At 67.0% G+C, this 226,003-nt stretch carries 211 protein-coding genes, 7 tRNA genes, 1 other RNA gene, 1 pseudogene and 3 riboswitches (2 of these 223 running past the window's edge); of the genes and pseudogenes, 134 read left to right on the top strand and 86 right to left on the bottom strand.

The features are described from left to right. Positions 1-730 carry the 3' end of a chromosome segregation protein SMC gene (gene smc / locus FFF93_RS10210; protein ID WP_186372136.1) on the top strand. The gene continues 2,921 nt to the left of window position 1, outside the view, so 730 of the gene's 3,651 nt are visible here — the last part of the coding sequence; the start codon falls outside the window, past its left edge; its stop codon occupies positions 728-730. 77 nt (positions 731-807) lie between these two features. Further along, positions 808-2,016 carry a signal recognition particle-docking protein FtsY gene (gene ftsY / locus FFF93_RS10205; RefSeq protein ID WP_138769013.1) on the top strand — a complete coding sequence of 403 codons (1,209 nt, stop codon included), beginning with the start codon at positions 808-810 and terminating at the stop codon, positions 2,014-2,016. Here ftsY and FFF93_RS10200 read toward each other — a convergent pair. After that, on the bottom strand, positions 2,013-3,260 hold the full coding sequence (locus FFF93_RS10200) for an MFS transporter (protein ID WP_138769014.1): 1,248 nt from the start codon (positions 3,258-3,260) through the stop codon (positions 2,013-2,015). The genes ftsY and FFF93_RS10200 overlap by 4 nt on opposite strands. A gap of 240 nt (positions 3,261-3,500) precedes the next feature. On the opposite strand from FFF93_RS10200, the gene FFF93_RS10195 reads away from it, so the two are divergent. After that, on the top strand, positions 3,501-4,874 hold the full coding sequence (locus FFF93_RS10195; RefSeq protein WP_138769015.1) for an ammonium transporter: 1,374 nt from the start codon (positions 3,501-3,503) through the stop codon (positions 4,872-4,874). After that, positions 4,871-5,209 (top strand): P-II family nitrogen regulator, encoded by a 339-nt coding sequence (locus tag FFF93_RS10190; RefSeq protein WP_136322366.1) that lies wholly within the window; start codon positions 4,871-4,873, stop codon positions 5,207-5,209. The genes FFF93_RS10195 and FFF93_RS10190 overlap by 4 nt, the downstream gene beginning before the upstream one ends. 100 nt (positions 5,210-5,309) lie before the next feature. On the opposite strand, the gene FFF93_RS10185 is transcribed toward FFF93_RS10190, so the two are convergent. After that, the gene (locus FFF93_RS10185; RefSeq protein ID WP_138769016.1) at positions 5,310-6,698 is read right to left on the bottom strand and encodes a glucose-6-phosphate dehydrogenase; all 1,389 of its coding nucleotides are present in this window, start codon (positions 6,696-6,698) and stop codon (positions 5,310-5,312) included. A 150-nt stretch (positions 6,699-6,848) separates the two neighbouring features. Between FFF93_RS10185 and ffh the strand changes: the two genes are divergently transcribed. Together ffh and FFF93_RS10175 are read left to right on the top strand one after the other, a co-directional pair. Continuing rightward, positions 6,849-8,435, top strand: a complete 1,587-nt coding sequence (gene ffh, locus FFF93_RS10180) for a signal recognition particle protein (protein WP_138769017.1) — start codon at positions 6,849-6,851, stop codon at positions 8,433-8,435. 84 nt (positions 8,436-8,519) lie between these two features. Beyond that, positions 8,520-9,269 (top strand): alpha/beta fold hydrolase, encoded by a 750-nt coding sequence (locus tag FFF93_RS10175; protein ID WP_138769018.1) that lies wholly within the window; start codon positions 8,520-8,522, stop codon positions 9,267-9,269. A 51-nt stretch (positions 9,270-9,320) separates the two neighbouring features. Here FFF93_RS10175 and thiC read toward each other — a convergent pair whose 3' ends face one another. Further along, positions 9,321-11,138 carry a phosphomethylpyrimidine synthase ThiC gene (gene thiC / locus FFF93_RS10170; protein WP_138769019.1) on the bottom strand — a complete coding sequence of 606 codons (1,818 nt, stop codon included), beginning with the start codon at positions 11,136-11,138 and terminating at the stop codon, positions 9,321-9,323. After that, positions 11,134-11,241: riboswitch (TPP riboswitch) on the bottom strand. (Overlaps the previous gene by 5 nt.) 68 nt (positions 11,242-11,309) lie before the next feature. On the opposite strand from thiC, the gene FFF93_RS10165 reads away from it, so the two are divergent. The 18 genes from FFF93_RS10165 (at position 11,310) to FFF93_RS10080 (ending at position 25,797) form a co-directional block, all read left to right on the top strand. Continuing rightward, positions 11,310-11,810, top strand: coding sequence for a GNAT family N-acetyltransferase (locus FFF93_RS10165; protein ID WP_261375068.1), 501 nt, complete (start codon positions 11,310-11,312; stop codon positions 11,808-11,810). Positions 11,811-11,813: 3 nt separating this feature from the next. Further along, positions 11,814-12,914, top strand: a complete 1,101-nt coding sequence (locus FFF93_RS10160) for an amidohydrolase family protein (RefSeq protein WP_138769020.1) — start codon at positions 11,814-11,816, stop codon at positions 12,912-12,914. An 82-nt stretch (positions 12,915-12,996) separates the two neighbouring features. Further along, positions 12,997-13,872, top strand: coding sequence for a VOC family protein (locus tag FFF93_RS10155; RefSeq protein WP_138769021.1), 876 nt, complete (start codon positions 12,997-12,999; stop codon positions 13,870-13,872). Positions 13,873-14,351: 479 nt separating this feature from the next. Then, the gene (locus FFF93_RS10150) at positions 14,352-14,789 is read left to right on the top strand and encodes a hypothetical protein (RefSeq protein WP_186372135.1); all 438 of its coding nucleotides are present in this window, start codon (positions 14,352-14,354) and stop codon (positions 14,787-14,789) included. Between the two features lie 208 nt (positions 14,790-14,997). Then, complete coding sequence (gene rpsP, locus FFF93_RS10145; protein ID WP_138769023.1) at positions 14,998-15,420, top strand: 30S ribosomal protein S16; 423 nt, start codon at positions 14,998-15,000, stop codon at positions 15,418-15,420. Between the two features lies 1 nt (position 15,421). Beyond that, positions 15,422-15,664: an RNA-binding protein gene (locus FFF93_RS10140; protein WP_138769024.1), complete on the top strand. Its 243-nt coding sequence runs from the start codon at positions 15,422-15,424 to the stop codon at positions 15,662-15,664. Between the two features lie 127 nt (positions 15,665-15,791). Then, positions 15,792-16,406 carry a ribosome maturation factor RimM gene (gene rimM / locus FFF93_RS10135; protein ID WP_138769025.1) on the top strand — a complete coding sequence of 205 codons (615 nt, stop codon included), beginning with the start codon at positions 15,792-15,794 and terminating at the stop codon, positions 16,404-16,406. A 1-nt stretch (position 16,407) separates the two neighbouring features. Continuing rightward, a complete protein-coding gene (gene trmD / locus FFF93_RS10130) occupies positions 16,408-17,217 on the top strand; it encodes a tRNA (guanosine(37)-N1)-methyltransferase TrmD (protein ID WP_138770435.1) in 810 nt (269 codons plus the stop codon). A gap of 255 nt (positions 17,218-17,472) precedes the next feature. Continuing rightward, positions 17,473-17,832 carry a 50S ribosomal protein L19 gene (rplS, locus tag FFF93_RS10125; protein WP_090953186.1) on the top strand — a complete coding sequence of 120 codons (360 nt, stop codon included), beginning with the start codon at positions 17,473-17,475 and terminating at the stop codon, positions 17,830-17,832. A gap of 102 nt (positions 17,833-17,934) precedes the next feature. After that, positions 17,935-18,612 carry a signal peptidase I gene (gene lepB / locus FFF93_RS10120; protein ID WP_138769026.1) on the top strand — a complete coding sequence of 226 codons (678 nt, stop codon included), beginning with the start codon at positions 17,935-17,937 and terminating at the stop codon, positions 18,610-18,612. Positions 18,613-18,663: 51 nt separating this feature from the next. Next, on the top strand, positions 18,664-19,515 hold the full coding sequence (lepB, locus tag FFF93_RS10115) for a signal peptidase I (RefSeq protein WP_261375066.1): 852 nt from the start codon (positions 18,664-18,666) through the stop codon (positions 19,513-19,515). A gap of 11 nt (positions 19,516-19,526) precedes the next feature. Further along, on the top strand, positions 19,527-20,213 hold the full coding sequence (locus FFF93_RS10110) for a ribonuclease HII (protein WP_138769027.1): 687 nt from the start codon (positions 19,527-19,529) through the stop codon (positions 20,211-20,213). 42 nt (positions 20,214-20,255) lie between these two features. Further along, positions 20,256-20,582, top strand: coding sequence for a DUF2469 domain-containing protein (locus FFF93_RS10105; protein WP_056426737.1), 327 nt, complete (start codon positions 20,256-20,258; stop codon positions 20,580-20,582). A 93-nt stretch (positions 20,583-20,675) separates the two neighbouring features. Beyond that, a complete protein-coding gene (locus FFF93_RS10100; RefSeq protein WP_138769028.1) occupies positions 20,676-21,032 on the top strand; it encodes a YraN family protein in 357 nt (118 codons plus the stop codon). Continuing rightward, a complete protein-coding gene (locus FFF93_RS10095; RefSeq protein ID WP_138769029.1) occupies positions 21,033-22,580 on the top strand; it encodes a YifB family Mg chelatase-like AAA ATPase in 1,548 nt (515 codons plus the stop codon). Positions 22,581-22,656: 76 nt separating this feature from the next. Then, positions 22,657-23,844 carry a DNA-processing protein DprA gene (gene dprA / locus FFF93_RS10090; protein ID WP_138769030.1) on the top strand — a complete coding sequence of 396 codons (1,188 nt, stop codon included), beginning with the start codon at positions 22,657-22,659 and terminating at the stop codon, positions 23,842-23,844. A gap of 160 nt (positions 23,845-24,004) precedes the next feature. Further along, on the top strand, positions 24,005-24,931 hold the full coding sequence (locus FFF93_RS10085) for a tyrosine recombinase XerC (RefSeq protein ID WP_138769031.1): 927 nt from the start codon (positions 24,005-24,007) through the stop codon (positions 24,929-24,931). 362 nt (positions 24,932-25,293) lie between these two features. Beyond that, positions 25,294-25,797, top strand: a complete 504-nt coding sequence (locus FFF93_RS10080) for a DUF3145 domain-containing protein (RefSeq protein ID WP_136322385.1) — start codon at positions 25,294-25,296, stop codon at positions 25,795-25,797. Between the two features lie 137 nt (positions 25,798-25,934). On the opposite strand, the gene fabF is transcribed toward FFF93_RS10080, so the two are convergent. The 6 genes from fabF to aceE all read right to left on the bottom strand — a co-directional run bounded on the left by fabF (position 25,935) and on the right by aceE (position 34,044). Continuing rightward, positions 25,935-27,170, bottom strand: coding sequence for a beta-ketoacyl-ACP synthase II (gene fabF, locus FFF93_RS10075; RefSeq protein WP_138769032.1), 1,236 nt, complete (start codon positions 27,168-27,170; stop codon positions 25,935-25,937). Positions 27,171-27,382: 212 nt separating this feature from the next. Beyond that, positions 27,383-27,628: an acyl carrier protein gene (locus FFF93_RS10070; RefSeq protein WP_138769033.1), complete on the bottom strand. Its 246-nt coding sequence runs from the start codon at positions 27,626-27,628 to the stop codon at positions 27,383-27,385. 147 nt (positions 27,629-27,775) lie between these two features. Further along, positions 27,776-28,837, bottom strand: a complete 1,062-nt coding sequence (locus tag FFF93_RS10065) for a beta-ketoacyl-ACP synthase III (protein WP_138769034.1) — start codon at positions 28,835-28,837, stop codon at positions 27,776-27,778. Next, positions 28,834-29,763: an ACP S-malonyltransferase gene (locus tag FFF93_RS10060; RefSeq protein WP_186372134.1), complete on the bottom strand. Its 930-nt coding sequence runs from the start codon at positions 29,761-29,763 to the stop codon at positions 28,834-28,836. The genes FFF93_RS10065 and FFF93_RS10060 overlap by 4 nt, the downstream gene beginning before the upstream one ends. An 88-nt stretch (positions 29,764-29,851) precedes the next feature. Further along, positions 29,852-31,096 (bottom strand): CdaR family transcriptional regulator, encoded by a 1,245-nt coding sequence (locus tag FFF93_RS10055; RefSeq protein WP_138769036.1) that lies wholly within the window; start codon positions 31,094-31,096, stop codon positions 29,852-29,854. 152 nt (positions 31,097-31,248) lie between these two features. Then, the gene (gene aceE / locus FFF93_RS10050; RefSeq protein WP_186372133.1) at positions 31,249-34,044 is read right to left on the bottom strand and encodes a pyruvate dehydrogenase (acetyl-transferring), homodimeric type; all 2,796 of its coding nucleotides are present in this window, start codon (positions 34,042-34,044) and stop codon (positions 31,249-31,251) included. 435 nt (positions 34,045-34,479) lie between these two features. On the opposite strand from aceE, the gene FFF93_RS10045 reads away from it, so the two are divergent. The 6 genes from FFF93_RS10045 (at position 34,480) to FFF93_RS10020 (ending at position 37,151) form a co-directional block, all read left to right on the top strand. Continuing rightward, positions 34,480-34,899 (top strand): DUF3052 domain-containing protein, encoded by a 420-nt coding sequence (locus FFF93_RS10045; protein ID WP_138769038.1) that lies wholly within the window; start codon positions 34,480-34,482, stop codon positions 34,897-34,899. After that, positions 34,896-35,408, top strand: a complete 513-nt coding sequence (locus FFF93_RS10040) for a peroxiredoxin (RefSeq protein ID WP_186372132.1) — start codon at positions 34,896-34,898, stop codon at positions 35,406-35,408. Before FFF93_RS10045 ends, FFF93_RS10040 begins: the two co-directional genes overlap by 4 nt. Positions 35,409-35,425: 17 nt before the next feature. After that, on the top strand, positions 35,426-36,346 hold the full coding sequence (locus tag FFF93_RS10035) for an NAD-dependent protein deacetylase (protein ID WP_138769039.1): 921 nt from the start codon (positions 35,426-35,428) through the stop codon (positions 36,344-36,346). Positions 36,347-36,448: 102 nt separating this feature from the next. Then, positions 36,449-36,524 (top strand) — tRNA-Val (locus FFF93_RS10030). Between the two features lie 118 nt (positions 36,525-36,642). Continuing rightward, positions 36,643-36,933: a hypothetical protein gene (locus FFF93_RS10025; protein ID WP_138769040.1), complete on the top strand. Its 291-nt coding sequence runs from the start codon at positions 36,643-36,645 to the stop codon at positions 36,931-36,933. A gap of 41 nt (positions 36,934-36,974) precedes the next feature. Next, positions 36,975-37,151 carry a hypothetical protein gene (locus tag FFF93_RS10020; RefSeq protein ID WP_186372131.1) on the top strand — a complete coding sequence of 59 codons (177 nt, stop codon included), beginning with the start codon at positions 36,975-36,977 and terminating at the stop codon, positions 37,149-37,151. Positions 37,152-37,205: 54 nt separating this feature from the next. Here FFF93_RS10020 and FFF93_RS10015 read toward each other — a convergent pair whose 3' ends face one another. Next, positions 37,206-37,934, bottom strand: coding sequence for a FadR/GntR family transcriptional regulator (locus FFF93_RS10015; protein WP_138769041.1), 729 nt, complete (start codon positions 37,932-37,934; stop codon positions 37,206-37,208). 227 nt (positions 37,935-38,161) lie between these two features. Here FFF93_RS10015 and gndA point away from each other — a divergent pair, with 227 nt between their 5' ends. Further along, positions 38,162-39,598 carry an NADP-dependent phosphogluconate dehydrogenase gene (gndA, locus tag FFF93_RS10010; RefSeq protein WP_138769042.1) on the top strand — a complete coding sequence of 479 codons (1,437 nt, stop codon included), beginning with the start codon at positions 38,162-38,164 and terminating at the stop codon, positions 39,596-39,598. Positions 39,599-39,686: 88 nt separating this feature from the next. Here the strand turns inward: gndA and FFF93_RS10005 are convergent, their stop codons facing one another. From FFF93_RS10005 to msrA, 4 genes are all read right to left on the bottom strand, one after another. Continuing rightward, positions 39,687-40,370, bottom strand: coding sequence for a Type 1 glutamine amidotransferase-like domain-containing protein (locus FFF93_RS10005; protein ID WP_138769043.1), 684 nt, complete (start codon positions 40,368-40,370; stop codon positions 39,687-39,689). 66 nt (positions 40,371-40,436) lie between these two features. Further along, the gene (epsC, locus tag FFF93_RS10000; RefSeq protein WP_138769044.1) at positions 40,437-41,021 is read right to left on the bottom strand and encodes a serine O-acetyltransferase EpsC; all 585 of its coding nucleotides are present in this window, start codon (positions 41,019-41,021) and stop codon (positions 40,437-40,439) included. A 37-nt stretch (positions 41,022-41,058) separates the two neighbouring features. After that, positions 41,059-41,994 carry a cysteine synthase A gene (cysK, locus tag FFF93_RS09995; RefSeq protein WP_138769045.1) on the bottom strand — a complete coding sequence of 312 codons (936 nt, stop codon included), beginning with the start codon at positions 41,992-41,994 and terminating at the stop codon, positions 41,059-41,061. Positions 41,995-42,061: 67 nt separating this feature from the next. Next, positions 42,062-42,586 carry a peptide-methionine (S)-S-oxide reductase MsrA gene (gene msrA, locus FFF93_RS09990; RefSeq protein WP_138769046.1) on the bottom strand — a complete coding sequence of 175 codons (525 nt, stop codon included), beginning with the start codon at positions 42,584-42,586 and terminating at the stop codon, positions 42,062-42,064. 154 nt (positions 42,587-42,740) lie between these two features. On the opposite strand from msrA, the gene FFF93_RS09985 reads away from it, so the two are divergent. Then, the gene (locus tag FFF93_RS09985) at positions 42,741-43,664 is read left to right on the top strand and encodes a Nif3-like dinuclear metal center hexameric protein (protein ID WP_138769047.1); all 924 of its coding nucleotides are present in this window, start codon (positions 42,741-42,743) and stop codon (positions 43,662-43,664) included. A gap of 123 nt (positions 43,665-43,787) precedes the next feature. Beyond that, a complete protein-coding gene (locus FFF93_RS09980) occupies positions 43,788-44,525 on the top strand; it encodes a zinc ribbon domain-containing protein (RefSeq protein WP_138769048.1) in 738 nt (245 codons plus the stop codon). A 58-nt stretch (positions 44,526-44,583) separates the two neighbouring features. Here the strand turns inward: FFF93_RS09980 and FFF93_RS09975 are convergent, their stop codons facing one another. From FFF93_RS09975 to FFF93_RS09965, 3 genes are all read right to left on the bottom strand, one after another. After that, positions 44,584-45,348: a YaaA family protein gene (locus tag FFF93_RS09975; protein ID WP_138769049.1), complete on the bottom strand. Its 765-nt coding sequence runs from the start codon at positions 45,346-45,348 to the stop codon at positions 44,584-44,586. Positions 45,349-45,371: 23 nt separating this feature from the next. Then, positions 45,372-46,295, bottom strand: a complete 924-nt coding sequence (locus FFF93_RS09970) for an alpha/beta hydrolase family protein (RefSeq protein ID WP_138769050.1) — start codon at positions 46,293-46,295, stop codon at positions 45,372-45,374. 140 nt (positions 46,296-46,435) lie between these two features. Further along, the gene (locus tag FFF93_RS09965; RefSeq protein WP_186372130.1) at positions 46,436-47,290 is read right to left on the bottom strand and encodes a slipin family protein; all 855 of its coding nucleotides are present in this window, start codon (positions 47,288-47,290) and stop codon (positions 46,436-46,438) included. Positions 47,291-47,401: 111 nt separating this feature from the next. Here FFF93_RS09965 and rnpB point away from each other — a divergent pair. Further along, an RNA gene (gene rnpB / locus FFF93_RS09960) (RNase P RNA component class A) lies at positions 47,402-47,795 on the top strand. Positions 47,796-47,984: 189 nt separating this feature from the next. Here rnpB and FFF93_RS09955 read toward each other — a convergent pair. The 3 genes from FFF93_RS09955 to FFF93_RS09945 all read right to left on the bottom strand — a co-directional run bounded on the left by FFF93_RS09955 (position 47,985) and on the right by FFF93_RS09945 (position 50,149). Continuing rightward, complete coding sequence (locus FFF93_RS09955; protein ID WP_138769051.1) at positions 47,985-48,623, bottom strand: hypothetical protein; 639 nt, start codon at positions 48,621-48,623, stop codon at positions 47,985-47,987. Positions 48,624-49,198: 575 nt separating this feature from the next. After that, positions 49,199-49,753 carry a hypothetical protein gene (locus tag FFF93_RS09950; RefSeq protein ID WP_138769052.1) on the bottom strand — a complete coding sequence of 185 codons (555 nt, stop codon included), beginning with the start codon at positions 49,751-49,753 and terminating at the stop codon, positions 49,199-49,201. A gap of 6 nt (positions 49,754-49,759) precedes the next feature. Further along, on the bottom strand, positions 49,760-50,149 hold the full coding sequence (locus tag FFF93_RS09945; protein WP_138769053.1) for a hypothetical protein: 390 nt from the start codon (positions 50,147-50,149) through the stop codon (positions 49,760-49,762). A gap of 856 nt (positions 50,150-51,005) precedes the next feature. Between FFF93_RS09945 and FFF93_RS17240 the strand changes: the two genes are divergently transcribed. Then, positions 51,006-51,392, top strand: a complete 387-nt coding sequence (locus FFF93_RS17240) for a hypothetical protein (protein WP_395858382.1) — start codon at positions 51,006-51,008, stop codon at positions 51,390-51,392. A 110-nt stretch (positions 51,393-51,502) separates the two neighbouring features. Here the strand turns inward: FFF93_RS17240 and FFF93_RS09935 are convergent, their stop codons facing one another. After that, a complete protein-coding gene (locus FFF93_RS09935) occupies positions 51,503-51,655 on the bottom strand; it encodes an LPXTG cell wall anchor domain-containing protein (RefSeq protein ID WP_138769055.1) in 153 nt (50 codons plus the stop codon). A 316-nt stretch (positions 51,656-51,971) separates the two neighbouring features. On the opposite strand from FFF93_RS09935, the gene FFF93_RS09930 reads away from it, so the two are divergent. The 3 genes from FFF93_RS09930 (at position 51,972) to FFF93_RS09920 (ending at position 54,627) form a co-directional block, all read left to right on the top strand. Then, positions 51,972-53,429 carry a glyceraldehyde-3-phosphate dehydrogenase gene (locus FFF93_RS09930; protein ID WP_261375429.1) on the top strand — a complete coding sequence of 486 codons (1,458 nt, stop codon included), beginning with the start codon at positions 51,972-51,974 and terminating at the stop codon, positions 53,427-53,429. Positions 53,430-53,491: 62 nt separating this feature from the next. Next, entirely contained in the window at positions 53,492-53,701 is a 210-nt protein-coding gene (locus FFF93_RS09925) for a hypothetical protein (protein WP_138769057.1), read from the top strand. A gap of 128 nt (positions 53,702-53,829) precedes the next feature. Next, complete coding sequence (locus FFF93_RS09920) at positions 53,830-54,627, top strand: HNH endonuclease family protein (protein ID WP_138769058.1); 798 nt, start codon at positions 53,830-53,832, stop codon at positions 54,625-54,627. A gap of 112 nt (positions 54,628-54,739) precedes the next feature. On the opposite strand, the gene FFF93_RS09915 is transcribed toward FFF93_RS09920, so the two are convergent. Beyond that, on the bottom strand, positions 54,740-55,708 hold the full coding sequence (locus FFF93_RS09915) for a 1-phosphofructokinase family hexose kinase (protein WP_222424619.1): 969 nt from the start codon (positions 55,706-55,708) through the stop codon (positions 54,740-54,742). 126 nt (positions 55,709-55,834) lie between these two features. Between FFF93_RS09915 and ppk2 the strand changes: the two genes are divergently transcribed. After that, the gene (gene ppk2 / locus FFF93_RS09910) at positions 55,835-56,728 is read left to right on the top strand and encodes a polyphosphate kinase 2 (RefSeq protein ID WP_138769059.1); all 894 of its coding nucleotides are present in this window, start codon (positions 55,835-55,837) and stop codon (positions 56,726-56,728) included. Between the two features lie 26 nt (positions 56,729-56,754). Here ppk2 and def read toward each other — a convergent pair whose 3' ends face one another. The 4 genes from def to orn all read right to left on the bottom strand — a co-directional run bounded on the left by def (position 56,755) and on the right by orn (position 59,501). Next, entirely contained in the window at positions 56,755-57,327 is a 573-nt protein-coding gene (gene def, locus FFF93_RS09905; protein WP_138769060.1) for a peptide deformylase, read from the bottom strand. 45 nt (positions 57,328-57,372) lie between these two features. Further along, positions 57,373-58,527: an acyl-CoA dehydrogenase family protein gene (locus tag FFF93_RS09900; protein WP_138769061.1), complete on the bottom strand. Its 1,155-nt coding sequence runs from the start codon at positions 58,525-58,527 to the stop codon at positions 57,373-57,375. Between the two features lie 149 nt (positions 58,528-58,676). Further along, positions 58,677-58,749 (bottom strand) — tRNA-His (locus FFF93_RS09895). 131 nt (positions 58,750-58,880) lie between these two features. Next, positions 58,881-59,501, bottom strand: a complete 621-nt coding sequence (gene orn, locus FFF93_RS09890; protein ID WP_138770440.1) for an oligoribonuclease — start codon at positions 59,499-59,501, stop codon at positions 58,881-58,883. Between the two features lie 214 nt (positions 59,502-59,715). On the opposite strand from orn, the gene mptB reads away from it, so the two are divergent. Continuing rightward, entirely contained in the window at positions 59,716-61,281 is a 1,566-nt protein-coding gene (mptB, locus tag FFF93_RS09885; protein WP_186372128.1) for a polyprenol phosphomannose-dependent alpha 1,6 mannosyltransferase MptB, read from the top strand. Here mptB and FFF93_RS09880 read toward each other — a convergent pair. Then, positions 61,278-61,967 carry a DNA alkylation repair protein gene (locus tag FFF93_RS09880; RefSeq protein ID WP_138769063.1) on the bottom strand — a complete coding sequence of 230 codons (690 nt, stop codon included), beginning with the start codon at positions 61,965-61,967 and terminating at the stop codon, positions 61,278-61,280. The genes mptB and FFF93_RS09880 overlap by 4 nt on opposite strands. 45 nt (positions 61,968-62,012) lie before the next feature. Between FFF93_RS09880 and map the strand changes: the two genes are divergently transcribed. Then, positions 62,013-62,780: a type I methionyl aminopeptidase gene (map, locus tag FFF93_RS09875; RefSeq protein WP_138769064.1), complete on the top strand. Its 768-nt coding sequence runs from the start codon at positions 62,013-62,015 to the stop codon at positions 62,778-62,780. Positions 62,781-62,810: 30 nt separating this feature from the next. On the opposite strand, the gene FFF93_RS09870 is transcribed toward map, so the two are convergent. Further along, entirely contained in the window at positions 62,811-63,239 is a 429-nt protein-coding gene (locus FFF93_RS09870) for a lipopolysaccharide assembly LapA domain-containing protein (RefSeq protein WP_138769065.1), read from the bottom strand. Positions 63,240-63,423: 184 nt separating this feature from the next. On the opposite strand from FFF93_RS09870, the gene FFF93_RS09865 reads away from it, so the two are divergent. Further along, on the top strand, positions 63,424-64,440 hold the full coding sequence (locus tag FFF93_RS09865; protein ID WP_138769066.1) for a magnesium and cobalt transport protein CorA: 1,017 nt from the start codon (positions 63,424-63,426) through the stop codon (positions 64,438-64,440). Between the two features lie 101 nt (positions 64,441-64,541). Here the strand turns inward: FFF93_RS09865 and FFF93_RS09860 are convergent. Continuing rightward, a tRNA-Arg gene (locus tag FFF93_RS09860) sits at positions 64,542-64,614 on the bottom strand. A 254-nt stretch (positions 64,615-64,868) separates the two neighbouring features. On the opposite strand from FFF93_RS09860, the gene FFF93_RS09855 reads away from it, so the two are divergent. Continuing rightward, on the top strand, positions 64,869-65,417 hold the full coding sequence (locus tag FFF93_RS09855; protein ID WP_138769067.1) for a single-stranded DNA-binding protein: 549 nt from the start codon (positions 64,869-64,871) through the stop codon (positions 65,415-65,417). A gap of 124 nt (positions 65,418-65,541) precedes the next feature. Continuing rightward, entirely contained in the window at positions 65,542-67,224 is a 1,683-nt protein-coding gene (gene ettA, locus FFF93_RS09850; protein ID WP_138769068.1) for an energy-dependent translational throttle protein EttA, read from the top strand. Between the two features lie 83 nt (positions 67,225-67,307). On the opposite strand, the gene tesB is transcribed toward ettA, so the two are convergent. Continuing rightward, entirely contained in the window at positions 67,308-68,288 is a 981-nt protein-coding gene (tesB, locus tag FFF93_RS09845; protein ID WP_138769069.1) for an acyl-CoA thioesterase II, read from the bottom strand. Between the two features lie 63 nt (positions 68,289-68,351). Between tesB and FFF93_RS09840 the strand changes: the two genes are divergently transcribed. Beyond that, positions 68,352-69,011, top strand: coding sequence for a hypothetical protein (locus tag FFF93_RS09840; protein ID WP_138769070.1), 660 nt, complete (start codon positions 68,352-68,354; stop codon positions 69,009-69,011). Between the two features lie 227 nt (positions 69,012-69,238). On the opposite strand, the gene FFF93_RS09835 is transcribed toward FFF93_RS09840, so the two are convergent. Beyond that, positions 69,239-69,682, bottom strand: coding sequence for a GNAT family N-acetyltransferase (locus FFF93_RS09835; RefSeq protein ID WP_138769071.1), 444 nt, complete (start codon positions 69,680-69,682; stop codon positions 69,239-69,241). Between the two features lie 208 nt (positions 69,683-69,890). On the opposite strand from FFF93_RS09835, the gene FFF93_RS09830 reads away from it, so the two are divergent. Next, positions 69,891-70,583, top strand: coding sequence for a Pr6Pr family membrane protein (locus tag FFF93_RS09830; protein WP_261375060.1), 693 nt, complete (start codon positions 69,891-69,893; stop codon positions 70,581-70,583). Positions 70,584-70,590: 7 nt separating this feature from the next. On the opposite strand, the gene FFF93_RS09825 is transcribed toward FFF93_RS09830, so the two are convergent. Both FFF93_RS09825 and FFF93_RS09820 read right to left on the bottom strand, forming a co-directional pair. Next, positions 70,591-71,049: a globin gene (locus FFF93_RS09825; protein ID WP_138769073.1), complete on the bottom strand. Its 459-nt coding sequence runs from the start codon at positions 71,047-71,049 to the stop codon at positions 70,591-70,593. A 1-nt stretch (position 71,050) separates the two neighbouring features. After that, complete coding sequence (locus FFF93_RS09820) at positions 71,051-71,710, bottom strand: mechanosensitive ion channel family protein (protein WP_138769074.1); 660 nt, start codon at positions 71,708-71,710, stop codon at positions 71,051-71,053. Positions 71,711-71,798: 88 nt separating this feature from the next. On the opposite strand from FFF93_RS09820, the gene FFF93_RS09815 reads away from it, so the two are divergent. Next, positions 71,799-72,806, top strand: coding sequence for an NAD-dependent epimerase/dehydratase family protein (locus FFF93_RS09815; RefSeq protein WP_138769075.1), 1,008 nt, complete (start codon positions 71,799-71,801; stop codon positions 72,804-72,806). Here the strand turns inward: FFF93_RS09815 and FFF93_RS09810 are convergent. Both FFF93_RS09810 and pepN read right to left on the bottom strand, forming a co-directional pair. Beyond that, a complete protein-coding gene (locus tag FFF93_RS09810; RefSeq protein WP_138769076.1) occupies positions 72,794-73,291 on the bottom strand; it encodes an OsmC family protein in 498 nt (165 codons plus the stop codon). The two genes, FFF93_RS09815 and FFF93_RS09810, sit on opposite strands and share 13 nt — an antisense overlap. A 92-nt stretch (positions 73,292-73,383) precedes the next feature. Further along, entirely contained in the window at positions 73,384-75,936 is a 2,553-nt protein-coding gene (pepN, locus tag FFF93_RS09805) for an aminopeptidase N (protein WP_138769077.1), read from the bottom strand. A gap of 144 nt (positions 75,937-76,080) precedes the next feature. Here pepN and FFF93_RS09800 point away from each other — a divergent pair, with 144 nt between their 5' ends. The 3 genes from FFF93_RS09800 to FFF93_RS09790 all read left to right on the top strand — a co-directional run bounded on the left by FFF93_RS09800 (position 76,081) and on the right by FFF93_RS09790 (position 78,594). After that, positions 76,081-77,088 carry a hypothetical protein gene (locus FFF93_RS09800; RefSeq protein WP_138769078.1) on the top strand — a complete coding sequence of 336 codons (1,008 nt, stop codon included), beginning with the start codon at positions 76,081-76,083 and terminating at the stop codon, positions 77,086-77,088. A gap of 67 nt (positions 77,089-77,155) precedes the next feature. After that, positions 77,156-77,650, top strand: coding sequence for a ribose-5-phosphate isomerase (locus FFF93_RS09795; RefSeq protein WP_138769079.1), 495 nt, complete (start codon positions 77,156-77,158; stop codon positions 77,648-77,650). Further along, positions 77,650-78,594: an Fpg/Nei family DNA glycosylase gene (locus FFF93_RS09790; protein ID WP_138769080.1), complete on the top strand. Its 945-nt coding sequence runs from the start codon at positions 77,650-77,652 to the stop codon at positions 78,592-78,594. The genes FFF93_RS09795 and FFF93_RS09790 overlap by 1 nt, the downstream gene beginning before the upstream one ends. 80 nt (positions 78,595-78,674) lie before the next feature. Here FFF93_RS09790 and FFF93_RS09785 read toward each other — a convergent pair. Beyond that, a tRNA-Gly gene (locus FFF93_RS09785) sits at positions 78,675-78,745 on the bottom strand. 132 nt (positions 78,746-78,877) lie between these two features. Between FFF93_RS09785 and FFF93_RS09780 the strand changes: the two genes are divergently transcribed. The 8 genes from FFF93_RS09780 to FFF93_RS09745 all read left to right on the top strand — a co-directional run bounded on the left by FFF93_RS09780 (position 78,878) and on the right by FFF93_RS09745 (position 86,818). Continuing rightward, positions 78,878-78,952, top strand: a tRNA-Pro gene (locus FFF93_RS09780). Positions 78,953-79,021: 69 nt separating this feature from the next. Then, the gene (gene tig / locus FFF93_RS09775; protein WP_138769081.1) at positions 79,022-80,422 is read left to right on the top strand and encodes a trigger factor; all 1,401 of its coding nucleotides are present in this window, start codon (positions 79,022-79,024) and stop codon (positions 80,420-80,422) included. A gap of 246 nt (positions 80,423-80,668) precedes the next feature. Then, positions 80,669-81,280, top strand: a complete 612-nt coding sequence (locus FFF93_RS09770) for an ATP-dependent Clp protease proteolytic subunit (RefSeq protein WP_138770441.1) — start codon at positions 80,669-80,671, stop codon at positions 81,278-81,280. A 38-nt stretch (positions 81,281-81,318) separates the two neighbouring features. Then, positions 81,319-81,978: an ATP-dependent Clp protease proteolytic subunit gene (locus FFF93_RS09765; protein ID WP_138769082.1), complete on the top strand. Its 660-nt coding sequence runs from the start codon at positions 81,319-81,321 to the stop codon at positions 81,976-81,978. Between the two features lie 219 nt (positions 81,979-82,197). Next, a complete protein-coding gene (clpX, locus tag FFF93_RS09760) occupies positions 82,198-83,478 on the top strand; it encodes an ATP-dependent Clp protease ATP-binding subunit ClpX (protein WP_138769083.1) in 1,281 nt (426 codons plus the stop codon). Between the two features lie 142 nt (positions 83,479-83,620). Then, the gene (locus FFF93_RS09755; protein ID WP_138769084.1) at positions 83,621-84,238 is read left to right on the top strand and encodes a DsbA family protein; all 618 of its coding nucleotides are present in this window, start codon (positions 83,621-83,623) and stop codon (positions 84,236-84,238) included. 338 nt (positions 84,239-84,576) lie between these two features. Beyond that, positions 84,577-86,406, top strand: coding sequence for a glycoside hydrolase family 15 protein (locus tag FFF93_RS09750; protein WP_138769085.1), 1,830 nt, complete (start codon positions 84,577-84,579; stop codon positions 86,404-86,406). A 118-nt stretch (positions 86,407-86,524) separates the two neighbouring features. Beyond that, a complete protein-coding gene (locus FFF93_RS09745) occupies positions 86,525-86,818 on the top strand; it encodes a putative quinol monooxygenase (protein WP_138769086.1) in 294 nt (97 codons plus the stop codon). A 115-nt stretch (positions 86,819-86,933) separates the two neighbouring features. Here the strand turns inward: FFF93_RS09745 and valS are convergent, their stop codons facing one another. Then, positions 86,934-89,552 (bottom strand): valine--tRNA ligase, encoded by a 2,619-nt coding sequence (gene valS, locus FFF93_RS09740; protein WP_138769087.1) that lies wholly within the window; start codon positions 89,550-89,552, stop codon positions 86,934-86,936. 83 nt (positions 89,553-89,635) lie between these two features. On the opposite strand from valS, the gene FFF93_RS09735 reads away from it, so the two are divergent. From FFF93_RS09735 to ndk, 7 genes are all read left to right on the top strand, one after another. Beyond that, positions 89,636-89,995, top strand: coding sequence for a DUF488 domain-containing protein (locus FFF93_RS09735; protein WP_138769088.1), 360 nt, complete (start codon positions 89,636-89,638; stop codon positions 89,993-89,995). A 17-nt stretch (positions 89,996-90,012) separates the two neighbouring features. Beyond that, positions 90,013-90,801 (top strand): SDR family oxidoreductase, encoded by a 789-nt coding sequence (locus FFF93_RS09730; protein ID WP_138769089.1) that lies wholly within the window; start codon positions 90,013-90,015, stop codon positions 90,799-90,801. Between the two features lie 161 nt (positions 90,802-90,962). Next, the gene (locus FFF93_RS09725) at positions 90,963-92,063 is read left to right on the top strand and encodes a glycerophosphodiester phosphodiesterase family protein (protein WP_138769090.1); all 1,101 of its coding nucleotides are present in this window, start codon (positions 90,963-90,965) and stop codon (positions 92,061-92,063) included. Between the two features lie 363 nt (positions 92,064-92,426). Next, positions 92,427-95,774, top strand: a complete 3,348-nt coding sequence (gene ileS / locus FFF93_RS09720; protein ID WP_138769091.1) for an isoleucine--tRNA ligase — start codon at positions 92,427-92,429, stop codon at positions 95,772-95,774. A 3-nt stretch (positions 95,775-95,777) separates the two neighbouring features. Further along, positions 95,778-97,136, top strand: coding sequence for a folylpolyglutamate synthase/dihydrofolate synthase family protein (locus FFF93_RS09715; RefSeq protein WP_138769092.1), 1,359 nt, complete (start codon positions 95,778-95,780; stop codon positions 97,134-97,136). A gap of 2 nt (positions 97,137-97,138) precedes the next feature. After that, complete coding sequence (locus tag FFF93_RS09710) at positions 97,139-97,582, top strand: DUF4233 domain-containing protein (RefSeq protein WP_138769093.1); 444 nt, start codon at positions 97,139-97,141, stop codon at positions 97,580-97,582. A gap of 40 nt (positions 97,583-97,622) precedes the next feature. Then, positions 97,623-98,036: a nucleoside-diphosphate kinase gene (gene ndk, locus FFF93_RS09705; RefSeq protein WP_138769094.1), complete on the top strand. Its 414-nt coding sequence runs from the start codon at positions 97,623-97,625 to the stop codon at positions 98,034-98,036. A gap of 131 nt (positions 98,037-98,167) precedes the next feature. Here ndk and FFF93_RS09700 read toward each other — a convergent pair whose 3' ends face one another. Beyond that, positions 98,168-98,839, bottom strand: coding sequence for a vitamin K epoxide reductase family protein (locus tag FFF93_RS09700; protein ID WP_138769095.1), 672 nt, complete (start codon positions 98,837-98,839; stop codon positions 98,168-98,170). Positions 98,840-99,315: 476 nt separating this feature from the next. On the opposite strand from FFF93_RS09700, the gene FFF93_RS09695 reads away from it, so the two are divergent. The 16 genes from FFF93_RS09695 (at position 99,316) to FFF93_RS09620 (ending at position 116,753) form a co-directional block, all read left to right on the top strand. Continuing rightward, positions 99,316-102,651, top strand: a complete 3,336-nt coding sequence (locus tag FFF93_RS09695; protein WP_138769096.1) for an Rne/Rng family ribonuclease — start codon at positions 99,316-99,318, stop codon at positions 102,649-102,651. A gap of 146 nt (positions 102,652-102,797) precedes the next feature. Continuing rightward, positions 102,798-102,895: riboswitch (TPP riboswitch) on the top strand. 100 nt (positions 102,896-102,995) lie between these two features. Beyond that, positions 102,996-104,504: a bifunctional hydroxymethylpyrimidine kinase/phosphomethylpyrimidine kinase gene (locus FFF93_RS09690; RefSeq protein WP_261375426.1), complete on the top strand. Its 1,509-nt coding sequence runs from the start codon at positions 102,996-102,998 to the stop codon at positions 104,502-104,504. 368 nt (positions 104,505-104,872) lie between these two features. After that, positions 104,873-105,181, top strand: a complete 309-nt coding sequence (gene rplU / locus FFF93_RS09685; RefSeq protein WP_138770443.1) for a 50S ribosomal protein L21 — start codon at positions 104,873-104,875, stop codon at positions 105,179-105,181. A 61-nt stretch (positions 105,182-105,242) separates the two neighbouring features. Continuing rightward, positions 105,243-105,506, top strand: a complete 264-nt coding sequence (rpmA, locus tag FFF93_RS09680; protein ID WP_009372867.1) for a 50S ribosomal protein L27 — start codon at positions 105,243-105,245, stop codon at positions 105,504-105,506. 115 nt (positions 105,507-105,621) lie between these two features. Then, positions 105,622-107,211, top strand: a complete 1,590-nt coding sequence (gene obgE / locus FFF93_RS09675; RefSeq protein WP_138769097.1) for a GTPase ObgE — start codon at positions 105,622-105,624, stop codon at positions 107,209-107,211. Further along, positions 107,201-108,352 (top strand): glutamate 5-kinase, encoded by a 1,152-nt coding sequence (gene proB, locus FFF93_RS09670; protein WP_138769098.1) that lies wholly within the window; start codon positions 107,201-107,203, stop codon positions 108,350-108,352. The genes obgE and proB overlap by 11 nt, the downstream gene beginning before the upstream one ends. A gap of 26 nt (positions 108,353-108,378) precedes the next feature. Continuing rightward, on the top strand, positions 108,379-109,713 hold the full coding sequence (locus FFF93_RS09665; RefSeq protein ID WP_138769099.1) for a glutamate-5-semialdehyde dehydrogenase: 1,335 nt from the start codon (positions 108,379-108,381) through the stop codon (positions 109,711-109,713). Positions 109,714-109,803: 90 nt separating this feature from the next. Continuing rightward, complete coding sequence (locus FFF93_RS09660; protein WP_138769100.1) at positions 109,804-110,037, top strand: hypothetical protein; 234 nt, start codon at positions 109,804-109,806, stop codon at positions 110,035-110,037. Positions 110,038-110,092: 55 nt separating this feature from the next. Then, on the top strand, positions 110,093-110,722 hold the full coding sequence (nadD, locus tag FFF93_RS09655) for a nicotinate-nucleotide adenylyltransferase (RefSeq protein WP_261375425.1): 630 nt from the start codon (positions 110,093-110,095) through the stop codon (positions 110,720-110,722). 7 nt (positions 110,723-110,729) lie between these two features. Beyond that, positions 110,730-112,013, top strand: coding sequence for a hypothetical protein (locus FFF93_RS09650; protein WP_138769101.1), 1,284 nt, complete (start codon positions 110,730-110,732; stop codon positions 112,011-112,013). Between the two features lie 120 nt (positions 112,014-112,133). Then, positions 112,134-112,535, top strand: coding sequence for a ribosome silencing factor (gene rsfS, locus FFF93_RS09645; protein ID WP_138769102.1), 402 nt, complete (start codon positions 112,134-112,136; stop codon positions 112,533-112,535). A gap of 117 nt (positions 112,536-112,652) precedes the next feature. Next, positions 112,653-112,725 (top strand) — tRNA-Ala (locus FFF93_RS09640). Positions 112,726-112,908: 183 nt separating this feature from the next. Then, positions 112,909-112,981 (top strand) — tRNA-Ala (locus tag FFF93_RS09635). Between the two features lie 64 nt (positions 112,982-113,045). After that, positions 113,046-114,194: an NAD(P)/FAD-dependent oxidoreductase gene (locus FFF93_RS09630; RefSeq protein WP_261375057.1), complete on the top strand. Its 1,149-nt coding sequence runs from the start codon at positions 113,046-113,048 to the stop codon at positions 114,192-114,194. Between the two features lie 9 nt (positions 114,195-114,203). Beyond that, positions 114,204-115,367, top strand: a complete 1,164-nt coding sequence (locus tag FFF93_RS09625) for a class I SAM-dependent methyltransferase (RefSeq protein ID WP_138769103.1) — start codon at positions 114,204-114,206, stop codon at positions 115,365-115,367. A gap of 183 nt (positions 115,368-115,550) precedes the next feature. Then, on the top strand, positions 115,551-116,753 hold the full coding sequence (locus FFF93_RS09620) for an ROK family transcriptional regulator (RefSeq protein WP_138769104.1): 1,203 nt from the start codon (positions 115,551-115,553) through the stop codon (positions 116,751-116,753). A gap of 36 nt (positions 116,754-116,789) precedes the next feature. On the opposite strand, the gene FFF93_RS09615 is transcribed toward FFF93_RS09620, so the two are convergent. Then, positions 116,790-116,987: a hypothetical protein gene (locus FFF93_RS09615; protein ID WP_261375056.1), complete on the bottom strand. Its 198-nt coding sequence runs from the start codon at positions 116,985-116,987 to the stop codon at positions 116,790-116,792. Between the two features lie 403 nt (positions 116,988-117,390). On the opposite strand from FFF93_RS09615, the gene FFF93_RS09610 reads away from it, so the two are divergent. Together FFF93_RS09610 and metE are read left to right on the top strand one after the other, a co-directional pair. After that, a complete protein-coding gene (locus FFF93_RS09610) occupies positions 117,391-118,365 on the top strand; it encodes a methylenetetrahydrofolate reductase (protein WP_138769106.1) in 975 nt (324 codons plus the stop codon). A 59-nt stretch (positions 118,366-118,424) separates the two neighbouring features. After that, positions 118,425-120,758, top strand: coding sequence for a 5-methyltetrahydropteroyltriglutamate--homocysteine S-methyltransferase (gene metE / locus FFF93_RS09605; RefSeq protein ID WP_138769107.1), 2,334 nt, complete (start codon positions 118,425-118,427; stop codon positions 120,756-120,758). An 82-nt stretch (positions 120,759-120,840) separates the two neighbouring features. Here the strand turns inward: metE and FFF93_RS09600 are convergent, their stop codons facing one another. Continuing rightward, positions 120,841-121,347, bottom strand: coding sequence for a DUF2004 domain-containing protein (locus tag FFF93_RS09600; RefSeq protein ID WP_138769108.1), 507 nt, complete (start codon positions 121,345-121,347; stop codon positions 120,841-120,843). Positions 121,348-121,446: 99 nt separating this feature from the next. On the opposite strand from FFF93_RS09600, the gene FFF93_RS09595 reads away from it, so the two are divergent. Beyond that, positions 121,447-122,874, top strand: a complete 1,428-nt coding sequence (locus FFF93_RS09595) for an aldehyde dehydrogenase family protein (protein ID WP_138769109.1) — start codon at positions 121,447-121,449, stop codon at positions 122,872-122,874. A gap of 36 nt (positions 122,875-122,910) precedes the next feature. Here the strand turns inward: FFF93_RS09595 and FFF93_RS09590 are convergent, their stop codons facing one another. Further along, positions 122,911-123,831: a LysR family transcriptional regulator gene (locus tag FFF93_RS09590; protein ID WP_138769110.1), complete on the bottom strand. Its 921-nt coding sequence runs from the start codon at positions 123,829-123,831 to the stop codon at positions 122,911-122,913. Between the two features lie 172 nt (positions 123,832-124,003). Here FFF93_RS09590 and FFF93_RS09585 point away from each other — a divergent pair, with 172 nt between their 5' ends. The 8 genes from FFF93_RS09585 (at position 124,004) to nrdF (ending at position 133,339) form a co-directional block, all read left to right on the top strand. Next, on the top strand, positions 124,004-125,422 hold the full coding sequence (locus tag FFF93_RS09585; RefSeq protein ID WP_138769111.1) for an NAD(P)/FAD-dependent oxidoreductase: 1,419 nt from the start codon (positions 124,004-124,006) through the stop codon (positions 125,420-125,422). Continuing rightward, the gene (locus FFF93_RS09580; protein ID WP_138769112.1) at positions 125,419-126,150 is read left to right on the top strand and encodes a DUF1365 domain-containing protein; all 732 of its coding nucleotides are present in this window, start codon (positions 125,419-125,421) and stop codon (positions 126,148-126,150) included. The genes FFF93_RS09585 and FFF93_RS09580 overlap by 4 nt, the downstream gene beginning before the upstream one ends. Then, complete coding sequence (locus FFF93_RS09575) at positions 126,147-127,589, top strand: class I SAM-dependent methyltransferase (protein WP_138769113.1); 1,443 nt, start codon at positions 126,147-126,149, stop codon at positions 127,587-127,589. Before FFF93_RS09580 ends, FFF93_RS09575 begins: the two co-directional genes overlap by 4 nt. Next, positions 127,586-128,827 carry a cyclopropane-fatty-acyl-phospholipid synthase family protein gene (locus FFF93_RS09570; RefSeq protein ID WP_138769114.1) on the top strand — a complete coding sequence of 414 codons (1,242 nt, stop codon included), beginning with the start codon at positions 127,586-127,588 and terminating at the stop codon, positions 128,825-128,827. Before FFF93_RS09575 ends, FFF93_RS09570 begins: the two co-directional genes overlap by 4 nt. Before the next feature lie 478 nt (positions 128,828-129,305). After that, positions 129,306-129,551 (top strand): glutaredoxin-like protein NrdH, encoded by a 246-nt coding sequence (gene nrdH, locus FFF93_RS09565; RefSeq protein ID WP_018773329.1) that lies wholly within the window; start codon positions 129,306-129,308, stop codon positions 129,549-129,551. A 42-nt stretch (positions 129,552-129,593) separates the two neighbouring features. Continuing rightward, on the top strand, positions 129,594-130,079 hold the full coding sequence (gene nrdI / locus FFF93_RS09560; RefSeq protein ID WP_138769115.1) for a class Ib ribonucleoside-diphosphate reductase assembly flavoprotein NrdI: 486 nt from the start codon (positions 129,594-129,596) through the stop codon (positions 130,077-130,079). Between the two features lie 68 nt (positions 130,080-130,147). Next, on the top strand, positions 130,148-132,268 hold the full coding sequence (gene nrdE, locus FFF93_RS09555; RefSeq protein WP_138770446.1) for a class 1b ribonucleoside-diphosphate reductase subunit alpha: 2,121 nt from the start codon (positions 130,148-130,150) through the stop codon (positions 132,266-132,268). Between the two features lie 96 nt (positions 132,269-132,364). Next, on the top strand, positions 132,365-133,339 hold the full coding sequence (gene nrdF / locus FFF93_RS09550) for a class 1b ribonucleoside-diphosphate reductase subunit beta (RefSeq protein ID WP_131133163.1): 975 nt from the start codon (positions 132,365-132,367) through the stop codon (positions 133,337-133,339). A 102-nt stretch (positions 133,340-133,441) separates the two neighbouring features. Here nrdF and FFF93_RS09545 read toward each other — a convergent pair whose 3' ends face one another. The 5 genes from FFF93_RS09545 to FFF93_RS09525 all read right to left on the bottom strand — a co-directional run bounded on the left by FFF93_RS09545 (position 133,442) and on the right by FFF93_RS09525 (position 143,434). Continuing rightward, positions 133,442-135,178: an ATP-dependent endonuclease gene (locus FFF93_RS09545; RefSeq protein ID WP_186372126.1), complete on the bottom strand. Its 1,737-nt coding sequence runs from the start codon at positions 135,176-135,178 to the stop codon at positions 133,442-133,444. A gap of 68 nt (positions 135,179-135,246) precedes the next feature. Next, positions 135,247-138,477, bottom strand: a complete 3,231-nt coding sequence (locus FFF93_RS09540) for a type I restriction endonuclease subunit R (protein ID WP_138769117.1) — start codon at positions 138,475-138,477, stop codon at positions 135,247-135,249. A 66-nt stretch (positions 138,478-138,543) separates the two neighbouring features. Beyond that, positions 138,544-139,749, bottom strand: coding sequence for a restriction endonuclease subunit S (locus FFF93_RS09535; RefSeq protein WP_138769118.1), 1,206 nt, complete (start codon positions 139,747-139,749; stop codon positions 138,544-138,546). Next, on the bottom strand, positions 139,746-141,389 hold the full coding sequence (locus FFF93_RS09530) for a class I SAM-dependent DNA methyltransferase (protein ID WP_222424617.1): 1,644 nt from the start codon (positions 141,387-141,389) through the stop codon (positions 139,746-139,748). The genes FFF93_RS09535 and FFF93_RS09530 overlap by 4 nt, the downstream gene beginning before the upstream one ends. After that, positions 141,389-143,434: a hypothetical protein gene (locus FFF93_RS09525; protein ID WP_261375053.1), complete on the bottom strand. Its 2,046-nt coding sequence runs from the start codon at positions 143,432-143,434 to the stop codon at positions 141,389-141,391. The genes FFF93_RS09530 and FFF93_RS09525 overlap by 1 nt, the downstream gene beginning before the upstream one ends. Before the next feature lie 237 nt (positions 143,435-143,671). Between FFF93_RS09525 and FFF93_RS09520 the strand changes: the two genes are divergently transcribed. The 6 genes from FFF93_RS09520 to FFF93_RS09500 all read left to right on the top strand — a co-directional run bounded on the left by FFF93_RS09520 (position 143,672) and on the right by FFF93_RS09500 (position 150,353). Next, positions 143,672-144,304 (top strand): hypothetical protein, encoded by a 633-nt coding sequence (locus tag FFF93_RS09520; RefSeq protein ID WP_261375052.1) that lies wholly within the window; start codon positions 143,672-143,674, stop codon positions 144,302-144,304. 44 nt (positions 144,305-144,348) lie between these two features. Further along, positions 144,349-145,014, top strand: coding sequence for a DUF4352 domain-containing protein (locus FFF93_RS09515; RefSeq protein ID WP_138769120.1), 666 nt, complete (start codon positions 144,349-144,351; stop codon positions 145,012-145,014). A gap of 166 nt (positions 145,015-145,180) precedes the next feature. Then, on the top strand, positions 145,181-148,738 hold the full coding sequence (locus tag FFF93_RS09510) for a helicase associated domain-containing protein (RefSeq protein ID WP_138769121.1): 3,558 nt from the start codon (positions 145,181-145,183) through the stop codon (positions 148,736-148,738). Between the two features lie 252 nt (positions 148,739-148,990). Beyond that, the gene (locus FFF93_RS09505) at positions 148,991-149,266 is read left to right on the top strand and encodes a hypothetical protein (RefSeq protein ID WP_138769122.1); all 276 of its coding nucleotides are present in this window, start codon (positions 148,991-148,993) and stop codon (positions 149,264-149,266) included. Between the two features lie 86 nt (positions 149,267-149,352). After that, positions 149,353-149,580: a hypothetical protein gene (locus FFF93_RS17045; RefSeq protein ID WP_138769123.1), complete on the top strand. Its 228-nt coding sequence runs from the start codon at positions 149,353-149,355 to the stop codon at positions 149,578-149,580. Positions 149,581-149,882: 302 nt separating this feature from the next. Further along, positions 149,883-150,353: a hypothetical protein gene (locus tag FFF93_RS09500; RefSeq protein WP_138769124.1), complete on the top strand. Its 471-nt coding sequence runs from the start codon at positions 149,883-149,885 to the stop codon at positions 150,351-150,353. 419 nt (positions 150,354-150,772) lie between these two features. On the opposite strand, the gene FFF93_RS09495 is transcribed toward FFF93_RS09500, so the two are convergent. Next, on the bottom strand, positions 150,773-151,588 hold the full coding sequence (locus tag FFF93_RS09495) for a hypothetical protein (RefSeq protein WP_138769125.1): 816 nt from the start codon (positions 151,586-151,588) through the stop codon (positions 150,773-150,775). 658 nt (positions 151,589-152,246) lie between these two features. On the opposite strand from FFF93_RS09495, the gene FFF93_RS09490 reads away from it, so the two are divergent. Then, the gene (locus FFF93_RS09490; protein WP_138769126.1) at positions 152,247-153,638 is read left to right on the top strand and encodes a DUF262 domain-containing protein; all 1,392 of its coding nucleotides are present in this window, start codon (positions 152,247-152,249) and stop codon (positions 153,636-153,638) included. After that, positions 153,638-155,626, top strand: coding sequence for a DUF262 domain-containing HNH endonuclease family protein (locus tag FFF93_RS09485; protein WP_261375424.1), 1,989 nt, complete (start codon positions 153,638-153,640; stop codon positions 155,624-155,626). Before FFF93_RS09490 ends, FFF93_RS09485 begins: the two co-directional genes overlap by 1 nt. Positions 155,627-156,063: 437 nt before the next feature. On the opposite strand, the gene FFF93_RS09480 is transcribed toward FFF93_RS09485, so the two are convergent. From FFF93_RS09480 to FFF93_RS09460, 5 genes are all read right to left on the bottom strand, one after another. Continuing rightward, positions 156,064-156,741, bottom strand: a complete 678-nt coding sequence (locus tag FFF93_RS09480; RefSeq protein WP_138769128.1) for a DUF4230 domain-containing protein — start codon at positions 156,739-156,741, stop codon at positions 156,064-156,066. Between the two features lie 380 nt (positions 156,742-157,121). Further along, positions 157,122-157,895 carry a hypothetical protein gene (locus tag FFF93_RS09475; protein ID WP_138769129.1) on the bottom strand — a complete coding sequence of 258 codons (774 nt, stop codon included), beginning with the start codon at positions 157,893-157,895 and terminating at the stop codon, positions 157,122-157,124. A gap of 172 nt (positions 157,896-158,067) precedes the next feature. Continuing rightward, positions 158,068-158,319, bottom strand: a complete 252-nt coding sequence (locus FFF93_RS09470) for a hypothetical protein (protein ID WP_186372124.1) — start codon at positions 158,317-158,319, stop codon at positions 158,068-158,070. A gap of 108 nt (positions 158,320-158,427) precedes the next feature. Further along, positions 158,428-159,435, bottom strand: a complete 1,008-nt coding sequence (locus FFF93_RS09465; RefSeq protein WP_138769130.1) for an alpha/beta fold hydrolase — start codon at positions 159,433-159,435, stop codon at positions 158,428-158,430. Continuing rightward, positions 159,432-160,853 carry a DJ-1/PfpI family protein gene (locus tag FFF93_RS09460; RefSeq protein WP_138769131.1) on the bottom strand — a complete coding sequence of 474 codons (1,422 nt, stop codon included), beginning with the start codon at positions 160,851-160,853 and terminating at the stop codon, positions 159,432-159,434. Before FFF93_RS09460 ends, FFF93_RS09465 begins: the two co-directional genes overlap by 4 nt. 111 nt (positions 160,854-160,964) lie before the next feature. Between FFF93_RS09460 and FFF93_RS09455 the strand changes: the two genes are divergently transcribed. Continuing rightward, the gene (locus FFF93_RS09455) at positions 160,965-161,906 is read left to right on the top strand and encodes a GlxA family transcriptional regulator (protein ID WP_138769132.1); all 942 of its coding nucleotides are present in this window, start codon (positions 160,965-160,967) and stop codon (positions 161,904-161,906) included. Positions 161,907-161,966: 60 nt separating this feature from the next. Beyond that, on the top strand, positions 161,967-162,764 hold the full coding sequence (locus FFF93_RS09450) for a dioxygenase (protein ID WP_138769133.1): 798 nt from the start codon (positions 161,967-161,969) through the stop codon (positions 162,762-162,764). Between the two features lie 47 nt (positions 162,765-162,811). On the opposite strand, the gene FFF93_RS09445 is transcribed toward FFF93_RS09450, so the two are convergent. Then, complete coding sequence (locus FFF93_RS09445) at positions 162,812-163,561, bottom strand: hypothetical protein (protein ID WP_138769134.1); 750 nt, start codon at positions 163,559-163,561, stop codon at positions 162,812-162,814. Between the two features lie 95 nt (positions 163,562-163,656). Then, positions 163,657-164,268, bottom strand: coding sequence for a TMEM175 family protein (locus FFF93_RS09440; RefSeq protein WP_138769135.1), 612 nt, complete (start codon positions 164,266-164,268; stop codon positions 163,657-163,659). 55 nt (positions 164,269-164,323) lie between these two features. Here FFF93_RS09440 and FFF93_RS17130 point away from each other — a divergent pair, with 55 nt between their 5' ends. Beyond that, positions 164,324-164,455 (top strand): hypothetical protein, encoded by a 132-nt coding sequence (locus FFF93_RS17130; protein ID WP_261375051.1) that lies wholly within the window; start codon positions 164,324-164,326, stop codon positions 164,453-164,455. A 30-nt stretch (positions 164,456-164,485) separates the two neighbouring features. Here FFF93_RS17130 and FFF93_RS09435 read toward each other — a convergent pair whose 3' ends face one another. From FFF93_RS09435 to FFF93_RS17125, 3 genes are all read right to left on the bottom strand, one after another. Next, positions 164,486-165,334: an SDR family oxidoreductase gene (locus FFF93_RS09435; protein ID WP_138769136.1), complete on the bottom strand. Its 849-nt coding sequence runs from the start codon at positions 165,332-165,334 to the stop codon at positions 164,486-164,488. 74 nt (positions 165,335-165,408) lie between these two features. Next, positions 165,409-167,556, bottom strand: a complete 2,148-nt coding sequence (locus tag FFF93_RS09430; RefSeq protein WP_138769137.1) for a transglycosylase domain-containing protein — start codon at positions 167,554-167,556, stop codon at positions 165,409-165,411. 153 nt (positions 167,557-167,709) lie between these two features. Further along, positions 167,710-170,121: an alpha/beta fold hydrolase gene (locus FFF93_RS17125; RefSeq protein ID WP_138769138.1), complete on the bottom strand. Its 2,412-nt coding sequence runs from the start codon at positions 170,119-170,121 to the stop codon at positions 167,710-167,712. A gap of 69 nt (positions 170,122-170,190) precedes the next feature. On the opposite strand from FFF93_RS17125, the gene FFF93_RS09420 reads away from it, so the two are divergent. Continuing rightward, positions 170,191-170,823, top strand: coding sequence for a TetR/AcrR family transcriptional regulator (locus FFF93_RS09420; protein WP_138769139.1), 633 nt, complete (start codon positions 170,191-170,193; stop codon positions 170,821-170,823). Positions 170,824-170,849: 26 nt separating this feature from the next. Then, on the top strand, positions 170,850-171,707 hold the full coding sequence (locus FFF93_RS09415) for a 3-hydroxyacyl-CoA dehydrogenase (protein ID WP_138769140.1): 858 nt from the start codon (positions 170,850-170,852) through the stop codon (positions 171,705-171,707). Between the two features lies 1 nt (position 171,708). On the opposite strand, the gene FFF93_RS09410 is transcribed toward FFF93_RS09415, so the two are convergent. The 3 genes from FFF93_RS09410 to FFF93_RS17120 all read right to left on the bottom strand — a co-directional run bounded on the left by FFF93_RS09410 (position 171,709) and on the right by FFF93_RS17120 (position 173,978). Then, a complete protein-coding gene (locus FFF93_RS09410) occupies positions 171,709-172,476 on the bottom strand; it encodes an SDR family NAD(P)-dependent oxidoreductase (RefSeq protein WP_138769141.1) in 768 nt (255 codons plus the stop codon). A 10-nt stretch (positions 172,477-172,486) separates the two neighbouring features. After that, complete coding sequence (locus tag FFF93_RS09405; RefSeq protein WP_138769142.1) at positions 172,487-172,864, bottom strand: VOC family protein; 378 nt, start codon at positions 172,862-172,864, stop codon at positions 172,487-172,489. A gap of 511 nt (positions 172,865-173,375) precedes the next feature. Next, the gene (locus FFF93_RS17120; RefSeq protein ID WP_261375050.1) at positions 173,376-173,978 is read right to left on the bottom strand and encodes a hypothetical protein; all 603 of its coding nucleotides are present in this window, start codon (positions 173,976-173,978) and stop codon (positions 173,376-173,378) included. Between FFF93_RS17120 and FFF93_RS17235 the strand changes: the two are divergent. After that, positions 173,944-174,372 (top strand): annotated as a pseudogene (locus FFF93_RS17235) (Ig domain-containing protein); the annotation flags it as partial. The gene FFF93_RS17120 and the pseudogene FFF93_RS17235 overlap by 35 nt on opposite strands. Here FFF93_RS17235 and FFF93_RS17110 read toward each other — a convergent pair. Further along, entirely contained in the window at positions 174,270-174,524 is a 255-nt protein-coding gene (locus tag FFF93_RS17110) for a hypothetical protein (RefSeq protein WP_261375048.1), read from the bottom strand. The pseudogene FFF93_RS17235 and the gene FFF93_RS17110 overlap by 103 nt on opposite strands. Before the next feature lies 1 nt (position 174,525). Here FFF93_RS17110 and FFF93_RS17105 point away from each other — a divergent pair, with 1 nt between their 5' ends. The 3 genes from FFF93_RS17105 to FFF93_RS09390 all read left to right on the top strand — a co-directional run bounded on the left by FFF93_RS17105 (position 174,526) and on the right by FFF93_RS09390 (position 177,486). Next, positions 174,526-175,410 (top strand): family 16 glycosylhydrolase, encoded by an 885-nt coding sequence (locus FFF93_RS17105; protein WP_261375047.1) that lies wholly within the window; start codon positions 174,526-174,528, stop codon positions 175,408-175,410. 55 nt (positions 175,411-175,465) lie between these two features. Then, complete coding sequence (locus FFF93_RS09395) at positions 175,466-176,485, top strand: LLM class flavin-dependent oxidoreductase (RefSeq protein WP_138769144.1); 1,020 nt, start codon at positions 175,466-175,468, stop codon at positions 176,483-176,485. 62 nt (positions 176,486-176,547) lie between these two features. Next, the gene (locus FFF93_RS09390; RefSeq protein WP_186372123.1) at positions 176,548-177,486 is read left to right on the top strand and encodes a 5'-3' exonuclease; all 939 of its coding nucleotides are present in this window, start codon (positions 176,548-176,550) and stop codon (positions 177,484-177,486) included. Here FFF93_RS09390 and FFF93_RS09385 read toward each other — a convergent pair. Continuing rightward, on the bottom strand, positions 177,480-178,709 hold the full coding sequence (locus tag FFF93_RS09385) for an amidohydrolase (protein ID WP_138769146.1): 1,230 nt from the start codon (positions 178,707-178,709) through the stop codon (positions 177,480-177,482). The two genes, FFF93_RS09390 and FFF93_RS09385, sit on opposite strands and share 7 nt — an antisense overlap. A 188-nt stretch (positions 178,710-178,897) precedes the next feature. Between FFF93_RS09385 and FFF93_RS09380 the strand changes: the two genes are divergently transcribed. Both FFF93_RS09380 and FFF93_RS09375 read left to right on the top strand, forming a co-directional pair. Continuing rightward, positions 178,898-179,614 carry a dienelactone hydrolase family protein gene (locus tag FFF93_RS09380; RefSeq protein WP_186372122.1) on the top strand — a complete coding sequence of 239 codons (717 nt, stop codon included), beginning with the start codon at positions 178,898-178,900 and terminating at the stop codon, positions 179,612-179,614. 2 nt (positions 179,615-179,616) lie between these two features. Next, positions 179,617-179,982, top strand: coding sequence for a hypothetical protein (locus tag FFF93_RS09375; protein WP_186372121.1), 366 nt, complete (start codon positions 179,617-179,619; stop codon positions 179,980-179,982). Here the strand turns inward: FFF93_RS09375 and FFF93_RS09370 are convergent. Further along, the gene (locus FFF93_RS09370) at positions 179,968-181,389 is read right to left on the bottom strand and encodes an ATP-binding protein (protein ID WP_138769147.1); all 1,422 of its coding nucleotides are present in this window, start codon (positions 181,387-181,389) and stop codon (positions 179,968-179,970) included. The genes FFF93_RS09375 and FFF93_RS09370 overlap by 15 nt on opposite strands. Before the next feature lie 36 nt (positions 181,390-181,425). Beyond that, positions 181,426-182,838 carry a PLP-dependent aminotransferase family protein gene (locus FFF93_RS09365; protein WP_138769148.1) on the bottom strand — a complete coding sequence of 471 codons (1,413 nt, stop codon included), beginning with the start codon at positions 182,836-182,838 and terminating at the stop codon, positions 181,426-181,428. Between the two features lie 154 nt (positions 182,839-182,992). On the opposite strand from FFF93_RS09365, the gene FFF93_RS09360 reads away from it, so the two are divergent. Beyond that, positions 182,993-183,781: a DMT family transporter gene (locus FFF93_RS09360; RefSeq protein ID WP_261375423.1), complete on the top strand. Its 789-nt coding sequence runs from the start codon at positions 182,993-182,995 to the stop codon at positions 183,779-183,781. Between the two features lie 43 nt (positions 183,782-183,824). Continuing rightward, positions 183,825-184,460 carry an FMN-binding negative transcriptional regulator gene (locus tag FFF93_RS09355; RefSeq protein ID WP_138769149.1) on the top strand — a complete coding sequence of 212 codons (636 nt, stop codon included), beginning with the start codon at positions 183,825-183,827 and terminating at the stop codon, positions 184,458-184,460. Positions 184,461-184,473: 13 nt separating this feature from the next. Here FFF93_RS09355 and FFF93_RS09350 read toward each other — a convergent pair whose 3' ends face one another. Both FFF93_RS09350 and trxA read right to left on the bottom strand, forming a co-directional pair. Then, positions 184,474-185,517 carry a Gfo/Idh/MocA family protein gene (locus tag FFF93_RS09350; protein ID WP_138769150.1) on the bottom strand — a complete coding sequence of 348 codons (1,044 nt, stop codon included), beginning with the start codon at positions 185,515-185,517 and terminating at the stop codon, positions 184,474-184,476. Between the two features lie 306 nt (positions 185,518-185,823). Continuing rightward, positions 185,824-186,189, bottom strand: a complete 366-nt coding sequence (gene trxA / locus FFF93_RS09345) for a thioredoxin (protein ID WP_138769151.1) — start codon at positions 186,187-186,189, stop codon at positions 185,824-185,826. A 142-nt stretch (positions 186,190-186,331) separates the two neighbouring features. Here trxA and FFF93_RS09340 point away from each other — a divergent pair, with 142 nt between their 5' ends. The 6 genes from FFF93_RS09340 (at position 186,332) to FFF93_RS16935 (ending at position 189,427) form a co-directional block, all read left to right on the top strand. Continuing rightward, positions 186,332-186,646, top strand: a complete 315-nt coding sequence (locus FFF93_RS09340; RefSeq protein ID WP_138769152.1) for a metal-sensitive transcriptional regulator — start codon at positions 186,332-186,334, stop codon at positions 186,644-186,646. A 149-nt stretch (positions 186,647-186,795) separates the two neighbouring features. After that, positions 186,796-187,098 (top strand): rhodanese-like domain-containing protein, encoded by a 303-nt coding sequence (locus FFF93_RS09335; protein ID WP_138769153.1) that lies wholly within the window; start codon positions 186,796-186,798, stop codon positions 187,096-187,098. Positions 187,099-187,262: 164 nt separating this feature from the next. Then, positions 187,263-187,871 (top strand): rhodanese-like domain-containing protein, encoded by a 609-nt coding sequence (locus FFF93_RS09330; protein WP_138769154.1) that lies wholly within the window; start codon positions 187,263-187,265, stop codon positions 187,869-187,871. After that, complete coding sequence (locus tag FFF93_RS09325; RefSeq protein WP_138769155.1) at positions 187,868-188,632, top strand: sulfite exporter TauE/SafE family protein; 765 nt, start codon at positions 187,868-187,870, stop codon at positions 188,630-188,632. Before FFF93_RS09330 ends, FFF93_RS09325 begins: the two co-directional genes overlap by 4 nt. Before the next feature lie 122 nt (positions 188,633-188,754). Next, positions 188,755-189,138: an STAS/SEC14 domain-containing protein gene (locus tag FFF93_RS09320; protein WP_138769156.1), complete on the top strand. Its 384-nt coding sequence runs from the start codon at positions 188,755-188,757 to the stop codon at positions 189,136-189,138. Between the two features lie 46 nt (positions 189,139-189,184). Next, positions 189,185-189,427 carry a hypothetical protein gene (locus FFF93_RS16935; protein WP_138769157.1) on the top strand — a complete coding sequence of 81 codons (243 nt, stop codon included), beginning with the start codon at positions 189,185-189,187 and terminating at the stop codon, positions 189,425-189,427. Positions 189,428-189,553: 126 nt separating this feature from the next. Here the strand turns inward: FFF93_RS16935 and FFF93_RS09315 are convergent, their stop codons facing one another. From FFF93_RS09315 to FFF93_RS09305, 3 genes are all read right to left on the bottom strand, one after another. Continuing rightward, positions 189,554-190,978, bottom strand: coding sequence for a rhodanese-like domain-containing protein (locus tag FFF93_RS09315; protein WP_138769158.1), 1,425 nt, complete (start codon positions 190,976-190,978; stop codon positions 189,554-189,556). A gap of 122 nt (positions 190,979-191,100) precedes the next feature. After that, complete coding sequence (locus tag FFF93_RS09310; protein ID WP_144766415.1) at positions 191,101-192,534, bottom strand: hypothetical protein; 1,434 nt, start codon at positions 192,532-192,534, stop codon at positions 191,101-191,103. Positions 192,535-192,754: 220 nt separating this feature from the next. After that, the gene (locus tag FFF93_RS09305) at positions 192,755-193,720 is read right to left on the bottom strand and encodes a glycoside hydrolase family 16 protein (protein WP_261375043.1); all 966 of its coding nucleotides are present in this window, start codon (positions 193,718-193,720) and stop codon (positions 192,755-192,757) included. Between the two features lie 350 nt (positions 193,721-194,070). On the opposite strand from FFF93_RS09305, the gene FFF93_RS09300 reads away from it, so the two are divergent. The 5 genes from FFF93_RS09300 (at position 194,071) to FFF93_RS09280 (ending at position 198,006) form a co-directional block, all read left to right on the top strand. Further along, positions 194,071-194,772 (top strand): DUF4397 domain-containing protein, encoded by a 702-nt coding sequence (locus FFF93_RS09300; RefSeq protein ID WP_138769161.1) that lies wholly within the window; start codon positions 194,071-194,073, stop codon positions 194,770-194,772. 160 nt (positions 194,773-194,932) lie between these two features. Then, on the top strand, positions 194,933-195,502 hold the full coding sequence (locus tag FFF93_RS09295; protein ID WP_138769162.1) for an RNA polymerase sigma factor: 570 nt from the start codon (positions 194,933-194,935) through the stop codon (positions 195,500-195,502). Continuing rightward, complete coding sequence (locus tag FFF93_RS09290) at positions 195,489-196,346, top strand: anti-sigma factor (RefSeq protein WP_138769163.1); 858 nt, start codon at positions 195,489-195,491, stop codon at positions 196,344-196,346. Before FFF93_RS09295 ends, FFF93_RS09290 begins: the two co-directional genes overlap by 14 nt. 38 nt (positions 196,347-196,384) lie before the next feature. After that, on the top strand, positions 196,385-197,053 hold the full coding sequence (locus FFF93_RS09285; protein WP_138769164.1) for a DNA alkylation repair protein: 669 nt from the start codon (positions 196,385-196,387) through the stop codon (positions 197,051-197,053). 56 nt (positions 197,054-197,109) lie between these two features. Further along, positions 197,110-198,006 carry a hypothetical protein gene (locus FFF93_RS09280; protein WP_138769165.1) on the top strand — a complete coding sequence of 299 codons (897 nt, stop codon included), beginning with the start codon at positions 197,110-197,112 and terminating at the stop codon, positions 198,004-198,006. Here the strand turns inward: FFF93_RS09280 and FFF93_RS09275 are convergent. Then, complete coding sequence (locus FFF93_RS09275; protein WP_138769166.1) at positions 198,003-198,257, bottom strand: hypothetical protein; 255 nt, start codon at positions 198,255-198,257, stop codon at positions 198,003-198,005. The two genes, FFF93_RS09280 and FFF93_RS09275, sit on opposite strands and share 4 nt — an antisense overlap. A 171-nt stretch (positions 198,258-198,428) precedes the next feature. Beyond that, positions 198,429-198,622, top strand: a riboswitch (cyclic di-AMP (ydaO/yuaA leader). Between the two features lie 4 nt (positions 198,623-198,626). Between FFF93_RS09275 and FFF93_RS09270 the strand changes: the two genes are divergently transcribed. Continuing rightward, positions 198,627-199,373, top strand: coding sequence for an NlpC/P60 family protein (locus FFF93_RS09270; protein ID WP_138769167.1), 747 nt, complete (start codon positions 198,627-198,629; stop codon positions 199,371-199,373). An 85-nt stretch (positions 199,374-199,458) separates the two neighbouring features. Here the strand turns inward: FFF93_RS09270 and FFF93_RS09265 are convergent, their stop codons facing one another. Next, entirely contained in the window at positions 199,459-200,016 is a 558-nt protein-coding gene (locus FFF93_RS09265; protein ID WP_138769168.1) for a dihydrofolate reductase family protein, read from the bottom strand. Between the two features lie 253 nt (positions 200,017-200,269). On the opposite strand from FFF93_RS09265, the gene FFF93_RS09260 reads away from it, so the two are divergent. The 3 genes from FFF93_RS09260 to FFF93_RS09250 all read left to right on the top strand — a co-directional run bounded on the left by FFF93_RS09260 (position 200,270) and on the right by FFF93_RS09250 (position 202,942). Then, complete coding sequence (locus FFF93_RS09260; protein WP_395858381.1) at positions 200,270-200,458, top strand: helix-turn-helix transcriptional regulator; 189 nt, start codon at positions 200,270-200,272, stop codon at positions 200,456-200,458. Continuing rightward, complete coding sequence (locus FFF93_RS09255; RefSeq protein WP_138769170.1) at positions 200,458-201,651, top strand: type II toxin-antitoxin system HipA family toxin; 1,194 nt, start codon at positions 200,458-200,460, stop codon at positions 201,649-201,651. The genes FFF93_RS09260 and FFF93_RS09255 overlap by 1 nt, the downstream gene beginning before the upstream one ends. Before the next feature lie 292 nt (positions 201,652-201,943). Then, positions 201,944-202,942 (top strand): serine hydrolase, encoded by a 999-nt coding sequence (locus FFF93_RS09250; RefSeq protein ID WP_261375041.1) that lies wholly within the window; start codon positions 201,944-201,946, stop codon positions 202,940-202,942. A 22-nt stretch (positions 202,943-202,964) separates the two neighbouring features. Here FFF93_RS09250 and FFF93_RS09245 read toward each other — a convergent pair whose 3' ends face one another. After that, positions 202,965-203,342: a cupin domain-containing protein gene (locus FFF93_RS09245; RefSeq protein ID WP_138769171.1), complete on the bottom strand. Its 378-nt coding sequence runs from the start codon at positions 203,340-203,342 to the stop codon at positions 202,965-202,967. Positions 203,343-203,427: 85 nt separating this feature from the next. Next, positions 203,428-204,894: a DUF5129 domain-containing protein gene (locus FFF93_RS09240; RefSeq protein ID WP_138769172.1), complete on the bottom strand. Its 1,467-nt coding sequence runs from the start codon at positions 204,892-204,894 to the stop codon at positions 203,428-203,430. Positions 204,895-205,004: 110 nt separating this feature from the next. On the opposite strand from FFF93_RS09240, the gene FFF93_RS09235 reads away from it, so the two are divergent. Both FFF93_RS09235 and FFF93_RS09230 read left to right on the top strand, forming a co-directional pair. Beyond that, positions 205,005-205,541 (top strand): hypothetical protein, encoded by a 537-nt coding sequence (locus FFF93_RS09235; protein ID WP_261375040.1) that lies wholly within the window; start codon positions 205,005-205,007, stop codon positions 205,539-205,541. Next, complete coding sequence (locus tag FFF93_RS09230) at positions 205,538-207,247, top strand: DUF5671 domain-containing protein (RefSeq protein WP_138769173.1); 1,710 nt, start codon at positions 205,538-205,540, stop codon at positions 207,245-207,247. The genes FFF93_RS09235 and FFF93_RS09230 overlap by 4 nt, the downstream gene beginning before the upstream one ends. A gap of 97 nt (positions 207,248-207,344) precedes the next feature. On the opposite strand, the gene FFF93_RS09225 is transcribed toward FFF93_RS09230, so the two are convergent. The 3 genes from FFF93_RS09225 to FFF93_RS09215 all read right to left on the bottom strand — a co-directional run bounded on the left by FFF93_RS09225 (position 207,345) and on the right by FFF93_RS09215 (position 211,442). Continuing rightward, positions 207,345-209,039: a SulP family inorganic anion transporter gene (locus FFF93_RS09225; protein ID WP_138769174.1), complete on the bottom strand. Its 1,695-nt coding sequence runs from the start codon at positions 209,037-209,039 to the stop codon at positions 207,345-207,347. 102 nt (positions 209,040-209,141) lie between these two features. Continuing rightward, the gene (locus FFF93_RS09220) at positions 209,142-209,963 is read right to left on the bottom strand and encodes a triacylglycerol lipase (protein ID WP_261375421.1); all 822 of its coding nucleotides are present in this window, start codon (positions 209,961-209,963) and stop codon (positions 209,142-209,144) included. A gap of 336 nt (positions 209,964-210,299) precedes the next feature. Further along, entirely contained in the window at positions 210,300-211,442 is a 1,143-nt protein-coding gene (locus tag FFF93_RS09215) for a cation:proton antiporter (RefSeq protein WP_138769176.1), read from the bottom strand. A gap of 245 nt (positions 211,443-211,687) precedes the next feature. Here FFF93_RS09215 and FFF93_RS09210 point away from each other — a divergent pair, with 245 nt between their 5' ends. Continuing rightward, positions 211,688-212,017 (top strand): hypothetical protein, encoded by a 330-nt coding sequence (locus FFF93_RS09210; RefSeq protein ID WP_138769177.1) that lies wholly within the window; start codon positions 211,688-211,690, stop codon positions 212,015-212,017. A 13-nt stretch (positions 212,018-212,030) separates the two neighbouring features. On the opposite strand, the gene FFF93_RS09205 is transcribed toward FFF93_RS09210, so the two are convergent. The 5 genes from FFF93_RS09205 to FFF93_RS09185 all read right to left on the bottom strand — a co-directional run bounded on the left by FFF93_RS09205 (position 212,031) and on the right by FFF93_RS09185 (position 216,617). After that, a complete protein-coding gene (locus FFF93_RS09205) occupies positions 212,031-213,029 on the bottom strand; it encodes a HAMP domain-containing sensor histidine kinase (protein WP_138769178.1) in 999 nt (332 codons plus the stop codon). Positions 213,030-213,037: 8 nt separating this feature from the next. Continuing rightward, entirely contained in the window at positions 213,038-213,712 is a 675-nt protein-coding gene (locus FFF93_RS09200) for a response regulator transcription factor (protein ID WP_138769179.1), read from the bottom strand. 5 nt (positions 213,713-213,717) lie between these two features. After that, complete coding sequence (locus FFF93_RS09195; RefSeq protein WP_138769180.1) at positions 213,718-214,467, bottom strand: DedA family protein; 750 nt, start codon at positions 214,465-214,467, stop codon at positions 213,718-213,720. Between the two features lie 7 nt (positions 214,468-214,474). Beyond that, complete coding sequence (locus FFF93_RS09190; protein WP_138769181.1) at positions 214,475-215,236, bottom strand: phosphatase PAP2 family protein; 762 nt, start codon at positions 215,234-215,236, stop codon at positions 214,475-214,477. Positions 215,237-215,312: 76 nt separating this feature from the next. Next, positions 215,313-216,617, bottom strand: a complete 1,305-nt coding sequence (locus FFF93_RS09185; protein ID WP_138769182.1) for an esterase family protein — start codon at positions 216,615-216,617, stop codon at positions 215,313-215,315. Between the two features lie 223 nt (positions 216,618-216,840). Between FFF93_RS09185 and FFF93_RS09180 the strand changes: the two genes are divergently transcribed. After that, the gene (locus tag FFF93_RS09180) at positions 216,841-219,456 is read left to right on the top strand and encodes a bifunctional lysylphosphatidylglycerol flippase/synthetase MprF (RefSeq protein ID WP_261375039.1); all 2,616 of its coding nucleotides are present in this window, start codon (positions 216,841-216,843) and stop codon (positions 219,454-219,456) included. 81 nt (positions 219,457-219,537) lie between these two features. Beyond that, positions 219,538-220,212 (top strand): DUF1345 domain-containing protein, encoded by a 675-nt coding sequence (locus FFF93_RS09175; protein WP_138769183.1) that lies wholly within the window; start codon positions 219,538-219,540, stop codon positions 220,210-220,212. 90 nt (positions 220,213-220,302) lie between these two features. Here FFF93_RS09175 and FFF93_RS09170 read toward each other — a convergent pair whose 3' ends face one another. From FFF93_RS09170 to FFF93_RS09155, 4 genes are all read right to left on the bottom strand, one after another. Next, positions 220,303-221,490 carry an alkaline phosphatase family protein gene (locus FFF93_RS09170; RefSeq protein WP_261375038.1) on the bottom strand — a complete coding sequence of 396 codons (1,188 nt, stop codon included), beginning with the start codon at positions 221,488-221,490 and terminating at the stop codon, positions 220,303-220,305. Further along, entirely contained in the window at positions 221,487-222,755 is a 1,269-nt protein-coding gene (locus FFF93_RS09165; protein WP_138769184.1) for an alkaline phosphatase family protein, read from the bottom strand. The genes FFF93_RS09170 and FFF93_RS09165 overlap by 4 nt, the downstream gene beginning before the upstream one ends. 283 nt (positions 222,756-223,038) lie before the next feature. Next, positions 223,039-223,914, bottom strand: a complete 876-nt coding sequence (locus tag FFF93_RS09160; RefSeq protein WP_138769185.1) for a polysaccharide deacetylase family protein — start codon at positions 223,912-223,914, stop codon at positions 223,039-223,041. Between the two features lie 43 nt (positions 223,915-223,957). Beyond that, positions 223,958-224,653: an endonuclease/exonuclease/phosphatase family protein gene (locus FFF93_RS09155; protein ID WP_138770454.1), complete on the bottom strand. Its 696-nt coding sequence runs from the start codon at positions 224,651-224,653 to the stop codon at positions 223,958-223,960. A gap of 158 nt (positions 224,654-224,811) precedes the next feature. Between FFF93_RS09155 and FFF93_RS09150 the strand changes: the two genes are divergently transcribed. Beyond that, positions 224,812-225,615 carry a thioesterase family protein gene (locus FFF93_RS09150; RefSeq protein WP_138769186.1) on the top strand — a complete coding sequence of 268 codons (804 nt, stop codon included), beginning with the start codon at positions 224,812-224,814 and terminating at the stop codon, positions 225,613-225,615. Positions 225,616-225,644: 29 nt separating this feature from the next. On the opposite strand, the gene FFF93_RS09145 is transcribed toward FFF93_RS09150, so the two are convergent. Next, positions 225,645-226,003 carry the 3' portion of a DUF2177 family protein gene (locus tag FFF93_RS09145; protein WP_138769187.1) on the bottom strand. The gene runs 25 nt beyond the window's last position, so the window shows 359 of its 384 coding nt (coding positions 26-384); its start codon lies beyond the right edge, outside the window; its stop codon occupies positions 225,645-225,647.

Below are 226,003 nucleotides of genomic sequence, written 5' to 3'. Positions count from 1 at the left end.
CGGGGACAAATGGGCGGCGCTCCGCGCCCCGGTGGACCAGGACGGGCAAGAGATTGTCGAAGGCAAACCCTTCGTCCGCGAAGAACAGGAAAAGCGGCTCCGCAAGGCCGAACGCGACCTCTCCGCCCTGGGCCGGGTCAACCCGCTGGCGCTGGAGGAATTCGCTGCCCTTGAGGAACGCCACCAGTTCCTGAGCACGCAGCTGGAGGACCTCAAGTCCAGCCGCAAGGACCTGCTGGACATCATCAAGGAAGTCGATGAGCGTGTGCAGAAGGTCTTCGCCGAGGCCTTCGAAGACACCGCCGCCCAGTTCGTCCGGGTCTTCGCCCGGCTCTTCCCGGGCGGCGAGGGCCGGCTGGTCCTGACCGACCCCTCGGACATGCTCACCACCGGCATCGAGGTGGAGGCGCGCCCCGCCGGCAAGAAGATCAAGCGGCTCTCCCTGCTCTCCGGCGGCGAAAGGTCGCTGACGGCGGTGGCCCTGCTGGTGGCGATCTTCAAGGCCCGGCCCTCGCCGTTCTACGTGATGGACGAGGTCGAGGCCGCCCTGGACGACACCAACCTGGGCCGCCTCATCACGATCTTCGAGGAACTGCGCGAGTCCAGCCAGCTGATCGTCATCACGCACCAGAAGCGCACCATGGAAGTCGCTGATGCGCTCTACGGCGTGACCATGCGCGGCGATGGCGTCTCTACCGTGATCAGCCAGCGGCTCGGTGCCGAGGTCTGAGAACCTTGGCTTCACGGCCGTCCCGGGCAGGAGGGAGGGCCGCCCGGGGCATTTGGGGTTTATGAGAAGCTAGGGGAGTGAACGACATCCTCCCCATCATCCTGCCCATCCTCGTTGCCCTGGTGGTCCTCGGTGCGCTGATTCCGGTGCTCCTGAAGACCCGGAAGAACATCACCAACTACCCCTCGCAGCGCGACGCGAACGACCCCGTGCAGGGTTCCGGCGGGGGCACGCTGCTGGAGGACCGCCCGGCGCCGCCCCGCGGGCGCACGCCCTCGGAAACCGGTGAGCTCGAAGGGCTCGAAACCGTCGAGGTGCCGGACAACGTCGCCGGCCTCGAGACCGTTCCGGTCGAGACCCCGCTGCCGGTGGCGGGCCGCCTGACCCGGCTGCGCGAGCGCCTGGTCAAATCCAACAACATCTTTGGCAAGGGCCTGCTCACCCTGCTCTCGGCGGACAAGATCGACGAGAACGTCTGGGACGAAGTCGAGGAGACCCTGCTGCTGGCTGACCTCGGCACCGAGCCAACAATGCAGCTCGTGGACGCCCTCCGGGAGCGCGTGAAGGTGCTCGGCACCCGTTCGCCCGAGCAGGTCAAGGAGCTGCTGCGCGAGGAACTGATCAAGCTTGTGGATCCCGGCATGGACCGGAGCCTGAATGTCGAGCGGCACGCGGACAAGCCAGCGGTGATGATGGTCGTGGGTGTCAACGGCGTCGGCAAGACCACCACGGTGGGCAAACTTGCCCGTGTGCTTGTCGCCGAGGACAAGGACGTGCTGCTGGGCGCCGCGGACACTTTCCGCGCCGCCGCAGCCGAACAGCTTGCCACCTGGGGCCAGCGCGTCGGCGTGCCCACGGTCAAGTCCGACGTCGACGGGGCGGACCCGGCGTCCGTCGCCTATGAGGCGGTCAAGGCCGGCATCGACCAGGAAGTCGACGTCGTGATGATCGACACCGCCGGCCGGCTGCAGAACAAGGTCGGCCTGATGGACGAGCTCGGCAAGGTCAAGCGCGTCATCGAAAAGCTCGCCGAGGTGGACGAGGTGCTGCTGGTCCTGGACGCGACCACCGGTCAGAACGGCCTGAACCAGGCCCGCGTCTTCGCCGAGGTCGTCAACATCACCGGCATCGTGCTGACCAAGCTGGACGGCACCGCCAAGGGCGGCATCGTCGTCGCGATCCAGAAGTCGCTCGGCGTCCCTGTCAAGCTGGTCGGGCTCGGTGAAGGGGCAGACGACCTGGCGCCCTTCGACCCGGAGAGCTTCGTGGACGCGCTGCTGAACTAGACCGGTCCCGGCTTAACCCGGAAGGTCTCCCGGGCCAGCAGCCAACCGACGGCCGCGGCGAGGAGTACCCCGCCGGTGACGCCAAACGCCCAGCCGTAGCCCAGCCGGTCCGCCAGCAGCCCCGCGATGACCGGGCCCACGATCGCGCCACTGTCCTGGGTCATCTGGAACACGGCCAGCACCTTGCCGCCGGAGCGTTCGTTGCCCACGACGTCGGCGATGGCCGCCTGCTGGGCGGGCCCGAGCAGGCCGGACCCGATGCCCGCGATGGTCGAGGCGAGCAGGAACAGGGGCAGGTCGTGGGTCAGGCCGATGGAGGCGGTGGCGAGGCCGGTGACGAGCAGTCCGGCCAGCATCATCGGCTTGCGGCCCGCGCTGTCGGCCAGCCGCCCGGAGAACGTCAGTGCGATGGCGTTGCCGGCCGCGAAGACCGCCAGCGCCCAGCCGGCGGAGGAGGAACCGGCGCCCAGCGCGGCGACGGCAAAGAGCGGCACCGTGGCCATCCGGACACCGAAGGTGGCCCAGCCGTTGGCAAAGCTGGACGCCAGGCCGGCCCGGTACGCGCTGTCCCGCAGCGCGTCACGGAGCAGCATCGGCGGGGCGGCGGCACCCGCGTCGCGCGAGCCCGCCGGGACGTGGCTGAGCTGGGTCTGCACGACGGCGGCGGCCAGCACCAGCGCGGCCGCGTACGCCAGGAACGGCACCCGGAGGCCGAAGCTGGCCAGCAGGCCGCCCACGATCGGCCCGCACACATTGCCGATCAGGAAGGCCGAGGCGTACGCGCCGGAGACCCGTCCGCGGCTCTCCGGCGGCGCCAGCCGCACCACGAGGGCCATCGACGCCACTGTGAACATCACCGAACCGGCGCCGCCGAGGCCGCGGAACACCAGCAGCTGCCAGTAGTCCTGGGCGAAGGCACAGGCGGCCGTGGACGCCGCCACGATCAGCAGCCCGGCCACGTACACCGGGCGTTCGCCCAGCCGCACGATCAGCGCGCCGCCGGCGGGTGCGAACACAAGCCGCATGAACGCGAAGATGCTGACAATCACCGCCGCCGCTGTCGCCCCGACGTCGAACGTGGTGGCGAACTGCGGGAGTACCGGCGCTACGAGGCCGAAGCCCAGCGCAATGAGGAAGGCCGCGACCAACATCACCTTGATGTCCCGGGGCAGGCGGGGGCCGGCGGGTTGCCGGAGCCAGGCCGGGCGCCGGGTTCCGGCGACGGAACGGGTTGTTTTGCTCATGGTGCTGCTTTCGGTGTTGCTTCTGGTGCCTCGTGGCAGGGAGGGGCGTGATGGAAGGCGTGAAACATAACCGTAACAAGCGCGAGACGCACCATTTACTTCCGGGAGGTTCTTGTAACAGCCCGGCAATGTAAATCCTCCGCCGGTGAAACACTGCACCAGCAAACTCTTCTTAGAACGCAAAAATGCGTTGGACTGGCGGACTGGTTCCGCACCTAAGAGCAAGAGAGGACGTAGACCATGGAACTCACCGCGGGTCTCGTTTGGCTCCTGGTCGCATCAGCCCTCGTGCTGTTCATGACCCCGGGCCTGGCATTTTTCTATGGCGGCATGACGCGCGCCAAGTCAGCCTTGAACATGATGATGATGAGCTTCGTCGCCATCGGCACCGTGGGCATCATGTGGGTCCTGTGGGGCGCGTCCATGGCCACCAGCAACGAAGACAACTTCTTCCAGATCTTCGCGAACCCGTTCAGCCACTTCGGGCTGCACAACTTCACTGACCCGGCGGACCTGCTCAAGGTCGGTTACGCCGCCACCTTCGCCATCATCACCGTCGCCCTCATCTCCGGCGCCGTGGCGGACCGCGCCAAGTTCTCCGCGTGGGTCATCTTCACGCCGATCTGGGCCACCCTCGTCTACGCACCCTTGGCCTTCATGGTCTGGGGCGGCGGCCTGTTCTCCAAGGACGGCTGGTTCGGCCAGACGTTCGCCCCGGTGATCGACTTCGCCGGCGGCACCGTGGTCCACATCAACGCCGGCATCGCCGGCCTCATCCTGGTCCTGGTGATCGGCAACCGCAGGGGCTTCGGCAAGGACCCGAACCACCGCCCGCACAACATCCCGTTCGTCATGCTCGGTGCCGCCATCCTGTGGTTCGGCTGGTTCGGCTTCAACGCCGGTGCCGCCGCAACCGTGGAGCAGGCGGGCCTCATCTGGATCAACACCCTTGCCGCCCCCGCCGCGGCGATGCTCGGCTGGCTCGCGGTGGAGCGCTTCCGTGACGGCCACCCGACCTCCCTCGGTGCAGCCTCCGGCGTGGTGGCCGGCCTGGTCGCCATCACCCCGGCCTGCGCCAACGTCTCCCCGCTGGGCGCCATCGCCCTCGGCGCCGTCGCCGGTGTCGCCTCGGCCCTCGCCGTCGGCTTGAAGTTCAAGTTCGGTTACGACGACTCGCTCGACGTCGTCGGCGTTCACCTGGTCTCCGGTGTCGTCGGCACCGTGGCCATCGGGTTCCTGGCCACCCCGTCCCAGGGTCCCGCCGGCCTGTTCTACGGCGGCGGCAGCACCCAGCTCGTCGCCCAGGTCCTCGCCGCGGTCTTCTCCATCATTTTCACCGCGGTCATGACCTTCATCATCGCCTTCCCAATCCACAAGCTGATGGGCTTCCGGGTCTCCCAGGAGCAGGAAGTGGTGGGCGTGGACCTCAGCCTGCACGCCGAAACCGCCTACGAGTTCGGCCTCAGCGGCCGGGGCGGAAGCTTCCAGCCGTTGCACGAACTGATCACCGGCAAGCAGTTGGGCGAAACCGTGCAGGTTCCCGCCGGGGACGCCGTGAGCGTCCCGACACACGGTAAGAAGACCGCAGCAGGCAAAGAAAGCGTGGAAGCATGAAACTGATCACGGCCATCGTCCGTCCGGAAAAACTCGACGCCATCCGCGAAGGCCTGGAAGCCTACGGGGTGCAGGGCCTGACGGTCAGCGCAGCGAGCGGCTACGGCCGGCAGCGCGGCTACACCGAGGTGTACCGCGGCGCCGAGTACAACGTGGACCTGCTGCCCAAGATCCGGGTCGAGGTGCTCGCCACCGACGAACAGGCGGACGACATCCTGGATGTCATCATCGCCAGCTCGAACACCGGCCGGGCCGGTGACGGAAAGGTCTGGACGATGGATGTGTTCGAGGCCGTGCGTGTCCGCACCGGAGAACGCGGCGCGGCCGCCATCTAGCTGCAGCCCTCCAGCCGCACCGCGCCAGCGGATCGCGATCGGGGGTTGCGACAGCGGGCCGGATACCTGAAAAGGTGTCCGGCCCGCTTTTCGTTCGCCGCTATGCCGGCCAGCCCTCCGGCCCGGGCGAGCCGGCGGCGTATTCCTCCAGCGGCACGCTGTCCCGGGCCCAGGCCTTCAGCACGGGCTCGACGATACGCCAGCAGTCTTCGGCGGTGTCGCCGCGCACGGACAGCAGCGGGTCGCCGCTCAGCACCCCTTCGAGGACTTCACCGTAGGGCAGCAACTCTGAAGCGCTGAGTTCGGCCTTGAGCGTGGCCCGGTCCAGGCTCAGGATGTTGCCGGGGCCGTTGACATCGACGTCGAACTGCAGCGTGTCCGGGCCAAAGCCGATCCGCAGCTGGTTGGGGGAGTCCACGCCGGTGAAGCCCTTGGGCAGGTGCGGCACCGGCCGGAAGGTCACCACGGCCTCCTTGCGCATGGCGCCCAGGGCCTTGCCCGAGCGGAGGATGAACGGCACACCCTGCCAGCGCCAGTTCTCGATGTCCACCTGCACCTCGGCGAGGGTCTCGGTGTTCCGGGACGCGTCCACGCCCTCTTCCTTGGCGTAGTCGGGCACCTTGCGGCCGTCGATGGAGCCGGCGGTGTACCGTGCCCGGCGCGTGTTCTTGGCATACGGGGCCTTAATGCTGCTGGCACGCAGCAGCGTGGCGACGGCGTCCCGGAGGTCCCGCTCGTCCACCGAGGCGGGCGGTTCGATCGCCATCAGGGCCATGATCTGCAGCAGGTGGCTCTGGATCATGTCGCGCAGGGCGCCGGCGCCGTCGTAGTAGCGGGCCCGGCCCTCCAGCGCCAGGTCTTCGTCGAAGATGATCTCCACCTTCTCGATATGCTGCCGGTTCCACACCGGCTCCAGGAACGTGTTCGCGAAACGCAGGCCCAGGATGTTCAGCACCGTGGCCTTGCCCAGGAAGTGGTCCACCCGGTGGATGTGGTCCTCCGGGACCAGTGCGGCGAGTGTCCTGTTCAGGTCCCGTGCGGACTCCTCGCTGGAGCCGAAGGGTTTTTCCATCACCAACCGGGTCCCGGCAGGCACCTGCTCCGGAGTCAGGGCCTCGCAGGCCAGCTGACTGATCCGGGGCGGCAACGCGAAGTACACGGCCACGGGACCCTCCAGAGTGGCCAGCAGCCCGGCGAGCTGGCCTTCGGCTGTGACGTCCAGCCGGTGGTAGCTGGTGTTCTCGCGGATCCGCTTCAGCTCCCGCTTGCCGGCGGAGTTGGCCTGCGAATTGGCGTCGGCGAAGGAGGTTTCCAGCCGTTCCAGCCACTGCTCCGGGGTCCAGTCGTCCGAGCCGGCACCCACCAGGGTGAGCCCGGGCGTGTGGCCGCGCGCCACCAGCCGGGCCAGCCCGGGCAGCAGCAGCCTGCCGGTCAGGTCGCCGGACGCGCCGAGGATGAGCAGGGTCTTTACCGTTGTTTGACTGGTCACCTACGCCAGCATGCCACCTTGAAGGCGCGTCTTGGTACCCTAGATAGTCGAGTCCCGTTGTCGAGGCAGTTCGTTCCGGCGAAACGCTCACGACTCTGGCGCGCCGCTCCGGCCGCCAGCTGTAGATCCACTGAAAGAAGTGCACGGCGCGTGTTCAATTCACTCTCTGACCGGTTGACAGCAACCTTCAAGAACCTCCGTGGCAAGGGCCGCCTCACCGAGGCGGACGTTGACGCCACGGTCCGCGAGATCCGGCGTGCCCTGCTGGACGCCGACGTTGCCGTCCCGGTGGTCCGGGAGTTCACCGCCCGCGTACGCGAGCGTGCCCTCGGCGCCGAGGTCTCCGGCGCGCTGAACCCGAGCCAGCAGATCGTGAAGATCGTCAACGAGGAACTCGTCGAGATCCTCGGCGGCGAAACCCGCCGCATCCGGCTGGCCAAGACCGGGCCCACCATCATCATGCTCGCCGGCCTCCAGGGCGCCGGCAAGACCACCCTCGCCGGCAAGCTATCCCGCTACCTCAAGGCGCAGGGCCACAGCCCCATGCTGGTGGCCTGCGACCTGCAGCGCCCCAACGCCGTGACGCAGCTGCAGGTCGTCGGCCAGCGCGCCGGCGTCCCCGTCTTCGCCCCGCACCCGGGTGCCACCTCCACCGAGCTGGACCACCCGGCCGGGGACCCGGTCGCCGTCGCCCGCGCCGGCGTCGAGGAAGCCAAGCGCACCCTGCACGACGTCGTAATCGTGGACACCGCCGGCCGCCTCGGCGTCGACGCGGAAATGATGGACCAGGCCCGCCAGATCCGCCGGGCCATCGTCCCCAACGAAGTCCTCTTCGTGATCGACTCGATGATCGGCCAGGATGCCGTCAACACGGCAATGGCCTTCGACGAGGGCGTCAACTTCACTGGCATCGTGCTTTCCAAGCTCGACGGCGACGCCCGCGGCGGTGCCGCGCTTTCCGTCGCGTCGGTCACCGGCAAGCCCGTCATGTTCGCGTCCACCGGCGAAGGCCTGGACGACTTCGAACTGTTCCACCCGGACCGGATGGCCTCGCGCATCCTCGACATGGGCGACGTGCTCACCCTGATCGAACAGGCCGAAAAGTCCTGGGACAAGGACGAAGCCGCCCGGATGGCGAAGAAATTCGCCGACCAGGAAGACTTCACCCTCGAGGACTTCCTCGCCCAGATGCAGCAGATCCGCAACATGGGCTCAATGAAGAAAATGCTCATGATGATGCCCGGCGCGCAGAATATCCGCCAGCAGCTGGAGCAGTTCGACGAGCGCGAGATCGACCGCGTCGAGGCGATCGTCCGGTCCATGACCCCGCACGAGCGCGTGGCCCCGAAGATCATCAACGGTTCCCGCAGGGCCCGCATCGCCCGCGGTTCCGGCGTGCACGTCTCCGAGGTCAACGGACTGCTGGAACGTTTTGCGCAGGCACAGAAGATGATGAAGAAGATGGCTGCCGGCGGTGGTATGCCCGGAATGCCGGGGATGCCCGGAATGGGTGGCGGCGGAGCCCGCAAGGGTGCCAAGAGCGCGCCGAAGAAGAAGGCCCGCTCCGGCAACCCTGCCAAGGCCGCACAGGAACTCAAGGACGCGGAGGCACGGCGTGCCGCCGGAGCCAAGGCCGTGCCCACCGGCGCAGCCTTCGGCCAGCCGGGCGGCGAGTTCGACCCGTCCCAGTTGAACCTGCCCAAGGGCTTCGACAAGTTCCTCGGCGGCAGCAAGTAGCGGAAGCCGCAGTGCCTCCGACAGGATGCCGGCGGTGAGGATGTCGTCGGCCCCGATGACGGGGCCGTGCCATAGGCTTAGGACATGTTCAAGCAGCGCGTAGTTTTCGTCCACGGTGCCGGCAGTTTTGGCGCCGCAGCGTGGCCGAAGCAGCATGGCATGGCCTTGAGCTACGACGCCCTGTTCCTGCGGCGGCACGGTTTCGACCGCGTGGCCGAACCGCTGGAAACGGACTTCGCGGCTGACGCCGGCATTGTCTTGCGGGCCCTGGCCGACGACGGCCGCGGCGAGGCCGGCGGGCACGTGGTGGCCCACTCGCAGGGCGCCATCGCGGCCATGATGGCCGCCGTCGAACGTCCCGACCTCGTGAAGTCGCTCTCCCTGGTGGAACCCGCCTGCTTCTCACTGACCGCCGAATTGCCGGCGACGGCGGCGCACCGGGCCCTCATGCAGCCGCTCTTCGACGTCCGGCACCAACTTGGCGATGAGGACTTCCACCGCGAGTTCGTGCGCCGGGTCTTTGCCGCCCACGCCCCGGTCCGCGGAACCGTTGGCGCACCCGCGGCCGACGACCGGCGGGAACAGCGCCGGCTCCGTTTGCAGGCCCCGCCGTGGGACGCCCCGCTGCAGATTGTCCCGGGCGTCCCCACCCTGGTCCTCACCGGCGGCTGGGAACCGCTGTACGAGGAAATCGCCGGTTACCTGAGGGAGACCGGGGCCCTGCACCGCACCGCCCCGGGAGGGCACCGGCCGCAGGATTCGAAGGAAGGCGACCGTGTCATCAGATCCTTCATCGCCGACGTCAACCGCAGCCGACACGCCCAGGCTTCTTAGGAATTTTGCCGGTCGGGCGCCCACCCGACGGGATGGGCGCCCGGCCTCGGCCTAGGGCTGTGCCTGGGCCTGTGCGCCCACGGTGGGTTCGGGCAGGTAGACCTTGCCGCCGGCTGCCAGGAATTCGTCACTCTTCTCCCGCATTCCGGCCGCCATCTGGGCCAACGCTGCCTGCGAATCCGCCGAACCGTATTCGTCCCGGATATCCTGGCTGATCCGCATGGAGCAGAACTTCGGCCCGCACATCGAGCAGAAATGGGCTGTCTTGGCGGGCTCCGCCGGCAGGGTCTCGTCGTGGAATGCCTCGGCGGTCACCGGGTCCAGGGAAAGCGCGAACTGGTCCCGCCAACGGAATTCAAACCGGGCCTTGGACAGGGCATCGTCACGTTCGTGCGCCCCGGGGTGACCCTTGGCGAGGTCGGCGGCATGCGCGGCGATCTTGTAGGTGATCACGCCGGTCTTCACGTCGTCCTTGTTCGGCAGCCCCAGATGCTCCTTCGGCGTGACGTAGCAGAGCATGGCGGTCCCGTAACGGGCGATCTCGGTGGCGCCAATGGCCGAGGTGATGTGGTCATAGCCCGGTGCGATGTCCGTGACCAGCGGCCCCAAGGTGTAGAAGGGCGCGCCCTTGCAGAGTTCCTGCTGGCGCTCCACGTTTTCCCGGACGAGGTGGAACGGCACATGACCCGGGCCTTCCACCATGACCTGGACATCGAAGTCCCAGGCCCGCTGCGTGAGCTCCGCCAAGGTGTCCAGTTCGGCAAACTGCGCGGCGTCGTTGGCGTCCGCCGTCGACCCCGGCCGCAGACCGTCGCCGAGAGAGAAGGCGACGTCGTAGCGGGCGAAAATTTCGCACAGCTCGTCGAAATGCGTGTAGAGAAAGTTCTCCTGATGGTGCGCAAGGCACCACCCGGCCATGATGGAACCGCCCCGGGACACGATGCCGGTGACCCGGTTGGCGGTCAGCGGGACGTACCGCAGCAGCACCCCGGCGTGGATAGTCATGTAGTCGACGCCCTGCTCACACTGTTCGATCACCGTGTCACGGAAGATCTCCCAGGTCAGGGCGTTTGCTTCGCCGTTGACCTTTTCCAGTGCCTGGTAAATCGGGACCGTGCCGATGGGTACGGGGGAATTGCGGATGATCCATTCGCGGGTCGTGTGGATGTCGTCCCCGGTCGAAAGGTCCATCACCGTGTCCGCACCCCACTGCGTCGCCCATTGGAGCTTGTCGACTTCTTCAGCGATGGAGCTGGTCACCGCGGAGTTGCCGATGTTCGCATTGATCTTGACCAGGAACGCCTTCCCGATGATCATCGGCTCGGACTCCGGGTGGTTGATGCTGCTCGGGATGATGGCCCGGCCCGCGGCCACTTCGCGGCGGACAAGCTCGGCGTCGCAGTTCTCTCGCAGCGCGACGAAGCGCATCTCGGGTGTCACGATGCCCTGTCTGGCGTAATGCATCTGGGTCACCGTCCGTCCTTCAACGGCCCGGCGCGGCTCCGGAGGTGCGCCCTGCCATTCCGCCGAGGCGGCACCCCGTCGAACCGCGGACTTCCCGTCGTCGAGCAGGGTCCGTTCCCGGCCGCTGTACGGTTCCGTGTCCCCGCGCCCGTTGATCCAGTCCCGGCGGAAGGGGGCCAGGCCCACCACCGGGTCGCTTCCCGGGCCGGCGGTGCGGTACACCCGGAACGGAGGATTCGCGACGCCGCCCGGGGAAGGCTCCAGGGCAATTTCGGTTATGGGGACGCGGATCCCGCTGTCTTCGACGTAGGCCAGGGCATGCGACTTCAGGGACTGCGTCACGGCCATTGCTGCGGCGTTCTGGCCGTTCTGGGCAGGGCTGTGCTGGGGATTTGATGTGCTCAAAGAAATACTCACTTCCTTCGCCGGCATTACCCGGACAGGTTCAACGGTCGCAGGCTGCGTCAGCCCGATCTCAGCCCCTGCAAGGGCACCCGTGTGGTCGTAGACGAAGCTACCACAGCCCGCCGGGACGCCGTCGAGGGATGCAGCAAGCCCCCGTGCTAGCGTGGCAGCGTGATTCAGAGCAGGGCCGTGCCCCGCATCAAGGCGGCGACGCCGGACGACCTCCGGAGCCTGCCGGCGCTCGAGGCGGCGGCCGATCGGCTGCTCCAGACGGCGCTCGGGTGCCAGCCGCTTCCCGCCGCCGAATCGCCGACGCCGGTTGGACTGGTTCTCTACCTCGTTGCCGGAACCCCTCCCGTGGGGTTCGCCCGTATCGATGAAGTCGACGGCCAGGCCCATCTGGAGCAGCTCTCGGTTCATCCGGATTTCGCTGGGCGGGGGCTAGGGCGATCCCTGATGGAGGCAGCCCTCGACGCGGCCCGCTGCCGGGGCTATGAATCCATGACTCTGTGCACGTTTGCCGACGTTCCGTTCAATGCGCCGTTTTACGCGAGCTGCGGTTTCCACGTGGTCCCCGAACCTTCAGGGGACCTGGCGGCCCTGCGTGCCCACGAGGCGCAATTGGGGCTGGATGCCCTGGGTCGGCGGACTGCCATGCGGATTAGGCTATAAGCCGTGAGCGGCATCATCGAGTTCAGCGGCCCAGTACTCACCGCGGCGGACCAGGAGCGGCACGGGCTGTGGGCCGTGGACGGCAGGCTTACCTTCGAGCCTCCCGCGGCTGCGCCGCACCGTGTGCTGAAGGGGTGGGTCATCCCCGGCCTCGTCGACGCCCACTGCCACATCGGGCTGGGCCCCGGCGGCGATGTCACGGAGGACGTTGCGGAGCAGCAGGCGCTGACCGACCGGGACGCGGGTACCCTGCTGGTCCGCGACGCCGGCGCCGTGCACGACACCCGTTGGCTGCAGCAGCGCAGGGAACTGCCGCGCCTCGTCCGCTCAGGCCGGCACATCGCGAGGACGCGCCGCTACCTGCGCGGCTTCGCCGTCGAAGTAGAACCCGAGGGCCTCGTGGAGGCTGTCCGCAAGCAGGCCCGGGCCGGGGACGGCTGGGTCAAGCTGGTGGGGGACTGGATCGACCGCGACGCCGGCGACCTCGCTGCGAGCTTCCCTGCCCGGGTCGTCAAGGACGCGGTCCGGGCCGCCCACGACGAAGGCGCCCGGGTTACGGCGCATTGCTTCGCGGAGGACACCCTGGACGACATGCTCGACGCCGGCATCGACTGCATCGAACACGGGACCGGGCTGCTTCCCCGGCACCTGCCCCGCTTCGTCGAGCAGGGCGTCCCGATTGTTCCCACGCTGATCAATATCGCCACCTTCCCGGACATCGCCGCCCAGGCCGAGGCAAAGTTCCCCCGCTACGCGGCCCACATGCTCGGGCTCTGGGAACGCCGCGCCGAGCGGATCCTCGAAGCGTACGAGGCCGGCGTGGCCATCTATGCGGGAACAGACGCCGGCAGCGTCATCAAGCACGGACGCATCGCGGATGAGGTGGAGGCGCTGCATGCCGCCGGACTCCCCGCCGGTGCCGCCCTCGACGCCGCAACCTGGGCCGCGCGGGACTGGCTCGGGGCCGACGCCATCGCGGAGGGTGCCAGTGCTGACGTGCTGCTTTGCCCCGAGGATCCCCGCAGGAACCTCGCCACCCTGCAAACGCCCATGGGCATCGTGCTGCGCGGCGAACTGATCCGCCACGCGGGTATCCCGCTTTAGGAATAAATTGAAGCTTCAAGTAATTTAAGTCTATGTAAAGGTCTCCGAAAGTCGGCGGCCACAGAACCACCGGAGCGTTTCGATGACCGCAGAAGCCAGCACCCAGGATCTCCTTCCTGCCGAACTCACCATGGGCACCGTGATGCTCAAGGTCGGCGACATGAAGCTCATGACGGACTACTACCAGCGCGCTCTCGGCCTCGACGTCGTTGCCGAGCAGGACGGGGGACTCTACCTCGGGCGCAAGGCAAAGCCTCTGGTCCACCTCGCCCCGGCCCCCGGGCTAAACCTGCCCTCCCGCGGGGAGGCCGGCCTCTTCCACACCGCCCTGCTGTTCGAGGACCAGCCCGCCCTGGCCGCCACCGTCGCCTCTGCCGCGCAGTACGAGCCGCAGTACTTCACCGGCAGCGCCGACCACCTTGTCAGCGAGGCCTTCTACTTCAACGACCCCGAGGGCAACGGCATCGAGCTCTACTGGGACCGGCCCCGCGAGGCCTGGGCCTGGGAGGGCAGGAACGTTGTCATGGATAGCCTTGCCCTGCCGCCGCAGCGCTACCTGCAGCAGCACCTCACCGAAGCGTCGCTTGCCGGGCAGCGGGAGGCGGACGCCGGCGTCGGGCACGTCCACCTGCAGGTCGGCGACGTGCAGTCCGCCCATGACTTCTACGTCGGCACGCTCGGCTTCGAGAAGACCGCAGGCTGGCATGGCCAGGCACTCTTCGTCTCCGCCGGCGGCTACCACCACCACATGGCCATGAACGTCTGGAACAGCCGCGGCGCCGGACCGCGCCGCGACACGCTGGGGCTCGGCGAGGTGCTGATCGAAGTGCCCTCCGGCGACGACGTCGCAGCCCTGGCAGACCGGCTCAAGACGGCCGGCGTCCAGTCCCACCACACCGGGGCCGAACTGCGCTTCGAGGATCCGTGGCGCAACCGGATCCGCGTCGCCGTCCGCTAGCCGGTCCGGACATGCTCGTTGCTGACTGCCTGCAACGAGCATGCCCATCGCTCGGCTCCACCAATGGGCATGTCCCTCCGTTCGGCGCTCCGCAGGATGAGCATGTCCATCCCCGGGTGCGGCCGATGAGTATGCCCATCCGGTGGGGCCGCTGCCGGGCATGCTCGTAATGTGCCGGCTTGGTCCGATGGGCATGTCCGGCGGGCGAACCCAGCAATGGACATAACCTGGTTATGTCCATTGCTCCACGTCAGCGAAGGGCATGCCCGTCCGTGGGCTCATGCGTGGAAGTACATGTCCATCCCTGGGTGCCAGCGATGGGCATGTCCATCCCTGGGTGCCAGCGATGGGCATGTCCGTCCGTGGGCTAGGGCCGGGAAGGGCATGTCCCGTTCCGGGTGGCCAGGCTCAAGCGGCTAGGCTGAAAGCGACGCCCAAACCGCGGCCCAGCGCCGCCGACCCTCATGAGGAGCACTTCCTTGGGATTTACTGAAATCTTCGTCGCCACCCATGACGCCGCCCTCAAGCGCGCGGCAGCCCTCGACGGCGGCGCCGCTGCCGCCCCCGGCGCCGTCCGCATTCCGGAGATCAGCGACTTCGAAGTGGAGCGGCTGGGCGACCTTGCCGGCGCCGCCGTGCACGCCAAGGGGGCCGACTATGAACTGGCCATGGTGGACGTGGCCAGCGACTCGCTCCTGGGCGCGCCGGCCGCCATGGTCCGGGCGCTGGCCGAGCTGCTCAGCTACGAGACGGAAGGCGAGGGCGACGTCCTGGCCGACGTCGCCGAGAGCTGGGCCGCCGAGGAGGATATGCCCTTCGGAGCCGAACAGGCTGCCATCTACGTCCGGCAGCTTGCCGAGCTTGCCGCCGGCATCGACCCCGCCACGAAGGCCGGACTCTACGTCTGGACGTCCTGACACCGGGGCCAACGGCGCCCAAACACACCGGCAGCGGGTGTCAAGTCGAAATCCGCGCGGTGATCTGGCACAATGAACAGGTACTCGATCTGCGTGGCCCCTCTCTCCGCGTCCGGATCCTGTCCTTTAGAACCCCCTAGTACGGCCCGCCCCACGGGTGCAGAACGCCGGGCTCGACCCCGTTTCAGAAACAGGAGTGACCACAAAAGTGGCCGTAAAGATTCGCCTTAAGCGCTTCGGTAAGATGCGCGCACCGTACTACCGCATCGTCGTCATGGACGCACGCTCCAAGCGTGATGGCCGTGCCATCGAAGAGATCGGCAAGTACCACCCGACCGAAGAGCCCTCGTACATCGAGGTCGACACGGACCGTGCCCAGTACTGGCTCGGCGTCGGCGCTCAGCCGTCCGAGCAGGTTGCCGCGATCCTCAAGATCACCGGTGACTGGCAGAAGTTCAAGGGTCTCCCGGGCCAGGAGGGCACCTTGAAGACCAAGGCTCCCAAGGAAGCCTTCGTCACCCCGGAAAAGGGTTCCGTGATCATCCCGGAAGCCATCACCAAGAAGGCCAAGAAGGACGACGCAGCCGAGGCCCCCGCCGACGCCGAAGCAGAGACCACCGAGGCTGAGTAAATTGCTGGCAGAAGCGCTCGAACACCTGGTCCGCGGGATTGTTGACAGTCCCGAGGACGTCAAGGTCAGTGCGAAGAACAACCGCCGCGGGGACACCCTCGAGGTGCGCGTTCATCAGGACGACCTCGGACGGGTGATCGGACGCCAGGGCCGCACCGCACGCGCACTGCGCAGCGTGGTGGCGGCGCTGGCCGACGGCGAACCGGTCAGGGTCGACGTCGTCGACACCGACCGCCGCCGGTAGCGCGACCAGCATTACTTGATCTTTAGTCCGGCCCCTCCACCAGCTTATGGTGGAGGGGCCGGACTGTTTTGCGCAGTAAACGCACCAACAAACCCAAGACTTCAAGAGAACCCGAACAGAGGAACAGATGCAGCTTCAGGTGGCACGAATCGGCAAGCCCCACGGCATCCGCGGCGAGGTGACCGTCCAGGTGCTCACGGATGCGCCCGGTGACCGCTTTGTTCCCGGCACGCAGTTCGTGGTGGAGCCGGCCTCGGCCGGCCCGCTGACCGTGGAGAGCGCCCGCTGGAACAAGGACATCCTGCTGCTGGCCTTCGAGGAAGTGGAGACCCGCAACGAGGCGGAAGCCCTCCGCGGTGCGAAGCTCTTCATCGAGACCGAGGAACTGGACGAGGACGACGACGAGGGCTGGTACGAGCACGAGCTCGTGGGCCTTGACGTCCGGGTCGGCGACGCGGTGGTCGGCAAGGTATCCGGGCTGCACACCATGCCAGTCCAGGACCTGCTGGTGGTGACCGACCAGGCCGGCAAGGAAATCCTGATTCCGTTCGTGGAACAGATTGTCCCCGAGGTCAACGTCGCCGAAAAGTACGTCCTCGTCACCCCGCCGGCCGGCCTCTTCGAGGTCAACACGGACGCCGGCGAGACCCCGGACGACGGCGCCGGCGAGACCCCGGACGACGGCGACGCCGACGGCGACGATGACAAGAACGCGGCACCCGGCGCGGCGGACCGCGCCTGACATGCGGATCGACGTCGTCAGCATCTTCCCCGAGTACCTGGCACCGCTGGAGCTGTCCCTCATCGGAAAGGCGCGCCAGGACGGACTGCTGGAACTCAACATCCATGACCTCCGTGACTTCACCACGGACCGGCACCGCACGGTGGACGACACCCCGTACGGCGGCGGCGCCGGCATGGTGATGAAGCCGGAGCCCTGGGCCCAGGCCCTGACCGCGGTGGCCGAGGCCGGCCCGAAAGCGCCTGGGGCGGACGCTGCCCGCAAGCCCGTGCTGATTGTGCCGTCCCCGGCGGGGGAGCGCTTCAGCCAGGCGATCGCCCACGAACTCGCGGAAGAGGACCAGCTGGTCTTTGCCTGCGGACGCTACGAGGGCATCGACGAGCGCGTCCTGGAATGGGCCGCGGAGCACTTCACCGTCCGGCCCATGAGCCTCGGCGACTATGTGCTGAACGGCGGTGAGGTGGCAGTGCTGGCCATGGTCGAGGCCGTCGGGCGGCTGCTGCCCGGCGTCGTCGGCAACCCCGAATCGCTCGTGGAAGAATCCCACTCCGACGGCCTGCTTGAGTACCCCGTGTACACCAAACCCTCCAGCTGGCGGGAACGGGACGTTCCGGCGGTGCTGCTGAGCGGCAACCACGGCAAGATTGCGCAGTGGCGGCGGCACGAGCAATACCGGCGCACCGCCGAGCGCCGCCCGGACCTGCTGGAGGCGTTCGACGCCGGGAAGCTGCCCCGCGCGGACCGCACCGCTTTCGGGGAACTCGGGTACGACGTCGTCGACGGCCGGCTCCGGCGCCGCCCGGACGCCTGAGCCGGGCCGCGCCGCCGATCCCGACCGGCCGATTCACCAAAACGAACCGGAATGTGGCAAAATTAGTCCTTGTGCCTGCTGGGTGCGAACCTGCCACAGGGGGAGCGTCACCAACAGCGCGGCACCCCGGCGCCGTCAAGTCCTGACGGGGCCGGAACGACAAAACTTTCGGCGGGAATTTCCGGTGCTCTGCGTCCGGGCTTGGCCGCCGTGACCCAACGTGAATGACCTGTGGCGTTCACCAGGAGTGGATCAATGCATATCCTCGATTCCGTAGACGCAGCCTCGCTGCGCAGCGATGTTCCCGAGTTCCGCGCGGGTGACACCATCAAGGTGCACGTGAACATCATCGAAGGCAAGAACTCCCGTGTCCAGGTCTTCCAGGGCTTCGTCCTGGGCCGCCAGGGCGACGGCGTCCGCGAAACCTTCACCGTCCGCAAGGTCTCCTTCGGCGTCGGCGTGGAGCGTACCTTCCCGGTGCACTCCCCGATCATCGACAAGATCGAGCTCGTCTCCAAGGGTGACGTGCGCCGCGCCAAGCTTTACTACATGCGTGCACTGCGCGGTAAGGCTGCGAAGATCAAGGAAAAGCGCGACTTCCAGACCGCCAAGTAAGTCCTCCGGACTTCCCAGCGGATCCACGGAGCATCCAGGCACGCGCCCGGATCGTCCGCCACTGCGCCGTTCAACTGAGAAAAGCGTTAGAGGACACGGATCATGGAACAGACAAAACGCCAGCCCAGGAAACTGGGCTGGCGTTTTGTGCTTCTGGGCCTGGTCCTCGCCGTCGCCATCAGCGGACTGGTCCGTTCGCTCTGGCTTGACGTCTATTTCATCCCGTCGGCGTCGATGGAGCCGCTGCTCCGCGACGGGGACCGGATCGTGGTTTCCCGAACCGGCTTCGCGACCGAACCGGTGCGGCGCGGCGACGTCGTCGTCTTTGACGGCCGGGGTTCGTTCGCCCCGCTGAGCAGCGGCAAAGGCCCGGCCGCCGACTTCCTCGCCGCCGCGGGCCACTGGCTGGGCCTGACCGGCAGCGACACCACCTATGTCAAACGCGTCATCGGGCTGCCCGGTGATCACGTGGTGTGCTGCGACGCGAAGGGCAGGCTCACAGTAAACGGCCAGCCAGTTGAGGAACCCTATGTGTATGAGGGCGACGCCCCGAGCCAGCTGAAGTTCAGCGTGTTGGTCCCGGATGGCAGGCTCTGGCTGATGGGGGACCACCGCTCCAAGTCGGCCGATTCCCGCAGCCTGCTGGGTGCTCCCGGCGGCGGAATGGTCCCGGTGGACCGCGTGATCGGCCGGCCGGTACAGATCCTCTGGCCGCTTGATAGATTTGCAGCAATACCGCGGCCCACCGAGGCCGCCACAACGATGAAGAACGGACAGTAGATGCCCGAGACCGGACCCCGGACACCTGATCAGGGGAACGACGAGCCCCGGGTGACCTCTTCGCCCATCCCGGGCGCCGACCACCCGACGACGCAGCTTCCGGCCGCGCCGCGCCCCCGGCACGCCCCGAAGCCGGTGCTGCCCGAGCGTGCCGAGGACCTCCCGCAGACCGGCCCCTCGCACGCGGGTCCGTCGTCGGCGCGCGCCCGGCGTGCGAAGGCCCGGGAAGGCCGCAGCCCCGCGTTCCTCTGGCTCAAGGAAGTTGCCACCGTGGTGGTGATCGCCGTCGTGCTGTCCTTCCTGATCAAGACCTTCCTGTTCCGGGCTTTCTACATCCCGTCCGAATCGATGATGAACACCCTGGACGTCAACGACCGGATCTTCGTCAACCTGCTGGTGCCGGAGCCGATCGCCATGCAGCGCGGCGACGTCGTCGTCTTCCGGGACACCAAGGGCTGGCTGGTGCCGACGTCGACCAAGCCGGCCGGGCCGTTCACCGGCGTGCAGGACGCGCTGACCTTCGTGGGCCTGCTGCCGGACAACTCCGAACAGCACCTCGTCAAGCGCGTCATCGGCCTTCCCGGCGACCACGTCGTCTGCTGCGACGGCAGCGGCCGCCTCAGCGTCAACGGCCAGCCGCTGGACGAGAAGTACATCAACAGCGCCGAGGTCCCGCAGGTGCGCAACTTCGACGTTGTGGTGCCCGCGGGCAAGGTCTGGGTGATGGGAGACAACCGGAACCACTCCGCCGACTCCCGCGCCCACATGGAAAGCAATGGCGGCTTCATCGACGTGGCCGACATTGAGGGCAAAGCCGCCGTGATCGCGTGGCCGCTGAACCGGATCACGGCCCTGGACAACTACCCGGACGTTTTCCGCGGCGTCCCGGCGGCGGGGAAGTAAGGGCAGCAGCCGTGTCCGAAGCCCCAACCCTTGACTACGAGCGCCGCTTCCGGGGCTCCGGCGCGCGGCTGCTCGCCGGGATCGACGAGGTGGGCCGTGGCGCCCTGGCCGGGCCCGTGAGCGTCGGGATCGCCGTCGTGGATCTGGACCGGCAGGAGCTGCTCGCCGATGTGCGGGACAGCAAGCTGCTCAAGGTGGCGGACCGGGAGCGGCTGGAGCCGTTGGTGCGCAGCTGGAGCGTCGCCTCAGCGGTGGGGCACGCCTCCGCCGCCGAAATCGACGCGCTCGGTATCATCGGCGCGCTCCGGCTGGCCGGAAACCGTGCCTGGTTCTCGGTGCTGGCCACCGGTGTGACGCCGGACGTGGTGCTGCTGGACGGCAGCCACAACTGGCTCTCGCCCGTGGCACAGGCCTCGCTGTTCGACCCCGACCCCGACGACGCCGGCCCGGAGGGTCCCGGCTGTGACGCGCCGGTCCACACCCTGGTCAAGGCGGACATGCAGTGCCTCAGTGTGGCCGCGGCATCGGTCCTGGCCAAGGTCGAACGCGACCGCCAAATGACGGCCCTGCACACCGAGTACCCGGCCTTCGGCTGGAACGAAAACAAGGGCTACGGCACCGCCGCGCACAAGGACGCGCTCCGCGCCGCCGGTCCCACACCGTACCACCGGGTGAGCTGGCAGCTGCTCGGCGACTGAGCCGTGGCGCGCGCCCGGCGCCCAATGGTGCAAGATGGAACCATGAGTGCCGAGGACCTTGAAAACTATGAAACCGACATGGAGCTGCAGCTCTACCGCGAATACCGCGACGTCGTCGGGCTGTTCAGCTATGTGGTCGAGACCGAGCGGCGTTTCTACCTGGCCAACCACGTGGACCTGCAGGCGCGCAGCGCCGACGGCGAGGTCTACTTCGACCTGACCCTGCAGGACGCCTGGGTCTGGGACGTGTACCGCTCCGCCCGGTTCGTCAAGAGCGTCCGCGTCATCACCTTCAAGGACGTCAACGTCGAAGAGCTCCCGCGCAGCGAGGAGCTCGCCCTGCCCAAGGTGGAGGGCCTGGGGAACTGATTCCGGGCCTTGAGCCGCCTGGGTACCGGAAAGTTACCCACATAGCCAAAGTTCCGTCCGCGTCCTGGCCGCACGGCGCCGCACGCTGGAGGCATGAGAGCTAAGGACGTGCTGGGCCGGCGCGGTGAGGAACTTGCCGCGGGCTTCCTCGAGGCCCAGGGCATGCGGATCGTGGACCGGAACTGGCGCTGCCCCGAGGGCGAGATCGATATTGTGGCGCTCGACGGCGACGCCCTGGTCATCGCAGAGGTCAAGACCCGCAAATCCCTGGCCTACGGACACCCTTTCGAAGCCGTGGGCGTGGATAAGCTGGCCCGCCTGCACCGACTGGCCTCCGCGTGGTGCCGGGACCACGAGCTGCGGATGCCGCTGCTCCGTGTGGACGTCATCGCTGTGCTCGACGACGGCACCGGCGGTCCGGCCATCGAACACCTCAAAGGGGTGGGGTAGATGGCGCTGGGCCGGACTTATTCTGTGGCGCTGGTGGGGCTGAACGGCTACATCGTCGAGGTCGAGGCGGACATCGGCCAGACCCTTCCCGCTTTTGTCATCCTCGGCCTGCCGGATGCCTCGCTCAACGAGGCGAAGGAACGGATCCGTTCGGCGGCGCAGAATTCCGGCATCCCGCTCAGCCGCCGCAAGATCACCGCGAACCTGATCCCGGCTTCCTTGCCCAAGCGCGGGTCCGGCTTCGACCTGTCGATCGCCATGGCGGTGCTGCTGGCCGCCAACGACATCCGACCCACCGGCCGGAACGTCTTCATCGCGGAACTGGGCTTGGACGGCCGGCTTCGTCCCGTCCGCGGCATCCTTCCCGCCGTTATGGCCGCCGTCCAAGCCGGGTACCCCGACGTGGTGGTGGCCCAAGCCAACGCAGCCGAAGCCGAACTGGTGCCCGGCGCCCAGGTCCGGGGCTACCGGACCTTGGCCCGGCTGGCCTTCGACTTCGGCGCCGACCCGCAGGACCTCGCGCTCGACTTCGAGCCGATGGACGAGGAGCCGGAGGACGCCGGCGGGACCTCCGCGGCACCCCTGGCGCCGGATATGTGCGACGTCTCGGGCCAGGGAGAGGGCCGCCGGGCACTGGAAGTGGCCGCCGCCGGAGCCCACCACGTGCTCCTGACCGGGCCGCCGGGGGCAGGCAAGACGATGCTGGCCGAGCGCCTGCCCGGCCTGCTCCCGGACCTTGGCGACCGGGAGGCCATGGAAGTGACGGCCATCCATTCGCTGAGCTCGCTCACGTCCGCGTCCGTCACGCTGCTGCGCCGGCCGCCCTACGAAAACCCGCACCACACCGCTACCGCAGCCGCCATCATCGGCGGCGGCTCGGGACTGCCCCGGCCGGGTGCGGCTTCCAGGGCGCACCGGGGCGTGCTCTTCCTGGACGAAGCCCCCGAGTACGAGCGACGGGTCCTCGACGCGCTCCGGCAGCCGCTGGAAAGCGGTGAACTGGTCATCCACCGCTCCGCCGGCACGGCCGCCTACCCGGCCCGCTTCCAACTTGTCCTCGCTGCCAACCCGTGCCCCTGCGGCAAAGCCTCCGGCAAGGGGGTGGACTGCACCTGCACGCCGATGATGCGGCGCCGCTACCTCGCCCGGATGTCGGGGCCGCTGCTGGACCGGGTCGACATCCAGTTGGAGGTCGAACGAGTAGCGCTGGCGGACTTCGGCCAGCCCCGTGCCGAGGAGGCAACGGCGGACATCGCCGCCCGGGTGCGGGCCGCCCGGGAGCGCCAGCTGGAGCGGCTGCGTCCACTCGGTCTGGAAACCAACTCGCAGGTCCCGGGACGGGTGCTTCGTGGCCCGCTGCGCCTGCCCGGGCCGACAACCCGGATCCTCGACCACGCGCTGGAACGCGGCGCCCTGACGGCCCGTGGCTACGACCGCGTGCTGCGCCTCGCCTGGACCCTGACGGACCTCGCGGGCAGCGACGGGCCCGACGCGGACCACATCGGCCAGGCGCTGGGCCTCCGTCAGGCCACAGCAGCCGCGGCCTGACCGCCCCGACTCCGTCCCGGCGTAACCCCGACCCCGTCCCGTGAAGGGAACCACAGCGTGAAGAGAAAGCAGCACCATGACAGAGAACGAACGGACGGCCCGCGCCGCCCTGTCCCGGCTCCTGGAGCCCCAGGACGCAGCCGGACTGGCACTGGTCCAAGTCGCCGGGGCGGAGGACGCCCTGAGGATCGCCACCGGACAACTGGCAGCCGGGCCCGGGTTGGAACAGGAACTGTCCCGGGTACTGGAGGAGAACAGCGCCGGAGGCGGTTGGACGGGCCTGGGCATGGCCCTCAAGCGCTGGGCGCCGCGGATTCCCGACCTGGCGCCTGAACGTGACCTGGCGACCCTGCGGCGCCTTGGCGGCCGTCTGCTCATCCCGGCGGATAAACTGTGGCCTCGCCAGCTCGCCGACCTGGGGCTGCAGGAACCCCTCTGCCTCTGGTGGCGCGGCATGGAACAAGAACTGCCGGCGCTGAACAAGGCCGTCGCGCTGGTGGGATCCCGGGACAGCACCTCCTACGGTTCCGCCGTCACGGGCGACCTCGCCTACGCGCTGGCCCAACGCGGATTCACGATCGTTTCCGGGGGAGCCTACGGCATCGACGCCCACGCCCACCGGGCCGCGTTGGCCGGCGCCGCCGGGGGACTGCCAACCATCGCCGTCATGGCCGGGGGAGTGGACCGGTTCTATCCTGCCGGCAATGAGGACCTGCTCAGGACGGTCGCCAATCAAGGCGCGGTGTTGGCGGAGGTCCCGCCGGGCTCGGCGCCCACACGGTACCGCTTCCTGCAGCGCAACAGGCTAATAGCCGCGCTGGCCGCCGTTACGGTGGTGGTGGAGGCGCGGTGGAGGTCCGGCGCGCTCAACACCGCCCACCACGCCGAAACGCTGGGACGGGCCGTCGGGGCCGTTCCCGGTTCGGTTCACAGTGCCAACTCGGCCGGCTGCCACCGCCTGTTGCGCGAGGGCGGGGCGGTCTGCGTCACGGACGCCGCCGAGATCGCGGAACTCGCCGCACCCAGCGGCGACTTCCTGCCGGAGCCACAGTCCGGCCGGGTAGCGGCCCACGACGGGCTCACCCTCGAAGACCTGATCCTGCTCGATGCCCTCCCGCTGCGGATCACGAGTACCGTCGAAAAGCTCGCCACGGTCGCCGGGCTCAGCCCGGAGTCAGTGCGGGCGGGCCTCGGCCGGCTCGGACTGCTGGGTCTGGCGGAAACCCGCCACGGCGGCTGGAAACGAACCCCCGCAGCGGGATGAGGGTGGGTACAAGCGCTGCGGCGCAGGGACACGGGAGCGGCCGCCGATTGGTCACGGCCCACCCCCGAGCAAACCCCAGCTTCGCCGCACCCCCACGGAGGCTCGGCGGCGCGCCGCCGGGCTACGCCGGTACCGGACCAATTACTGGGAGAGTTGGAGGGTGTCATCCCAGCAACTTCCCGCAGCGCTCGCTGAGGCCGCCCACGGTTTCGGCCGGTACCTGGAAGCGGAACGTGGCCGCTCGGCCCACACCGTGCGCGCCTACCTCTCAGACGTCGGCAGCCTGCTCGCGCACGCGGTCTCGGAAAACGCGGAGGACCTCGCCGACCTCGAACTCGGTACCCTGCGCCGCTGGCTCGGTGCCCAGAGCGAGTCGGGCATGTCCCGCGCCACGCTGGCCCGGCGCGCCGCCACCGCCCGGGCCTTCACCGCCTGGGCCGTCCGCGAGGAACTCATCACGGCGGACCCCGCGCTGCGGCTGAAGGCCCCGAAGCGGGAAAAGTCGCTGCCCGGCGTGCTGCAACAGGGGCAGGTCCAGCGGCTCGTGGCCGAGGCGGAATCGGCCGCCGCTGAGGGCGAGCCGATGGCCTTGCGCAACCGCGCGATGCTGGAACTGCTCTATGCCACCGGCGTCCGGGTCGGGGAACTCGCCGGCCTGGACGTCGACGACCTTGACCCGGACCGTCGGACCCTGCGCGTGCTCGGCAAGGGCAACAAGGAACGGACCGTTCCCTACGGCCTCCCGGCGGCGCTCGCCGTCGATGACTGGCTGCGCCGCGGACGCCCGGCCCTGGCCGCGGCCGGATCGGGACCCGCACTCTTCCTGGGCGCCCGCGGCAAGCGGGTGGACCAGCGGCAGGTCCGCAGCGTCGTGAAGGGCCTCCTCGACGGCCTGGGCGACACCTCGGCGACGGGCCCGCACGCGCTGCGGCACTCGGCGGCGACGCACCTGCTCGACGGCGGGGCGGACCTCCGGGCCGTGCAGGAAATCCTCGGCCACAGCAGCCTGGCGACCACCCAGATCTACACCCACGTCTCGGTCGACAGGCTCCGGCAAAGCTACCAGCAGGCCCATCCGCGCGCCTGAACGTTCGGCCGGATACGCGTCGCCGGGCCCGGGGCGAGGCATCATTCCGGCACCCGGCTCGGCACGCCCGCAGGCCCCGACAGGCCAAAACGGCGCGCCGGAAACGACGCGCGGAATTGCACTGGCGTAATTAGTCGGCGTACGGCAGAATAAGACTCACGCCCGGCAACTTTCAAGTGGTGCTTGAAGCTCTTGAGCATCGTTTCACCACTTGAGGTCCGGACCTATTTTTTGCATATTGTGGTTTTGAAGAAACTGAATAGTCTGGCAGGGGCAGCCGCCCCGCACGCGGATTCACGCAGCAGACAGGCATCCAGGCAGAGGTCGTTGGGGAAGACGTACCTATAGCTATGGAGGATGGAATGTCTGTTGCACTAACCCGCGGTGTCCTGTTCGTTCACTCGGCCCCGACCGCCCTGTGCCCCCACGTTGAGTGGGCCATTGGGTCTGTCGTGGACAAGCGGACGGACCTTGAGTGGACTGCCCAGCCCGCCGCGCCCGGAATGTTCAGGGCCGAGCTGTCGTGGACCGGAACGCCGGGCACGGGGGCTCAATTGGCGTCTGCGCTCCGCGGCTGGGCGCACCTGCGCTACGAGGTCACCGAAGAGCCCAGCCAGGGCGTCGACGGCGGCCGCTGGTCGCACACCCCCGAGCTCGGCATCTTCCACGCCGTCACGGACGTACACGGCAACATCATGGTCTCCGAGGACCGCATCCGCTACGCCTACGAATCAGGCGCCGGCGACCCCTCCGCGGTCTACCACGAGCTCTCCCTGGCACTCGGCGAGGCCTGGGACGAGGAACTCGAGCCCTTCCGGCACGCCGCCGAAGGCGCCCCCGTGCGCTGGCTCCACCAGGTCGGCTAATCCTCCCCGCTGAACCTCCGGCGCAGGACCGCAAGACACTCCATAGCAACGCCAAACGACAGATGGCGGCAATGTTCACGAGGAACATTGCCGCCATCTGTCATTTTGGCGTTGCGGACCCGGAGGCCCGGGTGGCGTTAGATGCTGCGGACGGCGATGACGGCGTTGTGGCCGCCGAAGCCGAAGGAGTTGCTCAGCGCCACGATGCTTCCGCCGGGCAATGCGCGCTCGGAGGTGACGACGTCGAGCGGGATCTCGGGATCCTGGTTCTCGAGGTTGATCGTCACGGGCGCCTTGCGCTCATGCACGGCCAGCACGGTCAGCACGGCCTCCACAGCACCGGAGGCACCCAGCAGGTGCCCCATCTGGGACTTGGTGGCCGAGACCGCCACGTCGTCCACATGCTTGCCGAGGGCGGCCTTGAGGGCGGTGTACTCGGGCTTGTCGCCGACCGGGGTGGACGTGGCGTGGGCGTTGACGTGCACGACGTCCTCGGCCTGGATCCGGCCGTCGAACATGGCCGCCTTCAGCGCACGGGTGGCGCCGAGGCCCTCCGGATCCGGGGCAGTGATGTGGTAGGCGTCGGCGGTCACGGAGGTGCCGGCGAGTTCGGCGTAGATCCTGGCGCCGCGGGCGATCGCGTGCTCCTCGGCCTCGAGGACGAGGGCGCCGGCGCCTTCACCCATGACGAAGCCGTCACGGTCGCGGTCGTAGGGCCGTGAGGCGTGCTCGGGATCGTCGTTGCGGCGCGAGAGGGCCTGCATCGAGGAGAAGGCGGCAATCGGCATCGGGTGGATGGCGGCTTCCGCGCCGCCGCAGACGACGACGTCGGCCTTCCCGGAACGGATCAGGTCCAGTCCCATGTGCACGGCTTCGGTGCCGGAGGCGCAGGCGGAGACGGGGGTGTGGGCGCCGGCGCGGGCGCCCAGGTCGAGGCTGACCGCGGCCGCGACGCCGTTGGGCATCAGCATCGGCACGGTCATCGGCAGGACGCGGCGCGGGCCCTTTTCGCGCAGGGTGTCCCAGGCGTTCAGGAGGGTCCAGACGCCGCCGATGCCGGTCGCGAAGGCGACGGCGAGGCGGTCGTGGTCGACCTCGGTGATGTTGGCGTCGGCCCAGGCTTCGCGGGCGGCGATGACGCCGAACTGCGTGGACGGATCCATCCGCTTGGCCTCGACGCGGCTCAGCACCTCAAGGGCGGGGGTGGAGGCGCGCGCCGCGAAGTGCACGGGCAGCTCGTATTTGGCTACCCAGTCGTCCTCAAGCGTGTGCGCCCCGGAGACGCCCTTCAGCGCGTTCTTCCACATCGTGGGGACATCGCCGCCAATGGGTGTGGTGGCACCCAGACCGGTAATGACTACTTTGCGTGCCATGGGATCACTCTCTGTCGGTGCGCCTGCCGTGTCCGGAACCCGTGAGGGCGGCCGGGGCCTGCGTGGGGAAAACTCGGTGGTCGTGCTGTAAGGAACTCAGCGGTCATGCAAGAAAGGCGTCTAGCGGTGTGTTCCGGTCCGGGGCGCCGACGGAGGCGCCCCGGACCGGCCACAGCTCCGGCTTTCGGGCCGGAGCCAGGGCCCAGGCGGAATTAGGCCTGGGCGCTGGCGATGAAGCTGACGGCGTCGCCGACGGTCTTGAGGTTCTTGACCTCTTCGTCCGGGATGCGCACGCCGAACTTTTCCTCGGCGTTGACGACGATGGTCATCATGGAGATGGAGTCGATGTCCAGGTCTTCGGTGAAGGACTTGTCCATTTCGACGGCCTCGGGGGCCAGGCCGGTCTCTTCGTTGACGATTTCAGCCAGGCCGGCCAGGATTTCTTCGTTGCTAGCCATTGATGGCTCCTTTTCTTGTTGGTGCCGTGGGCTTCCGGTGGTTATTCCGGGAGATTCTGGCGAAATGATTCAAACCGAGGGATTCGGCTTGGTTTGGGAATCCGTGCTGTCGGGGAATGCGAGCAGCTCGAGAAGTGAGGTGGCCGCCTAGGGAAGCACAATCACCTGGGCGCCGAAGACCAGTCCGGCTCCGAACCCGATCTGCAGGGCCAGCCCGCCGCTCAGCTCAGGGTTTTCCTGCAGCAAGCGGTGGGTGGCCAGGGGGATGGAGGCTGCCGAGGTGTTGCCTGCTTCGGCGATATCCCGGGCGACCTTGACGGTCTCCGGAAGCTTGAGCTTCTTGGCCATCTCATCGATGATCCGCATGTTGGCCTGGTGCGGGATGAAAGCCGCGAGGTCCTCGGCCTGGATACCGGCGGCGTCGAGCGCCTGCTGGGCCACCTTGGCCATTTCCCAGACCGCCCAGCGGAACACCGTCTGGCCGTCCTGGCGCAGCGTGGGCCAGAGGGCCGCTTCGGTCACGGCGGCCTCGCCCTCGCTGAGGGCGGTGTCGCGCTTGCCTGCCGCGGCGAAGTCGCGGATGTCCAGCATCGAGTGGGTCATGCCGATGGCGTCCCACTTGCTGCCGTCCGATCCCCATACCGACGGGCCGATGCCCGGGGTGTCGGAGGGGCCGATGACGACGGCGCCGGCACCGTCGCCGAGCAGGAAGGAGATGGTGCGCTCGGTGTTGTCGATGACGTCGGAGAGCTTCTCCGCGCCGACCACGAGCACGTACTTGGCCGCGCCGGAGCGGACCAGGGCGTCCGCCTGGGCGATGCCGTAGCAGTAGCCGGCGCAGGCCGCGGAGATATCGAACGCCGGTGCCGGGGTGGCACCGAGGCGGTCGGCCAGGCTGGCGGCGGCCGAAGGGGTCGCGTACGGGTGCGTCACGGTGGAGACGATGACGGCGCCGAGCTCGGAGGCGTCGATGCCGGCCTTCTGCAGGGCCTCGCGGGCGGCGCCCTCGGCCATGTCGATCACGCTGACGTCGGCGGGGGCCCGGTGCCGGGTGATGATGCCGGTACGCTGCCGGATCCACTCATCGGAGGAGTCGATCCACTGGCAGACGTCATCGTTGGTGACGATCACGCTCGGCCGGTACGCGCCGACGCCCATCACCCGGGTGTTTTCCTGCAGGGGAGCCTGCTTCAAAGTAGGAGCGCTCATTCCCCTCCCTCCAGTTCTGCGAATAGGGCCAAGGCGGCGGATAGGTCCTCCGGGGTCTTGACGGTGACGGTTTTCACGCCGGGCATGCCGCGCTTGGCCAAGCCGGCCAGCGTCCCGGCCGGGGCCAGCTCGATCACGCCGGTCACGCCGCGGTGCACGAGGGTCTCCATGCAGCGGTCCCAGCGGACCGGGCGCGACACCTGGGCGATCAGGCTGTCGACGGCGGCGCCGCCGTCGGTGACCTCGGCGCCGTCGAAGTTGGAAAGCAGGGGGACCTGCGGGTTCCGCGGGTGCAGCGTGGGCCGGAGGGCCTGCAGCGCGGCGACGGCGGGGGACATGTGCGAGGTGTGGAACGCCCCGGCGACCTTCAGCGGGATCACGCGCGCCTTGGCCGGCGGATTCTCGGCGAGGGCCTTGAGCTGCTCCAGCGTGCCGGCGGCGACGGTCTGGCCGGCGCCGTTGACGTTGGCCGGCGTGAGGCCGCAGGCCTCGATCGCTGCCAGCACCTCGGCTGGGTCCCCGCCGACGACGGCGCTCATGCCGGTGGGGGTGGCCGCGGCCGCCGCGGCCATGCCGTTGGCGCGTTCACGGACGAAGGTCATGGCCTCGGTGTCGGTCAGGACGCCGGCCAGGGCCGCGGCGGTGATCTCACCGACGGAGTGCCCGGCCAGGATGACGGGCAGGGTGCCGAGTTCGACGTCGAAGAGGGACTTGGCGGTCACCAGGCCCGCGGCGACAATCAGGGGCTGCGCGACGGCAGTGTCCTTGATGGTTTCCTCGTCGGAGGTGGTTCCGTGGGCGGTGAGGTCGATGCCTGCGATTTCGCTAAGGGAGGCCAGCTGGCCTGCGACGGAAGGCAGTTCCAGCCAAGGGGCTAGAAAACCAGGGGTCTGGGAGCCCTGTCCAGGGCAAACGATTGCAAGCACGTATCCAGCTTTCCAAATTGCCGCGTGATTCATCGGTACTCTCATGCACCAAGCTCACTGGGTCAGTTTGTAGGAAGTCTACAACGGGTCAGGTGTTGTTACGGGCCGGCTGGCGCTCTGCGGCGGGCCGTGGCGGGGTCGAAAGCCTGCCCACCACCAGCGCCGCTTGGAGCACAAAAGCCTCCCGGGGGATGAGCGGATCCCAGCCGGTGACGTCGCAGACACGCTTGAGCCGGTACCGGACGGTATTGGCGTGGACGAAGAGTTCGCGGGCTGTCGCCTCGAGCGAATGGCCGAGTTCGAGGTAGGTCCCGAGGGTCTCCACAAGGCCGTTGGACGCTGCGAGCAGGGGCCGGTAGATGTTCTTGACCAGGGAGCGCCGGGCGGCGTCGTCGCCGGAGATCACCCGCTCGGGAAGGAGGTCATCGGCGGCGACGGGCCGCGGTGCGGAGGGCCAGGCCCGGGCCGCGGTCAGGCCTGCGAAGGCGGACTGGGCAGAGCTGCTGGCTTCCAGCAGCGAGCCGGCTTCGGCCCCGTAGACCACCGGTCCGGGGGCGAAGAGTTCGCTGAGTTTCTGGCAGGCCGTTTCGCGGTCCTGCACGCCGCCGAGGATCAGGATCAGCCGGTCGCCCTGAATGCCGACGAGGGCGTCCTCGGCGAAGCGGCCGGCGGTGCGGCGGAGTTCGCTGACGTAGCTGGCACTCGGTTCCGACGGGGAATTTCCCACCATGACGGTGAAGCGCTCCTGGGCTTTCCAGCCCAGCGCGGCGATCCGGGACCGGAGCGCGTCGGTGTTTTCGCCGCGCAGGATGGCGTCGACTATAAGGGCCTCGAGCCGCGTGTCCCAGGAGCCGCGAGTCTCCGCCGCGCGGGCATAGACATCCGCCGCGGCGAAGGCGACCTCGCGCGAGTAGCGCAGCACGGCTTCGCGCAGCGCGGCCTGGTCGGCTTCCGGCGCGATGATCGGCACCTGTTCCTCGACCACCTCGACAACGATCCGGATCAGTTGCAGCGCTTTTTGCAGGCTGATTGACCGGGTCAGTTCGGTCGGTGCGGTGCCGAAGACGTCGGAGAGAATCCACGAAGGGGAGCTGGGCCGCTCGAACCAGGTGACGAACGCGGCGATGCCGTTCTGCGCGACCATGCCCAGGGCGGACCGCTCGTCGGAGTTCAGCCGGCTGTACCAGGGCAGCGAGGCTTCGAGCTGGCGCAGGGTCGTGGTGGACAGCTGGCCCACGCTGGACCGGAGCTTTTTCAGCGTCTCGGCCTTCTCCGGGGTGAGGGCCCGCACGGACGGCTTGCGTTTTGCGGGAGTGGTGGTGGGCTCTGCCATGCAACGAGCATACGGGGCCAGCCGTCCAAGCTCCATTTGTGCAAAGGCTACAAGTCGCTTTGCGCTGCATCACAGTGGTTAACGCCCGACGGCGGCCCCACCCTGGTGGGAACCGCCGTCGTGCGCTGTCCGAGTGGCGCTGTTCGACTCGCCTAGGAGTCGCCGCCCGCGTTGCCGGTGGTGCCGGCATTGACGTTGAGCAGGCGGTACTTCTCGATGGCCTGGGCCGGGGCCTGGGCGTCGACCTCGCCGCGGCGGGCCAGCATCTGCAGTGAACGGACCACGATCGAGTGGATGTCGTTCTTGAAGAAGCGGCGCGCTGCGGCGCGGGTGTCGGAGAAGCCGAAGCCGTCGGCGCCGAGCGAGGCGAATTCGTTCGGGATGAACTGCCGGATCTGGTCCGGAACAGCCTTCATGTAGTCCGAGACCGCCACGATCGGTCCGGTGGCTCCCGCGAGCTGTTCTGTGACGAACGGGACGCGTGCCGGCTGGCCCGGGTTGAGGAAGGCTTCTTCCTCGGCGGCCATGGCATCACGGCGCAGTTCGGTCCAGGAGGTCACGGACCAGACATCGGCGGAAACGCCCCAGTCCTCGGCAAGGAGCCGCTGTGCCTCGAGGGCCCACGGCACGGACACACCGGAGGCGAGGATCTGCGTGCGCGGGCCGTCGATCTTGGCCGGTGCCAGCAGGTAGATGCCCTTGATGATGCCCTCGGTGTCGAGCTCCGCCGGCGCCGGCGGCTGGATGATCGGCTCGTTGTAGACCGTGATGTAGTACATCACGTTCCGCGACGGGTCGTTGTCAGCAATTTCTTTCCCGGCTTCGCCGGTGCCGTACATCCGGTTGAGTCCGTCGCGCATGATGACGCCGATCTCGTAACCGTAGGCCGGGTCGTAGGTGACAACGGCCGGGTTGGTCGAGGCAAGGATCGGGGAGTGGCCGTCAGCGTGCTGCAGGCCTTCGCCGGTCAGTGTGGTCCGTCCGGCGGTGGCGCCGATGATGAACCCGCGGGTCATCTGGTCGGCGGCGGCCCAGAAGGAGTCGCCGGTGCGCTGGAAACCGAACATCGAGTAGAAGACGTAAATCGGGATCAGCGGCTCGCCGTGCGTGGCGTAGGAAGTGCCCGCGGCGGTGAAGGCGGCAACCGAACCGGCCTCGTTGATGCCGGCGTGCACGATCTGCCCAGCGATGGATTCCTTGTAGGCCAGGACCAGGTCGCGGTCCACGGACAAGTAGTTCTGGCCGTTGGGGTTGTAGATCTTCGCCGTCGGGAAGAACGCGTCCATGCCGAAGGTGCGTGCCTCATCGGGGATGATCGGCACAATCCGGGTGCCGAATTCCTTGTCCCGCATCAGGTCCTTGAGCAGCCGGACGAACGCCATGGTGGTGGCGGCCTGCTGCTTGCCGGACCCGCGGTTGGCGACCTCGTACGCCTTGTCGCCCGGCAGGGTGACGTCGGTGTGCTTGGAGCGGCGTTCCGGGACGAACCCGCCGAGGGCGCGGCGGCGATCCATCAGGTACTGGATTTCCGGGGCGTCGGCGCCGGGGTGGTAGTACGGCGGCTGGTACGGGTCGGCTTCGAGCTGCTCGTCCGTGATCGGGATGCGCAGGTGGTCGCGGAAAGCCTTCAGGTCGGCCAGCGTGAGCTTCTTCATCTGGTGGGTCGCGTTGCGGCCCTCGAAGTGGGTGCCCAGGCCGTAGCCCTTGACCGTGTGGGCCAGGATGACCGTCGGCTTGCCCTTGAACTCGGTGGCGGCCTTGTACGCGGCGTAGACCTTGTTGTAGTCGTGGCCGCCGCGCTTGAGGTTCCAGATTTCCTGGTCCGTCATGTCCGCGACCATGTCCTTGGTCTGCGGGGTCTTGCCGAAGAAGTGCTCGCGTACGAACCCGCCGGATTCGGCCTTGTAGGTCTGGTAGTCGCCGTCGACCGTCTCGTTCATGATCTTCACGAGCGAACCGTCTTCGTCCTTGGCGAGCAGGTTGTCCCACTCGCGGCCCCAGACGACCTTGATGACGTTCCAGCCGGCGCCGCGGAAGAACGCCTCGAGTTCCTGCATGATCTTGCCGTTGCCGCGGACCGGGCCGTCGAGGCGCTGCAGGTTGCAGTTGATGACGAAGTTGAGGTTGTCCAGCTTGTCGTTCGCGGCGAGCTGGAGCAGGCCGCGGGACTCCGGCTCATCCATTTCGCCGTCGCCCAGGAACGCCCAGACCTGCTGGTCGGAGGTGTCCTTGATGCCGCGGTTGTGCAGGTAGCGGTTCGACTGGGCCTGGTAGATGGCGTTCATCGGGCCGATGCCCATCGACACGGTGGGGAACTCCCAGAATTCCGGCATGAGGCGCGGGTGCGGGTAGCTGGAAAGCGCGTGGCCCTCCTTGGACTTCTCCTGGCGGAAGCCGTCCAGGTCTTCCTCGGTCAGCCGGCCTTCCATGAAGGCGCGGGCGTACATGCCGGGGGAGGCGTGGCCCTGGAAGAAGATCTGGTCTCCGCCGCCGGGGTGGTCCTTGCCGCGGAAGAAGTGGTTGAAGCCGACCTCGTAGAGGGTCGCCGCGCCGGCGTAGGTGGAGATGTGTCCGCCGACGCCGATTTCGGGGCGCTGGGAGCGGTGCACCATAACGGCGGCGTTCCAGCGCAGCCAGGCGCGGTACTTGCGTTCGATCTCCTCATCGCCGGGGAACGGGGCTTCCTGGTCCACCGGGATGGTGTTGACGTAGTCCGTGGTGGTCACCATCGGCACGCCCACGCTCTGTGCGCCAGCCCGCTGGAGCAGGCTCCGCATGATGTACTGGGCACGCTCGGTGCCCTGTTCCTGAATCAGTGTGTCCAGGGACTCCAGCCATTCGGCGGTCTCTTCCGGATCACGATCAGGCAGCTGGTTAGTCAACCCGCTGAGGATATGGGAGGTATCTTCTCCTGCAGCCACGTCCAACCTCTCTTTGAGCGCATTCATCGGCACCCTCAGCTCCGGCAGGGTAACTGCCTGGCGTGAACGCGACGTGTGCGACATATCGGTAACAACAGCCCGGTCCTGTACGCCGGGCTAGGTCCAATCACAACCATGCCTGCTGGTAGAAGCGGGCAGTCGCCCGCGCAGGCATAGTCGTCATCAGCCACTCTAGCCGTGTGCGTCGGCCGATGCGTAGCTGTCCCATGGGGCCGCCGTCGTATTTCACGGGCATACTGGTTCTGTGACGTGGAGCCTCCCCGAGGCCCCCTGAACGGCCGGTGTGACGCAGAATATGGCGGATCGCGGCCCCTGCAGCTTGAAGCAAAGGCCCAAAGGGTGTTGGCTTGTAGTAATGGAAATCACTAGCACCACTGGACTCACCAGGCAGTATCCGTGTACTTATAACCAGCAAACGAACAAACAGCATAGGAGCAACACGTGAGCGAGGCCGACGCCGCCACTTCGGTGAATGTGGCGGAAAAATTGGGTTTCAAAAACGGAGACCTGATTCAGGAATTCGGTTATGACGACGACGTCGACTTCGACTTGCGTGACGACATCGAGGACCTCACCGGTTCGGAACTCGTCGACGAGGACGACCACGAAGTCGTGGACGCCGTGATCCTCTGGTGGCGGTCCGACGACGGCGACCTCGTTGACACGCTGGTTGGCTCGCGGACCACCCTCACCGAGGGTGGCGTGGTCTGGGTGCTGACGCCCAAGTCAGGCCGGGTGGGCTACGTCTCGCCGGCGGACATCCAGGACGCGGCCCCTACCGCAGGGCTGCACTACACCACCTCGGCCGGCGTCTCCAAGGACTGGAGCGCCACCCGCCTGGTCACGCGGAAGAACAAGTGACCCAACCCGCCCCCGTAACGTCGGCTCCGGCCACGGCCGTGACTGCCGTGCCGGCCGTGGGCGTGCCCGCCCCTGACTTTGAGCTGCTGAACCAGTTCGGCGAACCGGTTCGGCTGTCCGAACTGCGCGGACGCGCGGTGGTCCTGGTGTTCTTCCCCTTTGCCTTCTCCGGCATCTGCACGGGCGAACTCTGTGAAATCCGGGACAACCTTGCGCTCTTCGAAGACGCCGACGCCGTCGTGCTCGGAGTCTCGGTGGACAGCAAGTTTGCCCAGCGCGCCTACGCGGAGCGGGAAGGCTACACCTTCGACCTGCTCGCGGACTTCTGGCCGCACGGGGCCGTGGCGGAGCAGTACGGCGTCTTTGACCCGGAGAGCGGCATGGCCAAGCGCGGAACGTTCATCATCGATGCCGACGGCATTGTCCGCTACGTTGTGGTGAACCCGCGCGGTCAGGCCCGGGACTTCGCCGAGTACCGGAACGCCCTGGCAGGACTGACCGGGAACTGACGGCGGGGACAGGCACGATGAGGCAGCGGCGGCCGGGTGTCGGCATGACTGGTTTCGCCAGCCTGCCGCCGGTTGCCGCCACCGAACCCGCGCGCAGCGAACTGGAAGTCCTGAAGGAGATCCATGGCGTCCTCGCGGGACAGCGGTTCGCGCTGCTCACCGGCGCGGGCTTGAGCACGGACTCCGGCATCCCGGATTACCGGGGCCCCGGGGCGGCTCCCCGGGCGCCGATGACCTACCAGGAGTTCATAGGTGCCGCCGAGAACCGCCGCCGCTACTGGGCGCGGAACCACATTGGCTGGTCGCATCTGCGCCGGGCCGACCCCAACGCCGGCCACGCCGCGGCCGCCCGGCTGGAACACCGCGGGCTCCTCACCGGCCTGATCACGCAGAATGTCGACCGGCTGCATGAGGACGCCGGCAGTGTCAACGTGGTGGACCTGCACGGCCGCTTCGACCGGGTGGTCTGCCTGGGCTGCCAGCGCCGCTATAGCCGTTCGTTACTGGCCGGCGTGCTGGAGGAACTCAACCCCGGCTTCCTCGCCGAAGCCCTGGCCGCCGGGGTCGTGGAGATGGCGCCCGACGCCGACGCCACCGTGGAGGACGCGGAGCTGATCGCCGGGTTTGTGGTGGCCAACTGCCCGGCGTGCGGTGGGACGTTGAAACCGGACTTCGTCTACTTCGGCGAGAACGTCCCCAAGGACCGGGTGGAACGCTCGTACGCCATGGTGGACGAGGCAGGCGCGCTGCTGGTGGCGGGCTCGTCCCTGACTGTCATGAGCGGGCTGCGGTTCGTCCGGCACGCGGCCAAGCAGGGCAAGGCCGTGGTGATCGTCAACCGTGGCCAGACCCGCGGCGATGACCTGGCCACCATCAAGCTGGAAGCCGGCGTCAGCGAGGCCTTGACCTGGCTGGCGGAGGAACTTCCGGCCCTCTGATGCCGGCCGCGGCGGGGGCGCCGCCGATTGGCGTTTCCCGGGCCGGTTCCGGTAGAGTCATTGTTCGTTGGTTGACGCATGGAAGTGCGGAAACAACGCCTTGGGTCTTTAGCTCAGCTGGTAGAGCGCCACGTTTACACCGTGGATGTCATCGGTTCGATCCCGGTAGGACCCACCAAAGAAAACCTCGTCGCAGCAGGCCCGTAGGCCGGCCGCGGCGGGGTTTTTTGTGTCCGTGAAGGCCCCGGTCTCGGTCGCAGCCAAAAATGTCGGTGCCCGTCCGTACGGTCACTGGCATGGAACATGTGATCGTGAAATCCGGCCCCGACGGGCGCCCCCAGGCGGTGGTCCGCGGCGGCCGCGAATGGCTGGTGGGCGCCGAGCCGGTGCGCTGGTTCGAACGGGTGAGCTGGTGGGAGGCCGAGCGCCGGATGCCGAAAGGCCTGAGCCGGGTCGACGTCGAGGTGTGGCAGGTCCAGGCGAGGCTGGGCCGGAACGGCGGATCGGCCCTGACCACGATGGAAATCATCCGAGACGGCCTCGGCGGGGGCTGGAGGCTCAGGGAGGCGGTGGCGGACGCCGCCTGACCGGCGACGCAGTACCCAAAAAGTGAAAAGACTTGCAGGCAATGGAAAAGCCTGCTGGCAATGGAAAAGCCTGCTGGCAATGGAAAAGCCTGCTGGCAATGGAAAAGCCTGCTGGCAATGGAAAAGCCTTCCACCGCGACTATTGGGGGATGCCGCGGTGGAAGGCTTGTAAGAAATATACCGTGGATGTGTCCAAATGTGAAACGCCTAGCGGTTGAATTACGCCACAGAACGGACTAATTCCGGCGGTTTCCCGCCCTGCCGGTCTGGGCCTAATGAGGCTGGACCGGGACGAACACGCGCGGCTGGTCCCGCCAGCTCGGCTCCATATCCGCGATGGTCTCGCGCATGATCTTGTCCGAGGCCTCGCGGGCGGCCGGCCCGTCGCCGGCCGCGATCGCCTCGGCCACGTCCACATGCCACTGCAGCGCGGAGGTCCGCGGGTGGTCCGGCATCAGGCCGTGGACCGTTCGGCCGGTCAAGGTTTCGGCGACCTGGCCCACCATGTTGGCGAACATTTCGTTGCCGGAGCCGGTCAACAGCAGGGAGTGGAAGCGGATGTCCAGGTCCAGGAACCGGGGCACGTCGCCGGCCACGCCGGCCTCGCGCATCGCGTGCGAAATCTCTACCAGTTCGCTGCGCAGCTCGTCCGGGGCGTTGATGGCAGCCAGTTCGGCAGCAACAGGTTCGACGGCGGTGCGCAGCTCGGCCAGGGAACGCAGCTGGGCGCCGCGTCCCTCGCCGGCCAGGCGCCAGCGGATCACGAGCGGATCGAACGGGTTCCAGCGGCTGGCCGGAAGCACCCGGATGCCGACGCGCTTGATGGTCTCGACCAGGCCCAGGGATTGAAGCACGCGTACGGCCTCGCGGACCACCGAACGGGAGACCTTCAATTCGTCTTCGAGGTGCTCGGCCAACATGACGTGTCCGGCGGGAAGTTCGCCGGTGACAATCCGGGCCCCCAGATGCTCGATGGCGCGGTGATGGAGGCTGGTTGACATAAACGTAAGCATAGTGGCGAGGGCCTCATTCCCGGCGGCTGCAAGCACCGTGGCCGCGGAAAAACATAGACTGTATATGACGCGCCGTATTCCGCCACGTGGGCACTGCTTTCATGCGGTCCGCGGAAATACATATGGTTTATTGACAGCCACTGGTCCTAGGAAGCGTGTTCCGCAGCATGTGCGGGACGAACTGCACTCGATGCACAGAATGAATTGGAGTTTTGATGTCCGCACACATCGGTGTCACCGGCCTCGCGGTGATGGGGGCCAACCTGGCCCGGAACCTGGCCCGTAACGGCTTCACCGTTGCCCTGCACAACCGGTCCGTGGAGAAGACCGACGCGCTCCTCGAAAAGCACGGCCAGGACGGCGACTTCGTCCGCACCGAAACGCTGCAGGAACTCGTTGACTCGCTGGAAAAGCCGCGCCGCGTGCTGATCATGGTCAAGGCCGGCAAACCGGTTGACTCCGTGATCGAGCAGCTCGAGCCGCTGCTGGAACCCGGCGACATCATCATTGACGCCGGCAACTCGCACTACGAGGACACCCGCCGCCGCGAAGCCGCCCTCGCCAAAAAAGACCTCCACTTCGTCGGCATCGGCGTCTCCGGCGGCGAGGAAGGCGCGCTCAACGGCCCCTCGATCATGCCCGGCGGCTCCAAGGAGTCCTACGAGGCCCTCGGCCCGCTGCTGGAGAAGATCGCTGCCCACGTGGACGGCCAGCCCTGCTGCGCCTGGATCGGCACCGACGGCGCCGGCCACTTCGTGAAGATGGTGCACAACGGCATCGAATACGCCGACATGCAGGTCATCGGCGAGGCATTCGACCTGCTGCGTTCCGGCGCCGGCATCGAACCGGCCGAGCAGGCCAAAATCTTCGAGGAGTGGAACAAGGGCGAACTTGCCTCCTTCCTGATCGAAATCTCCGCCGAGGTCCTCGGCCACGTCGACGCCAAGACCGGCAAGCCGTTCGTCGACGTCGTCGTCGACGCTGCCGGGCAGAAGGGGACCGGCCGCTGGACGGTCATCTCCGCGCTCGAGCTGGGCTCCCCGGTTTCGGGCATCGCCGAATCGGTCTTTGCCCGCGCCCTGTCCTCGCAGGCGGAGCAGCGCAAGCTGGCCCAGGAACTGCTCGCCGGCGGCGAGGCCGCCGTCGGGGTCCCCGAGACCTTTGTCGAGGACGTCCGGCAGGCGCTGTACGCCTCCAAACTGGTCTCCTACGCCCAGGGGCTGGACATGCTGACTTCGGCCGCCAAGGAATACGGCTGGGACCTCAAGCTGGACGAGATCGCCTCGCTGTGGCGCGGCGGCTGCATCATCCGTGCCGAGTTGCTCAAGGAAATCACCAAGGCCTACGCCGCGGCGGAGAAGCCGGCCAACCTGCTGTTCGCGCCGGCATTCACGAAGGCGATCGCGGAGGTCCTCCCGGCCTGGCGCCGAGTGGTGGCCACCGCCGTGCAGCTGGGCATCCCGGTACCGGTGTTCTCCTCTTCGCTGGCCTACTACGACGGCCTGCGCCGTAAGCGCCTTCCGGCCGCCGTGATCCAGGGCCAGCGTGACCTCTTCGGTGCGCACACCTACGGCCGCATCGACACCGAGGGCACCTTCCACACCCTGTGGGGCGAGGACAAGTCCGAGATCGCGGCAGTGGACACGCACTAGTCCACACCGTTGCCGGCCCGGCGGCCGGCGCTCCCCGATACTCTGGGGGCGCCGGCCGTTGCTGGAACATCTACAAACGTTTCCCCGGCTAGCGGGGGACCGGGACCGGCCCTGACCCGAACTTCGTCCATCGTCCTTCGGAGACCACCTCGACAGAGCCGTCGACCACGCTGATGGCCGTCTGCTCATCGATGGCGTAGGCCGGTGCGCCGATGTCGGCGGCCCATCGCTCTGCGGCGGCCTGGCTGTTCCCGGGGAAAGCGTCCAGATGCGGGAAAATTGAGAAGTCAACGACTCCCAGCGTGCGGTCGTCCGCCGCAGTTGGCCATGAGACGAACGACGTCCCGATCCGGGGCGTCATCACCATGCTTCCGGCGCTCACTCCCACCCAAACCGTGTCGCTCAGCGAAGGCAGCAGATCGGCCAGCCCGGACTCCCGCATCCAGTGGCACAGGTAGCTCGCGTCGCCGCCGTCGACCAGGAGCACGTCGGCGGCCCGGACCCAAGGGACCCATCGCTCCGCGCCGATGGAGGGCAGCGCGGTGAGTTCGAGGACGCCGAGCGACGCCCAGCCCAGGCCCGAGAAGTTCTGCCACCTGGGCTCGGCGGCGACGAGGCCGCGCACCGAGGCGGGCCCGCACATCGGGTGACCCCACTGGGCGGTGGGGACCACCAGGGCATGGCATTCGGCGACGGGCTTGCCAAGAAGCTGCACAAGCGCCGCGTGGATGCTGGGGTTGGTGACGCCGCCTGAGGTAAGCAAGAGCTTCAAGATGCCTCCAGATTCGTGCGGAAGGTGGATGTGCTTGAAGACCCGGGGCAGGGGCGCCTCGGGACCTTAGATCCGGTATTCGATCAGGTACTCGGCCGGGTCGACGGCGGGCTTCGTTTCCCGCTGCGCGTCGCGGTGCCGCCAGGTAGCGGGCACACCGGTCAGGATTGACTCGGCCGGGGCGTCCTTGACCACGACGGCGTTGGCGCCGATGGCGCTGTCCCGGCCGATCGTGATGGGGCCCAGGACCTTGGCGCCGGCGCCGATGACGACGCGGTCCTCGATGGTGGGGTGCCGCTTGATTTTGGCGAGCGAGCGGCCGCCGAGGGTGACGCCGTGGTAGATCATCACGTCCTCGCCGATCTCGGCGGTCTCGCCGATGACGACCCCCATGCCGTGGTCGATGAAGAAGCGGCGGCCGATGGTGGCGCCGGGGTGGATCTCAATGCCGGTCAGGAAGCGGGCCAGTTGGGAGATTAGCCGCGCCGGGAAGCGCAGGGAGGGGTTCTGCCACAGCCGGTGCGTCAGGCGGTGGGCCCAAATCGCATGCAGGCCGGAGTAGGCAAAGAAGTTTTCGAAAGAACCCCGCGCCGCCGGGTCGTGGGACCGGGCGGCGTCGAGGTCTTCCTTCAGTCTTGCGAAGAAGCTCACAAAGACCTTTCTACCAAATCTTGGGTCAAGGCTGGAATCAGCCGCGGATGTCGTCGTACAGCACGGTGGAAATGTAGCGCTCCCCGAAGTCACAGACAACGGCAACAATCAGCTTACCGGCGTTCTCCGGACGCTTGGCTAGCTCGAGGGCAGCCCAGACGATCGCGCCGGAGGAGATGCCGCCAAGGATGCCTTCCTTGACGCCGAGGTCGCGTGCCACGCGGACCGAGTCCTCCAGAGTGGCGTCGAGGACCTCGTCGTAAACGTTGGTGTCCAGGATTTCCGGGACGAAGTTGGCGCCCAGGCCCTGGATCTTGTGCGGACCCGGTGCGCCGCCGTTGAGGATGGCGGAGTCCTTGGGCTCGACGGCGACGATCTGCACGCCGGGCTTGCGCTCCTTGAGCACCTGTCCGACGCCGGTGACGGTGCCGCCGGTGCCGACGCCGGCGACGAAAATGTCGACCTTGCCGTCCGTGTCCGACCAGATTTCCTCGGCCGTGGTCCGGCGGTGGATCTCGGGGTTGGCCTCGTTGGCGAACTGCTGTGCCCAGATGGAGTTCTCCGTGTTGGCTACGATCTCCTGGGCCTTCTCGACGGCTCCGCGCATGCCCTCCGAACCGGGCGTCAGCACGATTTCAGCACCGTAGGCACGGAGCATAACGCGGCGTTCCGTGGACATGGTCTCCGGCATGGTGAGGATGACCTTGTAGCCGCGGGCGGCGCCGACCATGGCCAGGGCGATGCCCGTGTTGCCCGAGGTGCCCTCGACGATGGTCCCGCCGGGCTTCAGCGCGCCGGACTTCTCCGCGGCGTCGATGATGGCGACACCGATCCGGTCCTTGACGCTGTTGGCCGGGTTGTAGAACTCCAGCTTGACCGCCACCGTGGCGTCAAGGCCTTCGCTCAGCCGGTTGAGGCGGACCAGCGGGGTGCCGCCGACCAGCTGGGTAACATCGTCATAGATCCGTGCCATGGGTATATGTGCCTATCTGTGAAGAGGGAATTCTAAGGTCAGCCTAACGATGGCGCTTTGGCCCTAACTAAGCATTAAGCCATGCAGAGTAATATTTCCTGGCCTTCGCCAGCTTCGGGTTGATGATCACCTGGCAGTAGCCCTGCTCGGGATACTTCGCGTAATAGTCCTGGTGGAAATCCTCGGCCACGTGGAAGCGGGGCAGCCGGCTCACCTCGGTGACGATCGGGTCCGCCCACAGCTCCTGGTTCCGTTCGATCGCCTCCTCGAACAGGATCTTTTCCTCGGTGGTCTCATAGAACATCGACGAACGGTACTGGGTGCCGACGTCGTAGCCCTGCCGGTTGAGCGTCGTGGGATCGTGCAGAGCGAAGAACATGTCGAGGATGACCTCGGCCGGGATCACGTCCTCGTCGAAAGTCACCGCCACCACCTCGGCGTGCCCGGTGGTCCCGGAGCAGACGGAGTAGTAATCGGGGTTGTGGTCGTGGCCCCCGGTGTAGCCGGAAATGACCGAGCTGACACCCTTGGTCTTCTGGTAAACAGCGTCGAGGCACCAGAAGCAGCCCCCGCCGAGCACGAAAGTTCTCATGTCCTGTTCAATGGACGGGACGCCCGGATCATTCCCGAACGCGGCGCTTCGGGAGAATTCCACGAGCATTCTGCGGCCTTCCGGTCAGCACGCGGGACGCGTCCGGGGCTATCGGCAGGGCGGCCGGCCCGGCCGATAGGGTAAAAATGAGGGTATGGAACCTGAGAACACCGACGTTTCAGCGCAGCCCGCCGAAGCTCAGCCCGACGAAGCGCAGGCCGCCGAAGCCGCAAGTACCGGCGAGGCCGCCACGCTGGGCATGATCCAGCTGGCCGTCGAGGAGCTCTGGCCCGAATCGCTGGCGGAGGACTGGGACGAGGTGGGCCTCGTGGCCGGACACCCCTCCGCCGAGGTGAGCCGAATCCTCTTCGCCGTGGACCCCACCCTCGAAGTCATTGAGGAAGCCGTCGCCTGGGGTGCCGAACTGCTCATCACGCACCACCCGCTGCTGCTGAAGGGCGTCACCTCGGTGGCGGCCAACACCCCCAAGGGCAAAGCCGTGCACCGGCTGATCGAGTCCGGGACCGCCCTGCTGACCGTCCACACGAACGGCGACTCCGCGGTCGGGGGCGTCTCCGATGTGCTGGCCGACGCGCTCGGCCTGCAGGACGTGGTGCCGCTGACTCCGGCAGCGAACGGACTGCCCGAAGAAGGGATCGGCCGGGTCGGCGACCTTGCCGAGGTCCAGACGCTGGGGGACTTCGCCGCACGGGTCTTTGGCATCCTGCCCTCCGTCGCAGGCGGCGTCCGTGTCTCCGGCGACCGGGACGGGCTTGTCCGCCGGGTGGCCCTGTGCGGCGGCGCCGGCGATTCGCTCCTCAATGAGGTCCGGGCGAGCAATGCCGACGTCTACCTGACCGCGGACCTGCGCCACCATCCGGCGTCGGAGGCCCGCGAGGCCGCCGTCAACGACAGGCCCTACCTGATCGACGTCTCGCACTTCGCCAGCGAGTGGCTCTGGCTGCCGGCGGCCGCCGATGCCCTCGGGAACGTGCTGACCGACCAGGGCCACGACATCGAGATCCGGGTCAGCACCACCAACAGCGACCCCTGGGACTTCATTTTGACTCCGGGCTAAGCCTGGCGTGCGAGGGGCCCCGGGTGGGCGCAGCAAAGCCAGGAAGCACGCTGGGCGCTAGAGTCTAGGGAGCGCCGGTAAGGTGCCCGGCTCCGGCCGGCAAGTGAACAAGCGGAGGAAATAGTGGCCAAGGCAGCACCGGCGGAACAGTTGAAGTTGCTCGAATTGCAGGGACTCGACGCCAGGATCAAGTCCCTGTCCAACCGCCGGCGCAGCCTCGAAAGCGACTCCAGGATCACCGACCTTGAGGCCGCCCTCAGCGTGGCTAACGGCGAGCTCGGGGCCGCGAAGGTGGCAGTGCACGACGCCGAACTCGAGCTCAAGCGCGCCGAGGCCGACGTCGAACAGGTCGCCTCCCGGATCGAGCGCGACGAGGCCAAACTCAACAGCGGCACCGGCCTTTCCAAGGACCTGGTGGCCCTCCAGCGCGACATCGCGTCCCTGAACAAGCGCCGTTCGGATCTGGAGGACGTCGAACTCGAGGTCCTGGAACGGCTGGACGCGCTGCGCCTGCGCCAGGCCACGCAGCAGCAGATCGTTGATGACATCCAGGGATCCTTCGGCGCCATCCGCGCTGAACTGGACGAGCAGCTGGCCGAAGTGGGCGCAGAACTGACCGTGGTGCGCGGCCAGCGCGCAGAATTTGCCGACGGACTGGATGCGGGAATGCTCGCCGTCTACGAGAAGACTCTCGCCAAACGGGGCGTGGGCGCGGCCCGGCTCTTCCACGGCACCTCCGAAGGTTCCGGCATGCAACTGAGCCCCGGCGACCTCGCCGAGATCAAGGCCGCCGCCGAGGACGACATCGTCTTTTGCCCCGACTCCGGCTGCATCCTGGTCCGCTCCGCCGAGTGGGCCTAACCCCAACTTTGTCGCATCAGTTGTCGTTCGGAGCCCTCAAAACGACAACTAATGCGGGCTAGTTGGGCAGGACGAGGTTGAGGGTGTGCGGCTTCCGGGCTGTGCCCTCGATGAGCTCCGCTGACCACTTCTCGGCGGCGGCCTGCTTCAGTTGCGCCGGGGTCTGCGGGGCCTTGCCGCGGCGGCTCAGCAGGTGCCGGGCCAGCTCCCCGCGGGTGTGTTTGGCGAAGTGGCTGACCACCTTGCGCACGCCGTTGACCTCGGTGAAGACGTTGACGGCCACAGTCTGTTCCGGCGGGGGAGCCCAGGCCGCGGCGTACGTGCTGGAGCGGCAATCAACCAGCAGTTCCCCGGCCGTCGCGGTCGCGAGGGCCTCGGTCAGCTGCGGTTTCCAGAAGGAAGCCAGCCGCCCGACGTCGGGCAGTGCCGTCCCCATCGAGAGCCGGTACGCGGGCACCCGGTCCGCGAAACGGATGGCGCCCCAGAGCGCGGAAATCACCAGTACGGACTCGTCCGCCTTCTTCCGCTGGACGGGCGTCAGCGATCGGTAGCCCAGGGCGTCGTACAGCACTCCGGAGTAAACCTGGTGGGCGGGGGCGGCGGGCTCGGCGTGCAGCCGGGTGTTGCGTTCGACGTCGGCGGTCAGCGAGGCGCCGACGCCCAGCAGGGTCAAAGCGTCCTCATGGGCACTGACGGTGCCGAGCGCCTCGAGCACCTTCGCACGGTAGCTGTTCAGCCCGGGAAAGCTGAGCGAGGCCGGGTCGACGGCGTCGCCGCGGGTTGCAGGGGTCTTGCCTTCGGAGGGCGGCAGCAGAATCAGCACCGTACGATCCTACCGGCGGCGGACTAGGCGAGTTGGCGGCCGAGGAAGGACAGCAGGCTGGGCAGGATGAGCCGCCAGTAGGCCTCCTCGTGGCCGCCGGGCTGGTAGCCGCCCTCGACGTGGCCGGGCAGGCCGGCGACGTAGTCCTTGACCGAGGGCAGGAGGGGATCGTCCGTGCCGCAGTCGATCCGTTTCGGCAGGTCTTTGAGCCGGGACCGCAGCGCGAACACGTCATTGGCCTCGAAATCCTCCGGGCTGTCGAACGCCCCGTCCAGCCCGTCGTCGTAGTCGCTCCATACCGCCGGGCTCATGGCGGCCACGGCCTTCAACCCGGGGATTTTGCCCTGCGAGGCGAGCAGCAGGGCGCCGAAGCCGCCCATGGAGAGCCCGAAGAGCCCGAATCTGCCGAGGTCAAGGCCCTGCCCGGCGAGGAACGGAATGAACTCCTCCAGCAGCATGGACTCGGTATCCGTGCCGTCGGCACGCGGATGCCACCAGGAGTCGCCGCCGTCCACGGACGCGATCGCGAAGGGCGTTCCGTCGTCCACAAGGTAGCGCTGCAGCACCGCCTGGATGCCAAGGTCGTCGAAGAGGAAACGGTTATCGCTCCCGGTGCCGTGCAGGAAGAGCGCGACGGGCATTTTGGCCTCGTCGTGGCCGGAGACGACGGGTGTGGCCAGTGACCACCCGGTGGGGGTGTCGGGACGGAATTTCGTGGTGAAGCTGCCGGAGGTGACGTCAACCCGCGGGGCCGGGGTCCCCGAGACGGCCGCGGCGGACGACGTCGACGGTGCGGCGCTGCCCGGTCTGCCGGTGCCGGCGTCGGGTCCCGCAGCGCTGCCCTCGGGGATTCGCGCCGCGGGGGCGCAGGCTGCCAGGGTGGCGGCGCCCACGAAGCCGGCTCCGAGTTCCAGCATCCGCCGGCGGCCAAGCAGCGGCTTATCCATCCCTTGATCTTAGGCGGGAAAGCCAGGCAGCCGCCACGCGATTCCTCGGCGCCCTGCCGGGTGCGGGTCAGAGCCGGTGGCCGGTGTTGTCCAGGCCAGCAAGCCCAGCGGCTACGGCAAAGAGCAACAGTTCCATGCGGTCAGGCTACCTTCGACGGCGCGGCCTGGATAGCGGGAGGTGCAGTAGCCGCAGGAGCGGCCGCCTGGGCCGCAGCCTGAGCCGCCTGGTTCTCGCGGGCAAGGAATGCCGACAGTTCGCCGATGGTACTCATCAGCGGAGCCGGGAAGACGACGGTGGAGTTCTTGTCCACGGCGATCTCCACGAGGGACTGCAGGTTCCGCAGCTGCAGGGCCAGCGGGTGCGCCATCATGGTGTCGGACGCCTCGCCCAGGGCGGTGGCTGCAATGGATTCGCCCTCGGCGGCGATGATCTTGGCCCGCTTCTCCCGCTCTGCCTCGGCCTGCCGGGCCATGGCGCGCTTCATGCTCTCGGGCAGCTGGATGTCCTTGAGCTCCACGAGGGTCACCTCGACGCCCCACTCCAGTGTGAGGGCGTCGAGGATTTCACGGATGTCGCTATTGATGTGTTCTGTCTCGGAGAGGGTCTGGTCCAGGCTGTGCCGGCCGACGACCTTCCGAAGCGTGGTCTGGGCGATCTGGTTGATCGCGGCGGCCACGTTCTCGATTGCCACGACCGACTTCACGGCGTCAATCACGCGGTAATACGCCACTGCGGAGATGTCCACGCTGACGTTGTCCTGGGTGATGATGCCCTGCGACTGGATCGGCATGGTCACGATCCGCAGGCTGACGAGCTGCAGCCGGTCGATCACCGGGATGATGAAGCGCAGGCCCGGCATCCGGACCCCGATGACCCTACCCAGCCGGAACAGCACACCCTGTTCGTACTGGCGCACAATCCGGATCGACATCCGGGCCGCGATGAGCAGCAGGGCAATGACGAGCAACCAAAGGACGACGGCGGTGATGTCCATCCGAATCGCTTCCTAGCGTGGGGGGGTAGCTGTATCCATTCTCCCACCGGCGGGGCTAAAAGGCGCCGGTGGGGCGGGGGCTGCCGGGGAGACCGTAGAATGAACAACGGATGGGTTGACCAGGCGGCCGCGCGTCACGCAAGTGGCTCGAGGAACGTCCGGGCTCCGCAGGGCAGGGTGGTGGGTAACGCCCACTCGGGGTAACCCGCAGGCCAGTGCCACAGAGAACAGACCGCCCGCCAAAGGGCCGTGTCCGCACGGTCCCGGGAGCAGGTAAGGGTGAAACGGTGGTGTAAGAGACCACCAGCTTCCCGGGTGACCGGGAAGGCTAGGTAAACCCCACCCGGAGCAAGGCCAGACAGGACACGTTTGAGGGCTGCCCGCCCGAGTGTCCGGGTAGGCTGCTGGAGGGCGTCGGCAACGGCGTCCGTAGATGGATGGCCGCTACTCCCGCGCCGGTAACAGCGCGGGAACACAGAACCCGGCGTATCGGTCAACCCATCCCACGACCTGCCCGGAATCCCCCGTGAAAGCGGGGGATTTCGGCGTTTCTAAAGGGTTTTCATGGTGGTCCGCTTGGCTCCATTTGGCCTTATTTGAACCCATTTGAATGACCCTTTTGCCCCTTTTGCCCACGAGAATCTGGGGGATTCGACTATATAGTGCTGCATTCGCCGCCCGAGTTCTCGCAAATTCAGTTGCCAGCGCTTAGCCGGCCGCCATACAGGCTCAGGTACCGGTATCCGAAGATGGCGCTAAGGAGTGCGTCTGCCGTGGCGGCCCCCGACATGGGGCGGTGAGTGTGGGCCACGTCGTTCCTGAACCCCTTGAGAGTCTTGAGTTGCCGAGTCACTTCGCTACCCAGGGGCGGTGCGCCAACCAGATTCATCAGTGACGGCAGAAGGTAGTCCAGTTGGAACGCGAGCGGAGTGTCGTTGAGGAAGTCGACCGCATGCTTCTTAGCGCGGAACGCCGAATAATGCTCTGCGAGGACCGAGTTGAGCTTAACTTCAACCGCAACCATGGCGGGAATCACAGCTGCTCGGTATTCCTTGTTGCTGAAGGATTCGATGGCGGCGACCAATGGTTCCATCCCTACTTCGGCCTGGGAGTCCAGCCAGACGCAGCCGACCGTCACCTCGCACGTTTGGGGGTTGCCGGACAAGGGCCACGCGACGAATCGCTGGACGTGAGCAATGGGGCCCTTGGTCAGGTGCTGCTGAAGGGCCGCGGGCACGAGAACCCCGCCGCCTGGCTCTGCTTGGGGAGTGAACGTGAGGCTGAGAATCTGCGCTTCGGGGGGAACTCCCCAGTCGGCCAAGTCCAGTTCCATGAACTCACCATTCGTGAGCCGTAGCCGACCAACGGAATGTGATGCCAACCCAAGTCCGACTGCACCGGGCGACAGGGGATGTTCCTCCTTCAGCCCTCGTCCAAGGAGGGCCCAGAGTGACTCTGCGTATCCGCACTCCCGGCAGGAAGCCGTCTCTCCTTTGAAGTAAGAGTCGAACGCTGAGTCGTCGGGTGGCGGCAAAAGTCGGTGACACTTCGGGCAGCTGCTCCCGGAGAGGGATAAAAGTAGGTTGGACACGGCGCCAGCATACAGAAACCAACTCCGCCGGACCGGAAAACCTGTCGCCAGACGCTTCGCTGTCTAGGCGGCGAGGAAGCCCGGCAGCCGGTCACCCCAGCGCACGCCGCGGAGCTTGACCGGGCAGCGGTGGTACTCCCAGACGTCCCACGCTGAATGATCCGGGTGATGGTTGCGGCCACGGCGGTGATCACGACGGCCGCACCGCCGAGCCACAACCGGATGCCCTCGGGGAGGTGCTGGCCGAAGCCGGCGACGATCTCCTGCTGCGCCTGTGTCACACCCAGAATTTGGGTGTGGTTTCGACATGCTGCGCCTCAGTGTTGGCTGAAAGCCGTCGCGTTCTCGACATCTGACATAGCGGACTCTTGCTCCAATCTCGCCCCCTGCAATAGAGAGACATGCGCGTCGCGCTGCGCTGGAGTGGCCTTTGGCCATGCCATGGCGCAGAAACTGAGCTCAGTCCATGCAGCCGACATCAGATCGAAGTACCGGCTGCGGTCCGCCTCCACCTCACGGTTCGTAAATGTTGCCAATGCCAGTGTGCCCATGTGGTATGGCCATTTGCCTATCTCTCCAGGCAAAATTTTGTTTTCGTCCTCCATCTGCCAACGCAAGGAGGCCGCCTCGGCCGCCAATAGAAGGTCCTGAATAACCGCGGCCCCCTCACGGTATTTTTTGATCATCGCGGCCGTTGCTGCGAGCAGGTCGGCGATCGCGGCTATCTGGCGCGCCTCAGCGGCGTGCCTCTTCTGCTGGCCGTTGGTGAGCCGCACAACTAATAACGCAACGAGGCCGCCGAGGACCGCTGATACGAATGAACCAATGACTCCGCTCCACAGCTGTAGGAGCCAAATTTCGTCGCTGTTCATTTGCGCTCAGGCCTTCGCGGGCGACGACTCAGGCACCAGCAGTCCTTCGTCAGCACCCGCCTCGTCCGGAGCGCCCAGGACGTTATTTTCGACTCCCTCGTCGCTAGGCGCTTCGCGCCACACCAAGACCGTCACGACGGTTGTCAGGACGAACAAGACCACGGCTGTCCCGCCGATGGCATATGACAATGCGTCCGGGCCGAAAAACAACGACAGGCCTGCACAAACTGCGATTCCCGCAGCTATGAGGTTGAGAATCGCTTTGGCATTTTGTAGGCGCTTAGCTGACTTCGGTCTTTTCAACACGTCGTCCGTCTTGGAGTACAACTCCATGGCTTCTGCGAAAAGTTTGACAGACACAGTGGCGAAGCCGCCAACAACGAGCACGCTAGGCACACAGAATTCCCCCAAAGAGACATAGGCAACTGGCCACTTCCGGACCAGCCAGAAAACTTTATCACCGCATATTGCTCAGCCCCACTAGACCCTTCGAAAACCAGCCGAGCTTGTACACGGCTACTAGCACTTGCTGGAACGTGGCGGAAAGGACACCATGGCCAAGGACACCCGGCCATACATTACGGTCACGAACGAACTGTTCCGGCACCCCAAGTGGAGGCGAATCAGCAACAAGTCCAAGTTGTACCTCCTCGAGCTCTGGGGCTACTGCAGGCACCTACGTTGCCCGGCGCCGCAAGGTTCTCCTCTCCGACTATGCGGAGAGGTGGCAGAAACACCAGCGCCACCAGCGCCCGTCCTCCCAGGGGCAGATCGCCGGGAAGTTCAAGAACTACATCGTCCCCACCTTCGGGAAACCGTGCCCTCGACTCCATCCAGCGGGCCGATATCCAGGAAGCGGTGGGGGACTGGGCTGAGACGCTGGCGCCCTCCACCCTCAAGGTCACGTACGGGTACCTGGCGTCCATGTTCAAGGCCGCGGTCCTCGACCATGTAGTGGCCGCCAGCCCGTGCGTCGGAATCAACCTGCCCGCCGTCGTGGACGTCGCCGTGGTGCCCTTGCGCACCGAGAAGGTCCAGGAGCTCGCGGACAAGATCTGGAAGCCGCACAAGCCCAGGGTGGTGTTCTGCGCGGCCACCGGACTCCGATCCTCGGAGATGCGGGGCCTCACCTGGGACCGGGTCGACTTCAAGGCGTCCATGATCAGCATCGACCGACAATGCACAGGGGCACAGCTCCACGGACCCGGAATGGGGTCCGTTGAAGACGGCGGCGAGCCGGCGGCGCATCCACGTGGGGGAGCAGACGCTGCAGCTGCTCAAGGTCCTGCAACAGGGCCCGGCTGGTCCGGGCCGGATCATATTCCAATCCTCGGGGAGGGCGATCAACAGGCACACAGCGAACGAGGCGTGGCGGCATGCGCGGACGAAAGTCACCGGGCTGGGGGATGGGTGGCATGAGCTCTGGCCCTATCACGCGTCCCAGCAGATCGCCGGCGGCATGTCCCCGGTCGCGGTTGCCCATAGGCTAGGGCACAAGGACGCGACCGAGACACTGCGGACGTACGCTCATCTCTGGCCGGACGATGACACCCGGGCGGCAGCCCTTACGGTCGGTGGCGTGAGCGTGGATTTGGCGACGATTGCCCATACTTTGCCCACGAGTACCCCGAACGCTTAGTGCTTCCGCGGAGTCTTCTGGAACCTGGCGTATCGGTTAACCCATCCATCCACGCAAAAGGGCCGCCACCTTCCGGTGCCAGCCCCCGCGTTCCAGACGTAGATTTCGGATCAGGCCTTGGCCTTCCGCTTCACCCAGCCCCACGCCGCCGTGGCGACAAAGAGGACCAGGCCAATGATGGCCAGCCAGATCAGGCCCTTCACGACGAAGCCCAGGATCGAGAGGATAAGCCAGATGACAAGTAGTGCAACGATGAGTCCCATTCGGCCATCCTAGGGCAGGGGCGCTACGTTTCCGCGGACATCCGGTGTGAGTGATTTCACCCCCTACCGGCCGGTAGGGGAGCAGGGGCCGCCCTAGAATGGAGAGCGAACGTAGAAGTTCTGCCGCCGGGTCTGCGTTCGCAGCCGGTGGCTTTTTCTTTGCGATGCATATAGGTACGCGGGCTGGACCGAATTCCCGCAACGCCAGGTTCCGGGCATCCGCCGGTAGCCGACTTCCGCATACGAGGACGTATGCGGTGGATTCTAGGAAGGTAGTTCTGTGAGCCAGACGTCAGATTCTTGTCTTGATACGTGGATGGGCCGGGAGGCGCTCGCCGAGGCCATGATCCCGGTGATCGGCCGGCTGTACCGCGAGAACAACGTGGTGACGTCCATCCACGGCCGGAGCCTGATCAACAAGTCCACCATGAACATCCTCAAGGCGCACCGCTTCGCCCGGCGGATGAGCAAGGAAGAGCTGCGCCTCGAAGAGACGGCACCGCTGCTGGATGCCCTTACCAAGTTGGACCTGGGCGCGGCAGCGATCGACATCGCCCGCCTCACCGAAAAGTACCGCGCCGAAGGCGACGGCGTTAGCCTCGACGAGTTCCTGCGCGACGAGCTGGCCGAAATTGTCGGCAAGCGCGGCGGCGACGACCGCACCAGCACCGACGTCGTCCTTTACGGTTTTGGCCGAATCGGCCGGCTGCTGGCCCGCCTCCTAATCGAAAAGGCCGGCGGCGGCCACGGCCTGCGCCTGCGCGCCATCGTGGTGCGCCGCGGCTCGGACAACGACCTCACCAAGCGTGCCAGCCTGCTGCGCCGCGACTCCGTGCACGGCTCCTTCGAAGGCACCATCAAGGTGGACCTCGAGAACGACACCATCACCGCCAACGGCGTCCAGATCCAGGTCATCTATTCGGATAACCCCGCCACGGTGGACTACACCGCCTACGGCATCCACGACGCTCTCGTCGTCGACAACACCGGCCGCTGGCGCGACGCCGAGGGCCTGTCCCAGCACCTCCAGAGCAAGGGTGTCTCCCGCGTCCTGCTCACCGCGCCGGGCAAGGGCGAGCTGAAGAACATCGTGCACGGCATCAACCACGGCTCGATCACCGACTCGGACACGATCGTCTCCGCGGCGTCCTGCACCACCAACGCCATCACCCCGGTGCTGAAGGCGATCAACGACCGCTACGGTGTGGTGCACGGCCACGTCGAGACGGTCCACTCCTTCACCAACGACCAGAACCTGATCGACAACTTCCACAAGGGCGACCGCCGCGGACGCTCCGCCGCGCTGAACATGGTCATCACCGAGACCGGCGCAGCCAAGGCTGTCGCGAAGGCCCTGCCGGAACTCCTTGGCAAGCTCACCGGCAGCTCCATCCGCGTCCCCACCCCTGACGTGTCCCTGGCCATCCTGAATCTGAGCCTCGAAAACGGCACCACCAAGGACGAGGTCAACGACTACCTGCGGGAAATGTCGCTTCACTCGGACCTCCGCAAACAGATCGACTACATCGATTCGCCCGAGGTGGTCTCCACGGACTTCGTCGGCTCGCGCCGGGCCGGCATCGTCGACGGCCTCGCCACCATCAGCAACGACAAGAACCTGGTGCTCTACGTCTGGTACGACAACGAGTTCGGCTACAGCTGCCAGGTGGTCCGCGTCATGGAGGAAATGGCCGGCGTGAACCCGCCGTCGTTCCCGGCCAAGGACGCAGCGGCAACGCTGGAAGCAGCCGGACTGCCGGTCGAGGTCGGGTAGCCTGCTTCCCTTTCCCGGCCGCGTCTCTGGAATCGGCCGGGAAAGGGAACCACAATGGAGCCATGGAACAGAACCCGGCTCTGGAACACGAAACCACCCTCGAACACGCCCTCGATGTGGCCCGGCGGAACGCCAAGGAGGCCAAGCGCCTCCTCGACGACGCCCGTGCCAAGCGCGAGGCCGGCGAGATTGACGACGCCCGCGTCAGCCAACTCGAAGCGCTGCTGACCCTTGCCGAGGAGGACCTCCGCCGGGTCACCAGGGAACAATGACCCCGCAGGACTGACCGGCCGCGCTCCGACGCCGGACCGGTCCTCCACACTGTGGATAAGCGGCCCGGTGTCGGTCGTCCCGCCTAGGCTGTGGTGGTGCAGCGCCCCCATCCCTCACGGGAACTTCCGTGACCGCCACATGGAATGACTTCCGGCGTGCCCGGCGCCGAGCCCGCCAGGCCTGGGCCGTCCTGGCCGCCGGGCTGGTGGTGCTGCTCGCCGCCGTCGGCTGGTTCTTCACCTCGGGCCAGTTTGCGCTGGGAGAGCCGCAGGCCGCCGGCCCCAGCGAGGCTCCCGTCCTCGCGCCGGGTTGGATGAAGGCTGTTGCCCCGGTGCGGCCCGTGCCGGGCGGAAGCGCCGCCGAGCTGCTGGAGACGCTGCCGGTCAAGGGCCGGGCCGCTGGGAACAACTACGAGCGCAGTGCCTTCGGCCAGGCCTGGTTCGACGTCGACCGCAACGGCTGCGACACCCGCAACGACATCCTCCGCCGCGACCTGGCCGGTGCCAGTTTCACCGAAGGCTCCCGCTGCCGGATCGGCGCCGGGTCCTTCCAGGAGCCCTATACCGGCCGGACCATCGAGTTTCGGCGGGGTGCGGAGTCCAGCAAGGCGGTGCAGATCGACCACGTCGTGGCTCTGGGGGACGCTTGGCAGAAGGGGGCCCAGCAACTGACGGCCGAGCAGCGCCAGCACCTGGCGAATGATCCGCTGAACCTGGTCGCCGCGGACGGCCAAGCCAACCAGGACAAGGGCGCGTCCGACGCCGCCAGCTGGCTGCCGCCGAACAAGGCCTTCCGCTGCCACTATGTCGCCCGGCAGATCTCGGTCAAGGCCGCTTACGGGCTGTGGGTGACCCCGGCCGAAAAGGACGCGATGAAGCGGATTCTTGATGCCTGCCCGGGGCAGCAGACGGTGCTGCCGCGCTGAGGCGCGCGGCCAGTCAGAGGGGCCCGTCAGATGAGCACTTTGGCCAGGCACCAGCCCACCCGGCTTAACGGTTCCTTGAAGCTGCGCGTTGGCGCGGCTCCCGCATTCCCGCTTAGACGCCGAATTCCTGCGCGGCGAGTTCAGCTTCCAGCCGTTCGACGTCGTCCCGATGGCACAGCTCGGTGGCCTGCGTCGTGACGGTCGCGCTGCCGGCGGCGACGGCCGAGCGGAACGCTTCAGCCAGGCTGCGGCCCTGAGCCAGGCGCAGCACAAAGGCCGCCAGGAAGCTGTCGCCCGCGCCGACCGTGCTCCGTACCTCGACCTGCGGTACGGCCAGCCGGAGGGTGCCCTCCCGGGACGCGAGAACGGCGCCCCGGCCGCCGAGGGTCAGGGCGACATGCTCGGCGGATCCGTCGGCCACCAGCGCCATCGCGGCATCGAGTTCGCTTTGCTCGCTGTCCAGCGTGGTGCCGAAATGCAGTCCGAGTTCCCGGCGGCTGGGTTTGATCAGGAAGACACCTTCGGCCAGTGCGGCGGCCAGCGCCGGCCCGGAGGCGTCCACGACGCATCGTGCATTTTGTTCCCGGGCCAGCCGGGCCACCTCGGCATAGAAGTCATCCGGTACCCCGGGCGGAAGGCTTCCGCTGGCCACCACGTAGCCGCCCGGCTGGATGGAATCCGCCACGAGCGTCAGGCAGAGGCGCCATTCGGACTCACTCAACTCCGGCCCCTGGAGGACGAAGCGGAACTGCTTGCCGGTGGACGCCTCATCGACCGTGAAATCCTGCCGGGTGCTGCCCTGGATCGGCACCACGAGGGTGGGTAGGCGCTCGGCCTCGATCAGCCGCCGGTACGCCTCGCCGGTGGGGCCGCCGGCGGTGTAGACGGCCAGGGGGCGTCCGCCGAGCCGCTGCACGACGCGCGCCACGTTGATGCCACCGCCGCCCGGATCCAGCCTGCTGGGGCCGCAGCGGAGTTTATGGCCGCTCTTCACTAGCTCGGTGGTGGTACTGATATCCAGGGCAGGGTTCACGGTGACCGTGAGGATGGGCAGCACCTGCGCCGACGGGGATGCATCCATGAGCCCCAGCATAGGAGACGCGGCCTGATCCCGGGCCGATGGCCCTAGCCGGAAGAAAGGGGTTCCGCGAGAATGGGCGCGGCAGGACGCGCGGCCCGATGCCCGCGGCACGACTGGAGCGGGAATATGGCACATCGCAAGGGAAGCCCCGGCAAGGGCAGCACAGGGAGGGCGTTGGCGCGCCGGTCCGGGGCCGAGGACTCTCCGGAGGCAACCGGACGACTGCCCCTCGGGGTGTATGAGGCCGAACTTGCCCGGCTCCAGGCAGAGCTGGTTGCGCTGCAGGAATGGGTCCGCAGCACGGGGGCACGCGTGCTTGTGCTTTTCGAGGGCCGCGACGCCGCAGGCAAGGGAAGTGCCATCAAGCGGGTCACGGAATACCTGAATCCGCGCGTTGCCCGGATTGTGGCGCTGCCGGCCCCCACCGACCGGCAGCGCGGCGAATGGTACTTCCAGCGCTACGTGGAGCATCTGCCCGCAGCGGGGGAAATCGTGCTGATGGACCGCTCCTGGTACAACCGCGCCGGCGTCGAACGCGTGATGGGGTTCTGCACGCCCGCGGAACACAAGCGCTTTATGGCCCAGTGTCCAGTGTTTGAGCGCCTCCTGATCCAGGACGGCATCCTCATGTTCAAATACTGGTTCTCGATCAGCCACGCGGAGCAGGAACGGCGGTTCCGGTCCAGGCTCGAGGATCGGCTGCGGCAATGGAAGCTTTCGCTCATGGACCGGGAGGCGATCATGCGATGGGAGGACTACTCCCGGGCCAAGGACGACATGTTCATGCAGACGGACACCGCAGAATCGCCGTGGTTTGTGGTCGAGGCCGAGGATAAACGCCGGGCCAGGATCAATATGATCGCGCACCTGCTTTCCGGCATCGACTACACCGAGGTCCGGACCGAGCCGGTGACCTTGCCGGAACGGCCGCGCGCCGTCAACTACACCCGCCCGCCGCGGGAGCTGTACCGCTACGTGCCGGACCACGCCGCCCTGCTGCTGAAACACGGCGAGGAATAGTCCGGAGGCCCGTCCCGCCGGCGGGTTTAGTGGCCGAACGGATCCGGGTCCACGCCCGGCATCCACGTCAGCCCGGGAACGCCCCAGCCGTTCTTCTTGGCCTGCTTCATCGCCTTGCGGGAGTACCGGTCGATCAGCCGGTTGACGTACAGCTTGCCGTCGAGGTGGTCGTATTCGTGCTGGATCACCCGCGCGAACCACCCGGTCGCCTCAAACTCGACCGGGTTGCCGTCGCCGTCGAAGCCCTGCACCCGGGCCCATTCGGCCCGTTTGAGCGGGTACTGCCCGCCCGGGAAGGACAGGCAGCCCTCTTCTTCCTCATCCGGGTCCGGCAGCGCGCCGGAGACCTTGGAGAGGGTCAGCACGGGGTTGACGACGACGCCGGACGGCGGCGCGCCGTCATCGTTTTCGTACTTGTACACGAACAGCCGTTTGCCCACGCCGACCTGGGGCGCGGCGAGGCCGACGCCGTTGGCGGCGTCGTTGGTCTCGAACATGTCCGCGATCAGCGTGCGGAGTGCGTCGTCGAAGACGTCAACCTCGGCAGCCCGGCGGTGCAGGACGGGTTCGCCCCAGATCGTGATGGGTAGGACTGTCATGTCGAAAGAGTTCCTTTGGTGCTGTGGGCTGCTGGCGGCGGGAAGTCAGTCGGCGATGGTGCGGCCGACGACGTCGCGCATGATTTCGTTGGTGCCGCCGAAGATGGTCAGCAGCCGGGCAGCCAGGAAGGCCTGCGCCACCGGGTACTCCAGGATGTAGCCGTAACCGCCGTGCAACTGAAGGCACCGGTCAGTGACGGACTTGGCACGCTCGGAGGCCCACAGCTTTGCCCGGGCTGCGGAGGCGGCGTCGAGCTCGCCGGCGTTGAAGGCCTGAATGGCCCGGTCAACGTAGGACTCGGTGACCTCAACCTCGGTGAGGATGTCGGCCAGCTCAAAGCGGGTGTTCTGGAAGTCGATGATCCGCTCGCCGAACGCGTTGCGGTCCTTCGTGTACTTGACCGTCGCTTCGTAGACGGCCCGGACGACGGCGGAGCTCGCCACGGCGATCGCGAGCCGGCCCTGGGGGAGCTGCTCGGCGGCGTACTGCAGGCCCTTGCCCTCCTCCCCGACGAGGTCCGCGTGCGGGACGCGGACGTTGTCAAAGAACAGTTCCGCGGTATCCGAGGCCTTGAGGCCCATCTTGTCCAGCTGGTTGCCGGTGTTGTAGCCCTCGCCCTTGCGGACCATGAACAGTGAGAAGGAGTCGCGGCCGCCGCGCCCGGTGCCGCCGTCGGTACGGGCAAGGACCAGGGAGGCGTCGCCGGAAATGCCGTTGCCGATGAACGTCTTCTGGCCGGTGATCAGCCAGTCGTCGCCGTCGCGCACCGCCTTGGTGCGGATGCCACGCAGGTCCGAGCCCGCGCCGGGCTCGGTCCAGGCCACCGAGGTGACCGTTTCACCGGAGACCATCCCGGGGAGCCAGCGGCTCTTGAGGTCTTCGGAGCCGTAGGCCAGCAGGTGGGGGAGGACCATGTCATCGTGCAGGTGGAAGGCGAGGCCGACGGCGAGGTGGTCGCTTTTGGCGAATTCCTCATCCAGCACGGCACGGAAGCGGTAGTCGGCCATGCCCAGGCCGCCGAACTCCTCGGGGACGGCGAGGCCCAGCAGGCCCTGTTCGCCGGCCGCCGACCACAGTGTGCGGGGCATCATGTGGTCCTGGTCCCACTGGGCGTAGTGCGGGGCGACCGCTCGGGTGTTGAACTCCGCGGCCATCTCACGGAACATCTCGTGGTCTTCTTCAAAGAGCTGGCGCTTCATGAGGTTCCTTCCGTGGACGGACAACACTGGACCGAGAATATCTGGACAGACAGTATCCAGACAGCACTATCCAGACAGACAACAAAGGCCGCACCGGATAACCGGTGCGGCCTTTGGCAAGGTCGGACAATTCTGCCGTCCTTGGTGAGGGTGAGCGACGGGGGTTGAACCCGCGACCTCCTGGACCACAACCAGGCGCTCTGCCAACTGAGCTACGCCCACCATGTGCCCCGCCATGCCCTCCGGCGAACCGGCTGGCTGAAAAGGCAACGACAAATAGCTTACCTGCTCTTCGGGGGTGGTTTTGCCACTTTTGTCGAATTCGCCGAAATTTTCCCCAAACGTGGTGGAGATTACTCCGCCGGGGCTGCCGCCTGTGCTTCTGCCGCCTGTGCTTCTGCGGGCGCGTCTGTGGGCGCCATGACGGATTTCGCTATCCGCTGCGCCGTGGCGCTGTCGGGACCCGGGGCGGGCACAAAGACGGCCTCCCGGTAGTAGCGCAGCTCGTCGATGGAATCCTTGATGTCGCCCAGGGCGCGGTGGCCGCCGAGCTTGGCGGGGGACTGGAAGTACGCCCGGGCATACCAGCGCCGTGAGAGTTCCTTGATGGTGCTGACGTCGATCACTCGGTAGTGCAGGTGCTCCACGAGCTCCGGCATGTCGCGGACCAGGAACACACGGTCGGTGCCCACCGAGTTGCCGCCCAGCGGGGCCTTCTTCGGGTCCGGCACCCACTTCTTGATGTACTCCAGGACAAGGGCCTGTGCTTCGGCCATGGTCTTGCCGTGGGGGAGTTCGGCCAGCAGCCCGGAGCGGGTGTGCATGTCGCGCACGAAGTCGTTCATTTGGGCCAGTGCGGCGTCGTCGGGTTTGATCACGACGTCCACGCCGTCACCAAGGATGTTGAGCTCCGAGTCCGTCACCAGCGCAGCCACTTCGATGAGGGCGTCGTTCTTGGTGTCCAGGCCGGTCATTTCGCAGTCGATCCACACGATGCGTTCATTAGATATAGGCACCCGCCCAGCCTACCGTTCCGGCGCCCCTGAGCCGTCCGGTGCTAGGATTTTGGGAACGCGGCCTTCGAAGATTTTCGTCATCGCGGCACGCCCCCTGACTTTCTTTCGGGCCGGATGCGGGCCAAACCAGCCCCACAACAGCCAGCCCCACAACAGATTGGACGATCCTGAGATGACGGCGCCTGTACCTGCGGCGGGGGAAACGGCTGCCGGTACGTCCCGCACCTCCCCGAAGGCAGAGGTTGGGGATGTGGACAACGCCCGGTCGCCGATCCTCTCCGGATTCCTAGGCTCCGTGTTCATGGCCGTCGGTTCGCTCGGCGTCGGCTGGCTCGCCCCCGTCTCCGAACTGCGCCGCCTGCCCCTGTTCATCTGGATGCGGACCGAAGCCGTGGGCGTCGGACTGAGCATTGTGCTGCTGGCCGTCGGCGGAATGCTGCTGGTCCGCGCCTGGCTCCGGCTGGGCCAGCGCGTGCGGCACTGGGGCGCCGGCGCCCGCAAGGCGACGCTGCTGGCGGTGGCGGCCTGGGGGCTGCCGATGATGTTCTCCGTCCCGCTCTTCAGCCGCGACGTCTACGCCTACATCGGCCAGGGCCGCCTGATGGTGGAGGGCTTCAACCCCTACGAGAACGGCATCTCGGCGCTGTCCAACTATTTCCAGCTGGGCGCGGACAAGATGTGGACCGAGGCGCCGGTGCCCTACGGGCAGCTCTTCCTCTGGATCGAGCAGTTTGTAGTCTGGTCCACAAACGTCCATCCCGAGGCCAGCATCATGCTGTTCCGGCTCGCGGCCCTCCTCGGCATTGTGCTCTGCGTGATCTACGTGCCGAAACTCGCCGAGCTCCACGGCGTCAACCCGCACCGCGCCCTCTGGCTCACCGCCGCGAACCCGCTGTTCCTGACCAACTTCATCGCCAGTGTGCACAACGATGCCCTGATGATCGGCCTGGCCCTCGCCGGCCTGTACTACTGCGCCACCAAACGGGTGCCCCTTGGCCTGGTGCTGGTCACGCTGTCCATCTCGGTCAAGCCCATCACCATCGTGTTCCTGCCCTTCATCGGCCTGTTGTGGGCGGGCAAGAACGCCGGCTGGCCGCGTAAGTTCGTCTTCTGGGCGCTCACCGCCGGGATCAGCCTGGCCCTGCTGTACGGGATGAGCCTGGTCAACGGGTTCGGGTTCGGCTGGATCAACGGCCTGTCCGCCCCGGGCAGTATCTGGATCTGGTACGCGCCGGTCGGCCTGCTCGGCCTTATTGTCGCCTCGATCTTCAACGCCTTCAGCCTGGACGGCTGGGGGATGGCCAAGTGGGTGTACGACGCCGGCAAGCTGCTTGCGCTGGGCATCGTCGCGTGGCAGATCTTCCGCGGCGACTTCGACCGCCTGATGCGCCGCCTGACCCTGGCCTTCGCCGCCGTCGTTGTCCTGGCGCCGATGATCCAGTCCTGGTACGTCGTCTGGCTCATCCCGCTGTTTGCGGTCACCGGCATCCGGGATGACTGGCAGGTCAAGGCCGTGTACTTCATTGTGTCCTTCTTTATGGTCTACGCCATCTCGGACCAGCTTGAAGTCTTCCCCTACCTGCAGACCGAGGACCTGGGCCTCGCGCTCGCGCTGGCCCGCAACGCGGCCGCCATCATCGCCCTGCTCTTTGCGCTCTACCTGATCTTCCTCGACCCGAAGACCAAGCAACTGTTCAGCAAACCGGCCGAGCCGGTCACCACCCGACCGGTCATCTAAGCGTCCGCAGCAAGCTTCCGCAACGCTTCCCGGCGCGACAACGGGCTGAGCTGTTTCCAGTGCTGCCGCACGAAGGCGCGCACCCACTCCGGATCAGTGGCGGAAAAATCGCGCAGCGCCCAGCCGATTGCCTTCCGGATAAAGAACTCGGAATCGGCCAGGTTGGCCTCGATGACCCCGGCCAGCAGCGCCCGGTCCGTGGCGGACCCGGCCCCGAGCTGGGCGGTGATGGAGGCCCGCCGGATCCAGAAATCCGGATCCGTGCTCCAGCGCAGCAACACGGGGGACATGTCCTCCCGGTGGGTCCGGAGCAGCTCACCCAGGCGGCGCGAGAGCCCGTCGACCAGATCCCACCAGGCGCCGCCGCGGATGATTTCCTCGTACAGCGGCAGCATGTCCAGCTCGCCGGCCGCCAGCCGCAGCCCCGTCAAATCGATGGCCGCATAGCGCTCCTCGCGCCACTGCGCGCCCCGCCACAGCTCCAGAACCGCCGACTGCAACTCCGCGAGGGAACCAGGAGGCAGTTCCTTGGCGGCGGCTTTGACGATCCGCCGCACCTCCGGCACACGGACCCCCAGCGACGGCATCTCGGACTTCATGTAGGCCTGGGCCCCTGCAGCCCGGACAGGATCCGCCGCCGCCTGGAGCCTGGACCGGATGGCAGAGATCAATTCAGCGTGGCCCATGAGGCCACTTTAGCCACGCCCCACGCCGGCCCTAGAGTTAGGGGCATGTCGATGATCAAGAGCCCAGCCGAGATTGCCCTGATGCGCGAAGCAGGCCGGGTGGTGGCCACCACGCTGGAACGCGTCCGGGCCGCGGCCGACGTCGGCGTGTCCCTCAAGGAGCTGGACGAACTGGCTGCGGCGACGATCGCCGGGGCCGGGGCCACCCCCGCGTTCCTGAACTACCGCCCCCGCTGGGCCGCGGTGCCCTTCCCCGGGGTGATCTGCACGTCCGTCAACGACGCCGTGGTGCACGGCATCCCCAACGGCTACCGGCTGGCCGACGGCGACCTGCTCAGTGTCGACTGCGGCGCCTTCCTCGACGGCTGGTGCGGCGACGCGGCCATCAGCTTTATCGTGGGTACGCCGGACCCGGTGGACCAGGCGCTGATCGCGGCCACCGACGAGGCGCTGGCCCGCGGCATCGAGGCGGCACGGATCGGGAACAAGATGGGCGATCTGGCGTACGCGATCGGCGGGGCGGCGCGCCGGGCCGGTTACGGGTTGCTGGCCGACCACGGCGGCCACGGCATCGGCCGGACCATGCACGCGGAGCCGCCGGTTCCCAATGACGGCCGGCCCGGGAGGGGCATCAAACTGACCGAAGGGCTCGTCATCGCGATCGAACCCATGCTGATCCTCGGCGGGAAGGACGACTATTACCACGACGAGGACGAGTGGACCCTCCGCTCGGCCAACGGACGCCGGGCAGCGCACAGTGAGCACACCGTCGCGATCACCGCAGATGGCCCGGTGATCCTGACGCTGCCCTAGGCCCGGTGAGCAGCGCCGGGACCCCGGCTATCAGGGGGTCCGTGTGCCTTGGCCGGCCAGCCGGACGCGTTGGCGATGGGTTGCGAGCCGCAGCTGGATAATGCGGGCCGCTCCTGCGATGGCGACCAGCACACCCCCGCCGACCGCGGCGATGAAGAGGGCAATTCCGAGCGGAACCGAGCCTTCGAGGCCAAAGAACTTCACCTGGACGTAGACCTGGTTCTGCAGAATGAAGACGATGAGCAGGACCAGCACCACGAGTGCGCTGGCGACGGCAGCCCAGACCATGCCCGCGCGGGTGACCTGACGGGGTTCCGGGGCGGACGACGGCGCCGTTGGAGCTCCGGCGCGGAGTGCTTCCTCGCGGGAGCCGGCCGGGGCATCAGTCGTCCCAGGGTTCTGCGGGCTCGGGGCTTCTTTTGGATCCTGGGGATCGAATCCGCGGGGTATCTGGGTCATGGCGGCCGTACCTTTCGGTTGCGGGCGGGCTGTCAGGCATTCCCAATATCCCGCCGGTGAGTCCAATACTAAGGGTACTGAAGACCGGGCGGGCGCACGTGCTGTTGGCAGTCGGCGGGTGACGGTATAGCGTCACAGCCAAGGGGCCGCCCTGAGCGGGCGGTTCAGGCGAGGAGGCATGGCCGTGACGATCGTCGACAACGCCGTTTACGTGGACGGGTACCGGACCGCGGACCCGGAGGACCTGGACGAGACCTACTTCCTGTTGCGGCAGCGCCAGGGGATGGCCTGGATCGGGCTCTACCGCCCGGATGCCCCGGAGCTCCGCTCGGTGGCGGAGGAATTCGACCTGAACCATTTGGCGGTGGAGGATGCGCTCGCCGGCCACCAGCGCGCCAAACTCGAGCACTACGGCGACACCCTGTTCCTGGTGCTGCGGCCGGCCCGCTACCTGGACGAGGTGGAGAAGGTCGAGTTCGGGGAGATCCATGTCTTCACCGGCCCCGACTTTGTGGTCACCGTCCGCCATGCCGAATCACCGGACCTGGCCCGGGTACGCCGCCGGATGGAAGCCGAGCCCGAGTTCCTGGCCCTCGGCCCGGACGCCGTCCTCTACGCCATCCTGGACCAGGTGGTCGATGAGTACGAGCCCGTGGCGGCCGGACTGGAGAACGACGTCGACGAGATCGAGGATGAGCTCTTCGCCGCCGATCCCGGCGTCTCCCGCCGGATCTACGAACTCTCGCGGCAGGTAATCATGTTCCAGCGCGCCACGGCTCCGCTGACGGCCATACTGCAGGCGCTCCGGGCAGGCAGCCCCAGCAGGGTTCCCGGCCCCGAACTGCAGGACCACTTCCGGGACGTCCTGGACCATGTGCTGCGCCTGAGCGAACGGATCACGGCGTTCCGCGCCCTGCTGCAGAATGCGCTCGCGGTCAACGCCGCCCTCGTGGCGCAGAGGCAGAACGACGAAATGCGGCTCCTAACGGAATCAAGTATCGCCCAGAATGAACAGACCAAGCGGATCTCGTCCTGGGCCGCCATCCTCTTCGCGCCGACGCTCATCGCCTCGATCTACGGCATGAATTTCCGCCTGATACCCGAGCTCGACTGGGCCTTCGGCTATCCCATGGCCTTGGGGCTGATGCTGGTGATGGGGCTGGCGCTCTATCTGACCTTCCGGCACAACAAATGGATCTGACCGGATGATGTCCCGGGGCCGGGAATGAGGTCTTTCCGGGCCCGGGATTGAGGGGAGCGGCTCTGGCCGGCGGATGACCCGCGGCCAGAGCCGCACGCTTGTGCCCCAGGAGGGAATCGAACCCCCGACCGGCGGATTAGAAGGCCGCTGCTCTATCCCCTGAGCTACTGGGGCGCGTGTGGCGTGCCGTCCGGCCGCTGCCGGGGGACGCCTCAAGAAGTTTACAATGCCCGGCGGGCGCTCCCCGTCAAGAGGTCCCCGGAGATTTCCGCTCTGCCTGTCCGCCGCTCGGTGGCCGGCCACCGCCCGGCGGACCCACCCGGTTGGATGGCCGGGTTGTCCACATAGCGGAGTCCGGCACTGCCGCGCGCCTGGGCGCCGCGTGAAGCTGGGAGAGCCAGTAAGACTCATCGAGACAGGACAGCGCAATGAATGACAGCATCACGGTCCGCGGCTTCGTGGCCACGGAGATCAAGACGTCGACGACGCCCGGCGGCGTCGCCACGGCGAACTTCCGGCTCGGCTCGACCGGGCGGCGCTTCGACCGGGCAGCCAATGCGTGGGTGGACGGGAACACCAACTGGTTCACAGTGCAGGGCTACCGCCAGTTGGCCGGAAACATGGGTTGCAGCATCAGGAAGGGCCAGCGGGTCATCGTCGTGGGCCGGCTCAAGATGCGCAGTTGGGAAAAGGACGGCCGCGTCTACCATGTGGCGGAAATCGACGCCGAGTCCGTCGGCCACGATCTGATGTGGGGGTCCGCGCACTTCACTAGAAACGCCGGCAACGGCCCGGTACCGGGCCAGGAAGCGGCGGCCACCAGCCGGCGGGAGGGGGTGACCGATGCGCCGGACGACGTCGAACACGAGCTGGATGCGGACCGGGACGACTCCGCGGACCACGCCGAGGGTGACGCCCGAGACGACGAGCAGGAGTTCGACGAGGAGACCGGTGAGCTGAAGGAGGCCGCCGCCTGAGCCCGGGTCCTGCACGCGGGCCTGCGCGCGGGTCCGGCAACACCGGTCCGGCACGCGGCCCGCCGGGCTCCATCGTGTGGTCCTAAATGTGAGTTATCCCGGCCGAACCACTAGATTTGTAGGCATGGCGGAATTTATCTACACAATGACCAAGGCCCGTAAGGCCGTTGGCGAAAAACTTATCCTCGACGACGTGAGCATGTCCTTCTTCCCGGGGGCCAAGATTGGTGTTGTTGGCCCGAATGGTGCCGGTAAGTCCACCATTCTCAAGATTATGGCCGGCCTGGACACTCCCTCCAACGGCGAAGCCCGGCTCAGCCCCGGCTACTCCGTCGGCATCCTGCTGCAGGAGCCGCCGCTGAATGAGGAGAAGACCGTTCTGGGCAACGTCCAGGAAGGCGTCGGCGAGATCTACGGTAAGATCCAGCGCTTCAACGAGATCTCCGAAGAAATGGCCAACCCTGACGCTGACTACGACGCGCTCCTCGAGGAGATGGGCCAGCTCCAAGAAGCCATTGACGCCGCCGACGCCTGGGACCTCGACTCCCAGCTCGAGCAGGCCATGGATGCCCTCCGCTGCCCGCCGGCCGACGCCGACGTCACGCTGCTCTCCGGTGGTGAGCGCCGCCGCGTCGCCCTTTGCAAGCTCCTGTTGCAGAAGCCGGACCTGCTGCTCCTTGACGAGCCCACCAACCACCTCGACGCCGAGAGCGTGCTGTGGCTTGAGCAGCACCTCTCCAGCTACCCCGGCGCCGTACTGGCCGTCACCCACGACCGGTACTTCCTCGACCACGTGGCGGAATGGATCGCCGAAGTGGACCGCGGCCACCTGTACCCGTACGAGGGCAACTACTCCACGTACCTCGAAAAGAAGCGCGCCCGCCTGGAAGTCCAGGGCAAGAAGGACGCCAAGCAGGCCAAGCGGCTCACCGAGGAACTCGAATGGGTCCGCTCCAACGCCAAGGGCCGCCAGACCAAGTCCAAGGCCCGCCTCGCCCGCTACGAGGAAATGGCTGCGGAGGCCGACCGCACCCGCAAGCTGGACTTCGAAGAGATCCAGATCCCGCCGGGACCGCGCCTGGGCGGGGTCGTCCTGGAAGCCAAGAACCTGCAGAAGGGTTTCGAGGACCGCACCCTGATCGACGGACTGTCCTTCAGCCTGCCGCGCAACGGCATCGTCGGTGTGATCGGCCCCAACGGCGTCGGCAAGACCACGCTGTTCAAGACCATCGTCGGTCTGGAGCCCCTCGACGGCGGCGATCTGAAGATCGGCGATTCGGTTAAGATCTCCTACGCGGACCAGAGCCGTGGCGGCATCGACCCGAACAAGACCCTGTGGGAGGTCGTCTCCGACGGGCTCGACTACATCCAGGTCGGCCAGGTCGAGATGCCGTCCCGCGCCTACGTCGCCGCCTTCGGCTTCAAGGGCCCGGACCAGCAGAAGAAGGCCGGGGTGCTTTCCGGTGGTGAGCGCAACCGCCTGAACCTGGCGCTGACCCTCAAGCAGGGCGGAAACCTGCTGCTCCTCGACGAACCGACCAACGACCTCGACGTCGAAACCCTCAGCAGCCTCGAAAACGCGCTGCTCGAGTTCCCGGGCTGCGCCGTCGTCGTCTCGCACGACCGCTGGTTCCTGGACCGGGTGGCCACGCACATCCTCGCCTACGAAGGCGACGAGGAGAACCCCTCCAAGTGGTACTGGTTCGAGGGCAACTTCGAATCCTACGAGGAGAACAAGATCGAGCGCCTCGGCCCGGACGCGGCGAAGCCGCACCGCGTGACCCACCGCCGCCTCACCCGCGACTAGGTCACGCCAGGCCCGCGACGGCCGCAGCAAAAAGGCCGGCTCCCCAGTTCACACTGGGGAGCCGGCCTTTGTGGTGTGGGGGCTTAGCCGCGGTCGGCCTTTCGCATCTGGTGCTGCAGCACCTTGGTCTGGACGGCGCCCTTGACCTTGTTTTTTAGGTCCGTCGGCACGCGGATCATGCCCTCCTGGGCCACCGTGGCCACGTGGCGGCCGTCGCGGCTGAAGATCTTGCCGGTGGCCAGGCCCCGGGCACCCTGGGCGCTGGGGGACTCCTGGACGTAGAGCAGCCACTCGTCCACCCGGACGGGGCGGTGCCACCACATGGCGTGGTCCAGGCTCGCGACGGACATGCCCGGGGTAATCCAGCTCATCCCGTGCCGGCGGAGGACGGACTCCAGCAGGGTGTAGTCGCTGGCGTAGGCCAGCGCCGCGCGGTGCATCTCCGGGTCATCGGGCATCGGCCCGAAGGTGCGCATCCAGACGGCGTTCCGGGCCTCCTTGGGACCCTTCGCGGAGACGTACAGGGCCGGATCAACGTGGCGAATGTCGAAGGGCCGCTCATAGGCCCAGTGCCGCGCCACCGGGTGGTCGTACTTGCCCAGCAGATCGGCCGTGCTCGGCAGCGATTCCGGGTCCGGGATTCCCGCCGGCATTTCGGTCTGGTGCTCGATTCCCTCATCCTCGTCCTGGAAGGAGGCGATCATCGACAGGATGGGCATGCCCTCCTGGTACGCGTGCACCCGCCGTGCGGAGAACGACCGGCCGTCGCGCAGCCGCTGGACACCGAAGGTGATGGGCTTGTTGGCGTCACCGGGCCGGAGGAAATAGCCGTGCATGGAGTGCACTCCGCGGCCGTCCGGGACGGTGCGGCTGCCTGCCACGAGGGACTGCGCCAGGACCTGGCCGCCGAACACACGCTGCCGCGGCTGCTTCTGCGACGGGCCCATAAAGATGTCCTCGTCCGTCCGGGCGCCCTCCAGCTCGCCGAGGTTCAGGAGTTGGATGAGTGAGGAGGTGGGGTCCTCGGTGGGCAGCGCCTGCAATCCGGCTTCGGCTTCAGTCATGGTTTGACTCTAGACGGCACCCCGGCACCGCTCAAAAGAGGCACAGCCGGTAGAGTCGACATTGTGTCTGACGTCCTCACCCAGCCCCTGCAGTTCACCGATCCCCGCGACCTCGCCGACCTGCGCACCTTCGCCACCCGGGCCCGGGCGATCGACGACGGCGCCATCCGGCTGACCGCGTCCGGCCCGGTCCTGGCAGCCTACGTCTGCGTGCTTCGGCCCCGCCTGCTGGGCGAGTCGACTCCCACCATCCTGGGGCTCCGGACTGTGGCCCTGGCCCAGCCGGCGGAGCTCGACGTGACGGTCCCGCTCGCGGCAGTGCTGGACCGGCTGGCGCGCGCAGGTGCCGACGACGTCGAACTGCCGGTACCGCCGATGACCGTCACCGAATCGTGGGCCGGCGTCGGCGCGCCCCGCACCGGGTGGGAGGCGCTGGGTGCGCTGCCGGACGCGGCCCTGCGGCAGGCGGCTGAAGCCGGGATCAGCGAGATCGCCGGCATCATCCCGGACAAGCCCGGGGCCCTGATCGTCAACAACGCCCGGGCCACCGTCTGGGGCCGGCCGCTGCCCGACGCCGGTGGACTGCCCGCCGGGGCCGCGTTCGCCGCGCTGACCCTTGGTTTCCTGGCCGACGGCGAACAGAGGCTTTTCCGGGCGGGCCGGTGGTACCGGCTCAGCAGCGCGCGCGGACACGTCCTGGTCCGCGCCGGCTCGGGACTCTAGTACCTCCCGGTCCTGAGGGCCCTACGGCTGGCGGACAACCCGCTCAGCCCACCGTGCCGGCTGCGAGTTTGACCGGGGTCTGCTGCGCCCAGCGCCGAGACGTCTTCCGTGACCCAGGGCTGGCGCGGCAGCCAGCTTTGAAGGAGTTCCAGTTTCGTGGGCTGCAGCTCAGCCTGACGAATGATGGCCATGATGGTCGGCCAAGCCGGACCGGGCTGCCGTCCGTCTCAGAACCGGAGGATGTTCAGCTCCGCGGCGGGCTGGAATCCCAGCCGGGCGTAAAAATTGCGCGAAGCGGGCGACGGCGAGAGCACCATCCGTGCCGCTTTGATGCCCTGCGAGAACTCAATGGCCGCTTCGACCAGTTGCGCTCCGATGCCGGAATTCCGGAATGCCGGCAGCACGTAGACGTTGCCCAGGTAGACCCAGCGGGAGGGTTCCTTCCCGGGTTTGGGCATCCGCTCAAAGACCAGCAGGTTCAGCATCCCGACAAGCTCGCCGTCCTGCTCGGCAACGAAGAACTTCCGCGGGTTCGCGTCCATCCAGCCGCCGTACACATCTTCGAAGTCCGGATCGTCGACAAGCCCGGGATCCTGCTCCGCGGCCCAGGTAGCCCTGAGCGCTGCAAGGGCGGACCGGTCCTCCAGGCGTTCTTCACGGATGATCAGCATGGGTTCACCCTACTGTCCGGGATGCCCGCACGCGCCGACCGAAACACTTGCCTCCCGGATACCCGGCTGGGTATTATTGAGGCAGAAAGACCCCGGAGGCATTCCCCCAAGTGCCTCCGGGGTCTTTCCATTTCTACATCCAGGCCCGGGCGCCCCGGACGACCGGCATTGACGCCTCTGCGCTACTGGGCCCATGAGCAGCCGGTCGGTGCTGGATCCACCCGTCAAGCGGCACCCCAGTTTCAACTGGGCATTTCATCCGGACCGCGGCTGGATCCGGGTGCTGCGCTTCGCGGTGGGAGTCCTGGTGATCGTCGCACTGGTCCAGAAGACGTACGATGCGACGCGCCCTGGCAACGACGTGGATGTCGCCCAGCTCTACTCCGAATTCACGGTGCAATCGAACCTTGCCCTCGGGCTGGTGCTGGTGGTCGCGGCTGCCCGGCCGCGGATCCGGCTGCCGCAGTGGTGGGACAGCCTGTCGGGTGCGCTGGCCTTGTACCTGGTGATGACCGGCATCATCTACGTGGTCCTTGTCGCTCCGCCGGAGGAGCCGTGGTGGAGCCTGGATATGTACTGGCCCCAGCTCGTGCACCACCGCCTGGCTCCGCTGTTCGCCGCAATGGATTGGCTGTTGGTCACGAGGACGGTGCGGGGCAGCTGGTGGCGCCCGCTCGCGTGGCTCGGCTATCCAGCCGCCTTCCTCATTTTCTCGTGGGTGCGCGGAGGCATCGACGGCTGGTACGTCTACGACTTCCTCGATCCGACCCTCGACGGCGGGTGGGGCGCCGCGCTCACGACGACGGCCCAGGTGCTCGCCGCGTTCCTCGCCGTCGCCGTTCTCCTGCATGTGGCGGGGAATATTCGCGCGTCGCTCGCGGCCCCGCGTGTGCAGCGCTAGGTAGCCCTTAGGCCCCGGAGGGGCTGTTGACCATCGAAAGCGCGGCACGTTCCATGTAGTCCCAGAGAGTGCCCTCATACAGCGGCGGCAGCTCCAGGGCGTCGACGGCTGCGCGCATGTGGTGCAGCCAGGCGTCCTTCGCTTCGGGCGTCACGCGGAAGGGCTGGTGCCGCATCCGGAGCCGCGGGTGCCCGCGCTCCTCGCCGTACGTGGTGGGGCCGCCCCAATACTGCTCGAGGAACATCAGGAAGCGGCGCTTGGCCGGGCCGAGGTCTTCTTCCGGGTACATCGGACGCAACAGCGGATCCGTGGCGACGCCGTCGTAAAAGACATCGATGAGTTTCACGAAGGTCTCGTGGCCGCCGACGGCGTCATAGAAGTTGTCCGTGTAGCCGGGCTGGCTGAACGGATCGTTCTGCATCAGCATCTTGGGCTGGCGGGGTTCGCCGGCGCTGGGGATCGTCATTTTATTCTCCGGCCTGCTGCTGGGCTGCGGATCCGGCGTCGTCCGCCGGCGGGCTGTCGGGCGAAACATAGGTGCCCTGGGAGCGGTTGCCTACGCGCAGGATCTCGCCGTTGCGCAGGTACCAGACGGTGCCGTCCTCGGCCCTGACCCGGGTGATGCGCAGCCCCATGGACTCCACTGTGCCCACCACCTCGGAGGTTTCGATGACGTCGCCGATCCCGTACTGGTCCTCGATCGTAATGAAGATGCCGGCCAGGAAATCACGGATCAGCTGCTGGGCGCCGAAGCCGATCGCCACACCCAGGATGCCGACGCTGGTCAGCAACGGGGCGATGTTCACGTTGAGGTTCTGCAGGACGTACATCACCGTGATGACGACGACGAGCACGCTCACCACGCTGTTGAGCAGCGAGCCGATCGTGTTGGCGCGCTGCTCACGCCGCTGGTGGTCCAGGGCACGCAGCGCCGGGGCAACCCAGCGGAAGTGCGGCTTTTTGAAGAACGTGGTGCCTGCGGCGACGCGTTTGGTGATCCCGGCGATCACGAAGGACGCCACCAGCCACGTGGCAACGCCGACTCCGATGCTGATCACGACGCCCGGCAGGTTCACGGCCGAAATGTCCGGCGGCGTGATGGACTCGGCGGTAGGCAGACGGTACATCAGCGGGGTGTGCTCCTTCGGCTCGCCCGCGTTCGCCGGGCGCATAAGACTCTGTTCAGCTTCAACATTAGCGCCGTAGCGTGGCAGGATGCGCATCCTGGTCCTCGGCGGTACCGCCTTCCTGTCAGCAGAAATCGCCCGGCAGGCCGTCGCCGACGGGCACGAGGTCATGTGCCTGGCCCGCGGAACACAGGCCGCGCCGCCGGAGGGGGCCACGTGGCTGCAAGCCGACCGTGCAAAGGGCCCGGCCGCCTACGCCGGCGCCGTCCACGCGGGCGAGTGGGACGCCGTCGTCGAGGTCGCCCGGGACCCACGGTACGCGCTGGAGGCGCTGGAGGCGCTGGCGGGGATCGCCCGGCACTGGACGTTTGTCTCGAGTTGCTCGGTCTACGCTGACCATTCCGTCCCGGACGAAGCCGAGGACGCCGCGGTGCTGGCTCCGCTGCCGCCCGGCACCGAGGCGACCCCGGAGACCTACGGCGAGGCCAAGTCGGCGATAGAACGCTCGACGGCGGACCTCGCCGCGGGCAAGGCGCACCTGTGCCGCGCCGGGCTGATCGGCGGGCCCGGGGACGGGTCGGACCGCTACGGCTACTGGCCGGCCCGCTTTGCCCGGGACTCCGGTCCGGTGCTGGCGCCGGACATTCCCTCGGACCCCACACAAGTCATCGATGTCCGGGACCTGGCCGCCTGGGTGCTCACCGCGGCCGCAACCGGCGTCACCGGGGCGCTGAACGCCGTCGGGGAGCCGGTGCCTTTTGCCGCTTACCTTGAAGAATCGAGGCGGCTCGCCGGGGGAGCCGCCCAGGTGGCGGCCGCCCCGGCCGACTGGCTGGCCGCTCGCGGGGCGAACTATTGGGCAGGGCCGGACTCGCTGCCGCTCTGGCTCCCGCCCGGCCACGACGGCTTCGCCGCGCGCAGCAACGCTGCGGGGCGGGCCGCCGGGATGAGGGTCCGGCCGTGGACCGAGACGTTGCGCGACACCCTGGCCGATGAACGCCGCCGCGGACTGAACCGGGACCGCAGGGCCGGTTTGAGCCCGGCGGCCGAGCGCCGGCTGCTGCAGGAGTTCCAGGCGGAGTTTCAGTCCGCCTGAGCAGCCCGGCCCGGGTCCACCGCGGCCGAGGCCTCGTGCCGGACCGGGAAGTTGACGCTCCGGGCGATGAAGCACACCGCGTTGGCGCCGTGGTGCAGCTCCGCCATCAGCTCGTCGGTCACCGGTGCCGCCGTCGTGACACGGGGCTTTAGCGTGACCGATTCGAACTGGCCGCTGCCGTCCCGGTTGGTCCGCATCACGCCCTCGGCGCGGTCCTCGTAGCCGGTCACCACCACACCGTGCTTGACGGCGACGTGGAGGAAGGACAGCATGTGGCACTGCGAGAGCGCGGCCAGCAGCAACTGCTCGGGGTTGTACCGCTCCCGGTCGCCGTGGAAGGTCGGGTCCGCGGAGCCTTTGAGCACCGGCAGTCCGGGGATCTCGACGTCGTGGTCGCGGGAGTAGCCGCGGTAGGTGGAAGTCCCCTCACCCAGGTTCCCGGTCCAGCGGACGGTCAGCGCATAATGGTGCTCGTCGAGGCTCATGCCGCCAGTCTAGCGGCGCCAAAACGCCAGGACCCGGCGCCGCCATGCGGTGCCGGGTCCTGTGTCGAGGGGCCTAGGACAAGGAGGCGTGCCTAGACGTCCGCGGCGCGGGCGCGCAGGGCGCGGGCGACGCCGTCGCGGTTTTCCAGCATCATCCGGCGCAGCGCCGCGCTGTCCTCCGGCAGCGACGCGAGGAACTCGTCGGTGCGGTCCACGGTTTCCTGGGTGGTCAGCTGCGCCGGGTAGAGGCCGACGACGATCTGCTGGGCCAGCGCGTGCGTGCGGTCCTTGACGATGCCGGGGACCGCCGCGAAGTACTTTTCGGCGTACGGCTCCAGCAGGGACGTGTCCAGCACCCGGGTGAACCCGGCCACCGCGGAACCCTGCAGCGCGTTGGACAGTTCGCCCTTGACCACAATCGACTCCCAGGCCGCGGCCTTGGCCTCCGCGGTGGGGATGGCTGCCTTGGCCAGGGCAGCCGCGTTCTGGCCGGTGGCGGTGTTGTCGTGCTCGAGCTCGGCGTCGATTGTTTCCTGTCCGGCCCGGCCGCCGACCACGAGGGACGCGATCAGCTCCCAGCGCAGGTCCTGGTCCACGGTGAGGCCGGCCAGCTCCCGCGAACCGTCGAGCAGCCCGGCGACGGTGTCCAGCTGGGATGCGCTGCGGGCCAGCAGGGCGTAGGACTTCACGAACTGCAGCTGCGCGTCGGAGCCGGCCGGGACGCGGGAGGCGAGCTCCCAGAGCCGGTCCGCGGCGGCTGTCGCGGTGGCTTCCTTGTGGTCCGCGGCGACGTAGAAGTTCAGCGTCGTGGCGAGCTGGCGGAGCTGGACCAGGATGACGGAGGAGTCGGATTCCTCGGCGATGTTGGCCAGGATCAGTTCCACGTAGCCGCGGGCCGGGGTTTCGCCGTCACGGGCCGCGTCCCACGCCGAGCCCCAGACGAGGGTGCGGGGGAGGCTCTGGCCGAAATCCTTCAAGTGCGCCGTGGCGGTGGCGAGGGACTTCGGGTCCAGCCGGACCTTGGCATAGGCGAGGTCGTCGTCGTTGAGCAGGATCAAGTCCGGCTGAGCCAGGCCGGCCAGCGCCGGAACCTCGGTACGTTCACCGTCGACATCGAGCTCCTCGCGGTGCACCCGCTCGAGCTTCCCGGCGCCGTCCAGGTTGTAGAAACCGACGGCGAGCCGGTGCGGGCGGATGGTCGGCTGCGCCTCGGTGGCGGACTGCAGGATGGCGAAGGACGAGATCGTGCCGTCCTCGCCGACGGACAGTTCGGGCTTGAGCGTGTTGACCCCGGCGGTCTCCAGCCAGAGCTGGCCCCAGTGGTCCAGGTCGCGTCCGCTGGCCTTTTCCAGCTCGACCATCAGGTCGCTGAGCTCGGTGTTCTGCCAGGAGTGCTTGCGGAAGTACTCGCGGACCCCGGCCATGAACTCCTCCGGACCCACCCAGGCCACCAGCTGCCGGAGCACCGAGGCGCCCTTGGCATAGGTGATGCCGTCAAAGTTCACTTCGACATCCTGCAGGTCGTTTATCTCGGCGAAGATCGGGTGCGTGGTGGGCAGCTGGTCCTGGCGGTAGGCCCAGGACTTCTCCACCGAGGCGAAGGTGGTCCAGGCGTGGTCGAACTTGGTGTTTTCGACGGCGGCGAGGTGCGACATGTATTCGGCGAAGGACTCGTTGAGCCAGAGGTCGTTCCACCAGCGCATAGTCACGAGGTCGCCGAACCACATGTGGGCCAGCTCGTGCAGCACGGTGATGGCGCGGCGCTCCACCTGGGCGTCCGTGACCTTGCTGCGGAAGACGTACCCTTCCAGGATGGTGACGGCGCCGGCGTTTTCCATGGCGCCGGCATTGAACTCCGGCACGAAGAGCTGGTCGTACTTCTCGAACGGGTACGGGCAGCCGAACTGCGCCTCGAAGAACTCGAAGCCCTGGCGGGTGAGGTCGAAGATGTTGTCCGCGTCGAGGTACTGCATGAGGGACTTACGGGCAAACACGCCCAGCGGCGTGACCTTCCCGTCCGCGGACTTCACTTCGCTGCGGACCGACTGGTACGGACCGGCGATCAGGGCCGTGACGTAGGAGGAGAGCCGCGGGGTGGGGGCGAATTCCCAGACCGAGCGGGCGCCGCCGTCCTCGCCGGGGATGGTTTCCACAGGTTCCGGAGTGGGGGAGTTGGAGACGACGTCCCAGTGCGAGGGCGCCGTGACGGAGAAGCTGAAGCTGGCCTTGAGGTCGGGCTGCTCGAAGACGGCGAACATCCGCCGGGAATCCGGAACCTCGAACTGCGTGTACAGGTAGACCTCGTTGTCCACCGGGTCCACGAAGCGGTGCAGGCCTTCGCCGGTGTTCATGTAAGGCGCGTCCGCGACCACCAGGAGCTCGTTCTCCGCTGCGAGGTCCGGGAGCTGGATCCGGATGCCGTCGGAGACCTCCGCGGGGTCCAGTTCGCGGCCGTTGAGCGTGACACTGTGCACCGTGTGCGTTACGGCGTCGATGAAGGTGGAAGACCCCGGCTTTGCCGTGAACTTTACGGCGGTGGTGGAGCCGAACACCTTCTCGCCCCGCGTCAGGTCGAGGCTGACCTCATAGGAGTCGACGGCGATCAGTGCGGCGCGCTCGCGGGCTTCGGCGCGCGTGAGGTTCATACCGGGCAAGTGGTGCCTCCAAAGGGGGTGGGAACGGTGGAAACGATACTGTGAAATTATTCTTTCACGACGCGGTGGGTTGGCAAGTTGCGCCCGTCACAGCGAGTCTCTCCCGGCGGCCCCGGCAGGGGTAGCGTTGGAGCCATGGGAAAGATCCGGGATTCCGTGGACGTCAGGGCCCTGCGCTTCGCCGTGGGGTTCCCGCTCATGCTGGCTGCCGCCTTCGTCGTCTGCGCGCTGCTGATCCGCGCGGACCTGCCCGAGCCCCTGGCCGTCCGCTGGACCGGTGACGGCGCCGCGGATTTCGCACCCTTCGGGGCCGTGGTAGGCGTCGGCGCGGGCCTGATCGTGCTGGTCGGCTGGGCCGTCCTGCTGCAGGCGGCGCCGTTGTCCCGCCCGGCGCTGATGCGCCGGTTCATGATGGGCACCGGGCTGGCGGTCAGCCTCTTCGTGACCACTGTCCTGGCCGCGGTGCTGGTGGGCCAGTTGGGCCTCGCCGACGCACGGGAATCCCGCGTGGACGTGGCGGTCCTGGCCATGGGCAGCGGGGCGGCCCTGGGTCTCGGGGTGGTCATGGGCTTCGTGTTCAAAGCGGACGAGCGGTGGTCCGCGGAGGATGAACGGGCCGCGCGCGAGGCACTGGAAAAGGCGCTGGACCCTCAGCTCGCCCGGGATACCGTCAGCCTCTGGGTCCACGCCCGCAGCTCGGTCTTCGTGATGCTCGGCATCGCCACCCTGTTTCCCGCGGCCCTGCTGACCGTCGCTGTCCCGTGGCTGGCAGCGTTGCTGGTGGCGGCCGCGCTGCTGGTGGCTGTGTTCCTCTTCGCCCGCATCCGCGTTGACCGGAACGGGCTCCGGGTGTTCGCCGCCGGGTTCTTGAGAGTGATGGACGTCCCCGCGGCCGCCATCGAGTCGGCGACGCCCAAAGAGGTCAAGGCCGCCGACTACGGCGGCTGGGGCTACCGGAACCACGGTGCCACGACAGCGATGCTGGTCAGCAGCGGACCCGCCGTCGTCGTGGACCGCTCCGATGGCCGGCGGCTGACCGTAAGCGGCGGCAGCCCGACGACGGCGGACAACGTGGCGCAGGTGCTCTCCCGCGTTGCGGACCGGGCCCGCCGCGACGGCGGGGCGCCGGCGTCGCAGCCCTAGTAGGCTGGGAGGAGCCCTGACCAGCAGCGCCGGAAGTCCACCGGCGCCCCACAGAACGGATCCGCCCGTGACCACTGCCCCGGACTTCCCGCGCGTTCATATCGCCACCGACCACGCCGGCATGGAGCTCAGCGCCCACCTGGTGGGACATCTCAGCGCCAAGGGTTACGACGTCGTGGATCACGGCCCGAAGGTCTATGACGCGCTGGATGACTACCCCTCCTTCTGCATCAACGCCGCCCGCGCCGTCGTGGCCGACCAGGCAGCGGGCACCCGCGCGCTGGGCATCGTGCTGGGCGGCTCCGGCAACGGCGAGCAGATCGCGGCAAACAAGGTCAAGGGCGTCCGGGCCGCCCTGGCCTGGAACCTGTCCACCGCCAAGTTGGCCCGTGAGCACAACGACGCCAATGTCGTCGCCGTCGGCGGCCGGCAGCACAGCGTCGACGAGGCCACGGCCATCATCGAGGCCTTCCTAACCGAGCCCTTCAGCAACGACGAGCGCCACATCCGCCGGATCGGCAAGATCGCCACCTACGAGGCCACCGGCGAGGTCGTCGAGTAGTGCCGGAGGGGCATTCAGTCCATCGGCTGGCCCGGCAGTTCGGGGACGTCTTCGCGGGGGAGCGGCTGGCGGTGACCAGCCCGCAGGGACGTTTCGTGCAGGGCGCGGCCTTGCTGGACGGCCACGTCCTCACCGAATCCGCGGCGCACGGCAAGCACCTGTTCCTCGGCTTCGAGCACGGACTGGTCCTGCACGTGCACCTGGGGCTGTATGGCGCCTGGGACTTCGGCGGCGACGCCAGCTTCCGCGGGGCCTCCAGCATCGGCGCGCCCCGGAAAATAGGCGAGCGGGAGGCCTACCCCGACGACGGCCCGGATCCCGTCTATGCTGGTCCGCCGGCGCCGGTCGGCGCGGTCCGGGTGCGGCTGGCGAGCGGGCACGGCTGGGCGGACCTGCGCGGGGCAACCACCTGCGAAACGCTGACCGAGGCCGACGTCGAGGCCGTCGCGGCCCGGCTGGGTCCGGACCCGCTGCGGAACCTGCCCGGCGACCGGGAGAGCTTCCTCGCCGGGCTGGCCAGGAAGCGCACCCCGCTGGCGACGCTGCTGATGGACCAGAGGGTGATTGCCGGCGTCGGGAACGTCTACCGCGCCGAGCTGCTGTTCCGGGGACGGCTGGACCCCTGGCTGCCCGGGAATGCCCTGCCCGCGGAGGCCGCCGGGCTGCTCTGGGACGACACCGTCGCCATGATGTCCAACGGCGTGCGGGACGGCCGGATCATCACCACCCCTCCGCGCTACTGGACGGGGCCGGCGCGAACAGGTGCAGGGGGAGCGGGATCGCCCAACGCGCCGGGGACGCCCAACGGGCTGCCCGACCCGGAGGACGCGCACTTCGTTTACCGGCGCCAGGGCCTGGACTGCCGGGCCTGCGGCACGGCCGTGGCCGTGGCGGAGCACGCTGCCCGGAAGCTCTACTGGTGCCCGGTCTGCCAGCGCTCTTGAGCCCCTGTGGAGCCGCCGCGATGGCGGGCGGGCATGAAAAAAGCCCCTCCGGAGAGGGGCCGTTCTTCGTCATATTTCGGAGGGGACGACGGGAATCGAACCCGCGTAATCAGTTTGGAAGACTGAGGCTTTACCATTAAGCTACGTCCCCGGGGGATTTACTGGAACTTCAGCAAAACTTCCGGGCGGCTGTTGAAGCCGGATACAACTAAACCCAATTCAGGCCCCCAGTGTCAAATGTGCAAAACGCCACAGGATGACCGTAGACTGTTCTGTGCACTTACGGGGTGTAGCTCAGCTTGGCTAGAGCGCCTGCTTTGGGAGCAGGAAGTCGCAGGTTCAAATCCTGTCACCCCGACTCTGCAGCAACTGCCTTTCGAAGTGGCGTTGCAGAGCCCCATCCCCCCAAACCAGGAGTACTTAGACTGTGAAGAGCGCTGTCGAGAACCTCACCCCCACGCGGGTCAAGCTCAATGTTGAGGTCCCCTTTGAGGAATTGAAGCCCAGCATCGCCGAGGCATACAAGACTGTTGCTTCCCAGATCCAGGTTCCCGGGTTCCGCAAGGGCAAAGTCCCCTCCAAGCTCATTGACCAGCGCGTTGGCCGCGGCTACGTCTTGGAGACGGCCATCAATGAAGGCCTCAACGGCTGGTACCAGGCTGCCGTGCAGGAAACCGGCATCCGTCCGCTGAGCCGTCCCGAGGTCGAAATCACCGAGGTGCCGGACCCGTCCGCCACCGACGGCGAACTGAAGTTCCACGCCGAGGTTGATGTCCGTCCCGAGATCGAACTCCCGGACTACGCCGGCATCAAGGTTGAGGTCGCCGCCGCGGAGTCGTCCGACGCCGACGTCGACAAGGCCCTCGACGAACTGCGCGGCCGGTTCGGCACGCTCAAGTCCGTGGACCGTCCCGCCGCCGACGGTGACTTCCTCACCATCGACATCACCGCCTCGATCGACGGCGCCGAGGTCGACTCCGCTTCCGGCCTGTCCTACCAGGTTGGCGCCGGCACCATGCTCGAAGGCCTCGACGAAGCCGTCACCGGCCTCAGCGCCGACGAGGACGCCATCTTCGACACCACACTGGTGGGCGGTGACCACGCCGGCGAGTCCGCACAGGTGAAGGTTGTCGTCAAGGCCGTCAAGGAGCGCGAGCTTCCCGAGGCCAACGACGACTTCGCCCAGCTGGCGTCCGAGTTCGACACCCTTGCCGAGCTCCGCGAGGACCTGGCCAAGCAGGCCGCCGACTCCAAGACGGTCGAGCAGGGCGTCGAGGCCCGCGACAAGGTCCTGGACAAGCTCGTCGAGCTCGTAGAGGTTCCGGTTCCGGCATCCGTCGTCGAAGAGCAGCTCGAGCAGCACTTCAGCGCCGAGAACTCCCACGGTGAAGGCGAGCACGACACCGAGGAGCACCGCGCCGAGGTCAAGGCCAACACCGAGCGCGCCTTCCAGAACGAGATCATCCTTGACGCCATCGCCGAAAAGGAAGAAGTCAACGTCACTCAGAACGAGCTGATCGACTACATCGTCACTACCGCCAGCCAGTACGGCATGGACCCGAACCAGTTCGCCCAGATCATCGATCAGAGCGGCCAGGTTCCCATGATGGTTTCCGAGGTGCGCCGCCGCAAGGCACTCGCCGTCGTCCTGGGCCAGGCCGAGGTCACCGACACCGAGGGCAACAAGATCGACCTGAGCGACTTCGTCCGCCCCGGCGGCGAAGAGGCTTCCTTCGAAGCCGACGCCGAGGACGCCGCTTCCGAGGAGACCGCTTCCGAGGAAGCAGCCACCGCCAAGAACGATGACCCGGCAGCAGTGAAGTTCTAGCACTTCCTGTTCCCGCAGTCCCTGCCCGCACCCCCGGATCACGCATCCGGGGGTGCGGCTTTTTAAGCCTGCAATGAACCCTCCCGGCCAATCGTGCGCCGTCAGCGAACAGCCCTGCGCCTGCGCACAAAGCGGCCGCGAAAACCGTTAGTGTCCATGTAGGAAAGTTCAGTGATGCCGTCAAGTGGCGTCACCGTCGCCAGCGAGAGGTAAGTACACATGTCACAGCAAGCAGGGGCACCCCGGATGGCTACCGTCGATCCGGCGGCCCAGGATAACTACATTTACAACCGCCTGCTGAAAGAGCGCATCATCTGGCTCGGCTCCGAGGTCCGCGACGAAAACGCCAACGCGATCTGCTCGCAGCTGCTGCTGCTCTCGGCCGAGAACCCCGAGAAGGACATCTACCTGTACATCAACTCGCCCGGCGGTTCCGTCACCGCCGGCATGGCCATCTACGACACGATGCAGTTCATCCCGAACGACGTCGTCACCGTCGCCACCGGCCTTGCCGCCTCGATGGGCCAGTTCCTGCTCTCCTCCGGCACCAAGGGCAAGCGCTACGCCACCCCGAACGCCCGCATCCTGATGCACCAGCCCTCCGGCGGCATCGGCGGCACCGCCTCGGACATCAAGATCCAGGCCGAGCTCATCCTGCACATGAAGAAGGTCATGGCCGAACTGACGGCCGAGCAGACCGGGCAGACCGTGGAGACCATCCTCAAGGACAACGACCGCGACAAGTGGTTCACGGCGACCGAAGCCCTCGAATACGGCTTCTTCGACAAGATCGCGGCGCACGCCGGGTCCGTGGCAGGCGGCGGCGGAACCAACGCCGACGCCGGCAGCGAAAACTAACCGGCACGCAGACAGAACCGACTCCAGGAGCAATGAACATGAACTACAACTTCGGATCGACTGCCGGGAACCTGCCGAGCAGCCGCTACGTGCTGCCGCAGTTTGAAGAGCGCACCCCCTACGGCTTCAAGCGCCAGGACCCCTACACCAAACTGTTCGAGGACCGCATCATCTTCCTGGGCGTCCAGGTCGACGACGCCTCCGCCGATGACGTGATGGCCCAGCTGCTGGTGCTCGAGTCCACCGACCCGGACCGCGACATCACGCTCTACATCAACTCGCCCGGCGGTTCGTTCACCGCCATGACGGCGATCTACGACACGATGCAGTACATCCGCCCCGAGATCCAGACGGTCTGCCTGGGCCAGGCCGCCAGCGCGGCCGCCGTGCTCCTCGCCGCCGGCACCCCGGGCAAGCGGCTGGCCCTGCCGAACGCGCGGGTGCTGATCCACCAGCCCGCCCTCTCCGGCGGCCAGGGCGGACAGGCCTCCGACCTGGAGATCCAGGCCGCCGAAGTCATGCGGATGCGCTCCTGGCTCGAAGACACGCTGGCCAAGCACTCCGGCCGCACCTCCGAGCAGGTCAACAACGACATCGAACGCGACAAGATCCTCACGGCCGCCGAGGCCATGACCTACGGGCTGATCGACCAGGTGCTCGATTCCCGCAAGATCAAGCCGCAGGCCATCACGAAGTAGTACATCGGCAGTCGCACCACGACTGCCACACGACGCCGGTGCAGCTCAGGAGAAATGGGCCGCACCGGCGTCTTCTTTCCACCCATCAGGGCCAAAGTGACCTAGAGTGGAAGATGTCACGGTCTTACGTCCCGCGAGGAACGTCCGTGATCCAGTAACGGATGCAGCGCTGCACAGGAGCACGACCCAGCCGGCAGCAAGATACTAAGGGGTTCCCATATGGCTCGGATTGGCGAGAGCACCGATCTGCTGAAGTGTTCTTTCTGCGGAAAGAGCCAGAAGCAGGTCCGCAAGCTCATTGCCGGGCCCGGCGTCTACATCTGCGACGAGTGCATTGAACTCTGCAACGAGATCATTGAAGAAGAACTCGCCGAAGTAGCTGACCTGGGAAGCTTTGAGCTGCCCAAGCCCCGCGAAATTTTCGACTTCCTGCAGGAATACGTGATCGGCCAGGAGCCCGCCAAGCGGTCCCTCGCCGTCGCCGTCTACAACCACTACAAGCGGATCCAGGCCGGCCACGCTCCCAAGAGCGGCGCCCTGGCCGAGGGCGGCCACCACGACGACGTCGAGATCGCCAAGTCCAACATCCTGCTGATCGGACCCACGGGCTGCGGCAAGACTTACCTGGCCCAGACCCTCGCCCGGCGCCTGAACGTCCCGTTCGCCGTCGCCGACGCCACGGCCCTGACCGAAGCCGGTTACGTGGGCGAGGACGTCGAGAACATCCTGCTCAAGCTCATCCAGGCCGCCGACTACGACGTCAAAAAGGCCGAACAGGGCATCATCTACATCGACGAAATCGACAAGATTTCGCGCAAGAGCGAGAACCCCTCTATCACCCGGGACGTCTCCGGCGAGGGTGTGCAGCAGGCACTGCTGAAGATCCTCGAGGGCACGGTCGCCTCGGTTCCGCCGCAGGGCGGACGCAAGCACCCGCACCAGGAATTCATCCAGATCGACACCACGAACGTCCTCTTCATCGTCGCCGGCGCCTTCGCCGGTCTGGAGGAAATCATCGGTTCGCGTTCCGGCCGCAAGGGCATCGGCTTCGGCGCCCCGCTGAACGAGGTCAAGAACAACGCGGACTCCTACGGCGAGGTCATGCCCGAGGACCTGCTGAAGTTCGGCCTGATCCCCGAATTCATCGGCCGGCTGCCGGTCATCACCACGGTCTCAAACCTGGACCGGCCGGCGCTGATCCAGATCCTCTCTACGCCCAAGAACGCCCTCGTGAAGCAGTACCAGAAGATGTTCCAGCTCGACGGCGTCGAGCTGGTCTTCGAGGACGAGGCCCTGGACCTGATCGCCGACCAGGCCCTTGAACGCGGTACCGGCGCCCGCGGCCTCCGCGCCATCATGGAGGAAGTCCTGCTGCCGGTGATGTTCGACCTGCCAAGCCGCGACGACGTCGCCAGCGTGGTCATCACCGAGGACGTGGTGGCCAAGAAGGCCGCGCCCACCATGATCGCCCACGACGTCAAGCGCCGTAAGTCCGCCTGACGGTAACGGGCGTCCGCACCGACGCCGGAATAAATCCGCTGACAGCGTCGCTATGCCTAACCGTTGCACCGTGCCGTCCGTGGCCACAGCCGCGGGCAGGACGCGGTGCGAGCTCGCCGTTTGACTTCCAAAGGAGAACCCTGTGCCCGAAACGTTGACGAACAAAGCAGACTTCTGGTTCGACCCGATGTGCCCCTTCGCCTGGGTGACCTCGCGCTGGATCTCCGAGGTGGAAGATGTCCGGGACATCAAGACTGAGTGGCACGTGATGAGCCTGGCGGTCCTGAACGAGGGCCGCGACGAGCTCCCCGCCGAGTACAGGGAGTTCCTCGTCAAGGCCTGGGCCCCGGTCCGGGTCATCATCGCCGCCGCGGAAAAGCACGGCGCGGAGTACATCAAGCCGCTCTACGACGCCATGGGCACCAAGATCCACAACGAAGGCAACAAGGACATCTCCGAGGTCATCGCCAAGTCGCTGGCCGAGGTGGGCCTGCCGGCCGAGCTCGCGGCCGCCGGGCAGTCCGAGGAGTTCGACGCCCAGCTCCGCTCCAGCCACGAGGCCGGCATCTCGCTGGTCGGCCAGGACGTCGGAACCCCGGTCGTCGCCTTCAACGGCACCGCCTTCTTCGGTCCCGTCCTGACCCGCATCCCGCGCGGCGAAGATGCCGGCAAGCTCTGGGACGCCACCGTGACGCTGGCCTCGTTCCCGTACTTCTTCGAGCTCAAGCGAAGCCGCACCGAGAGCCCTGTCTTCAGCTAGGCCCCGGCCCCGGACGGTACGCAAAGGGCCCCGGGTGAACTACCCAGTTGTAGTTCACCCGGGGCCCTTGTGCATCCGGAAGAGCGGGAGAACAATAGAACTTACCCACTTCGAAAGAAGCGGGACGCAGGAACCAAAGATTCAGTGACACTCATCCGACGCAGCCTTCGGCAAAGTCAGATGATGGCTACCAGTGACGAGGTAGGAAGACCTGAAATTCCAAGGATCCCGCCAGATTACCTAAGACGTCACGTGGTAATCGAAAAGTCGAAGCCCCACCAACCGCAAAAAGCTGATGGGGCTTCCCCTTTGCCCAAAAATCGCCTCAGATTGGTGCCATGAGCACTGAGCCCATCGCGGACTACGCGCTGCTGTCCGACTGCTGGTCCGCCGCCCTGGTAAGCGCCGCCGGTTCCGTGGACTGGCTCTGTTTCCCGCGCTTCGACAGTCCCTCGGTCTTCGGCCGGCTGCTGGGCGAGGACGCCGGCCACTGGTCCATCCGGCCCGCCGGCGAGTACACGACCACCCGGCGGTACCTGGGCCCGTCCATGGTCCTGGAGTCGCTCCACACCACCGCCCACGGCCGGCTCGCCGTCAGCGACGCACTGGTCCTTGGCTCCGGACGGCGCGGGCACGACCTCGGCCAGGGCGCCCCGGGCACGCTGCTCCGCTGGCTCTCCTGCACCGAGGGGAGCGTTGACGTGGCGGTCAGCTTCGCGCCGCGGCCGGAGTACGGGCTGCTCCGCCCGGTGCTGCAGGCCGTGGACGGCGGACTGCTGATCCGGGCCGGAACCGAACAACTGGCGCTGTCCGCGCCCGGGCCGTTCACGCTCGACGGCGGCACCGCGCACGCCGTCCTGCGCCTTCGCGCCGGCGACAGCCTCGGCCTCGCCCTGCACCGCCAGCACGCGGCGGTGGAGGAGCCCGGGTTCTGGGACCAGCAGGAGATGGCGCACCGGCTCGGTGACACCCTCGAGGGCTGGAGCAGCTGGTCCGGGATCCACCAGGGCTACCGCGGCCCCTGGCAGGAGCTCGTGGCCGGCAGCGGCCGGGTGCTGCAGGCCCTCAGCTACTATCCGTCCGGCGCGATCGTTGCCGCGCCGACCACCTCCCTGCCCGAGGTAGCTGGCGGCACCCGCAACTGGGACTACCGCTACACCTGGGTCCGGGACGCCAGCATGACCCTGCAGGCGCTGTGGGTGGCGGCCTGCCCGGATGAGGCGGGAAAGTTCTTCCAGTTCCTCGCGACGGCCGCTGCCCGCCAGTTGGCCCGGGGCGAGGAACTGCAAATCATGTACGGTATCGGCGGTGAGCGTGACCTTCCCGAGCGGGTCCTGGACCACCTTCCCGGCTGGCGGGGGAGTTCGCCGGTGCGCGTCGGCAACGGAGCCTGGGACCAGCGGCAATTGGACGTCTACGGCGAGTTGCTGGATGCTGCCGCGACCATGCCGGAATTCCTTGACGGCCTGGCCCCGGAAACCCTGCGCTTCCTGGCGGACGCGGCGGACGCCGCCGTCGCCCGCTGGCGGGAGCGCGACCAAGGGATCTGGGAAGTCCGCGGCGAACCGCGGCACTACCTGTATTCCAAGCTGATGTGCTGGGTCGCCGTGGACCGGGCCATCGCCCTGGCCGGGATACTGCAGGCCACGGACCGGGTGCCGCGCTGGAGGGACGCCCGGGAGCTGATTGCCGAGTCCATCCGAGCGAACGGCTGGAGCGACGCCGCGGGAGCCTACACCCAGGCCTACGGCGGCGAGCAGCTCGACGCTTCGGCCCTGATGCTCGGGATCGTGGGATTCCTGGCGCCGGACGACCCGCGGTTCCTCGCCACCATCGAAGCCGTCGAGCATCGGCTGACCGACGGCCGCGGCCTGGTGTACCGCTACCACGGCGACGACGGGTTGCCGGGCGAGGAGGGGGCCTTCCTGCTCTGCACGTTCTGGCTCGCCCACGCCCTGGCCCTCGCCGGGCTGACGGACCGGGCCAAAGCGGTCTTCGAACGAGCGGCCGGATTTGCCACCAGCCTGGGACTGATGGCCGAAGAGGTGGCTCCGGACAGCCGGGAACTGCTGGGCAACTTCCCGCAGGCGTTCAGCCACATTGGACTCGTCAACGCGGCCTGGGCCATCAACGAAGCGGAACGGCGGCACGGGGAAACAGGTATCTAGCGGCAGACGAAGGCCGGCGGAACGACGTCGAAGGAACAAGCGCGGTGTCGCCGAGGTTGCCTCGAATGACAGGGGCACCGTCCGGGTGCCCGCCCCGCCACGCGACCCTTGGAGCGCCATGCCCATTACAGCCCACCTTGACCTGACCCTCAAAACGGAATCCCTGCCCACGGCGCCGGCCGTGCTCCGCGACATTCTCGCCGACACACGGGCGTTCGACGGGTGCCTCGGCGTCGATGTGCTGGTCGACAGCGCGGACCCGGCGCACATCCTTGTCGTGGAAAAGTGGGCGTCCCTGGAGCACGACTCCGCCTACCGCGCCTGGCGGGCTGGCGACGGAGCAAGCGGGCTGGGAGACCTCCTGGCCGCTCCGCCGGTCCTGACGCACTTTGAGACTTCCTTCGGGAGCTGAGCCCGGAAGACACAGAACAGAAGACACAGAACAGAAGACACAGAACAGAAGAGGGCCCTCCGCCCGGCCTGAGCCGGCCGGAGGGCCCTGTTCATGGTTGTTGCGTTGCCGGGCGTTACGCCTGGCCCGGCTCCTCGGCGGGGGCCAGCACGACGTCGCTCACCGTCAGTTCACCCTCGCCGGCCACCAGGGCCAGTTCGCGGGCGTTGGCCGCGGCCTTGAGGTCGCCCAGGCCGGCCTTCAGCTGGGTGGTCAGGGACTCCGACGCCGTGATGGTCGCGGACAGCACCTCGGTGCGCTGCTTGACCTTCGCCTCGGATTTGGCCTTGCGGATGCCCCCCAGCGCCGCCCCGACCGTGGCGAGCAGGGTGGTGTCGCCGTCGATCTCCACGGCGGCGGGCCACTGCGCCCGGTGCACCGAGCCGGTCCGCCACCAGCCCCAGACTTCCTCGGTGGCGAACGGCAGGAACGGCGCAAAGAGCCGCAGCAGGGTGTCCAGGCTCGTGGCCAGCGCGGCCAGCACGGACGCCTGCTCTGCCTCGCCGGCGGCACCGTAGGCGCGGTCCTTGATCAGCTCCACATAGTCGTCGGTGAAGTGCCAGAAGAAGCTCTCGGTGATCTGCAGGGCCCGGGCGTAGTCGTAGTTCTCGAACGCCTTGGTGGCCTGCCGGACCACCTCGGAGAGCTGCGCCAGCACGGCGCGGTCCAAGGGGTTGCTCAGCACCGAGACGTCTGAGGAGACCACCGAGTTCTCGGTGGCGCCCAGGTTCAGCACGAACTTGGAGGCGTTGAGCAGCTTGATGGCCAGGCGGCGGCCGATTTTCATCTGCGCGATCTCGTAGGCGGTGTCCGCGCCGAGTTTGGCCGAGGCCGCCCAGTAGCGGACGGCGTCCGAGCCGTATTCGTTGAGGACGTCGGTCGGCACGATCACGTTGCCCTTGGACTTGGACATCTTCTTCCGGTCCGGGTCGAGGATCCAGCCGGAGATCGCGGCGTGCTTCCACGGTGCGACGTCCTGCAGGGCATCGGCGCGGACGGCGGTGGAGAACAGCCAGGTCCGGATGATGTCGTGGGCCTGCGGGCGCACGTCGAACGGGAAGACCTTGGCGAAGAGCGCCTCGTCCGTGCTCCAGCCGCCCACGATCTGCGGGGTCAGCGAGGAGGTGGCCCAGGTGTCCAGGACGTCCGCGTCGCCGGTGAAGCCGCCCGGCACATCGCGCTGGGCTTCTTCGTAGCCGGGGGCCGCGTCCGCGGCGGGGTCCACCGGGAGCTGGGCGTCGGAGGGGACGACCGGCGCGTCGTAGTCCGGGTTGCCGTCGGCGTCGAGCGGGTACCAGACCGGCACCGGCACGCCGAAGAAGCGCTGGCGCGAGACCAGCCAGTCGCCGTTCAGGCCGGTGATCCAGTTCTCGTAGCGCGAGCGCATAAAGGACGGGTGGAATTCGATCTCGTTGCCGCGGCCGATCAGGCGCTCACGGCGCTCCTCGTCCCGGCCGCCGTTGCGGATGTACCACTGGCGCGAGGTCACAACTTCGAGGGGCTTGTCGCCCTTTTCGAAGAAGTTCACCGGGTGCATGATCTTCTTGGGCTCGCCGTCGAGCAGGTCCGCGGCGGCGAGCAGTTCCACCACGCCTTCCTTGGCGCTGAAGACGGTCTTGCCCGCGATTGCCTGGAACGCGGCGCGGCCTTCCTCGGAGGTGATCCAGTCCGGCGTTTCGCCGATGATGCGGCCGTCGCGGCCCACGATCGCGCGGGTGGGGAGCTGCAGTTCTCGCCACCAGGTCACGTCGGTCAAGTCGCCGAAGGTGCAGACCATGGCGATGCCGGAGCCCTTGTCCGCCTTGGCGAGCGGGTGGGCCCGGACCTCCACCTCGACGCCGAACAGGGGTGAGGTGACCTTCTTGCCGAACAGCGGCTGGTAGCGCTCGTCGTCGGGGTTGGCCACGAGCGCGGCGCAGGCGGCCAGCAGTTCGGGGCGGGTGGTCTCGATGTAGATCTTGTCGCCGTCCTCGGTGAAGAACGGGTAGCGGTAGTAGGCGCCGGCGACCTCGCGGTCCTCCAGCTCGGCCTGGGCCACCGCGGTGCGGAACGTGACGTCCCAGAGGGTGGGGGCTTCCGCCATGTAGGCGTCGCCCGCGTCCAGGTTCGCCAGGAACGCCCGCTGTGAGATGGCGCGCGACTTGTCGTCGATGGTCCGGTAGGTCAGGTCCCAGTCAACGGACAGGCCCAGGGTCTGGAACAGGTTCTCGAAGACCTTCTCGTCCTCGACGGCAAGTTCCTCGCAGAGTTCGATGAAGTTCCGGCGCGAGACGACGTCGAAGTCGCGCTGGTTCTTGGCGGGCTCCGCCGGCGGCCGGTAACCGGCGTCGTAGGGAATGGCCGGATCGCAGCGGACGCCGTAGTAGTTCTGCACGCGCCGCTCGGTGGGCAGGCCGTTGTCGTCCCAGCCCATCGGGTAGAAGACGTTCTTGCCGGTCATCCGCTGGTAGCGGGCCAGGACGTCGGTCTGGGTGTAGGAGAACATGTGCCCCACGTGCAGGGACCCCGACGCGGTGGGCGGGGGAGTGTCGATCGAGTAGACCTGCTCCCGGGTGGTGTCCCGGTTGAACTTGTAGGTCCCTTCGTCAAGCCAGCGCCGGGTGAGGGCGCTTTCGAGCCCCTCCAGGGCGGGCTTGTCCGGAACGTTGATGGGGGCGGTGGTGGGCGTGTCTGTACCCTGCGTGTCTTCAGCCATGGGTCAATTCTTGCAGTTCTTTACACTTCGTTTCACCGCGCTGCGCTAGTTTCGCGAATCTAACTGCAATAACGTGCACCACTATGAAGGAAAACACCGGACGTTTTGCGATCAAGCGCATCTACGACGAACCCGCCGACGACGACGGCTGCCGGGTCCTGGTGGACCGGCTCTGGCCGCGCGGCGTCAGCAAGGAACGCGCGCAGCTGGAGCTCTGGCTCAAGGAAGTAGCGCCCTCGCCGCCGCTGCGGACCGAATTCGCCCACATGCAGGAACGCTTCGCGGACTTCCGCGCCGCGTACGAGGCCGAGCTCGAAACAAACCCCGCCGTGGGCACCCTGCGGGAGCTGGCTGGCCAGCATACGAAGGTGACCCTGCTCTTTGGTGCCCGGGATCCGGAGACCAACCACGCCCGCGTGCTGCTGGAATTCCTGCAGCGCTAAAACGCTAGGCTGGTGCCATGACTGAGGAAACCGACATCGCAGGAACTGCAAATACAGCATCAGCAGCCAAATCAGCAGTGGTCACCGGGGCGAGCACCGGCATCGGTGAGGCCACGGTTCGCGCACTCCGGCAGGAAGGCTGGACCGTCTTCGCCGTCGCCCGCCGCGCCGACCGGCTGGAGGCACTCGCCGACGCGACCGGCGCCGTCGCCCTCCCCGCCGACGTGACCGACGACGCCGACGTCGCACGGCTGGTGGACGAGGTGACCCGTGCCGGGGGCATCGACACCCTCATCAACGTCGCCGGCGGCGCCCGCGGTGCCGACAAGGTGGCCGACGCCAAGACCGAGGACTGGGCCTGGATGTACGAGGTCAACGTGCTCGGGACCATGAAGCTCACCCGCGCGTTCCTGCCGATGCTGCGGGCCTGCGGCGAGGGCACCGTCCTGAACCTGACCTCGACGGCGGGCCTGTCCGCCTATGAGGGCGGCGGCGGTTACAACGCCGCGAAGTTCGCCCAGCACGCCCTTACCGGGGCGCTTCGGCTGGAAGAGGCCGAACACAACCTCCGGGTTATCGAGGTGGCCCCCGGCATGGTCCAGACCGAGGAGTTCTCCCTGAACCGACTCGGCGACGCGGGCGCCGCGGAGAAGGTCTACGCCGGCGTGGAGAAGCCGCTCACGGCCGGTGACGTCGCCGACGTCGTCCGCTTCGCAGTCACCGCGCCGCACCACGTCAACCTGGACCAGATCGTGATCCGCCCGGTGGCGCAGGCGTCGAACTTCAAGGTGATCCGCAAGGGCTAGCCGGGCCGGCCGCGCCGGGGCCGGGCCGGGCGTTGTGCCGTCGGCCCCGGACGTTCACCGCCGCGTCGCCCGGGGGCCGGGACGGGGTGGCCGGGAGTTCGCCGGGGGAAGGCACGGTGGCTGGTGCAACTGCACACCACCAGAGTGGAGATCCTTTTCCCATGCGAAACCCGACGAAGCCCGGTTCTTCGATTGTCAGTGCCGCCATACTCGGAGCGGCACTGCTCCTCACCTCCGCCGTCCCGGCCCAGGCCGCCGACACCAACGCCGGCGGCACCTCCGCGGCTGGCGGCGACAACCACTTCGACCTTGAAGCCCACCGCGGCGGCATCGGCCTGACCGTCGAATCGACCCTGGCGTCCTTCGCCAAGGGGATCGAGACCGGCGTCACCACCCTGGAACTGGACCTCCAGATCACCAAGGACGGCCGCGAAGTCATCACCCACGACCGCAAGATCAGCGGCCAGAAATGCCTGGACACGGCACCGGTCACTCCGAATGACCCGCAGTTCCCGTACGTGGGCAAGTACATCAAGGACCTCACCTTCGACCAGGTCCGCAGCCTGGACTGCGGCTCGCTCACCCTGCCGCAGTTCCCCGGGCAGCAGGCGTCCCCGGGCGCCAAGATGCCCACCCTGGCCGAGGTGTTCGCCATGACGGACGCCCACCACGCCAGCCAGGTGCGGTTCAATATCGAGACCAAGGTCGAAGCCGGCGCCCCGCAGGAAACCGCCCCCCGCGAGCAGTTCGTTGAGGTGGCCCTGCGCGAAATCAACAAGGCGCACATGCAGCAGCGCGTCTCCATCGAGAGCTTCGACTGGGGTTCCCTGCGTCTCGTCCAGCAGCAGGCGTCCCAGATCCCGACCGTCGCACTGACCAACAAGGACTTCCTGCAGGCCGGCCAGCCCGGGAAGTCCCCGTGGCTCGGCGGCATCGACGCCGATGACTTCGGCGGCGACCTGGTCGCTGCGGCCGCGTCCCTCCACTTCAACGCCATCTCCCCGGTCCACGGCACGCCGCAGAACGGCAAGGTCACGGACCCGGACTACGTCCCCTACGTCACCGCGGACATGGTCCGCCGCGCCCACGCCGCAGGCATGCAGGTCATCCCGTGGACCGTCGATGACAAGCCCACCATGCGGGCCCTGATCGGGGACGGGGTCGATGGGCTGATCACCGACTACCCGGACCGGCTCCGCGAGGTCATGGCCGAGTCCGGCATGAAACTGCCCAAGGCGTTCCAGTTGCAGGCTGCCCACTAGGGTGCCGGCACCGTGTTTCACTGCCCGGTGGCTGGTCCGCCGGGCAGTGAAACGCGGGGACTTCCGGTAACATCGACGTATCAGCTTTGACCCGGCCATCACCGGTGAGCTTCCGGAAGAACGCCCAGGCGCGGCAACACAACGCGCCAGGGCCGGTAGAACCGGACGGGTAAGCCCGTCACAGCAGTCAACGAGCGGCCGCCTCCGGTGCAGCGCTTTCCCTTGGATTCTTAGGGGGAGGCCGGGACCGGGGACGGTAAGTGAGGTGGTACCGCGGTGCCGGTGTTGGTGAAACAACATTAGGAGCCGTCCTCGCATCCTGAATGAATTCCGTTGTTCACCAGCTCAACCCAGGATGTCGAGATGACCCATTACCCCAAGGCCTCAGCCGCACCCGCAGGCGGCAGCACCTCCGGTTCCCACACCTCCGGTGTGTCGGCCTCCGTGAAGTTCCCGGAGATCGAAGAGCGCATCCTGAAGTACTGGGACCAGGACGGCACCTTCCAGGCAAGTATCGACCAGCGGGATGCCGGCCAAGATGGCAGCAACGAATTCGTCTTCTACGACGGCCCGCCCTTCGCCAACGGCCTGCCGCACTACGGCCACCTGCTGACCGGCTACGCCAAGGATCTCGTGGGCCGCTACCAGACCCAGCGCGGCCGCCGCGTTGAGCGCCGCTTCGGCTGGGACACCCACGGCCTGCCCGCCGAACTCGAAGCCATGAAGCAGCTGGGCATGACGGACAAGACCCAGATCGAGGCCATGGGCATCGACAAGTTCAACGACGCCTGCCGCGCCTCGGTGATGAAGTACGCCGACGAGTGGAAGAGCTACGTCACCCGGCAGGCGCGCTGGGTGGACTTCGAGAACGACTACAAGACGCTCAACGTCGAGTACATGGAGTCCGTCCTCTGGGCTTTCAAGCAGCTGCACGAGAAGGGCCTGACCTACAACGGCTACCGGGTGCTGCCGTACTGCTGGAAGGACGAGACGCCGCTGTCCAACCATGAACTGCGGATGGACGACGACGTCTACAAGAACCGCCAGGACCAGACGGTCACGGTGACGTTCCCCATCACGGCGGGGGAGTCGGAGCTCTCCAAGCAGCTCGCCGGGGTGCAGGCGCTCGCCTGGACCACCACGCCCTGGACGCTGCCCACCAACCTGGCGCTCGCCGTCGGGCCCGCCATCAGCTACGTTGTGCTGCCCGCCGGCCCGAACGGAATCAAGGCCGCCGCGGCCGAGGCACCCGTCACCGGCAGCTTCCTGCTCGCCGCGGACCTGCTGGGCGCCTACGCCAAGGACCTCGGCTACGGCGACGGCGCCGAGGGCGCTGCCGCCGCGGAGGCCGCCGTCGTCTCCCGCCACAGCGGCACCGAACTCGAGGGCCTCAGCTACGAGCCGCTCTGGGACTACTTCGCCGACGCCGAGAAGTACGGCACCGAGAACGCCTGGCGCTTCCTCGTGGCCGACTACGTCACCACGACCGACGGCACCGGCATCGTCCACCAGGCCCCCGCCTACGGTGAAGACGACCAGAAGGTCTGTGAAGAGGCCGGAATCCCCGTGGTCCTCTCCGTGGACGAGGGCGCGAAGTTCCTGCCGCTGTTCGGCCACGGCGACCTCGCCGAGATCGCCGGGCTCCAGGTCTTCGAGGCCAACAAGCCCATCACCCAGGTGCTCCGCGCGCAGGGTCGCCTGGTCCGCCAGGCCAGCTACGAGCACTCCTACCCGCACTGCTGGCGCTGCCGCAACCCGCTGATCTACCGGGCGGTGTCTTCCTGGTATGTGGAGGTCACCAAGTTCAAGGACCGCATGTCCGAACTGAACCAGGAGATCAACTGGATCCCGGGCAACGTCAAAGACGGTCAGTTCGGCAAGTGGCTCGCTAACGCCCGCGACTGGTCCATCAGCCGGAACCGCTACTGGGGCAGCCCTATCCCGGTCTGGCAGTCCACCGACCCGGACTACCCGCGCACCGACGTCTACGGCTCCCTCGCCGAGATCGAAGCCGACTTCGGCCGGCTCCCGCTAAACAAGGCCGGCCAGGTGGACCTGCACCGGCCGTTCATCGACGAGCTCACCCGCCCCAACCCGGACGACCCACGCACCCCCGAGGAAGGCCAGTCCGTGATGCGGCGCGTCGAGGACGTGCTGGACGTGTGGTTCGACTCCGGGTCCATGCCCTACGGCCAGGTCCACTACCCGTTCCAGAACGAGGAATGGTTCGACACCCACAACCCGGCGGACTTCATCGTCGAGTACATCGGCCAGACCCGCGGCTGGTTCTACATGCTGCACATCCTCTCCACCGCGCTGTTCGACCGGCCGGCGTTCCGCAACGTCATCAGCCACGGCATCGTGCTGGGCTCCGACGGGCAGAAGATGTCCAAGAGCCTGCGCAACTACCCGGACGTCTCCGAGGTCCTGGACCGCGACGGCTCCGACGCGATGCGCTGGTTCCTCATGTCCAGCCCGATCCTGCGCGGCGGCAACCTCGTGGTCACCGAGCAGGGCATCCGCGACGGCGTCCGCCAGGTCATCCTGCCGCTGTGGAACGTGTACAGCTTCTTCACCCTGTACACGAACGCTGCCGCAGGCGGCGTGGGCTACGACGCGAAGCTGCGCTACGACGGCTACGCCGACACCCTGGACCAGTACCTGATGGCCAACACCGGCGATCTGGTCCGGAACATGACCGAGCAGCTGGACAGCTACGACATCTCCGGAGCCTGCGACGAACTGCGCGGCTACCTGGACATGCTCACCAACTGGTACGTCCGCCGCAGCCGCCAGCGCTTCTTCGATGAGAACGTTGACGCCTTCGATGCGCTCTACACCGCGCTGGAAACGGTCTGCCGGGTCGCGGCGTCGCTGTTGCCGCTGGTGTCCGAGGAGATCTGGCGCGGCCTCACCGGCGGCCGCTCCGTGCACCTGGCCGACTGGCCGGACGCGGAACTGTTCCCGGCCAACCCGGAGCTGGTCGAGGCGATGGACCGGGTGCAGCAGATCTGCTCAACCGGCTCCTCGCTGCGTAAGGCCGCCAATCTCCGCGTGCGCCTGCCGCTGCAGGAACTCACCGTGGTGGCGCCCGGCGCGGATGCGCTGGAGGGCTTCGCCGCCGTCGTCGCCGATGAACTGAACCTGCGCTCCGTGCGCTTGCTCGACGCCGAGAGTGCCTCCCCGGAGGAGTTCGGCATCGAGCAGAAGCTGGTGGTCAACGCCCGCGCCGCCGGGCCGCGACTGGGCAAGAACGTCCAGCAGGCCATCAAGGGCTCCAAGTCCGGCGACTGGAGCGTGGACGACGCCGGGCTGGTCACCGCCGGCGGGCTCGTCCTCGAGCCGCAGGAGTACACCCTGGAAACCGTGGTGGCGGAAGCAGCCGAAGGCGAGGGCTCCCGCGCAGCGGCAGTCCTTCCCGGCGGCGGCTTCGTGGTGCTCAACACCGAGGTCACCCCGGAACTGGAAGCCGAAGGCACCGCGCGCGACTTGGTCCGCGCCATCCAGCAGGCCCGCAAGGACGCCGGGCTCAACGTCAGCGACCGGATCCGCACCACCGTCACCGCGGCGCCCGACACCGTCGAAGCGCTGCTGGCCCACGCCGAGCTGGTCAAGACCGAGACCCTGACCGTGGAGCTGGGCACTGTTCCGGCCGACGTCAAGGAACCGCAGGTCAGCGTCGAAAAAGTAACCGTTGAAGTAGGGGCATAATCCATGACCGACGAATTTTCCGTAGAGAGCGTCTACGCCGAGCTGCTGGGCCGGGCGCCGGAAAACAAGATGGAGCCGCGGCTGGCGCCGCTGCACCGGGCCATGGATATCCTGGGGGAGCCGAACAAGGCGTTCCCGATCATCCACGTCACCGGCACCAATGGCAAGACTTCCACGGCGCGGATGATCGAGGCCGGGCTGCGCGCCCACGGACTGAGCACGGGCCGGTACACGAGCCCGCACCTGTCCAAGGTCACCGAACGGATCAGCATCGACGGCGAACCGGTCCCGGATGAGACGTTTGTCCGGATCTGGGACGAGATCCGCCCGTACCTGGAAATCGTGGACGGCGAGCTCGAGGCCGACGGCCAGCCGCGGCTGACCTACTTCGAGTGCCTGACCATCCTCGGCTTCGCGGTCTTCGCGGACCAGCCGGTCAATGTGGCGGTGATCGAGGTGGGCCTCGGCGGCATCACCGACGCGACCAACGTCGGCGACGGTCAGGTCGCCGTGGTCACCCCGATCTCACTGGACCACACCGAGCTGCTGGGCGAGACGACCGAGGAGATCGCCTACGAAAAGGCCGGCATCATCAAGCCGGGCGGCTTCCTGATCAGCGCGGCGCAGCCCGTGGACGCGGCCCAGGTCCTGCTGGAGAAGGCCAAGGAAGTCAACGTGCCGTTCCGCTTCGAAGGCGTGGAGTTCGGTGTCGAGTCCCGCAACGTCGCCGTCGGCGGCCAGATGGTGACCATCCAGGGCATCGCCGGCCGCTACGAGGACCTGCTGGTCCCGCTGCACGGTGCGCACCAGGCCGAGAACGCCGCCGTCGCGGTTGCCGCGCTGGAAGCTTTCTTCGGCGCCGAGAAGCCCCTCGACGCCGAGGTGCTGCAGGAGGCCTTCGCCTCCGTCAGCTCCCCGGGCCGGCTGGAGGTGCTCCGCACCGCGCCGACCATCATCGTGGACGCCGCGCACAACCCGGAGGGCATCCGGGTCTCCGCCGAGGCCATCCACGAGGCGTTCAGCTTCAGCAAACTGGTGGTCGTCGTCGGCGTCCTGAAGGAAAAGGACGCCGAGGAAATCCTCCGCCAGCTCAAGGAATCCCTGGGCGACCTCGCCTCGGAGTACTGCTTCACCCAGTCCAACTCGCCGCGGGCCGTACCGGCCGAGGACCTCGCCGAGCTGGCGCTGGACCTGGGCTTTGGCGAGGACAACATCCACGTCGCCGAGAAGCTCGACGACGCCCTCGAGTGGGCGGTGGAGCGGGCCGAGTCCAACGAGGACCTCGCCGGCGGGATCCTCGTCACCGGCTCCATCACGCTGGTGGCCGAGGCCCGGATCCTGCTCGGAAAGACCGAGGCGTAACCATGGCCAGACTCACCAAGGCCCAGCGCGAATGGCGCCCGGGGATGCCCAAGAAGCGCCGCTCCACCAAGGTCATGTTCGCCTCCACGGTGCTCCTGCTGGAGGCCTTCGTGGCGCTCTTTGGCACCCTGGCGGTCTTCGGCCTGCGGCGCGGGGAGCTGCCGCCGCTGCTGGTGTTCGGCGTCGGCATCGGCCTGAGCGTGGTGCTCGTGCTGACCTGCGCGGTGCTCTCGAAGCCGTGGGGCGTGGCCCTGGGCTGGATCCTGCAGGTGCTGTTGATCCTCACCGGCATCGTGGAGCCGACGATGTACGTGGTCGGGGGACTCTTCGCGATCACCTGGTGGTACGGAATCCGGACCGGCATCCGGATCGACCGCGAAGCGGCCCAGCGCGAACGGGAGCAGGCCGCCTGGGAAGCCGCGAACCCCGAAGGCCAAAGCAACTAGACTTGTCCCGAACCCCACCCCAACCAAAATTGGAGCAGCTGTGAGTACTGAGCGCACCCTCGTCCTGGTCAAGCCCGACGGCGTCGCCCGCAACCTGACCGGCAGCATCATCGCCCGGATCGAAGCCAAGGGCTACACCCTGGCCGAACTCAAGAAGGTCAACGCGAGCCGTGAACTCCTGGAACAGCACTACGAGGAGCACGTCGGCAAGCCCTTCTACGAGCCGCTGGTCGAGTTCATGCTCAGCGGACCTGTGGTCGCCGCGATCTTCGAAGGCCACCGCGTGATCGAGGGCTTCCGTTCCCTCGCCGGCACCACGGACCCGACGACGGCGGCGCCCGGCACCATCCGCGGCGACTTCGGCCGCGACTGGGGCGAGAAGGTCCAGCAGAACCTGGTCCACGGCTCCGACTCGGCCGAGTCCGCCGAGCGCGAGATCAAGATCTGGTTCTAAGCACCCCCTGGCACCACGGCGCGAACGGACACTTAAGCACCCCCCGATAAGCGCGAACGTACACTTGGGGCCCCGGTTTCTGCGGAAACCGGGGCCCCAAGTGTACGTTCGCGCTGTTGTTGGCGGGTTGGTTAGTATCCGGAGGTTCCCACGAAGACCTGGATGAAGGCGAAGAAGATGGTGGCGACCACGGCGACGTAGAGCAGCGCCGTGACGATCCAGCCGGAGTCTCCGACGATGCGGGCCGCAGCGGCGGGCATCGGGATGACGCCGTGGCTCACGTTGCGCACGGTTACCCAGACGAACAGGGGGATCATCGCGGCCCACACGATCATGCAGAACGGGCAGAGAATGTGGATCGAGTACAGCGCCTGGGACCAGAGCCACACCACAAACGCGAAGCCCAGCGTGACGCCGGTCTGCAACCCGATCCAGTACCAGCGGGCAAACTTGGCGCCGGCGAGGAGGCCCATCGCCGTCGTAATAATGACCGCGAAGGCGACAATCCCAATGAACATATTGGGGAAACCGAACACGGAACTCTGCGGCGTTTGCATCACCTGGCCGCACGAGATCCACGGGTTCACGTCACACACCGTCACGTGCTTGGGGTCCTTCAGGACTTCCAGCTTTTCGAGCACCAGCGTTCCCGAAGCCAGCCAGCCGACGACGCCGGTGATCAGCAGGAGCCAGCCGAACGGGCGGTCGCGGGTCATCGGCGGGAGGGGGCGCTCCGCCGCGGCCGTGCCGGTGGCGTGCCCGCCGGCGGTCACATCGTCCGGGGCGTGCGAGATGCTGGGCATGGAAACTCGATCCTTTGCGTCGGGTGCTCTTGGGCCGATTGTATCGCCGCAGGCTGGGCGAATCCGGGTGGGCGTCGTGCCCGCACCAGTGATTCGGTGCACGGCGCGGGGCGGATGCCCCGCCTAGCCCGGCTTTGGCGGCTCCTGTGAGACAATGAACGTGGCTGGGACATGATCCACATTCACGTCTCAGTCCGGCGACTTTGTTTTCAAGACCGCCAATGATGAGCAGGGCATACTTCGGGTCCCTCGATCCGTCCTATCCCGCAATGCCATTGGACGGCACCTGGTTGTGACGTACATATCAACGGGTTCAGAACAATCTCGCCGGCCTTCCAGGGCTGCCGCACCCCACTGCCGGTGCGAACCTGGGGGTACTCAATTGACTTCTGTCAATGCCTGCGGGTGTTGACAAATATTTGCCCTCGCGGGTACCGGATGTGGCGGTACATCCAGGGGCAGGAGTGTCGCCACATATGGATAATGACCAGCTAGTAGCCGGTAACGACGAAGCAATTGTTACCGAGGAAGCACCGGAAACCGCCGCAACTGAGGTGCCGAAGAAGGCCACCCGAACCCGGCGCAAGGCGGCGCCCAAGGCGGAAGCCGCCGAATCAGCAGCCGCTGCGGATGCGGCAGCCAGCGCGTCCGACGTCGTTGCTGACGCCGCCGAAGTCACCGCCGCCGAAGTCCCGGCCGACGCCGAGCCGGCTAAGGCCCCGGCCCGCCGAAGCCGGTCGCGGAAGAAGATCGAAGTAGAGGCAGAGCCCGCAGTCGTTGGGTCAGCGGCCGACGCCCCGGCTGAGCTGCCCGCCGCCGAGGCAGCCCCGGAAAAGCCGGTCCGCCGCCGGGCCTCCCGCGCCAAGGCCGCTCCGGTGGCCGCGGAGACCGACGAGGCCGCACAGGCCGAATCCGTTCCGGCGACCGACGTCGCTCACGCTGCCCCCGAGACGGCCGCGACCCCCGACGTCGCCGAGACTGCGGAGAAGGCGCCAGCCGCCGAGGTTTCCGCCGAAACCGCTGAAGCTCCCTCGCTCTTCCTCGCGCCCGGCGCCGTCACGTCCATGATCTTCCAGGCCCCGGACCTGACCGCCGTCGTCCGCCCGGCCCCGGCCGCAGCCGAGGACGCGGAAGAGGAAGAGGACGAAGAAGCCGAGGGCGACGACGCCGGCAGCCGCCGACGCCGCCGCAGCCGTGGACGCCGCGGCCGCAGCCGCGCAGGCGAGTCGGACACCGAGGCAGATGACGCAGCGGAGTCCGGCGAGGACACCGAGGGCACCCTCGAGGACGGCGTGACCTCCCGCCGCCGCCGCCGTCGCCGCCGCGGCGACCAGGACCTAGAACTGACCGGCGGCGGGGATGACGATCCGCCCAACACGGTGACCCGCGTTCGTGCCCCGCGCGCGATCAGCGAGGCCCCGCCCAGCAACCGCGTCACCTCCGTCAAGGGTTCCACCCGCCTGGAGGCCAAGAAACAGCGCCGCCGCGAATCCCGCGACACCGGCCGCCGCCGCACGGTCATCACCGAGGCCGAGTTCCTGGCCCGCCGCGAGTCCGTGGACCGGCAGATGATCGTCCGCCAGCGCGACGACAGAATCCAGATCGGCGTCCTTGAGGACGGCGTGCTGGCCGAGCACTTCGTCTCCAAGACCCAGCAAGACTCCCTGATCGGCAACGTCTACCTGGGCAAGGTCCAGAACGTGCTGCCGTCCATGGAGGCCGCCTTCGTCGACATCGGACGCGGCCGCAACGCCGTGCTGTACGCCGGCGAGGTCAACTGGGACGCCGTCAACCTCGAGGGCAAGCAGCGCCGGATCGAAAACGCGCTCAAGTCCGGCGACTCCGTGCTGGTCCAGGTCACCAAGGACCCGGTCGGCCACAAGGGCGCCCGCCTGACCAGCCAGATCTCGCTGCCCGGCCGCTACCTCGTCTACGTCCCCGGCGGCTCCATGACCGGCATCTCCCGCAAGCTGCCCGACGTCGAACGCAACCGCCTCAAGCGGATCCTCAAGGACCGCCTCCCGGAGAGCGCGGGCGTGATCGTCCGCACCGCCGCCGAGGGGGCCTCGGAGGAAGAGCTGACGCATGACATCAACCGTCTGCGCGCCCAGTGGGAGGGCATCGAGAGCCAGTCCACATCCACCAAGATCCTGGCCCCCGAACTGCTCTACGGTGAACCGGACCTGACCATCAAGGTGGTCCGCGACGTGTTCAACGAGGACTTCTCCAAGCTGATCGTCTCCGGCGAGGAAGCCTGGGACACGATCGAGGCCTACGTCACCTACGTGGCTCCGGACCTGGTGGGCCGCCTCGAGAAGTGGACCAAAGACACGGACATCTTCGCGGCCTGGCGCATCGACGAGCAGATCCACAAGGCACTGGACCGCAAGGTCTTCCTGCCCTCCGGCGGGTCCCTCGTGATCGACCGCACCGAAGCCATGACCGTGGTGGACGTCAACACCGGCAAGTTCACCGGCAGCGGCGGCAACCTCGAGGAAACCGTCACCAAGAACAACCTGGAAGCGGCCGAGGAAGTCGTCCGCCAGCTCCGGCTCCGGGACATCGGCGGCATCATCGTCATCGACTTCATCGACATGGTGCTCGAATCCAACCGTGACCTCGTGCTGCGCCGCATGGTGGAGTGCCTGGGCCGGGACCGGACCAAGCACCAGGTGGCCGAGGTGACCTCCCTGGGCCTCGTGCAGATGACCCGCAAGCGGATGGGCACCGGGCTGCTGGAAGTCTTCGGCGAACAGTGTGAAGCCTGCGCCGGCCGCGGCGTCGTCACCCATGACGAGCCTGTCGAACACCGCCGCGCCAACACCGTCGCCGCGGAACACCACGTCCCGCGGGCCGAGCACCAGCCCGCCGGGCGGACCGAGCGCAAGCGCCGCCGCGGCCGGGGCGGCCAGGGCTCGGACGAGCAGTCCGCACCCGCTGCCGTGCACCCGGAGCCCACCGAGGCCGAGCGTCACGCCAAAGCTGAGGCGACCCGCGCAGCGCTGGCGAACATCGCCGCCGCCGCGCACGCCGCCCACCTGCACGACGGCGACGCGACTGCAGCGCCCGACGCCGAAACCCGCCAGGCTGCGCTGGACGCGGCCGTGGAAGTTGCCTCAACGGAGGAGGCTGCCGGGCGTCCGGCCGCCGTGTTGACCTTCGGCGGCGAGCAGGTTGCGCTGCCCTTCGTCGAGCACGCCGAGGAGGCCCAGCAGCCGGCGCTGACCCTGGATCTGCTCACCGAGGCATTCGCCAACCTGGGCGACGCCGAGGCGGGCAAGACGGCGGCAGCGGTTCCGGCCGCCGAGGCGCCCGAAGCACCAGCCGAGCCCGCCGCGGCCCCCGCCGCGGAACCCGCCGAACCGGCCGCAGCAGCACCGTCCCGCGCCACCCGTGGCCGCGGTCGCGCCCGGACTGCCCGGATCCAGCCGCCGAGTGCCCGCACCCGCGAGCCGCAGGCTCCCTCCCGCCAGGAGGCCGCCAAGGCTCCGGCCGCGCAGGCTCCGGCCCGCCAGGAGGCCGCGAAGGCTCCGGCCCGCCAAGATGCCAAAGCGCCGGTCGCCATGGCACCCGTAGCGCAGGCTGCGGCCGCGGACACCACCGCGCCGCGGCGGGTCCGCCGGAACCGGAGCGCCAGCCGGGCCCAGGGCGCTGCCAACGAGACGTCCGTGCAGCAGCGCGCGACTGCTCCGTCGGCTGCCGCCGGCTCGGTCCACGAAGCCAAGGCCCCGGAGCCGGCGAAGGCGGCTGCCAAGCCCGCGGCCAGCGAGCCGATCATCCTTGGCGTCGGCGTTCCCGCTTCGGAGCTCTAGCACCAGCCAGGCACCACCACTCGCGGGTACCGCCCGGACTCGACGCAGCATCGCGTCGAGCCGGGACGGTACCCGCGAGTTCGTTAACGGGCCCGGGTAAAAACCGCCGCCGAGCGGACGCGGCCGGGCAGGGAACGCTAGGCTGGGGGACTGACACGGGGTGCCGAGCAACGAGCCGGCTGAGATCCAGACCCGTTGAACCTGTCCGGTTAACACCGGCGAAGGGATGTCTCTTGTCTTCATCGACCCAGGCTCCAGCGGCCCACGCCCAGTCCATCCTGCAGACCGCCTTCCCGGCTCCCGCACACGGCGCCCCGGCAGCAGGCCTGCCCGCCGCGCCCCCGATTCCGAGGGTCCTCGCCATCGCAGGCTCGGACCCCTCCGGCGGCGCGGGCATCCAGGCCGACCTGAAGAGCATCGCCGCGCTCGGCGGCTACGGCATGGCCGCCATCACGGCGCTGACCGCCCAAAACACCCAGGGCGTCCGGTCCGTCCATGTGCCGCCGGCGTCGTTCCTGACATCCCAGCTGGACGCGATCAGCGACGACATCACCATCGACGCCGTCAAAATCGGCATGCTCGGTGACGCCGCGGTGATCGACGCCGTCCGTGCCTGGCTCGAACGGGTCCGCCCCGCCGTCGTGGTCCTGGACCCGGTGATGGTGGCCACCAGCGGCGACCGGCTGCTGCAGGAATCGGCCGAGACCGCCCTGCGGGCCCTGCTTCCGCTCGCGGACCTCATCACCCCGAACCTCGCCGAACTGGCCATGTTGCTCGGCGAAGAACACGCCGCGGACTGGGCCGGCGCGCTGGACCAGGGCAAGCGGCTCGCGGCCCTGACAGGCACCACAGTCCTGGTCAAGGGCGGCCACCTCCAGGCCGGGGGAGCTGACGACGGCGGCGGCTGCCCCGACGCGCTCGTCAACACCGGGGGACTGCTCGGCCAGGAGACGGTGGTGGTGCCGGGCCAGCGGATCGCCACCCGGAACAGCCACGGCACCGGTTGCTCGCTGTCCTCGGCGCTGGCCACGGTGCAGGCCAGGACGGGGGACTGGGCGGCATCACTGCGTGAGGCCAAGCCGTGGCTGGTCGGAGCGCTGCGGGAAGCGGGGCGCCTCGACGTCGGACGGGGCAACGGTCCGGTGCACCATTTCCACCACCTGCAGCAGGCCGCAGCCCTGGGGGCGCCCGCGTTCCAGGCCGAAGGCGACTTCGCCGCGGTCCTCGACGGGGCCGCCGCCGACGGGCTGGCCGCGATCTACGGCCTGGACTTCATTCGTGGCCTCGCAGACGGCACCCTGCCCGAACGCGAGTTCGCCTACTACCTCAGCCAGGACGCCCTGTACCTCAACGGCTACTCGCGGGTGCTGTCCCGCGCGGCGGCCCTCGCGCCGTCGGAAGCCGAACAGCTGTTCTGGTCCCGGTCGGCGCAGCAGTGCCTCGAGGTCGAATCCGAACTGCACCGGAACTGGCTGGCCGACCGGGCTGTTGAGCAGACACAGGGCCCCGTCACCAAGGCGTACGTGGACCATCTGCATGCGGCCTCCCTCGCCGGCAGCTACGGGGTCCTCGTGGCGGCGGCGCTGCCGTGCTTCTGGCTCTACGCCGAAGTGGGCGCCACCTTGCATCAGGAGTACCTCGGCGCCGGTGCCCCTGCGGACCACCCCTATGCGGAATGGCTGCGCACCTACGCCGACGAGGCCTTCGCGGAGTCGACGCGCCAGGCCATCCGGTACACGGACGCTGCCGGCCGCCGGGGTTCCGATGCGGAGCGCAGCGCCATGGCCGTCGCCTTCCGGCAGTCGTGCCGCTACGAGGTGGAATTCTTCGACGCGCCGAGGTTGCACTCCTGAACGGGCCGGGGGGATGCGGCCGGTAAGATAGTGGGGCGCGGTTCCGGAAGTCGCTGCGATGCCACAGCTTTGGCCCCTTTGGGGACACCGTGTGGCGTCAGTCACGCACTACCCGCCGGGACCAGCCTCGTTTGCGGCCGAAGGCAAAATTAGCGTAGTCTAGATCTTCGGTGCTTACGCCAACACTTGGGTTATGACCTTGAGGAACAGTTCGCTCGTCTTGCGGGCAGGACTTTCCACGGGATAGCTCATGGGTTCCCCCGGGGAATCCACCGGCGTTGAGGCACAGCGTGAGCCGGTCCAGTTAGTTCGGCACCAGGTTCCGCACGCAAATCTAGTAATAAACGTCGAGAGAAGTGAGTTCCCCAGTGGTGTACGCGATTGTCCGCGCAGGCGGCCGCCAAGAGAAGGTTTCCGTTGGAGACTTCGTTACCCTGAACCGCGTCCCCGGTGGAGCCGGCAGCACTTTTGAGTTGCCCGCACTGCTCCTGGTGGACGGTGACAAGGTCACGACTGCAGCCAAGGACCTGGCCAAGGTAACGGTTACGGCTGAGATCCTGGAAGACCTCCGTGGTCCCAAGATCGTCATCCAGAAGTTCAAGAACAAGACCGGTTACAAGAAGCGCCAGGGTCACCGTCAGGAACTGACCAAGGTCAAGATCACCGGTATCAAGTAACTCTTCGTTACTGATCAGGTTCCAACAGTTTCCCCAGAATTTTTGAAGGCAGGCATTTCAAATGGCACATAAAAAAGGCGCGAGCTCCACTCGCAACGGTCGTGACTCCAACGCCCAGTACCTCGGCGTCAAGCGCTTCGGCGGCCAGGTAGTTTCCGCTGGCGAGATCATCGTCCGCCAGCGCGGCACCCACTTCCACCCGGGCGCCGGCGTTGGCCGCGGCGGCGACGACACCCTGTTCGCCCTGACCCCCGGTGCTGTCGAGTTCGGCACCCGCCGTGGTCGTCGCGTTGTGAACATCGTGGCTGCTGCAGCTGCAGAGTAACAACAAGTTCTAAATCGGTGGGGCGGGCCAGTCGGTCCGCTCCACCGGTGTTTTAACCGCATTACAATCATCTTGGGCCCCTGCGGGACCAGGGAACAGCACTGAGGAGATCCACGTGGCGAGCTTTGTAGACCGGGTAGTACTGCACGTATCCGGCGGTACCGGCGGCCACGGCTGTGTCTCCGTCCACCGCGAGAAGTTCAAGCCCCTCGGCGGTCCCGACGGCGGCAACGGCGGCAACGGCGGCGACGTCATCCTGCGCGTGGACCCCCAGACCACCACCCTGCTCGACTACCACCACGCCCCGCACCGGCACGCCACCAACGGCGGACCCGGCATGGGCGACTGGCGCGGCGGCAAGAACGGCGAAACCCTGGTCCTCCCGGTTCCCGAGGGCACGGTCGTCAAGAGCAAGGACGGCACCGTCCTCGCCGACATGGTCGGCGAAGGCACCGAATACATCGCTGCGGCCGGCGGCATCGGCGGCCTCGGCAACGCCGCCCTGTCCTCGCAGAAGCGCCGCGCCCCGGGCTTTGCGCTGCTCGGCATCGAAGGCGAATCCAGCGACATCGTCCTGGAGCTGAAGTCCATCGCGGACATCGCCCTGGTCGGCTTCCCGTCCGCCGGCAAGTCCAGCCTGATTGCCGCGATGTCCGCCGCGCGGCCCAAGATTGCCGACTACCCCTTCACCACCCTGATCCCCAACCTCGGCGTCGTCCAGGCCGGCGACGTGCGGTTCACCATCGCCGACGTCCCGGGCCTGATCGAAGGTGCCAGCGAAGGCAAGGGCCTGGGCCACCACTTCCTCCGCCACGTCGAACGCTGCGCCGCTCTCGTGCACGTACTGGATTGCGGCACGCTGGAAGCCGACCGCGACCCGCTCTCGGACCTCGCCGTGATCGAAGCGGAGCTCGAAAAGTACGCCGTGGACATGAGCTACGCCGGCTCCGACGGCGAAGTTGTACCGCTGAACCACCGTCCGCGCCTGATCGCCCTGAACAAGGTCGACCTGCCGGACGGCAAGGACATGGCCGAATTCGTCCGCCCGGAACTCGAAAAGCGCGGCTACAAGGTCTTCGAAATCTCCGCCACGAGCCATGAGGGACTCCGCCAGCTTGGCTTCGCCATGGCGGAGATCGTCAAGGCCGCCCGCGACGCCGTCGCTGCGACGCCGCCGAAGGTCCAGGCCCCCGTGCTGCGCCCCCGCGCCGTCAACGAAAGCGGCTTCACGATCCGCCGCGAGGAGAAGAACCTCGAGCCGCTGTTCCGCGTCCTCGGCGAGAAGCCCGTGCGCTGGGTCAAGCAGACCGACTTCACCAACGAGGAGGCCATCGGCTACCTCGCCGACCGCCTCGCCAAGCTGGGTGTCGAAAACGAACTCTTCAAGCAGGGTGCGAAACCGGGCGACATGGTCGTCATCGGCGAGGACGACGGCGTTGTCTTCGACTGGGAGCCGACCATGATGGCCGGCGCCGAACTGCTGGCATCCCCGCGCGGCACCGACGTGCGCTTCGCCGACATCGGCGACCGGCCCACGCGTGGCCAGAAGCGCGAGGACCAGCAGGAGCGCCGCGACGCCAAGGCCGCCGCCCGGGCCGAGCTCGAGGCCGAGCGCAAGGCCGGCATCTGGACCGAATCGGTCAGTGCCCGCCGCGCCCGGCAGCCGCTCAAGGAGAGTGGACTCGGCGAAGCCGATGACGAGTAACGCGGTCGTTGTGCCCGGCGCGGCCGGGGCGCCCAGCCGCGCCGCGCTCTCCGGCGCCCGCCGGATCGTGGTCAAGGTGGGCTCCTCCTCGCTGACGTCCATTCGCGGCGGCATCGCCGAGGAGGCCCTGACCGACCTCGCCGACGCCCTCGCACACAAACGCAACGCGGGCACCGAAATCATCCTCGTCTCCTCCGGGGCGATCGCCGCCGGGCTGGCGCCGCTGGGGCTCGACAAGCGACCCCGCGACCTTGCCACCCAGCAGGCCGCCGCGAGCGTGGGGCAGGGGCTCCTGATGGCCCGTTACACCCACGCCTTCGGCGCGCACGGCGTCACGGTCAGCCAGGTCCTGCTCACCGCCGACGATTTCATGCGCCGCAGCCAGCACACCAACGCCTTCCGCGCCCTGGACCGGCTGCTGAACCTCGGCGTGGTCCCGGTGGTCAACGAAAACGACACCGTCGCCACCCATGAGATCCGCTTCGGCGACAACGACCGGCTCGCGGCCCTCGTGGCCCACCTGGTCCGCGCCGACGCCCTCGTCCTGCTCTCCGACGTCGATTCGCTCTACGACGGGCCGCCCTCGCACGGTGCCAAGCGGATCGCCCACGTCACCGGCCCGCGCGACCTCGAAGGCGTCTCGATCGGCAGCACCGGCAAGGCCGGGGTCGGCACCGGCGGCATGGTCACCAAAGTCGAGGCCGCGTCGATCGCCGCCGGGTCCGGGATCCACGCCCTGGTGACCTCCACCGCGAACGCCGCCGCCGCGCTGGCGGGGGAGGACGTGGGGACCTGGTTCTCGGTCAACGGCGCCCGCAAGCCGATCCGGCTGCTCTGGCTCGCCCACCTGGCCTCCGTCCAGGGCACGCTGGTGCTCGACGACGGCGCCGTCCGGGCCGTGCGGGACCGCCACACCTCGCTGCTTCCGGCCGGGATCTCCGCCGTGCACGGCGACTTCGAAGCCGGTGACGCGGTCGAGATGGTCGGCACCGACGGGACCGTGATTGCCCGCGGCCTGGTGAACTACGGCGCCGCCGAACTGCCGCAGATGCTCGGCCGTTCCACCCGTGAGCTCGGCAAGACGCTGGGGCGCGGCTACGACCGTGAAGTTGTTCATGTTGACGACCTGGTGCTGGTCTAAGCCCCCTGCTCGCCTAAACTTGGAGCATGACTGAGGCCCTGACTTCGCACCCCGACCTGCCGGTTCACGACGCGCCAGCGGCAGGCGCGCCGTCGGCCGCCACCGATGTCGAAGCGGCCGTGCACGCCATCGCCGACCGATCCCGCGTGGCCTCCCGCCGGATGGCCCGCGCCAACCGGGCGTGGAAAGACCGCGGCCTGCGGGCCGTCGGCGCCGCGCTGCTGGAGCACAAGGACCGGATCCTGGCCGCCAACGCCAAGGACGTCGCCTCCGGCCGTGCCAACGGCACCTCGGCCGCGCTGCTGGACCGTCTCACCCTCACCGATGCGCGGGTCCAGGCCCTCGCCGCGGCCCTGGAAAACCTCGCCAACCTGCCGGACCCGGTGGGCAACGTGGTCCGCGGCCAGACTCTCCCGAACGGGCTGCGGTTGCGCCAGGTCAACGTGCCGATGGGTGTGGTTGCCGCGATCTACGAGGCGCGCCCCAACGTCACCGTGGACATTGCCGGCCTGGCGCTCAAGAGCGGCAACGCCGTCATCCTGCGCGGCGGCAGCGCCGCAGCCGCGACGAACGCCGCGCTCGTCAGCCTGCTCCGCGAGGCATTGGACTCGGTGGGACTGCCCGCCGACGCCGTCCAGAGCGTCGACGAGTTCGGCCGCGACGGCGCGAACGTCCTGATGCGGGCCCGCGGCCGCGTGGATGTGCTGATTCCGCGCGGCGGACGCGAACTGATCCAGACCGTGGTGACGAACTCCTCCGTCCCGGTGATCGAAACCGGCGAGGGCAACGTGCACATCTTCCTGGACGCTTCGGCGGACGAGGAGATGGCGGTCGAGATCCTGCTTAACGCCAAGACCCAGCGCCCCAGCGTCTGCAATACCGTGGAGACCCTGCTGGTCCATTCCGGCTCCACCGTGCTGCCTGCCGTCGCGGCCGCCTTGCGGGCCGCCGGCGTCACCCTGCACACGGACGAACGTATCCGGGCCGCGCTCCCGGGCGGGGTGGACTCGGTGCCCGCCACCGACGCGGACTGGGCCACCGAGTACATGGACCTTGACCTGGCGGTGGCCATGGTGGACAGCCTGGACGAGGCGGTGCAGCACATCCGAACCTGGTCCACCGGCCACACGGAGGCGATCCTGACCAACGATCTCGCCAACGCGGAGCGTTTCATCGCCGAGGTGGATTCGGCAGCGGTCATCGTGAACGCGTCCACCCGGTTCACCGACGGCGGCGAGCTGGGCCTCGGCGCCGAAGTGGGTATTTCGACGCAGAAGCTGCACGCCCGCGGCCCGATGGGCTTGACCGAGCTCACCACGACGAAGTGGATCGTGCAGGGCGAAGGCCAGATCCGGGCATAGCAACGCGGTAACATGGAAGGGAAGCCAGGAACGGCGGGATCTTTCGCCGTCGTAAATCCGTCGTAAATTTTGAACTCACTAGGGGAGAACATGCTGTTGCAGCAGATCGCCACATCCATCGCCGCGGCCGGCGAACACGAGGAACTCGCGCCGCTCATTGCGCCGCCGTTCGTTATTGGCGGCACCATGTTCGTGATTCTGCTGGTACTGATGTTTATCACGCTGTCCTACGGCAACCTCGGCAACCGCCACGAAGCCGTTGAGGAGCACGCGGACCCGCACCGCCAGCACCCGAACAAGCACGACCACGGCCAGGGCCACTAATATTTCCGCCACAGTGAAGCAGCACGGCGCGACGCGCCGCCTGCGGCTGGGTGTGATGGGCGGCACGTTCGATCCGATCCATCACGGCCACCTCGTCGCGGCCAGTGAGGTCGCGGCGAAGTTCGGCCTCGACGAAGTGGTATTTGTTCCCACCGGGCAGCCATGGCAGAAGAGCAGCAAGAAAGTCAGCGAGGCCGAACACCGGTACCTCATGACCGTCATCGCCACCGCTTCGAATCCGCGGTTCACGGTGAGCCGGGTCGACGTCGACAGGCCCGGCCCCACCTACACCATCGACACCCTGCGTGACCTTCGCACGCTGCGCCCGCACGCCGATCTCTTCTTCATCACCGGCGCCGACGCGCTGGCGCAGATCCTGTCCTGGAAAGATATCGACGAGCTGTGGTCGCTCGCGCACTTCGTCGGGGTGACGCGGCCCGGACACGTCCTGGACGGCATGGGCCGCGATGACGTCAGCCTGCTGGAGGTGCCCGCCATGGCGATATCTTCCACGGACTGCCGGGCCCGCGTCGCTGCCGGAAACCCTGTCTGGTACCTCGTGCCCGACGGCGTGGTCCAGTACATCGCCAAGTACGACCTGTACGACGGCCGGGCCGACCCGGAACCGGATCGCCTGGAGTCCCGTCCCGTCCTCGAAACAAACCAAACCGCCAGCACCGAATGAGCCTTCAATGAGTCAGGAACAGCCTCCCATCCGCAGCCGCCGCGAATTGCGCCAGGCCAGGGATGAACGCCAGGACGTGAATGCCGGCACCGCTGGTGCCGGTGCTGTTCCGGCTGCCCCGGAGGGCGACGGTGCGGCCGGCGCCGGGCAGGGCGGCGCAAATCCCGCCTTCTCCGAGCGCCCCGAAGAACCGACAGAGGCCGAAACCACCGGCCGCCGCCGTGTCCCCGGTCCGGTGGACTCCGTCAGGACCACGTCAGCGGCCCAGCGCTCTTCCCAAATCCGCGCCCGGGACCGCGCAGCACTGCGCACCATCAAGGAACTGGCCGAGAAGGAAGGCCAGCTGTCTCCCGGCGGACCGCCCACGCGCCGGCAGCTCCGCCTCCAGCAGCTCGCAGAAGAGACGGCCCCTGCCACGTCGGCCAATCCAATTGTGCCGATGCCGTCGCCGCGGACACGCTCGCACCCTGTCGTCGCGCCGGCTGCCGGGGAACCGGAGACCCCGTCCGCGCCCAAGGCCCCCGCGGCCCCCGACGCCGGAATGCCCGGCCCGGGCGGTAAACTGCCCGAGGGCATGAGCGTCGAGCAGGCCCTGGCAGCACGAGAGCTCCTTGCCGAGCAGGCCCGCAACCAAGTGGCGAAGATGGAGCACATCGCCGCCACGGACCCGGACGCCGTCAACCCGGAAGTGCTCGCCGAGCAGATCGCCCTGGCCGAGCGCGCCGCCGTGCTCAACCGCCGGGCCGCCGCCAAGCAAAAGCTGGCCGAGCAGAACAGCCAGCCGGCGCCGCGCAACGAACCGCCGCGCAACGATCCCTCGACGGCGAGCAACCTCGCCATGGTGACCCCGCTGGAATTTGTCGAGGTCCCAGGCGTGGAGCGGCCCGTCATGAAACTCCCCGCCACAACACACGTCCCCGTCGCCACCAACCCCAGCCCCAAGGTGCAGCCGCGCGCCGCGCGCCGTCCCGGCCTGTCCCGGCTGCGGGAGTCCGGGCCGGTGAAGGGCCGGGCCGGCGTCCTGGCCCGGGCGGAAGCGGCCGCGCAGGCGGCAGGAACCCGGCCGGCAATTCCGGCCGCCCAAGTGGTTCCCGAAGCGGCCGAAGAGGACCTCGCTGCCCGCCCGCCGGTGGCTGCCAACGCCGCCTACGGGCTGGACCCGCTGGACGCCGCTACGGCCGGACTGGGCAGGGCACAACGCCTGCGCGCCCTCCAGCTCAGCGTCCTGGCCCTGGGCGTGCTGGCGCTCATCGCCGGAATCATCCTGATCGTTACGGGAATGGGCCACTAGCCGCCCACCCCGCAGCAACCCACGCGACGCCGGTCCGCGAAGGAATGCGGCCGGACCGTGCAGGCTTAGCCTTCAACAGTTTCTAAATCTCAACAGTTTCTAAAATCACCAAGGAGTCCCGTGACTGCAACCGATTCATCCATCGCCACAGCCCGCCACGCCGCCCACGCGGCCGCGGAAAAATTGGCCGACGACATTGTGGCCCTCGACGTCAGCGAGCGGCTTGCCCTGGCAGACGTGTTCCTGATCGCCTCGGCCCCGTCCGAGCGCCAGGTCAACGCCATTGTCGACGGCATCGAGGATGAACTGTCGAAGTTCGACCTCAAGCCGGTGCGCCGCGAAGGACGTTCCGGCGGCCGCTGGGTGCTGCTGGACTACGCCGACGTCGTGATCCACGTCCAGCACGAGGAAGACCGCGTGTTCTACGCCCTGGAGCGCCTCTGGAAGGACTGCCCGGTCGTTGACCTGCAACTGGGGGACGACGCCTCGGCCAAGGCCGGCGCCGCCAGCGAAACCGAGTAGGTGGCGCAGCCGCGGCGGCGCCAGACCCTGAATATGCCCGATTTGGAATTTTCAGAAGTGCTGATCTAAGATATTTGAGTTGCTTCGGAGAGAACGAAACCGGAGCAACGAAAATTCGGGGCTGTGGCGCAGCTGGTAGCGCACCTGCATGGCATGCAGGGGGTCAGGGGTTCGAGTCCCCTCAGCTCCACCGGATGATCCGCCGGAATCGAAAGATTCCGGCGGATTTTTTTTGTTCCCGCTGCCTGGGACGCCGCCAGTTGCCCCTTCCACGCCGCGCCGCGCGCCGATTAGCATCAACGGCGAATGTAGATTAAGCTAATCAGGTTGCTTGATCGAACCGGCTCTCAGCGGGTGGGTCAACGACGTATTCGGGGCTGTGGCGCAGCTGGTAGCGCACCTGCATGGCATGCAGGGGGTCAGGGGTTCGAGTCCCCTCAGCTCCACCGAACAAGGTTCCGCTTGATGAGCGGGACCTTGCTTTGTTTAACCCTCAACTAGGATGGGACCGTGAACCAAGCCGACCCGGGGTTTGCCGACGTCGTGGTCATCGGCGCCGGCCAGGCGGGACTATCCGCTGCCTACCACCTGCAGCGCCGCGGCTTCGTCCCGGCCCTGCCGCCGGTAACCGGCCAGGAGGGAAGAGGCCCGGGGTCCGCGGACCCGGAGGGCGCCGCCCGTCCATTGACCTATGTCGTGTTCGACGCCGAAGAGGGCCCCGGCGGGGCGTGGCGGCACCGCTGGAAAAGTTTGTTGATGGCCACCGTGAACGGCATCAGCGATCTCCCCGGCATCCCGCAGCCCACGGTGGACCCGGCCGAGGCAAGCTCGACCTTCCTGAGCCGCTACTTCGGCGGCTATGAGGCCGAGCTGGGCCTGGCCATCGTGCGCCCCGTGAAGGTCCGCTCCGTCAGCCGCGAGGACAGCAACCCGGCCGGACGGCTCCGCATCGCCACCTCGCGCGGGGTATGGTCAGCCCGCGCCGTGATCAACGCCACCGGCACGTGGACCCGCCCCTTCTGGCCCATCTACCCGGGCCAATCCAGCTTCCGCGGCCGGCAGCTGCATGTGGCGGACTACGTCTCGGCCGACGAATTCCGCGGGCGGCACGTGATCGTGGTGGGCGGCGGCATCTCCGCGGTCGGACTGCTCGACGAGATCTCAAAGGTCACCGGCACCACCTGGTTCACCCGGCGGGAACCGGTCTGGCGCGACGCAGCCTTCGACCGGCAGGCAGGCCACGACGCCGTCGCCCTCGTCGAGGAGCGGGTCCGCCAAGGGCTTCCGCCGCAGAGCGTCGTCGCCGCCACGGGCCTGATCTGGACCCCGGCCCTGCGGGCCGCTGCCGCCCGCGGCGTGCTCCAACGGCACCCCATGTTCACCGGCATCGAACCCGGGGGAGTGCGGCTGGCGGACGGAAGCTTCCTGGCCGCCGACGTCATCCTCTGGGCCACCGGCTTCCGGGCCGAGCTGGAACACCTCGCGCCACTGCACCTGCGCGGACCCGGCGGCGGCATTGCCATGGACGGCACGCAGGTCGCCGCGGAACCCCGGGTCCATCTCGTGGGCTACGGCCCCTCCTCGTCCACCATCGGGGCCAACCGTGCGGGCCGGGCGGCCGTGGCCGGGATCGTCAAACTGCTGTCCGGTTCGGGATAACGTAAAACGGTGCAAAGTACCCTGGATCTTCTCTTCTCCCGGCTGCGGCGGTTTCCCGACGTCGAGGCCGCCAACCTGCAGGCCTGGGACGCCACCGACCGGTTGTTGCTGGACACCGCCGCCGAGCTGCGGGCCTCCGGTGTGATCGCCCCCGGCGCCAGAGTCGCCGTCGTGGGCGACCGGTACGGGGCGTTGACCCTCGGCCTGCTGGCGCTGGGCCGGGAAAACGGGACACAGGAAGACACCGTCCGGGTGCATCAGGACCTGATCACCGGCGAACGGGCGCTGCGGCATAACGCTGCCGCCGTCGGGGTCACCGACCGCTTCGACCAGCTGCCGCTGGGCGCCGCGGTGGAGGGCGCCGGGCTGGTGCTGCTCCAGCTGCCGCGGTCCCTCGCTGAACTCGAGGAGATCGCCGACGCCGTCGCCCGGCACGCTGCGCCCGGTGTAGTGCTGCTGGCCGGCGGCAGGGTCAAGCACATGAGCCTGGGCATGAATGCGGTGCTGGAACGCTACTTCGGCGAGGTGCAGCCGCAGTTGGCGCGGCAAAAGTCCCGGATCCTGCTGGCCCGGGCACCCAAGGCCGTTGGAGCCACTCCGCCCTACCCGGTCACCGAGCGCAACGCCGAACTGGACCTCACCGTCTGCGCACGCGGCGCCGTCTTCGCCGGCACCGGGCTGGATATCGGCACGCGTTTCCTGCTGGGCTTCCTGCCGCAGATGCCCGGCGTCCGGCACGCCGTCGACCTGGGCTGCGGCACCGGAATCCTGGCCGCGATGTACGCCCGAAGGCACCCGGACGCCCGCGTCACGGCCACTGACAGATCCGCGGCTGCCGTCGAATCCGCCCGGGAAACGGCCCGCGCCAACGGCCTCCACGGGCAGATCGACGTCCTGCAGGACGACGCCATGAGCACGCTGCCCGACGGCGGAACCGGGCTGGTCCTGCTCAATCCGCCCTTCCACCTTGGAGCAGCCGTCCATGCCGGGGCCGGGATCAAGCTGATCGAAGCGGCCGCCAGGGTCCTGGACCCCGGCGGAGAACTTTGGACGGTGTTCAACAGCCACCTGCACTACCGGCCCGCGCTGGAACGGCTGGTTGGGCCCACTCGCGAGGTCGGCCGCAATACGAAATTCACCGTCACCGCGAGCGTCCGCGCGCCGCGGCCCTGACCACGACCGGAGAAAGCCGGGCGCCCGGCGGAAAACGGTTCAACTATGAAGCCGCTGTATGGGGCTCAGGGGCGCGCGTGACGTACGATTCTGAGATCAGCAGTGCTTCCGCCGAAGACGTTAGAGGTATCAGTGACCGAGATCCGGCAGCCCGCGCCGAGACGGGGAACGAACCTGCCCCGGATGGGGGATTTTAACCTCACGGTCATCCTGGATGCGATCCGGCGCTCGCCCGTCGGCCTGAGCAGGGTTGAACTGGCCAAGATTGTCGGGCTGTCGCCTCAGACGATCTCGAATATTTCCCGCCGCCTGCTGGACCAGAACCTGATTGTCGAGGCGGGCAAGGAAGGCACCGGGCCGGGGAAGCCCCGGACCATGCTGAGGCTGAACCCGGGCGGGATGTACGCCGTCGGCGTGCATCTGGACCCCGCGGTGACGACCTTCGTGGTGCTGGACCTCGTGGGCGACGTGGTCAAACACTCCCGGATCAAGACCCCGTCCGGCGCCGACCCCGGCGCCGTCATTGACACCATCGCGGCCGAGATCCGCCAGCTGATCGCGGAGTCCGGCGTCGACCCGGCCAAGATCGCCGGACTCGGCGTCGCCTCACCTGGTCCGATCGACCTCAATGAGGGCGCCGTGGTCGACCCCCCACTCCTGCTCGGCTGGGACCGCGTCCCGCTTCGGGACGCCCTCGTGCAGGCAACCGGCTTGTCCACCCTCGTGGACAAGGACGTCACCAGCGCCGCAGTCGCGGAGACGTGGGCCGGGGGACCCAGCGGGGCCGGGAGCTTCATCTTCATGTATATGGGCACCGGGATCGGCTGCGGAATCGTGCTCAACGACGAGGTAGTTCGGGGCACGTCCGGAAACGCCGGCGAAATCGGGCACATTGTGGTGGACCCCGACGGGCCACTTTGTGACTGCGGGCTGCACGGCTGCGTGAAGTCCGCGGCGATCCCGCAGGTGCTCGTGGCCCGGGCCGTGGAGGCCGGCGTACTCGATGGACCTCGCGGGGAAACCAACGGCCCCGCCGTCCAGGAACGGTTTGCCCAGCTATGCGCCCAGGCCTACGGGGGCGACGCAAAGGCCGCCGAGATCATTGACAGTTCCGCGGTGCTCGTGGCCCGGGCCGTGTCCGTGATCACCAACACCCTGGATGTGGACCGCGTCGTCTTTGGGGGACCGTTCTGGAGCTGCCTCTCGGAGACGTACCTGAGACTGGTCCCCGAGCTTGTGGCCGAGAACAGCGCCACCCGCAAGATCCACGGGATCGAAGTGGTGGGCACGGGTGTGGGAGAGGACGTGGGAGCAATCGGTGCGGCGTGCCTGGTCCTGGAGCACACGCTTGCGCCCCGCTCCCAGCGCCTCCTGCTCGACGGTTAGAGCCGCCCGGCAGGCCGCGCCACAGCCGGGCAGAAATCAGTCGATGTCCTCGACAACCGTGCCGAAGGGGATCGTGTCATCCAGGTGGGCCTGATGATCGTGCGGGTGCACCACCACCCGGACACCGTGCAGCTTGTCCGCCGCCGACTGCATCAGCACGGGCCGGACGGTGTTGATGAGGCTCTCGCTCTTGCCGGCGAGATAGTCCTGGTAACTTGCTGGAAGCTGAATCATGGCAACAGGATAGACCTGCGCCGCAGGCATGGGGAGAGCTCACGCAGGCGAATAATGTTCTGCCACACCCGGTTCAGCGGCGTAAAGGCGCGTCTTAATTCGGTGCGCGACTTGTTTCGCGCTTCTGCGGCCCCTAAAGTCGTAGACAAGTTACCGCGGTAACGTGTCAGCGATCCTCCGCTGCAGGCCGGCCACTCGAGAAATCCAGGTGGCGGCCAGGAGGGTGTGGGTGCCCCCATGTGGGCCTGACATTTGCTCACGGACAGCTTCGTATCAGGCGTAACAGTCGCGGCTGCGTCCTGCTGAAGTTCCCTCCGTGTTCCCCAAACTCAACTCATTGGCGTCAGCGCCGGCCGGTTCTCCGGCCCCAGCTGGCGGCAATGGCTCACAGCCAAGGACGCAAATGTCTCCACCAAGCCTTATTGACGCACATCCAAACCTCGCCGGAGCGGCCCCGCTGGCCCTGTCCTACGAGCTCTTTCCGCCCAGGTCGCCCGCGGCCGCGGAATCGCTCTGGACCACCATCGGGGAACTGGAATCCACCAGCCCCGACTACGTGTCCGTGACCTACGGGGCGAACGGGTCCAACCGGAGCACCGCCGTCGAACTCATCCGGCGCCTGGTGCAGGACACCTCGCTGCGCCCGCTGGCGCACCTGACCTGCGTGGGCAACACCCCGCAGGAGCTGGCCGAGATCATCGGCGAACTGCTCGACGTCGGCGTCCGCGGCATCCTCGCGCTGCGCGGCGACCAGCCGAAGGACGGTGAACTCCCGGCGGACGGCTCGCTGCGGTACGCCCAGGACCTGATCGAGCTCATCCGGCGCGTCGAACAGCGCCGCTCGGCGCTGCTGTGCGCCGGCAAAGTGGCGGTCGGCGTCGCCGCCTATCCCACCCGGCATCCCGAATCACCGAGTGAGGCGCACGACGTCGAGGTGCTGCTCGCCAAGCAGCGTTCCGGCGCCGACTTCGCCATCACCCAGGTCTTCTTCCATACCGAGCAGTACGCTCAGCTGCTGGCCCGGGCGCGCCGGGCCGGCGTCACCATCCCGATCATCCCAGGCGTGATGCCGCTGACCAGCATCCGCCGGCTCACCCGTCTGGGCGAACTCACCGGCGTGGAGCCGGCCCCGGAGCTGATCGAAAAGCTCGCGGCCGCCAGCACCGACGTCGAACGCAACCGGATCGGCGTCGCCGCCACCGTGGAGCTGGCCAACGCCGCACTGGACGCCGGCGCTCCCGGACTCCACCTCTACACCTTCAACGAGCACACCAGCGCCCTCGAGGTGCTGGACAAGCTCGCGCTGCCGCGCCCGCACCGCGCCGGCAGCCGCGCCGGGGCCATGGGCCGCGGCGCCGGCCAGCAGCTCGCCAGCTGAGCTTCCGCTTCGACACAACCTGACGTGACTTCCCCCGACAAAACACCAAGGACTTTCCCATGACTGAACAGCTCCACACCCCCTTCCCGTCCGCCTCTATCCTCGGCTACCCGCGCATCGGCCGCCGTCGTGAGCTTAAGAAGGCCGTCGAGGCCTACTGGGCGGGCAAGATTGACGCCGCCGCCCTGGATGCCGCGGCCAAGGAAATCCAGCTCGGCACCGCCAAGCGCCTGCAGGGCCTGGGCCTGGCCGAGGCCGCGGCCATTCCCGGCACCTTCTCCTACTATGATCAGGTGCTCGACGCCGCGGCCCACCTGGGTGCCGTGCCCGCCCGCTTCGGCAACCTCCTGAACGCCGACGGCCAGCTCGACATCGACGGCTACTTCACCCTGGCCCGCGGCACGAAGGACCAGCAGCCGCTGGAAATGACCAAGTGGTTCGACACCAACTACCACTACCTCGTCCCGGAAATCGGCCCGGAAACCGCCTTCGCGCTGACCTCCCACCGGATCGTCGAGGAATTCGCCTACGCCCTCGCCCACGGCGTGGAGACCCGCCCGTACCTCGTCGGCCCGGTCACGTTCCTGTTGCTGAGCAAGGCCTCCGACGACGCCCCGGCCGGGTTCAGCCCGCTGTCCCGCCTCGAGGACATCCTGCCCGTGTACGCCGCACTGCTGGAGCGGCTTGCCGCCGCAGGCGCCGGCTGGGTCCAGCTCGACGAGCCCGCCCTGGTGGTGGACCAGGACACCGCGGCAGCGGAAATCGACGCCGCCGTCGCACGCTCGTATGAGGTCCTCGCTGCGGCCACAAACCGCCCGCAGCTGTTCGTCTCCACCCCGTACGGCGCCCTCAACGGCCAGCTTGGCACTCTCGCGGCTACCGGCATCGACGCCCTGCACCTGGACGTCTTCAAGGGCGAGGTTCCCTCCGCCGCGGCCCTCGCCGGGCTCGGCAACAAGACCTTGGTCGCCGGCGTCGTGGACGGCCACAACATCTGGCGCAACGACCTCGCGGCCTCCGCGGCGAAGATCGCCGAACTGAAGAAGTCCGTGGCCCGGCTCGCTGTCAGCACATCCACCTCCACTCAGCACGTCCCGCACGACGTCGACGAGGAGGTCCAGCTCTCCGAGCAGCTGCGCAGCTGGCTGGCCTTCGCCGACCAAAAGGCCACCGAGGTTGTCACCCTGGCTGGCCTGCTCACCGACCCCGACGCCGTCCGGCCGGCCATCGAGGAGGCCACCCGTATCATCGCCGACCGCGCCGCAGCCGACGGCGTCCGACGGGCCGAGGTCCGGAACCGCGCGGCCGCCCTGACCGAGGCCGACTTCAGCCGCTCCGCGTACGGCGTCCGTGAAGCCGCGCAGACCGAGGCCCTGCACCTGCCGCCGTTGCCAACCACCACCATCGGCTCGTTCCCGCAGACCGCCGAAATCCGCACCGCCCGGGCCCGCGCCAACAAGGGCGAGCTCACCACGGAGCAGTACCAGCAGCTGATGAAGGACGAGATCAAGCGCGTGGTGGAGCTGCAGGAAGAGCTCGGCTTCGACGTCCTGGTCCACGGCGAGCCCGAGCGCAACGACATGGTCCAATATTTTGCCGAGAACCTCGAAGGCTTTGACGTCACCGTGCACGGCTGGGTCCAGTCCTACGGTTCCCGTTGCACCCGCCCGTCCATCCTCTGGGGCGACGTGACCCGCAGCGCCCCGATCACGGTCGAATGGGCCCGCTACGCGCAGTCCCTGACCGGCACGCCGATGAAGGGCATGCTCACCGGGCCGGTCACCATCCTCGCGTGGTCGTTCGTCCGCGACGACCAGCCCCTCGGTGAGACCGCCAACCAGGTGGCCCTGGCGCTCCGGGACGAGATCGCGGACCTCGAAGCGGCCGGCATCAAGGTCATCCAGGTCGACGAGCCGGCGCTGCGCGAACTCCTGCCGCTGCGCAAGGCCGAGCAGGCCGCGTACCTGGACTGGTCCGTGAAGTCCTTCCGCCTCGCCACCGCTGGCGCCGCGGACAGTACCCAGGTTCACACGCACCTGTGCTACTCCGAGTTCGGCGCGATCATCGACGCCATCGACGGCCTCGACGCCGACGTCACGTCGATCGAGGCCGCGCGCTCCCGGATGGAGGTGGTCCATGACCTTGAGTCGCACGGCTTCGGCCGCGGCGTGGGTCCGGGCGTCTACGACATCCACTCGCCGCGCGTCCCGGGCGAGCAGGAAGTCACCGAGTTGCTCAGCACCGCGGTCAAGCACGTCCCGTCCCGCCAGCTGTGGGTCAACCCGGACTGCGGCCTGAAGACCCGCGGCTACGCCGAGACCGAGGAGTCCCTGCGCAACCTCGTGCACGCGGCCAAGACGGTGCGCGCAGAGTTGCTGGAAGCGGCCAAGTAGCCTGCTGCACCACCCACGACGGCGGCCGGCCACCCTGCACGGGTGACCGGCCGCCGTCGTCCGCCGTGCCGGAGCACTCGATTCAGGATTCCCAGACGATCTCGTCGTCGACGACGCCGTCCTCGTCTGCGGAGGCCACCAGGATCTCGTCGGTGAAGTGGGCGCCGAGGGTGAAGTCGAGGACGAAGTAGCGCTCCGGCTGGCCGGGGAAGATCCCCACGTGGCCCAGCTTCAGGGCCTTGAGGAAGACCTGGTTGGTCAGCTGCGCCTTGTCCGTGACGCCGAAGACCTGCTTCAGGTGCTCGGGCTTGATGGCGTTGCAGTGGAAGCGGAGGTACTCCTGCGGGCTGGTGCCTTCCTGCTCCAGCTCTTCGGCGATCATTTCGCGCACCTGGTCCACAAGCTCGGGCAGGAAACGCAGCCGGTAGTCAACCTTGTGCATGGCGGCCTCGTCGAAGTGGTCATGCGCATTGACACTGAGGTCAAGTTCCAGGGGCTGGCCCGCGAGTTCGTGTTTCGCGGCGAAATTATGGTCACGCCCGTGGTTGAGCTCGATCTCTCCAAAGTGCTGGCTCGCTACCTTGCTCATGACTTCAACATAGTCCTCAAAACTGGTCCGTTCCAGCATCGCCGGGGATTTATCCGATACCGGGCCCGTTGCGGGGCGGCCGACCGGTACATTGATCGGATGCAGTCAGCCGCCGCCACCGTCGCCCGTGCCCGTGAAATCTTTGACAACGGAACCACCCGTCCGCTGGCGTGGCGGCTGGAACAGCTCGGCAGCCTGCGGCGGATGCTGATTGAGCGGCGCCGGGAATTTGCCGCAGCGCTCGGCGCGGACCTGGGCAAACACGAAACCGAGGCGCAGCTGACGGAGATCGGCTTTGTCACGGCGGAAGCCGCGCACCTGGAGAAGCACCTGGCGGCGTGGCTGCGACCGCGGCCGGTGTCCGTGCCGCTCGCCGTCCAGCCGGCCAAGGCCTGGACCGAGCTCACACCCCTGGGCGTGGTGCTGGTGATCGGCCCGTGGAACTATCCGCTGCAGCTGCTGCTGGCGCCCCTGGCCGGCGCACTGGCCGCGGGCAACACCGTGGTGCTCAAGCCCAGCGAGCACGCCCCGGCCACCTCCGCCGCCCTGGCCCGCTGGGTCCCGGAGTTCCTGCCGGAGGCGGTCCGGGTCGTTGAGGGCGGCATCCCCGAGACCACGGAGCTGCTGGCGCTGCGCTTCGACCACATCTTTTTCACCGGAGGGGAAGCGGCAGCCAAGGTGGTGCTGCGGGCCGCCGCCGAGCACCTGACGCCCGTGACCCTGGAACTGGGCGGCAAGTCCCCGGCTTACGTGGACGCCTCCACCGACCTGGCCAAGGCGGCAAAGCGGCTGGCCTGGGGCAGGTTCATGAACGCCGGGCAGACCTGTGTGGCTCCGGACTACGTCCTCGCCACGGAGGAGGTGCTCGTGTCGCTGCAACGCGAGCTGGTCAAGGCCATCCGGGCCCTCTTCGGCGAGGATTCGGCCCGGAGCGAATCCTACGGCCGGATCGTCAACGATAAGCACTTCGACCGGCTGGCCGCCCTCGCGGACGGCAGCACCGTGGTCCACGGCGGCGGGCGCGACGCCGCCAGCCGGCACTTCGCTCCGACCCTGCTGCGCCCGGCTCCCGGCGACTCGGTGATGGGGGAGGAAATCTTCGGCCCGTTGCTGCCGCTGGTGCCGGTCAGCGGCATGGACGAGGCGATCCGCGTGATCAACGCCGCGGCCAAGCCGCTGGCGCTGTACGTCTTCAGCAACGACGCCGGCACGCGCCGGGCATTCTCCGAACGGACCTCGTCGGGGGCGCTGTGCTTCGACGTCCCGGCCGCGCATCTGACGGTGCCGGGGCTGCCGTTCGGCGGGGTGGGTAACAGCGGCATGGGCGCCTACCACGGCGAACATTCGCTCAGGACCTTCTCGCACGAGCGCTCCACCCTGTCCAAGCCGCTCAGGCCGGACACGTTGGAGCTGATCTACCCGCCCTACACGAAGACCAAGGACCGGATCATCAGCACCCTGGTGGCCCCGGCCGGGAAACGCGGAAAGAAGAGCGGCAAGACCGCCGGTAAGAAGACCGGCACGTAGGGCCAAGACCCCGAAGGGCTGCCGCGGGTCTCGGGCTCAGTCCCGGCGCGTGGTGCCGAGCTTGTGTAGCGTGTCGGAGAGCAGCTCCACGAACAGCTGGACCTGGGCCGTCTGCTGCTCCTTGGGCAACAGCGCGAAAACATTGCGGGCCAGCCGGATTTCCGGGACGTCCAGCACCACCACTCCCGGGGGCCGATGCAGCAGGGCCAGTTCCGGAACCAGTGCCGCGCCCAGGCCGGCGGCCGCCATTTCCAGGCTGGCGTGGAAGTCGTCGCTGTTGGCCACCACGCGTGGGTGCAGGTTACAGCTGGCGAAGAGCCGCTCGATCACCGTGGCATCCGACGTACCGGGGTGGTGCATGATCCAAGGCATGTCGGAGAGGTGGTCGGCCGCGACCTTGGACTCCGGGCCGATGCCCCAGGCCGCGGGCAGCACCACCCGGAAGTCGTCGTCGCCGATCCACTGGCGGTTGACCGTGTGCGGCCAGGCGAGACCGGACTGGCCCACCTGGTAGACCAGCGCGACGTCGAGTTCGCCGCCGGTGCGCAGGCCCTGGATGGTCTGGCCCGGTTCGGCCACGGACACCCGCAGCTCGATGCCGAGCTTCCGCCAGGCCGGGTTCTGCAGGATGCGGGGGAGGACGTAGGTGGCCAGGGACGGGAAGATGCCCAGCCGGAGCTCTTGGCTGGTGCTGTCGTGGGTCCGGGCCGCCGCTGCCATCAGCGTGTCAATATCGGTGAGGACCTTTGCCGCGTGCCGGGTCATCACGACGGCAGCCTCCGTGGGGTGGATGCTCCGGGCCGAGCGCTGGAAGAGCGCCACGCCGGTGTCCCGCTCCAGTGCGGACATCTGCTGCGATACCGCCGAGGCCGTGTAGCCGAGCCGTGTGGCGGCCGCCGCGAACGAGCCCAGCCGGACCACTTCCACGAGCGTTCGGAGGTGCACGGGGTTGATCAAGGGTTGCCCTTCGGTGGCTACGGTGAGGCGGGTGCGAAATCCCGCTTCATTCTGGCACATTGGTTCCCAACCAGCCGGTATGAATTCACACTCATCCGGCGGCCCCGCGGTAACGAATTGTCCATAAGTAGATCCCTCAGGGCAATTCAGGCGAAGCAACAGGAGCAGACCAGTGCAGCAAGCAGCAAGCATCCCGGACGGACGGCGCATTGCCGTGATTGGCAGCGGGGTGGCCGGGCTGACCGCCGCCTATGTGCTGAACCGGCGGGACCACGTCACGGTCTTCGAAGCGGACGCGCGGCTCGGCGGCCACGCCCACACGCACGATGTCCCGCAGTCGGACGGGACGGTGCTGGGTATCGACACCGGCTTCATCGTCCACAACGAGCGGACCTACCCCACCCTGCTGCGGCTCTTCAAGGAACTGGGCGTGCAGACCCAGGACTCGGAAATGAGCATGTCCATCCGCTGCGACGGCTGCGGCCTGGAGTACGCGGGCGCCCGGGGCGGTGCGCGGGGGATCATTCCCCGGCCTTCCACCCTGCTGCGCGGCCGCTACTTGAAGATGCTGCTGGAGGTCGGACGCTTCTACCGCCGGGCCCGTGCCCTGCTGGCGGAGGCGGACAGGGCCGCCCACGAAAAGCCCGGGGCCGGCAACGCCGGCGCCGCCACCTCCGGCGCTGCCGAGCTGACCTTGGGCGAGTTCCTGGACCGGGAAAAGTTCAGCAGCTACTTCATTGTCCATTTCATGACCCCGGTGGTCAGCGCCGTCTGGTCCTGCGACCCGACCACCGCCCTGGCGTACCCGGCCCGGTACCTCTTCACTTTCCTCGGCCACCACGGACTCCTCGGCGTCAAAGGCTCCCCGCAGTGGCGCACCGTCACCGGCGGCTCCCGCAGCTACGTGGACAAGCTCGCCGCGACGCTGACCGACGTCCGGCTCGCCAGCCCGGTCAGCCGCGTCCGCCGCCACGCCGACGGAGTGGAAATCACCACAGCTGCGGGCAACGGCCAGGAGAGCACGGAGACCTTCGACGCCGTCGTGATCGCCACCCACCCGGCGCAGGCGCTCCGGATGCTTGAGGACGCCTCGCCGGCCGAACGCGAAGCGCTCGCCGGCATGCCCTACTCGGTCAACCACACGGTCTTCCACCGCGATGACGCCGTGCTGCCTGCCAGCGATAACGCCAAGGCGTCGTGGAACTACCGCCTGCCCTCCTGCGACGCCCGGCCGGACCGGGTCCTGGTCAGCTACGACATGACGCGGCTGCAACGGCTGGAACCGGCGGACGGCAAGCGCTACATTGTGAGCCTCGGCGAGTCCGAACTGATCGGGGATGGTGCCGTGCTTGAACAGATGGTCTACGAACACCCGCAGTACACCCCGGAGTCGCTGCGCGCCCAGCAGCAGATCCTGGGTCTCGGCGACAGCCGCCTGGCGTTCGCCGGTGCCTACCACGGCTGGGGCTTCCACGAAGACGGCGCCCTCTCCGGCGTCCGCGCCGCCGCACGGCTGGGACGGGAGTGGGAGGCCGCCAGCGCAGCCGGGCCGCAGGCAGCGGTACTCCAGACGTCCCTGGAGGGCGCATGAGCAGCCCCGCAGCCATTTACCGCACCTCCATCGCGCACGTGCGGCGCACCCCGCTGAAGAACGCCTTCACTTACCGCAGCTACAGCTGGTATGTCGACGTCGATGCCCTGCCCAAGCTGCCCCGCTGGCTCTCGCCGCTGGCCGGCTTCAGGGTGGGGGACCACCTGGGCGACCCGGACGGGACGCTGCGCGGCAACGTCGAGCGCTACCTCGCCACCGAAGGAATCACCCTGGGCGGCGGCCGGATCACCATGCTGGCCAGCGCCCGCGTCTTCGGGCACGTTTTCAACCCGCTGAGCCTGTTCTGGTGCCACGACGCCGCCGGCGAACTGCGCTGCGTGGTCGCCGAGGTCCACAACACCTACGGGGAGCGGCACTGCTACCTGCTGGAGACCGACGACGCCGGCCGGGCCAGCGTGCCCAAGGCGTTCTACGTCTCGCCGTTCAACGACGTCGAAGGCCAGTACCGGATGAAGCTCCCGGAGCCCGGTGAACGGCTCGCGGTCTCGATCGTGCTGGAGCGCGAGGGACAGAAACCCTTCGTCGCCACCATGGACGGTGTCCGCCGCGAAGCCACCGTGCCGAACATCCTGGCCGCGGCGCTCGCCGTCCCGCTGGCGCCGCTGCGGGTCGCCGCGCAGATCCGCTGGCAGGGAATCAAACTTTGGGCACGTCGGCTGCCCGTCATCAAACGACCACATCACCCCTCACAGGAGGCAGTCCAGTGACCATGACCGAAGCGACCGGATCCCACCCGGTGGAGAAGAGCCCAGCGCAGTCCAAGACTGCGCTGAAAAACGCGCAGTCCAACCACGGCGTGCCCTACACGGTGCCGCAGCCGCCCGCCGTCATCGATGCCGGGATTTGGCCCAGCATCGCCGCGGTGCCGTCCAGCCTCAAGGCCCGGCTCGCCGGCCGGATCGCGGACGCCATCTTCCGCGCCGCGGTGCGCAGCCTTCCGCTGGAGGTGCGCTACCCGGACGGCACCGTCCTGGGCAAGGCCGCCGGCGGAAAGTCGCCGTCCGGCGAGCCGTACCCCGTGATGACCATGAACCGGCCGGAGGCCTTCGCGGCACGCCTGGGTGACGGCGGCCTGATCGGGCTGGGGGAGTCCTACATGGCCGGGGACTGGGACGCAGACAACCTCACGGCAGTGATGGAGGTCTTCGCCGCCCGGGTCGGGACGCTGGTCCCCGAGCCGCTGCAGAAGCTGCGCGGCCTCTACCTGCCCCGCACCCCGCGCACCGAAAGGAACTCGGAGCAGAACACCCGCTCCAACATCTCGCGGCACTACGACCTGTCCAACGAGCTCTTCGCGACCTTCCTGGACAGCACCATGACCTACTCCAGCGCCCTCTTCCCGGAGAGCGGCGAGGCGCTCGGTCACGTTGCGTGGGACGGCCTGGCCGCCGCGCAGCAGGCCAAGATCGACCGTCTCCTGGACAAGGCCGGCGTCACGGCAGGAACCCGCGTGCTGGAGATCGGCACCGGCTGGGGCGAGCTCGCCCTCCGTGCTGCCGCCCGCGGGGCAACGGTCTACTCCGTGACCCTCTCCAGCGAACAGCAGGAACTGGCACGCCAGCGCGTGGCCGAGGCAGGCTACGCCGACGCCGTCACGATCGAACTCAAGGACTACCGGGCCGTGGAGGGCGAGTACGACGCCGTCGTCTCGGTCGAAATGATCGAGGCGGTCGGCTACGAGTACTGGGCCACCTACTTCCAGACGATCGAACGGGTGCTCGCCCCCGGCGGGAAGGTCGCCATCCAGGCGATCACCATCGGCCACGACCGGCTGATCGCCACCCGGACCAGCTACACCTGGGTGCACAAGTACATTTTCCCCGGCGGCGTCATCCCCTCCGTCCGGGCCATTGAGGAGATCACCGAGAAGCAGACCGGGCTCCGCGTCCGCGAACGCCTCGCCATGGGCGAGCACTACGCCCAGACGCTGCGGCTGTGGGAGGAGCGCTTTATGGCTAGGGCCGAGGAGGTCCGCGCCCTCGGCTTCGACGAGATCTTCCAGCGGATGTGGCTGTTCTACCTGTGCTACTCCCGCGCCGGCTTCGAGACCGGGTACCTGAACGTGCAGCAGATCGTCTTGGACCGAGTGGCCCCCAAGACCGGCACCGGCGCGACCGCGGCTTCCGGCGAACGGACGGCGGGATGAGCGGGGCGCTGGCAAGCACCATCGCGGACGTCCTCCGACCGCTGGTCGGCGGCGAGCTGCCCGTCCGGCTGATCGTGTGGGACGGCAGCGAGGCAGGCCCCGCCGGGGCCCCGGTCGTTCGGCTCAAGTCCCCGGACGCCATCCGCCGGCTGCTCTGGGCGCCGGGGGAGCTGGGCGCGGCCCAGGCGTACGTCACCGGCGAACTGGACGTCGACGGCGACCTTAACGCGGCCCTCGAGCACTTGTGGAAGGTCGTCCGGGACCGCGGCCTGTCCGGGATTCGCCCCACCCCGGCCGTGCTCGCCGGCGTCGCCCGGATCGCCAGGGAAGCCGGCGCCCTGGGCGCCCCGCCCGAGCCGCCGGCCAGCCAGGCCCGCGTCAAGGGGCGGCTGCACAGCCTGATCCGCGACCGCGCCGCCATCAGCCACCACTACGACCTGAGCAACGATTTCTACGCCCTGATCCTGGACCCGCAGATGGCCTATTCGAGCGGCTACTGGACGGACTCCCGCGGGAACGCCGCGCCAGGCTATGGCCTCGAGGACGCCCAGCGGGACAAGCTCGACCTGGTCTGCCGCAAGCTCGGGCTCCGTCCCGGGATGCGGCTGCTCGACGTTGGCTGCGGCTGGGGCTCACTCAGCCTGCACGCCGCGCAGCACTACGGCGTCGACGTCGTCGGCGTCACGCTCTCCAGGGAACAGAAGGCGTTCATCGACGCCCGGATCAAGGAACGCGGCCTGGAGGGCCGCGTGGAGATCCGGGTGCAGGACTACCGCGAGATCCCGGACGGCCCGTTCGACGCCGTCGCCTCGCTTGAGATGGGCGAACACGTCGGGCAGCGGAACTACCCGGTGTACGCCGCCGCGCTGTTCAACAACGTGGACCCCGGCGGCCGGGTGCTCGTGCAGCAGATGTCCCGGCGCGGCAAGCACCCCGGCGGCGGCCCGTTCATCGAGTCGTTCATCGCCCCGGACATGCACATGCGCCCGGTGGGGGAGACCCTGGGATTCCTGGAGGGCGCCGGATTCGAGGTCGAAGCCGTCGAGGCGATGCGCCGTGACTACGTCCGCACGCTCGAGGCCTGGTACGCGCGGTTCGAGCAGAACCACGACGCCGCCGTCGAGATGATGGGCGAGGAGATCGCCCGGGTCTGGCGGCTGTACCTGGTCGGCGCGCTGCGCAGCTTCGCCGAGGGCCGGATGGGCGTGGAACAGATCCTCTGCAGCCGCCCGGAGTAGCGCTTCGGACTACGCAGCGGCGGACCCCCGGCGGGGCCTTGTTAGGCGAGTCACCGTGAGGAAAGGCGGGCACCGGTTGGTGCCCGCCTTTCTTGTGCCTTCAGCCACTACATGTAGTGCTTCGCCCCACTCCCGGACCCTCTTGAGAGAACCCGCGACACGCCGTCCAGATTGCGACACGCGGGGTGGTTAATTGTGGCTAAGTACTCCACAGGGTGTGGATTGTGTCCTGGAAAATGGCTGAAATCCGGACATTTTGAGGGCCCTCGCCTGTGGATTAAAGGTGCGTTAAATGACATACTTGTAATACATCATCTTGGGGTTCAAGCGGGGCTCTTGCACTACATGTAGTATCGACATACAGTTCGAGCGAAGCGGTTGCAGACCGCAGGGCGAGGCCAGTAACGGATAAGGATTCCTGCTCCGAGTCGGCCCCACCGGACACGAACCACAGACTTCAACAAAGGGGACTCAGGACATGACCGTTACGGTTTACACGAAGCCGGCTTGCGTACAGTGCAACGCTACCTACCGCGCTCTCGACAAGAAGGGCATCGCCTACCAGAGCGTCGACATCTCCCAGGATGCCGAGGCCCTCGAACGCCTCAAGTCCCTGGGCTACATGCAGGCTCCGGTCGTCGTCACCGACCAGGACCACTGGTCCGGCTTCCGCCCGGACAAGATCGAAGAACTGGCGCAGGCCGCCGCCGTCGCGGTCGCCTGAAAGCCTCCACACAGCACCACCACGTCGGATGAGGTGACTCCCATGGCACTGGCAACCGCCGGACCGCCGCTGGCAGCGACCACCGTGGACTCAGCCACGGTCCGCACCACCGGCAGCCACCTCATCTACTTCTCCTCCACCTCAGAGAACACCAAACGCTTCGTGCAGAAGCTGGGTCTCGACGCCGCCCGCATCCCCCTCCACGCGAGGGAACCGGCACTGCTGGCGACCGAACCCTACGTGCTGGTGCTTCCCACCTACGGGGGGACCGGGGGAGAGGGATCCGTTCCGAAGCAGGTCATCCGCTTTCTGAACGATCCGAGGAACCGGCAACAGCTCCGTGGAGTGATCGGGGCGGGCAACACGAACTTTGGGGACAACTACTGCATGGCCGGCGACATCATCGCCGCCAAATGCCAGGTCCCGCACCTATATCGTTTCGAACTCATGGGGACGCCGGAAGACGTCAGCCGAGTACAACAAGGATTGGAAGAATTTTGGACACGACTGTCGCAGACACCGAAGTGACCGGGAGTTCCCACATGGCCGGTAACACCGCCGTCGAGAAACACACCGTCCCCGGCGAGAAGCCGGCCATGCCGGCCGCCTACCAGGGCCTGGGCTACCACGAGCTCAACGCCATGCTGAACCTGTACGGCCCCAACGGCGAGATCCAGTTCGAGGCCGACCGCGAAGCCGCGCACCAGTACTTCCTGCAGCACGTGAACAACAACACCGTGTTCTTCCACGACCTCGAGGAAAAGCTCGACTACCTCGTCAAGAACGAGTACTACGAGCGCGAAACCCTCGACCAGTACACGATGAACTTCATCCGCGAGCTCTTCAACCGCGCGTACAAGAAGAAGTTCCGCTTCGAGACCTTCCTCGGCGCTTTCAAGTTCTATACCTCCTACACGCTGAAGACGTTCGACGGTAAGCGCTTCCTGGAGCGCTACGAGGACCGCGTCTGCATGGTGGCCCTGCACCTGGCCCGCGGCGACGAGAAGCTCGCCACCCAGATGGTGGACGAGATCATCGAGGGCCGCTTCCAGCCGGCTACCCCGACGTTCCTGAACGCCGGCAAGAAGCAGCGCGGCGAGCTGGTCTCCTGCTTCCTGCTCCGCATCGAAGACAACATGGAGTCGATCGGCCGGTCCATCAACTCCGCGCTGCAGCTCTCCAAGCGCGGCGGCGGCGTGGCGTTCGCGCTGACCAACATCCGCGAGGTCGGCGCGCCGATCAAGCAGATCGAGAACCAGTCCTCCGGCGTCATCCCGGTGATGAAGCTCCTCGAGGACAGCTTCTCCTACGCCAACCAGCTCGGTGCCCGCCAGGGTGCCGGCGCGGTCTACCTGCACGCCCACCACCCGGACATCTACCGCTTCCTGGACACCAAGCGCGAGAACGCGGACGAGAAGATCCGCATCAAGACCCTCTCCCTCGGCGTCGTGATCCCGGACATCACCTTCGAGCTGGCCAAGAAGGACGAGGACATGTACCTGTTCTCGCCGTACGACGTCGAAAAGGTCTACGGCATGCCGTTCTCCGACGTCTCGGTCACCGAGAAGTACTACGAGATGGTGGACGATTCCCGGATCAAGAAGACCAAGATCAAGGCCCGCGAGTTCTTCCAGACCCTCGCCGAGATCCAGTTCGAATCCGGCTACCCGTACATCATGTTCGAGGACACCGTGAACCGGGAAAACCCGATCGACGGCAAGATCATCATGTCCAACCTGTGCTCGGAGATCCTCCAGGTTTCCCAGCCCACGACGTACCACGATGACCTGTCCTACGACACCACCGGCAAGGACATCTCCTGCAACCTGGGTTCGATGAACATTGCCAAGGCCATGGACTCGCCGGACTTCGGCCTGACCATCGAGACGGCCATCCGCTCGCTCTCGGCCGTCTCGGACATGTCCAACATCACCTCGGTGCCCTCGATCGCCCGCGGCAACGACCAGAGCCACGCGATCGGCCTCGGCCAGATGAACCTGCACGGCTACCTGGCCCGCGAGCGGGTCCACTACGGGTCCGAGGAGGGCCTGGACTTCACCAACATCTACTTCTACACGGTGGTGTTCCACGCGGTCCGCGCCTCCAACCTGCTGGCCATCCAGACCGGCCAGACCTTCGGCGGCTTCGAGAAGTCCAAGTACGCGTCCGGCGAATTCTTCGACAAGTACACGGACCGGCAATGGGTCCCGCAGACGGCGAAGGTTGCCGAACTGTTCGCCCACATCCACATCCCGACCCAGGATGACTGGCGCGAGCTGAAGGCTTCCGTCATGGAGCACGGCATCTACAACCAGAACCTGCAGGCCGTCCCGCCGACCGGTTCGATCTCCTACATCAACAACTCCACCTCCTCGATCCACCCGGTGGCGTCCAAGATCGAGATCCGCAAGGAAGGCAAGCTGGGCCGCGTCTACTACCCGGCGCCGTACCTGACGAACGACAACCTGGAGTACTACCAGGACGCGTACGAGATCGGCTACGAGAAGGTCATCGACACCTACGCCGCTGCCACGCAGCACGTGGACCAGGGCCTGTCCCTGACGCTGTTCTTCAAGGACACCGCCACCACGCGCGACATCAACAAGGCCCAGATCTACGCCTGGAAGAAGGGCATCAAGACCATCTACTACATCCGTCTCCGCCAGCTCGCGCTGGAAGGGACCGAGGTGGACAACTGTGTCTCGTGCATGTTGTAACCGATATCGGTTGATTTTGCTTGAGTACGACGGCGGGCGCCCGCCCGCCGTCGTACGCTTTAACTAGAGAACCGACCCAACTTCTTAGGGGATGACATGACCGAGAAGGTCAAGCTGCTTAGCCACGTTGAGGCGATCAACTGGAACCGCATCCAGGACGACAAGGACGTGGACGTCTGGAACCGCCTGGTCAACAACTTCTGGCTGCCGGAGAAGATCCCGCTGTCCAACGACGTTCAGTCGTGGGCGACGCTGACCCCGGACGAGCAGCAGCTCACCATGCGGGTGTTCACCGGCCTGACGCTGCTGGACACCATCCAGGGCACCGTCGGCGCCGTCTCGCTGATCCCGGACGCGATCACCCCGCACGAAGAGGCTGTCTACACGAACATCGCCTTCATGGAGTCCGTGCACGCCAAGAGCTACTCCTCCATCTTCTCCACGCTGGCCTCCACCAAGGAGATCGACGAGGCATTCCGCTGGTCCACCGAGAACGTGAACCTGCAGAAGAAGGCCCAGATCGTCATGGACTACTACCAGGGCGACGACCCCCTGAAGCGCAAGGTGGCCTCGACGCTGCTGGAGAGCTTCCTGTTCTACTCAGGCTTCTACCTGCCGATGTACTGGTCCTCGCGGGCCAAGCTGACGAACACGGCCGACCTGATCCGCCTGATCATCCGCGATGAGGCCGTGCACGGCTACTACATCGGCTACAAGTTCCAGAAGGGCCTGGAGGGCCTGTCCGAGGAGCGCAAGCAGGAGATCAAGGACTACACCTTCGAGCTGCTCTTCGAGCTGTACGAAAACGAAGTCCAGTACACGCACGACCTCTACGACTCCGTCGGCCTGGCCGAGGACGTCAAGAAGTTCCTGCACTACAACGCCAACAAGGCCCTCATGAACCTCGGCTACGAGGCCATGTTCCCGGCGTCCGTCACCGACGTGAACCCGGCGATCCTCTCGGCCCTGTCGCCGAACGCGGACGAGAACCACGACTTCTTCTCCGGGTCGGGTTCGAGCTACGTGATTGGGAAGGCTGTTAATACTGAGGATGAGGACTGGGACTTCTAGTTCTCGTCTCGTCTTCATTCAACTGCAAGAGTCAGTGTCCCGTACGCTACTCGTGCGGGACACTGATTCTTGGGACAAAATGCGCGCCGGGGAGGATTTTTCCTAGTCGTTGAGCTTACTCTCCAGCCGAGAGACCATGGTGGTCACGATTTCGGACCACTCGAGCTTCAGCGACGTAGTTGGACTGGCGGCTACGAGCCGTGCAGCTTCAATCTTGATCTCGTCAATCGTATCTTGGTCAAAGACAATTCCGTACTGGTCGAGCGCGCGTTCGACCCGGCGCGACCATTTGCAGTTTCGCGGGTTGAGGTCCTTGGCGCCAAGAGTGAGACCCGTTACCTTACGGGCTGCGGCGATCGTAATCGACGTATCGTAGAAGTCCTCTAATTCAGATTCGCGTAGACCCTTCGAACTGAAGACGAGATAATCGGATTTATTCAAGAGACCTAGCTGGATGCTTGATTTTATAGCTTGTTCTCCTGCTTGGTCCTTATCAAACGCGACGAAGACGGGGGTGATCAACGGTCGAAGTGCCGTCAACCGATTTGCGATCTTTCCCGCTCCCTTAGTGGCAATGAATACTATCTGACGGTATTTGAGAGCGGACGCTAGCTTTTCGGATCGTTCACTTAATATCGACGTAAGCGCTGTTTCATCCGTTAGCCCTTCCACTAGGATAGCCAGGCGGGCGGTCATCAGGTTGTCAGTTGGCTGGACGCCGAGGCAATCACGCAACTCTTCTAACGACTTGCAGGCGCGCGCCTTGTTCCCCTCCACGATAATGTTGGACGAAAAGTCAGACCGGTTAACGAGAAGCGGGCTATGGGTTGAGATAACCACCTGTTGTTTTTCCGCTATGTCTTCCAGTCGCCGCCGGACTTGGTGTATCGCGTCCGGATGTAGATGCGATTCGGGCTCCTCGACAGCCAGCATGAATGCCTCTGCCTCAGACGTTGCGCTAGCCGCTTCTTGCATAAGTGATATTGCGGCAAGACTCTGAATCCCGTCACCCTTCTGCTGGAGCGAGGTCTCCACACCGTCGTTGAGATGGATAGATCGGACGCGCAGAAGATCGCGCGTGTCTTGAGTTTGCAGACGAATCGACTGTAGCTCCGGAAGGAACGTGCGAAGGGATGAAGTGAGCGACCTGTCAACTTGGGCAAGGGCCTTGTCGCGCAGCTCTCCTAGCTGCGCAGTGAGGCTCGCATAATCCTCTTCCAAGGCAAGCGTCCTCAGCTGGCGCTGTGTCAGATCGGTCACAAGCTGCATGACGATCTCAGAGCTACGTACGGTCGGCACATACTTGAAGTCCAGTGCGCTTGTAACTCTCTGTACAATCTGTACGGATTTCGCGGCAAGGACGGAGTTTCCTCGACCGGGCTTCAATATTTCGAGTTTTACGGAGGATTTCGTCAGGGTCAGGCGGATGGGTAATGTTCCGTTATTTTGTGAGCCTGTAACCTCCTTGAAAGTCAGAGATTCCGCCTCCGTGAGCGTGAAGGTGAGGCGGATCGTGGTCTGCCCGGTTTCATCTCCGTAGTTCTTGTGGTCGATCGGAAAGTCTCTTGAGTACTCGTACCTAGGGACGCGAGGGGCAGGCTCATCCCAATGCGCCAACCAGTCGTGGGTCAAAATTTCGTGCGGAACCGTCGATTTACCGTAGTTGCTTGGGAGCCTGGCCCAGCCTTTCAAATATGCAAGGCCCAACTCAAGCGCCCGCAGCAAATTCGATTTTCCTTCATTGTTGGGACCGATGAGGACCGTGAAATCCCCGAGAGCAAATCGTTCCGTGTTGATGATGCTTCTAAAATTGGTTACTGCAAATTCTTGCAATCTCACTGAGGGCAACTTTCAAGACGTAGAAATTAGAATGACACTGTTTACGCGGGCACTATCGAGCCTTGGTCTCATACCGTCGGATTTGAGCCGGCAAACCGCGGTGCCATGGATTCCATCTGTTCCATGACAAGCTTGATTGCTTCGGGCTGCTTGTCCGGCGGGTAGCCGAAACGGACCAGGAGTCGCTTGATCGAGGACCGCAGCTTGGCGCGGACGTCATCGCGCACTGTCCAGTCCGTACGTACGTCCCGGCGCATCACGGACACGAGCTCGCGCGCGATATCGGCCAGGACACCTTCGCCCTGGACTTCGACGGCCGATTCGTTCGAGGCCACAGCGTCGTAGAAGGCTAGTTCGTCTGTGTTCAGCGGGGGAGTGAACTGCGCGCCGCGGTTGCCTTCGGCGGCGACCTCCCGGGCGAGCTCCACCAACTCAGCGATAACTTCGGCAGATGTGAGCTGCTGGTTGGTGTACTTCTTCATCAGCTCCGTGATCCGTTCGGAGAAGGCGCGCTGCCGAATCACGTTGTTGCGGGTCGTCTTCGCCGATTCATCCGAGATGAGTTTCCGCAGCGCCTCGATGGCCAGCTGCGGGTTCCGTGCCTGTTGGGTCTTGGCGATGAACTCCGGTGTCAGGTCATCCAGCGAGGGCTTCGGCATGCCGGCAGCCTCGTAGATGTCCAGGACCTCGCCCGAAGACGTTGCGGACGCGATCAGGTTGCCCAGCAGCCGCTGGATCTCCTCCGGCACCGGCTCGCCGCTGGCCTGCCGGTCTGCGGCGTCGAACTTGGCCATGTACACCCGGGTCTCTTCGTAGACCTGGATCTCCGGCCGCAGTTCCGCCAAGGTCTCGGACCCCGAGCAGAGCGCCCATGCTCGGGAGAGCTGGCTGGAGAACCGCCTGTACTTCGAGGCCAGCGTCTCCTCGCCTTCGGCAGGCTGGTTTCCGGGCGTCTCCGGGCTGCGCAGGTAGTTGGCCGCCCCGGTCGCGGCGGACACAAACGCCTTCGGACCGCCCTTCATCAGGACGGCCTTCCAGTCATAGCCGGCAAGCAGCCCCCGCAGGGTCTCCACCAACCCACGTGCAGCCACAGCGGCTTCATCAATGTTCTTGCCCACCGGCTTGTTCGCCTGGTCGGACTGCGTATACTCGCCCAAAGCCTTGGCCAGGTTCTCCGCGAGCGGGGCGTACGCCACCAGCAAACCGTCCTCCTTGCCCCGGAAAGTGCGGTTAACGCGGGCCAGGGTCTGCATCAGCAGCGCGCCCTTGAGCGGCCGGTCCAGGTACAGGGTGTGCAGCGGCGGGGCGTCGAAGCCGGTGAGCATCATGTCTTTGACGATCACCAGCTCCAGCTCGTCGTCCACATCCTTGAGCCGTTCCTTCACCGCAGCGTTCGCAGAGTCTCGGCGCACGTGATCGGAGACCGGCGGAACGTCGGACGCTGTCCCGGAGTAGACCACCTTGATCTTGCCCTTGGCCAGGTCATCGGAGTGCCAGTCCGGCCGCAGCTCCACGATGGCCGTGTACAGCTTCGCGCAGATTTCCCGCGTCCCGCCCACGATCATCGCCTTGCCCGGCGCCTCGATGAACTTCCCCATCCGGGCCCTGCGGTTCTCCCAGTGCACCACCAGGTCAGCGGCCAGCGCCGCGATCCGCTGCGGCGCACCGTACACGGCGTTCACGACGGCGACACTCGCCTCGATCCGCGCCCGCTCGGTTTCGTCCAGCCCCAGGGTGGCCTCGTCGGCTGCCTGGTCCAGGATCTCCTCCGTGACGTCCGACGCCAGCCCTATTTTGATCAGCCGCGGCTCGAAGTAGACCGGTACCGTGGCGCCGTCCTCCACCGCCCGGGAGAGGTCGTAAATATCGATGTATTCGCCGAAAACGTCTTGGGTGTTGCGGTCGTCGAAGGAGATCGGTGTTCCGGTGAAGGCAATCAACGTCGCGTGCGGCAAAGCGTCGCGGAGGTGCCGGGCGTAGCCGTCCAGGTCGTCGTAGTGCGAGCGGTGCGCCTCGTCCACCACCACGATGATGTTGCGCCGCTCGGACAGCAGCGGGTGCTCGGCGCCGGCGTCCTTCTCCGACTTGCTCCGGCCGAACTTCTGCAGCGTGGTGAAGTAGATGCCACCAGTGGTGCGGTTGCTCAGCTCGTCCCGCAGTTCGGAACGTTTTCGGATCTGTTTGGGGGATTCGGCCAGCAGCAGGCTGCGGCTAAAGCCCTCGAAGAGCTGGCCGTCGAGTTCGTTGCGGTCGGTGATGACGACAACGGTGGGGTTCTTTAGCTTCGGATGCCGGGCCACCAGGTTGGCGTAGAGCTCCATTTCCATGGACTTGCCCGAGCCCTGGGTGTGCCAGACGACGCCGGCCTTGCCGTTACTCTCCACCGCTTGGACGGTGCTGCCCACCGCTTTGGTCACGGCAAAGTACTGGTGCGGCTTCGCGATCCTCTTGGACAGCCCGTCCGATCCTTCATCGAATGCTGTGAAGTTGCGGACCAGCTGGAGGAACCGCTCCTGGTTAAAGAGTCCCTGCAGCGCTGTCTCCAGCGCGGTTACGGCTTCGCCGTCTTCTATGTATCCAGGCGCGACGGGCACGCCGTCGTCGTCGACGTTCCACGGTGAGAAGTGGTTCAGGGGAGTGAACGGCGTGCCGTACTTGGCCTGGATCCCGTCCGAGGCGAGCGTGAACACGCAGAAGCGGAACGCCATGGGGAACTCGCGCAGGTAGGTTTGCAGCTGGGCGTGCGCGGAGGCAACGTCGGCCGTGGCGCTGCCGGCCTTCTTCAGTTCGATGATGCTCACCGGCATGCCGTTGCAGTAGAGCACGACGTCGAAGCGGCGTTTGTAGTCGCCCTGCACCAGGGTGACCTGGTTGACCGCGAGCCAGTCGTTCTGGTCCGGATCGGAGCTGAGCAGGTGGATGGTGGGGTTGGCCTCGTTGCCGTCCGAGTCAATGTAGCTGAGCCGGTAGCCGTCCACGAGGTAGTTGTGGATGCGGTGGTTCTCGGTGATGGCGTCGTTGGACTTGGGCGAGGCGATCTCTGCGAGGGCCTGCTGCAGGTACTGGGCGGGAACCGTCGGGTTGAAGCGTTGCAGGGCTGTGAGTAGCCGGGGGCGGATCAGCAGTTCGTCCCAGGAATCCCGCGCACCGGTGCCAGGCGCGATGTCTTGCCCGGCACCGGGTCGCCAGCCGAGTGGTTCGGCCAGGAGTTCCAGGGCCATGCCTTCCCAGTCGGCTTCGGAAAAGGCTACGGCGGGTGTTGCTGTCACGTTGGTTCCCCCTGATGGACCGGATGTCATGCTCAGATTTTTATGCAAGCCCTGCTTTGGAATCAGAGCCGCTGGCTCAAATCAGTTCGTCCGACCTCATACTCCCGCGTTCTCCAGGACCTTTTCGGCATCCATGACCCGGAGCTTGCCGGACATCAGTTGCGGGAGGAGGGCGTCCCGGGTGGCTGTGAGGCTGAGGTTTTGGACGTCGGCGGCGGCTGCCGCCCGCAACAGCGGGCTGGCGATGTCGGAGAACCTGGCGAGCCCCTGAGAAACGACAAAAGGTACTTCGAGAGCGTCAACGTCTCGCTTATTGACGTGCTGTTGCGCAGCACCGGTCGCCTTTTTCAGCAGTTCTGGAATCTGCTCGCGTATTGCAAAGTGAAGCCAGTCGTTGAGCGCCCTTTCTTCCGTCCAGACGCCCACAAGTGACTGGTTTCCGCTGGCTTCGATTTCCAGGCGAGCGACCTGCCCGAGGGTGGCACCCGTAATCGCAATAACCGTTGCACCTTCTGGCATCAATTTTGCCGCGCTGCGTTGTAGTGCCGCTTCGGTGATGTATTCGGAAGGCTGGATAATACGGTCTTCGTTGGCTTTGCCCGAGTTTAGCCAAGGCACCGTGCCCTCACTCCAGAACTCTAGGTTGTCCCGGCTAGGCGTTCCCCCCAACACGGTCGTCGCAAAACGGCCCAGCGGCTGCATGGTGTATTGCGACGAAGCACACTCTCGAATGTACAACTTTTCGGCAAGCATCATGGCCGTCTTGGCGACTTTAGTATTGACGGCAATTTTGTCATTGAGCGGTCCGAGTACGCCGGCTATCGCAGATTGATCTGCGAGTCCGTGCAATTGGACTTCGAAGGCGCCTATCTGGCGGGAGCTGATATGCGGAATTGACGTCCCGGTCTGCACTGAAAGGATGTAATCAGTGAAGGCCTGACCTCCAATGACAGCGGAAAGATAATCTTGATTGGTACCTTCCGACGCGCGTATTCGAGCAACTCGCTGGACTAGGTATGCAGGCAGATCTACGGCCCGAACCCGAGCGAACTTCAGACCGCCTCCCACCCAGGGCCTATCCATAGCTAGCACGATATCTCCAGCTTGCAGCCTGTAACGGCTGGCAACTGGCGCCGACTCCGGCCATCGTTCGGTGCGGTCCCAACGAACCGATCCAGGAGCAATGTTGTCTCCCCGCAATAGTTTCACTCCACTAGCGTCCGAGGAGAACTCGCTACTCTTGAATGCGTAGCCGACCTCGATTTCGGCAATTTCTCGCAGCGGCACGACTCCCTTGCTCACAGGACTCGCCCCAACTGTTCGCGCACAACTGCGGCTAGCCGCGCAGACTCCTCAAAGTGCGCAAACAGCTCCTTTGAGAGCCTCGCTATCTTCTCGTCGATAGGCTCGCCGTCGTCGTCCACATCGGCTGCCCCGACGAACCGTCCCGGCGTCAGCGCATAGTCCGCGGCTTTGACCTCTGCGAGGCTGGCCGAGTAGCAGAAGCCGGCTTCGTCGTCGTAGGCGAGCCCCGACTCAACTGCCGAAGCGGTGCCGCGCCAGGCGTGGTAGGTGTTGGCGATCTTGGCGATGTCCTCGTCCGCGAGGGCGCGTTCGGCACGGTCCACCATGTAGCCGAGGTTCCGGGCGTCGATGAAGAGCACCTGCCCGGTGCGGTCAACGGAGCCGCTTTTGCCGGCGGTCTTGTCCTTGGCAAAGAACCATGTACACACGGGGATAGGAGTGCTCCTGAAAAGCTGCGTGGGCAGGGCGACCATGCAGGAGACCAGGTCCGCCTCCACGAGCTGGGCTCGGATCTCGCCCTCGCCGCCGGAGTTGGAGGACATGGAGCCGTTGGCCATGACCACGCCGGCGCTGCCGCCGGGAGCCAGCTTGGAGATGATGTGCTGGATCCATGCGTAGTTGGCGTTGCCGGCCGGGGGCACGCCGTACTTCCAGCGGGGGTCGGACTCGGAGCGGGCCCAGTCTTTGATGTTGAACGGCGGGTTGGCCATGATGAAGTCCGCGCCGTTGTTGCCGATGAGCTCGGGGTGCTGGTCGCGGGCGAAGGTGTCACCCCAGCGGGAGGCGAGGTTGGCGTTGAGGCCGTGGATGGCGAGGTTCATCTTGGCCATCCGCCAGGTGCGCTCGTTGAGCTCCTGGCCGTAGACGGAGATGTCCGAGCCCTCCATGTTGTGCGCCGCCAGGAACTTCTCGGCCTGAACAAACATGCCGCCGGAGCCGCAGCAGGGGTCGTAGACCCGGCCCCTATGCGGCTCCAGAACCTCCACGAGGACACGGACGACGCCGGCGGGGGTGTAGAACTCGCCGCCGCGCTTGCCCTCGGCCTTGGCAAACTTCTCCAGGAAGTACTCGTACACCTCGCCGAGCAGGTCGCGGGCCTTGCTTGCGCCCTGGCCGGTGAAGCGGGCCGAGTTGAACAGGTCCAGCAGCTCGCCGAGGCGCCGTTGGTCCACGTTGTCCCGGTTGTAGATGCGCGGGAGCGTCGCGGCGAGGCTCTTGTTGTCCGCCATGATGAGGTCCATGGCTTCATCGATGAGCTGACCGATCTGCTTGGGCTCGGCGCCGTCCATCGCGGGCAGGCCCTTGGCGTTCTCGGCCAAGTAGGTCCAGCGTGCCCGTTCCGACACCCAGAACACGCCGCGGCCGGTGTACTCGTCCACGTCGTCGATCAACTGGGCGATCTGTTCCTCGTTAAGCCCGTCGGCTTCCAGCTCGGCCTGGATCTGCCCCCGGCGCTCCTCGAAGGCGTCCGAGACGTACTTGAGGAACACCAAGCCGAGGATCACGTCCTTGTACTGGGAAGCATCCATGGATCCGCGCAGCTTGTCTGCGGCCTTCCAGAGCGTATCCTTGAGTTCCTTCATAGTGGACGGGGCGAGGTCCACCTTCAGCGCTGTACTTCTTTTTGCGGCGGGCATTACTGGATTCCTTTGGTCTGTGGTTCGGCGAGCTTAGTGCTGGGGTCTGTCAGGGTGAGGCTTCCGCCCGCTACGCCGTCCGTAATCAGGGTAGCGAGTTCCTCCAGCCGTTTGAGGCGTTCACGCGCCAGATGCTGCCCGTGTTGCAGCCGGGCAAGGGATGCGTCGAGCTGGTTACGTTGGGCGTCCGGCACGCGGCGCAGGCGCCACTGGCGCCAGGATTTGTCCGCCCCGGGGAGCGCGTTGATGTCCGCGGCGACGACGTCGGGCAGCAGGCCGCCGGGGTCGCCGGCGTCGATCCGGAGCACGCGGGCGGGGAACACGACGGCGGATCCGCCTTGCATGTCCACCAGGGCGGCGGGCCGGGGGCTGGTGCAGAAGACGACGTCGCCCGGTTCGGTGAGCCGGCCGGAAGGATTGCCGGCGGCAAAGTCGAGAAGGTCGATGTAGCGCCGCGGCGCAGTGTGCGGGTTGAGGAGGTCCGCCGGTCCGAGGAGCCTGGTGCCGTCTGGTGTGGTCGCGGTTGCCTCCGGGATCCGGTTGCCCTTGATGTACCGGAGGGTGCCCGCGCGGAGCAGGTCCTCGATCTTAGCGGTGCCTGTTGCCGCCGGAGCCCCCACCGGCTCGACCATAAGCCCGGCCTCCGTAGACCCGAAGTTCCCTGACCTGAGCAGTTCGTCAATCCTGAGCGCTGACTCGGCGCCGGCCCTGGCCCGCGTCGCCGCTGGCGCGGCCGCCGGTACGAGGGGTCCCTTGCTGGCCAGCAGGCTGCGGGTGGGAATGAGGCGCGCGAAGCGGAAGGAATGCGCACGAAGAGTCCAGCGGTCGCCCATCGAGGCCACGACGTCGCTGACCAGGTCCTGGCTGACGTCCTGCGTGAGCTGCCGCGTGCTGAGGTCCGCCGCCATGGTCCAGCGGTCGACGATCGGGACTTCAGCGAAGGACGGCCCGAGGATCCAGAGGGCCTGGAGCTCCCGAGGCTTGGCCTTGAGCAGACCCGGCGGCAGCTGGATGATGGCCCGGACCCGGCCCGAGCGCAACAGGTCGCCCCGCAGGTTGCCGGCTGGTCCGGTCAGGGGACTCGACAGCACCCGGGCAGGGGCGATCAGCACCGCGCGCTGGGCGTCGTCCATCTGGAGGACCACGTCTTCGATCCCCGCCAGGATTTCCTCGGCTGTGGCGGTTGGGTTGCCGGGGGAGGGGTACTGGGCCACGTGAACGGCCGGCCCGGAGATTGCGAGACCGTCCTCGCTCCAGGTGTTGACCCGGCCCGTGTCGGCACCGTGCACCGCGAGCCGCCGCCGCAGCAGGCGCGCGGCAGCGCCGTCGTCGTCCGTGACCAGGACGGACACCGGAGCGGCATCAGCGTGTTCGCGGACGACGGCGACCAGGAGGTCGCCGCCGCCGGCCGTCGGATCGACAAAGACCGGACGGCCGTCAAGGGTGGCGGCCAGCGCCGTGGCGGCCGCCGCGACCAATGACAGGGCCGATGCCGTGAGGGCTGTGTCTGCAAGTTCGCGAAGGCCGGTCCGGAAGCGATCGGCCAGGAGTCCTTCGAAGGCTGCGGGCGCGCTGTATGAACTGTCAGTCAATCGGTCGGCGTAGCTAGCCAACGCAGGTAGCTCGTCCCTAAGGGCCTCAAGTTCGGAGTAGAGCAAGTGGTCGTCCGGATCGCATTCGTCCCCGACGTCCAGCAGCTGGTCGGTGCCGAGCGGTGCCAGTTGCCGGCCGGTCAGTACTTTTAGCGCCAATAACGAGGTCAGGGCGTTGAAGATCTCCCGCTGGTCACGAGTGGCCGGTGCCGCAAAGGCGGCGGCGTCGTTCCGCGCTTCGGCGTTGTTGCCGCGACCGGTGGCCTCGAGCCACGCGCCAACCTGGTCGGCGTCGAACAACTCGCGGCCGGCCTCCAGTGCTGTCGGTGCCGGGAAGGGCTGAGCCGACCCGGCGCTGCGCTTGCGCCACATGGAAACGACCGGGCGCTGGACGCGGGCCAGGGCCGCGACGTCGGACAGCGTCAGGTTCAGCGGTGTGCATGCTGCCTCCACGGCGGTCCCCCCTTCTGATGGCGTTCGCCCAGCCTAGCGGAGGCTCGGGTGTGCAGGGCTGATTTTCTGATAAGGGGGGTTATCAGTTTTTGGCGCGTGGAATCGGCTTCGATGGGCCTAGCTTCGATCTTGCAGCTACGGCGGGATCTCGCGGAGCTGCGGCGGCGGCGGGGAACCACGCATTGGGGGATCGGTATCCCGCCGCCGTTCAGCCCATCCATGAGTAGAGGACGAGACATGTTGAACACCGAGACCAGCCCGGCCGGCGGTGACGCGCCTGCCGCCGAACCGCGAAAACCGCGCCGCACAAAGCGCATCCTGGCAGCCGTCGCTGCGGTTGCGATCCTGGCCGGGGCTGCCGCCTTCGGCTCGACCCTTCCGGATCCGAAGGCAAGCGACGCCTACGCAACGCTGGCCGGGGAGAAGGCATCTGTTGAGTCGGAGCGCGACTCAGCCAAATCCGACTTCGCGTCGCTGAAGACAAAGTACGACTCACTGGAGGGCGGCATGGCTACGCGCGAGTCCAAGGTGGGCGCCCGCGAATCGGCAGTCGGCGCGGCGGAAGCGGCCAACAAGACTGCTGAAGCCGCGGTGAAGAAGCGCGAAGAGGCTGTGACCGGCGCCGAAAAGACCAAGGCAGCCAACGCGATCGGCGACGGCACCTGGACTGTCGGTAAGGACATCGAACCGGGAACCTACCGCGCGGCCGGCGACGTCGGCTCCACCTGCTACTGGGGCATCTACGCCACTGGCAGCAACGGCAGCAACATCATCGAGAACGACATTCCTGGCGGTGGCCGGCCCACCGTGGCTTTGTCTGCCGGCCAGGACTTCAAGTCCAGCCGCTGCGGCAAATGGGAAAAGCAGTAACAGCCAGCAGCAACCCACCATCATCCGAGAAAGGCATCACCCTCATGACCCAGCAGTTACCTCCGGCGCCCGACGCCGAAACCGCCTCCACCGAGGCCCGTCCGTTCTTCAAGAAGAAGCGGTTCCTCATCCCGGCCGGTGTCCTGGTACTGGGCATCGCGCTGGGGTCGTGCTCCGGCGGCTCCAAGCAGGTGAGCGAAGCCGCTCCCGCAGGGCCGCCTTCGTCCGCTGCCGCGGCTGCTTCCGAGCCGGCTTCTGCCTCGGCGGCTGCTGTGCCGGCCGCCGCGCCAGCAGCGCCGCCCGCGACGGCGGCTCCGGCCGCTCCCGCCGTCGGCGTTCCCTTCAGTGTCAAGATGCGCAACGGCAACGTCGCCCGGATCACGGTGGTTTCTGCGGTCCGCACTGACGCTGTCACGACGACGGCGTTCGCGACCGCACCCAAGAGCGGCAGTTTCCTGCTGCTGGAGGTGCTGTGGGAAACAGAATCGGGGAAGACCACGTCCAATCCGTTGTACTTCTCGGCCAAGGACGCCAATGGGCGGAAGGCCGACCTCCAGATGTTCGCCGACAACCAGCTGCCTGCAGGGGATGTTATGCCGGGGGACAAGTCGCGGGGCTTCGTCGCCTTCGACGTCGCGGTCGGGCCGGTAACGGTGATGATTGCCGATCCGCTGCTCCAGGAAGCGGCACGGATCCAGATTCCGGGGTAGGCAGGCCTAAGAGGATTCGTTGTCTTCCCGTTATTCGAATCCTTGAAGTTGCGGCCAGAGAACAGGCACCCCAGCCGTTACGGTATCGGGGGACCCCCGGCCCACTGCACACAAGCGCGTGAAGTGGGCCTCCTTAAGGCTTGAGGAATTGGAGACTAGGACGGCTATGTCACTCGAAGACCAGCAACACCGGTTCATGGCCCGCTACGGTGATCTAAAGGCGTTCATTGAGCAAACCGGCCGCCGCCCAAGGGCAGAGTCCAAGGACGCGGTCGAAGCCGCCTTGGGACGGTGGGTTATTTCGCAGCAGACGCTGAGGAACGCCGGCAAGCTGGCCGAGGATCGTCTGAGACTGCTCGAGGATCTTGGGGACGCGCTTACTCCGCGGCAGACGTATGCAGATCGCATTACGGAGCTCGCAGAATTCATTCGCTCAAACGGACGGCGCCCGCTTTACGGGGCCGTCAATCCATCCGAACGCAGTCTCGCTGCATGGCTGAATTTTCAGGTTATCGCACGCAATAAGGGAGAACTTTCCGCCGAACGCTCGGACTTGCTTGAGCCCTTGGTGCCGGCTAGTTCAACGCGAAGAGTCCGCCCACTCGCAGAATGGGTTGCGGACCTCGAGGCATTCCACGCCGAGCACGGGCGGATGCCACTGAGCACGCGGGAAGAAGAGCGCGGGCTCGCCCTGTGGCTCATCAACAAGCTCATGTCGTTCAAAGATGGGACCATGCCGCAGGATGACATCAAATTGCTTAGCACAGTTCCCGGCGCCCTGGCGACCAGGAGGAACGCTGATCCTGAGGCAATGCTGCTGGAGGCCCAGGAATGGTGCGCCCAACACGGGCACATTCCTCGGGCCAGCTTCGCCGACACCGGTGCGCTCAGTCTGGATGAGGAGAAAGAGCGGACGATTGCGGCTTGGATGCGTAACCACGCTCGCGAAAGCACCCGCGCGTACGAGCCCAGCGAGTACGCCGAGCGCCGCCAGAGCATCCTCGATCTCTACGACAAGTACCCATCGCGCGCAGAATTCAACGAGATCGGGGCAAGGGAGAGAGTACGAAAGGTGCTTGAGTGCGCCGACCACGTCCCTTCAAGCACCGAAGACAGCCAGACACACGGCTGGATCGTAAATGCGCGTCGCCTTCGCGATGCGGGCGCCGAAATGGCGCCGGAAACCCTGGAAGTGCTGGCGCTGGCGGACCGACTTAAGGCCCACACAGATCACAAACGTGATTCGCGCTTGGAGGAGTTGAGTGAATTCGTCAAAGCTAACGGACGCATGCCCGGGTTCGCGAAGTTGGCGCCGAAGGACGAAAAAAACCTTGCCTTTTGGGTCAAGCGGCGTCTCGACGGTTCCCGGCCAGCCGGCGGTGCGGAAATCAATGAAAAAATCACTGAACTCATAGCCGAGTGCAGCAGAATAGCGGCGACCGCTAAGACCGTTGAGCCCCCCAAGAAGAGGCAGGCCAACCTTGACCGGGAGAACGCGGAGTCCGTAAGAGTCATGGCGGCGCTGAAGGCAGCAGGCCACATCCCAGGATCCGCATCAACGGTCTATGCGTGGTTGGTCAAGCACCGCAAGCTCCGCACGGCTGGAGCGTCAATCTCTAACGAGATCTCGCGTGTGCTTGAGTATGCGGACACCTTGAAGTCGGCGCGCGAAGTCCGCCACGAACAACGGCTTATCGACTACACGGAGTTCTTGTCGCGGTTCGGCCGGCTCCCGGCTCCGGGCGGTGAAAAGGCAGAAGCGTCCTTGGCCAATTGGGCCAGCGGGGTCATGCGGGGAGTCGTGAACGCCGGGACCGACGTCGAGGCCTCCCTGCGCCTGCTCCAGGAGGACTCGAATCTGCCGTCGACGAACGTACCTGAGGTAACTTCGACCGGTTGGAGCCAAAGCTGGGAAATGATTGTGGACGCTTACGCCCAGGGGGAGCGGATAGCCACCCTGTATGAAGTTGCTGAGTCCCCAAAGCGGTTCCTTAACCGTCTTAGGGACGCCGTAACGGACGAGCACGAACAAAGCCGTGCGGACGCCATCGCGGCGGAAATCCGTTCGCTGCGTCAACTCATCCAGGACGACGTGGATCGCGGCCTTGTTTATGGTGGCCAAGAGCCGGAATCAGTGCGCAGGTCCATGGTTCTTAAGCACAGGTTCCACTGGCTGCACAGCCTGGCTGCCGACCTCTACAGGGAAATCTGCCCCGAAGTAATCCTTAACGTCGACTACCCGATGGGCTGCCATTCCCCCTATCTCGACTATGGCGTCTTCGCGGTTTACGGCATGCTCGAGGGGCTCAGCGCAGACCTGGCTGAACCGCTTTCACCGGCGGAAGTACGCGTCGTGGAGGACCTCGAACGCTTCTTGTCCGGTGCGCCTGCCTCAGCGCGGCGAAGTGGGGTGTGTTTCGTTCTGGGGGCGTTGAGGCAGCTGAATCGTGCACCGGGTAGGCAGCTCTACGCGCGGGAGTACGATCTGGGCCGGGCCCGGTTCCGAGAACTTCTTGATGAATCCGACTACCTGGACTGGCCGGTCCCAGCTGAAACTGTGTCCGCTCTGCTCGGCGGAGGCTCGTGGAATGGGGCCCTAACTGCGGTAGGCCTTTCCCCGATCCTGCAGGCACGGAACTGGCAGGGACAGGACTTCATCCATGCTGCGCTCGACTTTTCAGAAACGGCATCGGAGCTAGATCATTCTCCTGAGACTGAATTCGCATACGACGACTGGGTGAAACAGCAGGTCGTGCGGGGAGTGGAACGACCATCGCTGCTCAGCATGCACGCCGAGTTTGGGGTCTTGAGTAATGGACTGAGGTTGGTGGCGGGGAGCACGGACCTGGCCGGGGAGGACCCAGCAGGCGACTTTGAGAACGAGTGGCGCCGAGTCCAACACGAGGTCTCCGAAACCGTGTCCGAGACTCCGGAGGGCGCCTCATTCGAGATCCGGGTCGTGGAAGAAGGCGAGGACCTGGATATTCCGCTGTTTGCGACGGCAACAATCACGGCAGAGGGGGCCGATTGCTCATTCCCCTCAGCCCTTGTAGTCGGGACCGAGGACTGGCCCCAGGATGTCAGACGGATGCTCGAACTGGGCTGGGCAGCCGTCCGAGATGCGAATGACGTGTGGATCAAGGAGTCCGTCCCGCTAGGGGACATCGCGTCAACTCTCCTCGCCGGCTTGCGGGAATGCCGCGGCGTGACGAATCCCGCGCAACTTAGGTGGTCTAAGAAACTACCGTCGGGGGAGGCTAGGACGAGTTCGCCCTCCAACGGCCAAGGCGAATGGCAGAGCTTGGCCACGGAAGGATCCGGACAAGTGATTCTGTGGGCCGATGCTGTGGAGTCGCTGACGGACGAGCTGCTGTGGCTCAAAGATGACGACTTCCTCAGCATCGAATACGGGTACGGAACGGGGGAGGACTGTGCACCATATGCGCAGGCCACTCCGCGCGAATCCGGTTTGTCCTTGGAACTTGTTTCTGAGGAATTTCTTTCTGCTGATGTCTGGCCGCTCAATTCGGACTTCCTGGTTTCCGCCGGCTGGGAAGCCCCAACTGGCGAAAACCCGAACTGGCACGTCACTGACGTGCCCAGGGAATCCGCTGCTAAGAAACTCCTGGACGGGCTGCGGATCGGCCGGGAATGCAGGGACGCCGGACTTCTGCGCTGGCATTTAGCAGTCTTCCCTCCCGAGGTGGACGCTTCTGACGACTGAAGGAGCGGAAGCAGGACGCCTATACGTAAGCCGCTCCCGTGGGCGGCCGTAGCAGCGAGGGCGGGTGCATCGCCGTTAGATACATCGAAATGGGATCATAGGAAAACTGGCAGTCGACGTCATTTTCCGAATTGTGGAAAGAACGCCCCTCGGGGCTATGCGGCCCGGAGGGGTGCGGTCGGATGACGACCCTCAACAAAAGAGGAGTACACAATAAAAGGCAACGCATACAGCGCAGAACTGGCCGCGGCCATGGAGGCCGGCTTCGTAAAAAACTACTACACCGGGGAGCACTGCCACAGCCTTGCCGACGCTTACATGGCGTCCGTGCCCGAAAACTCCCTGCCTGAGGACCTTGAGGAGCGCGAGGAGTACGACTGCCTGGTCCGGTGGTCCCTGGAGACAAGCAACGCGTCGCCGGGAGAAGTCGTCAGGACGTTCAATTACATCCGAGTAAAGGCAGTGCGGGTCGCCATGAAAGTAGCGCAGAGGCGCGGCGAGGTAGGCGAGCACGATTTACTTGATTAGGTTCGGGGCCTGACGTCGCACACCGCACTGGGGCGTCTGAAAGGACTTGCACAATACAAACCCAACTGGGCCACCGAACTTGCGGCATGACAGAACCCTCGGCTTACGAGCTCGAAGCATGGCGCAACGTTCAGCGGTTCAGAGGCCGTCGGGCCTGTAGTTTCGGCGATGAAGAGGAATTTCCCCATGTAGTTCTGGTCTCCGGCGGGCTCGTACGTCCAATCGAGGCGTTCGTGTCGGTGATCTTCCGCCTGGCCACGCACTCGGCAAAAGCGCGCGGATCAGCCATGGCTGCGACGCCGAGCTTCCGCTGATGGGCCGCTCGCTGCCAGTACGAATTTCAAGGAAGCTCACTCCACAGGCAACAAGAGCCAGCCGACGGGTGCGTCCAGCCGAGCTTGAGACGCGATCTGTCCCGATCCTGGCCCCTGCGCAGGGCAGGCGTTGATGAAAGACGCGAGAAGGAGCGTCGGTCGTGTACTGCCCGAGTCGTGCAGCTTGAGGCGCTTTAGTTACCGAGCCGGAACAAAGCTCGGATTCCTTAGATCTCCACTAGGTCTTGTAAACACAGCCGCGACTTCGTCGAGAATTAGCTTCTAACTGATTACATGGGTGCATGAACATCCACTTACACCAAATGTCCTTGGGTGACTTGCTCGTGCTACGGAGCGGAATCGACGAAGAGATTACAAGCCGCGGCCATGTGCGAACGTCTTCATCACTTGCTGGCGAGCTTATTGAGCGGACCGTCGCCGTGGCATACAACGGGCGGCTGGCGCCGGTTGGGACGAAATCCGTGGATGTGATTACTAGTGACGACCGGGGGCTCCAGGTCAAGATGAGATCGCTTCCGAAAGGAGACCTCAGGCACTGGGCCTTCAAGGAATTTGAATTTGATGCTGCCATCGTTGTGGCCATAGATCGGGCGACTTGGATGATTGATTGGGCGCGCGAGCTATCCAGGGATGAAGCAGAGTCAATAGCTAAACCCCACAGCCAAGGATGGCGGATACGGATGGCCGCGGCTCGAACTTCCGGCCTAGATGTGACAGGGAAGCTCCAAACTGCATTCCAGGAACTTACCTAGTCCGCAGGTCACGTGCCGGTCGGGATCGAGCAGCGGGTGTCCCTGACCCGCCCACCTATCCGGGTCAGTGTGCCAATAGGTTGATCTTTTGGGGCGGGGATACCCAAGCTTCCCTGTGGGCGCCTACCGGCTCAGGCGGTCCTGGTTGACCCCAAAGTGTGGCCACGGTGTTGTTCCCGAGGACGTTTGACGAGCCGTTGCGTCGTTTGAGCCAGGACCGTAATCGGGAGAGTCCTTTTCAAGCCACTCAAGTCGATAGCCCTGCCGGTTTTGCGACCGCTGAGCAGTAGTCCAACAAACCCCGGAATCACGCTGGTCCGTATCTGGCGATTCTCGCCGGGAGCTAGCCTGCCGCACCGACCACTACGTGCTGAACTAGGTGCCAATCAGAGCTTTCAACGCAAGCCCAGGGCTCGGTGTTATCCGCCCCCTTCGGGGCGCCTGCCGTTAAACCATCGGAGGCACGCCGCGCAGAACGCCGGGGGCTCGTGAGCTGCGGTGAGGGGGACCGGAAATCCGTAGTCGTTCAGGCGCTGCGGTTCTGTGTTATAGAGCTTCCTGGTGTCCGTTTTGCAGAAATACTCGCCGCCCCACTGGTGGATGTCGTGTACGGGGTATTTTTGAAGAGTCAGGTGGCCTAACTCTTCAATTATGCGTTCCAGATGCGCAGCATTGGCGCCAGTCCTTTGCGCAATGTTGAAGGTCAACTTTCCGGACTTAGGTGATGAGCGCCTCAAAAGAACGTGAGTCTCGCCATAGGAAGTGGCAACTGCGGCGCTTTCCACGATTCCAAGGATGACGTGAGGTTCTCCGTCAGAAATTCGCCAACCTGACGATGCTTCCCTGTAATGACCGCCGGAAAACAATCTAAGGACCTCAAGACCCGTCATCGGGGAATCACGGGGGGCCAGTGCCGCAGGAATCTTCCAAGATTTGAACACCTGAGAAGCATTAATGTGGATTACGACCAAGCTAAACCCGTCAAGATCGAACACCAACGACGGTATCTCGTCAATCTCGAAATAGGTTCCAGGCCCCCTTCGCCCCTCCGCTGATTTCCACGCCGACATTACGGTACTGAAAGCGGGTGCGGTAGTCGTGTATCGATTAAGCATTTTGTTGTTCCAGGCGTTCCGCCTGGCGGTAAGCAGATGGACATCTGATCTGCGGACGTAGGCCACAGGAGTGTCCAATAAGTGCAGGTCTCGGAGGAGCGACACGGGCTTGATCAGCATGGCCTAGCCTTTCGTGAGAAGCAACGTCGAGGACAGTGCCGCTAGGCCCGCATGGGGCGACTCGGTGAGACGAGACAGAAGGTTCCTAGGTTTATCGCGGCAAACTGCGCGCAAGGCAGCGAAATTGCGTCGCGAGGGCTGTGCACCCGTCGGCAGCTTGTTCTGGCCGGCCAAGATCCTCAGCTTGTGCAATACATCCGTTAGCGCACCAAGCTGAGGGGTCGAGGCAGCAGGCCTCACCGCAGCCGAACCGTAGGTAGCTTCTGGCATGATTGTTGCCCCCAATTTCAAAATTCCGTCCCTGAAGTTTACGGCCTGTCCTCCTTGTTCCGACACTGGTTCCATCTTAGGACTGGAACTATAAGCGGGTCCTGGTGCCCAGGATTAGGGCACCTGAAGGTCAATCATTCGCCTTCCGGTTCCGAGCACGGTTCGTTCCACGGCGGCTGCTATATCGACGATCGGGAGGTCAGCTTTCTGGTAGCTCTTCAGCTTTGCCAGTTCATCTTTGGTATAGGTCTACCCGTGCCGCGAAGCAGAGCTCTCATAGGACACGCGCTGTAGATCGATACCCGAAACACTGTGTAGGGCAGCTAGTCCTCTAGAGTCTCAATGACGGGCTGCAGGTTGGTTGCCCAATCTGCGAGGGGGGTGTCGTGTGGCTATTGATCGCGAGAAGGGCGTCAGAGTTGTCACCGTTGGTGAGCTATTAGATGAAGGACTGACGATCCCGTCCTATCAAAGGCCCTACAGCTGGGAACCTGCCACTGCGCTCCAACTTTTCGACGACATCCGTGAGGCATTCAAGGCAGAAAACGCTGCGCCGAACGCTTTGCCACATGCGGACCAGGTTCAATGGCCTTCGTATGTGCTCGGCGCCGTTATCCTCCATAGGGACAACGAGAATGTTCAGATCCACGTTGTCGACGGCCAGCAGCGTCTCTTGACCCTGACAATATTGCTGGATCTACTTGATGAGGCGAGCGAAGGCCATATCGAGGTCCTGCCGATCGAGCAGGAGGACCCAGCCGCTCGCGTAGTTCGGGTCCGTACAGAGTTGGCCCGTCGTGTCAGACACATGGAGGAGCCAGCTGAAGCTTTTGCTGACTTCATCCGTAGCACCTGCGAAATCATTCGAGTGGAGACGGATGACGCGGACGAGGCTTTTCGGGTTTTCGACTCACAGAACTATCGGGGCAAGTCCCTGCTGCCACACGATTTGCTGAAGGCATACCATCTGCGCGAGATGAGCGACGAGTCTGACGCTATGCGAGAAGCCCTCGTCGAGGGTTGGCAGAATGTCCCCGATGCAGAGCTCGACCGGCTCTTCTCAACGTACCTTTGGCGTATCAAGCGGTGGACGCGTGGACTTTCGGCACCAACTTTCTCAACGCGATACATCGACTCCTTCAAGGGCTTGACACCCAAATTGGCAAGCACGCCCGCCGCGCGCTACCACCTCGCTGCTCAAACCGCCGTGCCTATGCTCGCGGCCTGGGTTGAGCACTCCGATGAAGCGAACCGGACGACCAACCGAACGCGCTTCCAAATCGACGCACCCGTGGTCGCAGGACGGTCCTTCTTCGAGATGGTTACGTTCATGTTGGCAGAATTACGAAGACTCCGCGAAGAGGGCTTCGATGAACAGGACGGGAACGAGGGCAAGGAAAAGTCTTGGGGCCACTTCGCGTCCACGGACGACGACTTTCGCGAGCTCCCATCGCGAGCAAGGTATCGATACGTTTCCGAGCTTTATCTGGCAGCACTGCTCTACTACACAAACAAATTCGGCGAGGTCGAGATTCGCGAGGCAAAGAGCCGGTTGTTCACGTGGGCCTACACCCTCCGGACGAGCTACCAGCGGCTTCAGCTAGTCACCGTGAACAACCACGCCAGTTCCATAGACCACAGTGCATCGGCTTTCGTTCTTCTTCGGAGTGCTGAGACCTCGACCGAACTTCGGCGGTTACGCGTCGAGGTCAAAGGACGAGACGACATCCCAAAGCATGAGCAGGATTTGATGCGGCTCTTGGATAGGTTGGCCGGTTGATGATCGAAAAATTAGCAGCGAATTTGTTTACGGTCGGCGAGCTCTTTGATGAGGTGAAAACGCACTACGAAATTCCAATCTATCAGCGCAACTATGCCTGGGGCGTTGAGCAGATCGAGCAACTCATTGATGACGTGTGGGCGGCAGCACAGGCGGAAGCTGACGATTACTTCTTAGGTAATTTGATAGTGGCCCGGAAGCCTCCCGACCTCAGGAGGGATGGCGTGACCTTTGAGGTCGTTGATGGTCAGCAACGACTGACAACCCTGTTGATGCTATTGACGCACCTCGGAGTCGCTCCGAAGGCGCAACTCACGTATCAATCTCGGAGGAATGCGACCCAAGCGCTGACGCGCCTCACGACTTCGGACGATGACGAAGGTGCCGGCATCCACCTGGGCTTTCAGGTGATCAAGTCGCGCATGGCGAAGTTCAGGACCCCCGAAGAACGAGACACTTTTCAGAGATTCCTGGAGGATAACGTGCAGCTCGTGCGAGCGATTCTCCCTGTACAGACCGACTTGAATAAGTACTTCGAGATCATGAACACCCGTGGCCAGCAGCTGGAGCAGGTCGACATTATCAAGGCGCGACTAATGAGTTACCTGCGCAACGAGGCGGGGGAGGTTGAGGACGATAGGGCTTGCCTCGCGTGGGTCTGGGACGCCTGCGCTGAGATGAACTCGTACATTCAAATGGCGCTGACTCCAAACAACACCGACTTGCGAGACAAAATATTTAGTCCGAGATGGGACGGCCTTACGGTTTCGACATTCGATGACCTGAGCCTCATAAGGCCGCAGGCTCACGCCCGGAGCGGCGTGAGCCGGAGTGCGGGCGTGAGCTTGGGCGAAGCGCTCCGGCTCTACGCCAGAACCCCTGCGGGGCCAACCGAGGAAGACTCCGAAAGTCGCAGGTTCGAGTCCCCCATCAAGTTCCCAACTCTGCTCCTTCACGCGCTAAAAGTTCTGAGGGAGAAGGACGGCGAGGACGACGTCGATGGCCACCTCGACGACGGCAAGTTGATCAAGCTTTTCGAAATCGATTTCAAACCTCTCTCCGAGACTCAGCGGTCGGACCGGGTCAAGCGGTTCATCGAGGTTCTCCTGCGATGCAAGTTCGTGCTGGACAATTACGTTCTCAAGCGTGAGTTCACGGCAACCAACGCTGACGACGGCGCCTGGTCTCTCAAACGCCTGACCCGGGGAGAGTCAGCCTCTCAACAAGGCAATCGCAATACGGTCAATGCGCGCTTTCCCAACGCCTTCTCGCCCGACAGAGCGGAGTGGGAAGACACCCCCGTTGACGATGCAACACGCGACGTGCTGCTGCTTCAATCAATGTTCCGAGTCACCTACACCTCTCCGCGGACAATGCACTGGATCACGAGAATCCTACGCGAACCGATCATCGGCCTGACGCAGCAGGACGCGGCTCAATCGATCCTCGCCGTCTTAAGGACACACGCGCGCCAGAAGGTGCAGCAAGCATTCTTTGTCGGGTCCCAGCCAGCCGGGTTCAATATTGAGCGGATCGTGTTCACCTACCTTGACTACCTCTTGGCAACGGAGGGTGCCGGTCCCGACTCCCCGGCCGACCCCAACTTCACTTTCGTGTACCGGAACTCCGTAGAGCACTTCTTCCCTCAGTACGCCAACCGGGACGATGACGGCTGGGAACTGGTGACGCCTGATGATAAGGAGCTCCACATGTTCGGAAACCTCGCGCTAGTCAGTGTCAGCACGAACTCCAAATTCAGCAACAACCTGCCCCCCTACAAGGCGAACAAGACAGAGATCGTCAGGCAGAGCACTAAACTTCAACTAATGTCGGACTTGGTCAAGAGCGGAACCATATGGGACAGAACGGCGATTCGCCAGCACGACCGGGCAATGGTGAACGTGCTCCGCGAGGATCTTCGAGAGGCTGGCTACGATGTTGACATCCACTCTGCGGGGATCCTTGACGAGGCCGTCCTAGCGGATTGACCCGTTTCGGGTCTCGCAGTCGCAGAAGGCTCAATGACAGCGGCGGCACGAAGAAATGTTCCTCTGACCACATGCCGCTGATCTTGGACATCGCCCAGTAACACGTTGGGTCAGGCGCCGGCTCAGTAGCCTTCCTTCGCGCGGTGCAGAATTGCAGGCGCCAAGTGCAGGCTTTCCGCGAGCCCCGCTTGGACTGGCCTCCGGGTCTTTCCTTCGGGTGTAGAAAAGGACCATCTTGCCTGTCCCTGGAGAGGCGGAACCAGGCCAATACCACCGCGAAAATAGCCGACAGGAAACGGTCCTCAGGACCAAGTAGCCTGTCCATCTACACTCGTGTGACCCAAGCGAAACGACCCCGCACGCTCTTGCATGCGGGGTCGTTTCTGCGGAAAAGAGAATCCACTCGGCCAGCACCTCCGCCGGCCGTGCCGACGGCCCTAATCTACGAAGGTGACTTGCACCCCGAGTGATCCGCACAGGGTAGTCAGAAATGCCTTGGTGTTTTCGGTGGCCCGCTTCCGCAGCTCAGAGCCCTCCGCAGCGGCGGTGAACTTTGTCTCGGCGAGCTTGTACAGTTTTGCCTGGTCCGGCGCGGCAAATGCATCGGCGATCCCGTCAAAGATGCCGCGCTCTTGATCGAACATACGGGACCGCTCCATGTCGAGATTGGGCTTGTCGAGCTGAGCCTCGGGCAGGCGCACCGTGACCGATTTTCCGTCAGGGGACAACTTCAAGTCCTTTTCGTTGAGTCCCGACAGGTCAACGTAAGCATCGACGGTGCCGGCCGCGACAAATAGCGTGCGCCGTCCAGCGATAAAGCCGGGCACCCATGCGGGGGTGTCGTCGGGCTTGAACTCGACAACTACCTCCATGTTGCCGACGGCGGCGTGGTATCGGCTGGCGTTCTTAATCGACATCAGGACTGGGCGGTCCCCTTCGTTCCCGCCCGAATGGAACGGATTGAATCCAAACGCGTTCGCCGCAGCCACTCCGCCTATCGCGACTAGTGCGCCAACTAGCAAAAGTGCTATGCCTCTCTTCAACGAAACCTTCCGGCCGGAACCCGGCGGTGGCGGAGTAACCGGATTTGCATTGGATGTTGCTGTGGTTGTCATTGCCCCATTTTTCGTATTGTTGGTCGCACCGCCTGACAGCGGAAAGGTTGGTCTAGTAATCCTCGTGGCTCAGCTAAGCGCGGCGGTCAATGGTGAAGCGCTCGGAGGGGGAGACCGCGTCTGCGGTGACCTTCTCCTCGGCGGACCGGACAGAAAGTAAGGCAACGGCGCTAACAGCCAGCACCGCTGCCAGGATAATCCTTGTCCTACGCTTCACTGTGTTCCCCAAAACGGTCAGTTCCAACACGCTCGACCCCGCTACGCCGGACGCGTGTTTGACTGCATCGTATCCTCAAACAAGCCTTTGACTTCGGAATGGCGGACCTTTCAGCCGCCGCGGGCCTTCTTCGTTCCCTGGATGGATTTTGGGACTCCGGCGGCTACCTCCGGGGCACCCCGGCGGCGGCCTCGGCTGCAGTCAGCGCCTGGCGGAACTCCGCCACGGCGGACCGGTAGCTGGCCGTGTTGGATTCTGACTTCGCCTGCTCGGCGTTGCGCCTGGCCCTGATCATGGCCGCGGTAGCGGGGAAAGCGGCGTCGGACATGGCCGGGAAATCGAACTGCAGTTTCGGGTCAACTTCGTAGGCCAGCCACTGGCTGTCGAGGAGCTTATGCTGTGCGGCAACGGAGCCGAAGGCTTGCGCGTCAGCCAACGACAGCCCGCTTAGGTTTCCGGAGGCCAGACCCGCGGCTTCCTCCGCATTTCGAGCCGCCTCTTGCTGGCGTAGCAGTGCCTGTTCGGCGCCGAGCCCCCTGGAGTCCTTGAGCCTGTGCTTTAGCACCATGTTGTTCTCGTAAACCCGGATTTCCTCCGGCGTCATACGGTCCAGCTCCGCAGAGGTTCTGCTCACCACATCGCTTGGGCCCCGCCGGCTGGCGATGCTGCTGACCGGGATGGGAAACAGGAACCTGCCCAAGAGAAACCCCACGACCAAGACACCAACGACTGCCCAATCCGGCAGGGTTGCTGTGCCTGTTGACCCGGCCAGGAAAAAGGCGCCCAGATTCGTCAGGGCCTGGCCGGTGGTGAAGGTCAGTCGCGTCTTTCCGAGGCGTCTAACCCTGCGGTGCGTGGTGAGCTGCCGGGCGTGAAATGACCGGGCACTGGAGATCCAATCGCGTGTTCGTTTCACCAGTTGAGGGCTTTCAGTCATGATCCCGAGGGTACCGGTCCACACAGACACTCTACGGACGTCATCCCGCGGCCGGCCCGCAGTCCCACCGGTGAGCTCTTCGAAAACCGAAAGGACCCCCACTCAGACGCGTGCGGGGTCCTTTCTTTAGCCGGCGCAAGGGAGGGCGGCTGGTGTCCGGCGACTGTAAGACTTATGTGCCGAGGAAAGTGACGGCCCAGGCCGACTCGGAGACGGCATACCGTCCGGTGCCGGCCGACAGAGCTGCGGATTCCGCGTAGGGGTCGCTCCCGTCAGTCCAGTCGGTGATCCGCAGCATTGAGGCGCCAGCGGCCGCTTCGGCGTCGGGCCGCTTGAGCCTCGGGACGATCAAGCTCGGAACGATCATGGCGGGTGCGGCGTCGACGGGGATCACGAGGATGGTGATGCGTTCAGTGATGGCCACCGGTGCATAGCCCGGGAGGTACAACAGGCCCGGCCCGGGAGTGACCAGAAGCCGTCGAGCCCGGCATCATGGGCGGCGTGGGCCGCTCCCCGGTCAACCCATCGTGCGTCACCGGGGTGCCTGGCTGAGGAAGGCCGTGATGTGCTGCGCCATGGCCCGGGCTTGCGTCCAGTGGAGGTAATGTCCGCCGGGGAGCACAACCACGGCGTGATGCCTGACGTTACGCAGCCGTTCCTCGTGGAGGGCCTGCTTCGGAGGGATTCCCTCTCCGGCCAGAAACGTCAGGACGGGGAGATCGTCCGCGTAACGGAGACCCTGCACCGTATGAGCATTCTCCGCGATCCGGTTTGTCTCGTCGCCGACCGCGGCATTGCCGAAGTTCCAGCTGCTCATCCGGCGCATCTGCTCACGTTCGGCCGCCGAGTAGCCGTCGCCGTCCGGTTCGACAAGAGCGGGGGCAAGGGCACTGGCCCAGCGAACAATTCCCGTGGTGGAGAGCAGGCGGCCCCAGTTGACGCCGTCCGGAGCGGCGCTGGCGTCGGGATGGCCGGCGCCGGCGGCCGGGACCGTGGGATCTATTCCGATGACTGCCGAGACTTCCGTCCGGTACTGGTTCGCGTAGTAGAGGGTGTATAGACCGGCGATGGAATGGCCTGCGAGGATGTAGGGTCCGCCGACGTGCATTTTCGACAGCGCTTCATGCAGTTCCGCGGTGATGTTCTCAACGGTCCGTTCCTTGGGGGACATGTCGCTGTACCCGTAACCGAATCCCTCCACGACCACAACGTCGTAGCCGCCGAGCTCGCGGATGAGCGGGGCGAAGTCGAGGGCCGGCGCCGCAGTGCCCAGCCCGCTCATCAGCACTATCGTCTTGCCGGGGCCGACCGTGCCCGCGCCCCTTTCGCCAGGTCCCCGGCCGCCGGCGGTGCGGTAGACGTTCAGCGTGCCGTGGCTGACCGGCACCCTCTCGCCGTAGGGAGCGATCGAGGAACGTTCGGCCTTCTCGATCACCAGATTGGTTGCGGTGGAGGCGGCTGCCAGCGCTGCCAAGGTGGCAAGGGCGATCCAAATCTTCCGGATCCTGCGCGATTTTCCGCTGGGGGCGGTGGTGGTCATGACATGTTTCCTTCTGGGCTGGCGGCACGGCGGGGTGCGGATGCCGTTGCGGGTGTTGTGGACGGTGCTTTGCGGATGGCGGAGCGGATCAGTCCGGGCAGCGCGCCGATGCCGACGGCGGCGGCCACCGCCAGGGCGCTGAGCCACAGTGAGCGGGTGTCTGTCGTGTCGGTGTGCAGCCGGAGCTGGGCGGTGGGGTAATCGATGAATTTGGCCGTCGAAGTGGCCGCGGCGCTGCCTGCACGCCGGGACAAATCCTCGAGGGCGGCATCGAAGGCCGTGCCAGGGTGCGACGGCGCCGGCAGGGCGGTTGTGCTGAGGGCCCGTTGCGCTGCCCACGTGGTGAGCCGCGGGTCGTCTGCGGCGCTTCCGGGCAGGATCAACCGCTCCATCGCCGGCCAGCCAGTGGACGGAGGCGCTGTGAGCAGAACCATCCCGTGGCGGGTTGTGACAGACGGTGTGGCGGCGACAGCAACCGTTCGTGCGGCACCGGAGACGGCATACACCTCGAAGGGCGCGACGGCGTCAATCTCGCCGATGCCGTCGGTCAGGCCGACGCCGACGGTGGGCCGGAACCAGGGGAGTGCCGCATTGAGCGCGACGGGCGCGTCGCTGGCGCTGAAAGCCTGTTCGGTAATGGCCGTGCTCCCGGTCGGTGACCAGCCCGGATAACCGACCTCCGCGCCGACCCGCGCAGCTTCCGCCGGCCCGGCCAGGTCATGGATAAGCTGCAGTGCCCCGGGGATGCCGGACGTCACGCCGGCCGTCGTCGTCATCGGGCCGTCCTGGACGAAGCGCTGACCGCCGATCCACTGCACGCCGGGCCGGCTCTTTTGCAGTGAGCCGATCCGTGACCAGTGCGAGGTGGCGCGGTGCCCGTCGAGCACTCCCGCCTCGGCGAGCAGCACGGACCCGGCGCAGATCCCGAGGATATGGATGCCCTGGGCGGATTGCCGAACGATCCAGGATCTTGTGGCGGCCTCGCTGTCTCCGGTTGGGTCCTCGACCGCGGGCACCACCAGCAGGTCCGGTGCGGGCGTCGTTCCGCTGTCCACCTCGGCGAAAGTGCTTGTCGGTACGACCGCGGGGCCACCCACCAGCTGGACGGGCAGCCTGGCTTCCGCAACCGTTGTCACGGCGAATTTGGGCGACCGGGCGAAAACCTCGTAGGGGGCCAGTGCATCGGCCGCCTCGGTCCCGCTTCGGCCCAGAACGATGGCAACGTGGATCGTTCCGGCCGCCGGCTTCGGGGCGTTGGGAGCAGGCCCAACGGGACTGGCGTTCGCAGAGCCCAAACCGAGGTCGTGCCTGATCACGGCAGTGCCGGCGAGCAGGACGGAGGCGAGGGCGGCACCCGCGAGGGCGACGGCCAGGGCGGCGTGGCCCAGCCGGTGCAGTGTCCTTGGATATTTGCGCATAGCCCAACGCTGTCAGCTTCGGTGCTTGGGGGAGAGTGGTAAAAATACCTCCTATGAAAAGGATTCTGCTCCAGCAGGTTCCGGAGCCCGGCTGGTGGGTACAGTAACTTCATGCATCACGTGGTTGCGCTGGCGTTGCCCGGGGTCGTCGCCTTCGACCTCGCCATACCTGCGCAGGTCTTCGGCCACGAGGACGAGCGGGAAAGGTATTCGTTCCGAATCTGCGCGGCGGAGCCCGGCATGATTGCCACGACGTCGGGATTCCCTGTCTACGCCGCAGCGGGACTCGATGCCTTGGCAACTGCCAATACGATCGTGGTGCCGGGATTCGAGCCCCTCAACGACCCCCCTGCAGCTGTAAGCGACGCACTTCGTCAGGCGGCCGCCGGCGGGGCCCGGGTGGTCTCGGTGTGTACTGGTGCCTTTGCGCTCGCAGCTGCGGGGCTCCTGGATGGCAGGCGGGCAGCCACCCACTGGAGGAATGCGCAGCAGCTCCAGACCCTGCACCCCGCGGTGACCGTTGACGCGGAAGTCCTGTACGTCGACGACGGCGCCATCAGCACCAGCGCCGGCGTCGCCGCCGGCATCGACCTGTGCCTTCACCTGGTCCGCAAGGACTATGGAACAGAAACGGCCAACCGCATCGCCCGGCGCATGGTCGTTGCGCCGCACCGCGAGGGCGGGCAGGCCCAGTTCATTGAACGTCCCGTTGCTGTGCCACTGGCCCAGTTTGGCCCAACATGCACCTGGGCGCGCCAGCACATGGCGGAGCCGCTCTCTGTGGGGGACCTGGCCGCCCACGCCGGATGGGCGCCAAGCACCTTCGCCCGAAGATTCCTGGCCGAAGCAGGGACGACGCCGCTGCGCTGGCTGACCGGCCAGCGGATTGCCGAGGCGTGCCGACTGCTGGAAACAACCGATCTGACCATGGAAGCGATCGCGGCCCGGTGCGGGCTGGGAACGACGGCCAACTTCAGGCTTCACTTCATGCGTGAGCTCAACACGACGCCGTCCGGTTACCGGCGTCTTTACCGGGGCCGTGACCGTACCTAGGCAGGGACTGGGCTCAGGTATACACTTGAACCTTCAAGTAAATCCGGCTAAGCTGAAGTCATGACTTCGACACTCGACCGCCCTCCGGTTCTCTTCCTCAGCCATGGCGCGCCGCCGCTGGCTGACGACGCCACGTGGACCCGCGAACTCAAGAATTGGTCCGGCACCTTTGACAAGCCCAAGGACATCCTGATGGTGTCCGCTCATTGGGAAAACGCCCCGGTCACGCTCAGCGCCACCAAGCGAAACCCCGGACTGGTCTACGACTTCGGCGGCTTCGCCCAGAAGTACTACGACGTCACTTACGACGCGCCGCAGGCTCCCGAGCTCGCCACCGAGGTGGAGAAGCTCGTGGCAGGCCACGGCCACCACGTCGAACGCGACGAGTTCCGCGGCCTGGACCACGGCGCCTACGTCCCGCTCAAGGAGATGTTCCCGGACGCTGACGTACCGGTGGTGCAGATGTCCATGCCCACCCTGGATCCGCAGGGCCTGTTCAATCTGGGCAAGTCGCTGGCGCCGCTGCGCGACCGCGGCACGCTGATCGTCGGCTCCGGCTTCACCACGCACAACCTGCGCTGGTTCAACCCCGCCGGCGGACCCGACAGCACCCCGCCGTCGGTCTCCCGGGAGTTCGATCACTGGGCCGAGGAAGCCGTGGCGCGCGGCGACGTCGACTCCATCCTGGACTTCCTCCACAAGGCTCCGGCAGCCCGCGAGGCGCATCCCCGCAGTGAACACTGGGCCCCGCTGTATGTTGCGCTCGGAGCGGCCTACGAGTCTGGCGACCTGAACGCCAAAACCGCAATCGACGGATTCTGGTTCGGACTGTCCAAGCGTTCCTGGACCCTGACCTAAAGGTCCGGCCCGGCTGCCGGTAAGGCGGCCGGGCCGGACAAGAAGGCTCAGGCGTAGCGCAGGCTCAGTATCAGCGCCTTGAGCTGGGCGTACTGATCGGTCGCCATCCAGGCCTTGGCTGCGCCCTTGTTCGGGAAGCCCGGGTCGTTGAAGTGAACACGGGTGAAAAGTCCGCCGTTTGCTGTGGGGACGAGATTGCACCAGGACGAGACGCCGTCGCCTTCTTTCAGCGACCGGGGATCGGCGAGCCCCATGAAGTAGGCGTCGCCGTTGCCAGCGGATTCCGCAACGAAGCCGAAACCGGGTTCCGTATCGTTCGGCCCCGCCATTCCGGGAACCGCGGCTTGGTCGAAGACCTGTCGCGACACGGGACCGCCCGTGCAGCCGGCGTTGACGCCGTTGGCCAGGGTGAGCAGATCGTTGCCCGCAGCGTCGGCGACGATCGCTTCAACTCCGGGAAGACCGGCCTGCGGGAGTATGGTCCGCACCGTCCAGGCCTCCGGGTAGGCGAAGGAGATGTGGCCATCCGGGAAAGTGAAGGTCTTCAGCGCCGGGGACGCGTGCTTCGCCGATGGGGCGGGAGCCTTCGACGCCGGTACCCCGCCGGTAGAGGGGGCAGTCGGTGACGACGACGCCGGTACGTTCAGTGTTGCCGTGCGCTCTGCCGTGTTACTCACGGCAAGGTCCGGGGCTGTGGCAGGAGTTCCGGGCTGCGACCCGCAGCCGGCCAGGACGAGGCTGGCGGAGATTCCCGCCATGGCGACTGCCGTGAGGAATGCGGCGCGGTGTGAATTCATTGTGTAACCCCCAAGTTCTGTGACAGCGGGCTGAATGCCCGCTTGAAAACAAAGTTTCCGGAATGTGGCCAGGAGTTACAGGCGAGGCCAAGTATTTACCCTGTGCGTCGTTCGCCGTTCTGGCCCCGACCCCCTTGCGTGACGAAGTGTTCAACCCTGCGGTCCGGAACGAGCCAGATCAGGGCCACCGCCGTGTACAGCGCAAGCCCGAGCAACGGCTGCACGGACGCGGTAGCTATGCCCGCCAGGTAGATCAACGGCGACGCCTTGCCCTTCCAGTCCCTGCCGATGGCGCGCGACAGAGCGCCGTCCCGGCCCTGCCGGCGGATCAGCGTCTGCTGCAGGACAAAGTAGGCGATGGCTGCGCAGAACAAGTTGATCCCGTAGACCAGCACCGGTACCTCGACGAAGCCCGACTCATCCATCCAGCGGGTACTGAACGGGAACAGTGACAGCCAGAACAGCAGGTGCAGGTTGGCCCAGAGGACTGAGCCGTTGACTGAGTCGGCCAGGTGGATCATGTGGTGGTGGTTGTTCCAGTAGATACCCACGTAGACGAAGCTGAGCAGGTAGCTGAGGAAGGTCGGCAGGACGGCGGCCAGGCCGGACCAGGTCGGTTCCTCCGGCGCCCGCAGTTCCAGGACCATGATCGTGATGATGATGGCCAGGACGCCGTCGCTGAACGCCTCCAGGCGATTCTTATTCACAACGTTTCCTCCATTCAAGTCATCATGCTCGCGGCAGACTCCCTGGGCAACGGCGATGTCGGTCGGAGCAGACGACGGCGGCCTCTCGCCCGCCACACGACGGGAGAGGAACTCCTCCACCACTGCGGCGTGCATCGACAAGGGCAAACTCGGCGTCGCGACGGGCGAGGGCTTTTACCGGTACTGAGTCTTACCGGCGCCATAGCTGCCGCAGGTGTCAGCCGCGGCCGTTCGTGTCCAGGACCGTGACGCTTAGGGGCATGCGGTTGGCCCGGCGGAGCCGTCCGGCCAGCACGTTGCGCACCCCACGGGTCACCATGGTGGTCTTCGTCAGATACCGGAACTCGGCCGTGTCCGATGTTACGAGATCGAGGAGGGGGCGCACGGCGTCGTCGGGCGTCTGTCCCCACAATCCGACGACCACCTGCAGCGCGCCCAGTCGATGGTCGTACCCCTGCTGGGACGTGACGTGCCCCAATAGGTCCGTCACCACCAGCCCCGGGTTCATGCCATGCACCCGGACGCCGGTGCCTCTGGTCTCCAGCCGCAACGTCTGGGTGAACTGCCGGACCCAGCACTTGCTCGACGCGTAGGCATTCTGCAGCGGCACGGGCCCCCGGTCGCCTTGGCCGTAGACGTTGACGAGGTCGCCGCGGCCCTGGCCGAGGAACACCGGCAACGCAACTCTCGACCCGTGGAACGTGCCGAGGATATTCGTGCGCACCACCCGCGTGAAGTCGTCGACCGGCGTGGACGCCGTAGGCCCGAAGACGCCGGAGACTCCGGCGTTGTTGACCCAGATATCGAGCGTCCCGCGGCTTAGCGCCTCGTCGCGAAGGGCCTCCACGTCGGCGAGCTCCCCGGTGTCGCAGCGACGTCCGGACGCCGCGATCCCTTCCGTCCGCAGCCGCGCCACTGCGGCGGCGACGTCGACGTCCGATCTTGACGCAAGCACCACCGTCGCCCCCTGGTGCCCCAGCAGGCGCGCCATGGCGAACCCCAGACCGCGTGTCGAGCCGGTCACGACCGCTACGCGTCCGTGGAGGACGTCTCGTTGCGAGCTCATGCTTCTCTCATACGCGCAGCGGCTGCGGAGAGCAAGAGCTGTCGTCGGACTCCGTGCCGAGGTGGAAACGAGGCTTAGGGCTTGGTCATGGACGCCGGCGGCGGAGGAAACGGCGCGGCCGGGTAGAGTCCCGCCACTTGGAGCATGTAATTCGCCCACTGCGGACCGGCGAGCATGTATCCGTCAACGGCCTTGTAGAACTTGCCGTTGATGGTGACATTTTGGCCCGGCCGTTTCTGGCCCGCCAGGGTGTCCCCGAAGAAGGACGCGGTCGCCAGCCCGGAGGTGTAGCCGACCACCCAGGTGGCGCCGTTGGTGTTGGAAGTCCCGGTCTTGGCCGCAGCGGGCACATGGTTCTGGACCTTGGGTTCGATATAGATTCCGGACCCCCGTTTCAGCACGTCCTGGAGCACCGAATTCACGCCGCGGGCTACCTCGGGCTTGAGCGCGTTGCGACATTCGCTGACTTGGGCCGGGAGGTCCCGACCCCCTGCATCCTTCACGGCGGCGACGGCGATCGGGGCACAGTACCTGCCGTCAGCGGCAAACGTGGCAAACGCGTTGGCCAGGTGCAGCGGCGCCACGCCGATGGCCCCGAGCAGGTTGCCGAGCTGGTGCATGTTCACCGGGGCGTTATCCACGCCGCTGTGGAGTCCGACGGCATCCACTATTTTCTGGATGCCGCAGAAGTCCAGTTGGGTGGCTTCAGCGAAGGTTGCGGTGTTGATGGAGTTGTAGAGCCCGTAATTGACGGGCATCCTGCGGTAGTAGCCCTCGTCGTTGTTCTTAAGATCCTCCGCGGCGCCGAGGGCGGCCTGCGCCGTGTCGTAGGCGCCCAGGACCTTTCCGCAGCTGGACTTCCAAGGAAAGTCCAGCGGATAGCGCCGCCGGGAAGCGTCCACAACAGCCACCATCGACTTGCCTTCATTGAGCCACTCCGCAAAGGTAAACGGCTTCATGGTGGACCCGGGTTGGAACCCGCCGGCGCCGTTGAGGTCGTTCCCCTTGGCGTCCTTGGAATCCACATTGAAGTTCAGTTGCGTATCAAATTTCCCCGGCTCCGGGAGAAAAACGGTATTTTGCGCCATGGCAACGATCCTGCCGGTGCCCGGTTCGATGGAGACCAAGGATGCGCCCCACTTGTCCGGGTTGGCCCCGGCCGTAGCATCGACCTGTGCCTGCGCTGCCCCCTGCAGCCTGCTGTCCAGCGTGGTGGTAATGGTCAGGCCGCCGCGGTACAGCTTCTTCTCCCGATCCGCGGCATCGACGCCGTAGGCCGGGTTGTTGAGGATCAGGTGGGCGATGTAGTCGCAAAAGTACGGCGCGATGTCCGCCGCTGCACAGCCTTGTTTCGCGGCTGTGAGCTTCAGGTCCACGCCGACGGCGACGGCGGCGTCGTGTTCGGCGTGGGAGATCTTCCGCTCGCTCAGCATCTTGTCCAGGACCTGGTTGCGGCGCTTGAGGGAGTTTTCCGGATGGGTGGCGGGATCGTAGAAGCTGGGGCTGTTGACCAGGCCGGCCAGCAGGGCCGCCTGCGGCAGCGTGAGGTCTTTGGCGGTGGTGCTGAAGAAATGCCGTGCCGCGGCCTCGATGCCATAGGCGTCCCGGTTGAAGAACACGATGTTGAGATAGCCTTCGAGGATCTGGTCCTTGGTGTAACGCTTTTCCAGCTCGATGGCTACCTTCATCTCGCGCACCTTATCGCCGATACTCTTCTGCCCGCTGAGGATGACCTGATCGGTCTTGTCCGCGGACAACAACGATTCATTGGTGACGTTCGTGACGTACTGCTGGGTCAGCGTGGAGGCGCCTTGCCGGCCGCCGCTGATCAGGTCGAAGGCGACGGCGCGCAGAATACCTTGCGGGTCGACGCCGGCGTGCTGGAAAAAGCGGCTGTCTTCGATGGCGACAATCGCGTCCCTAATGTAGGGCGACATCTGGTCCAGCCTCACCCTTACACGGTTCTCCGCGAAGAAGGTGGCGATCGGTTTGCCGTCCGCGGTCAGCACTTTGGTTGCCTGCGACGGCGGATCCACCTTGAGTTCGGAAGGGAGGTTGTTGAAGAAGATAATCGACCTGCTGACGGCGAGGCCGGCGGCGGCGACGCCGGGGATGGCCAGGCTGGCTGCGAGGACTCCGCTGAGGGCGCTCACGGTGAGGAATCCGAGGACCCTCCAAAGGGTCGCGGCCACACGAGATCCGATTCGTTTCTTCGGCGCCATTTTCTGACCAGCTAGTGCGCTCAAAACCTGTGCCCAGACTACGCCGCAGGCCGTGTGACGGCCAGACGCGGGCCCCGGTCAGGAAGCATTGCCCGCGGGCGGGGTGTCGGGGCCTTCTTCTGTGTGGGAATTCTTGACGGGCGGGCCGTCGGTCTAGCGAGAGCTATCGCTTCCGGACAGGACCGCAGGGACCCGGGCGAGGAACTCCTCTACTACTTCGGCGAACTCGTCGGGCCGTTCGATCTGGGGCATGTGTCCGGTCTTCGAGAAGACGTACGACTCGGCGTGCGGGAAGGCCTTGACCGCCGCCGCCAGATGGCTGTGGGGGAGGATGTGGTCGTGGGTTCCCCACACCACAAGCGTGGGAACGGCCGACTGCGCCAACGCCTGGATAAGGGCCGTCCGCCATTCGGCCCGGACGCCGGAAACGGTTCCGAGGTCGCGGGCGACGTCGAGCAGTGTCTTGCGGTGTGTGGCCCGCTGCGACAGCGCGAAGGCATGGCCGACGCGGTCACCGGTCACCAGTTCCTTGTCATAGAAGAGTGCCTGGACCGTGCGGTGTGAAGCCGCCTCGTCGGGGTGCATGAGGAGTGCAGCGAGCGGCCTGACCGCGAGCAGGCGCAGCACCAGTGCGACCTCCTTGCCGAAACCCGCGCTGTTGGCAAGGACCAGGGCCGAGACGCGGTCCGGGTGGTCCGCAGCTAGCTTCATGGCGACGGCGCCGCCGAGCGAGTTGCCCATCACGGGCAGCGGCTCGTGCACCCCAAGAGCGTCGAGGAAGCCCGGGAGTACGCCCGCAAGCTTCGCCAGCGTCGCCTGCCCCGGAACACGGTCGGAATAGCCGAAGCCGGGCAGGTCCACGCTGATGACGGTGTGGCGTGCCGAGAGTCGCTCGTGTTGCTCGTTCCAGTCCTCCAGGCTCTGGCCGATGCCATGCAGGAGCAGCACGGGGTTCCCGTTGCCGGTTTTCCGGGACCGCAGCCGCGCACCGCCGGCGTCGACGTATCCGGCGCCGGGCAATGCCAGCGGGTCCCGCGGCCGGAGTGCCGTGCCGCCGGCGGGCTGCACGCGTTGGCCCCGCCGGCCGAAACGGACCCGGTCCGTCAGCCGCCCTGCGCGCAGCAGGGCGAAGTCGCGGAAGTAGTTCTGGTGCAGCCGCCAGGGTGAGCCCGCGCCCTGCCGGGGCAGCTGACCTGCCCCGCGGAAGATGTAGCCGGCCTTCAGGTCAATCAGGGAGGACAGCTCACCCTGGGCCACCTCGGCAGGCGCGGCCGGTGCCACCCACTGCAGGTTCCGGCGGTCGAGGTACTTCAGCACCCGGCAGACGTACCCAGCCACCAGGTCCGCTTTGAGCGTCCAGGAGGCGTTGGTGTAGCCGACGGTGAGCGCAAAGTTGGGGACGCCGTCGAGCATCATGCCCTTGTAGGTCAACGTTTTGCCGACGTCCACGGGGTCGCCGTCAACGGTGAGCGTCATGCCGCCAATCACCAGCAGGTTCAGTCCCGTTGCCGTGACGATGACGTCGGCCGGGATCGACCCGCCCGAGGCTAGGTCAATCCCGTCCGGGGTGATCCGCGAGATCGTGTCTGTCACGATCTCGGCGGTGCCGGCACTGATCGCACGGTAGAGATCGCCATTGGGGATCGCGCAGAGCCGCTGGTCCCAGGGCTCATAGGACGGCGCCAGGTGCGTGTCGACCGCAAAGCCGTCCGGCAGTTTGGCGATGGCCGACTTCCGGAGGATTGCCTTCATTGTCTCCGGCCGCCGTCGGCTGAGTTGGTAGGTGAACATCGAAAAGAGAATGTTCTTGGCGCGCACGACGTCGTACGCCAGTTGCGCCGGCAGCTTGCCTCGGAGGCGGTCGGCCAGGTGGTCCCGCGACGGCACGGGGGCGATGTAGGTGGGGGAGCGCTGGAGCATCGTCACCTTGGCGGCCGACTTTGCCATCGAGGGCACGAGTGTCACGGCGGTGGCCCCGCTGCCGATGATCACCACCTGCTTGCCCGCGTACTCGAGGTCGGCCGGCCAGTGCTGCGGGTGGACGATCGAGCCCGCAAACGTCTCGGCCCCCTCAATGGCCGGGGTGAATCCCTCGTCGTAGCGGTAGTAACCGGAGCAGACGGACAGGAACGAACAGGTAAACGTGACAGACTCGCCGGGGCCGGACGCATCGTCAGCCCGGTATTCTCCGCCCGACGTCGGGACTGCCGTCACCGTCCACAGTGCGGTGTCGCTTGACCATTCGGCCGAGATCACCCGGTGATTGAGCCGGAGCTGCGGTGCGAGGCCTTCGTCGGCAACAGTCGCCTCGATGTACTCGCGGATGGAGTCGCCGTCGGCGATGGCCTTGGCGCCGGCCCAGGGCCGGAAGGAGTAGCCGAGCGTGTACATGTCGCTGTCGGAGCGGACGCCCGGATAGCGGAAAAGATCCCAGGTGCCACCCACCGCGCCGCGGGACTCAAGAATCGTGAAGGTCTTTCCGGGCAGCTCGCGCTTCAGCCGGCTGGCGAAACCTATGCCGCTTAGCCCGGCGCCGACAATCAACACATCCACGTGTTCGCTCATGAGACCAAGCTATCGACTCGGAGTTGAGAGAGTCAACAGGGTGTTGAGTCGTGGGGCTAGGATGGGCCCATGGTTCAGCGAGGACGACGCAGCACAAGGGTCTCGGGGGATGAGCGCCAAGACTCTATTCTGCTCACCGCCGAGGCGCTCCTCGGCGAGCGGGCTTTCGACGAGATCGCGATCGAGGATCTTGCCCGGGGCGCCGGCATCTCACGCCCTACTTTCTATTTCTACTTCTCCTCCAAAGACGAAGTGCTGCTGGCCCTCCTCGACCGAGTGATTACCGAGGTGGAACACCGGGTGGGCGCACTGCCGCGGGATTTCGCGAGCGACCCCGCTGGCGCGTGGACGCGCTCCATCGGCATGTTCGTCGAGGTGTTCGTGGCCCACCGCGGCGTCGCCAGCGCGGCCATCGGAGCGCGCGCCCGGAACGAGGCGGTGGGTGCGCTTTGGTCCAAGTCGATGCAGTCCTGGGCCGACTTCTCGAGTGACGTGATCCAGTCCGAACAGGATCGAGGGGCTGCGCCACAGGGGGTCGACGCGCGGGACCTGGCGGTAAGCCTCAACCTGATGAACGAGCGGGTGATCACAGCGGTTCTCAACCATGAAACGCCCGCCATCGAAGAATCCCACGCCCTGGATGTGCTATCAACCATCTGGATCCGCAGTATCTATGGAACCGACAACCCCGGACGCCGGTAATGCCAGCGTCGAAAGGAAGAACGCAGATGCCCCACATCAAGACGTTGACAGTGCTCGGCACCGGCGTGCTCGGCTCGCAAATCGCCTACCAGGCCGCCTTCCACGGATTCGCCGTCACCGCCTATGACATTGACGCCGACGCCCTCGTGAAGGCCGAGGCGCGCTTTGCGCGGCTTGCCGGCACCTACCGCGCAGCGAAGGTTGCCGGCGCCGCGGAGGGGAAAGCCGAGGCGGCCCTGGGCAAGCTGCGCCTGACCGCAGACCTGGGGGACGCCGTCGCCGATGCAGACCTCGTGATCGAGGCCGTCCCCGAAGTGCTCGAACTTAAGCGGGAGGTCTACCGCAAGCTCGCGGACCTGGCCCCGGCCAAGACCATCTTCGCCACGAATTCGTCGACGCTGCTGCCCAGCGACCTCAAGGAATCGACCGGCCGCGCCGACCGCTTCCTCGCCCTCCATTACGCCAACAACATCTGGGCGCAGAACATCGCCGAGGTGATGGGCACTGCCGACACCGACCCGGCCGCGTTCGACGCCGTCGTCGAGTTCGCGAAAAACAGCGGGCTGGAGCCGATCGAGATCAGGAAGGAGAAGGCCGGCTACGTCCTGAATTCGCTGCTGGTCCCGCTCCTGAACGCGGCCGCCGGCCTCTTGCTGCAGGGCGTGGCCAGCCCGGAAACGATCGACAAGACGTGGCGCATCGCCACCGGAGCGCCGAGCGGACCGTTCCAGATCTTCGACGTCGTGGGCCTGGGAACCGCGTACAACATTGCGTCGTCGTCCAGGGACGTCGGGTCGCAGGCGTTCGCCCGGTACCTCAAGGACAACTACATCGACCAGGGCAAGCTCGGCGTCGCGACGGGCGAAGGTTTCTATACGTACTGACTCAGAACAAGGTGACGCCGGTCAGGTCCCCGAGCAGACCCAGGAGCCGGTCCTGGAAACCGGGGTCCAGGGCCTCGGCGGCAGGGCTGCGAAGGGTGCGGTGGTGCCAATAGCCGCCGCTGGTGAGTGCGGCCGGGTCGGAGCTGGTGGCCAGCCAGGTCTGAGTCAGGTGCCCCATTTCCAGGTCATCGGGCGCTCCGGGACCGCCCATCTTGGTGGGTACCCAGCCGGGGTCGACGGCGTTGCTCAGCACGCTGGGCCAGCGGCGCGCGACCGCGAAGGCGAGCGTGGTGGCGTAGAGCTTGCTCTCGGCGTACGCCTGGCCGGCGTTCCAGCGCCGCTGGGTCCAGTCAATGTCCTGCAGTGGGCCGCCGCCGCTCCGGTGCAGGCCGCTGCTGAGGAAGATCAAGCGGTCGGGCCTCTCGATCAGCCCCGTGAGCAGGTACGGCGCCAAGGTGTTCACTGCCAGCGTCCGTGCGTGCCCCTCGGGGGTGCTACCACGTGTTGGCTCAAGGTAGGTGCCCGCGTTGTGGATGACGGCGTCCATGCGGCCGATGCTGTTCACCTGCTTGGCCAGTGAACGGGTTTCCGCTCCGCTGCTGAGATCGCCGACGACGACGCCGGCCGCCCGGGCAGCCAGGGCACCGAGGTCTTTTGTCCGTTCGGGAGTGCGGGCGTGAAGGACGACGTCGTGGCCCTCGTCGAGCAAGGTCACAGCGGCGCCGAGCCCCAGCCCAGCGGCGGAGCCGGTGATGAAGATGCGTGTCACGCAGTTCCCCCTAGTCTTGGTCCACGTCCTGGACGGAGCGGGACAGCAGGCAGAACTCGTTGCCCTCGGGATCAGCCAGTACCACCCAGCTGACGTCCGGGCCTTGGCCCACGTCCTTGCGCCTTGCCCCGAGGGCCAGCAGCCGCCCGAGCTCCTCGGCAGTCGTCACGCCGTCGGCGCGCAGGTCGAAGTGCAGCCGGTTCTTGACAGTTTTGCGCTCAGGGACCGCGATCACATCGATGGAAGGGTGCGTCTTGTCGCGCGGCCCGATGCTGATGATGCCAGTGTCCGCTTCGAGGACATGCCAGCCGAGGACGGCGCACCAGAAGTCGGCCACCACCTGTGGATTGATCGCGTCGATGGCAACTGTAGCTAGCTGGCTCGGCATGGCACCACGATAGCCCACGGGATGCCTCGCGGCGCCTAGCCATATGTCGAGCAAGCAGGCGATAAGTAAGGCAACCGCATTAACGCGTATGGTGCGGGGGTTAACAGGTACGCGCCACTGAGGAAGTTGCGTCTCGGGGCTCGTTAGGATGAGGGCTCCCGGGGCGGTTACCCCGGTCTTCCCGCTCCACCTCCCGAAGCCATCGTCGACCTTGGAATTCACCTAGGTCTTCAAAAACGCAGCCCGGCACACCCAGGACCTGGACTACATCTGAACCGTGACCGCGCGGCTCGACGCCAGGTCGAAATGGGTGATCCGATTCAACGAAGAATTGTGGGGAATTCATGCGTGGACCGTTCACTGCCCGTTTAGTCCTGATTATCGCAATCATCGGTTTCAGCCTGGTTCCACTACCCGCTGAGGCGGCGGGGGGATTGGCGACAGACAAGGTGGTCAGTGCGCACCAGTCCTCCTTTTCCCGGTCAGTCGTCTCTCCTGCCTTTACCACCAGTCAAAGCAAGGAATTATTGATTGCCTTTGTCACCGCTGATGGCCCCGCCATCTCGAGGTCCCAGCAATTCACTTCCGTCACCGGCGGCGGGCTCACCTGGCGTCTGCGGAAACGCACCAACGTCCAGTACGGGACGGCCGAAATCTGGCAGGCGGTGTCGAGCAGCCTCCTCACGAACGCACGAGTGACGGCAACACACAACGGGTCATACCAAGCCTCCATCACGGTAGCCACCTTCACGGGCGCGGACACGTCCACGGACGGGGCGGTCGGGGGATCGAGTGGCCCCACTGGAGCGCCGACCGCTTCCCTGACGACAACCCGCACCGGTTCCTGGGTGTGGGGTGCGGGCAATGACTGGAGCCGGGCCGTCGCCCGTACCGTGGGAGCCGGCCAAACCAAGGTCGACGAGTTCCTCGCCGGCGCGGGTGGCACGTTCTGGACGCAGCGCCAAACCGCGCCCGGCACGGCCACGGCGCCGTCGACGGTACGCATCAATGACACCGCCCCGACGAACGACAGGTGGAATTTGTCTCTCATCGAGATCAGGCCCGCCCAGGCGGCTCCGGTGTTCACGGCGTCGACGCCGCCGGCAACCGCCACGGTGGGGACTGCCTACAGCTACACGTTTGCGGCGTCCGGCAACCCGGCGCCGACCTTTAGCGTGGCGTCGGGGTCCTTGCCGGCGGGGTTGAGCCTGAACGCCGGGACCGGGGTGTTGTCCGGTACGCCGACGTCGGCGGGGTCCTCGACGTTCACGGTCGCCGCGACGAACGGGGTGAGTCCGGACGCGGTCACGCCCGCACGCACCATCACGGTCAGTGCCGCCCAGGCGGCTCCGGTGTTCACGGCGTCGACGCCGCCGGCGACCGCCACGGTGGGGACCGCCTACAGCTACACCTTCGCGGCGTCCGGCAACCCGGCGCCGACCTTTAGCGTGGCGTCGGGGTCGCTGCCGGCGGGGTTGAGCCTGAACGCCGGCACCGGGGTGTTGTCCGGTACGCCGACGTCGGCGGGGTCCTCGACGTTCACGGTCGCCGCGACCAACGGGGTAAGCCCGGACGCGGTCACGCCCGCACGCACCATCACGGTCAGTGCCGCCCAGGCGGCCCCGGTGTTCACGGCGTCGACGCCGCCGGCAACCGCCACGGTGGGGACCGCCTACAGCTACACCTTTGCGGCGTCCGGCAACCCGGCGCCGTCCTTTAGCGTGGTGTCGGGGTCGCTGCCGGCGGGGTTGAGCCTGGACGCCGGGACCGGGGTGTTGTCCGGTACGCCGACGTCGGCCGGGTCCTCGACGTTCACGGTCGCCGCGACGAACGGGGTCAGCCCGGACGCGGTCACGCCGCTGATCACGATCAACGTCGAGCCCGAACCATCACCCGACGGCACGCAGGCCGCCGTCGTCTTCGGCTGGGGCCCGGTGGTGGCCGGGGACGAATTCTCTTACACGGGTGCCCCCGACCCGTTGAAGTGGGGTGTCTACAACAGCCCAGGCCACGCGGGAAACGGGATCCGCAGCCCGGGTGCCTGGTCCGTGGACGGAAGCATCGTCACCGTCAGCGGCGACTCGGCCGGAACGACCGGCGGCATGTCAGCCAAGTTCGCCCAACAGAAATACGGTCGCTGGGAAACCCGGATGAGAACCAGCGCCCGGGACCCGAAGTACCACCCGGTCCTGATCCTCTGGCCGAATAACAACACGTCGCCGAACTGCGCTGAGATTGATTACGCCGAGGGAACGACCGACACTTCCAGGATCAAGTTTTTCCTGCACTACGCCTGCACCGGATCAAGCTTCCAGACCCAGGCTTTCCAGCCGGTCGATACCACCCAGTGGCACAATTACGCGGTTCAATGGACCCCGGCCGGGATCACCGGCTATATCGACGGCGTGCAGTGGTTTACCGATACGGACCCGGCCCATCAGCCCACTGTTGGGATGCATCAAACCATCCAGTTGGACTGGTTCCCGGACGGGACCGCGACGCAACCGAGCCAGATGCAAGTCGACTGGGTGCGGGTCTACAACTGAGGCGATGGTGAATGGTCCCGGAGGAATCGAGCCCGTTGTGAGAGTGTGAGTTCTTATGAAACGCATCGGTTTTCTGTCCTTCGGCCACTGGGGTGACGTCCGTGGTTCGCGCACACGCTCGGCCCGGGACGCTCTCCTGCAGGCGGTTGACCTGGCCGTGGCCGCGGAGGAAGCCGGCATCGACGGCGCCTACTTCCGTGTCCACCACTTTGCCGAGCAACAGGCTGCGCCGTTCCCGTTGCTGGCCGCCATCGCCGCGCGTACCTCCCGCATCGAGATGGGCACCGGGGTCATCGACATGCGTTACGAGAACCCGCTGTACATGGCTGAGGAGGCTGCCGCCGTCGACCTCATCAGCGGAAACCGCCTGCAGCTGGGGATCAGCCGCGGTTCGCCCGAGACGGTGCTGGCCGGGTACGAATCCTTCGGCCACCTCCCGTCCGAGGGCGAGTCCGACGCCGACATGGCCCGCCGGCATACCGAGCGCTTCCGCAGCGCCATCTCCGGCGCGGGCCTTGCCCGTTCTAACCCGCAGTCCGGCGGGCACTCCGGGCTAGCCCCGATACAGCCGCAATCAGCGACGCTTCCCGAGCGGGTCTGGTGGGGCGCCGGCAGCCGTGCCACGGCGCGGTGGGCGGCAGAGCAGGGCATGAACCTGATGTCGTCGACCCTGTTGACCGAGGACACCGGGGTCCCGTTCGACCAGCTCCAGGCCGAGCAGATTGCCGGCTACCGGGAGGCGTGGGCGGCGGCCGGGCACGCGCGGACTCCACGGGTGTCCGTCTCGCGGAGCATCATTCCGCTGATCGACGACGAGTCGAGGCGCTTCTTCGGACTTCGAGCCCAGGCCGAGGCCCGCGACCAGGTGGGCTACCTCGACGGCGGTCTGGCCCGGTTCGGGCGCAGCTACGTCGGAGAGCCCGATCGTCTCGTGGAAGAGCTCTCCCGCGACGCCGCGGTGGAGGCAGCGGATACCGTGCTGCTCACCGTCCCGAACCAGCTCGGCGTCGACTTCAACGTGCGGCTGCTGGAGTCGATTTCCCGCGACCTGCGCCCTGCCTTGGGCTGGGACTGATCGGGCTGGGACTGATGCGGACCTCCGGCTGACGTCGGCACGCATTCGTGCAAGGATCGGCTATGCGCCAACGCCTGATGCTGCTCGATACCGCCTCGCTGTATTTCCGTGCTTTCTACGGCGTTCCCGACACAATCCACCGCTCCGACGGCACGCCGGTGAACGCCGTTCGCGGCCTGCTCGACATGATCGCGCGGCTCACCACCGACTACGACGCGTCGCATCTCATCGCTTGCTGGGACAATGATTGGCGCCCGCAATGGCGGGTCGATCGCATCCCCAGTTACAAGGCGCATCGCGTGGCCGAGGCCGTGGCGGGCGCTCCTGATGTCGAGCTCGTGCCGGACGCCCTCACCGCCCAGCTCCCGATGATCCGCACGGTGCTTCACCTGGCGGGCATCGCCGTCGTCGGGGCGGCGGAACACGAGGCTGACGACGTCGTCGGCAGCTATGCCAGCAACGCCCGGTTTCCAGTGGACGTGGTGACCGGCGACCGCGATCTTTTCCAGGTTGTTGACGACGTCCACCAGGTGCGGGTGATCTACACCGCGCGGGGCATGCGGAACCTCGAAGTCGTCACCGAGTCGGTCATTTTCGGCAAGTACCGCGTGCTGCCGGGGCAATACGCGGATTATGCGACCCTGCGCGGCGATACCTCGGATGGGCTGCCGGGGGTCACCGGCATCGGCGACAAGACCGCTGCGGCGCTTCTGGCCGACTACGGCACGTTGGAGAGCCTCCTGGCCGCCGCAACGGATGCGGGGAGCGGACTGTCCCCATCCATTCGTTCAAGGCTCGGCGCGGCCGAGGCGTATCTCTCCGTCGCGCCCGACGTCGTGAACGTCGTGCGCGACCTTGAATTGCCCACCCTTGAGGAGGTAGGGGCGAAACTGCGGCCCGTCACCGGCGATACTCGCGCCGAGCTTGAGGCCCTGGCCGCCGAGTGGAACCTTGGCGGCTCGGTCACACGGCTCCTTGCGGCGTTGGACGGCCGTCATTGAGCGGCAAGGGATGACAGTGCGCTGACGACATGGGCTTGGACGCCGATGGACAGGGTCGGGTCCATGACCGGGGCAAAAAGAGGGGAGTGGTTGGCCGGAATGTCCTGCGCCACCGTGCCCTTCGCCGCCGCGGTCCGGAAATCCTCCGGGTCCGCACCGCCGAGGAGCCAAAAGGTGTAGGGCGCACCGAACGCGTCCGGAATCCGGCTGAAGTCCTCGGAAGCCGTCTGCCGCTGGGCCCCGTGCACGGCGTCCGCCCCGAAGTGGGCCACGAACGAGGCGCGCACGGCCTCCGTCACGGCCGCATCGTTGCTCGTGAGCGGGAACTGGTCGAAATACTCAAAGTCAGGTTCCCGTGGTGTACCCGCGGCGGAGCACTCGCCCCTGACGATCCGCTCGATTGCGGCCAGCACGGTACCGCGGACCTGTGGATCGTAGGTACGGATGTTGAGCAGCATCGTGGCGTGGTCCGGGATGATGTTCGACGCCGTCCCGGCGTTGAGCGCCCCCACGGTAACGACTGCGAAGTCCCCGGGCCTGACCTGTCGGGAAACGACGGATTGCAGCCGGACGACGATTGAAGCAGCCAGCACGACCGGGTCCACGGACATGTGCGGCATCGAGCCGTGGGCCCCCTTTCCGTACACGACGATCTTGAGTGAATCGGCGGCAGAGAGGACCGGTCCGGCCGTGGTCGCGACGGTTCCTGCGGGAAGTGGCATCACGTGCTGGGCGAAGGCGACATCGGGCCGCGGAACCTTGGCGGCAAGACCGTCGTCGATCATGGCCTGGGACCCGGCCCCGATCTCTTCGGCCGGCTGGAACAGTGCAACGTAGGTGCCGGACCAGGCGTCCCTACCCTCCGCAAGCAGCTTGGCGGCGCCGAGCAGGGTGCTGACGTGGACGTCGTGCCCGCAGGCGTGCATGACCCCGTCCACCGCCGACGCGTAGGGCAGGCCGGTGGCCTCCGTCACGGGCAGCGCGTCCATGTCCGCCCGGGCCAGAACCGTAGGACCCTCGCCATTCAGCAGCACGCCGACGACGCCGGTACCGCCGATGCGGGTCACCGAATAGCCGAACGCGGTGAGTTTGGCTTCGACCATCGCCGAGGTTCTGTGTTCTTCCAAACTGAGTTCCGGATGCCGGTGCAACTCGGTGTAGGTTTCGCGTATCCAGCCCAGTTCGGATTCGAGGCCGGCCAGGACTGTTGCGACGTTTCTCATGAGCATCTCGCTCTCGCTCTCGATGGCTGAAGGCGCCGGAGCAGTCCGGGCGCCGCTGGCATGATCCAGCCTAGACCGCGGTGCTGAGATCAAGGAGAGTGGGTGGCCTTCGGCCCTTCCCGCGCCCGCCGCTGCACTGGTAGACCGGTGGTCGAGGCCTGATCAATCCGAGCCTCCGGGAGGTGCGCATGTCCGAGGTGACTATCGCGACGGAACGCGGCGAAATGCCGGCCTACCTGGCGCAGCCGGAGGGCACGGGCCCGTGGCCCGGCGTCGTGGTCATCCATGACGCGCTGGGCCTGAGCCGCGATACCCGAAGCCAGGCGGACTGGCTGGCCCGCGAGGGATTCCTCGCGGTGGCGCCGGATCTGTTCCACTGGGGAAGCCGGGCGACGTGTCTGTGGTCGCTGATCCGCGGGTGGCGGCCCCTCGGCGACCTGGACCGCACCCGCGCCTGGCTGGCCGCATGCGAGGACTGCGATGGCCGGGTTGTGGTGATCGGTTTTTGCATGGGCGGCGGCCTAGCGCTCATGCTCGCCCCGGACCACGACTTCGCCGCGGCCAGCGTGAATTACGGCGGGCTCGATGATGCGACCGCACAGGCCATGCCGCGCTCCTGTCCGATTGTTGCGAGCTATGGTGCCAAGGACCGCTGGCCGGGAGTGCGCAATGTACCGGCCCGGCTAGAGCCGTTGCTGACCGCCGCCGGGATAGACCACGACATCAAGGTCTACCCCGGGGCGGGCCACGGCTTCCTCAACCAGCATGGTCCCGCGGACCTAACCTTTGGCGACAAGCTGCTGGCGAGGCTGGCCGCCGCCGGCTACCACGAGGCCTCGGCAGAGGACGCGCGCAGGCGTATCCTCGTCTTTTTCCGGAAACATCTGGGCACGGCGGGGGAGTGACAATGACGCCCAGCGCATCTGCGCGGCTCGCGGTGGCCGGAGGGCTTGCCGACGGCAGCCAGTGGTGGGAGGTGGCGGCGCTGGAGCCGGAACAGTTCCTTGGCCTTCGCATGTCGCTCGACCTGCGGGGGCGTCCGTTCGACCCGGCAGGCATGCGGCCCCGACACTTCACCGACTCGCTCTGGGGGTTCGAACTGAAGGACACGGCGGGCGGGCGCAGCCGCCTAATTGTGAGCGGGTACTGGTCCTTCCGGCCGAAATGGCTCCAGCCGCTGCTGAGCATAGTGGTGCTGGAGCCCTCGCACTGGGTCATGCAGACCCGCCAGTTCTCCAACCTCAAACGGCTTGCCGAGTCAGAAAGCGCCTGAGCTGCCGGTGCCCCCGCCGTCGCCCCGCGCACCGGCTCCGCTGCCCAGCAGGCTGCGGGTGAGCGCCTCGCCGTCGGCCATCAAAGCGCCCACGGCCCCCTGAAGGTGCGCGTCCGCGACCGGGACGCCGGCCAGGGCGGCGGCCACGACGGCGCGGCGGATCAACTCGCGGGCGAACGAGGCCGTGGTTCCCGCCGTGCGGTCCGCTGCCTCCTCGAGTGCAGCCGTGCTGAAGCCGATCCCGCGGGAATACAGCTTGAGCAACGCCACCCGCTCCGGCTGCGCGGGCAGCGGAACTTCAACGGCCAGGTCCACCCGGCCGGGGCGTTGGGCCAGGGCCCGCTCCAGCATGTCCACCCGGTTGGTGGTGAGGACGAACGCCACATCGGCGTCGCTGGCGAGGCCGTCCATGGCGTCGAGCACCTCGAACAGCAGCGGCTGGGGCCCGTGGCCGAAGCTGCGGTCCTCGGCGATGAGGTCGCAGTCCTCGAGAACGACGATGGAGGGCTGCAGCGCCCTGGCCATGGTGGCCGCCTCCGAAATCCGGGCAAGCGATCCGCCGGAGAGCAAAATGGCGGTGGCACCCTGGGTCCGGCTCAGCAGATACCGCACCGTGTGGGTCTTTCCGGTGCCCGGACGCCCGTAGAGCAGGATGCCTCGCTTGAGATGCTGCCCGTAACGGTTGAGGGTGTCCCGGTGCTCGGCGATGCCCAGGGCGTGGTCCGAGACCTTCTGCAACAGGCCGTCAGGCAGGACGACGTCGGCCGCGGCCAGCGTGGGACGGGTGTGGAAGGTCACGCCCGCGGCGCTGGGTCCGTATTCACCCATAACGAGTGAAATGACCTGCCCCTTGAGGACGCTGTGGTGCTGCATTCGACGCCGGAAGTCGGCGAGGAAGGCCGCCGCGGAATCGGTGTCGCCGGCAAGGACTTCCAGGCGGGCTGCCTGCCGGCCGTACCGGGGGTTGGCGTCCCGCTGCAGCACGGCGATCGGGCGGCCGCCGTGGCTGAACAACCAGAGCCCCAGCGCCACCGCCTGGCGCTGCTCGTCCGGACCCGTTGCCAAGTTGGCGTAGTCGGGCTGGGACAGCGGGAACTGCGGAAAGATCTGCGCCTGCTGCAGCATGTCGCTCAAGGAGTGGTGGTGGCGCTGGTCCCCTCCGCCGATGCCGACCAGCCGGAACTGCGGATCCTCGCCCGCAAGCTCTGCCATCTGGATGTCGGCGTCCACGAACCGGTGTGGCGGAATGTCCTCCACCACGACTGAGACCGACTCGGCCGGCACGCCCAGATGCCCGGTGAGCGTCGTCAGCAGCTGCTGTCCCGCCGGCGGACGGTGTTGCCCGGCCTGCGCAAGCTGCACGAGCTGCGCGAAACTGTCGATGAACTTCCCCAAATTTTCATCCATGCGCAGACCCTACCAGCGTCCCTGCAGCGCGGAGCCCTACAAGCGGTGGCGCTCAAGCGCCCGGCCCAGGATGCGGGCACCCTCCGGGAACGCGCCGGGGTTGGGCCCGGCGTAGTTGAGCCGGATGAAGGGGCCGGCGGGTTCGGCGGGGAACCACTCCGTACCGGCGGCGATCAGCAGGCCGGTCCGCTCGCAGTCCACACTCAACTGCTCAACGTCGGTCCCGTCCGGAAGCCGCACCCAGAGGTTCAGCCCGCCTTTCGGCACCAGTGTGAGGTGGGCCTGCGGGACGTGCTCGTGAAGGCTCGTCACGAGCAGGTCGCGGCGCGTCTGGAGTTGGTGCCGGACGCTGCGCAGGTGCGTCTGCCAGGCCGGCTGGGTCACGACCTCTAGGGCCGCGGCCTGGAGCAGGCCGCTGACATACATGGACTCCGCCCCGCGGTCGGCGAGGATGCGCTCCCTGGCCGGCCCACGTGCAATGACGGCTGCCACGCGTATGGCCGGAGACACACTCTTCGTCAGCGTCCGCAGGTACACCACGTGTCCGGAATCGTCGCGGGCGGCCACGGGGGAGGGGGCGCTGCTGATGCCGAAGTCGTGGGCCCAATCGTCCTCCACGAGGAACGCCCCATGCCGCCGCACCACCTCCAGGACCTCGTCTCCGCGCCGGACTGTCCACTGTGCTCCGGTCGGATTGGCGTAATTGGCCTGGGCATAGAACAGCCGCGACCCGGTCTCCTCGAAGGCCCTGGCCAACTCGTCAGGATCGGGACCGTCCGGCCCGCTCGGAACAGGGACAACACGGACGCCGGCCTGGGCGGCCGCGAGGATGGCGCCCCAATAGCTGGGGGACTCCATCAGCAGCGGCTGGCCGCTGCCCACCAGCGCCCTGAAGATGGAGCTAAGGCCGCTTTGGCTGCCCGGCAGGACGACGACGTCGCTCGCCCCGGGTGGGGTGACGCCCGCCGGCGTCGAGGTACCGAGTTCGTGGGCGAACCAGGACTGCAGCTCGGGAAGTCCGGCAGCGGGTGCGCGGGACAGCGCCGTCTCGCCCCGGGCTGCCCGGATCAGGGCCGCCCGGACCAGCCGCTCGGGCAGCAGCTCCCGGGCCGGGTAGCCGGAGTGCAGGGCAATGACGTCGTTGGGTGCGCTGCGCATCGCGGCCGACGCGGAGCGCAGTGGCGCCTGCGGTGCGCGCAGGGCCGCCGTCTGCCAGCCGTAGTCGGACGGACGCGCCGTCCGGACCGCCCGAACGAACGTCCCGACGCCCGGCCGGCTCTCAATGAGGCCTTGGGAGGTGAGGTACTGCAGGGCCTTCTGTACCGTGACGGGACTGGCCTGGTGTTCGGCCACGAGCGAACGGGTGGACGGCAACCGCGCGCCGGGGGCGGCCCGGCCGATCCATTCCTTCAGCTGCGCCGCAATGCGTGAACTGCTATCGTTGTCCATGAGAGACAAGAGTAGCGCTACTGTCCTTTTTCGCCCAGTGATACTGGCCTCCCCGGCCGACGGTACGGCCGGCCTCTGGTGGGGCCTGCTCGGCGTGGCGGCATTCTCCTTTACGGTTCCGTTCACCCGTGTTGCCTTCGTCTGACTCTCGCCCCTGTTCATCGGCTCCGGCCGGGCCGTCGTGGCAGCAACTCTGGCGTCCGTCGCGCTCATCCTTACCCGCCAGCGTTTGCCGCTGCCCCGGCAATGGGCGAGGCTCGCGGTGGTCGGCGGCGGAATCGTTGTCTGGTTCCCGCTGCTCACCTCCTTCGCCCTCACCAGCGTCCCCGCCAGCCACGGCGCCGTGGTGATCGCCCTGCTCCCGGCCGCGACCGCAACGGCCGCAGTTCTTCGCGGGCACGAGCGTCCCCGGACGGCGTTCTGGCTCGCCACGTTGGCCGGCGCCGCCGCTGCCGTCGGCTTCGCCTTCGCACAGCCCGGCGGCTTTGGGCAGCTGCACTGGGCGGACCTGATGCTCCTCGTCGCCGTCGCCGCCGCCGCCGTGGGCTATGCGGAAGGTGGACTGCTGGCCCGCGAGCTTGGCGCCTGGCAGACCGTGTCCTGGGCGCTTGTCCTTGCGGCGCCGCTGATGGTGGCCCTGGCCGCGCTCGCCGTGGCCCAGCAGCCGCCGTCGGCTACCCCCGCGCAGTGGGCTTCCTTTGCCTACCTTGGCGTCGTCAGCATGTTCCTCGGATTCTTCGCCTGGTACCGGGGCCTCGCCATCGGCCCCATGACGCAGGTCAGCCAGATCCAGCTGGTTCAGCCCGTGCTGAGCATCGCATGGGCCGCGCTGATCCTCGGCGAATCGCTGACGGAGACCACCCTGATCGGCGGAGCCGCCGTCATCGCCTGCGCCGGCCTCGCCGTCCGCGCCCGGTTGAAGCCGGCGCCATCGCACGACTAAAAACGCCCAAACCCGCCATTTCGGTACATCTAAGGACGGCCCCATGTACATCCCAGCGCACTTCGCCGCCAGCCCCGGCGCCACCCAAGACCTCCTCGCCGCCCCCGCAGCCGCCAACCTTGTCACGATGACTTCGCGCGGCATTCTCGCCACCCTGTTGCCCCTGGTCTACGTTCCCTCGGCCGGCGAGCACGGCGCGCTGCACGGCCACCTGGCCAGGAACAACCCGCAGTGCTCCGAACCGCCCACCGGCGAGGCGCTGGTCATTCTGCAGGGCGCGGACGCGTACATCTCGCCGTCCTGGTTTGCCTCAAAGGCCGAACACGGCCGCGTTGTCCCGACCTGGAACTACTCCACGGCACACGTCTACGGAACGCTGGTGGTCCATGACGACCCGGCCTGGCTCCGCCGCCATGTCCGACAGTTGACCGAGCTCCACGAAGCCCGTTCAGACCGGCCCTGGTCCGTCGACGATGCCCCGGAGCGGTTCATCGAAGGCCAACTGCGGGCCATCGTCGGCATCGAACTGCTGATCACCAGGACCGAAGCGAAGACCAAGCTCAGCCAAAACCGCGCAGCGGCAGACATCGACGGCGTTGTGGCAGGGCTTCGGGCCACCGGGCAGCCCGCCTGTGCGGCCGACGTCGACCGGGCGCGGCGGGAGGTCGGGGATCGGTAGGCCGGCGGCCGTGCTACCGGGCGTCGCTGGCGTAGCTGAGCCCGATCTGGCTGCGGACTGCGTCCAGCGCCGCCATGACCTGGACGCTCTCGCTGGGCGGCAGGATGTCGTTGGCGGTCGCGCCGGCGCCGACGAGCCGCTCCATCTCCCACGCCTGGTACTGCATGCCGCGGCCGGTGACCGGCTCGTCGAAGCGCTCGACGACGTTTCCGCCGTCGTCGTACCGGGTGAATCCGGTCGGCGTATACCAGACCGGATCAATGTCGATGCTGCCTCCGGTGCCGATGACCGCAGCCCGGTTCGGACCCGCGGTATCCAGCGCACAGTGCAGCACCGCCTGCTGTCCGTCCCCGTATTCGAAGATCATGGCGGTCTGGCGGTCGACGCCGGTCACCGTCATGCTGGCGGCAGCCCGGATCGTGGCCGGTGCCCCGAAGATGTCGAAGGCGAAGGAAACGGGGTAGATCCCCAGATCCAGGAGAGCTCCGCCGCCCAGTGCGGGGTCGTTGAGGCGGTGTTCCGGGTCCTTGGGCAGGTTCTGGTTGTGGTCCGCGATCAGGGTCCGGACCTCGCCGAGGACTCCCGAGGCGATCAGTTCACGGATCCGGACCATGTGCGGGAGATAACGGGTCCACATGGCTTCAAGGGCAACCAGCCCCTTGGACGCGGCGAGGTCCGCAATCTCCTGCGCCTGCCACTCGTTCATGGCGAAGGGCTTCTCCACCAGGACATGCTTGCCGGCGGTGAGCGCCAGCAGTGCGTTCTCGTAGTGGAACGGGTGCGGCGAGGAGATGTAAACGACGTCGACGACGGGGTCGTTCACGAGTGCCTCGTAGCTGCCGTGCGCTGTGGGCAGCTCGAACCTGGCGGCGAACTCGCGTGCCGTGACCAGGTTGCGGGAGCCCACCGCCTGGACCGTGAAGCCGTGTCCCACCAGGTCCGATGTCTGCAGCCCGGCAATCAGTCCGGTGCCCAGGATTCCCCACCGGACAGATACCGCAGGGGCGCCGGGGGAGTCGGAGCTGTCGGCGGAGCGGGTCGCGGCGGTCTCTGACATGGCTTCGGTTCTCCTCGGGCTGGCGGTCGGGTGGGCGCCGCTGCGTTCAGAACGCAACGACGCCGTCTGAGCATGCTAGCCCAGCGCCGGAGACCTCAGCGCGGGAAGATCACTTGCAGGTGCAGCGCTGTTCGGTGGGCACGTCGGCCATAACGGACTCGACATGCTCACCACAACCGGCCCAGGTGATCTTTCCACAGCTATTGCAACGGACGGGACTGCACATTGTTTCTCCTTGAGTCTGGTATTCCAGGTGCGGCAGGGGCCGCGCCTTCTATTGAAGTGGCTGTGTTGCCCCGTGGCCAGTCATGACGCGGGCGCGGCGGCCATCTTAGCCCGGACGTCTGCCATGTCCAGCGCCTTGACGGCAGTGATGAGCTCGTCCAGGCCTGCCGCATTCATGGCGCCGGGCTGGGAGAACACGAGGATACCCTCGCGGAAGGCCATCAGGGTGGGAATGGACGTGATGCGGGCCGCCGCAGAGAGCCCCGGCTCGGCCTCCGTGTCCACCTTCGCGAAGACGACGTCGGGGTGGGCTTCGGACGCCTTGCTGAACGTCGGGGCAAACATGCGGCACGGGCCGCACCAGGCTGCCCAAAAGTCCACCAGCACGATGTCGTTGCCGGAAATGGTGTCCTCGAAGGTCTTTTCGGAAATGTCGATGGTTGCCATGCATCAAATATATACCCCCGGGGGTATTGCAGGCAAGCCTGCGCGTGCTGTGCGCCGGGCTTGCGTAAATACCCCCGGGGGTATCATGATGGAAGGAAGAAGCTACCGCCCGGGCTCCCCGGCAGCCTGAAAGGAAATCAGCATGAACGCCGTCAGCCTGCCGGGGGTAAACCCGGGCCCCGATGCCGCGAGGCGCCGCACCATCAACCGGCTCAAGCGGGCCCATGGCCAGCTCGGGGCGCTGATCGCCGCCGTCGAGTCCGCATCCGACTGCCGGAGCGTCGTGACGCAACTCTCGGCCGTCCGGGGTGCCCTGGACAAGGCAGGGTTTGAGTTGGTCTCCGCCGCCATGCGCGAATGCATCGCCGACGTGCCGGAGGGGCCAACTACTGGTGGCGCAACTGGTCCGAAGCTCACGCTTCAGGAGATCCGCGGCCTCTTCCTGCGCCTAACCTGACGCCCCGGGGCGTGCGAGGTGCGCCGGGCACTTCCGGCCGGGTCGTTGCACGGCCGTCAATTTTGAACCGTTATACCCCTGGGGGTATATTGGTGGTGGCTGGATCGGCCACATGCCCCTACCGAAAGCCTCCCGAAAGGTGCGCACTCATGGACATTACCGCCCAGCAACTCAACGAACAGCTCAAGAACGGCAGCGACGCACAGATCGTGGACGTCCGCGAAGCCGATGAGGTGGCCGCAGGCATGATCGCGGGCGCGCGGCACATCCCGCTGGGTGATCTGCGGACCCGGCTCGGCGAGCTGGACAAGAGCCGTCCCGTCGTCGCGGTCTGCCGCAGCGGGCGCCGCAGCGCAGCAGCCGCCGACCAGCTCGCCGCCGCCGGTTTCACCGCCTACACGATGACCGGTGGGATGCTCGACTGGTCCGCCGCCGGGCTCCCCGCCGGCTGACTCTTCCCATGAAGTGACCGGGCGGCGCTTTCCCCCAGCGCCGCCCGGGCCTCCATCTGTCCTGACCGCGCCCCTCCGTGCACCAGGGGCACCAGGCGGGTGGACGGCGGCCCCCGCATCCGCGGGCTGCCGCCAGAACTGCCCAAGCTATACCGAAAGAGATTATGACTTCCTCAAACAAGACCTCTACGACCGAGTCCGCTCCCCAGTCCATTGACGCCGCCACGCTCAAGGCCTGGGAGGACAACCACGATGACCTGATGGTGATCGACGTACGCAGCGGTGCCGAGTTTGATTCCATGCACATCAAGGGCTCCTACCATGTCCCGCTGCCGATGCTGAGCGAGCACACGGAAGAATTCGCCGCCAAGATGGGCACCCGTGTGGTCCTGGTCTGCCAGTCCGGGAACCGGGCCGAGCAGGCCCGCAAGCATCTGGATGCCGTGGGCCTGGGCGGCGCGAGCGTGCTCGCCGGCGGGGTGCCCGCCTACGCCGCGGCCGGCGGCAACGTCGTGAAGGGCCGCAACACCTGGGCGCTGGAGCGCCAGGTCCGGATGACCGCGGGTTCGCTGGTCCTGGCCGGCGTCGTGGGCAGCAAGTTCCTCTCGCCGAAGCTCGGCCTGCTGGCCGGCGGCATCGGCGCGGGCCTGACCTTCTCCGCGGCGACGAACAGCTGCGCCATGGGCCAGATGCTGTCCAAGATGCCGTGGAACCGTTCCGCGAACGAGCCCACCGCGCACCAGGCCCTGCAGAACCTGGGCGCCAAGGCATGATTCTCACCGCGGCGGCGTTCGGACTGATCGTTGGCGGCCTCCTTGGCCTGGTAGGAGGCGGCGGGTCCATTCTCGCCGTCCCCGCCCTCGTCTACGGCGTGGGATTGCCGCTGGCGGCGGCGATCCCCACGTCGCTGGTTGTCGTCGGCGCGTCCTCCGCCGTCGCGGTGCTGCCAAGGCTGCGGGGCGGGGTGAACTGGCGGCTGGCGCTGATCATCGGCGCCGCCGGCACCGCAACCGCCTACCTGGGCGCCTACGTGAACCGGTTGCTCGACCCGAAGGTGCTGCTGCTGGCTTTTGCCGCCATCATGGTCTTCGCCGGGATCCGGATGATGCTGCCGTCAAGAACGTCCGGCGGGTCCTGTGCCCTGCCGGGCGGCGGCGTCCACTGGCGCAGCTGCCTGCCCAAGGCCATTGCGACCGGCGCCGTCGTCGGGTTCCTTACCGGGCTGCTCGGCGTCGGCGGCGGCTTCCTGATCGTCCCGGCCCTGACCCTGGTCCTGGGCCTGCCGATGGCGGTGACTGTCGGCACCTCGCTGGTGATCATCGTGATCAACTCGATCGCTGGTTTCGCGGCACACCTCGGGGACCTGCAGATCGACTGGGCCGTGACGGCCGCGTTCGCGGGCGCAGCCATGGCAGCCTCCCTGGTCGCCGGCCGGCTCGGAACCAACATCCCGGACAAGGTGCTTAAACGCAGTTTCGGCGTACTGGTCCTGCTCGTCGCCGCCTACGTGAGCGTGCAGGCACTGCTCTCCTAGCAACTCCGCCAGCAGCGCCACTGGCGCCGTGATAGCGCCGGAAGACATCATCTTCCGGCGCTTTTTCGTGCCCCCACACGTATCGGCACACGCGCGGGGTAGGTTGGGCCCAGGAGGTGTAAATGAACGAGATTCTGATTGCAGACGGGAAGGGCCGGCTGGGACTTCGCGGGCCGTACTTTCACCTCTTCTGGGCGCCGGAGTCGCAGGTCGACGCCGACGACGCCCTTGCCTCCATCGAGGCGATGCGCGGCCTGGGCGGGACGGCCCGTCCGCTGCTGCTGGAGATCTCCGGGGTGACCCTGAGCAACGCCGCCCGGGCCGCCTTCGCCCACGCCCAGCCCGCCTCGGCGGTGGCGATGCTCGGCTCCAGCGTGGTGGACACCGTGATGGGGGCGGCCCTCAGCCGCCACGACCACTGCCCGCACGCCTACTTCACCTCCGAGGCCGAAGCCCTGGCGTGGCTGGACAGCCTCGCGGCACAACCCGCCTGCGACGCCCGCTGAGGCCGAGCGTCGGAGGATTGATTCCTCCGCTCCGGTGCCTTTTTGGATGCCCGAAGCCATCGTTGCGGTCCTGTCGGCCCTTGGAGTGATGGCGGTACTGGCCATCTGTTCGGTGACGGGGGTGAGGGCCCCGGGATGGCTGATCTCCATCGCCTTTGCGGGGATCGCCGCGACGGGCGTGGCCGTGACCATCCTTTGCGTGATCGCGGCCCGGCCATACAGGGCAGAACGCCGGCTCGGCTATACCACCTGGCCTTCGGCCCGTGAACTCGGCCAAGGTCCCGGATAGCGAGCCCCACCAGGCCGCAGGCCGGATTTGGGCTTGGCCTGGGCACGGCAAAGACCATCGGCGGCACCCCTTGAAGGGGTGCCCCCGATGGTCTTGGCGTTGTTCGGCCGTGCTGACGGTGCCCGGTTAGCTGGCGGGGAGGGCTTCCCGGGTCTGCTGCCAGGCGGCCTGCTCCTTTGCGTTCCACGCCGAGTAGCTGCCGTCGAGTTCGACGACGTCGTAGCCGGCGCGGCGCAGGGCGCTGGCCGCGACGGAGTTCCGGACGCCGCTCTGGCAGTAGGACACGATGGTGCCTTCAGCCGGGAGTTCGTCCAGGTGCCACATCACGCGGCCGCCGCTGAGCTGGTACGAGCCCGGGATGTGCCCGGCCGCGTGTTCGGTGCGGTTCCGGACGTCCAGGACCATGGCGGCGTCGAAGCCCTCGAGTTCCTCGGGCTGGATCAGCTTCGGGGTGCTGGCGGGCAGGCCCTCGATGCTCGTGAGGTAGCCGGCGACGTTGTCGATGCCGACGCGGACCAGGTGGTCCCACATCTCCTGCGCGTCAGCCTGGCTGGGGGCCAGGAGGACGAGCGGGTTCTTGTCGGTTTCGGGGTTCACGACCCAGGCGCCGAAGCTGGCGGTGGACTTGCCGGCCGGGATGTTCAGCGACCGGGCGACGGTGCCTTCGTGGACCTGGCCGTTGGGGCGGGTGTCCACGAAAGTCAGGGTGTCCTCGGCCAGGCCGGCGGCGACGTCGGCGGTGGGGAGTTCTGCCAGCGGGGTGCGCTTGCCCATGACGGCCGGGCCTTCCCGGTTTTCACGCTTCATTCGGGCGAAGTAGGCGTGCGCGTCGGGCTGGCCGTCGAGGAGTTCGTTGATGAAGCCCTGCTCGTCGTTGGCCGCGAGGTACGGGCCCCACCAGGCGTAGAGCCGTTCGTAGCCGACGGTGGAGGACGGGATCGCGCCCAGAGCCTTGCCGCAGGCGCTTCCGGCGCCATGGCCCGGGTGGACCTGGACGTGGTCCGGCAGGGTCAGGAACTTGTCCCGCAGGCTGGCGAAGAGCTGCTTCGCGCCGAGGAAGCGGGTGTCGACGCCGCCGGCGGCCTCGTCGAGCAGGTCCGGGCGGCCTAGGTCGCCGGAGAACACGAAGTCGCCCGAGAGCAGGTAGCCGGGCTGGTCGGCGAACGCGCCGTCGGTGATCAGGAAGGAAAGGTGCTCCGGGGTGTGGCCGGGGGTGTGCAGGGCTTTGACCGTGATGTTGCCCAGCGTGATGACGTCGTTGTCGTTCAGGCGCTCGGCGTCGAAACCGTACTGCCAGTCCGTTCCGCCCTCGCCGGAGACATAGGCGGTCGCGCCGGTCGCGGCGGCCAGTTCGCGGGTGCCGGAGAGGAAATCAGCGTGGATGTGGGTCTCGGTGACGGCCACGATCTTCATGCCATTGGCGGCGGCGAGGTTCTCGTAGACGGCGATGTCGCGCCGGGGATCAACGACCAGCGCTTCACCCTTGGCCTGGCAGCCGATGAAATAGCTGGCCTGGGCGAGGTCTTCGTCATAGATGCGCTCGATAAGCATTCAGGGTGCTCCTTCTTGAGGTAGACGGGGAAGGGATTCCTTCCTCCTCTGACTTCAATAATAATACCCCTGGGGGTATCACGCAAGCGGCTTGGGGCTGGCGTGGGCGGCGAACGCGGGGCCTAGCCGCCCACCCTGGCCATCACCTTGTTGATGGTGGCCGCGAGACCGTCCGCGGCCTGCTGGACGGCGCTGTCGGACAGTGTCTTGGTTTCGGTTTCGACGCACAGGTTTCCTTTGCGGGCGCCGACCAAAACGTGCCGGATGCCGGTCCCGTCGGGCAGCATGTACACCACGGCGTAGCCGGTTTGCCCGCTGGTATCGACGGTGGGGTGCTTGAGGGGCGACCACGTCCGGGGTGCGCCGCCCGGCACCTGCTCCTGAACCGAGGTGCAACTGCCGAGGTCTGCAGCCCGGCGGTCAAAGGCAGATGCGTCCGGAGGCGGTGTGGTCAGGCTGATGAGCCGCAGGCTGATCTGGTCCAGTGCCTGGCCCGTGCCGGGGATCTCGGCCACCACGGTCGCGGCTCCGCCGAATGAGGCGAGGTACGCGGCGTCGTCATACGTGCAGCTTTGTGCTGAAGGGCCGGGTGGGACTGCCGGCGCGGTGGGAGCGTAGCGGCCCTCCAGCACCTGGGCCGGGCTTCCGCTGGGTCCGGTAATGCCTTGCAGCAGCCGGGCCAGCTGCTCGGGAGTCTGATGTTGGGGTGCCGGCCGGGATGCTGTGGGGCCCGGTGTCTGTGACGCCGACGGCGGGCTGGGCTTCGGGCTCGATGGCGCGCCGGCCGTCGGGCTGGCCGGCGGCGGGGAAGCCGCGGGGGAGTCGGCGGCATACTCCGCGACCAGTTTTTGGGCCAATTGGACCAGGGGCGACAGCGCGGACGTGAGTTCGTCGGCGGAGGCACTGGGCGGTGCCTGACGGCTCAGCCCGAACGACACCGTTCCCTTGAGGACCTGAAGGGAAACGGTGCGTGCGGCCGGGGGAGTCCCCGGGGTTGATTGGGGGCTCGAAACCGTGGCGTAGGCCCGTTCCCCGAGTTCCGGCACGCTCCGCAGCCGGACAGTGGTCGGCGGCGCGTCCGGCGAGAGCTGTCGGAAGTCTGCGCAGGCGACGGCTTGTTCTTCGGCATAGGCGAAATCCGCGGCGACCACGGCGTCCCGTGGCGCGCTCCTGGCCAGGACGAAGGCCACAGTCTCGCGTGACCACGCACCGGTGAGGGTCAGGACGCCTGCCGCGAAATTCATGTCGAGGTCGGCGCGGCTTGTCGGTGCGCTGCGTGGCCGGAAGACCCCGCATTCGCCGGGCTGGGCGGCGGCCCGGTTCGCGGGTTCCGGCCGCCCCTGAAGACGCGACCTCAGGTCCGCGGTTTTCGACACCCTCCCGGTGCCCTGTTGGGCGCCGTTGATCGCCCGGTCCACGAGGGCCATCAGTTCCTCGTCCGACAGGACTCTCTCAGCCGCCGACGCCGAAGCGTCGGCCGCGGGGGTGGACGCGGCGGGGGTGCTGCTGGCAGGAGGGGACGGCGATCCCGGCGTGCAACCGGTCAGCGCCAGCACGGCAGCGGCGCACGCCAGTGACCAGCGTTGCCTCGGCGAGGAACTTCTGGGGTTTTGGGTTGCTGCAGCACCTGGGCGCACGACTGGACTCCCTGCCGTCGAAAGATGTGCTGCGCCCAGCCTCCGCCCCGTGCTTCTGCGGCACCAGAGGATTTGGACCCCTGCCCACCGCGTCGCGGCCACATCCAACCGCTAGGAGCGCTGCCGGGCCGCTCGAGTCCTACTGGTAGACGCGGACCCAGTCGACCTGCATCTGTGACGGGCTGGTGGCGGTGCCGTCGGGGAACCAGTCCAGCTGCATCGTCTGGTGCATTCCGACCGTGGGCTGGTGCGCCGGGTTCTTGTCGGTGAACGTTTGCACGCCGTCGATGTAGCCGGTGATGCCGGCCGGAGTCCACTCCACCGCGTAGTTGTGCCACTGCGTCGTGTCGACTGGCGTGGCCGCCGTCGCCTGGAAGTCCCCGCCGCTGCAGGCGTAGTGCAGGAAGAACTTCATGGCAGCCGTGTTTGAGGTGCCTTCGGCGTAATCCACCTCGGCACAGTTGGGCGAAGTGTTGTTGTTCGGCCACAGCAGCAGCACCGGGTGGTATTCGGGGTCACGGGCGTTGGTCCTCATACGGGTTTCCCAGCGGCCGTACTTTTGCTGGCCGAACTTTGCCGACATCCCGCCGGTGGTTCCTGCCGCATCTCCGGTGACCGTGGCGACACCGTTGGCCACCGACCAGGCCTGGGGGCTGCGGACGCCCTTGCCTGCATGGCCGGTGCCGTTGAAGACGCCCCACTTCGTGGCGTCCGGAGCACCGGTGTAGGAGAACTCGTCGCCGGCCAGTACTGGACCCCACCCGAAGGCGGCGGCGGCCTGGGCTCCGTTGCCCGCGGGTGCCGCCGGGGCCGGGGGGACCGCGGGTGACGCCGGCGCCGCGGGTGCTGCCGCCGGCGCCGTGGGGGCAGTGTTGGGGCCGGGAGGTGCGGCTGCGGGCGGAGCGGCCGGCGCTGCGGTGGCGGTGGTCGCGGCGGGAGCGGGCGCGGAAGACGTGGCCGGCGTCGACGCCGGGGCGGCTGCCCGGGAGGACGACGTCGGGCTGGCAGCCGTGCTCGGCCCGGTGGGACCGGTTGTGGACGCGGCACTGCATCCGGTCAGCGATAAGGCACCGAGGGTAACGGTGATGGCAATTTTCTTGAACAAGTGACCCCTCCGGGATATTGAATTGGCGCAAGCGATCGGCGCGATCGACCCGGTGGGGAAAGTCTTGCAACCTCTTTCAGCCCCGCCGGGCGGACAGGGTGAGCAGGCGCCAGCCGGCGCGGCGGTGCCCGGCAAAAGCGGGCATCCGGGGCCCTGCATTCGGGCCTGGCCCTCGGGCCAGCCGCCAACGTTACTCGATCGTGACCTTTGTTTGCAAAACGCCGTCCGTAACCGCGGCGCGTGCGGGCCGGAAATTAAAGTGCCGCCAGCTGCATCCGGGGCAGGGGCGCGGCCGGTAGTAAGGGTGTAAGCGAAAACGCCCGCATTCGGGCCTCAATGAGGAGCTCCACATGCACACGAAATCACTCTCAGCAGCTGCCGGCGCGCTGACGCTGCTGGCCGGACTGACCTTCGCTGCCCCCGCGCAGGCAAATGCGAAGCACCACGACCACGACACCGCGAAACTCTCGGTGCTCCACGGCGTCCCGGGACTCACCGTGGACGTCTGGGTGGACGGAAAGCTGACGCTGGACAACTTCACGCCGGGAAGCCTGGCCGGTCCGCTGGACATCCGCGAGGGAGAGCACAAGATCGCCATCACGGGCGCGGATGCCACGAGCGCCGACAACCCCGTGATCGGACCCGTTGAAGTTGACCTGAAAGAAGGCCGGGACTACACAGCCGTTGCGCACCTGACGGCGGACGGAAAGCCCACGGCCACCCTCTTCAAGAACGACACCTCGGCAAGCCCCGATGGCAAGGGCAAACTGACGGTCCGGCACGTAGCCGCAGCCCCCGCCGTCGACGTCCTTGCCGGTGGGAAAGCCGTGATCAGGGGCCTCGAGAACCCGCACGAGAAGAAGCTCACACTCAAGGCGGGCACCATCTCAGCCTCGGTGGCGGCGGCGGGCAGCACAGAGGCCCTGATTGGCCCCGCGGACGTGAAGGTCAGCAAGGGCAAGAACACGATCGTCTATGCGTGGGGCAGCCTGTCCGACAACAATCTTGGCGTTGCCGTGCAGGTGGTGAAGTCGTCAAGGCACGACGACTAAGGGTTCCAGCATGGTGCTGACTGAGCGCCAACCGGGTGGCGGGACCGCTGCGATCGCGGCCCCGCCAGCCGCTTGTTCCGGCCCGGCTCCATTGCAGGGTGGGCGGTCCGGGGGAATAATGGCGTTCCACGGGTCTCATTCCCGCTCTAAGGAGCACCTGATGGAGGCTGCCGATCGTGAATGGAACGTTGCCATTGACCACGCCTTCGCCGCGGGCGAGGAACGGGCGCTCGCTGAGGCATATCGCAGACTGGGGCCCCTCATTCACACGCTGGCGCTGAGAGCGCTGCGCGAGCATGGCGCCGCCGACGACGTCACCCAGGAGGTCTTCATTCGCGCCTGGAAATCGCGGACCAGCTATCGCCCCGAGGCATCACGTCTGCCCGCCTGGCTGATCGGGATCACCCGCAACGCCATCTCCGATGCTTTGTCCGCCCGGTCCCGCCGGCGGGACGTTGAACGTGCCGCCCTGCGCCTGGTCAACGACCCGCAGCCCGGCGCCGACCGGCCGAACGCCGACGCACTGGCGGACCGCTTCACGCTGGAAGACGAGCTCGAGCGACTGGGACACCCGCAAACTGCCATCATGCGGTTGGCATTCTTCGAAGACCTGACCCACGACCAGATCTCGTCCCGGCTCAACCTTCCACTCGGCACGGTCAAGAGTCATATCCGCCGCAGTCTCGCCCGGTTGCGGTCACGGCTGGAGGTGGAACATGGATCATCTTGACGACGATCTCCTTGACTTGCTGGCGCTCGGCGAACGGCCGGCTACCGAGTCGGAAGCTCGCCACCTGGCCGGCTGCGCCGCATGCTCCTCGACGCTTGAGGCGCTGCAACATACCGTGTTCGTCGCTACCGTCAATCCCGAGCACGTCGAACTGGAAGCGCCCGCCAGCCACAACTGGGCCGCCATTCATGCGGCCCTGGGGCTCTCCCCGTCCCTGGCCGGCGACCCACTCGGCGGTCCTGCCCCCGGTCCTGCGGCCGAGGGCGCCGGGCCCGCAGACCCCGCTGCGCCTGGCGGGGATATCCTGGCTGACCCCGGATCCCGGCCGAGCGCCCGGCGGCAACGAGGCGGCCGCCAAGGTGGCGGTAGCTTCCCGCAACGGGGACCATGGCTCCTCGGTGCCGCCGCCGGAATCCTGCTTGGCGCTGCCGGGGCCTGGACAGCCCTGACCATCCTCGGCCCCGGTGCGCCGCCGGTGGCCGCACCCAGCCCGTCCCGGCCCACCGCTGTCGTCATCGCCCAGACTGCACTCGCTCCGCTGGCCGGACACTCGGCCAGTGGAAGCGCCCGGGTGGAGGATCTTCCCGACGGCTCCCGGCAGCTGGTCATCAGCCTTCCGGAGGAGAAACTTACGGGCTTCCGCGAGGTCTGGGTGGGATCCGCCGACCTGTCCAAAATGGTCAGCCTGGGGGTCTTGGGCCAGGGGACCCGGTCCTTCGTCCTGCCGGGGAGACTGAACCTGGCGGACTACCCGGTGTTGGATATCTCCAATGAGCCCTACGACGGGAATCCGGCCCATTCTGCCGAGAGCATCGCACGCGGAAAGTTCGCCGCGCAGGGGTGATCTCCCGGCAGCGGCCCCGGCTGCGACAGAATGGGACCATGAGCGAGGCCGGTGACTTCATTGACGCGGCGCTGCAGCGGGAGAGTTCCTGGCAGCGGGCCGAGGAGGCGCAGGCCCGCTTCGGTCCGGAACTCGGGTCCTATGGTGCATCAGTCGGTGCCGTCCGGGGCGCGGTCCGGGATGCGCTCCGACGCTACCGGCACCTCGGCCGCGACGGGATCACGGCGCTGAGCTCGGAATTGTGGGCGGTGCCCGTCTTCGAACGCCGTCTCGCCGCCGTTGTCCTGCTGCAGTCCCGCCTCGCTGAATTGGACAACTCGGACCTGACCCGGATCGAGGGCTTCCTGCGCACCGCGCGCCTTCGCGAGCTGGCAGATCCGCTGGCCGTCGACGTCGTCGGGCCGCTCATCGCCGGCCTTGACGGCCTCAGCCGGAGCCGGGCGGAGGCCGTCCTGGAACGGTGGCTGCAGGACCCAGACCCTTGGCTGCGCCGCTCAGCCCTGCTGGCGCCGCTGCGCGGACTCCGTGCCGGGGGCGGCGACTGGGAGGGCTTTGCGCGGCAAGCCAAGGGAACACTGGCCCACGGTCCTGGCACTGCGGCGGACACCGCCGTCGGGACCCAGGACGGCGGTGGTGGCCTGGTCCGCGAAGCGGTGCACCGGGTGCTTGCGGACGTGGGCAAGAATCGCCCGGGGCTGCGGCTGTAGCCGAGCGGGCCTAAGTGCCCTCGTGCACCGACTCGGCCCGGCGCCACACTGAGGCCGTGAAGACATTCCAGGGGAACCGCCGGGCCTTGACGTTCAGTGCCGCCGCCGCGGCGGCAGCGCTCGTGCTGGCCGCGTGCGCGGGCGGGCCGGGGACGGGCCCGCCGACCGTCGGCGTCCCTTCGACCGGTAGCAGCACCGCGGCCGCAGGCTCAACGGAAGCGTCCCAGGCGGCAGGCACCGGGACTGCAGGCTCCGGCACCGCAGGGTCCGGCGCCGGCCCGGAGAGCACCCCGGCAATGAATCCGACGACGGGCGGCGGCCAGGACTATTCGGACGCCCAGCTCCAGTCGCTGCTGCAAGGCGTGAAGCTCCAAGGTGCCGGGGAACTGCGCGTCGACGATCCCCGGGCGCTCGCCTCCGGGGCAAGGGGCGATTACCAGGACATCTCTGATCCAAAGCGTGGCATCCGTCCGGGCCAGTGCGAGCTATTCGAGAGTTACCTCATGTTTAACGCTGCCAATGGCACCCTGGCCAGCGGACTGCTGGTTCCTTCCACCCCGGAGGACCAGAACGCGATGAAAATGACCGGGACCTATCGTTCCGTGAGCGCCGTTCATCCCGCGTCTGCTGGGGGACCCTCCGAATTCCGGCAGCGGCTCGAAGCCTACAGCGCCTGCGGCACCGTCCGGGAGGTCTCGCTGCTGGGGGCCAAACCCCAGATGGACATCGCCCGGCTGCCCGGCCAGGTTTCAGCGGCTCAATCCTTCGCGGTATCCCAACTCACGTCCGGACCGGTACGGGTCGGTGCAATCTACGTGGGCGGGACAAAGGCCGGCGTTGACGTCATTTGCCGCCAGAGCGTCAACGGCAATGCTGCGGACACGCTCGACTTCGACGCCGCGGCCCGGCAGGGCGCGGACGTGGTCAACCAGGTCCTCGGCAGGCTTCCCTAAGGCTCCGTCCGGCGCTCCACCACGGCGTACGCCTTGCCATCGAGGAACTGCCAGTCGGTCACCACCATAAATCCGAGTGCATCCACCCGATCATTCAGCACGTGGACGTCGAATCCGCCGTCGCGCGGTTCGGCGTCCCACGTCGCCACGTGGATTTCCCCGCCCTCGAGAACCAATAGCTCCGTGTTGACGTCGAAGTCTTCCTGCGGCTGATCGCTTAGCTGGCAGATGGCGACACAGTGCCTGGTCATATCGGGGCCCTCCGTTTGAGGAATGCTGGCTGACCTCATCCTATGCGTTGCGGCTGCCGGCACCCTAGGCAAAATTCCGCGCCCGGACACCCTGTCGTTACCTGAATGTGACATTACCGCCGGGTACCGTTACCGTGGATGGGTGCCTGTTTGTTTCCGATACGGGCGCTTCCGGGCCGATTGCCTAACTCTGCCGCGGCCCGGGATCCGAATGCAACCTTCTGGCAGAGACGGGGAAACCACTTTTGACTTGCCTTTCCGGCAGGTCTTGGGGTGAAGCCGCATAGCCCGCTCTGGCGGGTCCGCGGCCGGGTGTCTCCCATCCGAATCCGACAGCTCACCTCGCAGGCATTGGGAGAGGCTACAAACATGACTTCAAGCACTACTGCTGCGCGCCATCGTTCCGACGCCCCTGCCGGACGGACCTCGGCATTTTCGGTTAAGCCAGGCACAGTGGGCCGCCAGGCCGCAGTTATTATGGCCGCCTCCGGCCTCGTCCTGACGAGCGGCATGGCTGCCAACGCGGCCGCCGCACCCGCAGAACGCGACACCGCCCCCGCATCCTCCGTCGACGTCGCGAGCAAGGTCTCCGCACCGGTGACTGCTGATTCCGCCGTGCAGATCAGCTTCGACCGCCCGGCGGTGGCAACCACGCCGGCACCGGTGATCGAGCAGCCCAAGCCCGTCGCTGCGCCGGTCGCGCCCGCTGCGCCCGCCGCGCCCGCCGTCGCTCAGGCGCCGGCCGCGCCGAAGATCACCGTCCAGGCAGCCGTTGCCCCGGCCCCGGCGGCCGGCGGAATCAACGCCGCGATGCTCTCGGCCGCCTATAGCCAGATCGGCATCACCCAGGACTGCACTGCCATGGTCGAGAAGGCCCTTGGCGCTGCCGGCATCCCGGTTGGTGACCTGGGTCCCCAGCAGTTCATGAACTACGGCAAGGTTGTGGCCGACCCGCAGCCCGGCGACATGATCGTCCAGTCCGGCCACGTCGCCATCTACGCCGGCAACGGCCAGGCGATCAGCGGCGGCATGAACGGATCCAACCAGACGATCTCGCACCCGCTGTCCTGGCTCACGGCCACCGGCGGCGTGACCTTCGTCCGCGCCGGGGCGTAGTCACCTCGTAAGCACTGCTCCCGAAGGCCGGTGGCCGGTTGTCCCCACGACAGCCGGCCACCGGCCTTCGCGTGTACGGTGCGGCTCAGCTGGTGTAGCGGAGCCGGAGCACACCGTTGCCGAACGTCCTCGTTTCGGCGAGTGTGAGCGCGGTCCGGCTGTCCGAGGGCTTGAAGAGCGGTGTGCCGCGCCCCAGCAGCACCGGATGGATGTAGATCCAGTATTCGTCGATGAGTCCGAGCCGGCGGAAGCTGTCTGCCAGTTGGGCGCCGCCCAAGGCCAGGTCGCCGCCTGCCTGCGCCTTTAGTTCCAGCACCTCCTCGACGACGACCTCGCGCGCCACTGTTGTGTTCCAATCGGCGCGCTCCAGGGTTTTGGAGTAGACGATCTTGGGCATCTCCCGCCAGATCCCCGCGAACTCGGCCTCGGCCGGCGTGCTGGAGGGGTCCCGGTCCGCTGTCGGCCAGTAGGCGGCCATCAGCTCATAGGTGATGCGGCCGTCGAGGAAGGCACCCATGGTGCGGAGCTCCTCGTTGAAGTGGCCGTGGAGTTCGTCGTCCACCAGGTGCCAGTCAATGTCCCGGTTGGGGCCTTCCATATACCCGTCCAGGGAGACCTGCAGGGCAAGGATGATCTTCCGCATGGGCCGAGCCTACGCGCGGAATGCCCGGTGGGGGAAACGGTTCGGAGGAAGGGTAGTTTCCGCAGCCCAATCGGCAACATGGCGCCGGTTTGGTCCGCGGACGCGACTGCTCCGAACGTATTCGACGGTTTCGGCAGTATCTTGCCGAAACGCCACAAATCCGGCACCATAGGGGGAACGTTCCGCCCGAACCGGCAATATAATGCCGGGCAACGACGGCGGACCCGTCTGGAGGGGGAGTGCAGTGGGCGATGTGGCAGAGATTGCCGAAGGGATCCGCCGGAACCGCAAGGAGGCCGGCCTGACGCAGGAGGACCTGGCACACCTGGCCGGCACGTCCGAGCGCACCGTTCGCGCCATCGAGACCGGGACCGGCAATCCCTCGCTCCAGGCCGTGGTGGCCGTGGCGAACGTGCTGGGCCTGAAGCTCGCGGTCGCCTGATGCCCGCCGAACTGCAGGATCTTCGCTTCGTCCGGTCCGCCGACGTCTACAAGAACGGCCTGCTCGCCGGGCAACTGGCCCGGACCGGCCAGGGCGGAGTGCGTTTTTCCTACCGCGCCGACTACCTCGCTGGCGGGCACCCGTCCGTCGCGGTGTCGCTGCCGCTATCCGAGGCGGCGGTGGAAGCCGCCGGCGGCGCGCTGCCCGCCTTCTTTGCCGGTCTGCTCCCAGAGGGCCACCGGCTCACGGTGCTGAAGAACGCCACCAAGACCAGTTTCGACGACGAGTTGACCCTGCTGCTCGCCGTCGGGTCCGACGTGCCCGGCGACGTCCAGGTGGTGCCCGCCGGCGAACCTCCGGCGGAGCCGGCGGTCCTGGCCGACACCTCACGGCCAGGGGAACTGGATTTCTCCCTCCTTGCCAACACCGTCGACCTGCACGGCATCCCCGGCGTGCAGCGCAAGACGAGCGCCTCCATGCTGACGACGCCGCTGGCCCTGCGCGGGCACCGCTACCTGCTGAAGCTGGATCCGCCGGAACATCCCCATCTGGTGGAAAACGAGGCAGCCCATCTGGCCGGTGCGAAGGCGCTGAAAATCCCCGTCGCGAAAAGCTCCGTCATCGCGGACCGGAATGGCCTGCCCGGGCTTCTCGTGGAACGGTTCGACCGAGTCAGGACAGCCGACGGCGTGTGGCAACGGCTGCCGCTGGAGGACGGCACGCAGGTCCTGGGTCTTCCCCCGGCCTCCAAATACGGTGTGAGCTCCGAGCAGGTGGCCGCCGCCCTGTCCGGGATTTGCAAGGCGCCGCTGGTTGCCAGCCGCAATTTGTACCTGCAGTTCCTGTTCGCGTGGCTGACCGGAAACGGCGATCTCCACGCGAAGAACGTGGCGGTTCTGGGCGGTTCCGGCGGCTTCGTCATGGCCCCCGTGTACGACGTTCCGTGCACCTTGCTGTACGGGGACGAGACCCTGGCGCTGCCGGTAGCCGGCAAAACAAAAAACCTGAAGGCCAGGCACTGGGCAGAGTTCGCTGACACGCTGGGGCTGCCGCCACGGGCCGCGGCGGGGGCTAACCGCACCGCGCTCGCGGCCGCCGGGGCCATCCGCCTGGAGGAACTGCCCTTTGGCGGCTCCCCGCTGCGCGGCGCCCAGCGCGAATTGCGGTTCAGGCGTCTGGAGCTGGGTTCCTGAGCCAAGGATTTCTCAAGGTCCGGCCCTTGCTACGCCGACCCCCGGCGGGCAAAATTCAGGGACTTTGAAGTCCCTCGGTTGTTCAACTGCCCTGGCCTGGAGGAATTGCATGCCTGTATCCGCGCCCACTGGCACCGGCCAGCGAACCGACTCGACCGGCCGGGGATGATGGCCTGTGGGTTTGGCGCGGCAGGGCGGCTTAGGCCGGCACAGGGTGCGACATCCGGGGCCGGAGCGGTCCGCACGGCCCAGCGCTGAAACCCTCTCCGGAGTCGGGGCCATCCTCTCGCTGGTGCTGGCTACCACCGTCTATGCCGTGGGCCAGGCGGACGTTCCGTCCGGCGCGGCGTTCTCCGCCCTCCGGCCGTCGGTTGCGGTGGCAAAGGCTTCCATGGCGCCGGTCGGCCCGACGACGGTCGCCGTGCAGCCGCCAGTACCGACGGCGCCCCCGACGTCGACCGCCCTCCCGCCGGCCCCAGCAGCAAGCGCCGCCGCGCCGCCCGCGTCAGCAGCCGCCGCTCCGCCGGTCCCGGCGGAAAAAGCCCGGAACCAGGGTGCGCCGCTGGCGGCGGCCGCCGCCGCGCCGCAGCCGCCGTCCATCGGACCGGCGCTGGACGCGAAACTGAACGGCATCATCCGGACATACCCGGGCTACCAGTTGGGGGTGGCACTGATCGATGTGGCGGACGGCGCCGTGCACGAATACGGTGTGCGCGGCAAATTCACGGCGGCCAGCACCGGCAAGGTCCTCGCCGCGGCGGCCTACTACCGGCTAGCCGAAACCGGGCAGTTGTCGCTGACCGAGCCGATGGGCACAAGTACCGCGGGCTTGCAGATCCGCCAGATGATCCAGCAGAGCGACAACGACTCCTGGGCCTTGATCCTGGCGGCGATCGGAGACCAGCGGCTGGCCGACTATGCGGAAACGATCGGCATCACCTACGACCGCAGCTACAACACGCTAACGCCGGCCGAGATGGCCCGGACGCTGTCCCTGCTCTACAGCGGCCAGTTGCTCAGCGCGCCCCATACCGCCGAGTTGCTGTCCTACATGCAGAACACCAACCTGGAGACGCTGATCCCTGCGGCGCTGCCGCCCGACGTCGTGGTGTTCCACAAATACGGACTGCTGTACGGCAACCTCCATGACGCCAGCATCCTGGTCCGCGGCGGGAAGGCCTATGCGTTTGTGGTCTACACCCTGGGCCGGAGTCCCGTGGAAATGACGAGCCGCACCCGGGTCATCCAACAGCTGACCCGGGCGGTCACGGCCGCGCTTTTCCCTGGCTGACCCTCCTATTCGGGCAGGCCCGCTATTCCGCGCCCTTGGCGAACGAGGCCGCGCTCAGGAATTCCACGCCGACAAACGGGTCTCCGCCTTCCACCCAGGCGTCGTGGCCCGGCGGGATGGTGTAGGAATCGCCGGCGCCGATGTCGATCCGGCCGCCGTCGGTCGTTTCGACAGTGAGCTTGCCGGAGACACAAAAACCGACGTGGCTGTTCTGGCAGGAATCCGTGTGCACCACGGGCTTGATGCATTCGGACCAGCGCCACCCCGGCTCGAAATTGAACCGGCCGATGGTGTAGTCGCCAACGGACACGATATCGATCTCGCTCTTGTCCGGCCGGCGCTTCTCATCGGGGGAATTGTGGGACTTCACTTGCAGCTGGGTAACAACGTTTGCGGACATTGCACTCCCTCTTTTCGATCAAGGAAATGAACTGCTTACGGGGCCAAGAATCCTCGCTTGGCGGCCCGTTGTCGATAAGAATTTCCTAGAAGCTGGACGAGCTTCCGGAGCCGGAGAAGCTGCCGCCGCTGCCGCCGTATCCCGTGGTGGTGCCACCGCGGGCCGTGCTGACGCTACTGACGCCGGTGCTGAGGCCGGTGTTGAACGTGGGGACCGAGAAGAAGTAGTAGGACGGGTACACAGTGCCCAGGATGCTGGGCTCGTAGCGGGGCCGCTGCTTCTTGCCGGCCCCGGCCTGGGCCTGCTCCATTTCCTTGCGCATCAGCCCGGCCTCGCGGTCATTGCGGGCGTAGCCGGAGATCACCGTCTCCGCATGGCTCCGCAGCAGCTCCGAGAGTTCGGTCCGGGCGTCGCGCAGCCGGTCCAGCGCTGTCTCCGGGCTGATGCTGCCGTCGGACAGCTCTGCCGTCCAGCGTTCGATGTCACGCTGGCTGCGGTCCCGGAATGAACGAAGCGCGGCGGCTGTCGCCGAACCGCCCTCGCCATGGCGCTTCGCCAGCAGGCCTTCGATGCCGGCCAGGTCGCTGCGGAAGGGGGCGAGCTGCCGGTCCCAGGCCGTCGCCCAGATGGAACCGCGGTTCAGCAGGGCATTCGTGTCGGAGATGACGTCGTCCAAGGCATCGAGTTCGGCCGCCGCATCCGCATACTGCCGGGCCAGCGACAGGCTCGCCCGGCGGCTTAGCTGGCGCCGCGTCAGCGCGTGCACCTGGTTGGAAAGGCCGGTGGCGGCGGCGTACCGGCTCAGGAAGGTGCGGTGTTTTTCCAGCACCGTGCTGCCGTAGCGCGAGGACTCGGGGATGGTGCCGGCGTTGAGTTCGGTGACTTGCAGGTCCATGCTCACGTTGGCGTAGTTCGCGTCCCCGCGGGCTATCTCCCGGCGGCTGCCCACCCTTGTCCGCCAGCGCACCAGCAGCCACGCGCCTGCGCCGGCCACCACGGCCCCGGCGGAGCTCCAGGCTGTGACGAGGAAGGCAGTGGAGCGGTACCAGGGTTGGTTGATCAGCTCTGCGCCGCGCCGGATGCCGGCAATGGTTCCTTCCGTCCACTGCGCATCGCGCAACAGGTCCTTGGAGGCGTTCTGGATGTCATCGCGCTGCTCGAGGGACACCTTCCGGTCCTCGCCCATGTAGGTTCCGACGTGCCGGCCCACCGGATCCAGCGCGAAGATGAAGAGGCCGTCGGCCCACTTCTGCCCGTCCGGGCTGATCCAGTCCGGGTGCTCAATTCGGGCGAACCGCAGCACCTCCTCGTTGAGGTTGTCCGCGGCGCTGCCGTTGTAGGTGTAGACGGCCACCTTGGTGGGTTGGTAGAAATCGATCTTTCGCAGGGCCGGCAGCAGGGTGTTGCTGTCGAGGACCCCCGCCCGGTCCGCCACCACGACGTCGGTGGGCGGGACAGCGAGCGCGGCCGGCGCGGCGCCCAGCATGATGCCCGTCAGTCCGACGAACAGCAGCAGGTAGCCCGGGAGCTTCGGGCCGAAAATTTTCCGCATGGTTCCCCGTATGAGCGTAGTGTTTGCTGCCAGCGTCGCCGACCCGCGCCATCACTGAAAGGGCCTAAAGACACCATGACGGTGCTGTGACGGCCATCCATACTGACGGCATGAGTCAACCGCCGTATGACCCCGGACCGCCGGCCGCGGCACAGGACGAAGCGGAGAAGGTTCCGGACCCGGAGCCGGCTCCCGGACACCGGCGGCCCGACAGGGTCCTGCTGGGCATTGTGGCGGCGATCGCCGTCCTGGTGGTGGTGGCACTGGCCGTGGTGTTTCTTCGCGGAGAACCGCAGCCGCTGGACGAATCGTCCCCGGCGGGAGTCGTGCAGCGATACAGCAAGGCCGTCATCGACGCCGATTCCGCTGCAGCGGACGCCTACCTCACGGACAACGCACGGTCCCGGTGCGCCAACTACTATGGCAGCGCCCAGGCAAGCCGGGTTGTCCTGATCACTACCACCGAACGGGGCGAAACCGCGACGGTAAAGGTCTCGATTGTGCACTCTGCCCCGGACGGTCCCTTCGGCCCCTCGGAGTACGCCGAGGAAGGAGTCATTGGGCTGGTCAAAGTGGCGGGCGCATGGAGGATCAACGAACTGCCCTACAGCCTCCAGACCTGCGCGGGCGGGGTGCCGAAAAAATGAGCGACACTCGGGTTCACGGCGCCCCCGTGACGGGCTCGGCCCAGGCGAAGGTGCGCCGCCTGGTGGTCTTCGTGCTGCTGTTCGCCCTCGTGGTAATCGCAGCCAACGGGCTCAGCGGGCTGCTGGAGCGGCTGTTGCGCTCCGGGCAGGTGCTGGCCGGGCAGGGCGTTGAGGGGCTGGCGTTATCGCTGGCGTTCACCCTGATCGGCGGCCCGCTGGCCGCCCTGCTCTGGTGGCTCGTCTGGCGCCGGCTGCCCGAGGAGGCGGAGCGGTCCGCGCCGTCGTGGGGCCTCTACGTCGCGGCGCTTTACACGATGTCCCTGGTGCTGTTCGTGACGTCCCTGCTGGCGCTGGCGGCCTCCTTCATCGGCGCCGACAACCCGGACTGGCGGTCGCCGCTGTCCGTCGGGCTGGTCTGGGCCCTGGTCTGGTGGTGGCACCGCTGGATGTGGCGGCATCCTGCCCGGGGTCCGCTCGAGCTCGCGACCGTGCCGGCCGTGATCGGTACCTACTTCGGGCTGGGCCTGGGTGTCGGTGCGGCGGTGACGGCACTCGGCAGCCTGCTGGACGTCGCAATCCGCGGGTCCATGGACCTCACCTCGACCGCCGACCCGTGGTGGCAATCCATCCTCCAGGACCTGATCTGGGCGGCCGGGGGAGCGCTGGTCTGGTGGTGGCATTGGGTCCGGGGCGGCGCGCGCCGGCTGCGGGGCGGGTTCGCCGACGTGGGGCTGATCGTCGTCGGCGTGCTGGCGGCCGGTTTGCTGGCGCTGGGCGGTGCCGGCACCGTGCTCTTTGTGTTGCTGCGGCTGGCATTTGACCGGCAGGGTTCCCTGCTGGAGCTGCTCGCCCCCCTGGGTCCGGCGATCGCCTCGGCCGCCGTCGGTTCCCTGGTCTGGCGCTATTACCGCACTGCGGCCGCCGGCCGGGCCGAACGGACCCGGCAGGCGGGGGTGCTGGTGACTTCGGGTGTGGCCCTGGCGGCGGCAGCCACCGGCGTCGGCGTGATCCTGAACGCGGCACTGTCCATCGCGGTGTCACCGCTGGCCGGCGGCAATGCCCGGACCCTGCTGCTGGGCGGGATCAGTTCCCTCGCCGTGGGCGGCTTCGTCTGGTGGCTGGCGTGGCGGCCGGCGCGGCAGCACCGGCAGGTTGACGCGGTGACGATGGGGCGGCGCGTCTACCTCGTCGCCGTGTTCGGACTAAGCGCCGTGGTGGCCCTGGTGGCCCTGCTCGTCATCGGGTACCGGCTGTTCGAGTTCTTCCTGGCCGAGGTCACGGGTGGCAGCCTGGTGGACCGGATCCGCGCGCCGCTCGGGCTGCTGGTCGCGGCAGCCCTGGCTTCCGGCTACCACTTTGCTGTCTGGCGGCAGGACAGGTCGCGGCAGGCGGCGGCGGGGGCCGGCCGGAAACGCACGATCGGGCACGTCATCCTGGTGGCAGGCTCCGACCCGGAGCCCCTGCGCCGCGCCGTTGAAGAGCTGACCGGGGCCGGGGTCACCCTCTGGAGCCGGGCCGACGTCGGCGTGCGGGCGCTGGCGGCTACTTCCGCCGAGGCCGGGCCGGTGCCCGCCGCGGGTGGGGGCGCGCCACACGGGCCGTCCGCCGACCGCCTGGCCGAGGCCTTGGCCGGGGTCAGCGCCAAAAGGGTCCTTGTGATCACCGGACCCGACGAAGGCGTGGACGTCATTCCGCTGCGCGGCTGAGCCGGCCGCGTGCCGGCCCTGGCGGATCCGCCGGCGGGTCGCTGGCCGGAGGGCGGGCTCCGCAGTAGCCTGTGCATTATCGGCCGTCCGGCCAGGATCACGGGAGACCGAACTCACTGCGGTAGCTGCGGACAGCGTTATGCACCGTGGGGAAGAAGTGGTCCGGGCCGAACCGGCTGCTCACGCCGAAGCGGATCAGCCGGTCCTTGATCGGGCCCTTCATCTCCGCGAACACCAGGCTGATGCCTTTCTGTGCGAGCTCGTCGTCCAGTTCCACCACATCGTCCAGGGCGGTGGTGTCGAGGTCGGTGATGGCCTCCGACGCGACCACCACCCAGCGCACGGGAGCGGGGGCACGCGCCACGAGCGTCCGGATGTGCTCGGCAAACACCGCGCCGTTTGCGAAAAACAACGGAGCATCAAAGCGTGCGATCACCAGGCCGGGCACACGCTCGCCTTCCGGGTGCCGGTTGAGGTCGTGGTAGCCGGGTATGTCCTCGACGCTGGCCAGCTCCGTCCGGTAAGGATCCCAGGCGCGCCGGACAAAGGCCATCAGGGACAGGGCAATCGCGACCACAACGCCTTCGAGGACGCCCACGAAGGCAACTCCGAGGAACGTTGCGAGCAACAGCGCGGCTTCGGTCCGGCTCATCCTGACCAGCCGGGCGAGCGTCTTCAGGTCGATGACCGAGGCGGCAGCAACGATCACGACGCCAGCCAGGGTGCTGGAGGGCAGGAACGCGGTGACCCCGGGCGCCGCGGTCATAAACAGCACCACGAGAGCCGCCGCAATCACGCCGCTGAGCGGACTCCGGGCCCCCGCCTCGAGCGCGATCGGGGTGCGGGAGGCGCTTCCGGAGACGGGAAATCCGCCAAACAGCCCGCAGGCGGCGTTCACGAGGCCGAGGGCGCCCATTTCCTGGTTCCCGTTCACGTGGTCGCCGCGGCGGCGGGCGAGGCTTTTGGAGAGCACCGAAGTGTCGGCGAAAGCGATCAGGGCGATGCCGGCCGCTGGACCGAGCAGCCCAAGCACTTCCGCCGGGCGGACGCTTCCCAGGTCCGTGGGGGTCGGGCCCGTCGGAAGTTCACCTACCACCGGCACAGCGGACCCGAGGCCGGCCGCCGCTGCGACGGCCATGGACGCCAGTACCGCGAGCAGCACACCGGGAACCCGCCAGGGCAGCGCTCGGCAGCCCAGGATGACTGCGATGGTGCCGACCCCGAACAGCAATGCCAGCGGTTGGGCCGCGCCCTGCGCCAGTTCCCTGGCCGTGGCGGCGAGGCTCTCGGCAAGGGAGCCACCGGCGGCCGGGATGCCGAAGAGCTTGGGCAGCTGGCTGGCGATCACCACGAGGGCGATTCCGTTGAGGTAACCCACGCGGATGGGTTTGGAGAGCAGGCCGGTGACAAACCCGAGCTTGAGGAACCTGCCGATGATCAGCATCAGGCCGATCAGGAGGGACAGCACCCCCGCCAGGGCCACGGCATGCCCGGACTTCGCGGCCGCCAGGGGCAGGACCGCGGCGGCGATCATCGGAACCAGGGAGGAGTCCGGCCCCACGATCAGCACCCGTGAGGGTCCGAAGACGGCGTAGGCGAGCAGGGGAATCACCGAGGCGTAGAGGCCCGTGACGGCGGGCAGCCCGGCAGCTTCCGCGTAGGCCATGCCCGCCGGGATCAGGGCCGCGCTCAGGGCGGCTCCCGCGGCAAGGTCCGACTTCAGCCAGGCCCGCCGGTAGTTCAGGACGATCTTGAGGCCGGGCGGGGCACTGCGGATCCAATGGCGGCGCACGGCGGCGCGGCTCAGTTCCGGGCGGAGGGCGGGCTGACGAGATTCATGCTCGATTCTACGTCCGCCCGCCCCCGCCGGCCCGGGAGTGCCCGGATGTTGCGCCTAGATGCAGCTGGGCTGGTACGCCGGGTCCGCCGGTTCACCGGCGGGCCGGCCCAGCGCGTTGGAAACAAGACGCTGGACCACGGGGTCATTGGGCGTCTGGTCGTGCTCAATCACATCCGCGGGGCACTTGTCCTGGATGGTGATGTTGGTGACCTTCTGGGCCGGCCCGGCCAGGAACTGGCTCTGGTAAGGCGTCACCACCTCGTCATGGGTTGTCGAGATGACGGTGTACGCCGGGCCAGCCACCGTATCCCCGATGGAATTGAGCTTTGTCAGGAACGGTGAGCCCGCCTGCTGGTCTGCGCACGCCTGGCAGTTGGAGCCGCCCACCGAGGTGGCCGGCGGCACTGAACCCGGCGTGGGAGTGATCAGCCCCTGGGTGCCGTGGTTGGACGGGGCGATACCGACCAGCTGATTGACCTTCTTCGCGCCGTTCAGGAATCCCATGTAATAGCGCGGCATCATGCCGCCCTGGCTGTGACCCACCAGGTCGACCTTCTTTGCACCTGTTGAGGCCAGCACGGCATCGACGAACGGGGCCAGCTGCGCGGCGGAGTCGGCGATCGGGCCGGTGGCATCGACGCCGTTGGTTGCCCCGTAGTTCAGGGCATAGACGCAGTAACCCTCGCTCTTGAGGGCCGGCGCCATCGTGGCCCAGTTCTTCGCCATGTTCTCGAAGGTTCCGGGGACGAGAATCACCGGATTGGGGTGCGCCGCGGTGGGCTTGCACGACCAGTCGTTTGCACCGGGAGGAGAGACATCCACGGTGTCGGCGCTGGCCACCGGGGAGACAGCCATGGACCCGCACAGCAGGGCCATTGCGCCCAGTGCTGCAGCCTTGGCCCTGGTGCGGTTGGTACGGGCAGATTTGCTGGGGTGGGACACGGTCATACCTCTTCGTTTGGACCCCTCAGCGGCGAGGGGTTGGGGGAGGTGGAGGTGAGTTAGGGATCCGTCCCCACTGTGATCCGGCTCACGCCCACTGTTCCAGCGTAGGAACGGGCCCCGCGCGTGCAGACAGTTCTGCACGTTTGTGCAGGGGTTTCTTGCACCAGAAGGCTACTCGCGGGTAATACGCGGTCGACGGCTGCACGAATGTTCATTTTTGGCCGCGAAGGGGCCGTGTCGGCACCGGCGCCAGTACGCGGCCGTGCATCAGGCCTTGAGAGGCGTGGCGAAGGACCGGGCGGCACGTGCTCCGCCAAACGAGCTTGCAGCGATGGTGACGAGCGCACCGAGGAGCAACGCGGCATCCTCTCCGGGTTGCAGCACCTGGAGCTGTGTCCCGATGCTGGCGGCGGCGACGGGGATCCCCAGCTGGGCTGCGGAGAGCACACCCAGCGGCAGCGGCAGGCCGGACGCCCTCAGGGCGGCGTGCAGCAGTATGGTACCGGCACCCAGCGAGAGGCCCAGCGCCGCCATCTCCGGATGACCGGCGAGGTCGCGCAGGTTCAGGGAGGCACCCAGCCAGACAAAGAAGATCGGGCCGAGAAATCCGTCGCTGACGGCGAAGAGCTGCCGTGCCAGGCGTCGTGGTTCGCCCACTGCCGCCACCACCAGGCCGAAGGAGAAGCCGGCCAGCATCACCGAGACGCCGCCGAAGCTTGCCACTCCGGCCAGGGCAAACAGCAGCGCCAGCTGGATGCGGAGTTCGAGGGCAAACTTGCGGTCCTCAGAGAGACGATGCATCCGCTGGCGGGTGCCGCGGCGCTCCAGCGAGCGCAGCGCGAAGAAGATCGCGGCGGCGCAGATACCCACCGCGAGCGCCCCGAGGGCGGTGCGGACTGCATTGGGCGGATCTACCGCCAGCGGCAGGGCGAGGATGCAGGCGATGTCAGCGATCGCCACCTGTGCCGTCATGGCCACCACCTGCGGTCCGCCGAGGCGGAGCGAGTCGACAATCGGCAGCACCAGCGCGGCCGAGGAAGAGGCCAGCAGCACCACGTAGAGCGGTGCGTGCCCGGTGCCGAAGGCCAGGCCGAGGGCGGTCCCGAGGAGAGCAGCAGCGGCGGCCGCCAGGACGGCGCGTCGTGCCCCCTGGCCCAGGGCCGAGCGGATCGCGGGATCCCTCACCGGCACGTGCGTTCCGGCCACGAACATCATTAGCGCGAAGCCGATGTTGGCCAGCAGGCTGAAGGTGGGGTCCGCCGAGTCCACCAGCGCCAGTCCCGTGCGTCCGATCAGGACGCCGGCCAACAATTCACCGAGGACCACCGGCAAGCTCCAGCGGACCGGGAGCGCGAGCAGGGGGCCGGCCAGGGCGACGACGGCGATCAGCGCCAGGGACAGGAAGGTCACCGCGCGCTGGCGGCGGCGCGCGCCGTCGTGCCATAGTCTCTCGCCATGGAACGAGACTAGTCCTACCCGGGCCCGATACCCGTGCTGACGTGCCCTGACTGTTGTTGACGCGCGGGGGAGGCGCCGTGGTTGCTCCTGCGCGCTTTCAGCTTCTTCACAGAGTCCGCGGATACAGTCCCGTCGGCAGGACCGTCCGGCCGTTGAGGTGAGGAGAATGCGTGGGCCCGGTAAAGAGCCTGTGGGCGATGGTTCAGGGGGATCCCGTCTTTATGCGGCGGGTCAACGGCTGGCTGGCGATCCTGTGGATCGTCATGATCCCGATTTCGTTGACGATGGGCTGGCTGGATTCGGTGGTGTACGTGTCGGCCCTCTCGCTCTGGGCCCTCGTCTCCGGCCACTGGTCCGCCTGGCAGGCGGCCCGCGTCGAAGTGGCCCAGATGGAGGACGCGAAGAAGCGGGAGAAGGAAGACATTGTGGCGGAAGTGGTGGCAGCGCTGCTGGCCAGGACCAATGTGGAGCCGGCAGGCGCCGCGGTCAACGAGCCGGCCGGCTCCCGGGCTGCGTCCGCCAACTGAGCCCGCCGCGGCCTCAGTGGCCGGTGGCGGGAAGGGCGATCCTCATGACGGTGCCTTCCGGGCCGGTCCGGGCCACCACAACGGTGCCGCCGGCCGCCATGGCGATTTCGCGGACCAGGGACAGGCCGATGCCGTAGCTGCGCTGCCCGCGTGTCCCGTCGGGGCCGGCCGTCCTGACGAAACTGTCGAAAATCCTGTTCTGGTCGACGCCGGTGATCCCGGCACCCGTGTCCGCCACCGTGATAACCGCCTGCTGCTGCTCGGCGGCGGTTGAAATGGTGACGAGCCCGCCGGGCGGGGTGTGGGCCAGTGCGTTGTCCGCCAGTGCCAGGATCGCGCGCCGGAGGGCATTCCGGTCGATCCTGGCGCGCGGGCGGCCGGCGGCGGAGAATGCCAGGCGGACGTCGTTGGCCGCCGCCAACTGCTCGAGGCTTTGGGCGACGGCGCCGGCGACGTCGGCCAGATCGACAGGTTCGGCCGCGGGGTCCGGGGCCTCCGTAGTGGCGGCAAGCAGCAGTTCGTTGACGATGCCGGTGAGCGTGGCGGCGTCCTCGCGGATCCGGGCCAGCTCCCGTCCCTGCTTGGAATCGGGTTCGGCGCTACGCTGCGCGAGCTGGATCCTGGTGTCCAGGATGGCCAGTGGGGTGCGGAGTTCGTGGCTGGCGTCCTGGACGAACCGGCGCTGCAGGGCCAGCGCCTCGCCCAGCGGGCGGATGGCGCTGCGGGCGCTGAGCCATCCCACGAGCCCGGCCAGTGCGACGCCGGCCAGCCCGGCGATGATCATCGCCTCCAGCAGGTCCCGGGAATCAAGGTACGCGTAGGTCGTCCCGGCCGCCGTGGGGGCCGGCAACTCCGGGTGGGCCAGCTTGTTCATGAGGTAGAAGGCGGCGACGGCGAGCAGGCACAACACCATTACCGCGCAGGCCGCGCTGATGCGGACGGCCACCTTGAGCGAGGCCCGGCGCAGGGTGGACTGGTCCGGCGATCCTCCCGGGGGCGTTTCCTTAGTCATGTGCTGCCCTAGTCATTGGCCTCGCCGAGCTGGTAGCCGACGCCGTGGACGGTGCGGATGACGGTCCTGGTGATTTTCCGGCGCAGGTGGTGGACGTAGGTGTCGATCACGCCGGGCTGGTCCGTGGGGTCGAAGAAGCCTGCGAGCAGTTCATCGCGCGTAAAGACCCTTCCGGGTTCGGCGGCAAGCGCCGCGAGCACCTCGGTCTCCTTGGCCGTGAGGGTTACCGTGCCGCCGTAGACAGAGCGGACCAACCGCGACGCCGGATCAAGTTCCCAGTCGCCGATGCTGATGGTGTCCGCGGCCCGGGCGTAGCTCCGGGTCAGGGCGCGCAGCCGAGCGGCCAGTTCGCCGGCGTCGAACGGCTTGGTCACGTAATCGTTGGCACCCGCGTCCAGCCCCCGGACCTTCTCGTCCGGGTCGCCCAGCGCCGTCAGTATCAGGATCGGCGTGGCGATCCCCTTGGACCGCAGAGCCGCGATCACGGCAATTCCGTCCATCACGGGCAGGCCGCGGTCAATGACCAGCACGTCCCACGGCTCGGTCAGGCCCAGGTGCAGGCCGTCCTGGCCGTTGGCGACCAGGCGGACCCGGTAGTCCGGCTCCAGCAGTTCGGCGATCAGCGGGCCCAGTACGGGGTCGTCCTCGACGAGCAGCAGGGCCGGCCGGTCAGCAAGTGTCATGACACTTATTCTTTCGCGGCCGGTTCCCGGTGGAGTCCGGCGTCGCCCGTGTCGTGGGCGGTTCCGTGCTCGGCCTCCGGCGGGGCACCGGCGTCGCGGCGGTTGCTGCGGCGGCGCTTGAGCAACTGGATCAGCCACGGCACGACGGAGACGAGGACCATCACCACGGCGATGACGTCGATGTTCTGGGCGATGATCTCATAGTGTCCCAGCCAGGTGCCCAGCAAGGTCACGGAGGTGGCCCAGGCCAGCGCCCCGACGATGTTCCAGAGGGTAAAGGCCTTGTACTCGTAGCGGCCGATGCCTGCGGTCAGCGGCGCGAACGTCCTGACCATGGGTACGAATCGGGCCAGCACGACGGCGGCGCCGCCGTGGCGGCGGAAGAACTCTTCCGTTGTGGCCAGGTGGGCTGTCTTCAGCACCCTGGCGTCATCCTTGAACCACCGCCGGCCAAAGGTACGCCCCAGCAGGTAGCCGACCTGGTCGCCCGCGATGGCCGCCGCCGTGACGACGCCGATCAGCACGGGCAGCGTCAGCTGCAGCTGCTGATGCAGGAGTCCGGCGGTGAAGAGCAGGGAGTCGCCGGGCAGGAAGGGGAAGAGCACGCCCGATTCGATGAACACCATCGCGGCGATGACGCCCAGCGCGGCCGGCCCGAGCCCGGCGAGCAGGCTGGCGGGGTCGAGCAGGGAAGGAGATCCTCCGGCGGCCGCCAGGGCCGGGGCCAGTCCCGAAATGTCGATACTGTGCACCATCAGGTCCTTACGCTCGGTTTGATCGGAGGAACACGGCGGACGGCAGACGCTCCACGAGCCGGGGGCCGAAGCGGTTCCAGAGCCCGGATAGCAGGACCACCGCTGCGCTGGCGGCCAGGAACGAGGCTGCCACGTCGCTGGGGTAGTGCACCCCGATGTAGAGCCGCGACCAGGCCACGACCAGGGCCAAAGCTGCGCCGGCGGCGGCGATCACCTTGGACCAGCGGGTCCCCCGGGCCAGGAAGTAGAGCGCGAACGCCAGCGCGACGGCGAAGGAGACGTGGCCGCTCGGGAAGCTGTTCGAACCCGTCTCCGGGGACAGCGGGTCCACCAGCATGGCCGGGTTGGGCCGCTGGCGGGCAATGATGAGCTTGAAGACTTCGCTGGCCACCCAGCCCGAACACGCCACCAGGCCGAAAGCGACGGCCTTGACCAGATCGCGGCCGACCAGCCAGAGGAACAGCGCGACGATGCCGATCAGGACGAGTCCAACCACGGGCCCGAACAGCACGTTGATGCCCATCGCGACGGCGGTCAGCGCGGCGGAGTGGTGCTGGCTGAGGTCCTGGTCCACGCCCAGTTCGGCCCGGGTGTCCCCGGGCACCAGCTGCACAGCCATGCCCAGCGCGATCACGGCGGCGCAGAGCAGGATGCCCAGCAGCAGCCAGTGCCGGGCCTGCGGAAGGGCCCGGAACCGCGGCGCCGCAGCGGGGCGGCCGTCGGGAACGGGGTGCTGTGCGGATCGGTCGACAGGGGCGGGTCCAGCCATGGAATCCTCCGGTTCGGGGCAGCGGCGCGCGGTTACGCGTCCTGTCCAAGTCTTCGCCCCCCGGCTTAAGAAACGCTTAAGAACTTCCCGGCGGCATCAGTCCGAACCTCTCGAAAAGCAACGGCAGCCCGGTCTTGAGCCCGTAATCCACCGAGTCGCCCCGGTGGCCGATGCCTTCGCCGACGAACCGGCGGGTTGTCATGCCGGCGGCCTTGGCCAACGCCTCGGCGGCGGCGGCCTGCGGCCCGTACACCGGATCCAGGGCGCCGCTGGTGAAGATGGCGAGCGAGTCGCTGTACTGGTGCGCCTTGAGGATGGTGGCTGGCTTTTCCGCGGTGAACGCCGCCTGGCTGCCCCCGAAAATAGTCTTCACGGTGTTGTCGGGAGAGCCGTCAATCGGCTCAAGCTCGCCCGAGATGTCCAGCAGGGACCCGAAGAGCTCCGGCCTCTTGGCCCCGAAGGAGAGGGCGCACTCGCCGCCGTTGGAGTAGCCCGCGACCGCCCACTGGACGCGGGCGGTCGCCACATTGAGCTTGGTGCGGATGAAATTGACGACGTCGGTGGTGACGTAGGTGTAGACCTTGCCCTTGTCGGAGTCCACGCAGACGGGATTCTGGTAGGGATTGCCCAGTTGGTCGATGGTGAGGAAGAGCGGGGCCAGCCCGTGGTTGCGTTGGGCGAGGGCGTTGAGTTCCTGGACGGCGGATTTGTTCTGCTCAGGTCCTCCCGGCTGGCCCATCATCATGATGACGATCGGCAGGGGCGGCGGGTCGGCGACCAGGGCCGCGGGCGGCAGGTACAGATACGCGTCCCGGGCGCGGAAACCCGAGGCCGTTGCCGGGATCGATACGGCCCCGCTTCGCCCCGTGGCCGGCATCCCGGCCGGGGGCGTCCAGCTCTGCCACAGCGGAACACCGCTGTCCTGCCGGGCCTTCGGGTTGAGCGCAGGCAGGGCCAGGTGCTGGGCCTGGTTCAGCCCGAGCATGGCACCCAGGGTGGGGTTCAGCCCGTAGCCGGCGTTGATGCCCAGGGCCGCCGTCGAGACGAAGACCAGCACGGCGATCACGGCGGCCGCCTTCCGCCACCAGCGGGAACGCCACAGGTTGACCACGGCGAGGCCGACGCCGGCGAAGGCAGAGATGACCCAGGCGCGGGTATCGGGCTCCAGCGGCAGTCCGAACACATTGATCACGACTTCGCAGACAAAGAGCGTGATGGCCCCGGCGAGGGCGCCGCCGGCCAGCCCCGCAAACGCCACCAGCAACCAGCGCGGCGGAAGCGGTCTCCGGACCGCGAGGTAGAGGCAGGCGAGTATCGACAGGCCGTAGAAGGCGTAGAGCAGCGCTTTATCGACGACGTTCAGGCCGAGCAGCTGCTGCATGAGGTCCCCTCCATCAAGCGCGTCCGTCTCAGGCAGTTATAACACCCCAGACCCCGGGAAACGCTGGGAGTTGGATGGATGCCGGGCCGCCTTTGGGCCTTCCGGTGGCGCCGAGGGCCGCCCGTAGGGGGTCGCCCTGTTGCCCTGCTGGCCGGAGTGGTCAAATGGTACCTACAGGACGGGGCAGCAGCTTGGAGCTGCGATGCCCTGAAAGGAGTGCCCTTTGTCAGCGCCAGTGTCGACGCCCGTCCACGGGGCCAAGCGGACGCGTCGCCGCGGGTGGCCGCGGTCGGTTTTCTCGTCACTGCGGAGCGCGCCGGTCACCCTGGGGTACGTCGCTGTCTTCTGGATCGCCGGCGTCGCGTCGTCGAGCCTCTTCGAGGGCCCGGCACCGGGGTGGAAGGCAGAGGTGGCCGCGACGGCGCATTTCTGGCCCGATCACTGGCCGGCCGTGCTGGCTTCCGCCCTTTGGGCCCGGAACCTGCCAGGCTACATTCTGGGAACGGCGCTCGTGCTGCTTGTCGGGGTACCGGTGGAACGCCAGATTGGAAGCCTGAAGCTGGCGATCGCCGCCAGTGCGGCCCAGGTTGCGGGTGTCCTGGCCGCCACCGGCATCTGGGAGGCAACAAGGCTCCTGATGGGGAGCTGGGCCCGGGGCCTGGACGCAACCTACTTCCTGGGTCCGAGCGCCATGGTCTACGGCGCCCTCCTCGCTGCTACGGCGTCCATGGGGCCGCTGTGGAGGCGCCGGATCCGGCTGGCACTGTTCGGCCTGCTGATCCTGCTGGCGCTTTACAGCGGCGGGTTCACGGATCTGGTCCGTCTTGGGGCCGGCTCTGCCGGCGCGTTGCTCGGCCCCGTGCTCCTGGGCCGCAGACCCCGGCTCCGGCGGCCGGTCAGCTCCCGGCACGAAGGGCGGGTGCTGATAGCGCTGATGGTCGCGGTGTCGGCGGTGGGACCGGTGGTTGCCGGCCTGACCCCGCACGCGGCGGGTCCCCTCGCGGTGCTGCGATTGATTTTTACCGATATCCAGCCTGTGGATCCCCAGACGCTGCAGAGCGTGTGTGCAATCCCCGCGCAGCACCGGGAGTGCGAGGCCATGCTCCTGCAGCTGAGGGCCGGGGGCGGGGCCATCTTCATGGCGATTGTGCCGTCGTTCCTGTTGCTGCTGCTGGCTGAAGGACTGCGCCGGGGGCGGCGTGCCGCCTGGCTTGGTGCCGTGGTGGTCCAGGCCGCGTTGTCGGTCTTGGCGCTCATTACGATGGTCGGGGTCCTGCAGGCGGCGGGCCCCAACACGGTCGCCGGGGAGCTGGTCGACGCCAGCCGGGTGGGCGGCCGGTCCCATCCGCTGACCTTGGTGCTCCCGCTGCTCCTGCCGGTCATTCTTTTTGCGGTGCTGCTGGCGTGCCAGCCGATGTTTCCGGTTGCTGCGCCCCGCGGGACGTACCGGCGGCTGGCACTGCGCATCCTGGGCCTGGCGGGAGTACTCGGTGTTGCCTACGTCCTGCTCGGCGTGGCGCTGGCTCCGGGATTCAACCCAGCCCCGACGCTCGCGGACCTGGTGGCGGACGTCCCGGACAGATTCCTTCCGCTGGGTTTTACCGTGGACTTGCCGCCCGCGTTCTTCCCCGAGAGCACCCCGGCCGTGTTGCTTTATGAGGGGGTCGGGATCGTTTTCTGGGTCATCAGCGGGGGGTGGGTCCTGACGTCGTTCCTGCGTCCGGCGCACGCCCGCAACGGTGCCGATATTGACCGGGCCCGGGCGATCCTCCGGGCCGGCCAGGGAAGCTCCATCTCGTGGATGACGACCTGGCCGGGCAACGTTTACTGGTTTTCGGGCAGCGGCGAGAGCTTCGTCGCCTACCGCGTCATCGCCGGCATCGCGCTCACCCTTGGCGGCCCGGTCGGCCCGGCGTCCGGGACCAGCGATGCGGTGGAGGAATTCGCCGCGTACTGCAGGTCCAACGGATGGAGTCCGTGCTTCTACTCCGTGCACGCCGAGGTCCGGGACGCCGCGTCCGCGCTTGGCTGGGATTCGGTGCAGGTCGCCCAGGAGACCATTCTTCCCCTGGCCGGCCTGTCCTTCCGCGGCAAGCAGTTCCAGGACATCCGGACGGCCATGAACAACGCCGCCAAGGCAGGCATCAGCGCCGAGTGGGTGCGCTATCCCGCCGCGCCGCTGGCAATCCAGGCGCAGATCCAGGCCATCTCCGAGGAATGGGTGGCCGACCGGAAGATGCCCGAGATGGGCTTCACCCTTGGGGGCGTCGAAGAGCTCAACGACCCCGAAGTCCGCTGCCTTCTCGCCGTCGACGTCCGGCGCCACGTCCACACCGTGACGTCATGGCTGCCGGTCTACCGGGACGGACGCGTTGCGGGATGGACGCTGGACTTCATGCGGGGTCGAAGCTCAGGATTCCGGCCGGGGATCGAGTTCCTCATCGCCTCCGCTGCGCTGAGCTTCCGGGACGAGGGTTTCGACTTCGTCAGCCTCTCCGGGGCGCCCCTGGCCCATGCCCCCGGGGAGGGCCAAATCCGGCTCCACGATGCCGGACCGGACGAGACCGGACGCCTGGAGCGCCTGCTCGACCGGCTGGGGTCGGCGCTGGAGCCCGTCTACGGCTTCCGTTCACTCCTGGCTTTCAAGGGGAAGTTCCGTCCGCTCTATGCCCCGCTGTACATGGTCTATCCGGACTCTGCGGCGCTGCCCGGCATCGCCAACGCGCTCACCCGTGCCTACCTGCCCGACCTTTCCGTCCGGGAGCGCTTCCGGCTGGCCCGCAGCGTCCTCCGCCGCGGCGCCAAAGCCGGGTCCCGGTCCGGTGCCGCGAAGGGCTGAGCCTGCCCAAGACACCCTGTTCCGGACCAACACGCCCGCTGTTAGGCGGCGTGTGGCGGGGCAAAATGGAATGATCGCAGCATGAGTGCAGACAGATTGTCGGGGAGCCGCGGCGGAAGCTTCAATAGCCGGGCCCATCATTCGCGGCTCCGGGTGCTGGTCATGGCCGTCGTGGGCCTGGGGACGGGGCTGGCGGTCGGGGCATTGAAGTCCTGGGCCTATGCGCCCGCGATGGGGTGGGCGGCGGCGTCCTTGACCTACCTGATCTGGGTTTGGGCGGTCATCGCAGGGCTGCAGGCCGAGGCAACGGCGGCGCACGCCCGGCGCGAGGATCCCAGCCGGGGAGTGTCCGATGTTCTTGTCCTGACGGCGACGGTGGCCAGCTTCGGCGGGGTCGCCTTGATCCTGCTGGACGCATCCAATGCCGAGGGCGGGACGAAGGCAGCCATTGTCGGGATGGCTCTGGGCAGTGTGGCCCTGTCCTGGCTGCTCGTGCATACGCTGTACACGCTGCGCTACGCGTCCATCTACTACCGGGACAAGACCGGCGTCGACTTCAATGAGGACAAGCTCCCGCGTTACCTCGATTTCGCCTATTTGGCTTTCACCGTCGGAATGACGTTCCAGGTTTCGGATACCGATCTCAAGACGGACGCCATCCGCACGACGGTGCTGCGCCAGGCGCTGCTCTCGTATCTGCTCGGCGCCATTGTGCTGGCAACCACCATCAACCTCGTGGCCGGCTTGATCCACTGACCCGGCGGGTGAACGACCTCCGTTGGAACACAAACGCCCGGCCGGTGCAGGAGCACCGGCCGGGCGTTTGCCGTTTTTGCGGGATCTGGCTTAGACCCCGGCGTTGTAGACGTCGAGCCCGAAGCGGTTCAGCCCCGGCGTCCCGGCGTACCCGAGGTAGGGCAGGCCGAAAGTGTCCTCGATGCTGGCGAGCAGGCTGTAGTGGTTGTAGGGGGTGGTGGACCAGGTGCCGCCCTTGGTGAAGGGAGAGAGGACCAGCGCACCGACGCGGCCTCCGCCCGGGCCGGTGATGCCCGGCTGCGGCGAATTCGGTCCGGGTCCCTCGCCGCAGCACGCACTGGCGTCGCTCTGCGGCCCGTCGGACTCGTCGAAGGTGATGACGAGGACCCCGTCCTGCTTGAAGGCGGGGGAGGAGGTGATGGCCGGAACCCATTCTTTGAGCCACGCATCGGCGCTGGCCAGGCCGCCGGGCTGCCCGTCGACACACGGGGAGTCGTGTCCGTCATGGCAGAGATTCGGTGTGATCATCGACAGGTTTGGCGTCGTGGCGGTTGAGGCGAGATCCGTCTTTAGGGCGGACAGGTCGACGTCGTTGTTGGCGCAATCCGGGGATCCGGTGATGCCGGCGAAGTACACAAACGGGTTGTGCCGCGCCGCGTACTGGTCGCCGACCTTGGCCTTCTGGGTGTCGTCAACGGCGCCCAGCGCGGGGTGCCGGCAAGGGGTTCCCATGTCCTCCATGTAGCCTTTCCAGGTCTTCCCGGCGTCCTTGAGCTGCCCCGCGACGGTGGGGACGCTGGCCGGGAAGACGCAGCCGTCCCCGACTGCCTGGCCTGGGCTGGCGGTGCCGCTGCCGACGAACGGTGAGTAGCTTTGGCAGTCTGCCTGCATCTGGGGGTTCGGACCCTGGCCGGAAATCTGCGCCACGTAGTTGGGCTGGGAGTTATGCGCCGTGCCGAAGTACTGGTTCAGCAGCACACCCTGGCTGCGCAGCGTCTGCGAGAGATACGGCGCGGCTGATGCCGGACCCCAGGTCTCGTCGTAACCCTTGTTCTCAAGGTTGATCACAAAGACGTGCTTGGCCCTTGGCAGGTAGCCGCCACCGGCGGTGGTGGCGGCCGGGGCGGCGGTGGCCGGCGTTCCAGCCGTGGCAGCCTGCGGGCCATAGCTAAGCGAGGCGGCGGCGAGCACCACCAGGGCGGCAGCGGCGAGCCGCCGCAGCGTGCGGCGGCCGCGGCGTTCGTGCGCGGGCGGTGCTGTTGGGGTAGTGGGGTTCACGGGAGCTTCCATCCGTCGGCGAGTGCTTTCTCTTTCAGTCCGGACCATTCCTCGGCCGGCGGCGGTCCCACAGGGGTGCAGGCCGGGCCGGCCACAAAAGGCGGGACCAGGTACTTGGGGGCGGCAAGGTTTGCCGGTGCGCCGAAGTCGAGAACCTCGGCAATATTGCGCGCGGCCTTGTCCCGCGGGGTGAGCGGCGGCAGGTTCCAGCGCCACTCGATGGCTTTGAGGACCGAGGTGTGGTCGTAGACGTCGTGCGCGACATAGCGGCGCCGGGCGCGGGGCGAGACCACCAGGGAAGGAACCCGGAAGCCGCGCAGTGCGGTCTCCTGGCTGGTGTCCGGAGCCGTCGTCGGCGCGACGTGGTCGTAGAAGCCGCCCCACTCGTCGTAGTTGACCACCAGCATGGTGTTGGCCCAGCCCGGACCGGAGGTGACCGCGTTGTAGACCTCGGCCAGAAACGTCTCGCCGGAGCGGATGTCGGCGTGCGGGTGGTCGTCGCCGGAGGTTCCGGAACCCTCATCGGTGAAGCGCGGGTCCACGAAGGACACCGCAGGCAGGGTCCCTGCACTCGCGTCGGAAAGGAACTCGGAGTAGTGGTGCGAAATCCCCAGGTACTTGGTGCCCCACAGCGCGGTGAACGGGATGTCGCCGTAGTAGTACTTGCCGGAGACGCCAGCGGCGGCCAAGCGGTCCCAGATCGTGGTTAGCGAGCTGGTGGCTGAGGAGTTGTGGATCCGGTCGGTGGCGGCGGCGTGCTGGTAGAACCGGTTGGGGTAGGTTTCGGCCATGGTCGCCGCGAAGTACTGGTCGCAGACCGTCCAGTCAGGGCCGGCCTGGCGCCAGAAGTCGAGGTCGGCGGCGTCGTAGTACCCGACGGCGAACTCGTCGTTCTCGCCGGCCCGGAGCCAGCCGTTGTTCTTGCCGTTGTTGTACTGGATCCGGCCGCCTTCGTAGGAGTGGTCCGGGTCCGGGTGGCCGCAGCCCTGGAAGTCCGTCAGGTGGTGGGTTGAGTGCGGAATGCCGTAGCGGTCGATGTAGCTCAGCCCGGACTGTTTCCCGTCGGCCCCCGGCATCCAGCCGAGGAAGTGGTCGAAGGAGCGGTTCTCCATCATCACCACGATGATGTGGTCGATGCCGGAGGCCGCGGGCGCCGGCAGCGCGGGCGTCGCGGCTGTTGCGGCCCGGAGCGTGGCGCCGGTGGCCAGGGCCGTGGCGGCTGCGGTCCCTGCCGCGCCCAAAAAGTTGCGTCTTGAAAAATTCACGTCGGATTCCTTGATCGTCTCAGGGCTGACTTCCCGCGTCACCGGAAGAGGCTCGGTCGGGCGGCCACATGGGTAATCGTTGGCGGGGCCCGGCAAGTTACTCGCGGGTACATTTCACGTCGAAAAGTAGATCACGAAACGGTTACGTCCCGAGTCGATATCGGGGCCAGTTCACGGGGAATTCACCGCACGTTCGCGCTCAGGCCGGCCGGGTTCACCCGACGGCAACCGCGAGCAGCCGCCTCAGGGGCGGACGACGCGAAGTGCCGGGGAGGTCAGAAAGTCAGCTCCGGGGGAGCGGGAGGAAGGTTTCGCCGCGGTCCTTCATGGACGCCAGGGCACGGGCAAGTCCGGCGGCGGTGCCGCCGGCGGGGTGGTTGCCGTGAATGATGACAATGTCGCCGGCGTGGGCGCGGGAGACCTCGTGGGTGACCGTCGCGGCGGGGAAGGTGGCGCCGCCGTCGCCGTTGACGCTGAATCCGACCGGGATGACGCCCAAGGCGCGGACAATTTCTGCGGCGACTTCGTCCAGGTGAGCGGTGCCGGGCCTGAAGTAGCGGGGCCGCTGTCCGGTGAGTTCGGTGAGGCGGACGTCGTTGGCCATGACCTCGTCGTAGACCTCGCCGGCATTTGCGGTGCCGGTGATCCCGTAGGCGCTTTTGCCCGCAACGGACAGGGGCCGGTGGGTGGTGCCGTGGTTGGCGAGCTCGAAGAGCGGGTCGGCGGCCAGGTCCTTGGCGAGGGCAAGGTTGGCGGCGATCCATCGCGAGTTCAAGAACAAGGTGGCGGGGACGTGCTGCTGCCGCAGCAGGGCCAGGAGAGCCAGATCGGCCCCATTGCCGTCGGGCCCGCCGCAAAAATCAGCGGTCAGCGCCACCCCGCCCGCAGCGGAGGGCAGCCGGGTAAGTACACCGGGTGCTTCCAGTCCCCAGTACTTCGCGGTGCGCCCGGTGAACGCCTTCGTCACGTCAGCACGGCTCAGCGCCGTCACCGACGGCGCCGGGCGGCCGGCCGGCGGTTCCGGCAGGACCGGAGTGGGCAGTGCCTGTTCTGCGGTTCCGGCGGCCCTGGTTTGCAGGTGCTCGGGGCCGGAGCCGGGCAGGACGAGGGCGGCTGCCGCGGTCAGCAGGAATGACCGCCGGTTTGGGTGCCAAGCCACTGGAAGTTGTCCGTTCTCTGGGGCGGCGAAGGGGCGTGGGCCCTCAGCCTGCGGAAGACCCTGGGGCGTCCTGGCCGTACTCCGCCGTGATGAGGATCGGCAGGTGGTCGGACGCTCCGCGCGGGAGTGTTTCCACGTTTTCTATCATGAGGCCCTGCGAGGTGGCGAAGTCGAAGTGGCCCTTGAATACCTTGTAGCGCGTGTAGGTGCGGCGGTCGCTGAGCGAGAGCTCGTAGCCGGCATCCTTCATCTGTTCCGTGAGGTACTTGGTGAAGAACGGGTAGTTGAAGTCGCCCACCATCAGCGTCATCAGCCCTCCGCCCATGCTCAGCAGTTCTGCGTGGGCGGCATGGATCTGGTTCCGGCGCAGTGAGTTCGAGGCCGTCAGCGGCGCGGCGTGGAAGGACGCGATAACGAGGTCGTGGTCCGTCTCGTTATCGACCACGCGGGTGCCGATGAGCCGCTCGTGGGCCGGCGCGAGCACCCGGTCGTGCAGCGATTTCTTCAGCGCAAAGGTCTTGGTGTCGTAGGCCGTGAACCGGTCCTTGCGATAGTAGATCGCCAGGCCCAGCCGGTTGCCCTTCGTAGCATCGGCGAGGTGAAGGTCGCCAATGCTCTCGGGCAGGTCCTCGGTGTCGCATTCCTGGAGGCAAAGCGCGTCAATATCGAAACTGCTGGCCAAAGCCTTCAGTTCGCCGCTGGCCTTGTGTTTGCGGAGGTTGTAGCTGATAACTCGGATCAGGGGGAGCACCTCTTCGCACGATAGTCGGGGTAAGCCTGCTCCCGAGTCTACCCAGTCCGGTGGATCGAGGGAGACCAAGGACGCGGAGAATACGTGGCCGACCGAGACGATAGGGTGGATTGGATTCTCTGATGGATGCTGCGAAAGGGTCGACGTTGACTGCTGAACTACCGGTGCTGGCCGAGGGCAATTTCTACTATGAGGTGCTGGGGGACGGGCGTTTCCGCTCCACAATCCACGCCCAGGGCGCCTGGAACGCGCACGAGCAGCATATGGCGCCTGCGTCCGGCATCCTGGCCGACTGCCTGGCCCGGCACGAGCCGCGGGACGACATGCGGATGGCCCGGATCAGCTACGAGATCCTCGGCCTCATCCCGGGCGGCGAATTTGAGGTCACCACCACCACGCTGCGCCCCGGGCGGACCATCGAGCTGCTGCAGGCCGAACTGGTTGCCGGCGGCCGCGTGGCGATCCGGGCGACGGCTTGGCGGATGATCACCTCCGACACCTCCGCCGTCGCGGCGGTCGAGGACCCCCGGATCCCTGCGCCGGAAGACTGTGAGCCCTACGACGCCGCAACGGTCTGGCCCGGCGGGTACATTGCCTCGTTGAAGATGCGCATTGCCGAGGGCCACCGGGCCGGCTCCGGCACCGTCTGGCTGCACACCGACCACCCGCTCACCGACCGGGCTGACAGCAGCGACCTGGCCCGGCTGGTCGGCCTGGTGGATACCGCCAACGGGATCGCCGCGCGGGTTCCGCCGGGCAAGGGCAGCTACGCCTTCCCCAACCTGGACCTGCAGATCCACATGTACCGCCGCCCCGAGGGCGAGTGGTTAGGCCTGGACAACGAGGTGTCCTTCGGCACCGACGGCATCGGCCTTACCTCCACGGTGCTGCATGACCTGCAGGGCCCCTTTGGGCGCGCCGAACAGATCCTGACGCTGCGGAAAAGCTGACCGGGGGGCCGGCCGCCCCGCTGATCCGGCTAGTGGAAGACGAGCCAGCCGACGACGGTGGCCAGGCCGGTCAGGAAAGCGCCCCACAGGATGTCCGCGACCACGATCGCCAGCGGCCAGCGCTTGAGAGTCGCGGCGTTGGTGAGGTCGTAGGTGGCGTAGGCGAACCCGCCCAGCGCTGCGCCGTAGCCCAGGGCGGTCAGCCAGCTGCCGCCGTCGAGCGCCGGACGCAGGGCGAAGAAGACAATTCCGGCGATGTACAGCACGTAGAACACGACGGCGTACCCTAGATGGGGCTTGTCAGCCATCAGGTGTCCCAGGTGCCGGCGGTAGAACTTGTTCATCGACTTGAGCCAGACGGCGTCAATGACGGCGAATGCGGCGGCTA

Origin of the sequence: Arthrobacter sp. KBS0702 (assembly GCF_005937985.2) — a bacterium.
Lineage (GTDB): Bacteria > Actinomycetota > Actinomycetes > Actinomycetales > Micrococcaceae > Arthrobacter.
The sequence above is the reverse complement of the archived record's forward strand: the minus strand, read 5'-3'. Positions and strand labels throughout refer to the sequence as shown.

What these genes read in the sequence shown, in the direction of transcription:
- FFF93_RS09290 (WP_138769163.1), top strand. Translation starts at nt 195,489, where the DNA reads ATGGATCATCTTGACGACGATCTCCTTGACTTGCTGGCGCTCGGCGAA.
- FFF93_RS09350 (WP_138769150.1), bottom strand. Translation starts at nt 185,517, where the DNA reads ATGTCAGAGACCGCCGCGACCCGCTCCGCCGACAGCTCCGACTCCCCC.
- FFF93_RS10015 (WP_138769041.1), bottom strand. Translation starts at nt 37,934, where the DNA reads ATGTCAACCAGCCTCCATCACCGCGCCATCGAGCATCTGGGGGCCCGG.
- FFF93_RS09495 (WP_138769125.1), bottom strand. Translation starts at nt 151,588, where the DNA reads ATGCTGATCAAGCCCGTGTCGCTCCTCCGAGACCTGCACTTATTGGAC.
- ppk2 (WP_138769059.1), top strand. Translation starts at nt 55,835, where the DNA reads ATGGCACATCGCAAGGGAAGCCCCGGCAAGGGCAGCACAGGGAGGGCG.
- msrA (WP_138769046.1), bottom strand. Translation starts at nt 42,586, where the DNA reads ATGAGAACTTTCGTGCTCGGCGGGGGCTGCTTCTGGTGCCTCGACGCT.
- FFF93_RS09435 (WP_138769136.1), bottom strand. Translation starts at nt 165,334, where the DNA reads ATGAGCTCGCAACGAGACGTCCTCCACGGACGCGTAGCGGTCGTGACC.
- nrdH (WP_018773329.1), top strand. Translation starts at nt 129,306, where the DNA reads ATGACCGTTACGGTTTACACGAAGCCGGCTTGCGTACAGTGCAACGCT.
- FFF93_RS10100 (WP_138769028.1), top strand. Translation starts at nt 20,676, where the DNA reads ATGAGAGCTAAGGACGTGCTGGGCCGGCGCGGTGAGGAACTTGCCGCG.
- FFF93_RS10035 (WP_138769039.1), top strand. Translation starts at nt 35,426, where the DNA reads ATGAGGCAGCGGCGGCCGGGTGTCGGCATGACTGGTTTCGCCAGCCTG.
- pepN (WP_138769077.1), bottom strand. Translation starts at nt 75,936, where the DNA reads ATGAACCTCACGCGCGCCGAAGCCCGCGAGCGCGCCGCACTGATCGCC.
- FFF93_RS09500 (WP_138769124.1), top strand. Translation starts at nt 149,883, where the DNA reads ATGAACATCCACTTACACCAAATGTCCTTGGGTGACTTGCTCGTGCTA.
- rplS (WP_090953186.1), top strand. Translation starts at nt 17,473, where the DNA reads ATGCATATCCTCGATTCCGTAGACGCAGCCTCGCTGCGCAGCGATGTT.
- gndA (WP_138769042.1), top strand. Translation starts at nt 38,162, where the DNA reads ATGTCCGCACACATCGGTGTCACCGGCCTCGCGGTGATGGGGGCCAAC.
- FFF93_RS09970 (WP_138769050.1), bottom strand. Translation starts at nt 46,295, where the DNA reads ATGGATAAGCCGCTGCTTGGCCGCCGGCGGATGCTGGAACTCGGAGCC.
- metE (WP_138769107.1), top strand. Translation starts at nt 118,425, where the DNA reads ATGACTGAACAGCTCCACACCCCCTTCCCGTCCGCCTCTATCCTCGGC.
- FFF93_RS10200 (WP_138769014.1), bottom strand. Translation starts at nt 3,260, where the DNA reads ATGAGCAAAACAACCCGTTCCGTCGCCGGAACCCGGCGCCCGGCCTGG.
- FFF93_RS17125 (WP_138769138.1), bottom strand. Translation starts at nt 170,121, where the DNA reads ATGAGCGAACACGTGGATGTGTTGATTGTCGGCGCCGGGCTAAGCGGC.
- FFF93_RS09660 (WP_138769100.1), top strand. Translation starts at nt 109,804, where the DNA reads ATGCTGTTGCAGCAGATCGCCACATCCATCGCCGCGGCCGGCGAACAC.
- FFF93_RS09715 (WP_138769092.1), top strand. Translation starts at nt 95,778, where the DNA reads ATGACCGACGAATTTTCCGTAGAGAGCGTCTACGCCGAGCTGCTGGGC.
- FFF93_RS10055 (WP_138769036.1), bottom strand. Translation starts at nt 31,096, where the DNA reads ATGGCAGAGCCCACCACCACTCCCGCAAAACGCAAGCCGTCCGTGCGG.
- FFF93_RS09320 (WP_138769156.1), top strand. Translation starts at nt 188,755, where the DNA reads ATGAACGAGATTCTGATTGCAGACGGGAAGGGCCGGCTGGGACTTCGC.
- FFF93_RS09835 (WP_138769071.1), bottom strand. Translation starts at nt 69,682, where the DNA reads ATGCTGATCATCCGTGAAGAACGCCTGGAGGACCGGTCCGCCCTTGCA.
- FFF93_RS09870 (WP_138769065.1), bottom strand. Translation starts at nt 63,239, where the DNA reads ATGACCCAGATACCCCGCGGATTCGATCCCCAGGATCCAAAAGAAGCC.
- FFF93_RS09460 (WP_138769131.1), bottom strand. Translation starts at nt 160,853, where the DNA reads ATGCGCAAATATCCAAGGACACTGCACCGGCTGGGCCACGCCGCCCTG.
- FFF93_RS09210 (WP_138769177.1), top strand. Translation starts at nt 211,688, where the DNA reads ATGGTTCAGGGGGATCCCGTCTTTATGCGGCGGGTCAACGGCTGGCTG.
- FFF93_RS09185 (WP_138769182.1), bottom strand. Translation starts at nt 216,617, where the DNA reads ATGCAGCAGCTGCTCGGCCTGAACGTCGTCGATAAAGCGCTGCTCTAC.
- trxA (WP_138769151.1), bottom strand. Translation starts at nt 186,189, where the DNA reads ATGGCAACCATCGACATTTCCGAAAAGACCTTCGAGGACACCATTTCC.
- def (WP_138769060.1), bottom strand. Translation starts at nt 57,327, where the DNA reads ATGACAGTCCTACCCATCACGATCTGGGGCGAACCCGTCCTGCACCGC.
- FFF93_RS09710 (WP_138769093.1), top strand. Translation starts at nt 97,139, where the DNA reads ATGGCCAGACTCACCAAGGCCCAGCGCGAATGGCGCCCGGGGATGCCC.
- FFF93_RS09810 (WP_138769076.1), bottom strand. Translation starts at nt 73,291, where the DNA reads ATGAGCCTCGACGAGCACCATTATGCGCTGACCGTCCGCTGGACCGGG.
- FFF93_RS09730 (WP_138769089.1), top strand. Translation starts at nt 90,013, where the DNA reads ATGACTGAGGAAACCGACATCGCAGGAACTGCAAATACAGCATCAGCA.
- FFF93_RS09700 (WP_138769095.1), bottom strand. Translation starts at nt 98,839, where the DNA reads ATGCCCAGCATCTCGCACGCCCCGGACGATGTGACCGCCGGCGGGCAC.
- rimM (WP_138769025.1), top strand. Translation starts at nt 15,792, where the DNA reads ATGCAGCTTCAGGTGGCACGAATCGGCAAGCCCCACGGCATCCGCGGC.
- FFF93_RS09205 (WP_138769178.1), bottom strand. Translation starts at nt 213,029, where the DNA reads ATGACTAAGGAAACGCCCCCGGGAGGATCGCCGGACCAGTCCACCCTG.
- FFF93_RS09765 (WP_138769082.1), top strand. Translation starts at nt 81,319, where the DNA reads ATGAACTACAACTTCGGATCGACTGCCGGGAACCTGCCGAGCAGCCGC.
- FFF93_RS09750 (WP_138769085.1), top strand. Translation starts at nt 84,577, where the DNA reads ATGAGCACTGAGCCCATCGCGGACTACGCGCTGCTGTCCGACTGCTGG.
- proB (WP_138769098.1), top strand. Translation starts at nt 107,201, where the DNA reads ATGACGAGTAACGCGGTCGTTGTGCCCGGCGCGGCCGGGGCGCCCAGC.
- FFF93_RS09900 (WP_138769061.1), bottom strand. Translation starts at nt 58,527, where the DNA reads ATGAAGCGCCAGCTCTTTGAAGAAGACCACGAGATGTTCCGTGAGATG.
- FFF93_RS10190 (WP_136322366.1), top strand. Translation starts at nt 4,871, where the DNA reads ATGAAACTGATCACGGCCATCGTCCGTCCGGAAAAACTCGACGCCATC.
- clpX (WP_138769083.1), top strand. Translation starts at nt 82,198, where the DNA reads ATGGCTCGGATTGGCGAGAGCACCGATCTGCTGAAGTGTTCTTTCTGC.
- FFF93_RS09515 (WP_138769120.1), top strand. Translation starts at nt 144,349, where the DNA reads ATGACCCAGCAGTTACCTCCGGCGCCCGACGCCGAAACCGCCTCCACC.
- FFF93_RS09335 (WP_138769153.1), top strand. Translation starts at nt 186,796, where the DNA reads ATGGACATTACCGCCCAGCAACTCAACGAACAGCTCAAGAACGGCAGC.
- FFF93_RS09300 (WP_138769161.1), top strand. Translation starts at nt 194,071, where the DNA reads ATGCACACGAAATCACTCTCAGCAGCTGCCGGCGCGCTGACGCTGCTG.
- FFF93_RS09325 (WP_138769155.1), top strand. Translation starts at nt 187,868, where the DNA reads ATGATTCTCACCGCGGCGGCGTTCGGACTGATCGTTGGCGGCCTCCTT.
- FFF93_RS10155 (WP_138769021.1), top strand. Translation starts at nt 12,997, where the DNA reads ATGACCGCAGAAGCCAGCACCCAGGATCTCCTTCCTGCCGAACTCACC.
- FFF93_RS09650 (WP_138769101.1), top strand. Translation starts at nt 110,730, where the DNA reads ATGAGTCAGGAACAGCCTCCCATCCGCAGCCGCCGCGAATTGCGCCAG.
- FFF93_RS09330 (WP_138769154.1), top strand. Translation starts at nt 187,263, where the DNA reads ATGACTTCCTCAAACAAGACCTCTACGACCGAGTCCGCTCCCCAGTCC.
- FFF93_RS09595 (WP_138769109.1), top strand. Translation starts at nt 121,447, where the DNA reads ATGCAGTCAGCCGCCGCCACCGTCGCCCGTGCCCGTGAAATCTTTGAC.
- nadD (WP_261375425.1), top strand. Translation starts at nt 110,093, where the DNA reads ATGGGCGGCACGTTCGATCCGATCCATCACGGCCACCTCGTCGCGGCC.
- FFF93_RS10065 (WP_138769034.1), bottom strand. Translation starts at nt 28,837, where the DNA reads ATGAGCGCTCCTACTTTGAAGCAGGCTCCCCTGCAGGAAAACACCCGG.
- FFF93_RS09240 (WP_138769172.1), bottom strand. Translation starts at nt 204,894, where the DNA reads ATGCGGAAAATTTTCGGCCCGAAGCTCCCGGGCTACCTGCTGCTGTTC.
- FFF93_RS09195 (WP_138769180.1), bottom strand. Translation starts at nt 214,467, where the DNA reads ATGGTGCACAGTATCGACATTTCGGGACTGGCCCCGGCCCTGGCGGCC.
- FFF93_RS09770 (WP_138770441.1), top strand. Translation starts at nt 80,669, where the DNA reads ATGGCTACCGTCGATCCGGCGGCCCAGGATAACTACATTTACAACCGC.
- FFF93_RS09235 (WP_261375040.1), top strand. Translation starts at nt 205,005, where the DNA reads ATGAGTCAACCGCCGTATGACCCCGGACCGCCGGCCGCGGCACAGGAC.
- FFF93_RS09465 (WP_138769130.1), bottom strand. Translation starts at nt 159,435, where the DNA reads ATGACCACCACCGCCCCCAGCGGAAAATCGCGCAGGATCCGGAAGATT.
- tesB (WP_138769069.1), bottom strand. Translation starts at nt 68,288, where the DNA reads ATGACTGAAGCCGAAGCCGGATTGCAGGCGCTGCCCACCGAGGACCCC.
- map (WP_138769064.1), top strand. Translation starts at nt 62,013, where the DNA reads ATGTCGATGATCAAGAGCCCAGCCGAGATTGCCCTGATGCGCGAAGCA.
- FFF93_RS09275 (WP_138769166.1), bottom strand. Translation starts at nt 198,257, where the DNA reads ATGACCAGGCACTGTGTCGCCATCTGCCAGCTAAGCGATCAGCCGCAG.
- FFF93_RS10195 (WP_138769015.1), top strand. Translation starts at nt 3,501, where the DNA reads ATGGAACTCACCGCGGGTCTCGTTTGGCTCCTGGTCGCATCAGCCCTC.
- FFF93_RS09540 (WP_138769117.1), bottom strand. Translation starts at nt 138,477, where the DNA reads ATGACATCCGGTCCATCAGGGGGAACCAACGTGACAGCAACACCCGCC.
- FFF93_RS09815 (WP_138769075.1), top strand. Translation starts at nt 71,799, where the DNA reads ATGCGCATCCTGGTCCTCGGCGGTACCGCCTTCCTGTCAGCAGAAATC.
- FFF93_RS09220 (WP_261375421.1), bottom strand. Translation starts at nt 209,963, where the DNA reads ATGGCCCTGCTGTGCGGGTCCATGGCTGTCTCCCCGGTGGCCAGCGCC.
- FFF93_RS09925 (WP_138769057.1), top strand. Translation starts at nt 53,492, where the DNA reads ATGGAACAGAACCCGGCTCTGGAACACGAAACCACCCTCGAACACGCC.
- FFF93_RS09935 (WP_138769055.1), bottom strand. Translation starts at nt 51,655, where the DNA reads ATGGGACTCATCGTTGCACTACTTGTCATCTGGCTTATCCTCTCGATC.
- FFF93_RS09365 (WP_138769148.1), bottom strand. Translation starts at nt 182,838, where the DNA reads ATGGACAACGATAGCAGTTCACGCATTGCGGCGCAGCTGAAGGAATGG.
- FFF93_RS09445 (WP_138769134.1), bottom strand. Translation starts at nt 163,561, where the DNA reads ATGAATTCACACCGCGCCGCATTCCTCACGGCAGTCGCCATGGCGGGA.
- FFF93_RS09175 (WP_138769183.1), top strand. Translation starts at nt 219,538, where the DNA reads ATGAGTGCAGACAGATTGTCGGGGAGCCGCGGCGGAAGCTTCAATAGC.
- FFF93_RS10020 (WP_186372131.1), top strand. Translation starts at nt 36,975, where the DNA reads ATGGAAAAGCCTGCTGGCAATGGAAAAGCCTGCTGGCAATGGAAAAGC.
- nrdE (WP_138770446.1), top strand. Translation starts at nt 130,148, where the DNA reads ATGCCGGCCGCCTACCAGGGCCTGGGCTACCACGAGCTCAACGCCATG.
- FFF93_RS09390 (WP_186372123.1), top strand. Translation starts at nt 176,548, where the DNA reads ATGCGCCAACGCCTGATGCTGCTCGATACCGCCTCGCTGTATTTCCGT.
- FFF93_RS09610 (WP_138769106.1), top strand. Translation starts at nt 117,391, where the DNA reads ATGTCTCCACCAAGCCTTATTGACGCACATCCAAACCTCGCCGGAGCG.
- FFF93_RS09255 (WP_138769170.1), top strand. Translation starts at nt 200,458, where the DNA reads ATGCCCGCCGAACTGCAGGATCTTCGCTTCGTCCGGTCCGCCGACGTC.
- FFF93_RS10105 (WP_056426737.1), top strand. Translation starts at nt 20,256, where the DNA reads ATGAGTGCCGAGGACCTTGAAAACTATGAAACCGACATGGAGCTGCAG.
- FFF93_RS09880 (WP_138769063.1), bottom strand. Translation starts at nt 61,967, where the DNA reads ATGGGCCACGCTGAATTGATCTCTGCCATCCGGTCCAGGCTCCAGGCG.
- FFF93_RS09520 (WP_261375052.1), top strand. Translation starts at nt 143,672, where the DNA reads ATGTTGAACACCGAGACCAGCCCGGCCGGCGGTGACGCGCCTGCCGCC.
- FFF93_RS09820 (WP_138769074.1), bottom strand. Translation starts at nt 71,710, where the DNA reads ATGTACCGTCTGCCTACCGCCGAGTCCATCACGCCGCCGGACATTTCG.
- FFF93_RS09385 (WP_138769146.1), bottom strand. Translation starts at nt 178,709, where the DNA reads ATGAGAAACGTCGCAACAGTCCTGGCCGGCCTCGAATCCGAACTGGGC.
- FFF93_RS09735 (WP_138769088.1), top strand. Translation starts at nt 89,636, where the DNA reads ATGAAGGAAAACACCGGACGTTTTGCGATCAAGCGCATCTACGACGAA.
- FFF93_RS09455 (WP_138769132.1), top strand. Translation starts at nt 160,965, where the DNA reads ATGCATCACGTGGTTGCGCTGGCGTTGCCCGGGGTCGTCGCCTTCGAC.
- FFF93_RS09480 (WP_138769128.1), bottom strand. Translation starts at nt 156,741, where the DNA reads ATGACAACCACAGCAACATCCAATGCAAATCCGGTTACTCCGCCACCG.
- nrdF (WP_131133163.1), top strand. Translation starts at nt 132,365, where the DNA reads ATGACCGAGAAGGTCAAGCTGCTTAGCCACGTTGAGGCGATCAACTGG.
- dprA (WP_138769030.1), top strand. Translation starts at nt 22,657, where the DNA reads ATGACAGAGAACGAACGGACGGCCCGCGCCGCCCTGTCCCGGCTCCTG.
- FFF93_RS09230 (WP_138769173.1), top strand. Translation starts at nt 205,538, where the DNA reads ATGAGCGACACTCGGGTTCACGGCGCCCCCGTGACGGGCTCGGCCCAG.
- FFF93_RS09955 (WP_138769051.1), bottom strand. Translation starts at nt 48,623, where the DNA reads ATGGAACTGGACTTGGCCGACTGGGGAGTTCCCCCCGAAGCGCAGATT.
- FFF93_RS09950 (WP_138769052.1), bottom strand. Translation starts at nt 49,753, where the DNA reads ATGAACAGCGACGAAATTTGGCTCCTACAGCTGTGGAGCGGAGTCATT.
- FFF93_RS09505 (WP_138769122.1), top strand. Translation starts at nt 148,991, where the DNA reads ATGGAGGCCGGCTTCGTAAAAAACTACTACACCGGGGAGCACTGCCAC.
- lepB (WP_138769026.1), top strand. Translation starts at nt 17,935, where the DNA reads ATGGAACAGACAAAACGCCAGCCCAGGAAACTGGGCTGGCGTTTTGTG.
- FFF93_RS09475 (WP_138769129.1), bottom strand. Translation starts at nt 157,895, where the DNA reads ATGACTGAAAGCCCTCAACTGGTGAAACGAACACGCGATTGGATCTCC.
- FFF93_RS09985 (WP_138769047.1), top strand. Translation starts at nt 42,741, where the DNA reads ATGGAACCTGAGAACACCGACGTTTCAGCGCAGCCCGCCGAAGCTCAG.
- cysK (WP_138769045.1), bottom strand. Translation starts at nt 41,994, where the DNA reads ATGGCACGGATCTATGACGATGTTACCCAGCTGGTCGGCGGCACCCCG.
- FFF93_RS09855 (WP_138769067.1), top strand. Translation starts at nt 64,869, where the DNA reads ATGAATGACAGCATCACGGTCCGCGGCTTCGTGGCCACGGAGATCAAG.
- FFF93_RS09270 (WP_138769167.1), top strand. Translation starts at nt 198,627, where the DNA reads ATGACTTCAAGCACTACTGCTGCGCGCCATCGTTCCGACGCCCCTGCC.
- FFF93_RS09315 (WP_138769158.1), bottom strand. Translation starts at nt 190,978, where the DNA reads ATGCTTATCGAGCGCATCTATGACGAAGACCTCGCCCAGGCCAGCTAT.
- FFF93_RS17045 (WP_138769123.1), top strand. Translation starts at nt 149,353, where the DNA reads ATGACAGAACCCTCGGCTTACGAGCTCGAAGCATGGCGCAACGTTCAG.
- FFF93_RS09825 (WP_138769073.1), bottom strand. Translation starts at nt 71,049, where the DNA reads ATGACGATCCCCAGCGCCGGCGAACCCCGCCAGCCCAAGATGCTGATG.
- FFF93_RS09370 (WP_138769147.1), bottom strand. Translation starts at nt 181,389, where the DNA reads ATGGATGAAAATTTGGGGAAGTTCATCGACAGTTTCGCGCAGCTCGTG.
- FFF93_RS10080 (WP_136322385.1), top strand. Translation starts at nt 25,294, where the DNA reads ATGTCTGTTGCACTAACCCGCGGTGTCCTGTTCGTTCACTCGGCCCCG.
- nrdI (WP_138769115.1), top strand. Translation starts at nt 129,594, where the DNA reads ATGGCACTGGCAACCGCCGGACCGCCGCTGGCAGCGACCACCGTGGAC.
- FFF93_RS09485 (WP_261375424.1), top strand. Translation starts at nt 153,638, where the DNA reads ATGATCGAAAAATTAGCAGCGAATTTGTTTACGGTCGGCGAGCTCTTT.
- aceE (WP_186372133.1), bottom strand. Translation starts at nt 34,044, where the DNA reads ATGAATGCGCTCAAAGAGAGGTTGGACGTGGCTGCAGGAGAAGATACC.
- valS (WP_138769087.1), bottom strand. Translation starts at nt 89,552, where the DNA reads ATGGCTGAAGACACGCAGGGTACAGACACGCCCACCACCGCCCCCATC.
- FFF93_RS09745 (WP_138769086.1), top strand. Translation starts at nt 86,525, where the DNA reads ATGCCCATTACAGCCCACCTTGACCTGACCCTCAAAACGGAATCCCTG.
- FFF93_RS09580 (WP_138769112.1), top strand. Translation starts at nt 125,419, where the DNA reads ATGAGCAGCCCCGCAGCCATTTACCGCACCTCCATCGCGCACGTGCGG.
- rpmA (WP_009372867.1), top strand. Translation starts at nt 105,243, where the DNA reads ATGGCACATAAAAAAGGCGCGAGCTCCACTCGCAACGGTCGTGACTCC.
- FFF93_RS09725 (WP_138769090.1), top strand. Translation starts at nt 90,963, where the DNA reads ATGCGAAACCCGACGAAGCCCGGTTCTTCGATTGTCAGTGCCGCCATA.
- FFF93_RS09915 (WP_222424619.1), bottom strand. Translation starts at nt 55,708, where the DNA reads ATGGATGCATCCCCGTCGGCGCAGGTGCTGCCCATCCTCACGGTCACC.
- FFF93_RS09375 (WP_186372121.1), top strand. Translation starts at nt 179,617, where the DNA reads ATGACGCCCAGCGCATCTGCGCGGCTCGCGGTGGCCGGAGGGCTTGCC.
- FFF93_RS09615 (WP_261375056.1), bottom strand. Translation starts at nt 116,987, where the DNA reads ATGATTCAGCTTCCAGCAAGTTACCAGGACTATCTCGCCGGCAAGAGC.
- trmD (WP_138770435.1), top strand. Translation starts at nt 16,408, where the DNA reads ATGCGGATCGACGTCGTCAGCATCTTCCCCGAGTACCTGGCACCGCTG.
- FFF93_RS09405 (WP_138769142.1), bottom strand. Translation starts at nt 172,864, where the DNA reads ATGCCGAGCCAGCTAGCTACAGTTGCCATCGACGCGATCAATCCACAG.
- FFF93_RS10175 (WP_138769018.1), top strand. Translation starts at nt 8,520, where the DNA reads ATGTTCAAGCAGCGCGTAGTTTTCGTCCACGGTGCCGGCAGTTTTGGC.
- FFF93_RS09695 (WP_138769096.1), top strand. Translation starts at nt 99,316, where the DNA reads ATGGATAATGACCAGCTAGTAGCCGGTAACGACGAAGCAATTGTTACC.
- FFF93_RS09340 (WP_138769152.1), top strand. Translation starts at nt 186,332, where the DNA reads ATGAACGCCGTCAGCCTGCCGGGGGTAAACCCGGGCCCCGATGCCGCG.
- FFF93_RS09415 (WP_138769140.1), top strand. Translation starts at nt 170,850, where the DNA reads ATGCCCCACATCAAGACGTTGACAGTGCTCGGCACCGGCGTGCTCGGC.
- FFF93_RS09245 (WP_138769171.1), bottom strand. Translation starts at nt 203,342, where the DNA reads ATGTCCGCAAACGTTGTTACCCAGCTGCAAGTGAAGTCCCACAATTCC.
- FFF93_RS17130 (WP_261375051.1), top strand. Translation starts at nt 164,324, where the DNA reads ATGTCGGTCGGAGCAGACGACGGCGGCCTCTCGCCCGCCACACGACGG.
- FFF93_RS09420 (WP_138769139.1), top strand. Translation starts at nt 170,191, where the DNA reads ATGGTTCAGCGAGGACGACGCAGCACAAGGGTCTCGGGGGATGAGCGC.
- FFF93_RS09665 (WP_138769099.1), top strand. Translation starts at nt 108,379, where the DNA reads ATGACTGAGGCCCTGACTTCGCACCCCGACCTGCCGGTTCACGACGCG.
- FFF93_RS09265 (WP_138769168.1), bottom strand. Translation starts at nt 200,016, where the DNA reads ATGCGGAAGATCATCCTTGCCCTGCAGGTCTCCCTGGACGGGTATATG.
- orn (WP_138770440.1), bottom strand. Translation starts at nt 59,501, where the DNA reads ATGACCGGCCTGGACACCAAGAACGACGCCCTCATCGAAGTGGCTGCG.
- FFF93_RS09570 (WP_138769114.1), top strand. Translation starts at nt 127,586, where the DNA reads ATGAGCGGGGCGCTGGCAAGCACCATCGCGGACGTCCTCCGACCGCTG.
- FFF93_RS09380 (WP_186372122.1), top strand. Translation starts at nt 178,898, where the DNA reads ATGTCCGAGGTGACTATCGCGACGGAACGCGGCGAAATGCCGGCCTAC.
- ettA (WP_138769068.1), top strand. Translation starts at nt 65,542, where the DNA reads ATGGCGGAATTTATCTACACAATGACCAAGGCCCGTAAGGCCGTTGGC.
- ileS (WP_138769091.1), top strand. Translation starts at nt 92,427, where the DNA reads ATGACCCATTACCCCAAGGCCTCAGCCGCACCCGCAGGCGGCAGCACC.
- FFF93_RS09965 (WP_186372130.1), bottom strand. Translation starts at nt 47,290, where the DNA reads ATGGACATCACCGCCGTCGTCCTTTGGTTGCTCGTCATTGCCCTGCTG.
- FFF93_RS09600 (WP_138769108.1), bottom strand. Translation starts at nt 121,347, where the DNA reads ATGAGCAAGGTAGCGAGCCAGCACTTTGGAGAGATCGAGCTCAACCAC.
- FFF93_RS10095 (WP_138769029.1), top strand. Translation starts at nt 21,033, where the DNA reads ATGGCGCTGGGCCGGACTTATTCTGTGGCGCTGGTGGGGCTGAACGGC.
- FFF93_RS16935 (WP_138769157.1), top strand. Translation starts at nt 189,185, where the DNA reads ATGCCCGAAGCCATCGTTGCGGTCCTGTCGGCCCTTGGAGTGATGGCG.
- fabF (WP_138769032.1), bottom strand. Translation starts at nt 27,170, where the DNA reads ATGGCACGCAAAGTAGTCATTACCGGTCTGGGTGCCACCACACCCATT.
- FFF93_RS10025 (WP_138769040.1), top strand. Translation starts at nt 36,643, where the DNA reads ATGGAACATGTGATCGTGAAATCCGGCCCCGACGGGCGCCCCCAGGCG.
- FFF93_RS09930 (WP_261375429.1), top strand. Translation starts at nt 51,972, where the DNA reads ATGGGCCGGGAGGCGCTCGCCGAGGCCATGATCCCGGTGATCGGCCGG.
- FFF93_RS09530 (WP_222424617.1), bottom strand. Translation starts at nt 141,389, where the DNA reads ATGCCCGCCGCAAAAAGAAGTACAGCGCTGAAGGTGGACCTCGCCCCG.
- FFF93_RS09620 (WP_138769104.1), top strand. Translation starts at nt 115,551, where the DNA reads ATGGGGGATTTTAACCTCACGGTCATCCTGGATGCGATCCGGCGCTCG.
- FFF93_RS09355 (WP_138769149.1), top strand. Translation starts at nt 183,825, where the DNA reads ATGTACATCCCAGCGCACTTCGCCGCCAGCCCCGGCGCCACCCAAGAC.
- FFF93_RS09200 (WP_138769179.1), bottom strand. Translation starts at nt 213,712, where the DNA reads ATGACACTTGCTGACCGGCCGGCCCTGCTGCTCGTCGAGGACGACCCC.
- FFF93_RS09295 (WP_138769162.1), top strand. Translation starts at nt 194,933, where the DNA reads ATGGAGGCTGCCGATCGTGAATGGAACGTTGCCATTGACCACGCCTTC.
- FFF93_RS09510 (WP_138769121.1), top strand. Translation starts at nt 145,181, where the DNA reads ATGTCACTCGAAGACCAGCAACACCGGTTCATGGCCCGCTACGGTGAT.
- FFF93_RS09430 (WP_138769137.1), bottom strand. Translation starts at nt 167,556, where the DNA reads ATGGCGCCGAAGAAACGAATCGGATCTCGTGTGGCCGCGACCCTTTGG.
- FFF93_RS09800 (WP_138769078.1), top strand. Translation starts at nt 76,081, where the DNA reads ATGGGAAAGATCCGGGATTCCGTGGACGTCAGGGCCCTGCGCTTCGCC.
- FFF93_RS09395 (WP_138769144.1), top strand. Translation starts at nt 175,466, where the DNA reads ATGAAACGCATCGGTTTTCTGTCCTTCGGCCACTGGGGTGACGTCCGT.
- FFF93_RS09450 (WP_138769133.1), top strand. Translation starts at nt 161,967, where the DNA reads ATGACTTCGACACTCGACCGCCCTCCGGTTCTCTTCCTCAGCCATGGC.
- mptB (WP_186372128.1), top strand. Translation starts at nt 59,716, where the DNA reads ATGACGGCGCCTGTACCTGCGGCGGGGGAAACGGCTGCCGGTACGTCC.
- FFF93_RS10070 (WP_138769033.1), bottom strand. Translation starts at nt 27,628, where the DNA reads ATGGCTAGCAACGAAGAAATCCTGGCCGGCCTGGCTGAAATCGTCAAC.
- FFF93_RS09190 (WP_138769181.1), bottom strand. Translation starts at nt 215,236, where the DNA reads ATGGCTGGACCCGCCCCTGTCGACCGATCCGCACAGCACCCCGTTCCC.
- FFF93_RS09285 (WP_138769164.1), top strand. Translation starts at nt 196,385, where the DNA reads ATGAGCGAGGCCGGTGACTTCATTGACGCGGCGCTGCAGCGGGAGAGT.